Source organism: Streptomyces deccanensis, from assembly GCF_022385335.1.
Lineage (GTDB): Bacteria > Actinomycetota > Actinomycetes > Streptomycetales > Streptomycetaceae > Streptomyces > Streptomyces deccanensis.
In genome coordinates this window covers 9,333,700-9,564,385 of record NZ_CP092431.1, presented here as the reverse complement: position 1 = coordinate 9,564,385, position 230,686 = coordinate 9,333,700, and the positions used below count along the sequence as shown (strand labels likewise).

182 protein-coding genes and 4 pseudogenes (2 of these 186 running past the window's edge) are annotated in these 230,686 nt (G+C 72.5%); 102 read left to right on the top strand and 84 right to left on the bottom strand.

The window, feature by feature from the left end:
• Both L3078_RS42045 and L3078_RS42040 read right to left on the bottom strand, forming a co-directional pair.
• Nucleotides 1–1,258 carry the 5' portion of an acetate--CoA ligase family protein gene (locus L3078_RS42045; RefSeq protein WP_239759538.1) on the bottom strand. Its footprint begins 794 nt before the window's first position, so the window shows 1,258 of its 2,052 coding nt (coding positions 1–1,258); the start codon lies at nucleotides 1,256–1,258; its stop codon lies off the left edge, out of view.
• Nucleotides 1,255–2,793 (bottom strand): FAD-dependent monooxygenase, encoded by a 1,539-nt coding sequence (locus L3078_RS42040; RefSeq protein WP_239759536.1) that lies wholly within the window; start codon nucleotides 2,791–2,793, stop codon nucleotides 1,255–1,257. Before L3078_RS42040 ends, L3078_RS42045 begins: the two co-directional genes overlap by 4 nt.
• A 162-nt stretch (nucleotides 2,794–2,955) precedes the next feature.
• Here L3078_RS42040 and L3078_RS42035 point away from each other — a divergent pair, with 162 nt between their 5' ends.
• Nucleotides 2,956–3,759 (top strand): PaaX family transcriptional regulator, encoded by an 804-nt coding sequence (locus tag L3078_RS42035; protein ID WP_239759534.1) that lies wholly within the window; start codon nucleotides 2,956–2,958, stop codon nucleotides 3,757–3,759.
• Nucleotides 3,760–3,798: 39 nt separating this feature from the next.
• Here L3078_RS42035 and L3078_RS42030 read toward each other — a convergent pair whose 3' ends face one another.
• A complete protein-coding gene (locus L3078_RS42030; protein ID WP_239759532.1) occupies nucleotides 3,799–4,650 on the bottom strand; it encodes an IclR family transcriptional regulator in 852 nt (283 codons plus the stop codon).
• 347 nt (nucleotides 4,651–4,997) lie between these two features.
• On the opposite strand from L3078_RS42030, the gene L3078_RS42025 reads away from it, so the two are divergent.
• The 6 genes from L3078_RS42025 (at nucleotide 4,998) to L3078_RS42000 (ending at nucleotide 12,355) form a co-directional block, all read left to right on the top strand.
• Nucleotides 4,998–5,990, top strand: coding sequence for an amidohydrolase family protein (locus L3078_RS42025; RefSeq protein WP_239759530.1), 993 nt, complete (start codon nucleotides 4,998–5,000; stop codon nucleotides 5,988–5,990).
• Between the two features lie 16 nt (nucleotides 5,991–6,006).
• Nucleotides 6,007–7,563 carry a bifunctional 3-(3-hydroxy-phenyl)propionate/3-hydroxycinnamic acid hydroxylase gene (locus L3078_RS42020; protein WP_239759524.1) on the top strand — a complete coding sequence of 519 codons (1,557 nt, stop codon included), beginning with the start codon at nucleotides 6,007–6,009 and terminating at the stop codon, nucleotides 7,561–7,563.
• Nucleotides 7,564–7,598: 35 nt separating this feature from the next.
• Nucleotides 7,599–8,852 carry an MFS transporter gene (locus L3078_RS42015; protein WP_239759523.1) on the top strand — a complete coding sequence of 418 codons (1,254 nt, stop codon included), beginning with the start codon at nucleotides 7,599–7,601 and terminating at the stop codon, nucleotides 8,850–8,852.
• Entirely contained in the window at nucleotides 8,849–9,949 is a 1,101-nt protein-coding gene (locus L3078_RS42010; RefSeq protein ID WP_239759522.1) for a maleylacetate reductase, read from the top strand. Before L3078_RS42015 ends, L3078_RS42010 begins: the two co-directional genes overlap by 4 nt.
• Entirely contained in the window at nucleotides 9,946–10,803 is an 858-nt protein-coding gene (locus tag L3078_RS42005) for a dioxygenase family protein (RefSeq protein WP_239759519.1), read from the top strand. Before L3078_RS42010 ends, L3078_RS42005 begins: the two co-directional genes overlap by 4 nt.
• A 166-nt stretch (nucleotides 10,804–10,969) precedes the next feature.
• Nucleotides 10,970–12,355, top strand: a complete 1,386-nt coding sequence (locus L3078_RS42000) for a DEAD/DEAH box helicase (protein ID WP_420864147.1) — start codon at nucleotides 10,970–10,972, stop codon at nucleotides 12,353–12,355.
• Nucleotides 12,356–12,388: 33 nt separating this feature from the next.
• Here the strand turns inward: L3078_RS42000 and L3078_RS41995 are convergent, their stop codons facing one another.
• Entirely contained in the window at nucleotides 12,389–15,523 is a 3,135-nt protein-coding gene (locus L3078_RS41995) for an ATP-binding protein (protein ID WP_239759516.1), read from the bottom strand.
• A gap of 183 nt (nucleotides 15,524–15,706) precedes the next feature.
• Between L3078_RS41995 and L3078_RS41990 the strand changes: the two genes are divergently transcribed.
• Together L3078_RS41990 and L3078_RS41985 are read left to right on the top strand one after the other, a co-directional pair.
• On the top strand, nucleotides 15,707–16,240 hold the full coding sequence (locus L3078_RS41990; protein WP_239759514.1) for a pyridoxamine 5'-phosphate oxidase family protein: 534 nt from the start codon (nucleotides 15,707–15,709) through the stop codon (nucleotides 16,238–16,240).
• A 40-nt stretch (nucleotides 16,241–16,280) separates the two neighbouring features.
• Nucleotides 16,281–16,757, top strand: a complete 477-nt coding sequence (locus L3078_RS41985; RefSeq protein WP_239759513.1) for an iron chaperone — start codon at nucleotides 16,281–16,283, stop codon at nucleotides 16,755–16,757.
• A 219-nt stretch (nucleotides 16,758–16,976) separates the two neighbouring features.
• Here the strand turns inward: L3078_RS41985 and L3078_RS41980 are convergent.
• Nucleotides 16,977–18,191, bottom strand: a pseudogene (locus L3078_RS41980) (IS110 family RNA-guided transposase).
• Between the two features lie 229 nt (nucleotides 18,192–18,420).
• Here L3078_RS41980 and L3078_RS41975 point away from each other — a divergent pair.
• Complete coding sequence (locus tag L3078_RS41975) at nucleotides 18,421–20,454, top strand: GDSL-type esterase/lipase family protein (RefSeq protein ID WP_239759511.1); 2,034 nt, start codon at nucleotides 18,421–18,423, stop codon at nucleotides 20,452–20,454.
• 47 nt (nucleotides 20,455–20,501) lie between these two features.
• The gene (locus tag L3078_RS41970) at nucleotides 20,502–20,852 is read left to right on the top strand and encodes a VOC family protein (RefSeq protein WP_239759510.1); all 351 of its coding nucleotides are present in this window, start codon (nucleotides 20,502–20,504) and stop codon (nucleotides 20,850–20,852) included.
• 9 nt (nucleotides 20,853–20,861) lie between these two features.
• Here L3078_RS41970 and L3078_RS41965 read toward each other — a convergent pair whose 3' ends face one another.
• Nucleotides 20,862–22,349: a long-chain-fatty-acid--CoA ligase gene (locus L3078_RS41965; RefSeq protein WP_239759509.1), complete on the bottom strand. Its 1,488-nt coding sequence runs from the start codon at nucleotides 22,347–22,349 to the stop codon at nucleotides 20,862–20,864.
• Between the two features lie 151 nt (nucleotides 22,350–22,500).
• Between L3078_RS41965 and L3078_RS41960 the strand changes: the two genes are divergently transcribed.
• The 3 genes from L3078_RS41960 (at nucleotide 22,501) to L3078_RS41950 (ending at nucleotide 27,538) form a co-directional block, all read left to right on the top strand.
• On the top strand, nucleotides 22,501–23,718 hold the full coding sequence (locus L3078_RS41960; RefSeq protein WP_420864202.1) for a PucR family transcriptional regulator: 1,218 nt from the start codon (nucleotides 22,501–22,503) through the stop codon (nucleotides 23,716–23,718).
• A gap of 140 nt (nucleotides 23,719–23,858) precedes the next feature.
• Nucleotides 23,859–26,060, top strand: a complete 2,202-nt coding sequence (locus tag L3078_RS41955; RefSeq protein ID WP_420864146.1) for a SpoIIE family protein phosphatase — start codon at nucleotides 23,859–23,861, stop codon at nucleotides 26,058–26,060.
• Between the two features lie 107 nt (nucleotides 26,061–26,167).
• The gene (locus tag L3078_RS41950) at nucleotides 26,168–27,538 is read left to right on the top strand and encodes an MFS transporter (protein WP_239759505.1); all 1,371 of its coding nucleotides are present in this window, start codon (nucleotides 26,168–26,170) and stop codon (nucleotides 27,536–27,538) included.
• An 85-nt stretch (nucleotides 27,539–27,623) separates the two neighbouring features.
• Here L3078_RS41950 and L3078_RS41945 read toward each other — a convergent pair whose 3' ends face one another.
• The 3 genes from L3078_RS41945 to L3078_RS41935 are packed head-to-tail and all read right to left on the bottom strand — an operon-like array spanning nucleotide 27,624 to nucleotide 30,650.
• The gene (locus L3078_RS41945) at nucleotides 27,624–28,247 is read right to left on the bottom strand and encodes a TetR/AcrR family transcriptional regulator (protein ID WP_239759503.1); all 624 of its coding nucleotides are present in this window, start codon (nucleotides 28,245–28,247) and stop codon (nucleotides 27,624–27,626) included.
• Entirely contained in the window at nucleotides 28,240–29,073 is an 834-nt protein-coding gene (locus L3078_RS41940) for a fatty acid desaturase (RefSeq protein WP_239759502.1), read from the bottom strand. Before L3078_RS41940 ends, L3078_RS41945 begins: the two co-directional genes overlap by 8 nt.
• Complete coding sequence (locus L3078_RS41935) at nucleotides 29,070–30,650, bottom strand: phytoene desaturase family protein (RefSeq protein WP_239759501.1); 1,581 nt, start codon at nucleotides 30,648–30,650, stop codon at nucleotides 29,070–29,072. The genes L3078_RS41940 and L3078_RS41935 overlap by 4 nt, the downstream gene beginning before the upstream one ends.
• Nucleotides 30,651–31,009: 359 nt before the next feature.
• On the opposite strand from L3078_RS41935, the gene L3078_RS41930 reads away from it, so the two are divergent.
• The 4 genes from L3078_RS41930 to hemC all read left to right on the top strand — a co-directional run bounded on the left by L3078_RS41930 (nucleotide 31,010) and on the right by hemC (nucleotide 37,344).
• Nucleotides 31,010–31,666 (top strand): hypothetical protein, encoded by a 657-nt coding sequence (locus tag L3078_RS41930; protein WP_239759500.1) that lies wholly within the window; start codon nucleotides 31,010–31,012, stop codon nucleotides 31,664–31,666.
• Nucleotides 31,666–34,059, top strand: a complete 2,394-nt coding sequence (locus L3078_RS44695) for a bifunctional serine/threonine-protein kinase/ABC transporter substrate-binding protein (RefSeq protein ID WP_275593210.1) — start codon at nucleotides 31,666–31,668, stop codon at nucleotides 34,057–34,059. Before L3078_RS41930 ends, L3078_RS44695 begins: the two co-directional genes overlap by 1 nt.
• A complete protein-coding gene (locus L3078_RS41915; protein ID WP_239759499.1) occupies nucleotides 34,059–36,338 on the top strand; it encodes a bifunctional serine/threonine-protein kinase/ABC transporter substrate-binding protein in 2,280 nt (759 codons plus the stop codon). The genes L3078_RS44695 and L3078_RS41915 overlap by 1 nt, the downstream gene beginning before the upstream one ends.
• Before the next feature lie 73 nt (nucleotides 36,339–36,411).
• Entirely contained in the window at nucleotides 36,412–37,344 is a 933-nt protein-coding gene (hemC, locus tag L3078_RS41910) for a hydroxymethylbilane synthase (RefSeq protein ID WP_239759498.1), read from the top strand.
• A gap of 37 nt (nucleotides 37,345–37,381) precedes the next feature.
• Here the strand turns inward: hemC and L3078_RS41905 are convergent, their stop codons facing one another.
• From L3078_RS41905 to L3078_RS41890, 4 genes are all read right to left on the bottom strand, one after another.
• On the bottom strand, nucleotides 37,382–37,843 hold the full coding sequence (locus L3078_RS41905) for a GNAT family N-acetyltransferase (protein ID WP_239760706.1): 462 nt from the start codon (nucleotides 37,841–37,843) through the stop codon (nucleotides 37,382–37,384).
• 96 nt (nucleotides 37,844–37,939) lie between these two features.
• Nucleotides 37,940–39,013 carry an enoyl-CoA hydratase/isomerase family protein gene (locus tag L3078_RS41900; protein WP_239759497.1) on the bottom strand — a complete coding sequence of 358 codons (1,074 nt, stop codon included), beginning with the start codon at nucleotides 39,011–39,013 and terminating at the stop codon, nucleotides 37,940–37,942.
• Between the two features lie 261 nt (nucleotides 39,014–39,274).
• Nucleotides 39,275–40,108 carry a class I SAM-dependent methyltransferase gene (locus tag L3078_RS41895; RefSeq protein ID WP_239759496.1) on the bottom strand — a complete coding sequence of 278 codons (834 nt, stop codon included), beginning with the start codon at nucleotides 40,106–40,108 and terminating at the stop codon, nucleotides 39,275–39,277.
• A 142-nt stretch (nucleotides 40,109–40,250) separates the two neighbouring features.
• On the bottom strand, nucleotides 40,251–40,469 hold the full coding sequence (locus L3078_RS41890; RefSeq protein WP_239759495.1) for a hypothetical protein: 219 nt from the start codon (nucleotides 40,467–40,469) through the stop codon (nucleotides 40,251–40,253).
• 158 nt (nucleotides 40,470–40,627) lie between these two features.
• Here L3078_RS41890 and L3078_RS41885 point away from each other — a divergent pair, with 158 nt between their 5' ends.
• The 3 genes from L3078_RS41885 (at nucleotide 40,628) to L3078_RS41875 (ending at nucleotide 45,227) form a co-directional block, all read left to right on the top strand.
• Nucleotides 40,628–41,443 (top strand): SAM-dependent methyltransferase, encoded by an 816-nt coding sequence (locus tag L3078_RS41885; RefSeq protein ID WP_239759494.1) that lies wholly within the window; start codon nucleotides 40,628–40,630, stop codon nucleotides 41,441–41,443.
• A 76-nt stretch (nucleotides 41,444–41,519) separates the two neighbouring features.
• Nucleotides 41,520–42,752 carry a hypothetical protein gene (locus L3078_RS41880; protein WP_239759489.1) on the top strand — a complete coding sequence of 411 codons (1,233 nt, stop codon included), beginning with the start codon at nucleotides 41,520–41,522 and terminating at the stop codon, nucleotides 42,750–42,752.
• Nucleotides 42,753–42,947: 195 nt separating this feature from the next.
• Nucleotides 42,948–45,227, top strand: a complete 2,280-nt coding sequence (locus L3078_RS41875) for a M4 family metallopeptidase (protein WP_239759488.1) — start codon at nucleotides 42,948–42,950, stop codon at nucleotides 45,225–45,227.
• Between the two features lie 32 nt (nucleotides 45,228–45,259).
• On the opposite strand, the gene L3078_RS41870 is transcribed toward L3078_RS41875, so the two are convergent.
• Nucleotides 45,260–47,554, bottom strand: a complete 2,295-nt coding sequence (locus L3078_RS41870; RefSeq protein ID WP_239759484.1) for an MMPL family transporter — start codon at nucleotides 47,552–47,554, stop codon at nucleotides 45,260–45,262.
• Between the two features lie 149 nt (nucleotides 47,555–47,703).
• Between L3078_RS41870 and L3078_RS41865 the strand changes: the two genes are divergently transcribed.
• On the top strand, nucleotides 47,704–48,069 hold the full coding sequence (locus tag L3078_RS41865) for a cupin domain-containing protein (protein WP_239759482.1): 366 nt from the start codon (nucleotides 47,704–47,706) through the stop codon (nucleotides 48,067–48,069).
• A 61-nt stretch (nucleotides 48,070–48,130) separates the two neighbouring features.
• On the opposite strand, the gene L3078_RS41860 is transcribed toward L3078_RS41865, so the two are convergent.
• On the bottom strand, nucleotides 48,131–49,147 hold the full coding sequence (locus L3078_RS41860) for a hypothetical protein (protein WP_239759481.1): 1,017 nt from the start codon (nucleotides 49,145–49,147) through the stop codon (nucleotides 48,131–48,133).
• A gap of 309 nt (nucleotides 49,148–49,456) precedes the next feature.
• On the opposite strand from L3078_RS41860, the gene L3078_RS41855 reads away from it, so the two are divergent.
• The gene (locus tag L3078_RS41855) at nucleotides 49,457–49,921 is read left to right on the top strand and encodes an SRPBCC family protein (RefSeq protein WP_239759479.1); all 465 of its coding nucleotides are present in this window, start codon (nucleotides 49,457–49,459) and stop codon (nucleotides 49,919–49,921) included.
• A gap of 37 nt (nucleotides 49,922–49,958) precedes the next feature.
• On the opposite strand, the gene L3078_RS41850 is transcribed toward L3078_RS41855, so the two are convergent.
• Nucleotides 49,959–51,539 (bottom strand): hypothetical protein, encoded by a 1,581-nt coding sequence (locus L3078_RS41850; RefSeq protein WP_239759477.1) that lies wholly within the window; start codon nucleotides 51,537–51,539, stop codon nucleotides 49,959–49,961.
• Between the two features lie 352 nt (nucleotides 51,540–51,891).
• The gene (locus L3078_RS41845; protein WP_239760704.1) at nucleotides 51,892–53,946 is read right to left on the bottom strand and encodes a DUF1996 domain-containing protein; all 2,055 of its coding nucleotides are present in this window, start codon (nucleotides 53,944–53,946) and stop codon (nucleotides 51,892–51,894) included.
• Nucleotides 53,947–54,275: 329 nt separating this feature from the next.
• Between L3078_RS41845 and L3078_RS41840 the strand changes: the two genes are divergently transcribed.
• Together L3078_RS41840 and L3078_RS41835 are read left to right on the top strand one after the other, a co-directional pair.
• Nucleotides 54,276–57,053, top strand: a complete 2,778-nt coding sequence (locus L3078_RS41840; RefSeq protein ID WP_239759475.1) for a SpoIIE family protein phosphatase — start codon at nucleotides 54,276–54,278, stop codon at nucleotides 57,051–57,053.
• Nucleotides 57,054–57,135: 82 nt separating this feature from the next.
• Nucleotides 57,136–58,023 (top strand): Gfo/Idh/MocA family protein, encoded by an 888-nt coding sequence (locus L3078_RS41835; protein WP_239759472.1) that lies wholly within the window; start codon nucleotides 57,136–57,138, stop codon nucleotides 58,021–58,023.
• A 51-nt stretch (nucleotides 58,024–58,074) separates the two neighbouring features.
• Here the strand turns inward: L3078_RS41835 and L3078_RS41830 are convergent, their stop codons facing one another.
• Nucleotides 58,075–58,857 (bottom strand): alpha/beta fold hydrolase, encoded by a 783-nt coding sequence (locus L3078_RS41830; protein ID WP_239759470.1) that lies wholly within the window; start codon nucleotides 58,855–58,857, stop codon nucleotides 58,075–58,077.
• Nucleotides 58,858–58,977: 120 nt separating this feature from the next.
• Between L3078_RS41830 and L3078_RS41825 the strand changes: the two genes are divergently transcribed.
• Both L3078_RS41825 and L3078_RS41820 read left to right on the top strand, forming a co-directional pair.
• Nucleotides 58,978–59,943: a DUF1152 domain-containing protein gene (locus L3078_RS41825; RefSeq protein ID WP_239759468.1), complete on the top strand. Its 966-nt coding sequence runs from the start codon at nucleotides 58,978–58,980 to the stop codon at nucleotides 59,941–59,943.
• Nucleotides 59,944–59,972: 29 nt separating this feature from the next.
• Nucleotides 59,973–60,956, top strand: a complete 984-nt coding sequence (locus L3078_RS41820) for an aldo/keto reductase (protein ID WP_239759466.1) — start codon at nucleotides 59,973–59,975, stop codon at nucleotides 60,954–60,956.
• Nucleotides 60,957–61,020: 64 nt separating this feature from the next.
• Here L3078_RS41820 and L3078_RS41815 read toward each other — a convergent pair whose 3' ends face one another.
• Entirely contained in the window at nucleotides 61,021–61,506 is a 486-nt protein-coding gene (locus tag L3078_RS41815; RefSeq protein ID WP_239759452.1) for a hypothetical protein, read from the bottom strand.
• 157 nt (nucleotides 61,507–61,663) lie between these two features.
• On the opposite strand from L3078_RS41815, the gene L3078_RS41810 reads away from it, so the two are divergent.
• Complete coding sequence (locus L3078_RS41810) at nucleotides 61,664–63,028, top strand: FAD-dependent oxidoreductase (protein ID WP_239759451.1); 1,365 nt, start codon at nucleotides 61,664–61,666, stop codon at nucleotides 63,026–63,028.
• Nucleotides 63,029–63,173: 145 nt separating this feature from the next.
• The gene (locus L3078_RS41805) at nucleotides 63,174–63,794 is read left to right on the top strand and encodes an L-threonylcarbamoyladenylate synthase (RefSeq protein ID WP_152173297.1); all 621 of its coding nucleotides are present in this window, start codon (nucleotides 63,174–63,176) and stop codon (nucleotides 63,792–63,794) included.
• 18 nt (nucleotides 63,795–63,812) lie between these two features.
• Here L3078_RS41805 and L3078_RS41800 read toward each other — a convergent pair whose 3' ends face one another.
• Nucleotides 63,813–64,838, bottom strand: a complete 1,026-nt coding sequence (locus tag L3078_RS41800; protein ID WP_239759449.1) for a DUF6745 domain-containing protein — start codon at nucleotides 64,836–64,838, stop codon at nucleotides 63,813–63,815.
• A 112-nt stretch (nucleotides 64,839–64,950) separates the two neighbouring features.
• Nucleotides 64,951–65,277 (bottom strand): hypothetical protein, encoded by a 327-nt coding sequence (locus L3078_RS41795; protein WP_086797801.1) that lies wholly within the window; start codon nucleotides 65,275–65,277, stop codon nucleotides 64,951–64,953.
• A gap of 257 nt (nucleotides 65,278–65,534) precedes the next feature.
• Here L3078_RS41795 and L3078_RS41790 point away from each other — a divergent pair, with 257 nt between their 5' ends.
• Genes L3078_RS41790 through L3078_RS41765 form a run of 6 tightly spaced genes read left to right on the top strand, consistent with a single transcriptional unit; the run spans nucleotide 65,535 to nucleotide 71,561 of the window.
• Nucleotides 65,535–66,503 carry an STM4015 family protein gene (locus L3078_RS41790; protein ID WP_239759445.1) on the top strand — a complete coding sequence of 323 codons (969 nt, stop codon included), beginning with the start codon at nucleotides 65,535–65,537 and terminating at the stop codon, nucleotides 66,501–66,503.
• 41 nt (nucleotides 66,504–66,544) lie between these two features.
• Nucleotides 66,545–67,720 carry an STM4014 family protein gene (locus tag L3078_RS41785; RefSeq protein WP_239759444.1) on the top strand — a complete coding sequence of 392 codons (1,176 nt, stop codon included), beginning with the start codon at nucleotides 66,545–66,547 and terminating at the stop codon, nucleotides 67,718–67,720.
• Nucleotides 67,721–67,769: 49 nt separating this feature from the next.
• Nucleotides 67,770–68,576 carry an STM4013/SEN3800 family hydrolase gene (locus tag L3078_RS41780; RefSeq protein WP_239760702.1) on the top strand — a complete coding sequence of 269 codons (807 nt, stop codon included), beginning with the start codon at nucleotides 67,770–67,772 and terminating at the stop codon, nucleotides 68,574–68,576.
• Nucleotides 68,573–69,913 carry an STM4012 family radical SAM protein gene (locus L3078_RS41775; protein WP_239759443.1) on the top strand — a complete coding sequence of 447 codons (1,341 nt, stop codon included), beginning with the start codon at nucleotides 68,573–68,575 and terminating at the stop codon, nucleotides 69,911–69,913. The genes L3078_RS41780 and L3078_RS41775 overlap by 4 nt, the downstream gene beginning before the upstream one ends.
• Nucleotides 69,914–69,921: 8 nt before the next feature.
• A complete protein-coding gene (locus tag L3078_RS41770) occupies nucleotides 69,922–70,812 on the top strand; it encodes an STM4011 family radical SAM protein (protein WP_239760700.1) in 891 nt (296 codons plus the stop codon).
• On the top strand, nucleotides 70,809–71,561 hold the full coding sequence (locus tag L3078_RS41765; protein ID WP_239759441.1) for a thioesterase II family protein: 753 nt from the start codon (nucleotides 70,809–70,811) through the stop codon (nucleotides 71,559–71,561). Before L3078_RS41770 ends, L3078_RS41765 begins: the two co-directional genes overlap by 4 nt.
• A gap of 50 nt (nucleotides 71,562–71,611) precedes the next feature.
• Here the strand turns inward: L3078_RS41765 and L3078_RS41760 are convergent, their stop codons facing one another.
• Together L3078_RS41760 and L3078_RS41755 are read right to left on the bottom strand one after the other, a co-directional pair.
• Nucleotides 71,612–72,355, bottom strand: coding sequence for a response regulator (locus tag L3078_RS41760; protein ID WP_239759440.1), 744 nt, complete (start codon nucleotides 72,353–72,355; stop codon nucleotides 71,612–71,614).
• Nucleotides 72,352–73,995, bottom strand: a complete 1,644-nt coding sequence (locus tag L3078_RS41755; RefSeq protein ID WP_239759436.1) for a sensor histidine kinase — start codon at nucleotides 73,993–73,995, stop codon at nucleotides 72,352–72,354. The genes L3078_RS41760 and L3078_RS41755 overlap by 4 nt, the downstream gene beginning before the upstream one ends.
• Before the next feature lie 365 nt (nucleotides 73,996–74,360).
• Here L3078_RS41755 and L3078_RS41750 point away from each other — a divergent pair, with 365 nt between their 5' ends.
• Genes L3078_RS41750 through L3078_RS41740 form a run of 3 tightly spaced genes read left to right on the top strand, consistent with a single transcriptional unit; the run spans nucleotide 74,361 to nucleotide 77,387 of the window.
• A complete protein-coding gene (locus tag L3078_RS41750; RefSeq protein WP_239760699.1) occupies nucleotides 74,361–75,344 on the top strand; it encodes a Bug family tripartite tricarboxylate transporter substrate binding protein in 984 nt (327 codons plus the stop codon).
• A complete protein-coding gene (locus tag L3078_RS41745; protein ID WP_239759435.1) occupies nucleotides 75,341–75,886 on the top strand; it encodes a tripartite tricarboxylate transporter TctB family protein in 546 nt (181 codons plus the stop codon). The genes L3078_RS41750 and L3078_RS41745 overlap by 4 nt, the downstream gene beginning before the upstream one ends.
• A gap of 1 nt (nucleotide 75,887) precedes the next feature.
• A complete protein-coding gene (locus L3078_RS41740) occupies nucleotides 75,888–77,387 on the top strand; it encodes a tripartite tricarboxylate transporter permease (protein WP_239759434.1) in 1,500 nt (499 codons plus the stop codon).
• 15 nt (nucleotides 77,388–77,402) lie between these two features.
• Here the strand turns inward: L3078_RS41740 and L3078_RS41735 are convergent, their stop codons facing one another.
• The gene (locus tag L3078_RS41735; protein ID WP_239759433.1) at nucleotides 77,403–77,927 is read right to left on the bottom strand and encodes a hypothetical protein; all 525 of its coding nucleotides are present in this window, start codon (nucleotides 77,925–77,927) and stop codon (nucleotides 77,403–77,405) included.
• 313 nt (nucleotides 77,928–78,240) lie between these two features.
• On the opposite strand from L3078_RS41735, the gene L3078_RS41730 reads away from it, so the two are divergent.
• On the top strand, nucleotides 78,241–80,172 hold the full coding sequence (locus tag L3078_RS41730; protein WP_239759431.1) for an AMP-dependent synthetase/ligase: 1,932 nt from the start codon (nucleotides 78,241–78,243) through the stop codon (nucleotides 80,170–80,172).
• Nucleotides 80,173–80,357: 185 nt separating this feature from the next.
• Nucleotides 80,358–81,605 (top strand): DUF4032 domain-containing protein, encoded by a 1,248-nt coding sequence (locus tag L3078_RS41725; RefSeq protein WP_239759430.1) that lies wholly within the window; start codon nucleotides 80,358–80,360, stop codon nucleotides 81,603–81,605.
• A gap of 9 nt (nucleotides 81,606–81,614) precedes the next feature.
• Here the strand turns inward: L3078_RS41725 and L3078_RS41720 are convergent, their stop codons facing one another.
• Entirely contained in the window at nucleotides 81,615–82,487 is an 873-nt protein-coding gene (locus tag L3078_RS41720; protein WP_239759428.1) for a universal stress protein, read from the bottom strand.
• A 57-nt stretch (nucleotides 82,488–82,544) separates the two neighbouring features.
• Between L3078_RS41720 and L3078_RS41715 the strand changes: the two genes are divergently transcribed.
• From L3078_RS41715 to L3078_RS41690, 6 genes are all read left to right on the top strand, one after another.
• Nucleotides 82,545–82,901 carry a VOC family protein gene (locus L3078_RS41715; RefSeq protein ID WP_239759426.1) on the top strand — a complete coding sequence of 119 codons (357 nt, stop codon included), beginning with the start codon at nucleotides 82,545–82,547 and terminating at the stop codon, nucleotides 82,899–82,901.
• 96 nt (nucleotides 82,902–82,997) lie between these two features.
• On the top strand, nucleotides 82,998–84,674 hold the full coding sequence (locus L3078_RS41710; protein ID WP_239759424.1) for an NAD(P)/FAD-dependent oxidoreductase: 1,677 nt from the start codon (nucleotides 82,998–83,000) through the stop codon (nucleotides 84,672–84,674).
• Between the two features lie 28 nt (nucleotides 84,675–84,702).
• Nucleotides 84,703–86,187 carry an ATP-binding protein gene (locus L3078_RS41705; RefSeq protein ID WP_239759422.1) on the top strand — a complete coding sequence of 495 codons (1,485 nt, stop codon included), beginning with the start codon at nucleotides 84,703–84,705 and terminating at the stop codon, nucleotides 86,185–86,187.
• Nucleotides 86,184–86,534 (top strand): UBP-type zinc finger domain-containing protein, encoded by a 351-nt coding sequence (locus tag L3078_RS41700; protein ID WP_239759412.1) that lies wholly within the window; start codon nucleotides 86,184–86,186, stop codon nucleotides 86,532–86,534. Before L3078_RS41705 ends, L3078_RS41700 begins: the two co-directional genes overlap by 4 nt.
• Before the next feature lie 204 nt (nucleotides 86,535–86,738).
• On the top strand, nucleotides 86,739–87,725 hold the full coding sequence (locus L3078_RS41695; protein WP_239760697.1) for a pyridoxal-phosphate dependent enzyme: 987 nt from the start codon (nucleotides 86,739–86,741) through the stop codon (nucleotides 87,723–87,725).
• A gap of 109 nt (nucleotides 87,726–87,834) precedes the next feature.
• Nucleotides 87,835–89,058 carry a 4-hydroxybenzoate 3-monooxygenase gene (locus tag L3078_RS41690; protein ID WP_239759410.1) on the top strand — a complete coding sequence of 408 codons (1,224 nt, stop codon included), beginning with the start codon at nucleotides 87,835–87,837 and terminating at the stop codon, nucleotides 89,056–89,058.
• A 38-nt stretch (nucleotides 89,059–89,096) separates the two neighbouring features.
• On the opposite strand, the gene L3078_RS41685 is transcribed toward L3078_RS41690, so the two are convergent.
• The gene (locus L3078_RS41685; protein WP_239759408.1) at nucleotides 89,097–92,318 is read right to left on the bottom strand and encodes an amidohydrolase family protein; all 3,222 of its coding nucleotides are present in this window, start codon (nucleotides 92,316–92,318) and stop codon (nucleotides 89,097–89,099) included.
• A 90-nt stretch (nucleotides 92,319–92,408) separates the two neighbouring features.
• Complete coding sequence (locus tag L3078_RS41680; RefSeq protein ID WP_239759407.1) at nucleotides 92,409–92,900, bottom strand: DUF6328 family protein; 492 nt, start codon at nucleotides 92,898–92,900, stop codon at nucleotides 92,409–92,411.
• Nucleotides 92,901–93,045: 145 nt separating this feature from the next.
• Between L3078_RS41680 and L3078_RS41675 the strand changes: the two genes are divergently transcribed.
• Complete coding sequence (locus L3078_RS41675) at nucleotides 93,046–94,758, top strand: cholesterol oxidase substrate-binding domain-containing protein (protein WP_239759405.1); 1,713 nt, start codon at nucleotides 93,046–93,048, stop codon at nucleotides 94,756–94,758.
• Between the two features lie 77 nt (nucleotides 94,759–94,835).
• Here the strand turns inward: L3078_RS41675 and L3078_RS41670 are convergent, their stop codons facing one another.
• Together L3078_RS41670 and L3078_RS41665 are read right to left on the bottom strand one after the other, a co-directional pair.
• The gene (locus tag L3078_RS41670) at nucleotides 94,836–95,663 is read right to left on the bottom strand and encodes a DUF1206 domain-containing protein (protein ID WP_239759403.1); all 828 of its coding nucleotides are present in this window, start codon (nucleotides 95,661–95,663) and stop codon (nucleotides 94,836–94,838) included.
• Nucleotides 95,663–96,052, bottom strand: coding sequence for a hypothetical protein (locus L3078_RS41665; protein WP_239759402.1), 390 nt, complete (start codon nucleotides 96,050–96,052; stop codon nucleotides 95,663–95,665). The genes L3078_RS41670 and L3078_RS41665 overlap by 1 nt, the downstream gene beginning before the upstream one ends.
• A 155-nt stretch (nucleotides 96,053–96,207) precedes the next feature.
• Between L3078_RS41665 and L3078_RS41660 the strand changes: the two genes are divergently transcribed.
• The 5 genes from L3078_RS41660 (at nucleotide 96,208) to L3078_RS41640 (ending at nucleotide 100,888) form a co-directional block, all read left to right on the top strand.
• The gene (locus tag L3078_RS41660; RefSeq protein ID WP_239759401.1) at nucleotides 96,208–97,131 is read left to right on the top strand and encodes a MurR/RpiR family transcriptional regulator; all 924 of its coding nucleotides are present in this window, start codon (nucleotides 96,208–96,210) and stop codon (nucleotides 97,129–97,131) included.
• 278 nt (nucleotides 97,132–97,409) lie between these two features.
• On the top strand, nucleotides 97,410–97,793 hold the full coding sequence (locus tag L3078_RS41655; protein ID WP_239759400.1) for a hypothetical protein: 384 nt from the start codon (nucleotides 97,410–97,412) through the stop codon (nucleotides 97,791–97,793).
• 104 nt (nucleotides 97,794–97,897) lie between these two features.
• Nucleotides 97,898–98,215, top strand: a complete 318-nt coding sequence (locus L3078_RS41650; protein ID WP_239759399.1) for a YkvA family protein — start codon at nucleotides 97,898–97,900, stop codon at nucleotides 98,213–98,215.
• Nucleotides 98,216–98,255: 40 nt separating this feature from the next.
• Nucleotides 98,256–99,635, top strand: a complete 1,380-nt coding sequence (locus L3078_RS41645; RefSeq protein WP_239759398.1) for a CAP domain-containing protein — start codon at nucleotides 98,256–98,258, stop codon at nucleotides 99,633–99,635.
• A 137-nt stretch (nucleotides 99,636–99,772) separates the two neighbouring features.
• Entirely contained in the window at nucleotides 99,773–100,888 is a 1,116-nt protein-coding gene (locus L3078_RS41640) for a serine hydrolase domain-containing protein (protein ID WP_239759397.1), read from the top strand.
• A 37-nt stretch (nucleotides 100,889–100,925) separates the two neighbouring features.
• On the opposite strand, the gene L3078_RS41635 is transcribed toward L3078_RS41640, so the two are convergent.
• Genes L3078_RS41635 through L3078_RS41625 form a run of 3 tightly spaced genes read right to left on the bottom strand, consistent with a single transcriptional unit; the run spans nucleotide 100,926 to nucleotide 105,069 of the window.
• Nucleotides 100,926–103,286: a glycoside hydrolase family 65 protein gene (locus tag L3078_RS41635; protein ID WP_239759396.1), complete on the bottom strand. Its 2,361-nt coding sequence runs from the start codon at nucleotides 103,284–103,286 to the stop codon at nucleotides 100,926–100,928.
• Nucleotides 103,283–104,041 carry an HAD family hydrolase gene (locus L3078_RS41630; protein WP_239759395.1) on the bottom strand — a complete coding sequence of 253 codons (759 nt, stop codon included), beginning with the start codon at nucleotides 104,039–104,041 and terminating at the stop codon, nucleotides 103,283–103,285. Before L3078_RS41630 ends, L3078_RS41635 begins: the two co-directional genes overlap by 4 nt.
• 56 nt (nucleotides 104,042–104,097) lie before the next feature.
• The gene (locus L3078_RS41625; RefSeq protein ID WP_239759394.1) at nucleotides 104,098–105,069 is read right to left on the bottom strand and encodes an ANTAR domain-containing protein; all 972 of its coding nucleotides are present in this window, start codon (nucleotides 105,067–105,069) and stop codon (nucleotides 104,098–104,100) included.
• On the opposite strand from L3078_RS41625, the gene L3078_RS41620 reads away from it, so the two are divergent.
• Nucleotides 105,068–105,733 carry a nucleoside/nucleotide kinase family protein gene (locus tag L3078_RS41620; protein ID WP_239759393.1) on the top strand — a complete coding sequence of 222 codons (666 nt, stop codon included), beginning with the start codon at nucleotides 105,068–105,070 and terminating at the stop codon, nucleotides 105,731–105,733. The two genes, L3078_RS41625 and L3078_RS41620, sit on opposite strands and share 2 nt — an antisense overlap.
• A gap of 84 nt (nucleotides 105,734–105,817) precedes the next feature.
• Here the strand turns inward: L3078_RS41620 and L3078_RS41615 are convergent, their stop codons facing one another.
• The 6 genes from L3078_RS41615 to L3078_RS41590 form a co-directional block, all read right to left on the bottom strand.
• Complete coding sequence (locus L3078_RS41615) at nucleotides 105,818–107,650, bottom strand: hypothetical protein (protein WP_239759392.1); 1,833 nt, start codon at nucleotides 107,648–107,650, stop codon at nucleotides 105,818–105,820.
• A 48-nt stretch (nucleotides 107,651–107,698) separates the two neighbouring features.
• Complete coding sequence (locus tag L3078_RS41610) at nucleotides 107,699–109,417, bottom strand: hypothetical protein (protein WP_239759391.1); 1,719 nt, start codon at nucleotides 109,415–109,417, stop codon at nucleotides 107,699–107,701.
• A 2-nt stretch (nucleotides 109,418–109,419) separates the two neighbouring features.
• Nucleotides 109,420–110,322, bottom strand: a complete 903-nt coding sequence (locus tag L3078_RS41605) for a carbohydrate ABC transporter permease (RefSeq protein WP_239759390.1) — start codon at nucleotides 110,320–110,322, stop codon at nucleotides 109,420–109,422.
• Nucleotides 110,319–111,239, bottom strand: coding sequence for a carbohydrate ABC transporter permease (locus L3078_RS41600; protein ID WP_239759389.1), 921 nt, complete (start codon nucleotides 111,237–111,239; stop codon nucleotides 110,319–110,321). The genes L3078_RS41605 and L3078_RS41600 overlap by 4 nt, the downstream gene beginning before the upstream one ends.
• A gap of 129 nt (nucleotides 111,240–111,368) precedes the next feature.
• Nucleotides 111,369–112,694 carry an ABC transporter substrate-binding protein gene (locus L3078_RS41595; RefSeq protein ID WP_239759388.1) on the bottom strand — a complete coding sequence of 442 codons (1,326 nt, stop codon included), beginning with the start codon at nucleotides 112,692–112,694 and terminating at the stop codon, nucleotides 111,369–111,371.
• A gap of 277 nt (nucleotides 112,695–112,971) precedes the next feature.
• A complete protein-coding gene (locus L3078_RS41590) occupies nucleotides 112,972–114,093 on the bottom strand; it encodes an ROK family protein (RefSeq protein WP_239759387.1) in 1,122 nt (373 codons plus the stop codon).
• A 243-nt stretch (nucleotides 114,094–114,336) separates the two neighbouring features.
• On the opposite strand from L3078_RS41590, the gene L3078_RS41585 reads away from it, so the two are divergent.
• Both L3078_RS41585 and L3078_RS41580 read left to right on the top strand, forming a co-directional pair.
• Nucleotides 114,337–115,251 (top strand): BadF/BadG/BcrA/BcrD ATPase family protein, encoded by a 915-nt coding sequence (locus L3078_RS41585; protein ID WP_239759386.1) that lies wholly within the window; start codon nucleotides 114,337–114,339, stop codon nucleotides 115,249–115,251.
• Between the two features lie 96 nt (nucleotides 115,252–115,347).
• Nucleotides 115,348–117,258: an autotransporter-associated beta strand repeat-containing protein gene (locus tag L3078_RS41580; RefSeq protein ID WP_239759385.1), complete on the top strand. Its 1,911-nt coding sequence runs from the start codon at nucleotides 115,348–115,350 to the stop codon at nucleotides 117,256–117,258.
• Between the two features lie 64 nt (nucleotides 117,259–117,322).
• Here L3078_RS41580 and L3078_RS41575 read toward each other — a convergent pair whose 3' ends face one another.
• The 3 genes from L3078_RS41575 to L3078_RS41565 all read right to left on the bottom strand — a co-directional run bounded on the left by L3078_RS41575 (nucleotide 117,323) and on the right by L3078_RS41565 (nucleotide 122,004).
• On the bottom strand, nucleotides 117,323–119,716 hold the full coding sequence (locus L3078_RS41575; RefSeq protein ID WP_239759384.1) for a SpoIIE family protein phosphatase: 2,394 nt from the start codon (nucleotides 119,714–119,716) through the stop codon (nucleotides 117,323–117,325).
• A gap of 81 nt (nucleotides 119,717–119,797) precedes the next feature.
• Nucleotides 119,798–120,637, bottom strand: a complete 840-nt coding sequence (locus L3078_RS41570; RefSeq protein ID WP_239759383.1) for a peptidoglycan-binding domain-containing protein — start codon at nucleotides 120,635–120,637, stop codon at nucleotides 119,798–119,800.
• 71 nt (nucleotides 120,638–120,708) lie between these two features.
• Nucleotides 120,709–122,004: a sensor histidine kinase gene (locus tag L3078_RS41565; protein WP_239759382.1), complete on the bottom strand. Its 1,296-nt coding sequence runs from the start codon at nucleotides 122,002–122,004 to the stop codon at nucleotides 120,709–120,711.
• 165 nt (nucleotides 122,005–122,169) lie between these two features.
• On the opposite strand from L3078_RS41565, the gene L3078_RS41560 reads away from it, so the two are divergent.
• From L3078_RS41560 to L3078_RS41545, 4 genes are all read left to right on the top strand, one after another.
• Complete coding sequence (locus tag L3078_RS41560; protein ID WP_239759381.1) at nucleotides 122,170–122,538, top strand: hypothetical protein; 369 nt, start codon at nucleotides 122,170–122,172, stop codon at nucleotides 122,536–122,538.
• Nucleotides 122,539–122,564: 26 nt separating this feature from the next.
• Nucleotides 122,565–123,248, top strand: coding sequence for an ABC transporter ATP-binding protein (locus tag L3078_RS41555; protein WP_239759380.1), 684 nt, complete (start codon nucleotides 122,565–122,567; stop codon nucleotides 123,246–123,248).
• Nucleotides 123,249–123,501: 253 nt separating this feature from the next.
• On the top strand, nucleotides 123,502–125,502 hold the full coding sequence (locus L3078_RS41550) for an FtsX-like permease family protein (RefSeq protein WP_239759379.1): 2,001 nt from the start codon (nucleotides 123,502–123,504) through the stop codon (nucleotides 125,500–125,502).
• A 61-nt stretch (nucleotides 125,503–125,563) separates the two neighbouring features.
• On the top strand, nucleotides 125,564–126,253 hold the full coding sequence (locus L3078_RS41545) for a response regulator (RefSeq protein WP_239759378.1): 690 nt from the start codon (nucleotides 125,564–125,566) through the stop codon (nucleotides 126,251–126,253).
• Nucleotide 126,254: 1 nt separating this feature from the next.
• Here L3078_RS41545 and L3078_RS41540 read toward each other — a convergent pair whose 3' ends face one another.
• Entirely contained in the window at nucleotides 126,255–126,647 is a 393-nt protein-coding gene (locus L3078_RS41540) for a PPOX class F420-dependent oxidoreductase (RefSeq protein WP_239759377.1), read from the bottom strand.
• Nucleotides 126,648–126,719: 72 nt separating this feature from the next.
• Nucleotides 126,720–127,355 carry an HAD family acid phosphatase gene (locus L3078_RS41535; protein WP_239759376.1) on the bottom strand — a complete coding sequence of 212 codons (636 nt, stop codon included), beginning with the start codon at nucleotides 127,353–127,355 and terminating at the stop codon, nucleotides 126,720–126,722.
• Nucleotides 127,356–127,625: 270 nt separating this feature from the next.
• Here L3078_RS41535 and L3078_RS41530 point away from each other — a divergent pair, with 270 nt between their 5' ends.
• The 3 genes from L3078_RS41530 to L3078_RS41520 all read left to right on the top strand — a co-directional run bounded on the left by L3078_RS41530 (nucleotide 127,626) and on the right by L3078_RS41520 (nucleotide 130,458).
• On the top strand, nucleotides 127,626–128,462 hold the full coding sequence (locus L3078_RS41530) for an SAM-dependent methyltransferase (protein ID WP_239759375.1): 837 nt from the start codon (nucleotides 127,626–127,628) through the stop codon (nucleotides 128,460–128,462).
• On the top strand, nucleotides 128,462–128,983 hold the full coding sequence (locus tag L3078_RS41525) for a GNAT family N-acetyltransferase (RefSeq protein ID WP_239759374.1): 522 nt from the start codon (nucleotides 128,462–128,464) through the stop codon (nucleotides 128,981–128,983). Before L3078_RS41530 ends, L3078_RS41525 begins: the two co-directional genes overlap by 1 nt.
• A gap of 98 nt (nucleotides 128,984–129,081) precedes the next feature.
• Nucleotides 129,082–130,458, top strand: a complete 1,377-nt coding sequence (locus tag L3078_RS41520; RefSeq protein ID WP_239759373.1) for a S1 family peptidase — start codon at nucleotides 129,082–129,084, stop codon at nucleotides 130,456–130,458.
• Between the two features lie 36 nt (nucleotides 130,459–130,494).
• Here L3078_RS41520 and L3078_RS41515 read toward each other — a convergent pair whose 3' ends face one another.
• Together L3078_RS41515 and L3078_RS41510 are read right to left on the bottom strand one after the other, a co-directional pair.
• Complete coding sequence (locus L3078_RS41515; RefSeq protein WP_239759372.1) at nucleotides 130,495–130,677, bottom strand: hypothetical protein; 183 nt, start codon at nucleotides 130,675–130,677, stop codon at nucleotides 130,495–130,497.
• Nucleotides 130,678–130,755: 78 nt separating this feature from the next.
• On the bottom strand, nucleotides 130,756–131,916 hold the full coding sequence (locus L3078_RS41510; protein WP_239759371.1) for an ROK family transcriptional regulator: 1,161 nt from the start codon (nucleotides 131,914–131,916) through the stop codon (nucleotides 130,756–130,758).
• A gap of 129 nt (nucleotides 131,917–132,045) precedes the next feature.
• Here L3078_RS41510 and L3078_RS41505 point away from each other — a divergent pair, with 129 nt between their 5' ends.
• Both L3078_RS41505 and L3078_RS41500 read left to right on the top strand, forming a co-directional pair.
• Nucleotides 132,046–132,225, top strand: a complete 180-nt coding sequence (locus L3078_RS41505) for a hypothetical protein (RefSeq protein WP_239759370.1) — start codon at nucleotides 132,046–132,048, stop codon at nucleotides 132,223–132,225.
• 14 nt (nucleotides 132,226–132,239) lie between these two features.
• Nucleotides 132,240–133,442, top strand: a complete 1,203-nt coding sequence (locus L3078_RS41500) for a Gfo/Idh/MocA family protein (RefSeq protein WP_239759369.1) — start codon at nucleotides 132,240–132,242, stop codon at nucleotides 133,440–133,442.
• 40 nt (nucleotides 133,443–133,482) lie between these two features.
• On the opposite strand, the gene L3078_RS41495 is transcribed toward L3078_RS41500, so the two are convergent.
• Nucleotides 133,483–134,178: a L,D-transpeptidase family protein gene (locus L3078_RS41495; RefSeq protein ID WP_239759368.1), complete on the bottom strand. Its 696-nt coding sequence runs from the start codon at nucleotides 134,176–134,178 to the stop codon at nucleotides 133,483–133,485.
• 134 nt (nucleotides 134,179–134,312) lie between these two features.
• Here L3078_RS41495 and L3078_RS41490 point away from each other — a divergent pair, with 134 nt between their 5' ends.
• The gene (locus L3078_RS41490; protein ID WP_239759367.1) at nucleotides 134,313–134,798 is read left to right on the top strand and encodes a carboxymuconolactone decarboxylase family protein; all 486 of its coding nucleotides are present in this window, start codon (nucleotides 134,313–134,315) and stop codon (nucleotides 134,796–134,798) included.
• 135 nt (nucleotides 134,799–134,933) lie between these two features.
• Here the strand turns inward: L3078_RS41490 and L3078_RS41485 are convergent, their stop codons facing one another.
• From L3078_RS41485 to L3078_RS41460, 6 genes are all read right to left on the bottom strand, one after another.
• Nucleotides 134,934–135,728 (bottom strand): aminotransferase class IV, encoded by a 795-nt coding sequence (locus L3078_RS41485; protein ID WP_239759366.1) that lies wholly within the window; start codon nucleotides 135,726–135,728, stop codon nucleotides 134,934–134,936.
• Between the two features lie 70 nt (nucleotides 135,729–135,798).
• Nucleotides 135,799–136,992, bottom strand: a complete 1,194-nt coding sequence (locus tag L3078_RS41480; protein ID WP_239759365.1) for an FAD-dependent monooxygenase — start codon at nucleotides 136,990–136,992, stop codon at nucleotides 135,799–135,801.
• Entirely contained in the window at nucleotides 136,989–138,611 is a 1,623-nt protein-coding gene (locus tag L3078_RS41475; protein ID WP_239759364.1) for a class I adenylate-forming enzyme family protein, read from the bottom strand. Before L3078_RS41475 ends, L3078_RS41480 begins: the two co-directional genes overlap by 4 nt.
• Before the next feature lie 3 nt (nucleotides 138,612–138,614).
• Entirely contained in the window at nucleotides 138,615–140,255 is a 1,641-nt protein-coding gene (locus L3078_RS41470; protein WP_239759363.1) for a benzoate-CoA ligase family protein, read from the bottom strand.
• Nucleotides 140,252–142,405 carry an aminodeoxychorismate synthase component I gene (pabB, locus tag L3078_RS41465; RefSeq protein WP_239759362.1) on the bottom strand — a complete coding sequence of 718 codons (2,154 nt, stop codon included), beginning with the start codon at nucleotides 142,403–142,405 and terminating at the stop codon, nucleotides 140,252–140,254. Before pabB ends, L3078_RS41470 begins: the two co-directional genes overlap by 4 nt.
• A gap of 27 nt (nucleotides 142,406–142,432) precedes the next feature.
• A complete protein-coding gene (locus L3078_RS41460; RefSeq protein WP_239759361.1) occupies nucleotides 142,433–143,059 on the bottom strand; it encodes an antibiotic biosynthesis monooxygenase in 627 nt (208 codons plus the stop codon).
• Between the two features lie 294 nt (nucleotides 143,060–143,353).
• On the opposite strand from L3078_RS41460, the gene L3078_RS41455 reads away from it, so the two are divergent.
• The gene (locus L3078_RS41455) at nucleotides 143,354–144,757 is read left to right on the top strand and encodes a pyridoxal phosphate-dependent decarboxylase family protein (protein ID WP_239759360.1); all 1,404 of its coding nucleotides are present in this window, start codon (nucleotides 143,354–143,356) and stop codon (nucleotides 144,755–144,757) included.
• Between the two features lie 9 nt (nucleotides 144,758–144,766).
• Here the strand turns inward: L3078_RS41455 and L3078_RS41450 are convergent, their stop codons facing one another.
• On the bottom strand, nucleotides 144,767–145,582 hold the full coding sequence (locus L3078_RS41450; RefSeq protein ID WP_239759359.1) for an SDR family NAD(P)-dependent oxidoreductase: 816 nt from the start codon (nucleotides 145,580–145,582) through the stop codon (nucleotides 144,767–144,769).
• A 104-nt stretch (nucleotides 145,583–145,686) separates the two neighbouring features.
• Between L3078_RS41450 and L3078_RS41445 the strand changes: the two are divergent.
• A pseudogene (locus L3078_RS41445) lies at nucleotides 145,687–146,007 on the top strand (hypothetical protein); the annotation flags it as partial.
• Here L3078_RS41445 and L3078_RS41440 read toward each other — a convergent pair.
• The 3 genes from L3078_RS41440 to L3078_RS41430 form a co-directional block, all read right to left on the bottom strand.
• Nucleotides 145,998–146,912: an SDR family oxidoreductase gene (locus L3078_RS41440; protein ID WP_239759358.1), complete on the bottom strand. Its 915-nt coding sequence runs from the start codon at nucleotides 146,910–146,912 to the stop codon at nucleotides 145,998–146,000. The pseudogene L3078_RS41445 and the gene L3078_RS41440 sit on opposite strands and share 10 nt — an antisense overlap.
• 178 nt (nucleotides 146,913–147,090) lie before the next feature.
• Entirely contained in the window at nucleotides 147,091–147,720 is a 630-nt protein-coding gene (locus L3078_RS41435) for an MBL fold metallo-hydrolase (RefSeq protein WP_239759357.1), read from the bottom strand.
• Nucleotides 147,720–148,808: an S-(hydroxymethyl)mycothiol dehydrogenase gene (locus L3078_RS41430; protein WP_239759356.1), complete on the bottom strand. Its 1,089-nt coding sequence runs from the start codon at nucleotides 148,806–148,808 to the stop codon at nucleotides 147,720–147,722. The genes L3078_RS41435 and L3078_RS41430 overlap by 1 nt, the downstream gene beginning before the upstream one ends.
• 255 nt (nucleotides 148,809–149,063) lie before the next feature.
• Between L3078_RS41430 and L3078_RS41425 the strand changes: the two are divergent.
• Nucleotides 149,064–150,443, top strand: a pseudogene (locus tag L3078_RS41425) (rhodanese-like domain-containing protein); the annotation flags it as partial.
• Nucleotides 150,444–150,796: 353 nt separating this feature from the next.
• Nucleotides 150,797–151,552: a sulfite exporter TauE/SafE family protein gene (locus L3078_RS41420; RefSeq protein WP_239759355.1), complete on the top strand. Its 756-nt coding sequence runs from the start codon at nucleotides 150,797–150,799 to the stop codon at nucleotides 151,550–151,552.
• 39 nt (nucleotides 151,553–151,591) lie between these two features.
• Here L3078_RS41420 and L3078_RS41415 read toward each other — a convergent pair whose 3' ends face one another.
• Nucleotides 151,592–151,879 carry a metal-sensitive transcriptional regulator gene (locus L3078_RS41415; RefSeq protein ID WP_239759354.1) on the bottom strand — a complete coding sequence of 96 codons (288 nt, stop codon included), beginning with the start codon at nucleotides 151,877–151,879 and terminating at the stop codon, nucleotides 151,592–151,594.
• A 69-nt stretch (nucleotides 151,880–151,948) separates the two neighbouring features.
• On the opposite strand from L3078_RS41415, the gene L3078_RS41410 reads away from it, so the two are divergent.
• Together L3078_RS41410 and L3078_RS41405 are read left to right on the top strand one after the other, a co-directional pair.
• The gene (locus L3078_RS41410; RefSeq protein ID WP_239759353.1) at nucleotides 151,949–152,548 is read left to right on the top strand and encodes a rhodanese-like domain-containing protein; all 600 of its coding nucleotides are present in this window, start codon (nucleotides 151,949–151,951) and stop codon (nucleotides 152,546–152,548) included.
• A 171-nt stretch (nucleotides 152,549–152,719) separates the two neighbouring features.
• Nucleotides 152,720–154,480 (top strand): ABC transporter ATP-binding protein, encoded by a 1,761-nt coding sequence (locus L3078_RS41405; RefSeq protein ID WP_239759352.1) that lies wholly within the window; start codon nucleotides 152,720–152,722, stop codon nucleotides 154,478–154,480.
• Nucleotides 154,481–154,510: 30 nt separating this feature from the next.
• Here the strand turns inward: L3078_RS41405 and L3078_RS41400 are convergent, their stop codons facing one another.
• Entirely contained in the window at nucleotides 154,511–155,971 is a 1,461-nt protein-coding gene (locus tag L3078_RS41400; RefSeq protein WP_239759351.1) for an aldehyde dehydrogenase family protein, read from the bottom strand.
• Between the two features lie 185 nt (nucleotides 155,972–156,156).
• On the bottom strand, nucleotides 156,157–156,453 hold the full coding sequence (locus tag L3078_RS41395; protein WP_239759350.1) for a hypothetical protein: 297 nt from the start codon (nucleotides 156,451–156,453) through the stop codon (nucleotides 156,157–156,159).
• 203 nt (nucleotides 156,454–156,656) lie between these two features.
• Between L3078_RS41395 and L3078_RS41390 the strand changes: the two genes are divergently transcribed.
• The gene (locus tag L3078_RS41390) at nucleotides 156,657–157,022 is read left to right on the top strand and encodes a nuclear transport factor 2 family protein (protein ID WP_086801068.1); all 366 of its coding nucleotides are present in this window, start codon (nucleotides 156,657–156,659) and stop codon (nucleotides 157,020–157,022) included.
• Nucleotides 157,023–157,184: 162 nt separating this feature from the next.
• Nucleotides 157,185–158,414 carry a glycosyltransferase gene (locus L3078_RS41385; protein WP_239760695.1) on the top strand — a complete coding sequence of 410 codons (1,230 nt, stop codon included), beginning with the start codon at nucleotides 157,185–157,187 and terminating at the stop codon, nucleotides 158,412–158,414.
• A gap of 110 nt (nucleotides 158,415–158,524) precedes the next feature.
• On the opposite strand, the gene L3078_RS41380 is transcribed toward L3078_RS41385, so the two are convergent.
• Nucleotides 158,525–159,202, bottom strand: a complete 678-nt coding sequence (locus L3078_RS41380; protein WP_239759349.1) for a TetR/AcrR family transcriptional regulator — start codon at nucleotides 159,200–159,202, stop codon at nucleotides 158,525–158,527.
• A gap of 176 nt (nucleotides 159,203–159,378) precedes the next feature.
• On the opposite strand from L3078_RS41380, the gene L3078_RS41375 reads away from it, so the two are divergent.
• Nucleotides 159,379–160,644 (top strand): YncE family protein, encoded by a 1,266-nt coding sequence (locus tag L3078_RS41375; RefSeq protein WP_239759348.1) that lies wholly within the window; start codon nucleotides 159,379–159,381, stop codon nucleotides 160,642–160,644.
• Here the strand turns inward: L3078_RS41375 and L3078_RS41370 are convergent.
• Nucleotides 160,637–162,520, bottom strand: a complete 1,884-nt coding sequence (locus tag L3078_RS41370; protein WP_239759347.1) for a cellulase family glycosylhydrolase — start codon at nucleotides 162,518–162,520, stop codon at nucleotides 160,637–160,639. The genes L3078_RS41375 and L3078_RS41370 overlap by 8 nt on opposite strands.
• A 630-nt stretch (nucleotides 162,521–163,150) precedes the next feature.
• Here L3078_RS41370 and L3078_RS41365 point away from each other — a divergent pair.
• Nucleotides 163,151–163,714 (top strand): hypothetical protein, encoded by a 564-nt coding sequence (locus L3078_RS41365; protein ID WP_239759346.1) that lies wholly within the window; start codon nucleotides 163,151–163,153, stop codon nucleotides 163,712–163,714.
• A gap of 78 nt (nucleotides 163,715–163,792) precedes the next feature.
• Here L3078_RS41365 and L3078_RS41360 read toward each other — a convergent pair whose 3' ends face one another.
• Together L3078_RS41360 and L3078_RS41355 are read right to left on the bottom strand one after the other, a co-directional pair.
• Complete coding sequence (locus L3078_RS41360) at nucleotides 163,793–164,296, bottom strand: hypothetical protein (RefSeq protein WP_239759345.1); 504 nt, start codon at nucleotides 164,294–164,296, stop codon at nucleotides 163,793–163,795.
• 72 nt (nucleotides 164,297–164,368) lie between these two features.
• Nucleotides 164,369–164,842 (bottom strand): hypothetical protein, encoded by a 474-nt coding sequence (locus L3078_RS41355; protein WP_239759344.1) that lies wholly within the window; start codon nucleotides 164,840–164,842, stop codon nucleotides 164,369–164,371.
• Nucleotides 164,843–165,110: 268 nt separating this feature from the next.
• On the opposite strand from L3078_RS41355, the gene L3078_RS41350 reads away from it, so the two are divergent.
• The gene (locus L3078_RS41350; RefSeq protein WP_239759343.1) at nucleotides 165,111–166,247 is read left to right on the top strand and encodes an XdhC family protein; all 1,137 of its coding nucleotides are present in this window, start codon (nucleotides 165,111–165,113) and stop codon (nucleotides 166,245–166,247) included.
• Here the strand turns inward: L3078_RS41350 and L3078_RS41345 are convergent.
• Together L3078_RS41345 and L3078_RS41340 are read right to left on the bottom strand one after the other, a co-directional pair.
• The gene (locus tag L3078_RS41345) at nucleotides 166,230–166,733 is read right to left on the bottom strand and encodes a metallophosphoesterase family protein (RefSeq protein WP_239759342.1); all 504 of its coding nucleotides are present in this window, start codon (nucleotides 166,731–166,733) and stop codon (nucleotides 166,230–166,232) included. The two genes, L3078_RS41350 and L3078_RS41345, sit on opposite strands and share 18 nt — an antisense overlap.
• 12 nt (nucleotides 166,734–166,745) lie before the next feature.
• Nucleotides 166,746–169,238, bottom strand: coding sequence for a SpoIIE family protein phosphatase (locus L3078_RS41340; RefSeq protein ID WP_239759341.1), 2,493 nt, complete (start codon nucleotides 169,236–169,238; stop codon nucleotides 166,746–166,748).
• A 263-nt stretch (nucleotides 169,239–169,501) separates the two neighbouring features.
• On the opposite strand from L3078_RS41340, the gene lanKC reads away from it, so the two are divergent.
• From lanKC to L3078_RS44825, 4 genes are all read left to right on the top strand, one after another.
• Nucleotides 169,502–172,231, top strand: a complete 2,730-nt coding sequence (lanKC, locus tag L3078_RS41335) for a class III lanthionine synthetase LanKC (RefSeq protein ID WP_239759340.1) — start codon at nucleotides 169,502–169,504, stop codon at nucleotides 172,229–172,231.
• An 86-nt stretch (nucleotides 172,232–172,317) separates the two neighbouring features.
• A complete protein-coding gene (locus tag L3078_RS41330; RefSeq protein ID WP_005483995.1) occupies nucleotides 172,318–172,434 on the top strand; it encodes a SapB/AmfS family lanthipeptide in 117 nt (38 codons plus the stop codon).
• A 207-nt stretch (nucleotides 172,435–172,641) separates the two neighbouring features.
• Nucleotides 172,642–174,411, top strand: a complete 1,770-nt coding sequence (locus tag L3078_RS41325) for an ATP-binding cassette domain-containing protein (RefSeq protein ID WP_239759339.1) — start codon at nucleotides 172,642–172,644, stop codon at nucleotides 174,409–174,411.
• The gene (locus L3078_RS44825) at nucleotides 174,408–176,741 is read left to right on the top strand and encodes an ATP-binding cassette domain-containing protein (protein ID WP_338059550.1); all 2,334 of its coding nucleotides are present in this window, start codon (nucleotides 174,408–174,410) and stop codon (nucleotides 176,739–176,741) included. The genes L3078_RS41325 and L3078_RS44825 overlap by 4 nt, the downstream gene beginning before the upstream one ends.
• On the opposite strand, the pseudogene L3078_RS41315 reads toward L3078_RS44825, so the two are convergent.
• Nucleotides 176,664–177,278: pseudogene (locus tag L3078_RS41315) on the bottom strand (response regulator); the annotation flags it as partial. The gene L3078_RS44825 and the pseudogene L3078_RS41315 sit on opposite strands and share 78 nt — an antisense overlap.
• 186 nt (nucleotides 177,279–177,464) lie before the next feature.
• Between L3078_RS41315 and L3078_RS41310 the strand changes: the two are divergent.
• The gene (locus L3078_RS41310) at nucleotides 177,465–179,612 is read left to right on the top strand and encodes a SpoIIE family protein phosphatase (RefSeq protein WP_239759337.1); all 2,148 of its coding nucleotides are present in this window, start codon (nucleotides 177,465–177,467) and stop codon (nucleotides 179,610–179,612) included.
• 167 nt (nucleotides 179,613–179,779) lie between these two features.
• Here L3078_RS41310 and L3078_RS41305 read toward each other — a convergent pair whose 3' ends face one another.
• Entirely contained in the window at nucleotides 179,780–181,231 is a 1,452-nt protein-coding gene (locus L3078_RS41305; protein WP_239759336.1) for a S1 family peptidase, read from the bottom strand.
• 708 nt (nucleotides 181,232–181,939) lie between these two features.
• Here L3078_RS41305 and L3078_RS41300 point away from each other — a divergent pair.
• The 4 genes from L3078_RS41300 to L3078_RS41285 all read left to right on the top strand — a co-directional run bounded on the left by L3078_RS41300 (nucleotide 181,940) and on the right by L3078_RS41285 (nucleotide 188,190).
• Nucleotides 181,940–182,155 (top strand): hypothetical protein, encoded by a 216-nt coding sequence (locus tag L3078_RS41300; RefSeq protein WP_033528587.1) that lies wholly within the window; start codon nucleotides 181,940–181,942, stop codon nucleotides 182,153–182,155.
• Nucleotides 182,156–182,271: 116 nt separating this feature from the next.
• Nucleotides 182,272–183,078: an HlyD family efflux transporter periplasmic adaptor subunit gene (locus L3078_RS41295; RefSeq protein ID WP_239759335.1), complete on the top strand. Its 807-nt coding sequence runs from the start codon at nucleotides 182,272–182,274 to the stop codon at nucleotides 183,076–183,078.
• A 68-nt stretch (nucleotides 183,079–183,146) separates the two neighbouring features.
• Nucleotides 183,147–185,312 (top strand): NHLP family bacteriocin export ABC transporter peptidase/permease/ATPase subunit, encoded by a 2,166-nt coding sequence (locus L3078_RS41290; RefSeq protein WP_239760694.1) that lies wholly within the window; start codon nucleotides 183,147–183,149, stop codon nucleotides 185,310–185,312.
• A 1-nt stretch (nucleotide 185,313) separates the two neighbouring features.
• On the top strand, nucleotides 185,314–188,190 hold the full coding sequence (locus L3078_RS41285) for an NHLP bacteriocin export ABC transporter permease/ATPase subunit (RefSeq protein WP_420864145.1): 2,877 nt from the start codon (nucleotides 185,314–185,316) through the stop codon (nucleotides 188,188–188,190).
• A gap of 13 nt (nucleotides 188,191–188,203) precedes the next feature.
• Here L3078_RS41285 and L3078_RS41280 read toward each other — a convergent pair whose 3' ends face one another.
• The 5 genes from L3078_RS41280 to L3078_RS41260 all read right to left on the bottom strand — a co-directional run bounded on the left by L3078_RS41280 (nucleotide 188,204) and on the right by L3078_RS41260 (nucleotide 193,999).
• Nucleotides 188,204–188,698, bottom strand: a complete 495-nt coding sequence (locus L3078_RS41280) for a GNAT family N-acetyltransferase (protein WP_239759334.1) — start codon at nucleotides 188,696–188,698, stop codon at nucleotides 188,204–188,206.
• A gap of 9 nt (nucleotides 188,699–188,707) precedes the next feature.
• Entirely contained in the window at nucleotides 188,708–190,093 is a 1,386-nt protein-coding gene (locus tag L3078_RS41275; RefSeq protein ID WP_239759333.1) for an MDR family MFS transporter, read from the bottom strand.
• Nucleotides 190,090–191,568 (bottom strand): ABC transporter permease subunit, encoded by a 1,479-nt coding sequence (locus tag L3078_RS41270; protein WP_239760692.1) that lies wholly within the window; start codon nucleotides 191,566–191,568, stop codon nucleotides 190,090–190,092. The genes L3078_RS41275 and L3078_RS41270 overlap by 4 nt, the downstream gene beginning before the upstream one ends.
• A 299-nt stretch (nucleotides 191,569–191,867) precedes the next feature.
• Entirely contained in the window at nucleotides 191,868–193,361 is a 1,494-nt protein-coding gene (locus L3078_RS41265) for an ABC transporter substrate-binding protein (protein ID WP_239759332.1), read from the bottom strand.
• Nucleotides 193,362–193,444: 83 nt separating this feature from the next.
• Nucleotides 193,445–193,999 carry a GNAT family N-acetyltransferase gene (locus L3078_RS41260; RefSeq protein ID WP_239759331.1) on the bottom strand — a complete coding sequence of 185 codons (555 nt, stop codon included), beginning with the start codon at nucleotides 193,997–193,999 and terminating at the stop codon, nucleotides 193,445–193,447.
• A gap of 185 nt (nucleotides 194,000–194,184) precedes the next feature.
• Between L3078_RS41260 and L3078_RS41255 the strand changes: the two genes are divergently transcribed.
• From L3078_RS41255 to L3078_RS41240, 4 genes are all read left to right on the top strand, one after another.
• Nucleotides 194,185–195,207 carry a Ppx/GppA family phosphatase gene (locus L3078_RS41255; protein WP_239759330.1) on the top strand — a complete coding sequence of 341 codons (1,023 nt, stop codon included), beginning with the start codon at nucleotides 194,185–194,187 and terminating at the stop codon, nucleotides 195,205–195,207.
• A 61-nt stretch (nucleotides 195,208–195,268) separates the two neighbouring features.
• Nucleotides 195,269–195,472 carry a hypothetical protein gene (locus L3078_RS41250; RefSeq protein WP_239759329.1) on the top strand — a complete coding sequence of 68 codons (204 nt, stop codon included), beginning with the start codon at nucleotides 195,269–195,271 and terminating at the stop codon, nucleotides 195,470–195,472.
• A 180-nt stretch (nucleotides 195,473–195,652) separates the two neighbouring features.
• Entirely contained in the window at nucleotides 195,653–196,114 is a 462-nt protein-coding gene (locus L3078_RS41245; RefSeq protein WP_239759328.1) for an STAS domain-containing protein, read from the top strand.
• Between the two features lie 98 nt (nucleotides 196,115–196,212).
• A complete protein-coding gene (locus L3078_RS41240) occupies nucleotides 196,213–196,404 on the top strand; it encodes a hypothetical protein (protein ID WP_239760690.1) in 192 nt (63 codons plus the stop codon).
• Nucleotides 196,405–196,598: 194 nt separating this feature from the next.
• On the opposite strand, the gene L3078_RS41235 is transcribed toward L3078_RS41240, so the two are convergent.
• A complete protein-coding gene (locus L3078_RS41235; RefSeq protein ID WP_239759327.1) occupies nucleotides 196,599–197,033 on the bottom strand; it encodes a protease inhibitor in 435 nt (144 codons plus the stop codon).
• A 565-nt stretch (nucleotides 197,034–197,598) separates the two neighbouring features.
• On the opposite strand from L3078_RS41235, the gene L3078_RS41230 reads away from it, so the two are divergent.
• Entirely contained in the window at nucleotides 197,599–198,369 is a 771-nt protein-coding gene (locus L3078_RS41230) for a carbonic anhydrase (RefSeq protein WP_239759326.1), read from the top strand.
• 188 nt (nucleotides 198,370–198,557) lie between these two features.
• Nucleotides 198,558–199,727, top strand: a complete 1,170-nt coding sequence (locus tag L3078_RS41225; protein ID WP_239759325.1) for a lactate 2-monooxygenase — start codon at nucleotides 198,558–198,560, stop codon at nucleotides 199,725–199,727.
• Nucleotides 199,728–199,942: 215 nt separating this feature from the next.
• Here L3078_RS41225 and L3078_RS41220 read toward each other — a convergent pair whose 3' ends face one another.
• The 5 genes from L3078_RS41220 to L3078_RS41200 form a co-directional block, all read right to left on the bottom strand.
• Entirely contained in the window at nucleotides 199,943–201,787 is a 1,845-nt protein-coding gene (locus L3078_RS41220) for an RICIN domain-containing protein (RefSeq protein WP_239759324.1), read from the bottom strand.
• Nucleotides 201,788–202,339: 552 nt separating this feature from the next.
• Nucleotides 202,340–202,717, bottom strand: a complete 378-nt coding sequence (locus L3078_RS41215; RefSeq protein ID WP_192360676.1) for a toxin Doc — start codon at nucleotides 202,715–202,717, stop codon at nucleotides 202,340–202,342.
• A gap of 3 nt (nucleotides 202,718–202,720) precedes the next feature.
• A complete protein-coding gene (locus L3078_RS41210) occupies nucleotides 202,721–202,966 on the bottom strand; it encodes a hypothetical protein (RefSeq protein ID WP_239759323.1) in 246 nt (81 codons plus the stop codon).
• 131 nt (nucleotides 202,967–203,097) lie between these two features.
• Nucleotides 203,098–205,341 carry a glycoside hydrolase family 9 protein gene (locus L3078_RS41205; protein WP_239759322.1) on the bottom strand — a complete coding sequence of 748 codons (2,244 nt, stop codon included), beginning with the start codon at nucleotides 205,339–205,341 and terminating at the stop codon, nucleotides 203,098–203,100.
• Between the two features lie 200 nt (nucleotides 205,342–205,541).
• Nucleotides 205,542–208,631, bottom strand: a complete 3,090-nt coding sequence (locus L3078_RS41200; RefSeq protein ID WP_239759321.1) for a glycoside hydrolase family 2 TIM barrel-domain containing protein — start codon at nucleotides 208,629–208,631, stop codon at nucleotides 205,542–205,544.
• 261 nt (nucleotides 208,632–208,892) lie between these two features.
• Between L3078_RS41200 and L3078_RS41195 the strand changes: the two genes are divergently transcribed.
• Together L3078_RS41195 and L3078_RS41190 are read left to right on the top strand one after the other, a co-directional pair.
• Nucleotides 208,893–211,307 (top strand): SpoIIE family protein phosphatase, encoded by a 2,415-nt coding sequence (locus tag L3078_RS41195; protein WP_275593209.1) that lies wholly within the window; start codon nucleotides 208,893–208,895, stop codon nucleotides 211,305–211,307.
• A 147-nt stretch (nucleotides 211,308–211,454) separates the two neighbouring features.
• The gene (locus L3078_RS41190; RefSeq protein ID WP_239759320.1) at nucleotides 211,455–212,714 is read left to right on the top strand and encodes an SLC13 family permease; all 1,260 of its coding nucleotides are present in this window, start codon (nucleotides 211,455–211,457) and stop codon (nucleotides 212,712–212,714) included.
• 15 nt (nucleotides 212,715–212,729) lie between these two features.
• Here L3078_RS41190 and L3078_RS41185 read toward each other — a convergent pair whose 3' ends face one another.
• Nucleotides 212,730–213,641, bottom strand: coding sequence for a helix-turn-helix domain-containing protein (locus L3078_RS41185; protein ID WP_239759319.1), 912 nt, complete (start codon nucleotides 213,639–213,641; stop codon nucleotides 212,730–212,732).
• A 63-nt stretch (nucleotides 213,642–213,704) separates the two neighbouring features.
• Here L3078_RS41185 and L3078_RS41180 point away from each other — a divergent pair, with 63 nt between their 5' ends.
• Nucleotides 213,705–214,499 carry a phytanoyl-CoA dioxygenase family protein gene (locus L3078_RS41180; protein WP_239759318.1) on the top strand — a complete coding sequence of 265 codons (795 nt, stop codon included), beginning with the start codon at nucleotides 213,705–213,707 and terminating at the stop codon, nucleotides 214,497–214,499.
• Nucleotides 214,500–214,515: 16 nt separating this feature from the next.
• Here the strand turns inward: L3078_RS41180 and L3078_RS41175 are convergent, their stop codons facing one another.
• The 3 genes from L3078_RS41175 to L3078_RS41165 all read right to left on the bottom strand — a co-directional run bounded on the left by L3078_RS41175 (nucleotide 214,516) and on the right by L3078_RS41165 (nucleotide 217,641).
• Nucleotides 214,516–215,181: a response regulator transcription factor gene (locus tag L3078_RS41175; protein WP_239759317.1), complete on the bottom strand. Its 666-nt coding sequence runs from the start codon at nucleotides 215,179–215,181 to the stop codon at nucleotides 214,516–214,518.
• The gene (locus L3078_RS41170; protein WP_239759316.1) at nucleotides 215,178–216,383 is read right to left on the bottom strand and encodes a sensor histidine kinase; all 1,206 of its coding nucleotides are present in this window, start codon (nucleotides 216,381–216,383) and stop codon (nucleotides 215,178–215,180) included. The genes L3078_RS41175 and L3078_RS41170 overlap by 4 nt, the downstream gene beginning before the upstream one ends.
• Before the next feature lie 124 nt (nucleotides 216,384–216,507).
• The gene (locus L3078_RS41165) at nucleotides 216,508–217,641 is read right to left on the bottom strand and encodes an ABC transporter substrate-binding protein (protein WP_239759315.1); all 1,134 of its coding nucleotides are present in this window, start codon (nucleotides 217,639–217,641) and stop codon (nucleotides 216,508–216,510) included.
• Nucleotides 217,642–217,919: 278 nt separating this feature from the next.
• Here L3078_RS41165 and L3078_RS41160 point away from each other — a divergent pair, with 278 nt between their 5' ends.
• From L3078_RS41160 to L3078_RS41145, 4 genes are all read left to right on the top strand, one after another.
• Nucleotides 217,920–220,667 carry a helix-turn-helix transcriptional regulator gene (locus L3078_RS41160; protein WP_239759314.1) on the top strand — a complete coding sequence of 916 codons (2,748 nt, stop codon included), beginning with the start codon at nucleotides 217,920–217,922 and terminating at the stop codon, nucleotides 220,665–220,667.
• A 168-nt stretch (nucleotides 220,668–220,835) separates the two neighbouring features.
• Entirely contained in the window at nucleotides 220,836–221,660 is an 825-nt protein-coding gene (locus L3078_RS41155; RefSeq protein WP_239759313.1) for an alpha/beta fold hydrolase, read from the top strand.
• A gap of 40 nt (nucleotides 221,661–221,700) precedes the next feature.
• Nucleotides 221,701–222,498 (top strand): alpha/beta hydrolase, encoded by a 798-nt coding sequence (locus L3078_RS41150; protein ID WP_239759312.1) that lies wholly within the window; start codon nucleotides 221,701–221,703, stop codon nucleotides 222,496–222,498.
• A 78-nt stretch (nucleotides 222,499–222,576) separates the two neighbouring features.
• Nucleotides 222,577–223,368 (top strand): MBL fold metallo-hydrolase, encoded by a 792-nt coding sequence (locus tag L3078_RS41145; protein ID WP_239759311.1) that lies wholly within the window; start codon nucleotides 222,577–222,579, stop codon nucleotides 223,366–223,368.
• Here L3078_RS41145 and L3078_RS41140 read toward each other — a convergent pair.
• On the bottom strand, nucleotides 223,358–223,990 hold the full coding sequence (locus L3078_RS41140; protein WP_420864144.1) for a flavoprotein: 633 nt from the start codon (nucleotides 223,988–223,990) through the stop codon (nucleotides 223,358–223,360). The genes L3078_RS41145 and L3078_RS41140 overlap by 11 nt on opposite strands.
• Nucleotides 223,991–224,013: 23 nt before the next feature.
• Nucleotides 224,014–225,042 (bottom strand): helix-turn-helix transcriptional regulator, encoded by a 1,029-nt coding sequence (locus L3078_RS41135; protein WP_239759310.1) that lies wholly within the window; start codon nucleotides 225,040–225,042, stop codon nucleotides 224,014–224,016.
• Between the two features lie 272 nt (nucleotides 225,043–225,314).
• Between L3078_RS41135 and L3078_RS41130 the strand changes: the two genes are divergently transcribed.
• The 4 genes from L3078_RS41130 to L3078_RS41115 form a co-directional block, all read left to right on the top strand.
• Nucleotides 225,315–226,352, top strand: a complete 1,038-nt coding sequence (locus L3078_RS41130) for a sugar ABC transporter substrate-binding protein (protein ID WP_239759309.1) — start codon at nucleotides 225,315–225,317, stop codon at nucleotides 226,350–226,352.
• A 9-nt stretch (nucleotides 226,353–226,361) separates the two neighbouring features.
• A complete protein-coding gene (locus tag L3078_RS41125) occupies nucleotides 226,362–228,044 on the top strand; it encodes a sugar ABC transporter ATP-binding protein (protein WP_239759308.1) in 1,683 nt (560 codons plus the stop codon).
• Nucleotides 228,041–229,036, top strand: coding sequence for an ABC transporter permease (locus tag L3078_RS41120; RefSeq protein WP_239759307.1), 996 nt, complete (start codon nucleotides 228,041–228,043; stop codon nucleotides 229,034–229,036). Before L3078_RS41125 ends, L3078_RS41120 begins: the two co-directional genes overlap by 4 nt.
• A 67-nt stretch (nucleotides 229,037–229,103) precedes the next feature.
• A protein-coding gene (locus tag L3078_RS41115) for an amidohydrolase (RefSeq protein ID WP_239759306.1) crosses the window boundary here: on the top strand, nucleotides 229,104–230,686 show its 5' portion. 115 nt of this gene lie beyond the right edge of the window; the window shows 1,583 of its 1,698 coding nt (coding positions 1–1,583); the start codon lies at nucleotides 229,104–229,106; its stop codon lies beyond the right edge, outside the window.

Genomic DNA, 230,686 nt, shown 5'->3' with positions numbered 1-230,686 from the left:
CCACGTCCTCGGGGAGGCCGCCGACGACCACCACGGCCGGGGAGTCGGCGCCGAGGCCGGCGTCCTGGGCGGCGGAGGCGAGGTCGACGCTGTCGGGCTCGGTCAGGGCGTAGACGGCGAGGAGGTCCACCGCCGGGTCGGCGGCCGTGGTGTCGAGGACGCGGGCGAACGTCTCGGCGGGGCGGCCGGTGTCGACCGGGTTGCGCTGGTAGGTGAGCGGGGGCAGCAGGTCGCTCAGCGCGCGCTGCGTGCTCGTGGTCAGCTCCGATACGCGGATGCCGTCGGTGCCCGCCCGGTCCGCCAGGAGCAGCCCCGGGCCGGCCTGGGCGGTCACGATGCCGAGCCCCGGGTCCGACAGCGGGCGCAGCCGGATGCGGGACAGCGCGGTGAGCGCGTCCACCAGTTCCCGCTCGTCGTCCACGACCACCGCCCCGGCCTGCCGCAACGCGGCCCGTGTCGTACGCCAGGACGTGGCGAGCGCGCCGGTGTGCGACCGGGCGAAGTCACCGATGTCACTGCGGCCGACGACCAGCGCCACGACGGGCTTCACGACAGCCAGCCCGCGCACGGCCGCGACCAGACGTGGTCCGTCCGGAACCGTCTCCAGATGCAGAGCCACAGCCGTCGTACGGTCGTCCCGCACGAGGTGCTCGAGGACGTCCGCGGCGGTGACATCGAGGCCCGCCCCGATGCCGACACCGAGGCTGATGCCGTTCCCGGCGGTGACCAGGTCGAAGGAGAGCGCGTGGTTGACGCCGCCGCTGGCCGCGACGACGGCGATGTCCCCGGCCGGGAGCTGTCCGGCGGCCGGTACGAAGCTGGCGGTGAGGCCCAGGTGGGGCGCGAAGAAGCCGGAGGTGTTGGGACCGAGCAGCCGGACCCCGGTCTCCCGGGCCACGCGCCGCAGTTCGTCGGCGTACTCCTCGCCCTCCGGGCCCGCCTCGCCGAAACCGCCGGCGCAGACCAGCGCGGCACGGCAGCCGGCGGCGGCCGCCTCGGCCAGGGCTTGCGCGCAGCCGGACGCGGGCACGCACAGGACGGCGAGGTCGAGCCGCCCGTCGGTGTGCGCGGCGGCCTCGGCGACGGAGGCGTGCACGCCTTCGGCGGGGTCGGGGCGGCGGGCGTTGACCAGGGCGCGGGCGCCGGGGAAGGAGGCGAGGGAGCGGGCCATGGCGGCGCCGAGCTTCCCGGCCTGCCGCGAGGCGCCGATCACGACGACGCCCTCGGGCGCCAGGAGCGGAGTCAGGTCCGTGGTCATGCCTCGCCCCGCCCTTCCGAAGTTGAGGCGACCAGATCGGCCCGCCCCGACAGCAGCAGCGTCTCCGCCCGGTCGTCGTCCATCGCGTCCTCCACGATCAGCGCGGGCACGCCGTACACCAGCCGGGCCTGCTCGGCGAGCAGGGAGCGGGTGAGCGGGGTGCCGGCCTGGACGGCCACCAGGTCGGGGGGTACGTCATCGCTCAACGCGGCAGCCAACCGCTCGTACCGGGACGGGAGTTCGGCCTCTGTGTCGGGCGCGGTGAGCCACAGGCAGCGGGAGCCCTCGGCGCGCAGTTCCGTGAGCTGGGCCGGGGTCAGTCGTCGGCCGTCGAAGTCCATGAACGGGGTGTCGAGAGGCGCGGCACCTGCGTGGGCGACGCGCCAGTCCCGTACGACCGTGTCGACGAACTCGGGGTCGCGGCGGGCGATCCGCTCCTTGCCGATGCTTCGTGAGATGAAGTGGAAGGCGAACTGGGTGGGCCGGAACGCGTCGTGGTAGCGCCCGAAGTTCTCCCACCAGGACAGGCTGGGTCGGGCGGCGCCCTGGATCTTCTCGACCGAGGGGCGGCGGGCGGCCTCGTACGCCTCCAGGGCGGCCGGCAGGTCGTCGCGGTGGGCGAGGAGGGTGTCGGCGAGGGCGACGGCGTCCTCCATGGCCATCTTGGTGCCGGAGCCGACGGAGAAGTGCGCGGTGTGGGCGGCGTCGCCGAGGAGGACGACGTTGCCGCTGTGCCAGCGGTGGGTGCGGCGGGTGCGGAAGTTGCCCCAGCGGGAGTTGTTGACCAGCAGCTGGTGGCCGTCGATCTGCTCGGCGAAGAGCTTCTCCAGGTAGTGCCGGGTCTTCTCGTCGCTCGGGCCCGGGGGCTGCGCGGTGTCGAACTCGTCGAGGCCCGCGCGCCGCCAGGACTCCTCGTCGGTCTCCACGATGAACGTGCTGACCTCGTCGCTGATCGGGTAGCCGTGCACGGCGAACGTGCCGTGCGGGCCGTGCTCGTGGACGAAGGTCAGACCGTCGAAGAGGTAGTCCGTGCCGAACCAGATGAACTTGGCCGTCGCGACCTCCACCTCGGGCACGAGGACGTCGGCGAGCCGGTCGCGGAAGCGGGAGTTGGCGCCGTCGGCGGCCACGATCAGGTCGTAGTCGGCGAGTTGCCCCGGGTCGGCGGGGATCTCGTGGCTGAAGCGGAGGTCGACGCCGACCTCCTCCGCGCGACGGTGGAGCAGCTGGAGCAGGGTCTTGCGGGTGATGGCGGCCATGCCGTTGCCGCCGCACCGGACGCGCTGTCCCTTGAGCCGCACCTCGATGTCGTCCCAGTGCCGGCCGTGGTCCGCGAGCGCGGTGCGCAGGACGGGGTCGGCCTCGTGGATGGCCGCCAGGGTCGCGTCGGAGAACACCACGCCGAAGCCGAAGGTGTCCTCCGGGCGGTTCCGCTCGAAGACCGTCACCTCGACCGACGGATCGGCCTGCTTGATGAGCGCCGCGAAGAACAGCCCACCGGGGCCGCCTCCCACGCAAGCGATCCGAGTAACCATGGCCTCCGCCTTCACGTTCGAGTACAGGCCCAGACTCAGGCCCGCAGGCATCCTGTGTCAATGGATACACGGGCGTCAATAATTTGTTGCGCAATTATGGCAAGTGATTCCAGGGGAATGACTCACTCGGGCAACGGCCGTCCGTGTGACATAGTCGTTTCCGTGAAGCCTCGATCGATTGTCTTCGACCTGTTCGGCGACTACGTCCGCTACCGCGGCGGCGCCGCGCGGATGCGCACTCTGAGCACGCTGATGGGCTGCTTCGGCGTCGGTGAGAGCACCGTGCGCGTGGTGCTCGCCAGGCTGCGCAAGGAGGGCTGGTTCGATGTCCGACGCGAGGGCCGGGAGACCGTCTACGCACTGAACAAGCGCAGTCTCCAGCTCCTCGACGAGGGCCGTACCCGCATCTTCGACCGGGCTCCCGCCGACTGGGACCGGCACTGGTACATGGTCATCTACTCGGTCCCGGAGACCGAGCGCGGTGTCCGCGATCGCATCCGCAAGGAGCTGGCGTGGCTGGGGTTCGGCCCGCTGGCACCGTCCACGTACGTGTCCCCGCACGACCGGCTCCAGCAGGTCCGGGAGAAGTTCGCGGACGAGCCCGCCGTACGGCTGGACACGCTGCGCTGCCAGTCCGGCGGGCTGCCCGTCGACCGGGAGATGGCGGCGCGGGGCTGGGACCTCGAGGGGCTCAACGAGGACTACCGGGACTTGCTGCGCACGTACCGGGGGCGGATGGCCTCGTACCGGGCCGGGCATCTCAGCCCCGAGGAGGCCCTGGTCGAGCGGATGCGGCTGACGTACGACTACCGCCAGTTCCCGTTCCGCGATCCTGACCTGCCGACCGAGTTGCTGCCGGCGGGGTGGGTGGGGCGTGAGGCGTACGAGATGTTCATGGAGGCCCATGATGTGCTGGGGCCGGCGGCGGAGGCGTACTACGACGAGGTGGTCGGCAGCCGCCAATAGCTCCGCCAGGAACCGGGGGGCGTCTTCGGATGTGCCTCGCTATGCCGTCGGGCGACTGCTGGTGCGTCGTGGCTGGTCGCGCAGTTCCCCGCGCCCCTGCGGGGCGCGGCCGAGCTCTCGGGATGCCTCCGTCACCGTCGTCTGTAGTTCTCGGGTCACCTCGGCCACGTGGTCCGGGGTGCCCAGGCTTTCCGGGAGGACGACCGAGATGGCCAGGGGCAGCGGGTCGCCGGCGGCGAAGACGGGGGCCGCGATCGAGATGATGCCCGGGATGACGCTGCCGCGGGTTTCGGCGTAGCCCTTTTCGCGGACCTGTTCGCGGATGGCCGCCAGGCGCTCGGTGGGCCAGTCTGCCTCCTTGCCGCGGAGTTCGTCGCGGAGCACCTCGTCGGTGAGGCTCTCGGGTAGATGGGCGAGGAAGACGCGGCCGACCGATGAGGTGACCAGGGGCAGCGTCGCGCCGACGCGCACCGTCAGGGGGAGGGGGCGGGTGCCGTACGCCCAGCTGACGACGATGGGGCCGCGGTCGCCCCAGACCGCGAGGTTCACGGAGTGGCCGGTGCGGTCACGGAGCCTCATGGCGTGGCCGCCGGCCACCGCGACCTCGTTGGTGCGGCGCAGGGCCTCGGCGCCCATGCGGCGCATCGCGGCCCCGAAGTCGTAGAGGCCGGACGCGGCATCCTGGGAGGTCAGGCCGATGCGGCCGAGGCTGACGAGATAGCGGTGCACCTTGCTGGGCTGCATGCCGCTGGCCTGCGCGATCGCCGACAGGCTCAGCGCCCCGCCCCCGCTCTCCAGGGCCAGCAGGACGCGCATCGCGGTCTCGACGGACTGGATGCCCTGCCGTTCCCCGTTGGTCCCGTTGCTCTCGTTGGGCTCAGTACTGGTCACGGCACAGCCCTCTCCCCTGCCTGCGGTCGAACGCGATCAGCGTAGCGGCGCGACAGGCCGACCAGCGTCTTCGAACCGATCTTACATTCACTATTGCGGAACGCGTTACGTTCTGGTGAACTGCGAACCGGTGGCGCTCACGCCACCCCGGCTGCTCCCCGTCGCACCGACGACGCGCTCGCAGCCACCGTCGAGCCGCTTCTGTCAGCGCACACGCCAGCGCTCCCCCGTGCCCGGTCACGCACACCCGACCCGCACCGCACCTCCCTCACCCCCGCTCCCCGCCTCCACCTCGCTCCACCCACCTCCCCTCGCCGCACCGGCGATCCCCCGAGGAGAACTCCGCAATGAAGCTGATCGGCCTCGAAGAGCACTTCGTGACCCCCGACCTGGTGGGCCATGGCGCGTCCACCGCCTCCATCGCCCAGCCCCATGCGTGGGCCGAGGCCTCCCGCCGGCTCCTCGACCTCACCGAAGAACGCCTCGACGGCATGGACGCGGCGGGCCTGGACATGCAGGTGCTGTCCCTCAACTCCCCCGGGCTCCAGGCGGAGAAGGACCCGGCCGCCGCCGTACGCCAGGCGATCGCGGTCAACGACTTCCTGACCGGTGTCATCACCGAGCACCCCGACCGCTTCTCCGGCTTCGCCGCCCTGCCGCTCCAGGACCCGAGGGCCGCGGCCGACGAGCTGGAGCGGGCGGTCACCCATCTCGGGCTGCGCGGCGCCCTCGTCAACGCGCACACCCACGGCAGGTACCTCGACGACCCCGCCCTGCGGGTCGTGTGGGAGCGCGCCGAGCACCTCGACGTACCGCTCTATCTGCACCCGGCGAACGGCGTCGACACCGCGCATGTGCTGTCCGGCCACCCCGAACTCGTCGGGCCGATGTGGAGCTGGGGCATCGACACCGCCACCCACGCCCTGCGCCTGATCTTCGGCGGTGTCTTCGACGACTTCCCGAAGGCCAAGCTGCTGCTCGGCCACATGGGAGAGGGCCTGCCGTTCGTGATGTGGCGCATGGACTCCCGCTGGGACTTCCACGCCCACCACGGCATCGAGCTCAAGCGGGGCCGCCCCTCGGAGTACCTCCGGGAGAACCTCTACATCACCACCAGCGGTGTCTGTTCCTCCGCGCCGCTGCTCACGGCGCTGCTGTCGATGGGCGCCGACCACATCCTCTTCGGCACCGACTACCCGTTCGAGGACATGGAGACGGCCACGACGTTCCTGCGGAACGCGCCGATCAGCGACGCCGACCGGCAGAAGATCGGCCACCTCAACGCCGAGAAGCTGCTCGGCCTCACCCCGGCCCCGGCACCCGCGTACGCCGGTGTCTGAGCACGAGGGGACCCCCATGTACGACGTCGCCGTCATCGGGTACGGACCCGTGGGCATGGTCACTGCGGCACTGCTCGGTCAGGCAGGACACGACGTGATCGTGCTGGAGCGCTACCCCACCCTCTACAACCTGCCGCGCGCCGCCATCTTCGACGACGAGACGATGCGGACGTTCGACCGGCTCGGCCTCTCCGAGACCCTCCTGCCCACGCTGCACGTCCAGCGGAACTACGAGTGGCGCAGCGGCGTGGGCGAGTTGCTCATCGAGCACGACTTCGCCGCCGTCGGCGGCCAGGGCTGGGCGGAGTGGTACATGATGTACCAGCCCTACCTGGAGGACGCCCTCGACGGTCTGGTCCGCGGTCTGGAGAACGTCCGGATCCGGATGGACTCCCGGGTCACGGGACTGCGTCACACCGATCAGGGCGTGGACATCCAGGTCGAGGGCGACGACGACGCCGTCTCCGCCCGGTACGTCGTGGCCTGCGACGGCGGCAACAGCTTCACCCGCACCTGGCTGGGCATCGGCCAGGAGGACCACGGCTTCTCCGAGCCGTGGATGGTCTGCGACTTCCGGCTGACCGAGGGCGGCGGCGCGGACATCCCCAAGGCCCGCCAGGTCTGCGACCCGAAGCAGCCCATCTCGATCATCTCGCTGGGCCCGAAGCACCACCGGTTCAGCTTCATGCTCGACTCCGAGGACTCCTTCTCCGTCGAGCGGGAGCCCGACCGGGTGTGGGCGAGGGTCGCCGCCTACGTCGACCGCTCGCAGGCAGAGCTGATCCGGGTCGCCACGTACACGTTCCGCTCACTGGTCGCGGAGCGGTGGCGCAGTGGCCGGATCCTGCTGGCCGGGGACGCGGCGCACCAGATGCCGCCGTTCCTCGGGCAGGGAATGTGCTCGGGCATCCGGGACGCGCAGAACTTCGCGTTCAAGCTGGACGCGGTGCTGCGTGGGGCCGACGACGCGCTGCTCGACACGTACCAGACCGAACGTGAGCCGCATGTCCGGGCCATCATCGCCAAGGGCATCGAGCTGGGCCGAGTGCAGACGATGCGGGACCCGGTGGCCGCCGCCGAGCGCGACGCCCGCCTGATCGCCCAGCGCGAGGCGAACGGGCGCCCGGAGAAGATGCGGTTCCCGGGGCTCGGCCCGGGTCTGCACGACGCGTCCCCGCAGGCAGGGCATCTGATGCCGCACGGCCGGGTCGAGCACGACGGCACCGAGGGGCTCTTCGACGCCGTACTCGGCCGGGGCTTCGTCCTCCTCGTCGACGGCCGCGACGGCGCCTCGCTCGATGCCTCGGCCCTGGCGGAAGCCGCCCGGCTCGGGGTCGCCGTCCACCACCTCACCGACCGTCGCCTCACCACCGAGGGGGTCATCGATGTCGGCGGCGTCTACGGGCGCTGGTTCGACGAGACCGGCCGTACCGCCGTTCTGTGGCGGCCCGATTTCTACATCCTCGGCACCGCGGACACCCTCTCCGGCGTCCCGGCGCTCCTGAAGACCCTTGCCAACGCAGTGGAGCCGATGCAGGCTCCTGCCACCGTCGGAGAAAGGATCCGGCCATGACCGCTCCCTCTGTCATACGCCCGAGAGTCACCAGAGTGCCCGCGAACACCTTCATCCTGGTCGCCGCCTGGATCGTCTCCTCCCTGGAGGGCTACGACCTCGCCGTGTACGGCGTCACCGTCCCCTCCATCCTGGGCGACCCCTCGCTGGGCATCGACAAGGCCGAGGCGGGCACGATCGGCTCGCTCGTCGGCATCGGGATGCTGATCGGCGCGGCCTTCGCCGGAGCCCTCGTCCACCGCACCGGCCCGCGCCGGCTGCTGCTCGCCGGGACCGCCCTGTTCACGCTCGGCATGGCGATCTGCACGGTCGCCGGCGGTGTCCCGTCCTTCGGCGCCGGGCGTCTGATCGTCGGGCTCGGCCTCGGTGTCGTCCTGCCGACGATCAACGCGTACGTGGCCGACCTCAGCGACCCGGGCCGCCGCAGCCGCAACGTCGCCCTGATCATGAGCGGTTACGCGGCCGGCGCCCTGCTCTCCCCGCTGCTCGGCACGGCCCTGCTCCCTGACGTCTCGTACCGGTGGCTGTATGTGATCGGTGTGCTCCCGGTGTTCCTGGCCATCCCGCTCGTGCTCCGGCTGCCGGAGAGCCCGTTCCACCTGCGCCGCACCGGCCGCGCCGACGAGGCGCGCGCGGTGGAGCAGCGCCTCGGGCTGACGCCCGCCGAGGACGCGCCGACGGCGGACCCGGGCCGCTGGCTGGGCCTCGGCTCGCTGCTGACCGGTGGCCTCGCCGTCTCGACCGTCCTGTTCTGGGCCATGTCCTTCTGCGGGCTCCTGCTGGTCTTCGGCATCAGCACCTGGCTGCCCAGCATCATGCAGGCCGCCGGGTTCTCCCTCGGCTCGGCGCTGCTGCAGACGGCGGCCATGTGGCTGGGTGTGGGCGTCGGGGCGATCGTCGGTGGCCGGATCGCGGACGCGCTGGGCGCCAAGCGGGTCGTGGTCGTCGCCTTCCTGGTCGGCACGCTCAGCCTGATCGCCATGAGCACGCGTCCGCCGACGGCCGTGATGTTCGTGCTGATGTTCATCAGCGGCTTCGGGTTCATCGGTTCGCAGATCCTCGGCAACGCGTTCATCGTGACCCGCTACCCGGACGCCGTACGCGGCAACGGCCTCGCCTGGGCCCTGTCCATCGGCCGGTTCGGCGCGATCGTCGGCCCGTCCCTGGGCGCGTTCGTGCTCAGCTCCGGCGCCGACATCTCCTGGGCCTTCTACGCCTTCGCCGTCCCCGCGCTGGTCGGGGCGTTCGCGGCGGGTGCGGTGCCCCGGGCCCGGACGGTGGCCGCGTGACCGCTTCCGTGGTCTACGAGTCCTGGGGTCAGCGGGTCGTCTTCGGCTCCGGCACCGCACGGGACGACGTGGCGGCCGCGGTCACCGGGCTCGGCGCGAGCCGGGTCCTGGTGATCGCGGCCGACGGGGAGCGGGCCCTCGCCGAGGACATCTGCGAGGACCTGCCCGTCGTGGCGGTCTTCGGCGAGGTCCGCCCCCACGTACCGGTCGAGGTCGCCGAGGCCGTACGCGCCGCCGCCCGCGAGCACGCGGCCGACCTGCTGCTGAGCGTCGGAGGCGGCTCGACCACCGGCACCGCCAAGGCGGCCGCGCTCACCACCGGGCTCCCGATCCTCGCCGTCCCGACGACCTACGCCGGCTCCGAGGCGACCCCCGTGTGGGGCCTCACCGAGGACGGCCACAAGCGCACCGGCGTCGACCCGAAGATCCTCCCCCAGGTCGTCGTCTACGACGCCACGCTGATGCAGTCGCTGCCGACGCGGCTGTCGGTGACGTCGGGCCTCAACGCCCTCGCCCACTGCGTCGACGCGTGGTGGGCGCCCCGGCACAACCCGATCAGCTCCGCCCTGGCCGTCGAGGGCGTCCGGTCGCTGGCGTCCTCGCTGCCGCGCATCGTCGCGGACGGCCAGGACGTCGCGGCCCGGCGCGACATCCTCTTCGGCACCTATCTCGGGGCGGTCGCCTTCGCCGGGGCCGGTTCGGGGCTGCACCACAAGGTGTGCCACGTCCTCGGCGGCGCGTACGACCTCGAACACGCCGCCCTGCACTCGGTGGTCCTGCCGCATGTGGTCGGCCTCAACCTGCCGGCGGCGCCGGAGGCGGAACGGTGGCTGGGAGCGGCGCTCGACGCGCCCGCCGACCCCTTCGGGGCGCTCCTCGATCTCTACACGCGACTTCAACCCCCGTGTTCCCTGGGCGAGTTGGGTCTCACCGAGGAGGAACTCGACCGGGCCACCGACCTGGTCATGACCCAGGTGCCGGACTCCAACCCGCGCCGGGTGACCCACGACGAGATGCGCGCCCTGCTGGGGCGGGCGTGGCGCGGGGACGTCCCGGCGCAGGTCCCTGTCCTCCCCGGGACGGAGATTCACCGATGAATGAGCAACGCCTGACCGACCAGGTCGTCGCGAGCTTCGACTCCGCGAAGGACGACCGCTTCCGTGAGCTGATGCAGGCCCTCGTACGCCACGCGCACGCGTTCGTGCGGGAGACGCGGCTCACCGAGGACGAGTGGAACGAGGCGATCGGGTTCCTGACGGCGGCCGGTCACATCACGACCGACACCCGCCAGGAGTTCGTCCTCCTCTCCGACGTCCTCGGCATCTCGATGCTGACCGTCACGGTGAACGAACCGGGCGACGGCGAGGCCACCGAGTCCACGGTCCTCGGCCCGTTCTTCGTCCAGGACTCGCCCGCGATCGAGCCCGGCGGGGACATCGCGGGCGGCGCGAGCGGCGAACCGTCCTGGGTCAGCGGCCGGGTCACCGGCCCCGACGGCACCCCCGTCGCCGGAGCGCGCGTCGAGGTGTGGGAGGCCGACGACGACGGGATGTACGACGTCCAGTACGACGACGGCGCCGGCGAACTCGCCGGGCGCGCCCACCTGTTCACGGACGCCGAGGGCGGCTACCGGTTCTGGGGGCTCACCCCCACGCCGTATCCGATCCCGGACGACGGACCGGTCGGCCGACTGCTGGACCACGCCGGACGTTCCCCGATGCGGGCACCGCATCTGCACTTCAAGGTGACGGCGCCGGGTTTCCACCCGCTCATCACGCACATCTTCGTCGCGGGCGACTCCTGGCTGGAGCGGGACTCGGTGTTCGGGGTCAAGGAGTCACTGATCCGCCCGTTCGAGCGCCACGAGCCCGGAACCCCGACGCCGGACGGGCGTCGGATCGACGGCACCTGGACCTCGGCGACCTTCGACATCGTGCTGAGGAAGGGGTAGCCGTTCCGGTTTGCCGACGCCGAGCAGCTCGTCGCCGTAGCCGCGGGCCGGTCGGCCCGTGGGGCTCTGCTGGTAAAATGGGGGCACGCTTCGACACCGCCGGGGCCCGTACCGAGGGGTACGGGCCCCGGCGCGTTCCGGGCGCCACTCCAGGAAAGGTTCCCCCTTGCACGCGAAGCCGTCGTCCACCCCTGAGCCCCAGAGCGAGTCCTCGGCACCGGAGGCGGCGTCCCGGGAGCTGCCGCCGGCCGAGTCGTTCGACGCGCTCGGTCTGCCGCCGGAGCTGCTGCGGACCATGACCGAGCTGGGGGTGCGGGAGCCGTTCCCGATCCAGGCGGCGACCCTGCCGAACGCGCTGGCGGGCCGTGACGTCCTCGGCCGGGCGCGGACCGGCTCGGGCAAGACGCTGGCGTTCGGGCTCGCGCTCCTGGTCCGGACGGCGGGGCTGCGGGCGGAGTCCAAGCGGCCCCTGTCGCTGGTCCTGGTGCCGACCCGGGAGCTCGCGCAGCAGGTGGACGCCGCGCTGACGCCGTACGCACGAACCCTGGGGGTGCGGCTGGCGACGGTGGTCGGCGGGCTGTCGATCAACAAGCAGCAGGCGGCGCTGCGGGCCGGCGCCGAGGTGGTCGTCGCGACACCGGGGCGGCTGGCCGATCTGGTGTCGCGCCGGGACTGCCACCTGGACCGGGTGCGGATCACGGTGCTGGACGAGGCGGACCAGATGTGCGACCTGGGGTTCCTGCCGCAGGTGTCGGAGATCCTGGAGCAGGTCCGCCCGGACGGGCAACGGCTGCTGTTCTCCGCCACCCTCGACCGCGAGGTCGACCAGCTGGTCCGCGACCACCTGCACGATCCGGTGCTCGCCTCCGTCGACCGGGCCGCGGGCTCGGTCACCACGATGGAACACCATGTGCTGAACATCCACCCGGCCGACAAGTACGCCACCGCGACCGAGATCGCCGCGCGGGACGGCCGGGTGCTGATGTTCCTCGACACCAAGGCCGGGGTGGACCAGTTCACCCGCCATCTGCGGGCCAGCGGCGTACGGGCCGCCGCCCTGCACAGCGGCAAGTCGCAGCCCCAACGCACGCACACGCTAGGGCAGTTCAAGGACGGCGCGATCACCGTGCTGGTCGCCACCAACGTCGCGGCCCGGGGCATCCACATCGACGCGCTCGACCTCGTCGTCAACGTCGACCCGCCCGCCGACGCCAAGGACTATCTGCACCGTGGCGGGCGCACGGCGCGCGCCGGGGAGTCCGGGAAGGTCGTCACCCTGGTCACGCCGAACCAGCGCCGCGACGTCAACCGGATGATGTCCGAGGCCAAGATCCGGCCGACGGTCACCCAAGTACGGTCCGGCGAGGCGCAGTTGACTGCCATCACCGGGGCGAAGCGGCCGCCGACCGACACGAGGCCCAGCGGGGGCAACGCGCCCTTCCGGGGACTCGGCACCCGGCCGGGCCGCCCCGCGAAGGAGTCCCGCAAGGCCGCCGAGGCCCGGAAGGCGGCGGAGGCCCGCGCGGCCGCCCGGGTGCGCAAGGGCCGCTGACGCCTGGGCGCCGGGGGTCGGCGCGGCCGACGCTCAGGAGTCGGGGGCGAGACCGAGGGTCGTGAGGGCCGACGTGCCCGTGGCGGTGTGCTCGCCTCCGGCGAGGAGGAGGGTGCGGGCCGACTGGTACGGGCAGTCGGCGGCGTCGAATGCCGTGGCGGCTGCGAGCAGGCCGGGCAGGTCGCCGTCCAGGAGCGCCTGCGCGCGGTCCAGTTGGGCGGTGGCGACCGGGTTTCCGGCGACCAGGTTCCGGGCGGTGGCGACCCGCGTCCGGGCCTGGGGGTGGCTGGCAAGGACCGAGGCCTCGGCGCGCAGGCCCACGTACCAGTGGTGCCAGATCCAGGAGACCCACTTCCACACCTCGTCCGGTTCCGGCGCGACCCGGGCCAGGGCCTCGTCCGGGTCGCCGTGCTGCAGGAGCACCATGGCGTCGAAGACCGCGCCGTAGCCGTGGTGGTGCTCCGCCGCGGTACCGGCCTCCGTGACGACCGCCAGCCAGCTCTCCCGCGCCGCGTGGTCGCCGCGCAGACCGTGGATCATCGCGACGCCCGCGGCGGCGGGACCGAGGGAGTACGACCGCTGCCGGCCGCTCCGGCGCCATGCGTCGAGGAACCGTTCGCTGCCGCCGAGCACGTCCCCGCCGTTGCCCGCGAACGCGTCCGCGACCATCAGCCAGGACGTGGCGTGGTGCTCCACCTCGGCGAACAGGGGATGGTCGGCGAGCTGCCTGGCCCACCGGCGGGCCTGCGCCAGCTCGCCCACGCCGATTGCGGTGCCGGCCGCCATGGCGAGGGCGTCCATCAACTCCTGTGTGGCGGCGGGGGTGTGCGGCAGCGGAGTGAGGATCTCGATGCGGCGCCGGGCGGCCGCCGCCGCGCCGAACGAGTCACCGGCCCAGGTCCGGGCGCCGGACAACGCGTCGAGCGCGGCGGACTCGGCCACGGCATCCCCCGCCGCCCGAGCCAGCCGGACCGCCCGCTCGGCACAACCGACGGTCTCCCGCGCACTGTTGTCGACGTCCCCCTGCACGGCCCCGAAGGCGTCCCTCACCACAGCGGCTTCGGCGAGCGCGAGAGCGGCGACGACGGAGACGTCCGCGGCGACTGCCGGCTCGGGCGAGGGGGTGGGGGTGGGGGCTGGGGAGGCCGACGGGTGGGGGGTTGGGTCCGTGGCTATGGATGACAGGTCGTGGGTGGAGGGGGCCAAGCCGACGCCGGGCAGCTGAACTTGGGCGCCCGGGGGAAGATTCGTGGCGCCGGACGGCGGGTCTACGGCAATGGACGGCCGGTCGGCGGCGAACGGCGGCAGTCCTGTGGCGCGGGAGGGCAGTTCTGTCGCGCCGGGCGACGGTTCCGTGGCGCGGGAGGGCAGTTCCGTGGCGCCGGGCGGCAGTTCTACGGCACCCGAGCGCGGGCCGGGGGCGCCGGGTGGCGGACCCGTGACACCGGAGAGTTGGTGGGCCGTTGTCAGGAGCGCGGTGGCCTCCGCCGGCGTGGGGAGGTGCGCGAACTCGCTGGAGAAGCGGTACGCGACCGTGGCGGCGGCTGCCAGGTCGCGGGCCGCGCCGGTGCGGTCGCCGGCGCGCAAGGCGGCCTCGGCGGCCGCGCGGTGCAGGCGGTACATGTCATCGCCGAGCCGACGGCAACCGGCCACCCCCGCCGCCTCCCGCAAGGCCTCGGCAGCAGCGGCGGCCGCCTCGGCCAGCGTCGCGGCCTGCTCGTAGCGTTGCTGGCTCTCGCCCAGCAGGTTGCGGGTGAAGGTCAGGCCCGCGAGGGTCAGGGCGAGGCGGTGGGCGGTCTGACGGTGGTCGGGGCGGGCGGCGGCCCAGGCGAGGGACGCCCGGAGGTCGTCCGCGACGGCGTCGAAGCGTGCGCGCCAGTCCGGTCCCTCGCCTCCGGCGAGAGCGGTCGCACCGGCCAGGCACCAGGCGGCGTGACGCGCTCGCACGCCCGTCAGCTCCTCGGCGTCGGCGAGTCGCTCCACCCCGTACTGCCGGATGGTCTCCAGCGCCTGGTAGCGGGTCCCGGTCGCGGTCGGCGTCGCGGTGAGCAGGCTCTGTTCGGCGAGCCGGCCGAGCCCGTCGGCGACCCCCACCGGGTCCAGCGGCGCGAACCCGGCGACGACACCGGCCGCCTCGGCGGTGAACGGCATGACGAACACCGAGATCCGCCGCAGCAGCGCCCGGTCCGGCGGCTCCAGCAGATCATGGCTCCAGTCGAGCGCGGCCCGCACCGACCGGTGCCGGTCGTCCGCACGGGGGCCGCCCGCGAGGATGCGCAGCTGGTCGGAGAGCCCGGCGGTGAGGCCGTCCAGTCCGAGGGTGGGCCAGCGTGCCGCCGCCAGTTCGATCGCGAGGGCCATGCCGTCGAGGCGTTCGCAGATGTCCGCGATCCGGTCGCGCAGGGCCGGTTCCGGTGGCCGGCCGACCGCCGCCGCCCGTTCCAGGAAGAGGGTCACAGCCTCCGAGTCGGCGCCGCCGTCCGAGGACAGCGGCGGCACCGGGAACACCCATTCGAACGGCACCATCATCCGGGCGCGGCTCGTCGCGAGCACCCGGACCCTCGGGCAGGCGACCAGCAGCCGTTCCAGGAAGGGCGCGACCCCCTCGCGTATCTGCTCGCAGTTGTCCAGGACGAGCAGCGTCTCACGGTCCGCCAGGGCCGCCGACACCGATTCCTCGACGCCCCGCCCGGGTTGTTCGCCCACACCGACGGCCGCCGCGACCGCCGCGCCGACCCGCGCCGGGTCGGTGACCGGTGCCAGGTCGACGAACCACACCCCGTCGGCGAACTCGCCGGCCGCGTCCGCCGCCACCGCCAGCGCGAGCCGGGTCTTGCCCACCCCGCCCGGACCGACGGCCGTGACCTGCCGACGCGTCTTCACCGCCTCGGCCAGTTCGGCGCGTTCGCGCACCCGGCCGACGAACGCGGTCAGCGGTGCGGGAAGGGCCGGTGCCGGGCGACGCCGGTCGGCACGAGCGAGGTCGGCCGCGTGCCGGGAGAGCGCCCGCCGGTCCGGTTCGTCGAGCTTGCGCAGCAGGGCGGAGACATGGGACTCGACCGTGCGTACGGAGATGAACAGGCGGGCGGAGATCTCCGCGTTGCTGAGGTGCTCCCCGAGCAGCGCGAGCACGTCGGCTTCCCGAGCCGAGATCACTGGACTGGACACCGGGTCATTATCCGCCGCTCCGTGGCCTCTCGGTGGCCGCTCAGTGGTGGAATCCGTGCTCACCACGGAGGCGGGCCGTGGCCCCGCCGGGGGAGGCTGTGACCACGGCGAACGCACCCGGCGGCCACACCGGACGGGACGCGGCCCCGCCCTCCCGTGAGCCCGAGCGATTCAGGAGTGACCATGCCCGGTTCGTCCGCCACCCAGCCGGCCAACGGGCCTGCCGACCAGCCGACCGACCACTCGGCCGACCAGTTCGCCGCCCCGCCCGCCGGCCCCCGCCCTCGCGCGGTGCGGCGCCGCGACACGGAGCACCGGCTCACCCACGACGCCGATGTCTGGGTGGCCAGCGCCTCGGCGGACGGTGTGCCGTACCTGGTACCGCTGTCGTTCGACTGGGACGGCGAGACGTTGCTGCTGGCGACGCCGGGCGACAGTCCGACGGGCAGGAACCTGGCCGCGACCGGCACCGCTCGGCTCGGGCTGGGCCCCACCCGGGACGTGACCATGATCGAGGGCGAGGTGGAGGTGCTCCCGATCGACGCGTTGTCGGCGGAGCGGGGGGACCGGTTCGCCGCGCGCACCGGTTTCGATCCCCGGGTCTCGACCGTCTCGTACCGCTGGTTCCGCGTCACCCCGACCCGGGTGCAGGCCTGGCGCGAGGCGAACGAGTTGACGGGGCGTCAACTGATGCGCGAGGGCCGCTGGCTCTACTGACGGACATCATCACTGTGCTGTGCGAGGAAGGAAAACTGCCATGACGAACACACGGAAGACCCCCCGGAGCGCCGCTACGGCGGAGAAGAAGTTCGACGGGTTCTCGGCCGAGGAGCGCGAGGCGATGCGGGAGCACGCGCGGGACCTGAAGACGTCCGCCCGCCGCGGATCGCGAGCCTCCAAGGCGGACTTGGAGAGCGATGTGCTCGCGAAGATCGCCGAGATGGAGGACGCGGACCGCGTTCTCGCCGAGCGGGTGCACCAGATCGTCGCCACCGCCGCACCCGACCTCTCGCCCAAGCTCTGGTACGGCATGCCCGCGTACGCCAGGAACGGCAAGGTCGTCTGCTTCTTCCAGAGTGCGCGGAAGTTCCGGACCCGGTACGCCACCCTCGGCTTCAGCGACCAGGCGCACCTCGACGAAGGTGCCCTGTGGCCGACCACGTACGCCCTGACGGAGCTGACGGCCGAGACGGAGGCACGGATCGGCGAACTCGTCCGGAGGGCGGCGGGCTGAGAGGGCAGCGGGCCGAGAGGGCGGCGGCTGAGTCGGCTGCGGCTGAGAGGTGACGGGCTTCCCCACACAAAGAGGCCAACTTCCTTCACAGCAAGGCACCTTGACCCCGATCCGGCGCACTGGTTCCGTGGGGAGGCCACACATGGGAGCGCTCCCAACCGGTGAGAAAGGATTCCCAATGGAGTTGTCAACCCGCGTTGGTGACTCGCTGTGAGCGTGTCAGCCCAGCATGACGGGGGTCTGCGGTGCCGTGAGTTCGAAGGCGCGGCCGTCGCGTATGAGTGCCCACAGGACGTTCAGGCGGCGTCGTGCGAGGGCGATGATTGCCTGCTTGTGGCCCTTGCCCTCGGCTCGTTTGCGCTCGTAGAAGGCTTTGGAGACGGGGCAGGAGCGGGCGGCGACCATGGCGGACATGTAGAAGACCCGCAGCAGGCGTCGGCAGTAGCGGCGTGGGCGGCGCATGTTGCCGCTGATGCGTCCGGAGTCCTTGGGGACCGGGGCCAGGCTAGGCGACAGCCGGCGAGGCGGTCAGCGCTGGCGAAGACGCTCAGGTCTCCGCCGGTGTGAGCGATGAACTCGGCGCCCAGGACGGGGCCGAGGCCGGGCATGCTCAGGATGACCTCGGCGTGCGGGTGGTCGCGAAACCGGCCCTCGATCAGGGCGTCGGTCTCGGCGATCTCCTCGTCGAGGGCCATCACCTCCCTCGCGAGCCTGGCCACCATGGCGGCGGCCAGCTTCTCCCCGGCGACGGCGGTGTGCTGGGCCTCGGCGGCCTCCACCGCGGTGGCCGCAACGAGCTGATAGTTGCGGACCTTGCGGTTCTTCAGCCAGGTCGCGAGCCGGGTCCTGCCGACGCGCCGGAGGGCGGCCGGGGTCTGGTACTGCGTCAGCAGCACCAGGGCCGCCTTGGACGTCTTGTAGTCGAAGGCGCGTTCCAGGGCGGGGAAGTACTCCAGCATCTGGGCTCGCAGCCGGTTGATGGTCCTGGTGCGGTCGGCGGCCAGGTCCAGGCGGCGCGAGGTGAGGATGCGCAGGTCCACGGCGATGTCGTCGCCTCGGTGCACAGGTTCCAGGTCGCGGCGCATGCGGGCCTGGTCGGCGATGACGAAGGCGTCCTTGGCGTCGCTCTTGCCGTCGCCCCGGTAGGAGCCGGAGGCGTGATGGACGGTGCGGCCGGGGATGTAGAGGACCTGCTGGCCGTTGTCGGTCAGCAGCGCGATCATCAGCGCGGCCCCGCCGGCTGTTGAGGTCGATCGCCCAGGTCACCGGGGCGCCGTCGCTCAGCTCCAGCACATCGGCGATCAGCTTCAGCAGCGCGGTCTCGTCGTTGTCCACCCGCCGCGACAGCCGGCGCTTGCCGTCCGCGTCGAGCACCACGCAGTGATGCGCGGCCTTGCCCGCATCCGTACCGGCCCACAGCTCGGGCACGGCCACCTCCGAAGTCGTATCCGTTCACAGCCCAGCAGACGACCTCGCCAGCGTGTCCTTACCAAGCGATCTTGTGCCGCGCATCCCAATGAGTGGTCGAGTCGTCGCGGGATGCCGAGCGGCCAATCCTTTCAAGCCACCAGTGGGCGGAAACCCATGAGCCACACCCAGCATCCCCGGGTCTTTCGATCCTACGAGTGACCGAAACCAACCCACCTACAACGTAAGGATCCCCATGCTGACCTTCCCCCACAGGTCCGGCAGAGGCGGCCTGGCCGCCGTCCTCACAGCGGTGCTCCTCGCCTGTCTGCTGTCGCTGGCCGGCGCCACCCGGGCGCAGGCCGCGCCGGGCGACGGCTCGGTCTCCGACCCGAACATCGTCTACGTCGGCCGCTGGGACACGAGTTCCGGCACGACGGCCGTCGCGCACTGGACCGGTGCGTACGTGCAGACGTCCTTCACCGGCACCACGGTGCAGGTGCGCGCCAGGGACGCGGTCAACTTCTACGTCAGTGTCGACGGCGGCCCGGACGTCTTCCACGCCGGCGTGCGCGGCACGGTGAACCTCACTCCGCGCCCCCTGGCGCCCGGCACGCACTCCCTGCGGATCACCTACCGGTCCGGCGACACGGTGTTCCAGGGCCTGGTCCTGGACTCCGGGGCTCGTACGGTCGCGCCGGGCGCGTCACCGGGGCTGGTCGAGTTCGTCGGGGACTCCATCACCGCCGGGGCCCTCACCGACCGGCTGGCGCTCGACTCGTACGCGTGGAAGACGGGCGAGCGGCTCGGCATGCGGCACACGCGGATCGCGCGCGCCGGGTACTGCCTCGTCGCACGGTCCGGGTGCACGGGGCTGAGCGGACAGTTCTTCAAGGTCGGCAGTACGGGTGGCACGGACTGGGACTTCTCCCGGTACCGGGCGACCGCGGTCGTCATCAACCTCGGCACCAACGACATCGGGCACGGGGTGACCGGTGCCGAGTTCCAGGCGGCGTACACCTCCTTCCTGCGGGACGTCCGGGTCAGGTATCCGGACGCGGTGCTCTTCGCGGTGCAGACCCTGAAGAAGCGGTACGTCACCGAGACCAGGGCCGCGGTCGCCGCGCGCAACGGCGCCGGGGACGGCAGGGTGCGGTACGTCGACACGACGGGCTGGCTCACCGACGGCACCGACTACGAGGACGGAAACGGGCACCCCAACGAGGCGGGACACACCAAGTTCGCGAACCGGCTGGCGCCCGTCGTCAGCGGCGCGCTGAACGGCACGGCGCTCGCGTCCGCCACGTCCGCCACCACCCGGGCCGTCACGTCCGCCACCGCGAAGGCCGCCGCGCCCGGCCAGCCCGGCGACCCGAACATCAAGTTCGTCGGACGCTGGGACACCACCGGTTCCGCCACCGCGTACACCCCCTACTGGGCGGGTGCCTACTACCGCGTCGGCTTCACCGGGCGGACCGTGCAGCTGAAGCAGCGGGGCACGATCGACTTCTGGGCGCGGATCGACGACGGGCCCGTGAGGTTCTTCGACGACGTGAAGGGGACGGTGAACCTGACACCGGCCGCGCTGTCGGCCGGCCGCCACACCCTTCAGGTCAACTACCAGGTGGTGGCGGGCTCCTACCGCGGTGACGCCGTGTTCCAGGGGCTCGTCCTGGACAGCGGCGCCACGACCTTCGCCCCGCCGGCGCCGAACAGGACGGTCGAGTTCGTCGGCGACTCGATCACCGTGGGCACCACGACGTCACAGAACGCCCGTACCGCGTACGGCTGGCTGATCGGGGAACGGCTCGGCACCGAGCACACCCGGATCGCCCAGGGCGGCGCCTGCCTGGTGGCCGCGGCGGACGGGTGTGTGGGGCTGGAGCGGCAGTACGGCAAACTCAACCCCAACGCGGCGACGCCGGACTGGGACTTCTCCCGCTACCGGGCGGACGCCGTCGTCATCAACCTCGGCACCAACGACGTGGGCCACGGGGTGAGTTCGGCGCAGTTCCAGGCCGCCTACACCAGTCTGCTGCGCAAGGTCCGCGCGGCGCACCCCGGCGCCTGGATCTTCGCGTTGGAGACCTTCCGGGGACGGTTCGTGCCGCAGACCGAGGCCGCCGTGCGGGAGGCGATCGCGGGCGGGGACTCCCGGGTGTCCTTCGTCGACACCACGGGCTGGCTGGGCGCCGGCGACCTCGCCGACTCCGTCCACCCCAACGACCGGGGACACCGGGCCGTCGCCGATCGCCTCGCCCCGATCATCGCCGCGCGGATCGGCGGCTGACAGCCGCCGTGCGACGGCATGGGCCATGCCGCCCCTACGATGGCGGCATGGCCGTCGTCCTCTTCGCAGGTATCCCGGTGAACGACTACACAGCGGCGCTCTCCTGGTACGAGCGCCTGCTGGGCTCCCCGCCGACGTTCTTCCCGAACGACACGGAGGCCGTGTGGGAGCTGGCGGAGCACCGCTATCTCTATATCGAGCTCCGCCCCGGACGGGCCGGCCACGCGCTGCACACCGTCTTCGTCGACGATCTCGACGCCCGGATCGCCGGGATCACCGGCCGGGGTCTGGAGCCCAGCAGCCGCGAGACCTACGCGAACGGCGTACGCAAGGTCACGTACCACGACCCGGACGGGAACGAGATCGGTCTCGGCGGCGGTCCGGCCCCACAGGGGTGAGGGGTCGGTTCATCCCGTCGGTGCGGTGATCTCCCGCTTGAGGATCTTTCCGCTGGGGCCGGTCGGCAGGCTGTCCATGAGCCAGACCTCGCGCGGGTACTTGTACGCGGCGACCCGGTCCTTGACGAACTCCCTCAGCTCGTCGGGGGTGGCGTGGGCGCCGGGGCGCAGGACGACCGCCGCCGCGATCTCCTCGCCCAGGTGGGCGTGCGGGACCCCCACCACCGCGGCCAGAGCGACGGCGGGGTGCTCGTGCAGGGCCTCCTCGATCTCGCGCGGGTAGACGTTGTAGCCGCCGCGGATGATCATGTCCTTCTTGCGGTCGACGATGTAGAGGTAGCCGTCCTCGTCCTGGCGGGCGAGGTCGCCGCTGCGCAGCCAGCCGTCCGGGATCGCGGCGGCCGTCTCCTCGGGCCGGTTCCAGTACCCCTTCATCACGTTCGGCCCCCGTACGGCGAGCTCGCCGACCTCGCCGGGCGTGACGTCCTGGCCCTTGTCGTCGAGCAGCCGCACCTCCACGTCCTGGATCGGGGTGCCGATGGAGCCGGCCTTGCGGGGGCGGTCCGGGTGGTTGAACGTGACCACCGGGCTGGTCTCGGACATGCCGAAGCCCTCCAGCACCGCGCAGCCGAACCGTCGTTCGAAGCCGTGCAGGATCTCCACCGGCAGCGAGGCCCCGCCGGAGACGCACATCCGCAGCGTCGACACGTCCGCCCCAGCCGGATGCTGGAGCAGCGCCGCGTACATCGTCGGTACACCCTCGAAGACCGTGGCCCCGTCGCGGGCGATGGCGTCCAGCACGGCCTGCGGCTCGAAGCGGGGGATCAGGGTGAGCGAGGCACCGGCGCGCACGGCCACGCTCATGGTGCAGATCTGGCCGAAGATGTGGAACAGCGGCAGACAGCCGACCACCACGTCCTCGGGTGTCATCCGCTGGACGTGGACCGTGTTGACCTCGGTGTTGTGCCGCAGTCCGCCGTGGGTGAGCGTGGCGCCCTTGGGGCGGCCGGTGGTGCCGGAGGTGTAGAGCAGCACGGCGACATCGTCGTCCGCCGTCCGCGCCACGCCGGGCAGCGGCTCGTGTCCGGCCAGCGCCTGGGCGAAGGCGGCGGGCTCGACGGCCGTGTGCCGCACGCCTGCGGCGGCCGCGCCCTGGGCGCCCTCACCGGGCGCCTGGTGCCATTCGAACAGCCGCACCGCCCCGGAATCGGTCAGGTGGTACTCGGTCTCCCGCGTCTTCAGCAGCGGGTTCATGGGGACGACGACGCCTCCGGCGCGCAGCACGCCGTAGTACAGGACGACGAACTCGGGCACGTTCGGCAGCATCAGGGCGACCCGGTCCCCCGGCCGTACGCCCTCGGCTCTCAGCAGCGCGGCGGCTCGGGCACTGCGCTCGTCAAGTTCCGCGTACGCGGTCACCTGGTCCCCCAGGCGCAGCGCGGGACGCCCCGGCTGCCGCTGTGCCGTCTCCACCAGGTACTCCGCCAGATTGGCCATGGCCCGTCCTCCACGAAAGTCGCCGTCGAAATCCGCTGTTCACGTGCACGACATCGTGCTGCCGCCCACGTCGGCGGCCTATGGGCCGTACGACAGTGCCCGCCGCCCAGGGTTGTCCCGGTGAACAAAACAGGGGCGTTAAGCTGCGATGATGGACATCTCGGGCGTGGCCGCGGCACTGCATTCCAGGCTGCCGGAACTGGGCGAGCGGATCGCGGGGCGCATCCGGTCGGACGTCGACGCCTACGCCGACGAGTCGCTGATCCCCTTCGACTCGCTGCGCCGCTCGTGCACGGCCAACGCGGACCTGATCCTCAACCACCTCCGCGCGGGTGCCACCGCGGACCCCAGCCCGGCCCGGGAGACGGGGCGCGTCCGTGCCGAGCAGGGCGTGCCGCTGGCGGACACCCTGCACGCGTACCGGGTCGGCTTCGAACTGCTGTGGACGGAGATCGTGGCGGAGTCGCGCACCCATCCGGAGGTCTCCGCCGACCAGTTGGTGGCGAAGTCCGCGGAGATCTGGGCGCTGTTCGGCCTGTACGCGGAGGCCGTCGCGGCGGCCTACCGGGAGACGGCGGCCGAGTTGACCGCGCGGGGGCAGGCCCGGCGGTCGGCTCTGGTGGAGGCGCTGTTCACGGGTGTGATCGCCGACCGGACGACGCTGTGGGAGGCCGCCCGGGAGCTCGGCCTGCCCGAGCGCGGGCCCTACGCGGTCGTCGCGGCGGCGGCCGGCGCGCCCGGCGAGGAGCCGCTGGCGGGGGTCGAGTCGGGGCTGCGTCAGGCGCAACTCCCCTCCGCCTGGCGTTTGTTGCCCGACCAGCAGATCGGTCTGATCGCCCTGCCGACGGCGGCGGCGGAAGACACCTGCCTGGGTGTGCTGCGCCGGACCCGTGCCCGGGTGGGGGTCAGTCCGAGCTTCGACTCCCTGCGCGACACGCCGCAGGCGCTGCGGTTCGCCCGGCTGGCGCTGGCCGGACTGCGGGGCGACGGTCCCGGCGTGGCCCGGTTCGACGACGATCCGCTGGCCATGGTGGTCGCCGCCGCACCGGCCGAGGCGGCGCACCTGGTGGACGTGGTCCTCCGGCCCGTGGTCGACCTCCCGGTCGTGGAGCGTGCGCGGCTGCTGAGGACCCTGGAGCACTGGTTCGCCGCCGCGGGTTCCGCCACCGCCGCGGCCCGCAGCCTGTTCGTCCACCCCAACACCGTCCGTTACCGCCTGCGCCGCGTCGAGGAACTGACGGCCCGCTCCCTCTCCGACCCACAAGCCGTGGCCCACATCGCCACAGCCCTCCTGGCCATCCGCACCCCGGCCACGGGCACCGCCTCCGGCACCGGCACCGGGGAACAGCCACGCACCGAGCCGAGCTGAGCGGACGGGCGGGCTGACGGGCGGGCTGGCTGACTGACTGACGCCCCCGCAGCGCTCCCCACCGAACCCATCGCCCCGCCCCGCCCCGCCCCGCCCCGGCGACGCGTCCCACCCGCATGCTGCCGTCCCGTCGTGGGCGTATGGTCCGCATATGGGTGACGATCGGCGGGTGCCCGCTCGCTCCTCCGGACCGGTCCGGGGCGGGTGAGGACGTGCCTGGTAGCGGTGCCGTCGGTCCGGAGCTGCTGGAGACCGCCCTGATCGAGGTCGCCCGGGAGAGCGGCACCTCGGTGGCGGCGGTGTATCTGCTGTTGCCGGACGAGCCGCTGCTGCAGTTGGCGGTGCTGGGCGGGGTCCCCTGGGAGATCTCCATGCCCTGGGCGCGGGTGGCGTTGAAGACGCCCTCCCCGGTCTCCGACGCCGTGCGGGAGCGGCGGCTGGTGTGGATGAGCGGCCAGGAGGAGCTGGCGCGTCACTATCCACGGATGGCGCTGGTCGTGCCGTACCGCTTCACGCTCGCCGCCGCCCCCATCACCACGGGCCCGGACGTCTGGGGCGGTCTGGTGCTGCAGTGGCCGGCCTCCCACCCGTCGCGGCCGAGCCCCCGGGAGCGGGAGGCAATCGCCGGCGCCTGTCACCGGCTGGGCCTGCTCCTGCGGAAGGCGGCGGACAGCGGTCACCGGGTACGGCCCGCCGCCGAGCCGGTGATGCTGCCCCCGCTGCGGCGCAGGCTCGCGGGTCCGGCCGAGGCGCAGGCCGCGGTCGACTTCGCCGAGCGCCTCCCCGGCGGCTCCTGCTCGCTGGACGTGGACGGGCGGATCACCTTCCTCAACACCGAGGCCGCGGAGCTGCTCGGCGCCGACATCCCCGAGCTGCTCGGCGCCAAGCCGTGGGAGGCGCTGCGCTGGCTGGCCGACCCGATCGCCGAGGACAGCTACCGCGCCGCCATGCTCAGCCGCGAGACGGTGTCGTTCATCGCCCTGCGCCCGCCCGACCGGTGGCTGTCCTTCCGCCTCATGCCGGACGCCTCCGGCATCAGCGTGCGGATCGCGCCCACCCACTCGGCGCACGCCCACGCGCCGGTGTCGCCCGCCGGGTCACCTCCGCCCGACCCTCCGGCGACGGGGCGGGCCACGAACCTGTACCACCTGATGCACCTGGCGGCGACGCTCACCGAGGCGGTCGGTGTGCGTGACGTGGTCGACCAGGCCGCCGACCAGCTCCTGCCGGCGTTCGGCGCGGCCGCGCTGGCCCTGATGACGGCGGAGGACGGCCGGCTGCGGATCATCGGCTACCGCGGCTACACCGCCGAGTTGATGGAACGCTTCGACGCCGCCTCGCTCACCTCGGACACCCCCGCCGTGCACACGCTCACCACGGGCGTGCCCGCCTTCTTCGCCACGTTCGCCGAGTTGCAGCGGGCCTATCCGCCGGCCGTCCTCCAGGACGGGATGGGCGCCTGGGCCTTCCTGCCGCTGATCACCTCGGGGCGTCCGGTCGGCTCCCTCGTCCTGGCCTACGCACAGCCCCACCCCTTCCCGCCGGAGGAGCGCGCCGTCCTCACCTCCACCGCAGGGCTGATCGCCCAGGCCCTGGACCGGGCCCGGCTGTACGACACCAAGCACCGGATCGCCCACGACCTCCAGGCCGGGCTGTTGCCGCACACCCTCCCCCGGGTCGCCGGGCTGGACGTGGCCGCGCGCTACCTCCCGGCCACCCGTGGCATGGACGTCGGCGGCGACTTCTACGACCTCATCCGGCTCGGCCCCACCACGGCCGCCGCCGCCATCGGGGACGTGCAGGGGCACAACGTCAACGCCGCGGCGCTGATGGGGCAGGTCCGCACCGCCGTCCACGCGACCGCCGGCGCGGCCCCCGACGAGGTGCTCACCCGGACCAACCGGCTCCTGACCGACCTCGACCCCGACCTGTTCACCAGTTGCCTCTACGTCCACCTCGACCTTGCCGCGCACACCGCCTGCGTCGCCGGTGCCGGGCATCCGCCCCCGCTGCTGCGGCACCCCGACGGCCGCACCGAACCCCTCCGCCTGCCCCCGGGGCTCCTCCTCGGCATCGACGCCGACGCCGACTACGCGTCCACCGAGATCCCGCTGCCGTCCGGCTCCGTGCTGGCCCTCTACACGGACGGGCTCGTCGAGGCCCCCGGCACCGACATCGAGGACGCGGTGGACGACCTGGCCGGGGCCCTCGCGCGCTCGGATCCCTCCGGCCCGCACGCCATGGACGCCGTCGCCGACTCCCTCGTCCAGCACGCCCGTCGCTCCGCGCCGCGCAGCGACGACATCGCGCTGCTCCTTCTCCACCCCAGTTCACATACGTGATTGCCGGATCAACCCATTGACCCGGAAGCGAGCCCTCCGTAAGGTTCCCGCCATTCCTACGTACGTGACGGCTGTTCAGATACATGAACTGCCGGAGGGAGACAACGATGTCAGAAGTCCTCATACCCGATGCCGAGCGGCGTGCGGTCAGCAAGTTCCTGCGCCGCATGCTGCCGATCCTCGTCCTGATGCTGCTCATCAACCAGATGGACCGGACCAACGTCGGTTTCGTCCAGGACGAGTTGCGGGCCGACGTCGGGGTGAGCGCCACCGCGTACGGGCTCGGGGCGGGCCTGTTCTTCATCGGGTACGCCCTCTTCGAGGTGCCGAGCAACATGCTCCTGGAGCGGTTCGGCGCCCGGGTCTGGCTGACCCGCATCATGATCACCTGGGGTCTGGTGATCGTGGCGATGTGCTTCATCCACAACGTATGGATGTTCTACGGGCTGCGCTTCCTGCTCGGTGTCGCGGAGGCCGGCTTCTTCCCCGGCGTCCTGCTCTACTTCACGCAGTGGCTGCCGGACTCCAGCCGGGGCCGGGCGAGCGCGATCTTCCTGGGCGGCTCCGCCACCGCGTACATCGTGACCGGGCCGATCACGGGCGCGCTGCTGGAACTGCACGGGGTGGGCGGGTTCGCCGGGTGGCGCTGGATGTTCGCACTCGAAGGGCTGCTGTCGATCGTCGTCGGCTTCGTCGCCGGTTTCTTCCTGATCTCCCGCATCCAGGACGCCCCGTGGCTCACGGCGGAGGAGAAGGACGCGCTGAGCGCGGCGGTAGCCCGGGACGAGGAGGCGCGCAGCCGGGCCCCGAGGGTGTCGCGGATCAAGCTGCTGATCCACCCTCAGGTCGCGCTGCTGACCTCGGTGTTCTTCGCGATGGCCCTCACCGGGTACGCGATCACCTTCTGGCTGCCGAGTCTGGTCGAGGAGATCGGCGGGCTGTCGCCGTTCCAGATCGGTCTGCTGTCGGCGATCCCCTGGATCTGCGCGGTGATCGCCATGTACTCGATGAGCCGGTTCACCGACCGGGCCCCCGACCGTCGCCCCTATCTCGCGGTCGCGCTGACCCTGTCGGCCACGGGCACCTTCCTGGCGACGCTGGGCTCCCCCTGGTTCGGGCTGGCGGCCATCACGCTCGCCGCGGTGGGCGGCAAGTGCGCGGCCACCCTGTTCTGGCCGATGGCGCAGTCGGGACTCGACCTGAGGATCGCGGCGCCGGGGCTCGCGGTCGTCAACTCCATCGGAAACCTCGGCGGTTTCGTCTCCCCCACGCTCTTCGGCTACCTCAAGGACAGCACCGGCACGACGAACGGGGGCCTGTACACACTGTCGGCGGCCTCGCTCCTCGCGGTGCTGGGGGTGGCGCTGATCCGCAGGAACGGCGGAGGCGCTGACTCGGAGTCCGATGCAGACTCCGGCTCGGACTCCGGTGAATCCGCCCTCGCGAAGGGGCGGTTGGCGACCGGCGAGACCCGGTAGGGACCCCGGACACCGCAGCCCACCTCACCGCACCCGAAGCCCAGCACCCGTAGACAACCAGGCCGGCGACTCAGGGCCCCCTTGCTCATCTCACCCCGCGTGCGCGTCGTCTCATACGGGGCACACGGTCGAAGATCGCGGCGAGGCGGGCCCCCTGGGCGAACAGGGTCTCCGGACGGGAGCGGTCGCCGTCGAGATGGGTGAGGGTCTCCATGCCGAGGTAGAAGGCCACGGCCGCACCGGCCAGGACCCGCACCCGGACCACGGACCCGAGGGGTTTGCCGCGCAGGAGGACCGTGAGCCGTTCCTCGGCCAGGTCCTCCCATTTCCTTGTCTCCAGGGCCAGTTGGGCGGCCAGCCGTGTTCCGGGCCGCGCCCCGGCGTACAGCTCCTGCACGGCGGCGATGTGCCCGGTCTCACTGTCCTCGTCGTACAGCTCGCGCAGCCGTGCGACCACGGGCACGGCGCGGTCGAGGCCGGCCAGTTCGGCACGGTAGCGGTCGACGCGGGCCCCGCTGGTCCGTTCCAGCGCGGCCACCAACAGGTCGTCCAGATCCGCGAAGTGGTAGTAGATCACCCCGGGCGCGAAGCCGCCGACCTGGGCTATCGCCCGCGCGGTGGTCCCGCCGTAGCCGTGGCGGACCAGACACGCGAGAGCGGCTTCCAGCACCCGGTCACGGGTGCCCCGGGGGCCTCGGTGCTCAGACAACGCGCACCGGCCGTACCCCGCGCGCGGCGAAGTGGCCTTCGAGTCTGCGGGCCAGCTCCGGCAGGTGGTGACTGGGCACCCTCGGGTACAGGTGGTGTTCCAGGTGGTACGTGAGTTCCAGGAAGACGGCGGGGATGATCCTCCCGCGCAGGGTGCGGGTCTGCGTCAACGGGGTGTCTCCGTAGTCGTGGTGCGGCAGATACACCGTCAGCAGCGGGTACACCCAGCTGCCGACGATCGCCATCACCGTATAGAGCAGCGGTCCCGGCGTGTACGGCAGGAGCAGCACTCCCCCGGTGAGCGCGGCGAACGGGGCCGCCGCCTCCGCCAGCAGCCAGCGGCGGTCGCGGCCCCGCCGGTAGGACCAGAGCCAGAGGCGTACGAGGAAGACGGGGCCGTAGCAGACCGCGCCCAGGAGGGACAGTTCGGCGGGGTAGCCCTCCGGGTCGTCGGGGTGCGGGAAGAGGCGGTGGTGCTGGGTGTGCGTGGCCCGGTAGGCGTGCCCGCTCTCCAGCAGGGCCAGCCCCATCGCGAACAGCGCCCAGTCGGTGGCCCGCGGGGACAGGCCGATCGTGCGGTGCACCACGTCATGGGTGACGGTCACGACCGCGACGAAGATCCCGAACACGATCAGGGGCGTCAGCCACCACCAGCCGAGCCACACCGCACCCGTGAACAGCAGAACTCCGGCGCCCGGGCGGGCCAGCGCGACGATCCGCTGCCGGCGCGTGGTGACGAGCAGGTCGTCGCCGAGTTCGGCGAGGGTGGGCAGGCCCGGGGCCGGGCCGTTCGAACCGGTCGGGCCGGGGTCGTCGGACGCGGTCATCGCGCGCGTCTCCTCTCCTTCAGCAGTCCCTCGGCGACGATGCGGCTGCCCAGCACGCAGGCGACCGTGCCGAGGCCGGGCCAGGTGGTGTCGCCGACCAGCCACAGGCCGGGCCCACCGAGATCGTGCGGTACGGCGCGCTGGTTGGTGTTGGCCAGGCGCTGGCGTACGCCGCCGACCGCGCCCTCCGGGCGGCAGGCGAACCGTGCGTAGCTGCGGGGCGTGCCCGTCTCGGTGAACACGGCCCGCTCCCCGAGCCGTGGGTACGCGCGCCGCGCGAGGGCGACGAGTCGCTCGCCGGCCTCCTTCTTGCGTTGCCCGTACTCCGCCAGGTCGAGGTCGCGCCAGTCGGCGAGGTCGGTGTGGGTCGAGAGCATCACGGCCCGATGGCCGGGCGGTGCGCTGAGGGTGTCGCCGGGCGCCGAGACGGAGACGAACATGTTGTTGCCGTCGCCCAGGGGTCGGTCGTAGGAGTGCAGTAGCTGATGATGCGTCATTTCCGGGTCGGCGACTTCGGATTCGGGCACGCCGAGGAACGTGACGACCGCGCCGCCGAGGGCGTCCGCGTCGCGTTCCAGGTAGGGGCGCAGCCTGCGGGCCACCGGCAGCCCGGCGCAGATCGTCGCGGTGGCGGCCACCGGGACCGCGCACACGATCCGCCCCGCTTGGAAGGTGCCTTGACGTGTCGTCACCTCGTAGGCGCCGGGCGAGCCTTGGACCCGGGAGACCCGGCAGGCGGTCCGGAGTGTGCCGCCCAGCGCGCGGTAGTGGGCGACCAGCACACGCCAGAAGCCGTGCATACCGCCGTGGTGTCTGCTGAGGCCGGCGCCCCGGATGGTCACCCCGAGCGCCGCGTTGATGAGGGGCGCGTCGTCGACCCCTGTGTGGACGGTGTCCTCGACCAGCATGGCGAGCAGTCCGACCAGCGCGGCGTCCGTGCGCAGACCGTGGTCGCGCAGCGCGTCACCCAGGGTCCGGTTCAGATGGCGGGCGTACGGGAGCCCCGTCCAACCCACCGCCCGTAGGTCGTGCAGGGCACCGGCGGGACCGCGGATCGGCAGCCGTACGCCCGCCCGGCTGGCCCGCCAGAAGGTGTCGGCGAGCCGGTCGAGCAGGTCCCAGAACGCGCGGTGCCGTTCGCTGTCGCCGAGGACGCGCAGCCGTTCGGCGTGCCAGGCGGCCCGGTCGCGGTGGAGCACTACCTGACGGTCCGGCAGATAAGCGCGATAGCCCGGGAGTTCCTCGGCGTCCAGGGGTGGAATCGCGACGGTGGCGAGGAGTTCGCCGCCGACGCCTCGGGGGCCGAAGTCGACGAGCGTCGTCGCGCCCACGTCGAAGGAGAAGCCGCGCTTGCGGTAGTAGCCGGCGCAGCCGCCCGCGTGTCCGTGCGCCTCCAGCACGATCGTGGACAGCCCCGCCCGCTGCAGCCGCAGCGCCGTGGCCATGCCCGCCATCCCGCCGCCGATCACCACCACCTCGGCGCGGCCACCGCAACGACCGTGTGCACGGTCGACCGCGTGCCCGTCACCGCAACTGGCCGCCGTCCAACCGTCGTTCTGAACGTTCGTTCTGAACATTCGTTCAGAGTGCGGCAGTTCATGCTCCGCGTCAATGGGTCGGGCGTGTGCGAAGAGACTCGCGGGAACCGCTCCCGCCTGGATTGCGTACCTCTGTACGATCACCGGTCACACACGGGGTACCGCGGTGGAGGGGGCGGGTGTTGGACGACAAAACAGCTGGACGAAGCAGTGGTTGGCGGCTGAGGGCCGCCGCGTCGGGGGCCGCGGCGGCGGTGTTCCTGGGCGGTTGCAGCGCGGGGGCCGCGGAGCACGCGGGCAAGTCCGAACCCAGGGCCTCCGGGTCGTCGACGCCCTCCGCTTCCGCGTCGCCGACGGCGACACCGTCCGCCACACCGTTCGCGGCGGACCCGGATCGCGTGCCGCGTGCGAGGAAGGACGGCGCCGCGCTGGCGGAGGCCGTCGCGATGCGGCCGCGGGACTGGGGCGCGGGCTTCGAGGCCCAGCCGCTCGCCCGCAGTGCCGAGGGAACCATCGCCGTGCTCGACGACCAGTGCCGGTGGCAGCGCCGGGCGCTCCCCGACGACGTACTGGCCTCCCTCTCCCTGTACAGCCAACTGCCCGGCACCGGAAAGCGCGGCACGGTCAAGGTGACCGCGACGGTGACGGTGCACACGGCGGTGCTCGACGCCGACGACCATGTGTCCGCGACCTTGGAGGAGGCGCTGCGCTGCCCCGAGCAGCAGGTCCGCGCCGACGAGCGGATCGCCCAGTTGATGTCCGTGGGCACCCCGCGCGGTACGCGCGGCAACAACTACGCCGACGACTCGGTCCTGGAGACGGGCGTCTATCTCACCGGAACCGGAACCGGAACCGGAACCGGCACCAGCACCGGCACCGGCACCGGCAAGGCGGACTACCGCTGGATGATCCTCCGGCTCGGCACGGTCACCATGACGGTGTCGATCAAGGGCGCCGAGGGCTACACCGTCGACGAACTGGAGCAGTTCATGACGCGGGGGACCACCACCATGCTCGACCGGGTGGAACACGAGCTGGGCGGAGGCGAGGGCTGATGGAGCGACTGCGTTCGTCCGACCCGGCACGGATCGCCGACCACCGGCTGCTCGGCCGGCTCGGCGCCGGCGGTATGGGCGTGGTGTACCTCGCCCGTACGCCGGCCGGTTCGCTGGTCGCGCTGAAGGTGCTGGCCGCGGAGTACGCCGAGGACTCGGGTTTCCGTGAGCGGTTCCGGCGCGAGGTGGGGGTGGCCCGGCGGGTCAGCAGTCCCTGGGCGGTGCCGTTGATGGACGCCGACGCGGACGCGGAGGCGCCGTGGCTGGCGACGGCGTACGTGCCCGGTCCCTCCCTGGCCGAGGCCGTGGCCGCGCACGGGCCGCTCGGCGAGCACGGGCTGCGGGTCCTCGGGGGCCGGCTGGCGGAGGCACTGGGCGAGGTCCACCGGGCGGGGCTGGTCCACCGGGACCTCAAGCCCGGGAACGTCCTGCTGGCGGCGGACGGTCCCCGGCTCATCGACTTCGGCATCGCCAGGGCGCCCGAGGACAGCGGACTCACCGCGACGGGGCTCGTCGTCGGGACGCCCGGCTACTTCTCCCCGGAACAGGCCGAAGGGCGTGGCGGCCGGACCATCGACGCGCCCAGCGATGTGTTCTCCCTCGGCTGCGTCCTGGCGTTCGCGGCGACGGGCCGGCCGCCGTTCGGTACGGGGGCGCTCGACGCCCTCCTCTACCGGGCCGTGCACGACCCGGCCGACCTCGACGGCGTACCGGCACCGCTCGCCGAACTGCTGGCGCGCTGCCTGGAGAAGGACCCGGCCGACCGCCCCGAGGTGGCGGAGCTGATACGGGAGCTGCTGCCCGCCGAGGCGGAGCGGGACGCGGCCCACGACGAAGCGCCGGTCCCGCCCTCGGACGCTCCCGGCGGCGGTTCCGGCGGCGCCTTCGAGCCCTGGCTGCCCGACGAGGTGGTCCGGCTGATCGCCCGGCGCTCGACCGAGGCGCTCGCGCTGCCGGACATCGACCGCACCGAGATATCCGCCGCCGACGCCATCACGCCCACGACGTCCGATGCCGACACCAACGCCCACGCCCGAACTGACTCCGGCTCCGGCTCCGGCTCCGGCTCCGGCTCCGGCTCCGGCTCCGGCTCCGGCTCCGGCTCCGGCTCCGGCTCCGGCTCCGGCTCCGGCTCCGGCTCCGACGACACCGTGCCCGTGGCGGCCACCGGTACCCGTGACACCCCCGCGAGGCGGCGCGTCCTCCTCGCCGGCGCCGGTGTGCTGCTCGCCGCAGGGGGCGGGGCGACCTGGTGGGCCGTGGGCCGGGGCGATGGCGGTTCGGGGGACGAGAAGCCGTCCGCGTCCGCCTCCTCGCGGCGGCCCGCCCACATCGTCGCGCTGCACGGCGACCTCAGCGGCGACCAGCGGGACACCGGCAGGGCCCAGGAGAACGGACTGCGGCTGGCCGTCGCGGAGTTCAACGCCCGCCGCGACGCGCCGTTCCAGGTGGAGGTGCGGGCCGAGGACGACGCCGGCGACCCCGCCGAGTCCGCCCGGGTGGCGAAGCGGCTCGCCGACGACCCCGCCGTACTCGCCGTGGTCGGCCCGACCACGGACGCGACCGCCCAGTCCGCGCTCGCGGCCTACGACGCCGCCCTGCTGCCCGTGCTCGCCGTGTCCCCCGGCGCCATCGGCCTGTCCGTGCAGGGCTTCCGTTCGTTCCTGCACGCGCGCCTGCCCGACTCCCTGCTGTCGTTCTACATGGACGCCTACCTGAGGAGCACCCGGCCGCGCAGGGTCGGGGTGGTCGTCGACCGGGCGTCCGACAACTACGGCTGGGAGGTCAGCGCCAACCTGAGCAAACAACTGCGGACCGCCGGTCAGCCGTACGTGCCCCGCGTGGTCAGCACCATGCGGACCGGTTTCGGGGACACCGTGGACGACCTGCTGGCCGCCGACATCGACTCGTTCGCCTTCGCCGGACTGTCCGACCGGGCCGCGTCGTTCGCCCGGACCCTGCGCGAGCGCGGTTTCACCGGTGCCCGCGCCGCCGGACCGGCCCTGCTCGACCCCCGCTTCCTCTCGGCGGCGAAGGAAGCCGCCGACGGGTGGACGATCGTCGCGCCGGTCGTCGACGCGGCGGGCGTCCCCGAGGCCAAGGCGTTCACGGACGCCTACCGCGAGCGGTGGAAGAAGGCGCCGCCCCGGTACGCGGCGGAGGCCTACGACGTGACGTCGATGGTGCTCACGTCCCTCGCGGACCTCCCGTCCAGGAGTCGTACCCGGGAGGAGCTGCTCGGCGCGCTGCGGGCCGCCAAGTACCAGGGTGTCACCCGGACGTACGGGTTCCAGAAGAACGGACTGCCGGTCATCGACGGCACCGGCGGCTACCTCTGGCGCGTCGAGAACGGAGCGTTCGTGTACGGCGGTCCGGCGCCGCTGGTCACCTGATGGAGCCGCTGCGCACCGCCGATCCGTCGCGGCTGGGCGACTACCGTCTGCTGCGGCGGCTCGGTGCCGGCGGCATGGGCGTCGTCTTCCTGGCCCGCGCGCCCGGCGGGGCGTTCGCCGCGGTCAAGGTCGTGCGGGCCTCCCACGCCGACGACGCGGGGTTCCGGGCGCGGTTCCGCCGGGAGATCGAGGTGGCCCGGCAGGTGGACAGCCCCTGGGTGGTCCCCCTGCTGGACGCGGACGCCGACGCGGCGGATCCATGGCTGGCGACGCCGTTCGTACCGGGCCCCTCGCTCTCGGAGGCGCTGGAGGAACACGGGTCGTGGTCCCCCGCGTCCGTGTGCGTGCTGGGGCTGCGGCTCGCCGAGGCGCTCGACGCGGTCCACCGCGCGGGACTGGTGCACCGCGACGTGAAACCGGGCAACGTGCTGCTGGCCCCGGACGGTCCGCGCCTGATCGACTTCGGTATCGCGCGCACGCCGGAGGGTACGGCGCTCACGTCCACCGGCGTCATCGTGGGCTCGCCGGGCTTCCTCTCGCCCGAACAGGCGCGGGCGCGCGGGTCCGGGATCGGCCCGCCCAGCGATGTCTTCTCGCTGGGCTGCGTCCTCGCCTTCGCCGCGACCGGCGTACGGCCGTTCGGCGCCGGCGCGGCCGCCGGAGTGCTGCTGCGCACGGTCTACGACGAGCCGGAGCTGCCCGGGATCCCGGAGGCGCTGGAGCCGGTCGTACGGGCGTGTCTGGACAAGGATCCGGCACGCCGGCCGACCGCCGTCGAGGTGGGTACGGCGCTGGAGGCTGATGTACCCCTGGCCGTTCGGGAGCGGTGGCTGCCGGAGCCGGTCACCCGGCTGATCGCACAGCGGTCGGCGGCGGTGCTCGCGATGGGGGCGATCGAGCCGACCCGGGTGACCGCACCGGCATCGGCGGCATCGGCATCGGCATCGGCATCGGCATCGGTACCGTCGGCGGCGGACCCGGGTGTGGCGACGGTGACGTCGCTGGGGGACGCGGCAGCAGCGGCCCCGTCTCAGGAGCGGGCGCACTCCCCGGCCACGAGTCGACGCGGTTTCCTGGCCCTCGGCTCCACGGGCGCTGCGGCCGGACTGCTGGCGGTCGGCGGCGGCGCGTGGTGGTGGCGCAACCGGGGCGAACGGAAGCCCGCCGCGGGAGGCTCGCCCTCGTCCGGACCGCGCGCCGACCTCGTCGTGGCCTTCCAGGGCGACCTCTCCGGCGCGACCGGCGAGATCGGTCGGGCCCAACTCGACGGCGCCCGGCTGGCCGTGGCGCAGGTGAACGCCGACGACGACCGACCCCTGCGGCTGACGCTGCGCGCGTACGACGACGGGGGCGAGCCCGACCGGACGCTGGACAGGGCGAAGCGGCTGGTGAAGGACGATCAGGTCCTCGCGGTGCTGGGACCGACCACGGACGCCTGTTTCCTCGCCGCCGAGACCACGTACACGAAGGCCGTCCTGCCCGTCGTCTCCGTGTCGGTGGGCGTGTCGTCCCAGGTCAGGAACGCCGGGGCGTTGACGCTTCGTTCGCACGCACAGCTCTCGCCGGAGGAGGAGTTGCTCGCCGCGCCGTGCAACGCGTATCTCAGGGGCGGGACCGACGCCCGCAAGGTGTTCCTGGTCGAGGACCGGGCCGAGGGCGACTTCGCCTGGACGCTCTGCACCTACATCCAGCGGGCGCTCGGCCGCGACGGCAGGGGCATGAGCCTCACGAGCGTCCCTGCCGGGAGGTTCGACCACACCGCGCTCGCCGAGCGGGTCGTCGCGTCCGGGTCGGACGCGGTCGTGTTCAGCGGAGGGCAGGAACGGGCGGGCGCCTTCGCCGCGGCGCTGCGCGAAGCGGGGTTCGCGGGAGCCCGGGTCGCCACCCAACGGGCCTTCGGTGCACGGTTCTTGGAGCGCGCGGGCCGAGCGGCCGACGGCTGGGTCCTCGCCACCACCTTCATCGATCCGACGGCGACCCCGGCGGCGCGCTCGTTCACCGAGAAGTACGAGGCCCGGTACGGGGAGCGGCCGGGCCGGTATGCGGCGGAGGCGTACGACGCGGTGCTGTTCCTCGCCGAGGCGTGCGCGAACGGGGATGCGGCCCTGCGGGAGCGCGGCGCGATCGTGCGCCGGATGCGGGAGGTCTCCTACACCGGCGTCAGCCGGACCGTCGCGTACACCCCGGACAGCGGATACAACCACGACGCGTTGTTCCTGTACCGCGTAGCCGAAGGGGAGTTCGACTTCCTGGGGCAGTACCAGCGGGCGGACGTATGAGGGCGGCGGTCTGGCCCGGCACCGGGGCCCGGAGTGGTCATCGGGGCCCATCCCGAGGGGCTATCGTGCCTTCATGTCGCAGGACCTGATTCGTATCGTCTCCCGAGACTCACCCATGGCTCTGGCGCAGGTGGAGCGCGTGCGCGCCGAACTCGCCGTGCTCCACCCGGCGTTGCGCACCGAGGTGGTCCCCGTGAAGACGACCGGGGACAAGTGGATGGGCGATCTCTCCCAGGTCGAGGGCAAGGGGGCGTTCACCAAGGAGGTCGACGCCGCGCTGGTCGCGGGCGAGGCCGATCTCGCCGTGCACTGCGTGAAGGACATCCCCGCCGACCGGCCCCTCCCGGCGGGCACGATGTTCGCGGCGTTCCTGAAGCGGGACGACATCCGGGACGCGCTCGTGGACCCCGCCGGACGCACCCTGGACGAACTGCCGGCCGGAACCCGTATCGGCACCTCCTCCGTGCGGCGCACCGCGCAACTCGCCGCCTCCCACCCGCACTTGGACTGTGTGCCGTTCCGCGGCAACGCCAACCGCCGGCTGGAGAAGCTGGCCGCGGGCGAGGCGGACGCGCTGCTGCTGGCCGTCTCCGGGCTGGAGCGGATCGGCCGTGCCGACGTGATCAGCGAGATCCTGTCCGTGGACACGATGATGCCGCCCATCGGCGCGGGCGTGCTGGCGCTCCAGTGCCGGGAGGACGACACCGACACCATCGACACGGTCAGTGGGCTCGGCGATCCGGACACCCATCGCGAGACTCTCGCCGAGCGGATGTTCCTGCACGTGCTGCAGGGCCACTGCAACAGCCCCATCGCCGGCTTCGCCCGCACGGACCGCGGCGGTGAACTCTCCCTGCGGGCCTCGGTGTTCACCCCCGACGGCAAGACGGTCCTCAACGCGCACGAGTGGGCGGGGCGCCTGGACCCCGCGACCTTGGGCACCTCCGTAGCGGTGGCTCTCCTCCGCCAGGGCGCCCGCGACCTCATCGACGGCATCGCGCACTGATCCGCGCCGGCTCCTCTGCGGCGACCGGCCCGGCCGGTCAGCCGAGTCTGCGGGCCAGCACCTGGCCCGGCCAGGCGCCGGAGCGGAAGGGCGTGGTCCGGGTGAAGCCGTTGCGTTCGTAGAACGCGACGAGACGACCGCCCTCGCCCGCCCAGCAGTCGACGCGGAGGAGGTCCACGCCCGCCCGGCGGGTTTCGTCGACGGCTTGGGAGAGCAGGGCCGCGCCGATGCCGCGACCGGCGTGCCGCCGGTCGGTGACGAGGAGGCGGACGTAGCGCTCGGGTTCGTCGGCCGGCGGGATCGGCATCTGCGGGCTGGGGCCGGTGTCCAGGACGAGGGCTCCGACGGGTGTGCCGTCCCACTCCGCGATGTACGGGGTGTTCTCGGTCGTGTAGCGGTCGATCCTCGACGGTCCGTCGGGGCGCGCCGAGTACGGGATCGTGCCCCACTGTTCGGTGTTGCCGCGCGCGTTCATCCAGGCGACGGCCGAGTCGAGCATACGGAGGATGGCCGGTGCGTCGCCCGGGCCGCCGGGCCTGATCCGGAGGGCTTCGGGGGCTTCGGGGCTGTGGGGGGTGTGGGTCACGTCGGCAGCCTAGGTGTTGTCGTGTGCGGTGCGGCCGGGGGCGAGGCCCAGTTCGCGGTCGCCCAGCGGGGCGAAGAAGCGGTGCACGTCGGCGTCGGTGACGTCGGCGAGCGTGGCCGGGGTCCAACGGGGGCGGCGGTCCTTGTCGACGACCTGGGCCCGGATGCCCTCGACGAGGTCGGGGGTGGTGAGGGCGGCGCAGGAGACTCGGTACTCCTGGTTCAGCGCCTCTTCCAGGGAGCCGAGGGTCCTGGCCCGCCGCACGGCGGTGAGGGTGACCTTGACGGCGGTGGGGGACTTGGCCAGCAGGGTCTCGGCGGTCTCCTTCGCCGCCGGGTCGCCGTGCGCGAGCAGACGTCGGACGATCTCCTCGGCCGTGTCGGCGGCGAAGCAGGCGTCGATCCATTCCCGTCGTTCCGCCAGGTCACCGGGGGGCGGCTGCCGTACGTGCCGTGCCACGGCCTCCCGGGCAGGCAGTTCGGCGAGGTCGTCGAGGAGCGCGCCGAGCGACGCGGACGGCACGTAGTGATCGGCGAGTCCGCACAGCAGGGCGTCACCGGCGCCGATCTCCGCGCCGGTGAGGGCGAGGAGGGTGCCGAGTTCGCCCGGCGCGAGGGCCAGCAGACGGGTGCCGCCGACGTCCGGGACGAAGCCGATGCCGGTCTCGGGCATGGCTATCCGCGACCGTTCGGTGACGATCCGGACGCTGCCGTGCGCGGAGATCCCGACGCCGCCGCCCATCACGATGCCGTCCATGACGGCGACGTAGGGCTTGGCGTAGTGGGAGATACGGGCGTTGAGGTGGTACTCGTCGCGCCAGAACGCGGCCGAGGCGGTGCCGTCACCGTCGCGGGCGTCGTCGTGGACGACCCGGATGTCGCCGCCCGCGCACAGTCCGCGCTCCCCGGCGCCGGTGACGACGACGGTCTCCACGGCCGGGTCGTGTTCCCAGGCGGTGAGCGCCTCGTCGACGCGCCGCACCATGGTGTGGTCCAGGGCGTTGAGCGCCCTCGGCCGGTTGAGGACGATGTGGCCGACCCGACCGGTGGTGTGCAGGAGGACGGGCTCTTCGCCGCCGCTCACCTGTCCGCCCCCGTAGGACGTCGGTTCACGTTCGCGTGGACACGCATGCTCTGGTGGTTCCTTCCGACTCCGGACCGGCGACCGCCCGCCATGAGACGGACCCCGCTCCCAGCCGGAGCCAGGCGGGCGCGGTCGCCGCCAACGCCCTGAGCTTGCCGGCACCCCGGGCCCATCGAGCCTACCTGCACGTACTCGCCTTACGACAGCGAGATCCCCGGCCGCCGACCGCCGACGGACAGCCGCCGTCGAAGGCGGCGCCGTTCACCCCGCGGGCTTCCGCCAGATCCTGATCTCGGTCGCCGGGAGGCGTTCCGCGAAGCCGCCGTCGGGGGCCGTCGTCGTCAGTAGCGTGCGCAGGTCCCGTTCGAACTCCGGGAGCTTGTCGCCGAAGAGGTGGGGCGCGGAATCGGAGCGGGAGAACACCCACGCCACGATGTCGTCCGAGGTGCGGGTGACGACCTCCCCGGCCGGCACCACCAGTCGCTCGGGACCGGCGAACCCGGCGCGCTCGATGATCGCCGCCTCGCCTCCCGGCGTGCCGTCGACCAGTACGCCCTGCCCCGCGCGACGCACCGGTCCCAGATAGCGGCGTACCAGGTCCTGGATCCGGTCGTACGGCGGGCCGGGCGACGGCGCCGGCTCGGGAGCCGGCTCCTTCAGGTCGCTCACGTGGACGAACGCGCCCCCTGGCTCCAGCATCCGCAGCACGGTGGCGGCGACCTGGTCCCGGTCCGTCCAGTGGAAGGACTGTGCGAACACGACGGTCCGGAAGGTCCCCAACCCCGCCGGCAGGTCCTCGGCGCGGGCGGCCACCCAGCGCGCGTTGGTGACCCCCAGGCGTCCGGCCCGGCGTTCGGCCTCGGCCAGCATGTCCTCGTCCGGGTCGACGCCGACGGCCTCCGCGACGTACCGCGCCATCGGCAGCACCACGATCCCGGGTCCGCAGCCGACGTCGAGGAGCCGGCCGCGGCCGTCCAGCCCGAGGGCCCCGGCGAGGGCTTCGGCGAATCCGGTGGCGTACGGGAGCCGGCCCCGCTCGTAGTACGCCGCGCTGCCCCGGAAGAGCGTGGGGTCCCACCGCCATGCGTCCGGCACGCCGCCTCCCCTGCCCACCGCTCGCCGCCCCGTGTGTCGGAGCGGGCCGCAGCCATCGGGTCTCGTCGAAGTCCTCAACGTACTCCCCCGACGGCTCCGGCCGGTGTCGGAAAGGCTGGGGCGGGCGTCGTCCGGTGCGGTGTCAGGCGCCGAAGCCGAGCAGCGCCACCTCCAGCGGGAGGGCGGGGCGTTCGGGGAGGGCGGGGGGATTCTCTCCTCGGCCGGTGTGGGTGGGCGGAACGGGGCGCAGTGCCTTGATCCCGTCGGCGGCCCATCCCGCGTCCGTCGGAGGCAGCGACAGGGTCATGCGCCTGCCGTCGGCCAGCGTGGTCTCGATCGTGCCCGGGTCGTTCGTCGTCATGGCAACCCACCTCCGTCGCGCACCGGATGCGTCACTCGATGGACGCGCGAACCCGGCCCGGAAGTTCCGGAAAAGGTGAACTGGCGTACGGAAATGGGGTGTCGGGACGTAAGTTGTGTCCGGAACTCCTCGCTTCGGCTGAAAGACGGACGGTAGACATGACCGACCACGCGACCACGCCGGGTCCGGCTGCGCATCAGAAGATCGACACCTCGGTGCCGCACTCGGCCCGTATCTGGAACTACTGGCTGGGCGGGAAGGACAACTACCCCGTCGACGAGCAGGCCGGTGACGCCTACACCGCCGTGTTCCCCGGCATCGTGACCATCGCCCGCAGCAGCCGCGCGTTCCTGCGGCGCAACATCACCCACCTCGTGGCCGAAGCGGGCATACGGCAGTTCCTGGACGTCGGTACGGGTCTGCCGACCGCCGAGAACACCCACGAGGTGGCCCAGCGGATCGCCCCCGAGTCCCGGATCGTCTACGTCGACAACGACCCCCTGGTCCTGGCCCACGCCCGCGCCCTGCTCTACTCCACGCCGGAGGGGGCGACCGCCTACGTGGACGCCGACGTGCTCGACCCCGACCGCATCCTCGCGGCGGCCGCCGACACCCTGGACCTCACCCGGCCCACCGCGCTGATCCTCAGCAACATCCTGGGCCACGTCGCCGACCACGACCAGGCGCGTTCCATCGTGGACCGTCTGATGGGGGCGCTGCCGGCCGGGAGTTACCTCTCCATCAACGACGGTTCGCGGGGCATCGACCCGGTCTTCGAGCAGGCCCAGGACGGCTACAACGAGAGCGGCGCCGTTCCGTACAACCTGCGCACCGTCGACGAGATCACCTCCTTCTTCGACGGCCTGGAACTCCTCGACCCCGGCGTGGTCTCGGTCCCGCTCTGGCGTCCGGACGTCACCGACCCCGCCCCGGAGGTCATCGCCGAACACGGCGGCCTCGCCCGCAAGCCGTGACGAGCCCCCACAGGCCGTGAGGGGCCGCTGAAAAACCAGTGGTGCCGGTCGGGCGTCTCCGGCAGGCTGCGCGGCGATGAGCGACGACGCCGCGGGCGGCCAGGTGTACGCCCCTCCGGACACGCTGGAGGGGTTGCTGCAACGCGGGCGCGGACTGGGCGCGTTGCGGGCGCTCGACGCACCGGAGGAGGCCGCCGCGGCGGTCGTCGAGGTCGTGCGGCGGGACTGGCGGTGGGACACCGTGGTCGACGACCGCGCTCTCTATCTGGCGCGCCTCATACGGGAGTCGGGGCTCGCCGCGGACCCCGTGCTCGCCCTCCTCGCGGGCGACGAGGACGACTGCGAGCGGGCCACCAGGATGCTGGAACTCCTCGCGCTCTCGGGATCGGCCGAGGCGCGCGAGGCGTTGCGGGCGTACGTCCGTGAGGGCGAGCACTGGACCGATGTGCTGGAGTCGGTGGCGGACGCCTGGCCGGTCGAGTGGTGGGACGACCTGTCGGGCGTGGCACGGGCCCGACTGGGCGGGGAGCGGCCCCGGTTGTGGCGCTCCGCGCCCTGGACGCGCTGGCGCGTGGGGGCCGAAACACATCCCCCCGTCCGCCCGCGACGGCCGCACCCGCTCGACGTGGGTCCGAGCGGTACCCGACTGCTGGAGATCCTCGCCGACGGCGGATCGGCCCGTCACACCAGGATCGAGGCGCTGCGCTCCCTGGCCGGGCGTCCACCGGAGCCGGGGCTCCTCCCGCTGGTGCCGGGCCTTGCGGAGGTGAACGGCGAACTCCCCCTGCCGGGGCTCACGTCGGCGGTCCTGCGGCTCGGCCCGCTCGCCGTCCCCGAGGCACGGGCCTGGGCGGCGGACGGACGGCCGTGGTTGTCGTGGATCGGCGTCCAGGTGCTGGCGGAGCACGGCGCGCTCCGGGACCTGCCGGTACTCCTCGCGGAACTCGTGGCGCACGAAGCGGCACGCCAGTGGTGCGGCCCCGCCGTCCCGGCCGCCGGGATCGCCCGGTTCGGCGCGGCGGGCGCCGAGGCGGCGCCGGTGCTGCGTCGCCTGTGGCTGCGCACCCCGCACTCCTACGAACGGCCCGCCCTGGTCAAGGCGTTGGCGGCCGTCGCGCCGGCCGGACTCGACTTCGTGCACACCGAGTCGCTGTGGGACTGCGAATCCGGCGCCCGTCTGCTGGGGATCGCCCACGCGCCCGATCTGCCGCACGTCGCCGAGCGGCTGGTGGAGTTGCGGGACGATCCCATGGAGGAGATCGAGGTGCGGGCCGCCGCCGGGAAGCGGCTGGTCACCGGCGTTCGGTGATCGTTCGGTTCCGGCCAAACACTTGTTGTGCTCCTGACACAGGAGCTCCACATCTGTCACTCTGTGCACACTCCGTCTCACGACGGCGCACGCGCACCCGCATCGCAGCACTCCCTGCACCACCCGGTGCCTCGACCCGTGCACCGGGGCCTTCGTACGGCCGCTCGTCCGACCGGCCGCAGCAAAGGAGTTCGCGTGAGATCCACCCCCCACAGACGCACCACGGCCACGGCCGCCCTCGTCGTCGCGGCGGCGGTACTCGCCGTCGCCGTCCCGGGCGCCCCCGCGATCGCACGTGGCGACGGCGGCGAAGGCACCGCCCGTCCCACGGCGGCCAAGGCGGACCGCGGGTCACTGCCCGCACAGCTCACCCCCGCCCAGCGGGCGACCCTCGTCCGGCAGGCCGAGAAGGCCACGGACACGACCGCCGACCGCCTGGACCTCGGCAGCCAGGAGGAGTTGCGGGTCCGCGACGTCGTCAAGGACGCCGACGGCACCACGCACACCCGCTACGAGCGCACCTACGCCGGTCTGCCCGTACTCGGCGGCGACCTGGTCGTGCACGCCGCCAAGTCCGGCGCGGTCGAGAGCGTCACCCGGGCCTACAAGCCCGAGTTGAAGGTGTCGGACCTCAGCGCCGAGGTCAGCAGGGCCACCGCCGAGAAGCAGGCGCTCAAGGCGGCGAAGGAGGAGGGGTCCACCAAGACCGCTCCGGACAGCATCCGCAAGGTCGTCTGGGCCGCGAAGGGCACGCCGACCCTCGCCTACGAGACCGTCGTCAGCGGCTTCCAGCACGACGACACGCCCAGTGAGCTGCACGTCATCACCGACGCGCAGACCGGGAAGAAGCTGTACGAGTACGAGGCCGTGCACACCGGCACGGGCAACACCCGCTACAGCGGCACGGTCACCCTCGGCACCAGCCAGTCGGGCTCGTCGTACACGCTGACCGACGCGGACCGGGGCAACCACCGCACGTACAACCTGAACCGAGGCTCCTCCGGCACCGGCACGCTCTTCAGCGGCTCCGACGACGTCTGGGGCGACGGGACCACCGCCAACCTGGAGACGGCGGGCGCGGACGCCCACTACGGCGCCGCGCTGACCTGGGACTACTACAAGAACGTGCACGGCCGCAACGGCCTGCGCAACGACGGCGTCGCGCCGTACAGCCGGGTGCACTACGGCAACAACTACGTCAACGCGTTCTGGCAGGACTCCTGCTTCTGCATGACGTACGGCGACGGCTCGGGCAACGCCAACCCGCTCACCTCGATCGACGTTGCCGCGCACGAGATGACGCACGGTCTGACCTCGGTCACCGCGGGCCTCAACTACAGCGGTGAGTCCGGTGGGTTGAACGAGGCGACCTCCGACATCTTCGCCGCCGCCGTCGAGTTCGCCGCGGGCAACCCCGAAGACGTCGGGGACTACCTGGTCGGCGAGAAGATCGACATCAACGGCGACGGCACGCCGCTGCGTTACATGGACAAGCCCAGCAAGGACGGCTCCTCGCGCGACTACTGGTCCTCCACGCTCGGCAACGTCGACGTCCACTACTCCTCGGGCCCGGCCAACCACTGGTACTACCTGGCCTCCGAGGGCAGCGGCGCCAAGGTCGTCAACGGTGTCTCCTACGACTCGCCGACCTTCGACGGGCTGCCGGTGACCCCGATAGGCCGGGACGCGGCCGAGAAGATCTGGTTCCGGGCGCTGACCACGTACATGACGTCCACGACCAACTACGCGGGCGCCCGCACCGCCACGCTGCAGGCCGCCGCCGACCTGTACGGGCTCGGCTCGGTGACCTACAACAACACCGCCAACGCCTGGGCCGCGATCAACGTCGGTTCGCGGATCCTCGACGGTGTGACGGTCGTCCCGCCGGCCGCCCAGTACTCCCTGGTCGGCCAGTCCGTCACGCTGGACGTCCAGGCGTCCTCCACCAACGCCGGCGCCCTGTCGTACGCGGCCACCGGACTGCCGGACGGGCTGTCGATCGACGCCGCCACGGGCCGGATCTCCGGCGCCCCGACCACGGCCGGCAACTCGACGGTGACGGTCACCGTGACGGACGCGGCCGACGAGACCGGCACGGCGAGCTTCGCCTGGCGCGTGGACGAGGAGGGGAACCAGTCGGTGTTCGAGAACACCGCCGACTACCAGATCCCCGACAACTCCACCGTGGAGTCGCCGATCAACGTCAACCGGGCCGGAGCGGCACCCAGCACGCTCAGCGTGGACGTGAACATCGTCCACACCTGGCGCGGTGACCTGGTCGTCGACCTCGTGGCCCCGGACGGCACCGCGTACCGGCTGAAGAACTCCTCGTCGTCCGACTCGGCGGACGACGTGGTCGCCACGTACACGGTGGACGCCTCCTCGGAGACGGCCGCCGGCACCTGGAAGCTGCGGGTGCAGGACGTGGCCAGCCTCGACACCGGTTACATCAACAGCTGGAAGCTGACGTTCTGACGCACCGTCGAAGCCCTTGTGGCTGAGGTCGGTCAGCTGTCGAGCGGTCGGTCCCGCCCCGTCGGGACCGACCGCTTCGCCGTGGTCCCCTCCGCGTCGATGTGCGGCATGATCCGGTCCAGCCAGTGCGGGGTCCACCAGGCGTGGCGGCCCAGGAGGGTCATCACCGCGGGCACCATGAGCAGGCGGACGACCGTGGCGTCGATGAGGACGCTGACGGCGAGCCCCAGCCCCAGCATCTTGACCACGATGTTGTCGCTGACGATGAACGCGGCGAAGACACTGACCATGATCAGGGCCGCGCAGGTGATGACCCGGGCCGTGATCTCCAGCGCGTGGGCCACGGAGGCACGGGCGTCGCCGGTGCGCGCCCAGGCCTCGTGGACGCGGGAGAGCAGGAAGATCTCGTAGTCCATGCTGAGTCCGAAGATGATGGCGAACATCATCATCGGGACATAGCTCTCGATGGGCACCTTGCCGTTGACGCCCAGGGCGGGCCCGCCCCAGCCCCACTGGAAGACGGCGACGACGACGCCGTACGAGGCCGCGATGGACAGCACGTTGAGCACCGCCGCCTTCACCGCGACCAGAAGGCCGCGGAAGACGGCCAGGATGATCAGGAAGGCGAGGCCGACGACCACGGCGATGATGATGGGCAGCCGGCTCGCCACGATGTCCCGGAAGTCGACCTGGGAGGCCGTGGTCCCGGTGACGTAGCCCTTCGCCCCTGTGCCGGAGACCGAGGCGGGGAGGGTGTCGTCGACGAGGCGGTTCGTCAGGTCGGTGGTGTCGGCGTTCTGCGGTGACTTTTCGGAGTAGACCGTGCCGACGAGGACGTCCCCGTCCTGGGTGGGGGTGAGCGGGGTGACCGCGTACGCTCCGTCGACCGCGTCGAGGTTCTTCTGCGCGGTGCTCTGCAGACTCTGCCGGTCCGAGGAGGGGACCGAGCTCTGGTCGATGACGACGGTGAGCGGACCGTTGGAGCCCGGGCCGAAGGCGTCCGTCATCAGGTCGTAGGCGCGGCGGTCGGTGAACGAGGTGGGGTCGGCGCCGTCGCCGATATGGCCGAGCTGCATGGAGAAGGTGGGGATCGCGAGGATCGCGACGGCCAGGACACCGGCCGACAGGAACCGCCACGGGTGGTGCTCGACGCGCTGGGCGTAGCGGTGCCAGGTGCCGGTGATCTCCTCCCCGGTGTCGGCGCCGGTCTCGGCGACGGGCTTGCGCACGTGGTAGCGGTCGATGCGTCTGCCGATGAGACCGAGCAGGGCCGGGACCAGCGTGAGCGCGCCGATGATCGCGGAGACGACGGTGACGGCGGCGGCGAGCCCGAGTTTGCCGATGAAGCTCACCCCGGACGCGTACAGCCCGGCGAGCGCGACGATCACCGTGCACCCGGAGACGAGGACGGCGTGACCGCTGGTCGAGGCGGCGCGGCCGGCCGCCCGTACCGGGTCGTCGCCGTCCATGAGGTTCTGCCGGTGACGGGTGCTCAGGAACAGCGCGTAGTCGATGCCGACACCGATTCCGATCATCGTCGCCAGGGTCGGCGAGACGGTCGCGAACGTGAACGCGGCGGCCAGGAGACCGAGACAGGCGAGGCCGCCGATGACGCTCAGCAACGCGGTCACCAGGGGAAGTCCGGCGGCGATGACGCTGCCGAAGCCGACCAGCAGGACGACGATCGCGACCGCGAAGCCGATCAGCTCGCTCACCCGGTCGTCGGCGGCGGGACGGGCCAGCTCGCCGAGCGGTCCGCCGTACTCGACCTCGGCGCCCGCCGACCGCAGCGGCTGGACCGAGTCGTCCACGCCGTCGAGATAGCCGTCCCCGAGGGTGGAGGGCTGCACGTCGAAGCGGATCGTGATGTACGCCGTCTTCTGGTCGGAGGACAGGGGGCCGACGTTCGGCTGCTGCGACTGGCCCGACGACTGCGACGACTGGCCGGAGGACGCGTCCAGCGGGTTCTGGACGGACAGCACGTGCGGCAGTTTCTGCAGGTCGTCGACCGTCTCGGACATCTGGGAGCCGAGCGAGGTCAGCGCCTTGTCCTCGTCGTGCAGGACGATCTGGCTGCCGTAGCCGCCGGCGGCCGGATCGTGCTCCTTGAGCACGTCCAGGCCCTTCTGGGACTGCACGCCCGGCAGGGAGAAGTTGTCCGAGTAGTCGCCGCCGTAGGACCGGTTCAGCACCTGCACCGCCGCGAGGGCGACCAGCCAGGCGACGACGACGATCACGAAGTGCCGGGCGCACCACTCGCCGAGCCGCCGCAGCACGCCCCCGGCGGCCTCGGCCTCGCCCTTCCCAGCGGTACGACCTGAGCGCATCGTCTCTCCCACGCGGAAGCGATCTCCGGCCCTCATTACACGACGGCGCCGGTGGCCCGGCACCTCAGGAGGGAGCCGGTCCCCCGGTTGGCGGCCCCGGCTTGACAGGCGGACGATGAGGGGGGTGGGACGGAACGGAAGGAGCCGTCATGCTGGAGATCAAGTCGGTCGAGAAGCCGGACGAGCGGCGCGACTTCCCCCGGGGTCACCTGGAGGCCGTGCACCTCACCGGGCTCGACTTCGCCGTGGCCACGTTCGAGCCGGGCTGGCGCTGGTCGGAGTCCGTCGCCCCCATCGCGGGCACGGAGAGCTGCCAGGTCCACCACAACGGCTACGTGGTCCAGGGACGCATGCACATCCGTATGGACGACGGCGGCGAGGGCGAGGTCGGACCGGGCGACACCTTCGTGTGTCCGCCGGGACACGACGCGTGGGTCGTGGGCGACGAGCAGTGCCTGCTGTACGACTTCGCCGGCCAGATGGCCCAGGACTACGCGAAGGCGAAGGGGGACTGAGCCGGTCCGGGTGCGCGAGGGAGCGGAGGCGGTGGCGCGACACGCCCCGCCTCCGTCCGCGTCAGATCCCGTCGGACTCCCGCAGGTTGTCCAAGGTCGCGTTCGTGTCGTTCTTGAGCCACTCCACGACCTCGTCGACGTCCGGCATGCTCACGTTGTCGTAGCTGGAGCCGTAGGCGCTCCACCGCATCTCGTACGTCATCCAGCCGTCGCGCACCGCGAGGGTGGCCGACCGGCTGCCGCTGGTGTCGTCGCCCGAGGTGGTGTCCTCGGTGATGAGGTACGCCTCGTCGCCGAAGCCGTCGACCTTCTCGACCTCGTAGTCGTCGTAGCGCTGGTCGTACTCGGACCACAGGGCGGTGAACTCGGGGCCCGGGTCGGTCTTCTTGTGCAGGTCCATCTGGACCGAGAAGTACGCGTCGGAGATGGTGGAGGATGAGGACTCCTTGAGGGAGATGCTGCAGTAGCTCTGGTCGATGGCCGCGTGCTTCAGGGAGTTGTTGACCGGGGCGTCGTCCTCCTCCGGGTACTCGTTCTTGAACGACGAGTAGTCCACCGACGGGCAGATGTCCGACTTGGCCCGGTAGCCGCGCAGGTCCGCCTCGGTGTCGTCCTTGCCGAGCAGGAAGACCCCGCCGGCCCAGGCGGCCGAGGCCACCGCCGCGCCGACCAGTGCCCACAGCACGGCACGCCCCCCGGCACCGGTGGCGGGCGGTGCCCCGAGGGGCGGGTAGCCGCCCGGCGGGTAGCCACCGGACGGGTAGCCACCCGGCGGCTGGCCGTACGGGTTGGCCTGGGCGGTCGTGGCGGCGACCGGAGGGCCGTAGCCGGCCGGGGGCTGGGGGTGCGGCGCCGGGGACTGCGGGTTCGGGTAGGGGTAGGCGCTCGGGACTGCCGCCTGCGTAGGTGCCTGGGCCTGCGCCGGAGCCGGAGCCGGGTTCTGGGCCGGGGCCGGTGCCGGCTGGGCGGGTATCTCGGCCTGGGTGGGTGTCTGCGGCGGGGCCTGCCCGGGCGGGGACGCGGACGGCTGGTCCTGCGGCTGTGGCTGTGGCGGCGCACCCTCGGGGCGTTCGGTCATCGGGTTCTCCTCGGTCGTGGTGGACGGGGTGCGGCGGCGGAGCCGGGTCGCCCCACGGGGCCGCGGGGCGGGGCGGAGGGATGTCGTGGTCGAACGCGTGGAGGAGGGATACCCACGGCCGGATCCCTTCCATGCGGCCGCACGGAACCCGGCCGCACCTGAAGATCCAACCCTCGCAGAACCCCTCCCGCCCGGTCGTCCGTAGAACTACGCACCCTGGTTACGGAACCTGGCGCGCGGGCCGGGGCGGGCGCCGGCCCGGTGGCCGTCCTGGGGCGGACGCCGGTGCCCGGTGCTTTCATGGGAGGCATGACCAGCAGAAGTGTCGTCGTCGAGCGCCGGGTGGCCGCTTCCCAGGGCCGGGTGTGGGAGGCCCTGACGGACCTCGGCGGTATGGAACGGATGCTCAGCGGTGTCACGAGGGTCGAGGTCCTCACGGACGGGGGCTTCGGGGTGGGCACCCGGTGGCGGGAGACCCGTCGTATGTTCGGCAAGGACGCCACCGAGGAGATGTGGGTGACCGTCAGCGAGCCGCCCGAGCGCTATGTGGTGGAGGCCGAGTCGCACGGCTCCCGCTATGTCTCGGAGTGGGTGCTGCGGGCCGACGGGCCGGAGTCGACGACGGTCCTGATGACGTTCTCCGCCCGGCCGACCGGCTCCGTGGCGGGTCTGCTCGCGAGGGTCATGGGCCCCATCGGCGCCCGCGCCGTACGCAGGGCCATCGCGAAGGACCTGGACGAGGTCGCCGGGTGGGTGGAGGGCCGCAGGGGCTGAGCCGCCGCGGCCCTCGGTCACCGTGCCCGGGTGCGTGTCAGGAGTTCAGCCCGTAGCCCGAGGTCACGTAGGCGCACTCTGTGTAGATGTAGCCGGACTCCAGCTTGGCCGTGTCGGAGGCGGCGCTGGAGGCGTTGTCGCCCTTCGGCTTGTGCAGGAAGTACGTGGTGCCGACCGGCAGGCTGATCGTGCGCTGCGGATACTTGTCGTTGCCGCTGCACGGCTTGAAGCTGGAGACCAGGGTGCTGCTCCAGTCGTAGCTGGTGCAGGTGGAGCAGCCCTTCAGGGTGAAGGTGCCGGTCACCGGGCCGGTGTACATGACCTGGATCTCGTCGGGGCTGTCGTTCTTGACCGTGACGGAGATGCTGCCGCCGGTCCGGGTGGTGGGCAGCTTCTTGCCCGCCTCCGGGACCTCCTGCGCGATCTCGGCGGCGATCGCTATCTTCTTGGCGCGCGGCGCGTTCTTGTGGTTCTTGTTGGCGTCGACGAAGTCGTTCATCGACGTCACCGCCTCGGCGAACTCACCGTCCTTGTACTGGTCGACACCGCAGGTGTAGACACCCGCGGAGGCGGCGTTCTCGGCCTTCCCCGAGGCGGCGGTGAGGGCGTCGGCCACTCCGGCCTTCTCCCCCGGCAGCGCCTTGACCTGGGAGCCGAGCGTCTCCAGCTGGTCCACGGCGGTGCACGGGTCGTCCCCGCCGACGGCCTTGACCGCCTTGTCGACGGCCGCCTCGACGTCGGGTCCGACCTTCGCCGCCTGATCGGAGTCGGGGAACGTGGTGAGGAGGTCGCTGAACTGGTCCTGCCAGCCCTCGGTGTCGCCCTCCAGGCTTTCCGAGGCGCACTCGTACAGCGAGGTGGCGAGCCGGTCGTCGGGCCAGCCGGCCAGCGAGCCGAGATCCTGCTTGCTCACGGTCTGTGGGACCGTCCGCAGGTATTCGAGGGGAGCGACCGCCTCGCAGTACTGCTGCTTCTCGTACGGGGCGCCGACCGCCGTGTAGAAGGTCTTCAGCCGGTCCGGCACCTTCTCCGCGGCCCGGGAGTCGGGGTGGTCGGTGCTGAGGTCGTCGTAGGCGGAGAGCGCCCTGCGGTACTCGGACTGGGTCGTCGAGAAGGACTCGCCGGAGGCCTTGTCCACGAGTTCGTCGGCCTTCGCCAGCCGGTCCAGGAGCATCTCCTCGACGGCTTCCTTCCGCGCGGTCTCGTACAGCAGACCGCTCGCGACGGGTACGCCGAGGAGGAGGACGCCGAGCACGATGGCCAGCGGGGACTTCGCGGGCCACACCAGGCGGTTGCGCAGGCCCAGGAAGGCGCCGTGGGCGGCCGCGAGGAGGAGGAAGAGGCCGTAGACGGTCAGGGTGGTGCCCGAGACGCCGTCAGGGTCGGCCGGCAGGACCGAGAAGAGCAGCAGCCCGGTGGCCGCCCAGCAGAGCAGGGTGAGCAGCGGGCGGCGCATCAGCGCGTAGCCGAGCCCCAGACCGCTGAGGTTCAGCAGGCCCACCCCGACGGCCCGCCAGCCGTCCGCGGGGCCGGGGGGCGGCGCCGACGGCATCGGCGGCACGACGAAGCTGTGACTCCACCCGTCCTGGTCTCTTACACCGTACTGATCCCCGGACATCTCGGATCCCCCCGTCAACTCCACCCGCATGCTTACGAATTGTCAGTGTACGGCCGAATCTCGATGCCGCGACAGGTGATTCTCGGGCGCAGGCAGAGATCGATTTCACTTCGTGACCACCGCCCTGGAGCTGGCGCGAAAGCATCGGTCGCACCGTCGGTGGGTGCGTGAAAACTACCGGCCCCACAGCTGGTTGACGCACCGGGGTCACCTTCCGGTTCGCCCGGCGGGCGAGGTGTTCCCCGTCGCCGGGGCGGAATCGGGGGCGCGGCGAGCGGGGGCCGCCTGGGCGAGGACCACGGCGGCCGCCGCGACGTCGCCCGGCGGCAACCGCATCCGTCGGCGGTACGGATCAGTAGTTCCCGCGCCGCACCCTGCGCAGCAGTACGACACCCGCGAGCACGGCCACGCCGCCGATCATCGCGGGCCACAGCTGCGAACCGGTCTCGGCGAGGCTGCCCGTCGCCGACCCGGACCCCTGTGCGCCGGGCTGCCCGGCGGCCGACGGCACGTTCGCCGCGGGCGTCTGCTCGGGGGTCGCGGCCGCGTCGCCGACGTCCCCGGCGTCGTCCGCGCCCTCGTCGCCGGCGTCGGCGTCGGCGCCGGTGTTGCCGCGCTGGGTCGCCTTCACCGAGCTGAGGACCTGGGGCTCCTTGTCGCCGCCCTGGTTCGCCTGGTCGTCCGCGCCACCGGGTGCCTGAGCGGTCTCGCTGGGCTCGGCCGTGTTCTCGTCCTGGTCCTGCCCCTGGTCACCGCCGTCGCCCTGACCGTTGCCCGACTGGTCCTGACCCTGACCCTGGTCCTGGTCCTGGTCCTGGCCGTCGTCCTGGCCCTGGCCGGGTTCCTGCCCCTGGTCGCCGCCGTTCCCTTCGTCGCCGCCGTCCCCTTGGTTGCCGCCGTTCCCTTCGTCGCCGCCATTCCCCTGGTCCCCGCCGTCACCCTGGTCGCCGCCGAGGTCGGCCGCGTCGCACTCGCGGCCGTCGTTGATGCAGTCCACCATCGCCCGCATCAGGTCCTCGTCGAAGACGTTGATGAAGTCGCCGTGATCGGTGACGGCCTTGTGGAGCTGCTCGGGGAAGGAGTCCACGGCGAACAGCGGAGTCGTACGGCCGCCGTCCTGGAGGCTCGGGGCGTCGACGTCGTAGACGATGCGCTGGACCAGCTGCGGGATGGCCTTGAACCCGGCCGCGCAACTGCCGTCCGCGGCGGCGAAGGCCACATGGGTGCGGTGGTTGGCGCTGTCGATGTTGCGGCCGTCCCAGCAGCTCTGGAACTTGAAGGTGCGTACGACGTCGCTGCCGGAGGGGCAGAGCGGGTACTTGTCCTTCAGCTGCCGGTCCTCGAAGCCGGTGCAGCTCCAGGACGCGTTGGCGTTGGCCGGGCCGTTGATGAAGGCCTTGGCGTCGCCGGTGATGATGCGCAGCAGACGCGGCATCTCCACGACGTCGCCCCGCGGGCTGCCGACGAAGGTCATCGTGACCTCCTTGGGCGTCACGATCTCACCGGCGTTGCCCTCGATGCCGCCGCCGGGCGCGTTGGCGTCCTGCTCGGCGGTGCCGTTCTGCAGACGGATCACGGGCCAGAAGTACGACGACCGGTCGCCCGGGTTCTCACAGCTGGTGTCGGCGGCGGCGAGGTCCTCGTCACTGGCGAACGCGTTGTTGCCCTGGTTGCCGACGTAGTCGTGGAAGTGGTGCGCGCCGTTGGAGACGCCGGGGGCGACGATGACGTTGTCCGAGTTGAACAAGCCGCCCGCGTTCACCCCGCAGTCGGTGCTGAAGGTGCCGGTGGAGCCGTTCTGCCCGCCACCGTTCCCGGCGTTCGGCTGGACGGACCTGATGTCGGCGTAGTCCGCGGCCACGGGCCCGTTGCCGGCCTGACCGCCGTTGCCCTGCTGCCCCTGCCCGCCCTGCTGGTCACCCTGACCGCCCTGGTCCTGGTCACCGCCGTCGTCCTGGCCGGCGCCGTCCTGTTCCCCGCCGTCCTGCTCTCCGCCGTTCTGACCGCCGTCCTGGCCGGTGTTCTGCTCCTCGGCGGGGCGCAGCTCGCAGGCGGCGAGGGCGTCGAGCCCTTCGGGGCGGTCCCCGACGCGGTCGATGGCGATCGCGATCCGCTCGATCGTCGCCGCCCGCTTCTCCTTCAACGGGTTCATGATCGCGTTGTCGGCGAACCCGCTGTCCTGCTGCTGGGCCTGGACGGAGTTCTGCAGCCGCTGGTAGGCCTCGGCTATCTGCTGGTCCAGGGCCGCGAGTTCCTGGTCGACGCCTTCCCGTGCCCCCTCGGGCACCTCCGTCAGCTCGCTGCCGACGTCCGGGCAGTCGATGGTGCCGGCGGCGGAGCCGACCCGCTCGACCACGTCGTCGGGCGAACCGTCCTCGGTGGCCGACGCGTAGACATTGACGGCCACGAGACCGCCTCCGCCCAGGATCAGCGCGATCGCGGCAGAGGTCGCGCGCCGCGCTCCGGACGGGCGTCTGCGCCTGGTGGTGCGTCCCACGGATAGCTCCTACAACGTCGTCGTCGGGTCCGGGCATGAAAAACCCCAGCCTTATACGGAGCCGGACCGCGATGTGTTCAAGCGCCTCGCAGATTCACAGGAATCCGACAGGTAGCAGGGCATCACATATGGTCAAAGGGGTAGCAAGCGCTCTCCCCGCCGAGCGGTCGAGGGCGCCGGTCCGGGCAGGGCGCCACCCCCTCTCGCCTCGGGGCGCGGGGCAGTGTAGACATGGGCACATGGTCCGTCTCCTGGGTCGATCTCGCTCTCAGTCGACCCGCCGTCCCCAGGGTCGGCCTGCGCAGGGCCGGGACCACCGTGCCCGGCGGGTACCGCACGGATCGGACGGCGGCGCGACCGGGGAGTCGGGACACGGCTGGGGCCCGCTCTCGGGACTGCGCTCGGCGCTGAGCGGGCGCAGTGTCGCCGGACAGGTGTTCCTGCTGCAGGTCGTGATCGTGCTGGTCCTGGTCGTGTCGGCCGTGGTGGCGCTGGTCCTGCAGGTACGGCACGACAGCTCCAAGGAGGCGCACAACCGTTCGCTGGCCGTGGCGGAGACGTTCGCCAACGCGCCGGGCACCCGGGAGGCGCTGAGCTCCCCCGATCCCACGGCGGTGCTCCAGCCGAGGGCCGAGGCCGCCCGGGTCCAGTCCGGGGTGGACTTCATCGTCGTGATGAACACCGACGGGATCCGCTACACCCATCCGAAGCCGGACCGCATCGGCAAGCAGTTCGTCGGCACCATCGAGCCCGCGCTGAAGGGCGAGTCGTTCACCGAGGAGGTGACCGGCACCCTCGGTCCGCTGGTCCAGGCCGTGGTGCCGATCAAGGACCCCGACGGCAAGGTGGTGGGCCTGGTCTCGGCCGGGATCACCACCGAGAACGTGGGCGGGGTGGCCGAGCAGCAGCTGCCCCTCGTGCTGGCCGCCGCCGCGGCGGCCCTCGCCCTGGCCACGGCGGGCACGGCGCTCGTCAGCAAACGGCTGCTGCGGCAGACCCACGGGCTCGGCCCGTCGGAGATGACCAGGATGTACGAGCACCACGACGCGGTGCTGCACGCCGTGCGGGAGGGCGTGATCATCGTCGGCGGCGGGGGCCGGCTCCTGCTCGCCAACGACGAGGCGCACCGCCTGCTGGACCTGCCCGCGGACGCGGAGGGGCAGGACGTCCACGCCCTGGGTCTCGAAGCACCCATGGCGGAGCTGCTGGCCTCGGGCCGGGTCGCCAACGACGAGGTGCACCTGGTGGGCGACCGGCTGCTGGCGGTGAACCAGCGGCCCACCGATCTGCAGGGCGAGCCCTCCGGCAGCGTCGCCACGCTCCGCGACTCCACCGAGCTGCGCGCCCTCTCGGGCCGCGCGGAGGCCGCCCGGGAGCGGCTGAGGCTGCTCTACGACGCCGGGGTGGGCGTCGGCACCGGCCTGGACGTGACGCGCACCGCCGAGGAGCTGGCGGAGGTGGCGGTCCCCCGGTTCGCGGACTTCGTCACCGTGGACCTGGCCCCGGCGGCGCTCAGCGGCGACGAGCCCGCGACGGCCACCACACTGCGCCGTACGGCGAGCAGCGGGATCCGCGAGGACGCGCCGCTGTACAAGGTGGGCGAGCGGATCGACCTGGTCCCCTCCTCGCCCCAGGCCCGCAGCATCGACAGCGGCAGCTCGACCCTGGTGGCCGACCTCAGCCGGGCGCCCGGCTGGCGGGCCCAGGACCTCGAACGGTCCGCGCAGGTCGTCGAGTACGGCATCCACTCGCTGATCACCGTGCCGTTGCGGGTGGGCCAGCTGGTGCTGGGGGTCGCCAACTTCTGGCGCTCGGAGAAGCCCGAGCCGTTCGACCAGGAGGAAGTGGCGCTCGCCGAGGAGCTGGTGGCCCGCGCGGCGGTCTCCATCGACAACGCGCGCCGCTACACCCGCGAGCACACGATGGCCGAGACCCTGCAGCGCAGTCTGCTGCCGCGCCACCTGCCCGAGCAGAGCGCCCTGGACGTCGCCTACCGCTACCTGCCCGCGCAGGCCGGGGTGGGCGGCGACTGGTTCGACGTCCTGCCGCTGTCCGGCACCCGGGTCGCCGTCGTCGTGGGCGACGTCGTCGGTCACGGTCTGCACGCGGCGGCCACGATGGGGCGGCTGCGCACGGCGGTGCACAACTTCACCGCGCTGGACCTGCCGCCGGACGAGATCCTGGGGCTGCTGGACGAGATGGTCAGCAGGATCGACCAGGACGAGGCGGTCCTCGACGGCAACGCCCCGATCACCGGGGCGACGTGCCTGTACGCGATCTACGACCCGGTGTCGCGGCGCTGCACCGTCGCCCGCGCCGGGCATCCGCCGCTGGCGGTGGCCCGGCCCGACGGCACGGTCGACTTCCCCGAGGTGCCGGCCGGTCCGCCGCTCGGTCTCGGCGGGCTGCCCTTCGAGACGGCCGAGCTGGACCTCACCGAGGGCAGCCGCATGGTGCTCTACACCGACGGTCTCGTGGAGGACCGGGAGCGGGACATCGACGACGGCCTCGAACTGCTGCGCGCCGCGCTGGCGGGGGCCGACACCTCGCCGCAGGGGACCTGCGAGGCCGTGCTCGACGCACTGCCGCCGAGCCGGGCGAGCGACGACATCGCCCTGATCGTCGCCCGCACCCAGGCGCTGGACACGGGCCGTGTCGTCGAGTGGGAGGTGCCCGGCGACCCGGCCGCGGTGCGCCGGGCGCGCTCCGAGGCCACCCGGCAGCTGGCCGAGTGGGGCCTTGAGGAGCTGGAGTTCACCACCGAGCTGATCCTCAGCGAGCTGGTCACCAACGCCATCCGGTACGGCGGCGGCCCCATCCGGGTCCGCCTCATCCACGACCGGCAGTTGATCTGCGAGGTCACCGACAGCAGTCACACCTCGCCCCATCTGCGGTACGCCGCCACGACCGACGAGGGCGGCCGGGGCCTGTATCTGATCGCCCAGCTCACCCAGCGGTGGGGCACCCGCTACTCCCCCACGGGCAAGACGATCTGGACCGAACAGGCGCTGCCCTGACGGCCGTCGGACCGACGCTCCCCGGAGACCCCGAGGGGCTTCGAAGGACATCCCACCCAACGCACGAGGAGTGAACCGGAGCATGCGTACAGGACTGCTCGGAACCGGACCGTGGGCCGAGATGGCCTACGCCCCCGCGCTGAGCGCGCACCAGGAGCTGGAGTTCGCGGGGGTGTGGGGCAGGCGCCCGGAGGCAGCCAAGGAACTGGCCGACCGGCACGGCGGCGTGGCCGTGTACGAGGACGTCGACGCCCTGTTCGCGGACGTGGACGCGGTCGCCGTGGCCCTGCCGCCCTCCGTCCAGGCGCCGCTCGCGGTGCGCGCGGCCCGGGCGGGCTGTCATCTGCTGCTCGACAAGCCGCTGTCGACGGACGTCGAGGAGGGGCGGGCCGTCGTCCGGGCGGTCGAGGAGGCCGGGGTCGCCTCGGTCGTGTTCTTCACCGCCCGGTTCCAGACGGCGATCGACGCGTGGATCACCGAACAGGCCGCCCGTGAGGGCTGGTTCACGGGGCGGGCGGAGTGGTTCGGGTCGCTGTTCGACGGCGAGAGCGACAGCCCCTTCGCGGACTCGCCGTGGCGGAGGGAGAAGGGCGGCCTGTGGGACGTGGGCCCGCACGCCCTGTCCGTGCTGCTGCCGGTCCTCGGGGACGTGGAGAAGGTGGCCGCCGCCGTGCGCGGGCCCAAGGACACGGTCCATCTGGTGCTGCTGCACACCGGCGGGGCGTCCAGCACCCTCACCCTCAGCCTCACCGCCCCGCCCGCGGCGTCCGGCGCGACGGTCGAGCTGCGGGGCCGGACCGGGACGACCGTGCTGCCCACGACCGACGAGGGGGCCGTACCGGCTCTCGTGCGGGCGGGGGACGCACTGCTGGCAGCAGCCCGCGGTGGTCGTCCGCATCCGTGCGACGCCGCGTTCGCACTGCGCGTGACGGAGCTGTTGGCCTCCGCCGAAGGACAGTTGACCGGCTGACGCGGCCGCCACCGAGCCCCCGCGGGGGCGGGGCGCTCGTCGGCGGCGGGCTCAGACCCGGGAGCCGGTGAGGAAGCGGTCCAGGGTGGCGGTCAGCTCCGCCGGCTTCTCCACGGGGAGTTCGTGGCCCGCGTCCAGGATCCGCACCTCGGCGTCCTGGTAGGCCTTGGCCATGCGGAGCATCTGGGCGACGGGCAGTTGGATGTCGTGGTAGCCGTGGACGAGGAGGGTGGGGGTGCTGACCTCGCCGAGGCGGTCGAGGACGTCGAAGGCGCGCATGGCGCCGTACAGGGTCATCACGACCTCGCGCGGGGTGGCGGCGGAGGCGCGAATGTACTCCCGGATCTCCTCGCGGGGGTAGCCGGGCGCGAAGGCGCGCTGGATGTTGGCGGCGACGAACAGCTTGAACGGGACGCGGGTGGAGGCCGCCATCAGCAGGCCGCGGCCCCGGCTGTAGGCCATGCGTCCGATGGAGTTGACCAGCACCAGTCGTTCCACCCGCTCGGGGTGGGCGAGGGTGATGGTCTGGGAGATCATGCCGCCCATGGAGTGGCCGACCAGGACGAACCGCTCGATCTCCAGATGATCGAGGAGGGCGAGCACGTCCGACGCCAGCTCCTCGATCGTGCGCACCCCGGCGCCGCCGCTCTCGCCGTGCCCGCGCAGGTCGAGCCGGATCACGCGCCGCTTCTGGGCGAAGTGCGCGACCTGGTGGTCCCAGCGGTGGCGGTTGGCGGTCCAGCCGTGGACGAACACCAGGGGCACCCCGTCGCCCTCGCGGGGGCCCTCGTCGTCGTACGTCAGCGCGGCGCCGTCGACTTCGAGCTGCGGCATGGGGGCCTCCTGCGGTCCGGTCCGGCCCGGTGCGGTCCGGTTACTGACCGGTACGGTAGCCGGTGGCCCGGCCCGCGTAAATCGTGCGCGCCCCCTGCTCCACCCTGCTAACTTCCCCCGGTGTTCTCCCTCCAGCAACCCCCGTTCTTCACACGGCTGCGCGACGCGCGGCGTGTGCTCATAGCCGGCGCCGGTGGCGGCTTCGACGTCTACGCCGGGCTGCCGCTGGCCCTCGCTCTGCGGTCGGCGGGCAAGGAGGTCCATCTCGCCAATCTCTCCTTCGCCGATCTGTACGGTCTGAGCCTCGACGTGTGGCTGGAGCAGGACGTCGCGGCGGTGGGCCCCGACACCGCCTTCCGGGGCGACTACTTCCCCGAGCGCACCCTCGCGGAATGGCTCGACCTGCACGGGATGGCGAGCACCGTGTACGCGTTGTCACGTACGGGTGTGGCGCCCCTGCGGGCGGCCTATCGCGCGCTCCTCGAACATCTGGGCGGGGTGGACGCCCTCGTCCTGGTCGACGGCGGCACCGACATCCTCATGCGCGGCGACGAACACGGGCTCGGGACGCCGGAGGAGGACATGGCGAGCCTGGGTGCCGTCGCCGGTCTCGACGAGGTGCCGGAGCGGCTGGTGGCCTGCCTGGGCTTCGGCGTGGACGCCTATCACGGGGTCAATCACGCGCTGGTCCTGGAGAACCTGGCCGCGCTCGACCGCGACGGCGCCTATCTGGGGGCGTTCTCGCTGCCCCGCGACAGCCGCGAGGGCACCCTCTACCTGGACGCGGTGGCGCACGCCCAGCGGGCCACGCCGACCCATCCGAGCATCGTCAACGGCTCGGTCGCGGCGGCCGTGCGGGGCGAGTTCGGCGACGTCCGGTTCACCGAGCGGACCCGGAACAGCGAACTGTTCGTGAACCCGCTGATGGCGCTGTACTTCTGCGTGGACGCGGTCGGCCTGGCCCGCCGCAACCTGTACCTCGACCGGCTGGAGAAGACCGAACTCACCCGGCAGATCAGCTCGGTCGTCGCCGAGTTCCGCGACGAACTGCCCCGGCAGCGCCAGCCGCGCGCCTTCCCGCACTGACCACCGGGAACAGGTGACAGACTGCCGCCATGGAAGAACGCGCATTCGGTAGGTCGGGTCAGCACGCGTCCGTGGTCGGTCTCGGCACATGGCAGCTGGGCGCCGACTGGGGAGACGTCGACGACAAGGAAGCCCTCGCGGTGCTGGAGACCGCGGCCGAGTCGGGGGTGACCTTCTTCGACACGGCCGACGTCTACGGCGACGGGCGCAGCGAGCAGACCATCGCCACGTTCCTGCGGAGCAGGCCCGATCTGCATGTCCTCGTCGCGACGAAGATGGGCCGTCGTGTGGAGCAGATCCCCGAGAACTACGTCCTCGACAACTTCCGGGCCTGGAACGACCGCTCCCGCCGCAATCTCGGCGTGGACCGCCTCGACCTGGTCCAGCTCCACTGCCCGCCCACGCCGGTCTACTCCTCCGACGAGGTGTTCGACGCGCTCGACACCCTGGTCGAGGAGGAGCGCGTCGCCGCGTACGGCGTCAGCGTGGAGACCTGCGCCGAGGCGTTGACGGCGATCGCCCGGCCGAACGTGGCGAGCGTGCAGATCATCCTCAACCCGTTCCGGATGAAGCCGCTCCTGGAGGTCCTCCCGGCGGCCGCGGAGGCGGGGGTCGGGATCATCGCGCGCGTCCCGCTGGCCTCGGGACTGCTGTCCGGCAAGTACACCAAGGACACGGTCTTCCCGGAGAACGACCACCGCACCTACAACCGGCACGGCGAGTCCTTCGACCAGGGCGAGACCTTCTCCGGTGTCGACTACGGCACGGGCGTGGAGGCGGCCGTCGAGTTCGCCGCGCTCGCCCCCGAGGGGTTCTCCCCGGCCCAGCTGGCGCTGCGCTGGATCATCCAGCTGCCGGGCGTCACGACGGTCATCCCGGGGGCCCGCACGCCCGAGCAGGCGCGCGCCAACGCGTCGGCCGCCGCGCTGCCGGAGCTGTCCGGCGAGACGCTCACCGCGATCCGGGAGCTGTACGACCGCCGGATCAAGGAGCAGGTGGAAAGCCGCTGGTAGGACAGCCTGCGGGGGTCGTCGGGCGCCGCGCGCCGGACGACCCCCGCAGGCAGGTCGAGGCAGGTCAGATACGACCGCCGGTGAGCCGGGTGATCGGGCCCTGGACCTGGCGGCCGGAGCGGCGGCCGACCGCGTAGGAGGCCGCCGTCAGGGCGGTCAGGCCCGCGCCCACACCGGCGGCGACGAGCTTGCGGTGGGCGATCACGGTCATCGCGGTCTTCGCGGTGGCGGCCACCTGGCCGGAGGCCTGCACCACCGCCTGGCGGCCCGCCTCGACACCCTTCACGGCGCTGTGCACGGCACTGTTGGTGCTGTCGGCGGCGCGCTTGGCCGCGTCGGCCGCGTGTCCGGCCCCGGCCTTGGCGGACGACGTCGCGCCGTCCATCTTGACCGCGGCCGTCTTCGCGGACGCGGTGGCCGGTGCCGTCGCCTTGCCGGCGGTCCGACGGGCCTTGGCAGCGGTCGTCTCGGCGGACGCGGAGTTCTGGTTCGGGTCCTTGTTCGGCTGAGTCATGGAAACCGCGTTGCCGTTCACCGCCGAGGCAAACACATCACGTGAGGGAGGGATCCCCGGCCGTCGGCCATTCCCCCGCATGGCATAAGATCGCTTTATGAGGTCATAGACCCGACCCGCGTACCTGGTAAGGGTTACCTTAGTTTAGGGTTGCCGGCGAGAAGCTTTTCTTCCGCTCGAAGGGAACCTGAACATGCCCCGCCCTCTGCGGGTAGCCATTGTCGGAGCCGGACCCGCCGGGATCTACGCCGCCGACGCGCTGCTGAAGTCCGACGTCGCCACCGAGCCCGGTGTGTCCATCGACCTCTACGAGCGGATGCCCGCCCCGTTCGGACTGATCCGTTACGGCGTGGCCCCCGACCACCCCCGCATCAAGGGCATCATCACCGCCCTGCACCAGGTGCTCGACAAGCCGCAGATCCGCCTCTTCGGCAACGTCGACTACCCGACGGACATCAACCTGGACGATCTGCGCGCGTTCTACGACGCCGTGATCTTCTCCACGGGCGCGACGGCCGACCGCGCGCTCGACATCCCCGGCATCGACCTCGACGGCTCCTACGGCGCGGCCGACTTCGTCTCCTGGTACGACGGCCACCCGGACGTCCCGCGCACCTGGCCCCTGGAGGCCGAGAAGGTCGCCGTCCTCGGTGTCGGCAACGTGGCGCTCGACGTCGCCCGGATCCTCGCCAAGACCGCCGACGAGCTGCTGCCCACCGAGATCCCGGCCAACGTCTACGAGGGCCTGAAGGCCAACAAGGCGCTGGAGATCCACGTCTTCGGCCGCCGCGGCCCCGCGCAGGCGAAGTTCTCCCCGATGGAGCTGCGGGAGCTGGACCACTCCCCCAACATCGAGGTCATCGTCGACCCCGAGGACATCGACTACGACGAGGGCTCCATCGCGACCCGGCGCGGCAACAAGCAGGCCGACATGGTCGCCAAGACCCTGGAGAACTGGGCGATCCGCGACATCGGCGACCGCCCGCACAAGCTGTTCCTGCACTTCTTCGAGTCGCCCACCGAGATCCTCGGCGAGGACGGCAAGGTCGTCGGCCTGCGCACCGAGCGCACCGCCCTCGACGGCACCGGCAACGTCAAGGGCACCGGCGAGTTCAAGGACTGGGACGTCACCGGCGTCTACCGCGCGGTCGGCTACCTCTCGGACAAGCTGCCCAAGCTGCCCTGGGACGTCGACTCGGGCACCGTCCCCGACGAGGGCGGCCGGGTCATCGAGGAGACCGGCGCGCACCTGCAGTCGACGTACGTCACCGGCTGGATCCGGCGCGGTCCGGTGGGCCTCATCGGGCACACCAAGGGCGACGCCAACGAGACCGTCTCCAACCTCCTGGACGACTTCGCGAACGGGCGGCTGCACGAGCCGTCCGCGCCCGCCCCTGAGGCCGTCGACGCGTTCCTGGCGGAGCGGAACGTGCGCTTCACCACGTGGGAGGGCTGGTACAAGCTCGACGCCGCCGAGAAGGCGCTGGGTGAGCCGCAGGGCCGTGAGCGCGTGAAGATCGTCGAGCGTGAGGACATGCTGCGCGCGAGTGGCGCGTAGCGCTCCGCTGACGGGCGGGGGGAACTGCGGACCGTGGTCGAGCTGCGGCTCGTCCGTGGCTGGTCGCGCAGTTCCCCGCGCCCCTCGACAGGGGCCTGCGGCCCCATCGACGGCCGTGCGCCGCTCGTGGGCATAAGCTCGGTCAATGGCCAAGTACTACGACGTGCACCCCGACAATCCTCAGCCGCGTGCCATCGGGCAGGTGGCCGACAGTATTCGTCAGGGTGGGCTCATCGCGTATCCGACGGACTCCTGCTTCGCGCTCGGGTGCCAGCTGGGCAGTCGTGACGGCATCGAGCGGATCCGTACGATCCGGCAGCTCGACGACCGTCACCACTTCACCCTGGTGTGCGAGAACTTCGCGCAGCTGGGCCAGTTCGTGCACGTCGACAACGACGTGTTCCGTGCCGTGAAGGCGTCGACACCGGGCAGTTACACCTTCATCCTCCCCGCGACGAGGGAGGTGCCCCGCAAGCTGCTGCACCCCAAGAAGAAGACCGTCGGTGTGCGCATCCCCGACCACCGGGTGGCCCAGGCGCTCCTCGCGGAGCTGGGTGAACCGCTCGTCTCCAGCACGCTGCTGCTGCCCGACGAGGAGGAGCCGCTGACGCAGGGCTGGGAGATCAAGGAGCGCCTCGACTACCTCGTCGACGCGGTGGTGGACTCCGGCGACTGCGGCACGGAACCGACGACCGTCATCGACTTCTCCAGCGGCGAGGCCGAGATCATCCGCAAGGGCGCGGGCGACACCGCACGGTTCGAGTGACCGCCGGGGCGACGGGCCTCAGGTCTGTCGCAGCGGCTCGTACGCCTCGGCGCTCAGGCCGAACGTCCAGGCCACTCCCTCCCGGGCCGTGGTCGTGGTGGGCGGCACCCGCAGCCAGTAGGTGCGGCTCGTGCCGTCCGGCTCCGGTGTGGAGTTGACGACCTCCACCATCACCACGTCCTCGTCGCCGGGCAGGGCTATGCGCCACAGCACGCCCGTCTCGTCGCGGTGCACCGGCTGTGCGCCGGACTCCTCCAGGTAGCGGTCGTAGCCGTAGAACTCGAGCATCACGCGGCGCAGTTCCGCGTTCTCCTCGGCCCTGATCAGCTGCGGGGTCAGGGTGCCCAGCCGATCGAGGAACTCACCGGGGACGGGCAGCCCGCGCCAGGCGTGCAGGGCGAAGCCGTCGGAGAAGGCGAGCGCGGGTCCGTCGCCGCGGTCCAGCCGGCCCGCCTCATCGCGGTGCAGTTCCACCGGCCGTTCGGCGACGATCGCGACATGCTCGTACGGCCACCACCAGCCGGCCGTGCGCGCCACCTCCGCCAGACCGTCCAGCTCGGGGGCCGCGTCGAGGGCGGCGAGCCAGGCCGCGTCGTTCTGGCCGAGGACCGCGTCCAGGAGGAGCAGCCGGATGCCGGTCTCCTCCTTGCGGCCGGTGGGGGCCATCGTCTCGACGATGCCGGTGCGGACGCGGTCGACGAGAGGCCGGGTGGTCTCCCAGAGGTCGGCGCCGGTCGCCCGCCAGTGGTCGCCCCAGCCGGTGGGGCCCAGTCGGGTGTGCAGCGCGGCGCGCGCGGAGGCGACCGGTCTGTTGCGGACGGCGTCACGCACGCTCGCGCCGGTCGGGGGAAGCGCCTCGCCGTCCTCCGGGGCCGCTCCCGAGAGCAGTCGGACCGCCGCCAGGGGCGAGCGGGCCCACACGATCCGCTCGGGCTCCGCCAGCCCCGCCCGCCGGTACGCGAGCCGCACGCCCGCCTCGGTCCGCGCCCGGTCGCCCGCCCCGGTGGCCGCCGCCACCGCCCGCCAACTCGCCTGTTCCGTCACGCCGTTCCTCCTGAAGATCCTGATCCCTGTCCCAGCGGCCGCCGTCCGTCACGGCCGCCCCGCCCCTGCGGCCGCCACACGTCCGGCCGCCCTGCCCCCGCGCCCCCACGGGTCAGTCGGCGACGATCCGCACCGAACCCGGCACGTACTCGCGCTGGCGTATGACGCGGTACCAGCCCTTGGGGAGGCTGATCGCGGCGTGCTCCTCGTGGACGACGCGGGCGCCCTCCGGCACGTGCAGCAGCATCGGACCGAACACGCTCGCCTCGCGGATCAGGCGGCCGGGGCCGACCACGGCGTGCGCGTGACCGGTGACCTCGCCGAGGGCGAGGACGAGCCGGCCACGCCCGTCGCGCGGCTCCGACGCGGCGTCGAGCGCGCCCCGGGGCACGGCGCTCTCCGCCAACGGCGCGATGAGGACGTCTCCTTGCCGGTACATGGGTCTCCCTCCCGTCGGGCACTCCTGGTGCCACGAGACGACCGTAGGGGCAGCCACTGACAATCGGTCCCGCACGGCCGTTCGCCGGGGCGAGCGCGGGTGTTCGTCCACAGGACAGGGGTCCGCCGCACACGGTGTCAGTGCGGCTTGGTAGAACTCCCCTACCCGGCGCCGCTGTGTGCTCCGGGTGCGCAGCGGGCGGACCGGGCAGGGACCCGGCATCCGTCCATGGACTTGGAGCGAAGGGGCGGGCGCGCATGACCATCGGGAGCCATCTGGAGGAGTTCCACGACCTGCCGGTCCACCGCTTCCCCACGTCGGTGAAGGACCCGCGGGGCGCCGCCCACCTGCCCGCGCCCGAGTCGGTGGCCTGGAGCATCAGCGTGGGCTCGTACGACAGCGAGGAGGCCTGGGAGGAGGCGTTCGCCCGCTTCCTGGCGTCGGTGGACACCGAGAAGGTGCGGGCGCTGGTGGTGGGCGCCTGGAGCGACGCCTACGACAACGGGCCCGAGGAGATCATCGAGGCCCTGGTCGCGGCGAAGGACCGGCTGCCGTCGCTGCGCGCGCTGTTCCTCGGCGACATCGTGATGGAGGAGTGCGAGATCTCCTGGATCAACCAGGGGGATGTGGGCCCGCTGCTGAACGCCTTCCCGGAGCTGGAGGAGTTCGGGGTGCGCGGCGGCCAGGGGCTCGTCTTCCCGGCGCTGCGGCACGAACGGCTGCGGTCGCTGACGGTGGAGACAGGCGGCATGCCGGTGGAGGCGGTCCGGGGTGTCGCGGGCAGCGATCTGCCGGCCCTCGTCGAGCTGGACCTGTGGCTGGGCACCTCCGAGTACGGCGGCGACAGCGAGGTGGCCGACCTGGCGCCGATCCTCGCGGGCACCCGGCTCCCGGCCCTCAAGCATCTGGCGCTGCGCAACAGCGAGATGCAGGACGACATCTGCGCGGCCCTGGCCGCCGCCCCGGTGGTGGCCCGCCTCGACGTGCTGGACGTGTCGATGGGCGTCCTCACCGACGACGGCGCGACCGCCCTCCTCACCGGTCAGCCGCTCACCCACCTCAAGACCCTGGACCTGCACCACAACTACCTGAGCGCGGCCGTACGCGACCGCCTGCGCGACTCCCTGGAGGCCGAGGGCGTCCAGGTCGACGTCGACCCCGACGACGCCGAGTCGGACGAGGAGGAGGACGGCACGGTGTGGCGGTTCGTCGCGGTGGGCGAGTGAACACGTAGGAGTGCGGGGGTTCTTGGACGAAGGGGGGCGGTGTGGCCGGTTGGACCGGTGCGACGGGCGCGGGGCCGGGCCCGTACAGGTGGGTGGTCGTCGGGAACGGGGAGAACCGTCGCGTCGGGTTGTTCGTCGCGGCGGCCGAGGCGGCCGGTGTCGGGACGCCACGGATCGTCGAGTGGCGGGACGTGCTGCGCGACGGCGGCCACGAGTTCGCCGACGACGAGATCGTCCGGCTGGACTCGCCGGGTGAGAACGCCGAGGTGGACCGGCTGCTGCGAGGCGTCGACGACCCGACGCGGGTGGAGGGCTCGGCCACCTGGTACGACCGCTTCCTGGCCGCCGTGGGCTCCCTGCGGGGCGGGGTGCGGCTGGACGGTCCCGCGGACCTGGCGGTGCTGTTCGACAAGCGACTGTGCCACGCCCGGCTCGACGCGGCCGGGGTCCCGGTGCCGCCGTCGCCCACCTCGGGCGACACACTCGCGGTGCGCGGCTGGGACGACGTACGGGCGGTGATGCGGGACCACGGCATGCCGCGGGTCTTCGTGAAACCGGCCCACGGCTCCTCCGCGTCCGGTGTGCTGGCCGTCGAGTCGTCGGCGAGCGGACGGCTCCGGGCCACCACCTCGGTGGAGGTGGCCGCCGACGGCGGTCCGTACACCCCGCCCCGGCTGCACAACTCGCTGCGGGTGCGGCGCTACTCGGACGAGCGGCAGATCGCCGGCATCGTCGACGCCCTCGCGGCCGACGGACTGCACATCGAGCGCTGGCTGCCGAAGGCGTCCGCGCAGGGCCGGTCCGCCGATCTACGGGTCCTGGTCGTGGCGGGGCGGGCCACGCACGCCGTCGTCCGCACCAGCCGCTTCCCGATGACCAACCTCCATCTCGGCGGGGCACGGGGCGATCTGACCTCCGTCGTGGACGCGGCGGGCGACCGCTGGCGGCAGGCGCTGGACATCTGCGAGCGGGCCGCCGCCTGCTTCCCGGACACGCTGTCCGTCGGGGTGGACCTGCTCCCGGCGATCGGCTGGCGCCGGTTCACGGTGGGCGAGGTCAACGCGTTCGGCGATCTGCTGCCCCGGCTGACCGGCCTGCCGGGCGGCCCGGCGGAAGGCCTCGACACCTACGCGGCACAACTCGCGGCGGTACGGCGCGCGATGCTCCCGACGCCCACGCACCACCCCCAGGCAAGGAACGACCATGCACGCTTCTGACCGGGCCGGCACGGCCCAGCGGCCCTCCCCGACCGCCCCACCGCCCGACATGAACGAGGTGGTGGGCCGCGACGACCTGCTGCTGCTCACCCTCGACACCCTGCGCCACGACGTGGCGGAGCGGCTCGTGCGGGAGGGCCGGCTGCCGAACCTGGCCGCCCGGCTGCCGGGCGGCACCTGGGAGAAGCGGCACGCGCCCGGCAGTTTCACCTACGCGTCGCACCATGCGATGTTCGCCGGGTTCCTGCCCACCCCGGCGGCGCCGGGACCGCATCCCCGGCTCTTCGCGGGCCGGTTCGCCGGCAGCGAGACCACCGAGGGCCGCACCTTCGTCTTCGACACCCCGGACCTGGTCTCGGCGCTCGCCGCGCACGGCTACCGCACGGTCTGTGTCGGCGGTGTCGGCTTCTTCAACAAGCAGGGCGCGCTCGGCAGTGTCCTGCCGGGCCTGTTCCAGGAGAGCCACTGGGAGCCGGAGTTCTCCGTCGCGTCACCGACGTCGTTCGAGTCCCAGGTGGCCCGCGCCGAGCAGGTCGTGGCCGAACTGCCCGCCGACCGGCGGCTGTTCCTCTTCCTCAACGTCTCGGCGCTGCACCAGCCCAACTGGTTCCACCTGCCGGGCGCCACCCGTGAGGCGGGCGACAGCCTGGCCACGCACGCGGCGGCCCTGGAGTACGTCGACCGGCACGTCGGCCGGCTCTTCGCCGCGATGAGTTCACGCCGCCGCTGCTTCGCCGTCGTCTGCTCCGACCACGGGACCACCTACGGCGAGGACGGTTACACCGGGCACCGCCTCGGCCACGAGGCCGTGTGGACCGTCCCCTACAGCCACTTCTTCCTGGAGCCGTCCGCATGACCGTGACCGCGCCGCTGGTCCGCCCCTACCAGCACTACGTGTACGCCTACCCGCACAAGACGGCGTACCGGAGGCTGCCCGGCGGCCCGTCGCTGGCCGAGCTGTGGGCCGGGGAGTCACGGCAGGCGCTGTCGCTGTACGCGCACATACCGTTCTGCGAGGTGCGGTGCGGCTTCTGCAACCTCTTCACGCGGATCGGCGCGCCCGACGGGCTGACCGGCCGCTATCTCGACGCCCTCGAACGGCAGGCGATCGCGGTGCGGGAGGCGCTCGGGGACGCGGAGCCGGTGCGGTTCGCGAACGCCGCGTTCGGCGGTGGCACCCCGACCTATCTGGAGGCCGCGGAGCTGGAGCGGCTGTGCGACATCGCCGAGCGGCACATGGGGGCCGACCTGCGGGCGATCCCGCTGTCGGTCGAGGCCTCCCCGGCCACGGCGACCGCCGACCGGCTGTCCGTGCTGGCCGAGCGGGGCGCCACGCGGCTGAGCCTCGGTGTGCAGAGCTTCGTGCCGGAGGAGGCGCGTGCGGCCGTACGACCGCAGCGGCGGTCCGACGTGGAGGCGGCGCTGGCACGGATCCGGGACGCCGGCGTGCCCGTCCTGAACATCGACCTGATCTACGGCATCGACGGGCAGACGGCGGCCAGTTGGCGGGTGTCGCTGGACGCGGCCCTCGCCTGGCGGCCGGAAGAGATCTACCTCTATCCGCTGTACGTCCGGCCGCTCACGGGCCTCGGCCGGAACGCCGACCCGGCGCTCGCGGACCGCGAGTGGGACGAGGCCCGGCTGCGGCGCTACCGGGAGGGCCGCGACCACCTCCTCGCGCACGGCTACGAGCAGGTGTCCATGCGGATGTTCCGCCGCGCGGACGCCCCGCCGCAGGGCCCGGACGATCACGCCTGCCAGACAGACGGCATGATCGGCCTGGGTTGCGGCGCCCGTTCGTACACGTCGACGGTGCACTACTCCTTCGACTACGCGGTGAACATGAGCCAGATCCGCACGATCATCGACGACTACACCACCACCGAGGACTTCTCCCGGGCCGTGCACGGCCGGGTGGTCGACGAGGACGAGGCGCGCCGCCGCCATCTGCTGCAGTCGCTGCTCCAGGCGCGGGGGCTGCCGGTGGCGGACTACCGGCGGCGGTTCGGATCGGACCCGTACGCGGACTTCCCCGTGGAGCTGGACCTGCTGGCCGCGCGCGGCTGGCTGGCGGACACGGGTTCCGACCTGCTGAAGCTGTCCGCCGAGGGGCTGGCTCACTCGGACGCCATCGGCCCCGAGTTCTTCTCCCCCGCCGTCCGCGCGGCGATGGCCGCGTACGAGCTGAAGTGACGGCGCCCGTGGACCTGACGATCCTCTACCGGGGCCCGCTCGCCTCCTGCGACTACGACTGCCCCTACTGCCCGTTCGCCAAGCGCCGCGACTCCACGGAACAGCTACGCGCCGACCGCGCGGCCCTGGACCGTTTCACCGCCTGGGCCCGGGACCGGACCGGCGACCGGCTCTCGGTGCTGTTCACGCCGTGGGGCGAGGGGCTGGTGCGCTCCTGGTACCGCAAGGCCCTGATCGAGCTCTCCCACGAGCCGCACATCGACCGGGTGGCGATCCAGACGAACCTGAGCTGCCGCACGGAGTGGCTGTCCGAGGCGGACCCGGACACGGTGGCCCTGTGGTGCACCTACCACCCGGGGCAGACGCCGTACGAGAGGTTCCTCGGCAAGGCGCTCCGACTCGCCGCGGACGGGATCCGCTTCAGCGTGGGGATCGTCGGCCTGCCCGAGCATCTGGAGCACGCCCGACGACTGCGCCGGGAGCTGCCGGAGCAGGTGTACCTCTGGGTGAACGCCGCCGAGGGACACACCTACACCGACGAGGAGGCCGCGCTCTGGACCGAGTTGGACCCCCTCTTCCCCTTCAGTCGCCACCCGCACCGCTCGGCGGGCCGTGCCTGCCGTACCGGCTCCACGGTCGTGTCCGTGGACGGGGAGGGCACGGTACGGCGCTGCCACTTCGTCAAGACGGAACTGGGCAACCTGTACGACGGATCGTTCCGCACGGCGCTCGCCCCCCGCCCCTGCCCGTTGTCCGTCTGCGACTGCCACATCGGCTACGTTCACCTCGAAACGCTGCCCCTGTACGACGTCTTCGCGGGCGGCGTCCTGGAACGCGTGCCGACGCCGGCGGCGCGTCGAGGAACCGAAAGAGGAACCGAAAGGCGAGTGAGTCCATGACCTCAGCGGTCAACAGCGGTCCGTGGGTACGGCGTTACCGGCCCGCGCCGGAGGCTGCCGTGCGGCTGCTGTGTCTGCCGCACGCGGGTGGTTCGGCGAGCGCCTACCACCCGATGGCGCTGGCGCTCGCCCCGGCGGCCGATGTGCTGGCCGCGCAGTACCCGGGGCGCCAGGACCGTTTCGCCGAGCCGCCGTCGGAGAGCGTGCGGGAACTGGCCGAGCGGATCGTCGGGGCCGTCACCGGCGACGACGACCAACGGCCGCTCGCCCTCTTCGGGCACAGCATGGGCGCACTGGTCGCCTACGAGGCGGCGCTGGCACTGGAGGCGGCCGGGCGGCCCCCGGTGCGGCTGTTCGTCTCGGGGCGCCGCGCTCCCTCCACGGCCCGGACCGGCCCTCGGCTGCACCTCGGCAGCGATGCCGAACTGCTGCGGGCGGTGCGCCGGTTGGGCGGCACCGACGGGCGGGTCTTCGACGACGAGGAGCTGGTGCAGCTCGTGCTGCCGGCGCTGCGCGGCGACTACAAGGCGCTGGAGACGTACGAGCCGCGCCCCGACGACCGGCTGGCCTGTCCGGTCACCGTCCTCACCGGCGACGCCGACCCCGTGACGCCGGTGGCGGAGGCGCGGGCCTGGAGCGGCCACACCGACGGACCGACCGAGCTGTGTGTGTTCCCCGGCGGCCACTTCTACCTCAACGACCGGCCGCAGGAGGTCGTCGACGTCGTACGCCGGCACCTGGGGCTGTAGCCGGGCACGGCCGACGGAAGGCGCGGCCCCGAACTCTGGGTACCTGGGCCTCACACCCGCCAGCTGTACCGTCGCTCCGGGCGCCCGGCCACGCCGTAGCGCAGGGAGACGTCCGCGCTGCCGGAGCTGTGGAAGTACTCCAGGTAGCGGCGGGCGGAGACCCGGGAGATGCCGGTGAGGGTGGCGCACTCGGTGGCGGAGAGGGTGCCGTCGGCGGCGCGCAGGGTGGCCTCGATCAGTTCGGCGGTCTCCACGCTCATGCCCTTGGGCAGGGCGCCGGCCGTCGACGCCGGGGCGGAGGCTCCGGCGAGCACCCGGTCGATGTCGGCCTGGCCGCGGACGACGGTGGTGAGCAGTCGGCCGCGCTGGGCGGCGTACCGCTGGAGCCGGGAGCGCAGCTCCTCGAACTCGAAGGGCTTGAGGAGGTAGTCGACGACGCCGTGGCGGACCGCGCCGCGCACGCTGTCGGCCTCCCGGGCGGCGCTGATGACCATGACGTCGCAGTCGTGTCCGGCGGTGCGCAGCCGGGGTATGACGTCGAGCCCGAAGCCGTCGGGGAGGTAGAGGTCGAGGAGGACGAGGTCGGGACGGAGTTCGTCGACGGCGGCGACGGCCTGCTCGCCGGTGCTGGCGACGCCGACCACGTGGAACGGCTCGACGCGTTCGACGAAGGTGCGGTGGACCCGGGCCACCATGAAGTCGTCGTCGACCACGAGCACGTCGATGGTGCCGGGCGGGCTGCTCGGGGCGGACGGCCCGCCGCTCGTGCCGGGCGGGCTGCTCGTGCCGGTCATGGTGTCGCTCCTTCCGCCACCGCGTCGGCGAGGTGGCTGACGGTCATGCGGGCGGTGAACATGGCCCCGTCGGGGGTGTTGGTCACCGAGATCTCACCGCCGTGGCGTTCGCAGACCAGGCGGGTGAGGGCCAGGCCGATGCCGCGTTCGCCTTCCCGGGCGGCCTTGGTGGTGAAACCGTGGGAGAAGACCTCACGGGCGAGTTCGGGGGCCACACCGGGGCCCGAGTCGCGGACGACGATCTCCACGCTGGAGGCGTCCTGCCGCAGTTCCACCTCGACCCAGGCCTCGCGGGCGTCGGCGCCGGCCCAGCGGTCGGGGTCCTCGGGCGCGGTCGTGGTGGCGGCCGCGTCCACGGCGTTGTCGACGAGGTTGCCGACGACGGTCGCCACGTCGGCGGCGTCCTCGGGGGCGAGCCGGTCGAGGTTGGTGGCGTCGGAGATCCGCAGGGTGACCCGGCGTTCGGCGGCCAGCGAGGTCTTCGCCGTGAGCAGGGCGGCGACGGCGGTGTCGCGGACGCGGCGGCTGAGGGTGACGTCGAGGGAGTGGCGGTGGCGGCTCAGCGCCCGGATGTAGTGGACGACCTCGTCCTGCTCGCCGATCTGGATGAGGCCGGAGATGGTGTGGAGCTGGTTGGCGAACTCGTGGGCCTGGGCGCGCAGCAGCTCGGAGGAGCTGCGGAAGGAGCCGATCTCTCGTTCGAGGCGGGCCAGTTCGGTGCGGTCCCGGAGGGTGGTGACGGAGCCGAGGTGGCGGCCGTCCTTGGTGACGGTCATGCGGTTCATCACCAGGACCCGGCCCCGGCGGATGACGACCTCGTCGCGCTGGTGGGGCGTCTCCGCCTGGGCCCCGGCCAGGACGTCCCGCAGCCGTCCCTCGACGCCGAGGTCGGTGAGGCTCTTGCCGACGCAGTCCTCGGGCAGGTCCAGCAGGCGCCGGCCCATCTCGTTGACGAGGGTGAGCCGGTGGTGGGGGTCGAGGGCGATCACGCCCTCGGCGATGCCGTAGAGCATGGCCTCGCGGTGTTCGGCGAGGCCGGCGATCTCCTGGGGCTCCAGGCCGAGGGTCTGCCGTTTGACGCGGCGGGCGAGCAGCCAGGAGCCGACGAGGCCGAGGCCGCTGGCGATGCCGAGGTAGGCGAGGAGGTAGGAGGAGGCGCCGCTGAGGCGTTGCCACACGGTCGGGGAGGCCTCGCCGATCATGACCGTGCCCAGCAGCAGGCCGAGGTTGTCGTTGGTGGTCGCGCCGAGCACGGGGACCTGGGCCACGAGCTCGCGGCTGCCGTCCAGGGTCAGTGAGCCGGACCAGCCCCGGCCCGCGACGGCGCCCTCGCCCACCGGCATCGGGTCGCCGATCGCCGTGGGGTCGGTGGAGCTGACGATCCGGCCGTCGGCGTCGGCGACGGTGACCGAGGTGACCCCGGACTGGGTCTGGGTGGAGTTCACCAGGGGGGCCAGCGCCTCGTGCGCGACGGGCCGCGCGAGACGGTCCCGGACCAGCGGGTTGGCGGCGAGCTGCTCGGCGAGCGCGGTGACCCGGCGGCCCTCGACGCGGTTGAAGGTCGCCGCCGACTGCGTGAGCGAGACCGCCGCGACCGCCAGCAGCACCACCACGACGATGGCGAGCTGGAGGACCAGCATCTCGCCTGCGAGGGTATGGCGACGGAACACCACGACGGACTCTTCTCTCGTGCCGACGCCGTCCCGGGCGCCGCTCCTGTCTGTACCGGACGCCGCGTCGGGCGTCCCACTTCTCGGTGCCGGCACCACGCCGGGCGGTCCGCGGCTCGGGCGCCGCCCTGTGCGGTGGGTCGCACAATCATGGCGCCCGCGTGCGATCCGGGAAAGGGAGGTGTGGGGGACGTGCCCATAAGGTGACAGGGGCCGTGACCACTACGACCACAACCTCCGTTGCTTCCGCAAGGGCGTCAGGACCGTCCCGCGCGGGCACGATGTGGCCCAGGTCACCCTTCCCCCCTCGACCCGACCGACAGGTGGTGGCATTCGTGCAGCTGCGCACCCCGTTCGCCCTGCTCGGGGCGGCCGTGCTCGTGCTCGTGGGACCGCCCCTGCTGTCCACCGGCGGCGGCACCGAGAGCGGCACGCAGATCCCCGGCCTGCGTTTCATGGTGCCGAACACACCCGGCGGCGGTTACGACATCACCGCGCGGACGGCCGCGAAGAACGCCGAGGACGCCGGGCTCACCCACAACATCGAGGTGTTCAACCTGCCCGGTGCCGGTGGCACGGTCGGTCTGAGCCGGCTGGTGAGCGAGCACGGCAACGGCAGGCTCGCGATGTCGATGGGGCTCGGTGTCGTCGGCGCCGTCCGCTCCAACGACGCGCCGAAGACACTCGCCGACACCACACCGATCGCCCGTCTCACCGAGGAGCAGGACGTCGTGGTGGTCGCCAAGGACTCCCCGTACAAGACGATCGACGAGCTGGTCGGGGCCTGGAAGGAGGACCCGGGCAAGCTGCCGGTGGGCGGGGGTTCGGCGCCGGGCGGGCCCGACCATCTGGCGCCGATGCTGATGGCGCAGGCCGCCGGGATCGCGCCGAAGGACGTCAACTACATCCCGTTCGACGGCGGCGGTGAGCTGCTCGCGTCGATCCTGGGCGACAAGGTCGCCTTCGGGGTGTCCGGGGTCGGCGAGTACCTGGACCAGATCAAGGCGGGCGAGCTGCGGCTGCTCGCGGTGACCGGCCCGAAGCGGGTCGCCGGGCTGGACGCGCCGACCCTCCAGGAGGCCGGCTACGACGTGAACTTCACCAACTGGCGCGGCATCGTCGCCCCGCCCGGCCTCACCGAGGCCGAGCGCGACAAGCTCACCCGGCTGATCGAGGAACTGCACGACTCTCCGGAGTGGCGGCAGTCGATGAAGCAGAACGGCTGGGACGACGCCTTCCTCACCGGCGAGAAGTTCGGCGAATTTCTGGACGCCCAGGACAAGCGCGTGGTGTCGGTGCTGAAGGAGCTGGGACTGTGACGACGGAGACGGACACCACCGGCACTCCCCCTACACCCGCCGAGGAGCGCCGCTCCTGGCTGCGCGACCACTCCGAGCTCGGCGTCTGCGTCCTGCTGCTGGCGCTCGGCGTCCTGGTGCTGACCGACGCGCTCACCATGGACGTCGACATCGCGCAGCGCGGTCCGGTCGGCCCGAGGACCGTGCCGATCGTGGTCGGCGGCGGTCTGCTGCTGATCGCCGCCCTGCTCGCGGTGGACGTGCTGCGCGGCGGCCGGGGCGAGGCGGAGGGCGGCGAGGACATCGACCTGTCCGAGCCCGCCGACTGGCGCACGGTCCTGCTGCTGGCCGGGGTGTTCCTCGGCGCGGCCGTCCTGATCGAACCGCTCGGCTTCCCCATATCCGGCGCCCTGCTGTTCTGGGGCGCGGCCTACGCCCTCGGCAGCCGGCACCTGGACCGTGACCCGCTGATCGCGGCCGTCATCTCCCTGGTCACGTACGCGGTGTTCAACAACCTGCTCGGGGTGCCGCTGCCCGGCGGTCCGCTGATGGGAGTGCTCTGACATGGACGCCTTCAGCTCCCTCCTCGACGGCTTCGGTACGGCGCTGACGCCGATCAACCTGCTGTGGGCCGCGATCGGTGTCCTGCTGGGCACGGCGATCGGGGTGCTGCCCGGGATCGGGCCCGCGATGGCGGTGGCGCTGCTGCTGCCGGTGACGTACGGGCTGAACCCGGTCGGCGCGTTCATCATGTTCGCGGGCATCTACTACGGGGCGATGTTCGGCGGCTCGACGACCTCGATCCTCCTCAACACCCCCGGGGAGAGCGCGGCCGTGGTCGCGGCCATGGAGGGCAACCCCATGGCCAAGTCCGGGCGGGGCGCGCAGGCGCTGGCGGCGGCCGCCATCGGGCACTTCGCGGGCGGCATGGTCGGCACCATCCTGCTGGTGGCACTGGCGCCGAAGGTCGCCGAGCTGGCCGTGGACATCGGCGCCCCGGACTACTTCGCGATCATGGTGCTGGCGTTCATCGCCGTGACGTCGGTTCTCGGCTCCTCGCGCATCCGGGGCCTGGCGTCCCTCCTCATCGGCCTGACGATCGGTCTGGTGGGCCTGGATCAGATGACCGGCCAGCAGCGGCTGACCTTCGGTTCCCTGCAACTCGCCGACGGTGTGGATGTGGTGATCGTCGCGGTGGGTCTGTTCGCCATCGGCGAGGCGCTGTGGGTCGCCGCCCACCTGCGGCGCAGCCCGCCCGAACCGATCCCGGTGGGCCGGCCGTGGCTCGGCCGCTCCGATGTGAAGCGGACCTGGAGGTCCTGGCTGCGGGGCCCGTTCATCGGCTTCCCGTTCGGCGCGATCCCGGCGGGCGGCGCGGAGATCCCCACGTTCCTGTCGTACGTCACCGAGAAGCGGCTGTCGAAGCACAAGGCCGAGTGGGGCAAGGGCGCCATCGAGGGCGTCGCGGGCCCGGAGTCGGCGGCGTCGGCCTCGGCGGCGGGCACGCTCGTCTCCATGCTGACCCTGGGCCTGCCGACCACGGCGGTCGCGGCGGTGATGCTGGCGGCGTTCCAGCAGTACGGCATCCAGCCCGGCCCGCTGCTCTTCGAACGCGAGCCGGACCTCGTGTGGGGCCTGATCGCCTCGCTCTTCGTCGGCATGGTGCTGCTGCTCGCCCTCAACCTGCCGCTGGCCCCGCTGTGGGCGAAGCTGCTGCGGATCCCGCGCCCGTATCTCTACGCGGGGATCCTGTTCTTCGCGGCGGTCGGCGCGTACGCGGTCGGCGGCGAGGTGATCGACCTGGTGATCCTGCTGGTCATCGGCCTGATCGGCTTCGGCATGCGCCGCTACGGCCTGCCGGTGCTCCCCGCCGTCATCGGCGTGATCCTCGGCCCGAACGCCGAGCAGCAGTTGCGCCGGGCCCTTCAGATCAGCGACGGCAGCGTCACCGGCCTGGTGAACACGCCGTTCTCGGTGACGGTGTACGTGATCATCGCGGTGCTGCTGGCGTGGCCGCTGCTGAGGCGACTCGTCACCCGCGGGCCCCGCGCCGAGGCGGGGTGAGCGGCTGCCGTGCGCTCAGCTCGCGCCCCGCTCCGCCTCCTCGTGCAGGAAGGCGCTGATCTGGCCCGCGATGTCCGCGCGGCCCGGGCCGCCCGTCGGGTCGAGGAGGTCCTCGTCGACGCCGATGCCGCCGGACCACAGGTACCGCTCGGTCCACTCCTCGTCGGCGCGCAGCTGGACCTGGATGTCGAACTGGGTGAGGTGGGCCTCGGGGGCGGCCGCGTACAGGACGGAGGTGGCGCGGCGCAGCGGGTAGAGGTCGAAGCCCTCGATGAACTTGGAGTTGCGCCAGTCGAGGAAGGCGCTCTCGCCGTCGGGGCCGGTGCGGATGTCGAGCTGGCCGTCCTCCAGGTGAAGGCCGACGTGGTCGCCGCCCCGGTTCTCGACGGTGACCCGGAACCGGAAGTACGTGAGGCCCTCGGCGGCGTCGTCGCGTCCCCGTGGGGGTTCCGCGCACTCCACTCCGTGGACGCGCACACGCAGGCCGGCCAGGTCGCCCTCGTACTCCTGCCAGTCCCCGATCACGTTGGGCTCGCGCACCGTCCACCTCTCCACATCGGCGGGACACCTCCCGCGTCGCGCGCACCACAGTGCCACACCCGTCGGACGTCCGGGTCCGGGGCATTACCGCCGGTCAGAGGTGATCAAGCCGTGTGCAGCGACGATTCCCGGGAGGGTCCCACGAAGGAGGTCGGGCACGTGCCGCACATCACGTTCACGGTCCACGGAACGGATGTGCGGCGGCCGACTTGCCGATTCCCCGGGCGGGTTCCGGCGCCGTACGCTACGTTCGATCACCGCCGGTTGGCGCACCGTCGGCGAGGTCGCGTGCAGGGAAGGTTCTGAGCGTCGCATGGGCAACTTCGGCATCGCTCCGTCGACGGGCCCGGTCATGACCGGAGGGCTGGCCGATCCGTTGTTCGAGACGGCGCACCGCGATCCCGCGCTGCCACAGCTCGCCCGCCGCGACAACTCCTCCCCCGACTCCCCGGGCACCTGGACGCGGGTGAGCGCGGCCGAGGCACGGGACGAAGTCTCCGATCTGGCCAAGGGGTTGATCGCGTCCGGGATCCGGCCGGGCAACCGGGTGGCCGTGATGGCGCGGACCCGCTACGAGTGGACGGTGCTCGCCGTCGCGCTGTGGGCCGTGGGCGCGGAGATCGTGCCGGTCTGTCCGACGTCGTCGCGCGACCAGATCGAGTGGATCCTGCGGGACGCGGCCTGTGTGGGCGTGGTCGTCGAGGACGAGTTGGGCGTGATGACCGTCGGCTCGGTGTGCGCCAAGCTGCCGCTGCTGCGGTACGTGTGGCAACTGGACGCCGAGTCCCTGCCGCAGTTGATCGAGGCGGGCCGGGACGTACCGGACGCGACGGTGGACTCGTTGCGCCGTATCGTCATGCCGGACTCCACCGCCGTGATCGCGTACACCTCGGGCACCACCGGCCGGCCCCGGGGCTGCGCGCTCTCCCACCGCAGCCTCGCCAGTCCCTGTGACGCCCTGCTCGCCGGCTGGCGGCACACGGCGGCGGCGCCCGGCGAACAGCCCGCGATCCTGGCCTTCCTGCCGTTCTCGCACGTCTACGGTCTGATGATCCAGGGGATGTGTCTGCGCGGCGGGCTGCTCCTCGCGCACGAGCCGGAGTTCAGCGAGGAGGCGCTGTCCGCCGCGCTGCGCTCGTTCCGGCCGACGTTCCTCTTCGGCGTCCCGTACCTCTTCGAGCGGATCTACAAGAACTTCCTGCGCAAGGCCCAACAGGCCGGCCGGGGGCCGTTGTTCGAACGGGCCGCGCGCACCGCCCAGGACCACGCCCTCGCGGTCGAGCGGCAGCGGCTGGGCACGGGTCCCGGGCCGGCGATGGATCTGAAGCTCCAACACGCCCTCTACGAGAAGACGGTGTACCGCAAACTGCGCGCGACGCTGGGCGGCCGGGTGCGCGGCGGCACGTCGGGCGGCTCCCCCCTCAACCGCGATCTGGCGCTGTTCTACGCGGGCATCGGCATCCTCGTCCACGACGGGTACGGCCTGACCGAGACCGCGGGGGGCATCACCGCCCAGCCGGTGGGCCGGGAGAAGTTCGGCACCGTGGGCCGGCCGCTGCCGGGCACCGAGATCCGGGTGGCGCGGGACGGGGAGATCCTGGTCAACGGGCCCTCGGTGTTCCAGGGGTACGTCAACGACGAGGCGGGCACCCGGGCCGCGCTGCAGGACGGCTGGCTGGCCACGGGGGACATCGGGCGGCTGGACTCCGAGGGCTATCTGTCGATCACCGGCCGGAAGAAGGAGATCATCATCACCAGCGGCGGCAAGGGGGTCGCTCCCGCGCCGCTGGAGGAGCAGTTGCGGACGCATCCGCTGATCCACCAGGCGGTGGTCGTGGGCGACAACCGGCCCTGTGTGGGCGCCCTGCTCACGCTGGACCCGGAGTTCCTCGCGCACTGGCGGGGGTCGTTGTCCGCGCCGGGCGAGCTGCTGGGGCGGGAGGCGCGGGAGGAGAACGCGCTGCGGCAGGAGGTGCTGCGGGCGATCGCCGCGGCCAACAGCACGGTCTCGCGCGCGGAGTCGATCCGTGTCTACCGCATCCTGCCCGAGCCCTTCGACCTCGCCAACGGGATGCTCACCCCGTCGATGAAGCTGCGCCGGGACACCATCGTGCAGCGGTACGAGGCGGAGATCGAGGCGATGTACGCGACCTCGGCGCGCACCGCCCGCCGCACCCTCTCGGAGCAGAACGCGGGCTGGGACGACTCGGACTCCGACGACGTGTTCCGACGCGCCCGGCACTGATCGCGCGAGCGACCGCCGACGGCTGTCGATCCCCGTCCCGACCACGGGTCGGGTCCCCGTCCGACCACGCGTCAGGCCGTTGTTGACGAAACGGTCCTTCAGATGCGGAGATGCTCCAGGCACCAGCGGGGAGACCGCTTGCCCGAGAGCACTCCGCACCACCGTGAGACGAAGGACGAGGACCCATGGCACTGCAGATCAGCGCCACCAACCCGGAACACCCCGCGCTGCTGCTCGAACTGCCGTGGCACCTGCCGCTGGAGGAGTGGCCCGAACACCACCTCGTGCCGCTCCCCCGGGGCATCTCCCGCCACGTGGTGCGTTATGCCCGCGCCGGCGACGAGGTCGTCGCCGTCAAGGAACTCGCCGAGCGGCCCGCCCTGCGCGAGTACGAGCTGCTGCGCGACCTCGACCGGATCGGCATCCCCGCCGTGGACGCGCTCGGTGTGGTCACCGGCCGTCTCGACGAGGCGGGCGAGCCGCTGGAGCCGGTGCTGATCACCCGGCACCTGGGCGGTTCGATGCCGTACCGCTCGATGTTCGAGACGACCATGCGCCCGGCCACCATGCACCGGCTGATGGACGCCCTCGCCGTCCTGCTGGTGCGGCTGCACCTGGCCGGGTTCGCGTGGGGCGACTGCTCGCTGTCCAACACCCTGTTCCGGCGGGACGCGGGCGCGTACGCGGCGTACCTGGTGGACGCCGAGACGGGCGACCTGCACGCGCGGCTGAGCCAGGGGCAGCGGGAGTACGACCTCGATCTGGCCCGGGTGAACATCAGCGGCGAGCTGCTGGACCTGGAGGCGTCGGGGGCGCTGCACCCGTCGGTGGACCCGATCGACTTCGGCAACGAGATCTGCTCCCGCTACCACCGGCTGTGGGAGGAGCTGACCCGCAGGTCGGTGTACCCGGCGGGGAAGTACCACTACATCGAGCGCCGGATCCGCCGTCTCAACGACCTCGGTTTCGACGTCGCCGAGATGCAGATCGAGCACGCCGACAACGGTGACACGGTGACCTTCGTGCCCAAGGTCGTCGACGCGGGCCACCACCAGCGGCAGCTGCTGCGGCTGACCGGTCTGGACACCGAGGAGAACCAGGCCCGGAGGCTGCTGACCGACCTGGAGAGCTGGATGGCCACCCAGGACGACTACGCCCCGGGCGACCCCCTCGGCGCCCGCCCCGAGGTGCTGGCGCACCGCTGGGTGCGGGAGGTGTTCCGCCCGACCGTGCGGGCCGTCCCGCTCGAACTGCGCGGCACGGTGGACCCGGCGGAGATCTACCACCAGCTCCTCGAACACCGCTGGTACCTGTCCGAGCGGGCCCAGCACGACATCGGCCTCGACATGGCGGTGAAGGACTACATCGACAACGTCCTGCCGAAGACGCTCGCGCCGCTGCCGCCGACGGTGGACGACGTCACCCCCGAGTGAGACACCCGGTCACCTGTGGGGGACGACCGCCACCGGGCAGTGCGCGTGGTGCAGGACGCCGTGGGCGACCGAGCCGATGCGGGCGCCGACGGCCGTACGGCGGGCCCGGCGCCCGACGACCACCAGCTGGGCCCGCTGGGCCACGGACAGCAGCACCTGCCCGGCGCTGCCCATCTCGACGTGCTGGGTGACCCGCACGTCGGGGAAGCGCTCCCGCCACGGTTCCAGCGCGGCGGCGAGTGCCTTCTTCTCGTACGGCTCCAGCCCGCCGGCCTCGTCGAGGAGCTTGAGCGAGCCGGGGCTGTACGCGTACAGCGGGGGCAGTGTCCACGCCCGCACCGCGCGCAGCGACGCCCCCCGGGCGGCCGCCGTCTCGAACGCGAACCGCAGCACGTCGGCGCTGTCCTCGGGGGTGCCCTGCTGGCCGACGACGACCTCGCGTCCGGCGGCCTCGGCGCTCGGGCTGTCCTCGGCGCGCACGAGCACGACGGGGCGCGGTGACTCGACGATCACCTGCTGGCCCACGGAGCCCAGCAGGAAGCCCACGACGGCGCCGTGTCCGCGCGAGCCCAGCACCAGGGTCTCGGCGTGCTCGGCGGCGCCGACCAGCGTGTCGACCGGCGGGCCCTCCACCAGGTCCGTCGTCACCTCCAGCTCCGGGTGGCGCTCGGTCACGCCCCGCGCCGCCTCGGCGAGGGCCTCCCGGGCCCACCGCTCCTGTCCGTCCCGGTCCACGGTGATCGCCTCGTGCGGCTCCCACCGCCACGCGTGCACCACCCGCAGCGCCAGGCCCCGGCGTACGGCCTCCCGGCCGGCCCACGCCAGCGCGGCGAGGCTCTCGGGGGTACCGTCCACTGCGGCAGTGATCGGGCGCGTCGTCATCGGCCACCTCTCGGTCGTCACATGGCTGACGGGTCCAGTCTTCACTACGCTCGCCGTATGACCTTGGTGTGGGAGCAGGTGCTGGTGGACGCGGCCGATCCGGCGGCGCTGGGGCGCTGGTGGGCCGAGGCGCTCGGGTGGGTGGTGGTCGACGAGTCGCCCGACGAATACGAGATCCGCCCGGCGCCGGACCGTCTCCCCGGCCTGCTGTTCGGGCGCAGCCCGGACGCCAAGGACGGCAAGAACCGACTCCATCTCGACTTCCGCCCCGTCGACCAGGAGGCGGAGGTCACCCGCCTCCTCGCCCTCGGGGCCCGGCACGCGGACATCGGACAGACCGGTGACGAGCCCTGGGTGGTGCTCCAGGATCCGGAGGGCAACGAGTTCTGCGTGCTGGCCCCACGCGCGGGCTGACGGCGCCGCCGGCGTACCGGCCCGTGGCTCCGCGGAAACCGCGCACATCGGCGCGGTCGAACATACGATGGGCCCATTGTCTCGGGGCGGAGGAGTATGACTCAGGCGGTCGGTCCGGCGCGGAACGTGATCCTCACGGTGGATGACGATCCCGGGGTGTCCCGCGCGGTGGCGCGGGATCTGCGCCGCAGGTACGGCGAGTCGTACCGGATCGTGCGGGCGGAGTCCGGACGGACGGCGCTGGAGGCCCTGCGGGAGCTGAAGCTGCGGGGCGACCAGGTGGCGGTGATCCTGGCCGACTACCGGATGCCGGAGATGAACGGCATCGAGTTCCTGGAACAGGCCCTGGACGTCTATCCGGGGGCGCGGCGGGTCCTGCTCACCGCGTACGCCGACACCGGAGCGGCGATCGACGCGATCAACGTCATCGACCTCGACCACTATCTGCTGAAGCCGTGGGACCCGCCGGAGGAGAAGCTCTATCCGGTCCTGGACGACCTGCTGCAGGCCTGGCGGGCCGCCGACCGCACCTGTGCGGGCACCACGAAGGTCGTCGGACACCGGTGGTCGGCGCGGTCGTCCGGCGTACGGGAGTTCCTGGCGCGCAACCAGGTGCCGTACCGCTGGTTCTCGTCGGACGAGCCGGAGGGGCGGCGGCTGCTCGCGGCGGCCGGCGCGGACGGCGAGCGGCTGCCGCTGGTCGTCACCCCGGACGGTACGCCGCTGGTGGCGCCGGAGGACCCGGAGCTGGCGGAGAAGGTGGGGCTGGCGACCACGCCGGCCCAGGAGTTCTACGACCTGGTCGTCATCGGCGGCGGACCCGCCGGGCTGGGCGCGGCCGTGTACGGGGCCTCGGAGGGGCTGCGGACGCTCCTCGTCGAGCGGTCGGCGACCGGCGGGCAGGCGGGCCAGAGTTCACGCATCGAGAACTACCTCGGGTTCCCCGACGGGGTGTCCGGCGGCCAGCTCACCGACCGGGCGCGCCGTCAGGCCACCAAGTTCGGCGCGGAGATCCTCTCGGCCCGCGAGGTGAGCGCCCTGGAGGTGAACGGGTCCGCGCGGACCGTCCGGTTCTCCGACGGTTCGGCGGTCGCCGCGCACAGCGTGATCCTCGCGACCGGCGTGTCGTACCGGCAGCTCGCCGCGCCGGGCTGCGCGGACCTCACCGGCTGCGGGGTGTTCTACGGTTCCGCCCTGACCGAGGCGGCCGGCTGCCAGGGCCACGACGTGTACATCGTCGGCGGCGCCAACTCGGCCGGGCAGGCGGCGATGTACCTGTCCAGGGGCGCCAAGTCGATCACCCTCCTCGTCCGCGGTGACTCGCTCACCGCGTCCATGTCGCACTATCTGATCCAGCAGCTCGCCGAGGCCCCCAACATCTTCGTGCGCCCCGGCACGATCGTGGAGGCCGCGCACGGCACGAACCAGCTGGAGCAGCTGACGCTGAAGGACGTGGCAAGCGGCCGGGAGGAACTCGTCGACGCCCAGTGGCTGTTCGTGTTCATCGGCGCCGAGCCGCACACCGACTGGCTGGAGGGGACCGTGCTCCGCGACGAGCGCGGTTTCATCGTGGCCGGACCGGACATGACCCCGGACGGGAGCCCGCCCGCGGGCTGGGAACTGGACCGGCCGCCGTACCACCTGGAGACCAATGTGCCGGGTGTGTTCGTCGCCGGGGACGCGCGGTCGGAGTCAGCGAAGCGGGTCGCGTCCGCCGTGGGAGAGGGAGCGATGGCCGTGATGCTGGTGCACAGGTATCTGGAGCAGTCATGACCGGTGCCGAGGCCTCGGAGGTCTCGTCATGAGCGGGCAGCCGTCGCCGTGCGACCGGGCCGAGCTGGGCCGCCTGTTCCTGTTCGAGAAGCTGGACGACGAGCAGTTGGACCGGCTGTGCCGTGAGGGCCGGGTGGAGCGGTTCGAGCCGGGTCATGTCTACCGGGAGGGCGAGCCGGCCACCTGCTTCTTCGTGCTCCTGGAGGGCACGGTGGTGCTGTCGCGGCAGGTCGGCGACGACGACGTGGAGGTCAGCCGCAGCTCCCAGGTCGGGGTGTACGCGGGCGCCTTCCAGGCGTATCTCGGCGACCAGGCGGACCAGGCCCGCTACAAGGGCTCCATGCGGGTCACCGTCCCCTCCCGCTTCTACGTCCTGCCCGCCGCCGCCTTCGCCCAGATCATGCGCGACTGGTTCCCCATGGCCGTCCACCTGCTGGAGGGCCTGTTCTTCGGGAACCAGAACACCCAGCGGACCATCAACCAGCGCGAACGGCTGCTGGCGCTGGGCTCGTTGTCGGCCGGACTCACGCACGAGCTGAACAACCCGGCGGCGGCCGCCGTCCGGGCGACCTCGGCGCTGCGGGAGCGGGTGGCCGGGATGCGGCACAAGCTCGGGGCGATCGCCTCCGGGCCGTACAAGCGGGCCATGCTGGAGTCACTGGTCGATCTCCAGGAACGGACGGCCGAGCAGGTCGCCAAGGCGACCCCGCTCAGTCCGCTGGAGGCCTCCGACCGGGAGGACGAGCTGACGGACTGGCTCGACGACCACGGCATCGCGGGCGGCTGGCAGCTCGCGCCGAACTTCGTGCAGGCCGGACTCGACACCGCGTGGCTGGACCAGGTCGCGGAGGCCGTGGACGAGCACACCCTCGAAGGGGCGGTGCGCTGGCTCAACTACACCGTCGAGACCGAGCTGTTGATGAACGAGATCGAGGACTCCACGACCCGCGTCACCCAGCTCGTCGACGCGGCGAAGCAGTACTCGCAGCTCGACCGCGCGCCCTACCAGAACGCCGACGTCCACGAACTCCTCGACAGCACCCTGCTGATGCTGTCCGGGAAGATCGGCGAGCGGATCGAGGTGGTGAAGGAGTACGACCGCTCGCTGCCGCGGATCCCCGCCTACCCGGGTGAGCTGAACCAGGTGTGGACGAACCTGATCGACAACGCGGTCTCGGCGATCAACGACACCGGGGGCGCGGGCACGCTGACGGTACGGACGGCGCTGGACCACCGGGACCAGGTGCTGGTGGAGTTCCGTGACACCGGTCCCGGCATCCCGGCGGAGATCAAGGGCCGTATCTTCGACCCGTTCTTCACCACCAAGCCGGTCGGGCAGGGCACCGGGCTCGGCCTCGACATCTCCTGGCGCATCGTCGTCAACAAGCACCACGGGCACATCGAGGTGCACTCGCGGCCGGGGGAGACCCGCTTCCAGGTCTTCCTGCCACTGACGGCGCCGGCGACCGACCTGGACATCACGCTCGCCGACGATCCCGAGGAGACGTCATGACCCTGCCCGCCGGAATCGACCCCGCCGTTCCGCCGAGCGGCGACGGATGCGTGGAGTGCGACGCGGCCGGCGGCTGGTGGTTCCACCTGCGGCGCTGCGCCCAGTGCGGCCATGTCGGCTGCTGCGACTCCTCCCCGGCCCAGCACGCCACGGCCCACGCGGAGGCCGCCGGGCACCCCTTCGTGCAGAGCTTCGAACCGGGTGAGTCCTGGTTCTGGAACTACGAGACCTCCGAGATGTACGAGTCGGGGCCCGACCTCGCGCCGCCACGCAGCCATCCCGAGGACCAGCCGGCACCGGGCCCCGCGGGGCGCGTCCCGCGGAACTGGACCGAGGCACTGCACTGACGGGGCCGCGTTGTCGTCTGCGGGCCGGTGGGGCTTCTCGCGCAGTTCCCCGCGCCCCTGAAAAGCAGGGGCTGCGCCCCATGCTTTTCAGGCCCGCAGGGGCCTGGTCTTTTAGGGGCGCGGGGAACTGCGCGAGAAGCCCCACGCACCCGCACCCGACAACGCACCCCATGCCCCCGCCCCACCGAACGGAGTGACATCGTGTTGATCGGGATCGGCGAGATCCAGGACGCCGCCCAGCGCATCGCCGGCCACGTCGTGCGCACCCCCACCCTCGCGAGCCCAGGCCTGTCCGCGCTGCTCGGCGCTCCGGTGACCACGAAGCTGGAACTGCTGCAGCGCACCGGCTCGTTCAAGGCGCGCGGCGCGACGGCGAAGCTGCTGACGTTGACGGACGCGGAGCGGGCGGCCGGGGTCGTCGCGGTCAGCGGCGGCAACCACGGCATCGCGCTGGCGCACATGGCCGCCGCGCTGCACATCAAGGCGACCGTGGTGATGTCACAATCCGCGCCCCGCCGGGCGGCCGACCTCGTCGAGGCCGCCGGTGCCTCGCTGCGGCTCACCGACGGGATGGCGGAGGCGTTCGCGCTCGCCGAGCAGCTCCGGTCGGAGGGCCTCACCCTCGTCCACCCGTTCGACGACCCGATGGTGATCGCCGGACAGGGCACCGTGGGCCTGGAGTTCGCCGAGGACCTGCCGGACGCCGGGGCGACGGCGGGCTCCGGCGTACTCACCGACGTGCTCGTCAGCATCGGTGGCGGCGGGCTCGTCGCCGGTGTCGCCGCCGCCTTCCGGGCCCTGCTGCCGGGCGTCCGCGTCTGGGGCGTGGAAACCGTCGGCGCCACGGCCATGGCCGACGCGATCACGGCGGGCGGCCCCGTGACCGTCCCCCTCTCCTCCGTCGTCACCACCCTCAGCGCGCCCTCCGCCTCCCGGCTCACGTACGACCATGTGGCCGCCCTCGTCGAGGACGTCCTCGTGGTCTCCGACGCCGAAGCCGTGCAAGGGGTTCTCGACTTCGCCGAGCACGGCAAGGTGTGGACGGAGCCGGCCGCCGGCTGTCTGCTGCCCGCGGCCCGGCAGGTCCTCGCACGCGTCGGCGACGGCGCCCGGCTGGGCCTCGTGGTCTGCGGCGGCAACGCGACGACGGCCGACATCGCGGAGTGGGCGCGCCGGTTCGAGCTGCGGTGACCCGGAGCCACCGGGGCCCGACGTCCTTGTCCCCAACACCCTTACCCCCAACGCCCTTGGCCCGCACTGCACTTGAGGTCGCTCACCGGTCGCCCGGCATAATGTTCGGGTGACCACCCCCACTCCCCTCCCGGGCCCGACTCCGCCCGAGCGCACCCCCGTCGTCATCGTCGGCGCCGGACCGGCCGGGCTCACCGTCGGCAACATCCTGCGCGCCGCCTCCGTGGACTGTGTGGTGCTGGAGACCGAGAGCCGCGCGTTCATCGAGCGCCGCCCCCGGGCCGGGTTCCTGGAGGAGTGGGCGGTGCGTGCGCTCCAGGGGCGCGGACTGGCCGACCGGCTCGTGGAACGGGCCCCGTTGCACACGGAGTTCGAGTTCCGTTTCGCCGGTGAGCGGCGGCGGTTCCCGTACACGGAGATCACCGGTCACCACCACTACGTCTATCCGCAGCCGCTGCTGGTGACGGACCTCGTCCGGGAGTACGCGGACGTCCGGGGCGGCGACATCCGCTTCGGTGTGCGGGACGTCGAACTGCACGACATCGACGGGGAGCACCCGTCCGTGTCGTACGTGGACCCGGCCACCGGCGAACGGCACGTCCTCGCCTGCGAGTTCGTCGCCGGGTGCGACGGCGCCCGCGGGGTCACCCGGGCCGCGCTGCCGGCCGCGCACGCCACGGTGGCCCGGCACGACCACGGGGTCGGGTGGCTGGCGCTGCTCGCCGAGGCGCCCCCGTCGTCCGACTGCGTCGTCCTCGGGGTGCATCCCCGGGGGTTCGCCGGGCACATGGCGCGCAGCCCCGAGGTCACCCGCTACTACCTGGAGGTCCCGGCCGGTGACGATCCGGCGAACTGGCCGGACGACCGGGTCTGGTCCGAGCTGCACACCCGCCTCGCGGCGCCGGGCGCCCGGCCGCTCACCGAGGGGCCGTTGGTCGAGAAGCGGGTGCTCGACATGCACAACTACGTCACCGAGCCGATGGCGTACGGCCGGCTGTACCTCGCCGGTGACGCCGCGCACCTCGTCGCGCCCATCGCCGCGAAGGGCATGAACCTGGCCCTGCACGACGCCCTCCTCCTGGCGGACGCCCTGATCGCCCGCCTGGGCAAGGGCGACGACAGCGGGCTGCGCGGCTACTCGGACGCCTGTCTGCGCCGGGTCTGGCACTACCAGGAGTTCTCGCAGTGGCTGGCGGAGCTGCTGCACGGGCCGTCGTCCGGCGACCCGTTCCGCGCCGGCGCCGCCACCGCGAGGCTCCGCCGCGTGCTCGGCTCCCCCGCCGCCGCGTCGACCTTCGCGGAACTGTTCATCGGCAAGGGAACCGATCACTGACGTCGGCCGGTCCTCGCGGCGGCACCGTCGTCGAGACGTCAGTGGCCGTCGTGGCAGCAGCCGTCCCGGCGCATCAGCCGACCGACCTCCAGCCAGTCCTCCTCCGTCGCGGCGGCCTCGGCGCGGCGGGCGGCGGGCCGGTAGGCGGCCACCAACTCCTCGGTGGTGAAAGGGGTCCCGCCGCGCAGGACCGACACCGTGCGGACGAGGTCGGCGAAGTCGGTGAACGGGTCGCCGTCGACGATCGTCAGGTCGGCGAGCTTGCCCGTCTCGACGGTGCCGAGGTCGTCGTCGAGGCCGAACAGGCGGGCCGGGAGGGCGGTCGCGGTGCGCAGGGTCTCGGCGGGGGTGAGGCCGCCGGCGTGCAGGGCGCGCAGGGCGAGGTGGAGGAAGAGGCCGACGGGGCCGAGCGGCTGGTCGGTGCCGAGGGCGACGACGCCGTCGGCCGCGAGGATCCGCCGGTAGATACCGGTCTCGGTGCGCAGCGCGGCGAGTTGGGCGTGGGTCGGCGGGACGGCCGCGCCCTGCCGGACGACGGCGGCGTCCCACGGCGGCATGACGACCGTGACGCGGGGGTCGTCGGCCAGCGTCGGGTCGGCGCCCATGAGGGGCGCGGCCGTGAAGGGGGTGGCGATCAGGGAGAAGTCGACACCCTGCCGGGTGTAGATCTCCACGACGTCCTGGTAGGCCTGTCCGCTCGCGGTGATGGCGTGGCCGAACTCGGCGCGTTGGGTGGCCTGGAGATGGGTCGTCAGGTCCTGGCCGAGTTGGATGCCGGGCGAGAGCAGATGGCCGCCGGTGCGGACGCCGAGGCGTTCGTGGGCGAAGCGCGCGGCCTCGCTCATCACCCAACCGGGCGCTCGTACATAGGTCTTGACGAAGTCCCAGTCGAGCGCCTCGGCCCGTTCGAGCGAGCGGCGCAGTCCGGCCTTCGTGCGGTGGGCGCGTCCCATGCTGTACGCGACCCGGGCGCCGTCGAGGAGTTCGCCGGTGGTGAGGAGGCGGGGTCCGGCGAGTCGGCCGGCGTTCACCTCCTCGCGGATGCGGGCCTGTTCGTGGGCGAAGCCGCCGAGGGAGACGGCGGTGGTGACGCCGTAGGTGAGCTGTGCGGTGGCCTGGCGGCTGCCGTAGGTGCTCTGCCAGGGGTGGGTGTGGCTGTCCCAGAGGCCGGGGATCACGGTGTGCGCGGAGGCGTCGATCCGGCGGAGCGCGGCGCGGCGGTTGCCCCGGTGCGGTTCGACGGCGGTGATGCGGCCGCCGCGGACGACGATGTCGACGTCGTCGCGGACCGTCTCGCCGGTGCCGTCCCACAGCCGTCCGGCGTGGACGACGGTGTCGGCGGGGGTGCGCCGGGTGCGGTCGAGCGGTACCCGGACGGTTCGGGTGTGGTCGCCGTTGACGTCGATCAGGCGGAGCCGGGTGCCGGACTGGTAGAGCAGGGTCGTGGAGTCGCCGGACCAGGTGGGGTGGTCGGCGGGTTCGGTGGTGAGGGTGCGGAGTCTGCCCCGGGGGGTGCCGTCGGGGGCGACCGGCAGCAGGCACAGCGCGGATTCGACGATCACGGCCATCCAGCGTCCGTCGGGTGACCAGACGGGGCCGGAGTCGTAGCGGTCGGCGATGGAGGTGTGGGGCGCGACCGCGTGCAGCCGGTCGGCGCCGGTCGTGGCGTCGACGACCCGGATCAGGTTGTAGCCCTCGCGGAAACGGGCGCCGAGACGGTTGCGATCGCACAGCGCGAGGTACCGGCCGTCGGGCGACCAGCTCGGCCTGCCGGGGATTCCGCCCCCGCCGAGCGGTGCCACGAGCACGCGTTCCTCTCCGCTCGCCAGATCCCGTACGACGAGCCGGCCGGCCATGTCGAGGCACGCGAGCCGTTCGCCGTCGGGCGAGAGCGCGGGCATGACCCGGCCGCCGGTCGCGAGGGCGGTCTCCTCGCCGGTGGCCGGATCGTGTCGGTACACGCCGAGGAGGCCGTCGCGGTCGTCGGCGTAGACGAGCGAGCGTCCGTCGGGTGCCCAGGAGGGTGCGAGGAGGGTGCGGGTGGGCGGCGACTCGCGCAGCCTCTTCGGTCGGCGGCCGCCCGAAGTACCGCCCAGCCAGAGCGAGTTGAGGGCGGCGAAGGCGATGCTGCGGCCGTCCGGCGACAGGGCGGGCAGGTGGATGCCCCGTACCGGCCGGACCCGTTCCTCCCCCAGGTCGTACTCCTTGACCCGGTAGCGCGGCCGGTCGACCGGGAGCACGCCCTCGAAGGGGATCCGCTCGGCCCGCGCGGGTTCCTCGGGCCGTACGAGGCTGAATGCGCCGTCCAGGGTGACCAGCAGTCGGCCGTCGGTGGTCCAGCGGGGCGGCACGGGCGCGAGGTCGCCGTCGACCTCGACGGGCCGCCCGTCGACGACGAGGGTGCAGGAGCCGTTGGGGGCGGCCGTGGTGCGCAGGTGGGCGAGGCGGCCGTCGGCGGCGAGGGCGGGGGTCATGACCTGGGCGGCGGTGGTCTCGGTGTGCTCGACGGTCACGGCTCCGGAGCCGTCGGCGGCCACGGCGGCGACCGTGCGGGCCTCGACGGACGGGGTGGTGCCGGAGGTGACGACCTTGCCGCGCACGAACAGCAGGCGGGTGCCGTCCGGTGACCAGGTGGGGTCGAAGTCCTCCCACGGGCCGTCCTGGAGGGGGCCGTCCTGGTCGGGCAGGCCGGTGACGGGGGTGATCTCGCCGGTGGCGAGGTGCAGGACGTGGATGCGGTAGGGGCTTCCGCCGGAGGCGGCGCCCGGGTCGCCGCCGCGTTCGGAGCCGAAGGCGAGCCGGGTGCCGTCCGGTGACCAGGCCGGTGCCCGGTCGTCCCAGGGGCCGTCGGTGCGCTGCGTCAGGTCGGAGCCGTCGGGGCGCATGGTCCACAGGTGGAAGCCGCCGCCCTGGTAGGCGCAGAAGGCGACGAGTTCGCCGTCCGGGGAGTACGTGGGCCGGTTGGGTTCGAGGCCGGCCGGGGTGAGGGGGACCGCCTTGCCACCGCCACGCGGAACCGACCACAGGCCGCTCTGGATCTCGGCGATCAGTGTGCCGCCGGCGGGCGCGAGGGTCGCCGAGCCGTTGGTGGCCCGGGTGAAGGTGAGAGTGCGGCCCGCGCCGGCGGTACGGGGCCGGGCGGCGGCGGGTGCGGCCGGGCCGACGGTGCCGAGGACCGCGGCGGCCCCCGTGGCACCGGTGGCGGCGAGAAGTCGACGGCGGCTCAGGGGCGGGGTGGGGCGACTCTGGTCACGGTCCATGACACGCCACGCTCGCGCACCACCCGCCCCACGGGCAACACCACCATTCACGCCATCGGGGGGCGTCACCCACGGGTGTGACGGCGCCGGTCAGTCGCCGGCGTGGCGGCGGCGGATCCAGGCAGGGAGTGCGAACCAGCACAGCAGGTACCAGAGGACCACGCAGCCGACGAGCCATGGCACGTACTCGTCGTGGGTGGCCACGCGCAGGATGAGCAGCAGGGCCGCCGTCATCGTGGCGAGGAGCAGGATGAGGCCGACGACGGTCAGTCTGCTCGCCCACTCCACGGCGGCCGGCTTGATGCGGCGGCCGGCGACGATCCGGTGGAAGGAGACGGGGCCGATCAGGGCGCCGGTGGCGGCGGCGCCGAGGACGACGGTGACGATGTAGATGGTCTTCTCGGTCTGCGGCAGGTCGTCGTAGCGCGGGGTGAAGACGACGGTGAGGAGGAAGCCGAAGAGGATCTGCACCCCGGTCTGGGCCACCCGCACCTCCTGGATGAGTTCGCTCCAGCGGCGGTCGGCGCGCTCGTCCTCGGTCTCGTCGCGGCCTCGGTCCCGGCTGCCGTGCACCTCGGTCACAGGTCCTCCCGGTCGGTCGATGTTCCCTTCCCTGGATGGTGCCGTGACCCGCCGGGCACGCACACCCCTCCACAGCTTCACTCACACGAGTGAATCCAGTTGCCTGGTCGGTCACTTGTGTCATTTCCGGCTTAGCGTGATCGCCGTGACCGACTCCTCAGCAACGTCCCGCCGGGGTTTCCTCCTCGGCGCCGCCGCGCTCGCCCTCACCCCGCAGTTCGTCCGCCAGGACCCGGCCGCCGCCGCGGCCGATGTGCCCGGCTTCCCCGCGGACGTCGAGCTGTACCGGTCGGTGTACCGCAACTGGGACGGGGAGATCACGGCCTCCGGCCTGTGGGCGTGCGCGCCGGCCGACGCCGGGCAGGCGGTGGCGGTCGTCAACTGGGCCCGGCGGCAGGGCTGGAGGGTCCGCGCGCGCGGCCTCTCCCACGGCTGGTCGCCCCTGACGATCACCCCCGGCACCGACTCCGACGCCCCGTTGCTGCTCGTCGACACGACCGCCCACCTCACCGCCATGACGCTGGAGTCCACCGACCCGGCCGCCGTCCGGGTGGGCTCCGGTGCCTCGCTGGAAGAGCTGCTGACCTTCCTGGAGGGCCACGGCCTCGGAGTGACCGCCTGCCCCGCGCCCGGTGACCTCTCTATCGGCGGCGCCCTCGCCGTCGACGCGCACGGCACGGCCGTACCGGCGCGCGGGGAGACCCGGCCGCCCGGTCACACGTACGGCTCGCTCAGCAATCTCGTCCTGTCGCTGACGGCGGTGGTCTGGGACGCGGACAGCGACGCGTACGTCCTGCGGACCTTTCGGCGCGACGACGCGGACGGGGCCGCGCTGCTCACCCATGTCGGCCGGGCGCTGGTCACCGAGGTCGTGCTGCGGGTCGGGGAGAACAACAATCTGCGGTGTCTGAGCCGGACCGACATCCCCGCCGGGGAGCTGTTCGCCGCGCCCGGCACCGGCGGGCGTACCTGCGCGAGCTTCCTGGACGAGGCGGGGCGGCTGGAGGCGATCTGGTTCGCGTTCACCGAGTTCCCCTGGTTCAAGGTGTGGAGCGTCGAGCCGACCCGTCCGCTCACCTCGCGGCGCGTGACCTCGCCGTACAACTATCCCTTCTCGGACAACGTGCCGACCGTCGTCGCCGACCTCGTCGGGCGGATGGTGTCCGACGCCGCCTGGCATCTCGCGCCGGTGCTGGGCAACGCCCAGCTGACCACGGCCTCGCTGGGGCTGACGACCACGTTCTCGGCGGACATCTGGGGGCCGTCGAAGAACACGCTTCTGTATCTGAAGCCGACGACCCTGCGGGTGACGGCCAACGGGTACGCGGTGCTCACCTCGCGGGACCAGGTGCAGCGGGTGGTCTCCGAGTTCGCGGCGTTCTACCGGGAGCGGCTCGCCGCGTACGCGGCCCGGGGGCGGTTCCCCGTCAACGGGTCGGTGGAGATCCGGGTGACCGGCCTCGACGACCCGGCGGACGTCGGGGTGGCCGGTGCCCGTGCCCCGCTGCTGTCGGCGCTGCGGCCGCGCGCCGACCGGCCCGAATGGGACACCGCCGTGTGGCTGGACGTGCTGACGCTGCCGGGGACGCCGCACGCCGAGGCGTTCTTCCGGGAGCTGGAGCGGTTCCTGCTCGCCACGTACGACGGCGGCCACGCCCTCACCCGGGTCGAGTGGTCCAAGGGCTGGGCCTACACGGACGAGGCCGCCTGGAGCGACGAGGAGGTGCTCGGCACCGTCGTACCGGAGTCGTTCGACGACGGCGCGGGACCGGGCTGGGCCGGAGCGCTGGAGATCCTGGACCGGCTCGACCCGCACCGGGTCTATGGGAACGCGTTCCTCGACCGACTGTTCCCGTAAGTGTTCCCGTGAGCGAATCCGGCAGCCGGCCGGAGGCGGCGCGTGCCGCGCTCCGGCCGGCTCCGCCTCCCGGTGTCTCACACCTTGCGCCAGCGCGCCATGGCGAACGAGAACAGTCCGAACAGGACCAGCCCGGCCGCGACACAGGCCAGGAGCGCCGGGCCCGCGGGGGCGTCGGCGAAGGAACGGAGGGTGTCGTCGAGCCCCTTGGCCTCGTCCGGCTCGTACTGGATCGCGGCGCGGACGGCGAAGACACCGGCCGTGGCGAACACCAGGCCACGGGCGACCCCGCCGACCACCCCGGTCACATCGACGGCCTGCCGCGTCCGGCGGGACATCTCACCGAGCCGCAGATGCTTGTGGTACGAGCGCATCGCGGCCCGTACGCCGATCCACCCGCCGGCGGCGATCACGCCCACGCCCGCCGCACCCACGAGCCACTGGCCGCCGGGGAGTTCGAGCGCGCGGGCCGTGACGTCCCGGGACTGCTCGTCGCTGGAACCGCCACCGCCTCCCCCGCTGCCCCCACCCGATGCGAACGTCAGCACCGAGTAGGCGACGAAGGCGTAGAAGACGAAGCGCGCGGCGGACGCGAGCCGCTTGGTCCACTTGCGGCCGTCGGGGCCCGCCGCCCCGAACACCGCCTCCGACAGCCGCCACAGCGCCATGCCCACCAGGCCGACGCCGAGGGCCCACAGCATCACGGAGCCCAGCGGCTTCTCGGCGATCTCCTCCAGGGCGCCCTGTCGGTCCGCCTGTTCCGAGCTCCCGCCGAAGGCGATCTGCAGGGCCAGCGCCCCGACCAGCAGATAGATGACGCCGCGCGCGGTCAGTCCGGCGCGAGCCGCGCCCTCGGTCACCGAACTTCGTGCCGCTCGCCGGCTGCCCACCCCCAGAGTCGTCATCAGACCCGCCCCTCCCGCCCCTCGACCCGCAGCTGGAGCTGGACCTCCTGGTCGCCGGCTTCCACGCCGACCTGACGCACGGCGTACTCCTCCTCCAGCGCGGACCGCAGCAGCCGTACGGCCGCCGGGCTGCCCTGGACCTCGACGGTGACGGGCGCGGACGGCGGCTCGGCGTGCCCGCCGGCGCCGGTGGAGACGGCGGCGGAGGTGTCGTACATGCCGGTCCACATCGTGGGCCGGTCGGTGCCCGTCTCGTGCGGCGGGTCGTCGGGGCGCCGGTCCGACTCGTAGTGGGCGCGCAGACAGGCGAAGACGCGTTCGGCGTCCTGGGCGGAGCAGTCGCAGAGCACGACCTCCACCTGGGACACGGGCAGACTGGGCAGGGTCACGAGCCTTCTCCCTCGTGTGAGCGACAGGGTGCGGGTACCCCGAGTACCCCCATCGTCTGCCCGAAACGGGGTTCTCGCAGGTCGCGCGATCGGCCCGGCGCCGCACGGGCCGTGGGCTATGTTGAGTGCTCGTGGGAGACGAAGGAGGCACGCGGGTGCCATCGCCGCAGCAGGCACGTGCGCAGGCATCAGCGATCACGTCCGGGCGGACCGCGCCGGAGACCGGGCAGTCGCCCACGTCCCGGCTCAGGGAGCTGTTCGACGGCCCGCGGCTCTCCCCGGGGCAGCGGCGGATCGCGCAGTATCTGATCGAGCACATCACCGAGGCCGCGTTCCTGTCGATCACCGATCTCGCGGAGCGGGTCGGGGTGAGCCAGCCCTCGGTGACCCGGTTCGCGGCGGCCGTCGGCTTCAGCGGCTACCCCGCGCTGCGCGAGCGGCTCCAGTCCATCGCGCTGGCCACCCTCGGCAGCGCCCCGGGCGTCTCGGCGGCGGACCGCAGCAACGAGTTGCAGGCGGCCGTGGACGCCGAGATCGAGAACCTGGAGAACCTGCGGCGCGACTTCGCCGATCCCGACCAGGTGATCGAGATCGGCCGTGCCCTGTCCCTGTCGGCCCCGCTGACCGTCCTCGGCCTCAGGATCTCCGGCGCGCTCGCCGAGTACTTCGCGTACGCGGCCCGCCGTATCCACCCAGACGTCCGGCTGGTGACCAAGGGCGGCACGGTCGCCTACGACACGCTGCTGCAGTCCCGTGAGGCGGGGGGCACCTGGGTCCTGGCGTTCTCCATGCCCCGGCACGCGCAGGAGACGCTGACCGCGCTGCGGGTCGCCCACGGTGCCGGGCTCAAGGTGGCCCTGGTGACCGATCTGGCGCTCGGGCCGCTCGCGGACGAGGCGGACGCCGTCTTCGCCACCGGCACCGGATCCCGCCTGGTCTTCGACTCCTACGCGGCCCCCGTGATGATGTCCTCCGCCCTGCTCCAGGCCATGACCGACGCCGACCCCGAGCGCACCCAGGCCCGGCTGGAGGCGTACGAGCAGGTGTCGGAGCAGCATCAGTTCTTCCTCAGGGACTGATCGCACTCCACCCCCATGCCAGGACAGCGGTGGATTCTTCCTGTCTTTCCCGGCATGAATTTTTCCATGCCCTTGCATACTCAGGGGTATATATAAATACTGCTCGCGGATCGTGACCCGGTGGAACGCCGGGTGACGTCGTCCACCCGGGACCGTCCGCTCCTACCCGCCACGGCGCCCCGGGAGGCGGCCCCGGCCATCCCCTATGCCGGGGCCGCCCGGATTGCCCCACCCGCTGCTGCACCCATGGCGTCGATGCAAGACCGGAGTGTTCACACATGGCCCTGACCACCTCGCCCCTCCGCACGGACTGGCCGTGTCAGGTCAAGACACCCGGCAGTTACGACTGGGAGAGGTCCGCGGCCAAGTGGCTGCGCGAGCTGGTCCCGGCCCGCTACGGCACCTACCCGGCGATGATGCGTCACCCCGTGCTGCTCGCCCGCCACGCGCAGATCCAGGTCCAGCACGAGATCCGGGTCGCCCGCACCGCCCTGCAGACGGCCCGCGCCGAGCTGCCCAACCTCGGCATGTCCGAGTCGGTCATCGAGCACACCATCAAGATGTACGCCGCCGAGGTCATGCAGCTGAACCACATGGCCCGCTCCATCCGGGCCGTCAGCCAGGCCCTCGTCGACCACAACCTGGCCCGCGCCTCGCACTGACCGTCCCCGCCCCCGCGCGCCGCGATACACGGGACCGCCCGGGGGAAGACGATGGACAGGCACCGGCCGGGCGCACCGCCCGGCCCGACAGAGGGGCGGGACCGATGGATTCCTGGACGTGGGTGATCATCGCGGTCGCGGTGGCCGCGGCCGCTCTGCTCGGGGCCGCCGTCTGGCTGCTCCTGCGGCTCGTCCGCACCCGACGCGAGCTGCGCCGGGCCGGACTTCCCACCGGCCCCAAGTGGGTCTTCTGGGGTGCCGTCCTCTATCTCGTCCTGCCGACCGACCTGGTGCCGGACCCGGTCTACCTGGACGACATCGGCGTCCTGCTGCTGGCGATCAGGTCCATGCGCTCCGGCCGCCAGGACGCCCTGGCCGCCATGGAGCGGCAGGAGGGCACGGGAACCGCCCTGCGGGGATGAGTCGTTGTCGGGCTGACGGTCACTGCGACGGACGGCACCGATGAACGAGCTGGTACCCGGGGGCAACGCCCCTCTGCCGAGCGGCACCCTGACGATCAGGGTGCCGGGCCCCTTCGACGTCTCCGCCCTCGTCACCGACGACACCGGAAAGGTCCGCGGCGACGCGGACTTCGTCTTCTACAACCAGCCGACGGCCCCCGGGGCCCGGCTGGCGGGCGACACCCTGACGGTGGATCCACCGGGCCTCCGCCCCGGCGCGACCCGGCTCACCGTCGCCGTCAGCCCCGCCGAGCCCGGCACCCCGTTGGGCCATCTGCCCGCACCGACGCTGCTCGTCACGGGCCGCGACGGCCGCACACTCGCCCGCTTCACCCCACCGAGGCCCCGGAGCGAGACCGTACTGCTGTTGGCGGAGCTGTACCGCAAGGGCACGAGCTGGAAGATACGGGCCCTCGGCCAGGGATACGCGGACGGACTGGCGGGGGTGGCGAGGGACTTCGGCGTGGAGGTACTGGAGGACGCGACGTCGGGCGCGCCCGGACAGGTGCCCGCGTCGGGACTCGCGCCCCGTCAGGGGCGCGGGGAACTGCGCGACCAGCCCCCACCGACCCGCACGCGCCCCACAACCCCACCACCCCCCACCTCCACCCCCACCCACTTCCTCGACCTGGTCAACTCCACCCGGGCCGCCGAGGGTTCTCCGCCCGTCGCACCCGACTCCCGCCTCTCGACCGCCGCCCAGGCCCACGCCTCCGCGATGGCCGCCCAGGGCCGGCTCGGCTCGGAGAGCGACGGCCTCTCCGTCCACCAACGCGTCACCTCCACCGGCTACGCCTACCTCACCGTCGGCGAACACCTGGTCTCCGGTCCCCGCACCCCCGGCGAGTTCGTGGACTACTGCCGCTCCGACCCCGAGGCCAGGCGCACCCTCTGCGAACCCGCCTGCACCCAGGCGGGCTTGGGCCACGCCACCGACCCCCGCTCGGGAACCGTCTACTGGACGGCGCTCTGGGCGCAGCCCTTCACTCCCGCCGGCCTCCACCGGACCGCCACCGAGGTCATCGCCCTCACCAACACTGAACGGGCCAGGGCCGGCCTCCCCCCGCTCTCCCCCGACCCCCATCTCACCGACGCCGCCCAGGCGCACAGCGCCGACATGGTCGCGCGGGCCTTCTACGCGCACACCTCCCCCGACGGCGCCGAACCCTGGCACCGCGCGGCGGCCGCCGGCTCCACCCGGCGGTCCATCGGGGAGAACATCGCGTGCGGCCAGCGGTCCGCCGCCGAGGTGGTGCTCGGGTGGATGAACAGCCCCGGGCACCGGGCGAACATCCTCAAACCCGGCTTCACCCATATAGGTATCGGCTTCGTCGGCGGCGGCGCGGCCAGCACGTACTGGACCCAGCTCTTCGGCGGGTGAAACCGATCCATCCGACTGTCCCTCTTTCGAGTCGGGCAACTCGCCCCCAGACCTGGCTACTTGACTCTCCGTGATCGCTCGACTCCAATGCACCTGTCGATGACGGCGGGCAACAGGAGACGAATCGGATGGTTCAGATGGTTTCGAGAACGGTGGGCACGGGTGTGGCGACGCTGGGCGCGGTCGTCCTGTCCCTCCTGACGGTCCCCGCCCACGCGGCCCCGGCCGCGGGCCCGGACACGACCGAGCTGCGAAAAACGCTGCGCACGGCGCTGTCGCAGGGAGCGCCGGGCGCGTTCGCGAGGATCGACGACAACGGCAAGACGCACCACCTCGCGGAGGGCGTCGCGGACCGGTCCACCAAGCGGGCCATCGGCACCGGCGACCGCATCCGCGTCGGCAGCGTCACCAAGACGTTCACGGCGGTGGTCCTGCTGCAGCTGGTCGACGAGGGCAAGCTCAAGCTCGACACCTCCGTCAACACGTATCTGCCGGGGCTGCTGCCCGACAAGAAGATCACCGTGCGCCATGTGCTGAGCCACCGCAGCGGGCTGTACGACTACGCCAACACCCTCTTCTCCCCCAGCGTGGCGGGGTTCGAGAACGTGCGGAACAAGGTGTTCACCTACCGTCAGCTGATGGACCTGTCGCTCGCCAAGCCGCTGACCAACAAGCCGGGCGCGTCCTACGCGTACTCGAACGCCAACTTCGTCGTCGCGGGGATGCTCATCGAGAAGATCACCAAGAAGTCGGTGGCGACCGCGTACCAGGACCGGATCATCAAGCCGCTGAAGCTCGCGGACACGTTCTACGTCCACCCGAAGAACACGATCCCCGGCAGGCACTCGCGCGGGTACATGACCGCCGACTCCACCGGCAAGAAGATCGACTCGACGCTGCAGACGACGTCGTGGGCGCAGAGCGCGGGCGGTCTGGTGTCCGGTGCCAAGGACCTGAACACCTTCATGTCCGCGCTGGTGCAGGGCAAGCTCACCTCGGCGGCCCGGCTGAAGGAGATGCTGAAGTGGACTCCGGTGAACAGCACCCAGGCGTACGGCCTGGGGCTGCGCCGGCGCGACCTGTCGTGCGGGGTCTCGGTGTACGGGCACACGGGGACGGTGCAGGGCTACTACACCTGGGCGTTCACCTCGAAGAGCGGCAAGCGCAGTGTGACCTCGTTCGCCAACACGTCCAACAACGGCACGGTGTACGCGACGGTCAACCGCACGCTGGAGTCCGCGTTCTGCGGCTGACGGCCGCGCGGAGCGTGTCCTCGACCGACCCGGCCTCTCAGCCCGCCCTCCCCCGGTGGCGGCCCGGGCGCCGGTGCGGCGGCTGGTCCGGCGCCGGGCCTGGTGGTTTCGGCGCCGGGATGTCCAGGCGCCGGGGTTTGTCCCCGTGGAGGGTGACCGGTTCGCCGTGGTGGCGGATCGTCAGGGAGTCGCCGGAGAGCAGGGTGTAGGTGGCGTGGCGGGGTCGGATCTCGACGCGCAGACAGGTGTCGAGCAGCCCGAGGTTGAAGGCGAGCCTGCTCAGACGCTCGGGGAGGCGGGGTGCGAAGCCGACGGTCGTGCCGTGGTGGCGCATCCCGCCGAAGCCCGCGACCAGCGCCGTCCAGGTGCCGGCGAGGGCAGCGATGTGGAGGCCGTCGCGGGTGTTGTGCTCCAGGTCCGCCAGGTCCATCAGCGCCGACTCGGTGACGTAGTCGTGGGCGAGGTCGAGGTGGCCGACCTGGGCGGCGATGACGGCCTGGCAGCAGGCGGACAGTGAGGAGTCGCGGACGGTGAGCGGCTCGTAGTAGGCGAAGTCGCGGGCCATCTGGTCGTCGTCGAAGTGGTCGCCGCACTTGTACATCGCGAGGACCAGGTCGGCCTGTTTGACGACCTGTTTGCGGTAGAGGTCGAAGTAGGGGAAGTGCAGCATCAGCGGGTACTGGTCGGGCCCGGTGTTCTCGAATTCCCAGCGCTGGTGGCGGGTGAACCCGGCGTGCTGTTCGTGGACGCCCCGTTCGTGGTCGTAGGGGACGTACATGGCGTGGGCGGCGTCGCGCCAGGCGGCGCTCTCCTCGTCGTCGACGCCGAGCCGCCGGGCGCGGTCGGGGTGGCGTTCGACGACGTCGACGGCGGCCAGCAGGTTCGCTCGGGCCATGAGGTTGGTGTACGTGTTGTCGTCGACGACGGCGCTGTACTCGTCCGGGCCGGTCACACCGTCGATGTGGAAGGCGCCGTGGTGGTCGTGGTGACCGAGGGAGCGCCAGAGCCGGGCCGTCTCGACGAGGAGTTCGACGCCGGTGTCGCGTTCGAAGGCGGTGTCGCCGGTGGCGGCGGTGTGGCGGACCACGGCGTCGGCGATGGCGGCGTTGACGTGGAAGGCGGCCGTGCCGGCGGGCCAGTAGGCGGAGCGCTCCGAGCCGTCGATGGTCCGCCAGGGGAACGCGGCGCCCTTCAGGCCGAGTTGGGCCGCGCGTTCGCGGGCGGCGGGCAGGGTGTTCTGGCGCCAGCGGAGCGCTTCGGTGACCGCGCCGGGGGCGGTGTGGGTGAGCAGCGGCAGGACGAAGGCCTCGGTGTCCCAGAAGGCGTGGCCGTCGTAGCCGGATCCGGTGAGGCCCTTGGCGGGCAGGGCGCGCTGTTCGGCGCGGGCGCCCGCCTGGAGGACGTGGAACAGGGCGAACCGTACGGCCTGCTGGATCTCCTCGTCGCCGTCGACCTCGACGTCCGCGCGGGCCCAGAAGTCGTCGAGGTAGGACCGCTGTTCGTCGACGAGGCCCTGCCAGCCGCCGTACGCGGCGGCGGAGAGCGCGGCGTCGACCTGGTCGCCGACCGCGGGCAGCGAACGGGTGCCGGACCAGCCGTAGGCGACCGTCTTCTCCACCCGCAGGCGCTCGCCGGGCGCCAGGACGGTGGTGGCGGTGACGCGGGCGACGTCGTCCCTGCTCTCGCCGCCGGTGGTGATCTGGCCGGGCGCGGTGACGACGTGGTCGGCGGCGGCCGCGACGCGCAGACCGCTGCGCCGGGTGCGGTGGACGAGCCGGAGCCGCGTCCCGTCGGCGAAGTGCTCCTCCGGCTCCAGCGGGGACTCCAGGGCGACGGCGGCCCGGGGATCGCCCTCGCGCCGGGGCAGTTGCTCATTGGCGACCAGCTCCGACTGCACGACGATGCGTGCCTCGCCGTCGACGGCCTCGACCTCGTAGGCGACGGCGGCGATCGCCCGCTGGGTGAAGGACACCAGGCGGGTGGAGCGCACCCGGACGGTCGTGCCGGCCGGGGAGGTCCACTCGCAGCTGCGGCGCAGCACGCCCGCGCGGAGGTCGAGGACGCGTTCGTGGGAGCGCAGTCGGCCGTAGCGCAGGTCGAAGGGTTCGTCGTCGACGAGGAGGCGGAGGATCTTGCCGTTGGTGACGTCGATGACCGTCTGTCCGGACTCGGGGTAGCCGTAGCCGGCCTCCGCGTAGGGCAGGGGGTGCAGTTCGTGGACGCCGTTGAGGTAGGTGCCGGGCAGCCCGTGGGGTTCGCCCTCGTCGAGGTTGCCGCGCCAGCCGATGTGTCCGTTGGCGAGGGCGAACACGGACTCGCTCTGCGGCAGGACGTCGAGGTGCAGGCCCTGTTCGCGCAGCGCCCACGGTTCGACGCCGTACGACCTGTGTGTGATCACGCCCACTCCCCCAGGTCCGTGAGGTCCGCCACGACGGTGTCGGCGCCGTGGGCGCGCAGCGCGTCGGCCTGGCCGACGCGGTCGAGGCCGACGACGTGTCCGAAGCGGCCGGCGCGTCCGGCGTCCATGCCGGCGAGGGCGTCCTCGAAGACGGCGGCGTCGGCGGCTTCGACGCCGAGGTCGTGGGCGGCGGCGAGGAAGGTGTCGGGGCGGGGTTTGCCCGGCAGTTCGCGTTCGGCGGCGACCACGCCGTCGATCCGTACGTCGAAGAGGTCCTCGGCGTCGATGGAGCGCAGGACGTCCTGGCAGTTGGCGCTGGAGGAGACGACGGCGGTGCGCAGGCCGTGGGCGCGGACGCGTTCGATGTAGCGCAGGGTGCCGTCGTAGGCCTCGACGCCGTCGGTGCGGATGAGGTCCAGCAGGATCTCGTTCTTGCGGTTGCCGAGGCCGTGCACGGTGGGGGTGTCGGGCGGGTCGTCGGGGGTGCCTTCGGGGAGGTGGATGCCCCGGGAGGCCAGGAAGGTGCGGACGCCGTCGGCGCGGGGCAGTCCGTCCACGTACTGGTCGTAGTCGGCGGCGGGGTCGAAGGGCCGGAAGGCGTCGCCGTCGCGTCGGCGCAGGAACTCGTCGAACGCCTTCCGCCACGCGGCGGCGTGCACGACGGCCGTCTTGGTGATCACTCCGTCGAGGTCGAAGAGGCAGGCGCGGATCCGCTCGGGCAGGCCCAGTTCGGTGAGTTGGGTCGTCTCTGTCATGAGGTGGGGGTTCCCAGCGGGGCGGGCGTCAGTGTGCCGGGCGGGTAAGAACCCGGTCATCGGCGGGTGATGCTGCCGCCGCCGTGCGCGCGGCCGAGGGTGTGGAGGTGTTCCAGGGCGTCCAGGACAACGGTCCGGTCGTACCAGGCGAGCCACTCGCCGGTCTCGGCGGCGGCGACGGTGAGCGCCTTGAGCTGAGCGCGCGTCAACCCCTTGAGCGGGCGTTCGAAGTGGGCGGAGACCATGCCCACGCACAGTCCGGAGGACGTGGTCAGGGGCACGCTGTGGCAGGCGCGGCTGCCCGCGCGCAGGATCGCCGCGCGGGCGTCCTCGGTGAACACCGGGTCCGTCGCCACGTCCTGGACGGTGACGTGGGCGACGTCCCGCGCGGCTTTGGCGCAGGCGGTGCCGTCGTCACCGACGTGCGCGAAGAAGTCGACGAACTCCGCCGGGTGTCCGGTGTGCCGTTCGATGCGCAGTCCGCCCTCGGTACGGTCGGCGATCTGCACGTTGCCCATGTCGGTGCCGACGACGGTGAGGGCCTGGCTGAGGACGGAGGTCAGCACCTCGCTCCGGTTGCCGCGTCCGGTGCGGCGGTCGCGTGCCTCCGCGAAGCTGAGGGCCGGCTCCGCGTGCCGGGCCCGGCCGGGGAACCACAGCGCGTCGCGGGCACCCGGACGCGGGGCGCTGACCGCCGCGTCGGCGAGGGTCCGCAGCTTGACGTTGTACTGCTGCGAGGCCCGCTGGAGCAGCGCGAACGCGGTCTCGGCGTCCGGCAGGGCGTAGCGCTCCCGCAGCATGCCCTGGGCCTGGGCGATCAGCCGCCGGCCCTCCGTACGGGTGCGCAGCTGCCGTACCTCGGCGCGCAGCCGCGCCAGTTCCTCCCGCACCGCCTCGTCGTCGCCGTCCCGCTCCGACCAGGGTCTCGCACACATGGGCACCTTCCACTTGTCCCGCTCGAACGACAGCAGGGCTCGTCTGCCCGGCCCGGCCCGGAGTACGCCGGTCGGGTCTACCGTCTTCCTCATGCCTCTGACCTTCGACGACCTGCTGCGCCGGGCCGCCGCCCTGGCCCGCCCCGACCGCCGCGCGCTCCTCGGTATCGCGGGCGGCCCCGGCGCGGGGAAGACGACCCTGGCGGAGCGGCTGACCCGGGCGCTGAACGGGGACGGCGAGCCCTGGGTCGCCCATGTCCCCATGGACGGTTTCCATCTTGCGGACGTGGAGCTCGACCGCCTCGGCCGCCGGGATCGCAAGGGCGCGCCGGACACCTTCGACGCGGCGGGCTACGCGGCCCTGCTGGAGCGGTTGCGGGGAGACGAGGACGACGTGGTGTACGCGCCGGGCTTCGAACGGACCCTGGAGCAGCCGATCGCGGGGGCGATCCCGGTCCCGCCGTCCGCGCGGCTGGTCGTCACCGAGGGGAACTATCTGCTGGTGGGCGGCGAGCCGTGGTCACGTGTCCGGTCCCGTCTCGACGAGGTGTGGTTCTGCGATCTCGACGAGGCCGAGCGTGTCCGTCGTCTGGTCGCCCGGCACGAGGAGTTCGGCAAGGGCCATGACGAGGCGGTCGCCTGGGTTCTCCGCACGGACGAGCGCAACGCGGAGCTGGTGGCGACGACCAGGCCGTACGCGGACCTGGTGGTGCCGGCGTCGGCGATGCCGGCGGTGGAGACGGGAACGGAAGCATAGGGAGGGGGCGGAAATGAGGCAGCCCGACGTCGTCAGGAACGTCGGGCTGCCGGCTGGTGCGGCCCGTGGGCGGGCCGGGGGCGGTCAGGGCCGCAGGGTCAGGGTCGGTTCGCCCCGGTCGTCGCCCGCCGGGTCACCGATCACGGCGGTGAACGCCTCCGTGCGGACCCTCAGCCCCTCCGCGACGCGGTCGAACGTGGGGTCGAAGACCTCGCCGGAGCCGCCGTGGCGGACGGCGAAGACATCGAGGTCGTCCGGTGCTCCCGGCGCGGGCGTGGCCTCGATGGCCGTGGAGGCCACCAGGTGGGACCAGCCCTCGTCGGGGTTTCCGTAGCCGCGGGGGTCGGCGGCGAGGGCGAAGGCGGCGAGTTCCTGGGTGGTGTCGGCGCGGGCGTCGAAGAACTCGGGGCCCTCGGCGGCCGGGTGGGTCAGCCACAGGTCGCCGGCGGAGGCCACGTCGGCGTCGGCGATCCGGCGCAGGCCCTCGGCGTCGTCGGCCACGTACGGCAGTCCGGCGAGGAGGTACGGCGATCCGGGCAGGCGTTCGACGGCGACCGTGGTCCACAGTCGGGTGCCGTCGGTGACGTACAGGGACTGCACGTGCCGCAGGACGTGGTCGCGGGTGACGACGGGCTTGGTGACCAGCTTGGCGGTGAGGCCGTCGGCCCGGACGTCCCGGACGCGGGTCTCGCCCATGGGGCGGCAGAGCAGGAAGCCGTCGACGACCGGGCCGAAGCCGTGCTGGCGGTTGACGGCGGCGGCGAGGAAGTACGTCCCGTCGGTCTCGATCAGGGCGGGCGTCATCTTCGAGTCGAAGGCGACGGAGACCCGGCCGGCGCGCAGCTGGTGCCGGACGGGCCGTGCGGACGGGGTGCGGTGCCAGGGCGTGGTGTCCTGGATCTGCCAGACCAGCATCCACGCGAAGTGGCCGTCGACCCCGCCGTCCGGCTTGACCGCGTGCCGGCCCCAGCGGAGGTCGCCCCGGTAGCGGCCGAGGTCGGCGCCGACGCGGTGGCCGAAGTAGCGCAGGCCGAGCACGGACTCGAAGCCGGAGTGCTGCTCGCTGTAGCGGGGGCCGCCGAGGTCGAAGCCGCCGACCGTCAGGCGCGCGTCGAGGTAGCGGGCGACCGTCTCCCCGTCCTCGGCGAAGATCTGCTCGCCGCTGACCCGGTGGGCCTGGGCGAGAAAGGACAGGGAGATCGGGCCGTAGTTGTTGTCCCAGGCACCGCCGTGCTCGGGCGGGAGGAGGGCGCCCCGGTCGCGCACCCGGTGCGCGCGGATCTCGTCGACGTACAGGGCGATCGCCTGCTCGCGGACCCGTCGGGCGTCCTCGGGCGGGAGGTGGCGGGCCAGCATCAGGCCGCCGACGACGCAGCCGATGGCCTGGTTGCCGGCCTCCTGCGGGTTGAAGAAGGTCGCCTCGGTGAGCCAGCGCCAGTAGCCGCGGCTCATCTCCCGCAGGGCGTCGGTCTGTTCGTCGGTGAGGAGGCCGTCGGCCAGGTCGAGCAGGTTGACGGCCTGGAGCAGCGCCCAGACCGTGCTCGGCCAGTCGCCGATGGGGTGGGCGCCGGGCGCGAGGGTGTAACGGGCGTACGGGAAGCCGGAGTCGCGTACCCGCAGGTTGGGGTATCCGGGGTTGTCGTCCGTGTAGACGCGCTCGCGGAGGTGGAAGTCCGTGCTGCGGCCGACCGCCTCCGGAAGACGCGGGTCCTTGGTGCGCTGCCAGGCGAGGGCGAGCAGGGAGGTGATGCCGAGAGAGGTGTCGCCGATGTCGTCGACGCAGTCGGGGTGTTCGAGGTTGCCCTCGGGTGTGAGGCGGGCCAGGGCCTGCTCGGTGACGTCGGCGAGCACGGCGTCGTACGCCTCCGGAGTGTCCGGCAGGTCGTGCAGCGAACCGAGCTGGCGTGGGAGGTGCACGGGGATCAGTCCTTCATGCCTGGGGTGGCCATGACGTGGTGCGTCGGGTCAGACGACGGGTGCGGGGCGGCGGGCGCGCAGGGCGAGGGTCAGTGTGTGCGGGCCGTGGCCGCCGAGGTGGACGCGGTTCCCGGTCGTCGCGTCGGTGCCGCCGGTCACGGTGTAGTCCTGGCCCGGGTCGTACCGCAGTATGTCGCTCCGGTCCGGCCCGGCGAGCGGCTCGCCCGCCTCGACACGGGCCTCGACCCGGATCTCGTCGTCGCCGGCCCGGTAGGTCATGGGTCCGGTGGTCAGGCACCAGCGTCCGTCGCCGAGCGGTACGGCGCCCTGGGGCTCGCCGCCCGGCCGGAAGGTCAGTTCGAGGGCCCAGGGCACCGGTGGGCCGCTGATGTCGATCCGCAGGTCGGCCCCGTCCTCCCGCAGGTCGACCTCGACCCGGGTGGTGTGGGTGACCTCGTCCTCAGGACGGTCCGGGAAGGCCATCGCCGCGGAGAAGCGGCCCTCGTCCACCAGGCGGTAGGCGCCGTCGTCGCGCCTGTGGTCCTTCGGGAGCGGCTGGTAGTAGGCGGTGGTGAGGCTCTGGGTGAGCCGGTACCGGTGGTCGGCGAGCCGTTCCATGGCGGCGGCGCGGAACGGGCCCAGGTCGAAGAAGCCGCGCGAGAGGCGGACCGCGTCGAGGACGGCGTCCCCGGCGAACAGGCGCAGGAAGGTCGGGTTGCAGGCGAGACCCGAGCGGATGCGCCGGTGCTCGGGCACGTCGGAGCCGCCGTACACCACGGTGTGCGCGGTGGCCGAGGCGTGCGTGGCGAGGCGAGCGGTGGTGAGGTACCTCGCGCGCGGAAGCGTCTCCGCGTCCTCGGCCGGCAGTTCGTGGCTCAGGTCCGGGGTGAGGAGGGTCTGGGCGAGCAGGTCGGGGTCGTCGATGCCGCCGGCGGCCGCCAGCCGTACCGCCCGGGCGAAGTCGCCCCGGCCGGTGCGGATCGCGAGGAGCCGGTAGTGCGGCAGGTAGGGCCACAGGGCGAACGTGAGCTTCTGGTCCTGCCGTCGCGAGTGGACGGTCTCCACCGTGCCGTCCGGTCGGATCAGGTCCAGGGTGGTGGCGAGGTTGCGTTCGACGGCCGCCGACAGGTCGGTCCGGCCGAGCGTCTCGGCCAGCAGGAGCAGCGCCGGGTTGGTCACGATGGACGCGTAGACGGCGCTGCGTTCCGAGTACAGGCCGTCCGCGTCGATGTCGACGCCCTCGGCGAGCCACTCCTGGACGCGGTCGAGGAGTCGGTCGTCGGGGAAGGACCGGTGCAGCCGGGCGAGGGCCGCGCTCAGTTCCCAGCGGTGGTTCGGGGTGTGCACGCCGCCGGTCAGGAGGCTGCCGGTGGCGGCGCCGGCGATGTCGGCGAGCGCGGCTGTGACCTCGCGCAGTTCCGGTCCCCCGTCGGCGGCGAGGACGTACGCGTCGCACACGTCGTTGACGGTGAACGCGGAGTCCGGCGGTGACTGCACGTTGTCGCCACCCGCGAAGAGGCCGGAGGGCGTCTGCACGGCCCGCAGGGCGCGCAGGTGGGTCAGCGCGGCGGCGACGGCCCGCTCGCCGCCGTGCAGTTCCGAGTCCGGGGAACGGTATGCCGCGACCAGGGTCTTCACCCGCCGCGCCAGACCACGGTGCGGCACACCGGCGGGTTCCGCGTCCGGGTCGGCCGCCAGGGGGACGGCCGACCGGTCGGCGGCGCGGGCCGCCGCGCGGACGAACTCGTGGTCGAGCGCGGAGGGCAAGGTCAGTCCTTCAGTCCGGCGTTGATGTCGGCGTTCATGACGTACTTCTGGAACACCAGGAAGACGACGATCAGCGGGACCATGGAGATGACCGAACCGCCCAGCAGCACCGACCAGTTGATGTTCTGCGCGCCGACGAGGCTCTGGATGCCGATCTGCACCGTGAACTTCTCCGGGTCGTTCAGCATCAGCAGCGGCCAGATGTAGTCGTTCCACCTCCACTGGAACGACAGGATGGCGAGCGTCAGCATGATGGGCCGGGAGAGCGGCACCATGATCCGCAGGAAGATCGACAGCTCTTTGGCGCCGTCGATGCGGGCGGCCTCGATGAGTTCGTCGGGGACCGTCAGGAAGAACTGGCGGAACATGAAGCAGCCGGTCGCGGTGAGCAGGGCCGGGAGGATGATGCCGGACAGCGAGTTGTAGAAGCCGAGGTCGCGGACCACCAGGAACAGCGGGGCGAGCATGACCTCGGCCGGCAGCATCGTGGTGGCCAGGATGCAGAGGAAGAACGCCTTGAGCCACTTGTTGTCGTACTTGGCCAGCGCGTACCCGGTGCAGCAGCTGACTCCCACCGTGAGGATCGTCGCGATCACACACACGATGGTCGTGTTGATGAAGTACTCGGAGAAGTTGGCGCTCGCCCACGCCTCCTTGTAGCCCGACACGGTGGGATTCTCGGGGAACACCGTCAGCGGAAGGGAGAACAGGTCTCCCGCCGGTTTGAGGGAGCTGAGGACGAACCACAGCACCGGCACCCCGTAGAGGGCCGCGAGGACCCACAGCAGGGTCGTCGGGGCGATCGCGCGCCGGAGACCGCCGGTGGCCGAGCCGCCGGACCGCTTCTTGCGGACAGGTCGTGCGGGCCGGGCGTCGACCTTGCGAGGCATGTCTGTGGTTGTCATCGGTTCTCCACCCGCCGGTTCACCATCATCTGGATGATCGCGACGGCCATCAGGATGAGCATGAGCACGAACGACGCGGCGCTCGCGTAGCCGATCTGGCCCGACTTGAACCCCGTCTGGTAGATGTACTGGACCATCAGGTTGTTCGACGTTCCGGGTCCGCCGTTGTTGAGGGAGGCGAACACCGCGTATTCCTTCATCGCGTGGATCGTGTTGAGCAGGATGACGATGAAGGACGTGGGGGCGATGCTCGGCAGGGTGATGCTGAAGAACTGGCGCCAGGGACCGGCGCCGTCGAGCGCGGCGGCCTCGTAGTACGACGTCGGGACGTTCTTGATCGCCGCGATGAACAGCAGCATCGAGAAGCCCGTCCAGGCCCAGGCCGCCGCGACCACGACCACGAGCAGTGACAGGTCCGCGTTCGACTGCCAGGGAACGGCGCTCCCGCCGACCTTCTCGATGAAGTAGTTGACCAGTCCGAAGTTCTCACCGAACAGCCACCGCCACAGGACACCCACGATGATGGGCGACAGCAGCCACGGGATGAAGAAGAAGATGCGGGCGACCGACGCGCCCTTGGCGTGCTTGCTCACCAGCACGTTGGCGATGAGCAGCGAGAGCACGAAGTTCAGCGGGACGAAGAGCACGGTGTACAGCAGCGTGCGGCTCATCGCGTCGTAGAAGGCGGAGTCCCCGAACAGCTTGCTGTAGTTGTCCAGTCCGACGAACTGGAACGCCCCCACGCCCGTGTAGTTCGTGAAGGAGTAGACGAGCCCGATCACCGCCGGCCAGACGAAGAACAGCGCGAAGAGCACGACGTTGCCCGAGATGAGGACGAGCGGTGCGAGGGTGTACTTGCTTCGTCTCCTGGGCGGGCTCACGGACACGTCCGAAGCGTCCGGGGCGCGTTTGGTCATCTTCCTGACTCCGTGCTGGTGGAATGGGTTCCTGGAGGCTCAGGTCATGAGCCCGGCATCACGTGGGTGGGGTCCGCGGGCCCGGGCGGCGGGGTCGGGACACCGCCGCCCGGGACTGCCTGCCTACGCTCAGCCGCCGACCTGCGTGTTGTAGCCGTCGACGATGTTCTGCAGGGCCTTGTCGGACGACTGCTCTCCGTTGATCGCCTTGCCGAGCTCCGCCTTGGTCGGGTCGTCGGCGAGGCTCTTGCCCTTCAGCACCCAGGCCGTCTGCGCGCTGTTGAAGTAGCCGGAGATGGGGTCGTAGAGCGGGATGGACTCGTTGTAGAGCTTGAACGCCGCCTGCGCCGCCTCGGACTTGAAGGGGTACTTCGGGTTCAGGCCGCTCTCGACCGGCAGGAAGCCGGACGTCTCGCACAGCGTCTTGTAGTGGTCGGGCTCGTACAGCCAGGACAGGAACTTCTTCGCGGCGGCGGCCGCGTCGGCGTTGTTGTTGAAGCCGACCGTCATGCCACCGCTGTTGACGTCACTGGCCTGCACCGGCTGGGCGGGGGTCGGGACGCTCGCCCACTCGAACTTGGTGATGCTCTCCGAGTAGGCGGCGACCTGCCACACGCCGGACCAGTAGGCGACGACGTCACCGCTCTGGAACATGGCGGACGGGTCGGCGCCGCTGGTCCACACCGACTTCGGCATGGTCTTGTCGTCGTTCCAGCCGACGAAGGTCTTCACGGCCTTCTTGGTCGCCGCGTCCACCGAGAACTTGCCGGAGTCGTCGGCGTGGACGTACTTGCCGCCCATCTCGTAGACCATGGCGCGCAGCCGGGACGGCGACTGGTCGAAGGTCAGGGAGTACTTGGCGTCGGTCTTCTCCCGGACCTCGTTCGCCGCCTTGATGAACTCGTCCCAGGTCCAGGTCTTGTCGGGCGAGGTCGGGTAGTCGACGCCGGCCTTCTCGAACAGGGACTTGTTGATGAACATGCCGGACGCGGTGACGTCCGAGGGGATGGACAGCACCTTCCCGGAGGAGTCCTTGGCGACGAAGTTGGCGTTGATCTTGTTCGTCTTGTTGTTGGCGATGTCGCTGAGGTCGATCAGCTTGTTCGACCAGATCGGGTCGAGCGCCGGCACGGCCGCCACGTCGGGCAGCGAGTTCGCCTGCGCGGAGTTGCGCAGCTTCGTCGCGTAGCCGTCGTAGGGGATGTTGACCAGCTTGACCTTGACGCCGGTTTCCTTCTCGTACTGCGCCACCATCTTCTTCCAGCCCGCGTCCTGCCCCGGAACCGTGGAGATCCAGAACGTCAGCGACTTGGAGGTACCGCCCGAGTCGGATTCCCCTCCTCCGCAGGCGGAGAGCAGCAGGGCGGCCGCCGAGACACCGGCAGCGAGGGGAACCAGGCGGCGCATACCGCCGCGGCCGAGTCGGCTTGAGCGCCGCACACCCACAGTGGTCATCTTCGATCCCTTTTTTTCGGTAGGGGACAGAGCACGGCGCGCCGACCGAGGCGGCACGGGTGCATTGTGCAGGAGGGCTGCTTTCCGGGGGGCACGGCCTCGCCCGGCCGCGTCGTCCACGCGGGGCGGGATCCCCAGCCGTCTGGCCGTCACCGCACGGGCACGCCCTCGTGCGGTGGCCGTACGTCGAGTACGGGCGGGAGGCTCGCCCCAAGCCGGCGTCCCGGCCGACTTAGAAAGCGCTTGTCCGGACATTGGCAGATGCCGGTGGAGTCCGTCAATGCTTCACCGCCGCACCTCCGGTCACGGTTTGGATTCCCCGGGCCACGGCCAGCCGACTGGCCCCCACGACGGTGCCGCTGTCGCCGAGGGCGCTGCTCACGACCTCGGTGGGCCAGCTCAGCCGGGCCAGCTCGGCCCGTACGCCGGGCAGCAGCAGGGGCTTGGAGCCCACGGCACCGCCCAGCACGATCAGGCCGGGGTCCAGGACCGCGGCGGCCGCGACGGCGAGTCTGCCCACGTCGGCGGCGTGCCGGGCGACGACGGCGCGCGCCGTGGCGTGCCCCGCGTCGGCCAGCGCGAACAGCCCGTCGACGGTGTCGGGGCAGGGGTCGTCCACGCCCCGCCAGGCGTCCGCCGCCCGCCGCAGCAGGGAGCCCGCCCCTATGTGCGCCTCCAGGCCCTCGTGGCGGGGTTCGCGGTCCGCGTCCCACGGGTAGGGCAGCCGGGCCACCTCACCGGCGGCGCCGTTCGCGCCGCGCAGCACCTGGCCGCCGATGACCACACCGAGACCGATGCCGACGCCGATCCGCAGATAGCCGAAGGTGTCCCGGCCCCGGGCGGCGCCCTCGTGCAGCTCGGCCAGGGCGGCGCAGTTCACGTTGTTCTCGACGTGGACGGGCACTCCGGGCGGGAGGGCCACGGTCAGGGCGTCGAAGATGGGGCCCGCCTTGGCGGTGGCGGGCCGTACGGACCTGCCCTCCCGGCCCTGGACGGTGACGTCGCCGACGGCGACGACGATGGCGCGCAGCGGCGCCCCGGGCGACAGCCGCGCCAGGGCCTCCGCGACGACGTCGACGGTGTCCGCCCGCAGACCGGTGCCCTCGGCGAGCAGCGTGCCGTCCAGGGCGCACACCCGCACCCGGGTGACGCTGGGGCCGAGGTCGACGGCGAGGACCGCGCCGGCGGCGATCCCGAGATCGTATACGGCCGCTGACCTGCCGGTTCCTCCGTTGAGGGTGCCGGAGCGGGCGGCGAGACCGGCCGCCTCCAGCTCGGCCACGGCGGTGGAGACGGTCGGCTTGGAAAGACGCGCCCCGGTCGCCAGTTGGGGGCGGGTGGCGGTGCTCGACGCGGCCAGTACGGCGAAGACAGCGCGGGCGCTCTCGCTCAGTTGCATGCTCTCCCCAGTCGTACCGCGATCTTCCGTCCGCACGGTCGTGCGGGATCCGGCGTCATAACCCTTGACGCACCCTTATTCGTTAGTTAATTTCCTAACGAAGTCAAGCGGTACTCGCCTACCGCACCGCAGAGGCCCGTCCCGGGGCCTCACTAGCACCCCCCACAGACTCTGTGTGTCCAGGCACGGTTTCGCCCAGCCGTCGCTGCGCCCATCGCAACGCAACGACGAAAGAAGCCTCACGTGCAGGACCCCAGGCCCGTCGCGGTCGGTATCGACGTGGGCGGCACCAAGACCCATCTCCGTGCTGTCACGGGGACGGACCCGGTCGCCGACCACATCCGTCCCAGCCGTGGCTGGCGACCGCACGACCCGGCGTCCGCCGCCTCATGGCTGGCCGCGCTGGTCGGGGAGGTGCTGCCCGCGCACACCCCTCCGTCCGCCGTGGCCGTCGGCGCCCATGCCTGTGAGACGCCCCGGCAGTGCGAGGGCATACGTCTCGCCCTCCAGGAACGGCTTCAGGTGCCGTGCCTGGTGGTGGGCGACGCCGAACTGCTGGTGCCCGCCGCCGGTTTCGACCAGGGCGTGGGGCTGGTCGCGGGCACCGGTTCGGTGGCCGTCGGCCGGTCCGCCGACGGCACGTCGGTGCAGGTCGGCGGCTGGGGCGCGGTCCTCGGCGACGAGGGCGGCGCCGCCGGTCTGGTCCGGGAGGCGTGCCGCGCCGTCTGGGCCGCGCACGACCGCGGCGAAGCCCCCGACGCCCTCGCCGACCGGCTCGTCGCCGCCTTCGGCGTGAGCGAGGTCCCGGCTCTCGGCGGGGCCCTGGAGTCCGCCACGGCCCTGTCCGCCGACTGGGGCCGGCACGCGCCCGCCGTCTTCGAGGCCGCCGAGGAGGGCTCCGCCCTCGCCCACCGGGTGATCGGCGAAGGGGGCCGCGCGCTCGCCTCGCTCGTGGCGCGGCTCGCCGCCCGCGAAGTCCCCGTGGCCGACGTGGTGGTGGCCGGCGGGACGATCCGCTCCCGGCCCGCCCTGTACGCGGCATTCGCCGAAGCGCTCGCCGAGGCTGTACCGTCCGCGCGACCGCATGTGCTCCAAGTGCCGCCGGTCGAAGGGGCGTTGGCACTCTCACGTACTCTCCTCCGACCGGTCACGCGCTGATCACCGTCCGGTCGCCGACCGGACATCGACCGGTCATGCGTCAACCCCACGCTCAGCCCGCACACGATCAACCCACCGCGAAAGGAGCGGCGCTCCATGCCGTCATCTGCCGGGCACCACACGCTCAACCGCCGTGTCTTCCTCAGGAACTCCCTCGGCGTCTCGGCCGGCCTGATCGCCGCTCCGACCCTCGCGAACCTCTGGCAGGCCCCCGAGGCGAAGGCCGCCACCGCGTTCGCCGCGTTCGTCGACGACTACACCACCAACACCACGGCGAACCTCACCCCCGAGACCAACGCCGTGGTCCGCGCCCTCGGCGGCTTCGCCGAGATCTGGAAGACCGGCGACGCCTGGAACACCGGCACCCCGCTGCTGCCGGACATCCTGCGGGCCAACATGCGCTACTGCGCGCGTGTCACCTCCCGGCGCACCGAGGCGCAGGCACGCCAGGCGTTCATCACCGACCGGCAGCACCAGAGCTACTCGGTGATCACCGGCCTCGGCCCGCTCGCGGAGCTGTACAAGGCCGGCGCCATGGCGGTCACGGCGATCACCTCCGCCCCGGAGGGCACCCCGGCGGGCAAGATCAGCGACTCCGTCCCCGCCGACGCTCCCGCCGGATCCGCGAACGGCGCCGGCTCGACCAGCTCCGCGCTCGGGAAGGTGGCCGAGCTCGTCAACACCGTGCGCGGGCCGTTCGCGTCGGGCAACCCCTCCAAGTTCTCGTACCAGTACCCGCGCCCCTGGCGGATGAACGAGAACAGCGAGGTCGTCGACACCGGCAGGATCGACGCGTTCGGGTTTCCGGTGTACGACTCCGACGTGATCGTCGTCCCGCAGCTGCTGCGCCAGCGGGGCGAGAACCCCGCCGAGGACGGCGGCTTCCCGAGCGGCCACACCAACGCCCTCCACCTGGCGGCCCTGGCCTACGCGTACGCCGTCCCGGAGCGCTTCCAGGAGATGGTGACCCGCGCCTTCGAAGCGAGCCACGACAGGATCGTCTCGGGCATGCACTCCGCGCTCGACGTCCTCGGCGGCCGGGTCATGGCCACCGCGCTGGCCGCCGCCGCGCTCGCCGACCCGAAGAACGCCGAGCTCAAGGCCGCCGCGCGCAAGCAGGCTGCCGAGTACTTCCAGGCGAAGACGGGCACAACGGCCGACACGCTGTTCGCCTACGCGCACTCTGCGGGAACGGACACCGACCCGTACGCCGACCGCCAGGCCAACGCCCGCCTGGTCGAGCCGAAGCTGACGTACGTGCTCACCCGGCGCGGAAAGTCCCAGGACCTGACCGTGCCGAAGGGCGCCGAGGTCCTGCTGGAGACGCGTCTGCCCTACCTCGACGCGGCGCAGCGCCGCGAGGTGCTGCGCACGACCGCGCTGCCGTCGGGCTATGTGCTGCTGGACGGCTGGGAGCAGTGGGGCCGGCTCAACCTGTTCGCGGCTGCGGACGGTTACGGCGCCCTCGACTCGGATGTCACGGTCACGCTGGACGCCTCCCTCGGCGGCTTCCACGCGGCCGACACCTGGCGCAACGACCTCGACGGCTCGGGCCGCCTCGTCAAGCGGGGCAGCGGCACGCTCACGCTGTCCGGCGCCAACCGGTACACGGGCGGCACGGTCGTGGAGGCCGGTGTCCTCGCGGCGGGCTCGAAGGAGGCGTTCGGCCGCGGTGACGTCCGGGTGAAGGGCGGCACGCTGGCCGTCGGCGACCGCACCGTCCGGGTGCGCGGCGGCTACGCGCAGGCCGGTGTCCTCGACGTGACGCTGGACCGGGGCGACGACGCGGCCCTCGTGGTCGACGGGCGGGCGGTCCTGGAGCGGGGCAGCGAGCTGGTGGTCCGCTTCGACGCCAAGCAGGCGCCGCGGTCCGGCAGCACGGTCGCGGTGATCGGGGCGCGGTCCCTGCAGGGCCGGTTCTCGAAGGTCTCCGTGGCCGTCGACGGCTGGACGGCCGAGCAGGTCTTCACGGCGCACGGGGTGTCGGTGCGCCTGCGGAGGAAGTAACTCCCGTAGTGGGTCGTGCTGTTGGGGGTGGCGCGAGCCGCCCCCAACAGCTGTTTCCGCCGGGCTACAGGCTCGGCGGCAGGGCCTGTTCGGCCCAGATGGTCTTGCCCGCGCCGCTCGGGCGGCTGCCCCAGCGGTCCGTGAGCTGGGCGACCAGGAGCAGCCCGCGGCCCCCCTCGTCGAACTGGCGGGCCCGGCGCAGATGGGGTGAGGTACTGCTGGCGTCGGAGACCTCGCAGATCAGGGTGCGGTCACGGATCAGGCGCAGCTGGATGGGGGCGCCGCCGTAGCGGATGGCGTTGGTGACGAGTTCGCTGACCACGAGTTCGGTGACGAAGGCAGCCTCCTCCAGGCCCCAGCGGGTGAGCTGGTCCGTGGCCAGTTTGCGCGCGTTGGCGACCAGCGCCGGGTCGTCGGTGAGGTTCCAGACAGCGACCTGTTCCGCGTCGAGGGCGCGGGTGCGGGCGAGCAGCAGGGCCACGTCGTCGCCGGGGGTGTCGGGCAGCAGCGCCTTCAGCACGGTGTCGCAGGCGCGCTCCAGGCTGTCCACCTGCCCTGCCAGCGCGGCGCACAGGGCGGCGGTGCCGGTGTCGACGTCACGGTCGCGGGCCTCCACCAGGCCGTCGGTGTAGAGGGCGAGGACCGAGCCCTCGGGCAGCTCCAGCTCCCTGGCCTCGAACGGGAGGCCTCCGACGCCGAGCATCGGCCCGGCCGCCACCTCGACGACCTGCACACTGCCGTCGGGCCGCACCACCACGGGCGGCACATGACCGGCGGAGGCGATCATGCAGCTGCGGTCCACCGGGTCGTAGACCGCGTACAGACAGGTCGCGCCGATCTCCCCGTCCCCCGTGCCGTCGCCGGCCGCGAGATGCTCGACCAGGTCGTCCAGGTGGGTGAGGAGTTCGTCGGGCGGCAGGTCGACGTCGGCGAGCGCCCAGACGGCCGTGCGCAGCCGGCCCATGGTGACGGAGGCGTGGATGCCGTGGCCCACGACGTCGCCGACGACCAGCGCGACCCGGGTCCCGGACAGCGGGATCACGTCGAACCAGTCGCCGCCCACCCCGGCCTGCGACAGGGCCGGCAGATAGCGGGAGGCGAACTCGACGGCCGCCTGTCCGGCGACCGTCTTCGGCAGCAGGCTGCGTTGCAGGGCCAACGCCGTCGTGCGCTCCCTGGTGTAGCGGCGGGCGTTGTCGACGCAGACGGCCGCCCGGCTGGCGAGCTCCTCGGCGAGCGACATGTCGTCCTGGTCGAAGGCGTCGGGGTGCTCGGGGGTCAGGTTCCGGACGAGGACGGCGACCCCGAGGGTCGTGCCGCGGGCGACCAGCGGTACGGCCATCAGGGAGAGGTCGTGGTCCGCGGCGGCCTCCTGGAGTTTCGCGGAGCGGGCGCCGTGCCCGGCGAACCAGGAGTCGAGGGAGTCGTCGCCGGTGCGGGTGAGCACGGGCTCGCCGGTGACCAGGGCCCGGGCGGGTGGTGAGGAGGGCGGGTAGACGTCGGCGGCCCCCAGGGCGATGGCCGCCTCCGGTACACCGGGCGTACCGGAGTGGTGGGCGGCCCGGTGCAGTCGCACACCGCCGGCGACGGGGCCCATCTCGGGTTCCTCGCCCTGGAGGACGGACTCCAGGAGGTCGACGCTGGCGAAGTCGGCGAGTCGGGGGACCACGAGTTCGGCGAGTTCCCGGGCGGTTCGGACGACGTCGAGCTTGGTGCCGATGGATCCCGCGGCCTCGTTCAGCAGGGCGAGGCGCTGGCGGGCGGCGAACTGCTCGCTGCTGTCGAACGCGGCGAGCGCGGTGCCGATCAGTTCTCCGGAGGGGTCGCGCACCGGCCACATCTCGGAGGTCCACGCGTGCATCCGGCGACCGGAAGGCGAACGGGTCCAGCTCTCGTAACGGACCGGTTCCCCGGTCTCCACCACGAGCTCCAGATGGCGCAGGAAGCCCCGGCTGTGCGTGGCGTCCTCCACGGTGTCGGGGAAGTACTGGTGCCGGAACTCCTCCTCGGGCTGCCCCATGACCTTGCACGCCCAGTCGTTCATCCGCAGATAGCGCTGCCCGGTGTCGAAGACGGACATGGACATCGACGCCTGGGCGAAGGCCAGCTCGCCGAGGCCGCGCTCGATCGGATCGGGCGTCGCCTGGACGACGAACCGTCGCCGCTCCCCCGCGGCGCCCCGCACCGGGCAAATCCGCACCGCGACCTTCTGCCGGCGTCCGTCCCGGTAGCGCAGGTCCACCACCGCGTCGCCGTGCGTCAGCAGCGTCCGCCAGACCGCCGCCGCGTCCCCGTCGACGAGGGCGGCCGCCGGCGTTCCGGTCACCTCGTCGACGGTGTACCCGGTGAGGCGCCGGGCGCCCTCGCTCCACCCCGCGACGAGGCCGCGCGCGTCGACCACCGCCATCGCCTCACCGGCCGTGGCAGCCCGCGACGCGCCGGACGCCTTCGTCACCATAGGGCCAGGATGGTCCGTTCAGGGCGGGGCAACAACCCGGCCGGGCCCGTGACGCACCGGGTCCGTGGCCCCTTCGTGCGTCTAGAGAGTGGTGCGGGATTCGAGGTCCTTGCGGGTGTCGTTGCCGTAGACGCCCGTCTCGTCGCCCCGGATGCCGTACCAGAGCTGGAAGCGCGCCACGGCTTCCCGCAGTACGACGTCGTAGCGCCCCGAGGTGGAGCCGTTGTCGTACACGTTCGGGATGCGGAGCAGCCGTTGCTGGAGTTCGGAGACCTCGGGGCCGCTGTCTCCCTCACGGAGGGTGCCGGGGCCGTCCGGGTCGGCGCCGTCGTCCGGGGCGGGTGCCGAGGACGCGGGGGCGGACGGGGTCGGGGTCGGCGTCGCGGTCGGGGTGACGACGCGTGCCTCCTTCTGCGTGCCGCCGCCGGGCAGCAGCAGGGCGGCGCCGAAGCCGAGCAGGGCCGCCGCGCCGACGCCGACGATCACGGCGGCGCGCTTGAGGCCCGATCCGTCGCCGGGGGCCGGCCGCCGCCGCTGCCGACGCCGGTGTCCGGGGTCGTCGCGCGGGACCGTGTCCGAGCCGAAGTCCTCGCCGACCATGACCGGGGGGAGTTCCTCGGTCTCGTACTCCGTCCGGGGCAGGATCCGCTCGGGAGCGGGCTTCGGCTCCGGCGCGGGCGTCGCCGGCGGGGGCGGTGTCGACGGCGGTGGCGGCGGGGTCGGGGCCGGTGCCGGGGTGGGGGGTACGGCGACGGTCTCGTACTCGTCCTCGGGGGCGCTCGCCTCGGATCCCGCGCCCTTGTACTGCTCGAACTCACGCAGCAGCTCGGCCAGGGCCTCGGTCCTGCGCCTCCGCATGACATAGGTCGGCTCGATCGTGGGACGCTTCGCCGTCCGGCCCGGTTCGGGCGGTTTCGACACGCTGTTCTCCTTCCGTGCACGCGGTCTCCCGCCATCCCCGAGAGGAGATACGGGCGGCCGGGCCGGGAGGTTCAGCGCGGCAGGCGGCTCCGGGGGGCGGTCGGGAGCACGGCGACGACCTCCCAGCCGGGGCCGTGCTCGCGCGGCCGGGCCTGGAGAAGGCCGCCGAGCGCGGTGACCCGTTCCGTGAGGCCGACCAGTCCGAAGCCGCCGCCCCGGGCCGCCTCCGGCAGCCGGGCGCCGCCGCGCCCGTCGTCGCGGACCACGATCTCCAGGCCACCGCGACCGTGGCGGAGGTCGACGGTGACCTCGGTGGCGTCGGCGGCGTGCCGGCGGACGTTCGTCAGGGCCTCCTGCACCACGCGGAAGGCGGCGGCCTGCACCTCGTGCGGCAGGTCGTCGGGGACGGAGGGGTCGTGACGGAGCACGGCGGAGCGCCCGTCGACACCGCCGACGCCGTCGAAACCGCGCACCAGTTCGTCGACGCCCGCCAGATCGCCCACCGGCCGCCGGTCGCCGGTCCCGGCCGCCTCCTCGTGGTCGCGCAGCACGCCGACCGTGCGGCGCATGGAGGCCAGTGCCTCGGTCGCGGCGCGCTCGATGCCCGCGAGGACGGGGTCGAGCCTCCCCCGGACGTCGTCCCGGGGGACCCCCGTCTCGTCTCGCCCGGATTCGGTGGCGGCCATCATCCGGGCGACCTGGGTCTGCACCAGGATCCCGGTGACGTGGTGGGCGACGAAGTCGTGCAGGTCGGCGGCCATGGCGAGGCGTTCGGCCCGGCGGGTCTCGGTGACGATCTGGTGCCGCCGGTTGTCCAGGGTGCGCAGATACGCGGCGACACCGGCCGCGGCCCCGCCGAGGATCATCAGGACCATGACGGCGCCGATGCTGCCACCGTCGCCCGGATCGAGGGCGAGGTAGGGCAGCGGGAGCAGGACCAGTGCGAGACCGTCGAGGAGCCCGCAGGCCAGCGCCCAGCCGGGGGGGCAGGCGCGGACGGCGAGGACCAGCAGACACAGCAGCACGGCCGCCTGCCCCAGGCCGAAGCCACCCATCTCCCGGGCCAGGACGAGGACGACCACGTTCGCCAGGGCGGCGAGAGCCGGTACACCTGTGCGGACCTGCGGGGTCATCCACTCCGGTCGGCGGTGTTCGGGCCACAGGAGCGCCGCGAGGCCGAGGGCGAGGGAGAGCAGGTGCAGCCACACATAGGCGGCGCCGTTCGCTGCCAGGAGGGGGAAGTCGGACGCGCAGGCCAGACAGAGCGCCACGATGCCGGCCACGCGTACGCAGCTCGTTCTGGCGGGGCGCCCCGGCCGTCCGGTGGCGCCGTCCGCGGGTTCCTTGGTGTCGGGCACGAGGTTCACGCGGATCACAGTAGGCAGCGCAGGTGCTCCCGGTATCGGCCGTACGGCCGAGGAGGCGTGGCCGGCGGGCTGGGAAGCCTGGCCGTTCGGCCGAGGCGGCCGCCCCCGCCGCCGGGAGAGGTTGGGTGTCGCCACCCCACCCCGACTCTCCGCAGGGAGCACCTCATGGAACGCACGCCCCTCCTCATCGCCGGCGCCACCGTGGCGGCCGTCGCCGTCGGCGGCGGAGCCCTCACCTACGCGCTGAGCGGTACGGAGTCCACGACCGGACTCGACCGGTTCAACACCGTCACCGTGGACGGCCGGAAGGCGCTCAGCGGGAACATCGTCGCCGGCCGCACCGAGTCGAAGTACAGCCCGCTGCCCTGGATCGGCGGCGAGACCTCCGGGCTGACGTGCCCCGACCTCAAGGCGGTGGCCGGCACCGAGGTGACGTGCACCGGCAAGGACGGCGACGGCAAGGACCTCTCCGTCCCCGTCACCGTCGTCAGGGCCGACGCCTCCAGCATCACCTGGAAGTTCGAGCGCGCCTAGTCCGACCGAAAGGACCCGTCACCGTCATGAGCACCGTCCTGGCCGGCACCGGCCTCGTCAAGAAGTACGGCCCCACCACCGCCCTGGCCGGCGTGGACGTCGCGGTCGCCGAGCGGGAGTCCCTCGCCATCATGGGCCCGTCCGGCTCCGGCAAGTCGACCCTCCTGCACACCCTCGCCGGCATCGTCCGCCCCGACGACGGCCAGGTGCTGCTGCGCGGCGAACGCATCGACCACTGGGGCGAGAACAAGCTGAGCGCGCTGCGCCGCAAGCGGTTCGGGTTCGTCTTCCAGTTCGGCCAGTTGCTGCCCGAGCTGCCCGCCGAGGAGAACGTGGCCCTCCCGCTGATGCTGGAGGGCGTGCCCCGGCGCCAGGCCGTCGAGCGGGCCCGCCGCTGGTTCGCCCCGCTCGGCCTCGCGGGCCTGGAGAAGCGCCGCCCCGGTCAGCTCTCCGGCGGTCAGGCCCAGCGCGTCGCCATCGCCCGCGCCCTGGCCGTGGAGCCCGACGTCGTCTTCGCCGACGAGCCCACGGGCGCCCTCGACCAGGCCACCGGGAAGGAGGTAATCCGCCTGCTCACCTCGGTCACCCGCGATCAGGGCGCCTCCCTCGTCATGGTCACCCACGACGCCGAGGTGGCCGCCCACTGCGACCGCGTCGTCCAGGTGAGGGACGGCCGGATCGCCGGCTACAGCCAGTACACGGCCGTATAGGCCGCCGCGGGCGCGCGAGCGCCCTGAAGGGGCGCGGGGCTGTGTCGATCTGCGGCTCCGCCGCGTGGGCGCGACGAGCCACGAACAACCCGCACTCGCCCTCGCACCGAGCCGACCGAACTCTCCGGCGACCCGAGCCCTCGCCCCGTTCCCCATGAATCCCCCACCCCTCGCCCCCTCGAAGCCGCGACCCCTCGCACCCCGACCCCCGAAGCCGCGACCCCTCGCACCCCCGAGCACCCGGAGACGAAGAATGCGCTCCCCCGTCCTGCCCCTGACCTGGCACCTGGCCCGTTCCTCCGGGAGGCGCGGCCTGCAGAGCCACCTCCTGTCCGCCGCCGCGGCGGCCGCCGGCGCCCTCGTCCTGCTGACGCTCCTCGCCGCCTACCTGGGCTCCGGCGTCCGGGCCGACCGCACGGCGTGGCGCACCCCCGACGCCGTGGCGGCGAAGCGGGCGACCGCCGTGCAGACGCTGGGGACGACGTACGTGAACCACCGCCCGGTCACCGTCGTCTCCCTGGCCCAGCTGCCGAACCGGGCCGCGACCCCCGCCCCGCCCGGCCTGGACCGCTTCCCCGCACCGGGGCGCACCTATCTGTCCCCGGCCCTGGCGGAGCTGATGCGCGAACTGCCGGCGACGCGTCTCGCCGACCGCTTCCCGACCACCGCCGGCTACGGCACGATCGGCGCGGCCGGCCTCGCCTCCCCCGAGGAACTCGTGGCCGTCGTCGGCCGCACCTCCACCGACCCCGCGATCACCCAGGCCGCCGAGGGCAGCGGCCTGGACCTCCTCGCCGCCCGCGCCCGCGTGGACGGTTTCGACGGCGGCAGGCCGAGCCTGTTCACCTCGTTCGACCAGCAGGCCGCGCTGCTCGGCGGCGCGCTCCTCGTCGTCCCGGTGATCGTGCTGGCCTCGGCCGCCGGCCGCCTCGGTGCCGCGCGCCGTGAGGAGCGGCTCGCCGCCCTGCGGCTGGCCGGAGCGACACCCCGGCAGATCCTGGCGATGACGGGTGCGGAGTCGGCGGCGGTGGGCCTGGCCGGCGGTTTCCTCGGCGCGGTCGGGTACACCCTGCTGGTGCCGGTCCTCGCGCGGGTGCCGTACGGCATCGGCCCCTGGTACGCGGGCCAGTTGTGGGTCGGGGTGCCCGTGCTGCTCGCGGTGGTGGCGGCCGTGGCCGCGCTCACCTCCGTCAGCGCGGTGACGACGCTGCGCGGGGTGGCGCGTTCCCCGCTGGGCGTGGCCCAGCAGTCCGATCCGCGCCGGACGAGACTGATCCGGCTGGTGCTGTTCGTCGCCGTCGGGCTGTACGTGGTGGGCACCGCGAGCGGCGGGATGAGCACGGGTCAGACGATCGCGCTGATCGTCCTGGTGTACGGGGCGTTCTGGACCCTCGGCCCCTGGGTGGTCGACATGCTGGGCAGGCTGCTGAGCCGCTTCGCGCGCCGTCCGGCGACGCTGCTGGCCGCGCGTCGGCTCAGCGACGACCCCCGCGGCGCCTGGCGCACGGTCAGCGGTCTGGTTCTCGCGGGGCTGGTCGCCGGGTTCTTCTCCGTCGGGCAGGTCGGCCTCGTGGGCTACGACTACCGGGGCCAGGTCGCCGTCCGCGCGGCACACGGGGATGTGGACGAACTCGCCGTAAGGGCAAGGGAGTTGCTCACCGAAGCAGGGGTGAAGGCGCGGGTGGAGACGGTCGACGCCGACACGTACGACGGGATCCTGATCGGCGAGGAGGGCGTCGTCGCCCATGTGCGCGGCGGTCAGGAGCAGGTGGACACCGCGTCGACCGCGCTGTCCTCCCTCTCGCCCGGGAACCTGCCGTTGACCCAGGACTACGTCAACGCCGAGGGCGGGACGACGACCCGGCTCATCGGCGAGATGGGGCTCGCGGTGCTGGCCCTGGGCTTCCTCGTCGCCGCCGCCTCCGCCGGACTGACCGCGGCGGCCACGGTCCTGGACCGGCGCCGGGTGTACGCGCTGCTGCGGCTGGCCGGTACGCCGCTGAAGGTGCTGGACCGGGCGCGGATCCGGGAGACCGCGCTGCCGCTGGTGGTCCTCGCCGGGGGTACGACGGCGACCGGGATCTACGGCGGGATCAGGGTGAACGAGGCGTTCCACCTGGAGCCGGACGCGTCGGGGGCCCTGCGTCTCGCCCTCTGTGTCGCCCTCGGGACGGCCACCATGTTCGCGGCGCTCGCCGGGAGCCGGCCGCTGCTGCGGAAGGTGACGGCGGAGCGGGCCCAGGAAGCCGACTGAGGCACCCCTCGGCCGCCGCCCGCCTCCCCCTTGTCCTGTCTCCTTCCGGCATGATGCGCCCATGAACGACCGCAGCCCGATCCGGGTCCTGATCGCCGACGACCAGGACATGGTCCGCACCGGCTTCCGCTTCTTCCTCGACGCGCAGCCCGACATCACCGTGGTGGCCGAGGCCGCCGACGGCGAGACGGCCGTGCGACTCGCCCGTGAACTGCGGCCGGACGTATGCCTGCTGGACATCCGGATGCCGAGGCTGGACGGGCTGGAGGCGACCCGGCTGCTCGCCGGTCCGGGGGTGGCCGATCCGCTGCGGGTGGTCGTGGTGACCACGTTCGACCTCGACGAGTACGTCTACGGGGCGTTGCGCGGCGGTGCCTGCGGTTTCCTGCTGAAGGACTCGGGGCCGACCCTGCTGGCCGAGGCCGTACGGGCGGCGGCGGTGGGCGACTCGCTGGTGTCGCCGTCAGTGACGGTCCGGCTGCTCAAGCACGTGACGGCGGAGGGCGGGAAGGAGGCCCCGCCCGCCCCCGAAGTCCCGCGCCCCCAGGAGGCGTTGACCGACCGGGAGCTCGACGTCGTCCGGCTGGTCGCGCTGGGGCACACCAACGCGGAGATCGCCGCCTCGATGTTCGTGTCCCTCTCCACGGTCAAGACCCACCTCGGCAGCATCCAGCTCAAGCTCGCCGCCCGGAACCGGGTGGAGATCGCGGCGTGGGCGTGGCGCACGGGGCACGCGGGCGACGGGGCGTGAGTCAGCTCTCGGTGAGGGTGATGCGGATGCCGATCGTGCCGTCGGCGCCCCGGCGCAGTCGGCTGCCGAGGAGGGTGAGGCGGCCGAGGACGCTGTACTTGCGGGCGATGAGCCGGCGGTAGGCGGCGGAGCCGGCCGCGTCGAGGATCTCCGCGTGGGCGGGGACGGAGGAGCCGGTGGGGTTGCCGCGCACGTCGCACGGACCGACGAGGACGTCGGCGCGGTTGCGGATCCGCTTGACCTTCCAGGAGTCGGCGACGGTCCAGATGCCGAGCGCGTCCCCGTCCCGCACGACCCACACCGGGGTCGGCACGGTGGTGCCGTTCTTGCGATAGGTGGTCACCAGCAGGTACTTGCCCGCGCCGAGGGCGTCGAGCGTGGTTTCGTCGGCCATGACCGGAGTCTAGGCGCACGGCCGCCGGCGGAACCCGGCGGCCGTGCCCCAGGAGCGAGCGGTGGAGCGGCGTCAGTCCAGCAGGCCGTCGTAGTCCGGCAGCTTGTAGGTGCGCTCGGCGTGGCCGCCGACGAGGTCGGTGGTGTTGTTGCCGACGTTGGCGATGATCGTGTAGCCGTCGGACTCGATGTCCGCGCGCGAGGCGGTCTTGTAGGCGGCGACCTCGCCGAAGAGGTCGGGCAGGTCGCGCACGTAGAGGCCGTCGACCGGGTAGCCGACGTTCTCCAGGTTCCATTCGGTGAGGGACTCGATGATGCCGGGGCGGGCGGTGACGAAGAAGACCGCGACCCCACGGGACTTGGCGTACTTGGCCAGCGCCAGGGAGGGCTTCAGGGCCGGGGTCGGCAGCTGGTACCAGGGCGTGTAGTGCGTCTCCAGCGTCGTGTTGTCGATGTCGAAGACGATGGCGAGCTTCTGCCCCGAGGAGTTCGCGGTGCGCTGCTGTACGTAGGGCGTGGCCGTGTCGATGACGGCCTTCACGTCCTTCTGCCAGGTCGCGTAGTCCACCTCGGCGGCCGCTGCCGCGGCGGTCGCGGCCGTGCTCGGCGCCGCGGCGGCCGGACCGGCCGCGGTCAGCGAAGCGCCCAGACCCAGTACGGCCACCGTGGCGACCGCGGTGACGCGGCGTCCCACACCGCTTGCTGTCATGTTCGTCCCCTTTTTCTCATGTCAAAGCGGCGAGGCCGTCGGAACCTTCGCCGCACTGGTCATGGTCATGCCCATCGGTGGCCGGGAGACTACCTAAGAGTTACTGATTAGTAGAGAGGTCCCGACGAACGTTGTTCGGCGGGGCGGCGTCCGGGGAGCCGGCGGGCGGGGACCGTGAAGATCGCCGAAGGGTCGGCAAACACCAACCGGCGGGTCTACATTGCCCGTTGGATGGAAGCACCTTTCACAGAAGATCCAGGAGTTGATGCCGTGACGGACAACCCGGCAGCCTCGGACTTCCCCTCCTCGTCGCTGAACCGTCGCATCGTCACCACCCGGCCGAGCGCGGCGCGGATCTGGAACTACTGGCTCGGCGGCAGGGACTACTACGAGGTCGACCGCAAGGCCGGGGACGAGATACGCCGACTGCATCCGAGCATCCACGACTACGCCCGCGCGGACCGGCGGTTCCTGCGCCGGGCGGTGCGCCATCTGGCCGCCGAGGTGGGGATCCGGCAGTTCCTGGACATCGGCGCGGGGCTGCCGACCGCGGAGAACACCCACGAGGTCGCCCAGCGCGTCCTCCCGGACGCGCGGATCGTCTACGTCGACAACGACCCGCTGGTCCTGGTGCACGCCCGGGCCCTGCTGACGAGCGCGCCCGAGGGCCGTACGGACCACGTCGACGAGGACGTGCGCAATGTCGACGCGATCCTCGAACACGCCGCGCGGACCCTGGACCTGGCCCAGCCGGTCGCGCTGATGCTGCTCGACGTGCTGGCCTTCGTCACCGACGAGGAGGACCCGCACGACATCGTGCGCCGACTGATGGCCGCCCTGCCGTCCGGCAGCCATCTGATGCTCTCGCACACCGTGACGAGCCCCCGATGGCCCGATGTGGACATCGCCGCGGCCTGGTGGAACGCGCACGGCACCCCGCGGTTGCACCAGCGCACCCCCGAGACCATCGCCCGCTTCTTCGACGGGCTGGACCTCCTCGATCCGGGCGTCGTCTCGTGCACGCGCTGGCGCCCTGACCCCGCCGACACCGAGGACGGCGAGCCGGAGGAAGTGGCCATGTACTGCGGAGTGGGAGGCAAGCGCTGATGACGACCGGCCCGGTCCGGCTGCAACTGGACGTCGCCGCCTTCGACCTGGCACGTTTCCAGCCGTACGTCGACAAGTGCCGGACCTCCGGCATCCGTCTGACGACGCTCTCCGAACTCGGCGACACCCCGGAGCACCGGCGGGCTTTGTACGACCTCAACAAGGAGTGCTCGGCCGACATCCCCGAGCGCGGCGCCTTCTTCCCGTACGACGAGTACCACCGGCTCCGCTTCGAGGTGCCCTCCTACGATCCGCGCGGAGTCGTGCTGGCCCTGGACGGCGACCGGTGGATCGGCATGGCGGCCACCTCGGACCGGCGCGGTTCCGGGTTCGTGTTCAACGAGATGACCGGGGTGCGGTCCGGCCATCGCGGCCGGGGCATCTCGGTGGCCATGAAGACCTTCGGCATCGGGTTCGCCGGGATCTGCGGGGTGAGCACCGTCCGAACGGTCCACCACCCGGCCAACAGCCGTGCGATCGCCATGAACCGGACGTTGGGATTCGTCGACGCGGACTGGTGAACATGTGCCGGTCACCGCACGTATGAAAGGAGGGCGCTCAAGGACCGGACGCCCTGGCGGTGTTGACACCGTGTCGGACGGGGTTCGGGAGCCAGGCAATGAGGCACGCACGACGACGAGTCGTGAAGCGGGTGGCGCGGCTGACGGCCGCCGGTGGAGTGATCTGCGGAGCCCTGATGGTCACGCAGGCGGCGATGGCGACCGAACCCGCCGTCACCCCGCCCGCGACCCCGAGCGCGGTGCTGGCCGCGTCCGGCACCGGGAACGGCCTGCTGACCGAACTCGGCTCCGAGCGGACGGCGGGCACGTGGATCGCCGACGACGGCAGCCCGGTCGTCGCCGTGACCGACGAGAAGGCCGCCGCCGAGGTCAAGCGGGCGGGCGCCCGCCCGAAGATGGTCGAGTACAGCGGCGAGGACCTGAAGTCCGCCACGGAGGCGCTGCGTTCGGCACCCCGGGTGCCGGGCACCTCCTGGGCGATCGACCCCGCCTCCAACGAGGTGGTGGTGCGCGCCGACAGCACGGTCTCCAAGAAGGACTGGGCGAGCCTGACCGACCTCGCCGAGGAGATCGGCGGTTCCGTCCGGATGGAGCGCACCGAGGGCGCGTACACGATGCGGCTCAACGGCGCGCAGCCGATCTTCGGTACCGGCGGGCGCTGTTCGATCGGCTTCAACGTGACCGACGGTGAGAACGACTTCATGCTGACCGCCGGGCACTGCGGCCCCTCGGGATCCGTCTGGTTCTCGGACGACCAGGGCCGGCAGGAGATCGGCCGGACGACCGAGACCAACTTCCCCGGCGCCGACTACTCGCTCGTCCAGTACCTCCAGGACGCGTCGAGCAACAAGACCAACATCGTCTCCGTCGGCGACGGCCGCGGTGTGCGCATCACCTCCGTCGGTGAGGCGGCGGTCGGCCAGCGGGTCTTCCGCAGCGGCAGCACCAGCGGCTTCCGCAACGGCGAGGTGACCGGGCTCGACGCCACGGTCAACTACCCCGAGGGCACGGTCTCCGGCCTCATCGAGACGACGGTCTGCGCCGAGCCGGGCGACAGCGGGGGCCCGCTCTTCTCGGAGGGAGTGGCGCTGGGCGTGACCTCGGGCGGCAACGGCGACTGCGAGGAGGGCGGTACGACGTTCTTCCAGCCGCTGTCCGACGCCCTCGACGACCTCGGTGTCCAGCTGAACGGTCTGCCGCAGTCCGCGGCCCGGCCGACCGCCGCGGCCGACGGCTCCGAGGACGACGCCCAGGGTGCCGCCGCCCCGGGCTCCGCCGAACCGGGTGCCGTGGAATCCGTCGAGGGCATCGAGGCCGCCTCCGACCTGCTCGACCGCCTCGCCGACCCGCGCAACGTCGGCCCCGGCCTGCTGGTCATCGCCGGCAGCATGGTCGCCCTCGCGGCGACCCGCTTCATCCGCACGGAACAGGACCGCCAGGCGTACCGCCGCCAGTACTCACAGAGCTGGAGCTAGATCCCGGGGGGACGGGCGCGCCCTGGGGGCGCGCCCCTACGAAGCGGCGGCCCACTCCAGGACGAGACGCTCGTACTCGCTCCGCTGCTCCCTGTTCAACGTCCCACCGCTCCGGAACCAGAGCGCCCGGATCTCCTCGTTGACCTCGGCGGCCGTTCGCGCCGGTCCTTCCGCTTTCTCCAGGACGACATCAGGGGTAGTGGACATGGTGTAAACCATATGTCCTCGAACGTGAAGTCGATGTGAGTAAAGGTGCCACTTCAGACATTACGGACCGTGAAGCTGATCACTCTGCGTTTACGGCTCCATCGTTCCGAGCACGAGGACCCGAATGGCCAGCACGGCCGCCCCCCGTGCCCAGTCGTGGAAGTCGGACACCTTCGTCTCCAGGGGCACGGGCGCGGCCAGCGGATGCCGATGGGCCCGGACCGCCTCGTGCACGGCCTCGCCCGCCACCGCCATCAGCCCCACTCCCTCCCCCGCGAGCAGGATCTTCTGCGGCATCACGAAGTTCGCGATCTGGGCCACCAGGATCCCCAGCGCCCGCCCCGCCTCGCCGACGACCCGCGCGCACATCGGGTCCCCCTCGGCCGCGCCGGTCAGGATCTCCTCGTACGTCACCTCGCGTCCGGTCGCCGCCCGCACCTGGTAGCGGATGCTGGGGATGCTCAGCAGTGAGACGGCGCTGCCGCGCTCGCCGTCGGGGGTGAGCGGGCCGGAGGGGTCCACGATCCAGTGGCGGCCGAAGCCCCGGTCCTCCTCGGCGTAGGGCACGCGCCTGCCGCCCAGGACCAGTCCGTAGCCGATGCCCGCGCCGATGGTGAGGACGACGAACCGGTCCAGTCCGCGCCCCGCGCCGAACCAGGTCTCGGCCTCGACGAGCGCGGCGACGTCGTTCTCGACGACCACCGGCAGCCCGGTGCGCTCCTCGACGAGGTCGGCCAGCGGAACGTCGCGCCACGACAGGAAGGGCGACTCCCCGACGACCGCGCGACGCCGGACGAGTCCGCCGACCCCGATGCCGATGCCGGCCAATGAGGGGTGCGTGCGGGCGAGTTCGGCGGTCATCTCGGCGAGCAGGTCGGCGACCCGTTCCGGCTCGTGCGTGGGGAGCGGACGGTCGTGGCGGCTGACGATCTCGCTCCGCAACGTGGTGACCACGGCGTACACCGTGTCGTCGGTGATCTTGAAGCCGACGAAGGTGCGGGACTCGGCGACGATGTCCAGGGGCTGCGAGGGGCGCCCCTGCCGGACCTCGGGGAGCGCCGTTCCCTCGGCGGTCTCGACCAGCAGCCCCGACTCGATCAGCGGTTTGGTCAGCCGGGTGAGGCTCCCGGCGGACAGGCCGAGGCGCTTGGCGAGCTCCGTGCGCGAGAGCGGGCCGTGCACGAGCACCTCGATGGCCACCGCGCGTTCTCCGGGACTGAGCGGCAGCCAACTGGCAGCGAGTGCGGTCATGAGGGCCAGACTCCCACACCTTCTTTCTTTCGTCACGAAAACAACAAGCCCGCTTCCAGCCCGCCAGATCACCTCGTGACAGATTCGGATGCACCCCTTGACGCCACAATTATTCCGTGACGAAAGTAAGTGGCCGGAGTCAGAGGCACCGCCGCCGATGAGGGAGCCACCGATGACCATCGCCTCCAGCAGTCCACCGATCCGCAGGCGGGGCGACTGCCTCCTGGCCTGAGGATCGACGGCAACGGAGCGCCGGTGAGCGGCCTCGACGAGACCAACGACCAGATCAATCTGCTTCTCGACCAGTGAAGGACACTCCGCACATGACGTTCTCCCTCGGCATCGTGGGCGCCGGCCAGTTCTCCGGCCAGTTCGCCACGCTGTTCCAGGCGCACCCCGGCGTCGGCGACGTCTACGTCACCGATCTGCTGCCCGAGCGGGCCGCATCCCTCGTGGCCGCCCAGGGACTGGCCGGCACCTTCCCCTCGTACGAGGCGATGCTGGAGTCGAAGGCGGTTGACGCCGTCGCCGTCTTCACCCAGCGCTGGACGCACGGGCCGCTGGTGCTCCAGGGCCTGAACGCCGGCAAGCACGTCTACTCCGCGGTCCCCATGGCGATCACCGCCGACGAGATCGCGGCGATCATCGACGCGGTCCGGGCGACCGGGCTGACGTACATGATGGGTGAGACGAGCCAGTACAACCCGGCGACCGTGCACGCCCGCAACCAGATCGCGGAGGGCGCCTTCGGGCGGCTCTTCTACGCCGAGGGCGACTACGTCCACGACATGGATCTGGGGTTCTACGAGGCCTACCAGTACAGCGGCGGCGAGGACTGGAAGCGCACCGCCAGCTATCCGCCGCTGCTGTACCCGACGCACTCGGTGGGCGGGGTGCTGGGCGCCTGGCAGACGCACGCGGTGAGCGTCTCCGCGATCGGTGTCGTCGACGGGCGCGGTGACGGGGTGTTCGACAAGGAGGTCAGCCAGTTCGGCAACGACTTCTCCAACGCGACCGCGCTGTTCGAGGTGGCGGGCGGAGGGTCGTTCCGTACGAACGAGTTCCGCCGGGTCGGCTACCCCTCGCAGATACGGGAGTCGCGTTTCCGGTTCTTCGGCACGGACGCCAGCATGGAGCAACTCGCGACGGTGGCGTTCTGGCAGGACAAGAAGGGGGTCGAGGACATCAGCGAACTCCTGGAGCCCAAGCCCACCCTGTCCCCGGACGATCCCTCGCTCCAGCACATCGCGCCGGATCTGCGGGCCGCCTTCACCTCCGGGTCGGCGCCGGTGCACGACCGGTCGCGGCTGCCGAGGGAGTTCGACCATCTGCACAACGGGCACGAGGGCAGCCACCACTTCCTGGTGGACGACTTCGTGACCGCCGTCAACACGCGGACGCTGCCGTCGGTGAACGCCTGGGTGGCGGCCCGCTACACCCTGCCGGGGATCGTCGCGCACGAGTCCGCGCGGCAGGGTGGGGTACGGCTGGAGATCCCGGACTTCGGGGACGCCCCCGAGGCGTGACGTTCCGCCTCCGTCGCCCGGCCGGGCTCCTGGCTGTCCGTCAGGTGCCCGGCTTGCGGCCGTACACGAAGACGTCGTCGCCCTTCTTCAGCAGCGACCAGTACTTCTTGGCGTCCGTCTTGGTCATGTTGACGCAGCCGCGGGAGCCCGGCGGGTTCCACATGCTGACGGCGGCGGAGTGGAAGGCCTGGCCGCCGTCGAAGAACTGGGCGTAGGGCATGGGCACGTGATAGATCGACGACACGTGGTCGATGTTGCGCCAGTAGATCTTCTTCAGGCCGGTGCGGGTCTCGTCGCCGTCGCGGCCGGTGCGGACCGGGACGGGGCCGTAGACGAGCTTCTTGCCGTCCTGGATCCAGCTCAGCTGGAGCGTGAGGTCCACACAGGCGATGCGGCCCTTGTTCGTCGGGCACTTGCCCGCCTTGTTGGGGTTCTTGCCGACGGCCTTCTGCTTGTTCATGAGGTCCATCACGCCCCAGGTGACGGCTCCCGCGTAGCCGGCGTTCGGGGTGATGCCGTGCTTGGTCTGGAAGGCCTTGATCGCCTTGCAGTCGCCGGCGGACTGCTTGCCGTCGACCGTGCGGCCGAGGAACTTCTCGACCTGCTTCTGGTACGGCCCCGTCGACGTCGTACAACTCGCCGCCTGCGCGGGCGCGGTGCCGAGCGCGAGCGTGAGCGGTGTCAGCAGTGCGGTGATCGTGAGCGCGACGGCGCCTCTTCTGCCTATGTCCCCCATGACGGGCCTTTCCCTTTCGAGTGTTTTGTAGGTCCTGCCTGCCTAGACAGGCGACCGGCGGTGACGGTTGTGGGAGAGCCCACGTCGAGACGAAACGGTTACACAGCCGGGAATTCGCAGTTACAGTTACCCCCATGAGCAACAGCGAATCCATAACTCGCGTGGCGTTGAAGAAAATTACCCCCGATGTCTCCGGGGCGATGGGCTCCCTGCACGGCGCCGCCGTCACCGCGGCCCGGGACGCGAAGGTCGAGCCCGAAATCCTCGAACTGATCAGAATTCGTGCCTCGCAGATCAACGGCTGCGCCTTCTGCCTGGACATGCACACCAAGGACGCCCGCGCGCAGGGCGAGACCGAGCAGCGGATCTACGCGCTCAGCGCCTGGCGCGAGACCCCGTTCTTCACCGAACGCGAGCGCGCCGCACTGGCGTTGACCGAGGCCGTGACGCTGGTCCACGACGGGCAGGTGCCGGACGACGTGTACGCCGAGGCGGCGGAGGTGTTCGACGAGCAGCAGGTCGCGGCACTGATCTGGGCGGCGACCGTGATCAACGCCTACAACCGGATCGCCATCGCCACGCGCATGGTTCCGGGGGCCTACCAGCCCGCCCAGAAGTAGCCCCTGAATCCCCGGGAAGTTATTCCCGGGGATTCTTCGCGACAATTCAGCGCCCGTACGTCGTTGAACGACTTTGAGCGCCGGGCCGAATTCCCTTCGGCCCGGCGCGTTTCCGCGCCCGTATTCGCTGTGAATTCAATGGTCCGGCAGCGGCCGCATCAGCCCGTCCAGCCATCGCCGCCATTCCGGTGCGCGGACGGCCCGGCCGGGGGTCATCGGCCGGCCGGTCCAGGCGGCGACCGGGCGGATGCCGTGCAGGGCGTTGACCAGCCACACCTCACGACCGTCCAACTCCCCCAGGGAGCGTTCGCGGTGGGCGACCCGGACTCCGGTGCGGGCGGCGTGCTCCAGGACGAGGGCCACGGTGACGCCGGCGAGCAGCGGCAGCCGGGGCGGCGGCAGACAGAGGGTGTCGTCCTCCCACCAGAGCAGGCTGTTGCTCGCGCCCTCCAACACCAGGCCGGAGGGCGCGATGAGGATCGCCTCGTCGGCGTCCACCCCGGCCGCCCGTCTGCGCACCCGGGCCAGGGCGTCCAGATCCGGTCCCTTGCGGCGGGGCACGGTGCGCGGGTCGGGCTGTCCCGCCGCCCAGACCTTGATCTCGGCGGTGAGGGGCGGGGCGTGCCGGAGCAGCAGCCTCAACTCCAGTGATCCGGCGACGAGTTCCACGCGGGGGAACCACTCCCCCGTGCGCGGCAGGGCTCGGGTCATGTCCTGCCAGAAGTCGACGACCCGCGCCAGGGGCGGCGCGCCGCACTCGCCGCAGGATCGTACGAACCGTTCACGGTGCCGGTCGAAGCCGCGCACCCGTCCCTCGCGCAGCAGCCAAGAGTCCGCTACGAGGAGGCGCCCGCCCTCGGTCCGGCCGGGGACGAGGCCGTGTTCGGGTGACCAGGTCAACAGACCTTCCGCGACGGCGGGTTGTGTCACTCGGTGCTCCTGTCGGTCTTTCGGTTCCATGTTCCGTGTTCCGGGGCGGCGGTGCGGCTTCCGCAGCGGTTCAGTACTTGCGGCCGGCGACGGCCGGGGCGCCGTGCCGGGGGCCGTAGGGGGCGTGCTCCAGCCAGGCGCCGCAGCGGGGCACCATGGGGGCGAGGGCGGCCGCCGCGCGCTGCTTGACCCGGACGATACGGCGCCGGGGGCGCAGATGGTCCAGGGCGGTGCCGGCGGCGGCGCTGTTGAACAGGCCCGCCGCGCGCCGGACGTCGGCGAAGGAGCCGACCGCGTCGGGGGTGCCCTCCGCGATCGCGCGGGCGGCGGCGACCGCGTCCGCGATGCCGCTGTTCATGCCGCGCGCCCCGAACGGCGGGAAGAGGTGCGCGGCCTCGCCGGCCAGCAGCACCCGGCGGTGCGGGTCGGTGAAGTCGGCGGCGACCTTGCGCAGGAAGCGGTAGGTGGACACCCACAGGATCCGCTCGTCGTAGCCGTCGCCGACGACCTCGGGCAGCCAGCGGCGTACGGCCTCCCGGGTGCCGTAGTCCCGCGTCGCGTCGTCGTCGCGGCACTGGAGGTCGAGTTGGAAGCCGCCGGTGAACGGCACCCGCATGACGCTGCGGCCGCCGAGTGCCGGGTGTTCGTAGTGGAAGACCCGTTCCAGGGGCAGTTCGGCGCCGGGTAGGTCGGCGACGTCCACGACGACGTGGAAGCCCTCCCCGTGGGTGCCCTCCAGCGGGATGCCGAGCGCGCGGCGTACCGCCGAGCGGGCGCCGTCGGCGGCGATGGCGTGGGGGCCCGTCCAGGTCCGACCGTCCTCGCCGGTGAGGGTCACCCCGTCCGGGTCGGTCCGTACGGCGGTGATCCGGGCGTCCCACACGAACTTTACCCCGGCGTCCCGGCAGGCGGCGAGCAGGAAACGCTCGGTGTCGACCTGGCGGAGGCTGGTGAAGGGCGGGGTGCCGGTGGGCGGCGGGAAGGTGCGGGCGTAGACCTCGCGGCCCCGGTAGAGGGTGCGCTTGGTGTGCCAGGTCCGACCGTACGCGGCGATCTCGGCCGCGAGCCCCGGATGGATCTCCTCCAGCAGCTGCAGGGTCTCGCGGTGCACGAACAGGGCGCGGCTGCCGGGGCGTTCGCGGCCCTCGGGGTCGGCTTCGAGGAGGGTGACGGGGAGGTCGTGGGCGCGCAGGGCGAGGGCGGCGGAGAGGCCCACGGGCCCCGCGCCCACGACGAGGACGGGGGCGGGGACGGGGGGCGTCATGTGCGGGCGCTCTCGGCGAGCATGCGGGTGACCTCGACGCGCTTGACCTTCCAGGTGGACGTCATCGGCAGTTCGTCGAACCGCCACTGCCTGGGCTCCGCCATGGTGGGCAGATCGGCCGTGGCCTCGTGCCAGCGCCGCAGGTCCAGGGGCCGTTCGCCGCGTACGCAGACCACGGGGACGGGTTCGCGGTCGGCGCCGGGGACGATGACGACCTCGCGCAGCTCCTCCAGGCGGGACATCAGCGTGTCCTCGACCTCCAGGTTGCTGTGCACGGAGTCGATCTGGTCGATCTCGCGGTCGATGAGGTAGAGGGCGCCCCAGCGGCTCTGGTAGCCCATGTCGCCCATCTGCCACCAGCCGCTGTCGAGTTGGCGCAGATAGCGCTCCCGGGCGCCGAGGTAGGTGAGGATGCGGCCGCGGGTGCGGGCCTCGATACGGCCGGCGGTGCCGGGGGCGACCCGTCGTCCGGCGTCGTCGGCGACGCGGACGCGGGTGAAGCCGGGGATGCCGATGCCGACCCGGCGGCCGTCGGCGCGGGCGGCGCTCCTGCGGGTGAACCACTGGAAGGCGACCGGGCCCGTCTCGCTCTGCCCGTACAGCTGGATGAGCCAGGGCGAGCGCCGTTGGGAGGCGTCGAGGAGTCGCTGCACGGTGCGGGGGTGGATGGCGTCGAAGGTGGAGCCGTAGGAGCGGACGCGGGACAGCGGGGCGCCGGGCGCGTCGGCCAACTCCTCCCACAGGACGAAGGTGTTGGGGTGGGTCTCGACGATGCCGGGGCGGTGACGGGCCAGCAGCGGGCCGACGTTCGACGGTTCCGGGTCGATGATCAGGACCAGGGGGCTGCCGAAGTGCAGCAGGACGCCGAGGAGATGGTAGAAGCGCGAGTGCACGAACGACATGTGCAGGGCTGCGGTCTCGCCCCGGGTGGGCCAGCCCATGGCCTTCTGCGGGACGAGCCGGTTCCACATGGTGTTCGGGCAGTGCACGGCCAGCTTGGGCAGGCCGGTGGTGCCCGAGCTGTGGGTGATCAGGGAGGCGTCGCGGGGGTGCAGGCGGACCGCGGCCGGGGTCGGGGCGCCCAGGTACTTCCGCAGCGGTTCGGCTCCGGGGGCGTCGTCGACGGAGAGCGCGCTCCGGACGAGGCCGGTGAGGTCGACGTCCTTCAGGGGGCCTTCGAGCTTGGCCCGGTCGGTGATCAGCCAGGGCTTGTGCAGGCGTTCGAGGAGCTGTCCGACCACCGGACCGGCGAGGCCGGGCGAGAGCAGCACGGGGACGGCGCCGATCCGGGAGACCGCGCAGGTCAGCAGCACGATGTCGACGTTGTCGGTCTTGTGGACGACCACCTCTTCGGAGGGACGCACGCCCGCTTCCCAGAGGCGGCCGGAGAGTTGGTCGACGAGGTCGGCGAGGGCGGTGTAGGAGAGGTCGGTCCCGAGGTCGGGGTCGACATCGAGGGGCCGGTCCAGTGTGACGAAGACGGGGCCGTGGCGTTCGGCGGCCTCGCGGAACATGGAGCCCAGGTAGAAGCCGCGGCCGGCGAGGGCGGGTTGTCGTTCGGTGTGGAGCCGCTCTCGCATGGCAGCGGGCCTTTCTGCGGGGATGAGGGTGTCGGCCATGGCTCACCACGCTCCTTGGCGGACGAGGTGGCGGCGGAGCTTGCCGGTCGCGGTGCGGGGCAGCGTGGGCACGAAGCTGACGCTGCGGGGGACCTTGAAGGCGGCGAGCCGGTCGCGGGCCATGCAGATCAGTTCGGCCTCCAGACCCACCCCGATGGGCGGGACGGGGACGACGAAGGCCCGGAGCCTGCTGGCGCCGCGTTCGTCGGTGACGGCGGCGACGGCGACGTCCCGGACGCCGGGGTGGGTGCGCAGCAGCGCCTCCACCTCCAGCGGGGAGACGGTGATGCCGCCGACCATCTCCATGTCGTCGGCGCGGCCGAGGTGGCGGTAGGTGCCGTCGGGTTCGCGGACGGCCCGGTCCCGTGTGGCCAGCCAGCCGCCGACGAGGGTGCGTTCGGTCTCCTCGGGCCGGTTGAGGTAGCCGGGCGTCACCGTCGGTCCGCGCACCCAGAGTTCGCCCGCCTCGCCGTCCGGCACCGGTTTGCCGGCGCGGTCGCGGAGTTCCACCTCGAACCCGGGGACGGGGCGGCCGACCGTACCGGGGTGGTTGTGGTCGAAGCTGTTGGCGCAGAACGCGTGGCCGGCCTCGGTGGAGCCGATCTGTTCGAGGACGGGGGCGCCGAGCAGTTCGGTGACCTGCTTGCCGAGTCCGGCGGGCATGCCCTCGCCGGCCGACACCGCCGCGCGCACCGAGGCGAAGCAGTCCCGGTGGCCGTCCGCCCGGTCGGTGACGAGGGCGGCGTACGCGGAGGGCACCGAGTACAGGAGGGTCACGCGGTGCCGGGCGACGAGCTCGTCGACCGCCGCGGGGGTGGGACGGCGGTCGGCGAGGACTGCGGAGGAGCCGGAGAAGAGCGGGAAGACGAGGGCGTTGCCGAAGCCGTAGGCGAAGTACAGGCGGGAGACGGAGAGGGTGACGTCGTCGGGGGTGATGCGCAGCAGTCGGCGGCCGATGAGGTCGTGGTACGTCTTGGGGTCGCCGTGGACGTGGACGACGCCCTTGGGGTGGCCGGTGGTTCCGGAGGTGTACTGGATGTAGAGGGGGGTGTGGGCGTCGACCGGGTGGGCCGTCTCCTTGGGCACGGCGGTGGCGCTCAGGGCCGTCAGTTGGTCGGAGCCGAGGCGCGGCGCCGACTTGCCCGTCCGCGCGGCGCGGCCGGCCCGTGACTGGTCGCGCCCGGGCGGTGGGGCCGCGGAGGTCACGGCGCCGTTCCCCTTTCGGGGCGAGGGGATGTAACCGTCGAGCGCCGGGCCCGTCACCCACAGGACCGCCTTCGTGTCCTCCGCCATGAACTGCAGTTCCGGCGGGGTGAGTTCGGGGTTGACCAGGACCGCGACCGCGCCCAGGCGGGCCAGGGCGAGGAACGTGGTGACCCAGGTGACGGAGTCCGGGAGGGCGAGCAGGACGCGGTCGCCGGGGCGGACGCCGTGGTCGGTGAGGACGGTGGCGGTGCGGGCCGCGAGGTCGTGGATCTCACCGTGAGAGTAGGCCCGGTGGCCCTGGTGGAAGGCCGGGCGGTGGGTCCAGCCGCGTCGCTCGGCGAGGGCGGCGAGATGGGCCGCCAGGTTGCCGGGGGCGTCCGCGTCGGCGGGCAGCCGGGTGGGCCGGGCCGTCGTGGTGAACGTCGTCGTGATCGTCATCGCGTCGGCTCCTCGGTGACGGCCGGGGCGGAGGCGTGCTCCCGGTGGGCCCGCATCAGTGCCGCCGTCTTCAGCAGCATCTCGTCGTACTCGGCGGCCGGATCGGAGTCGAGGACGATCGCGCCGCCCGCGCCCAGATGCATACGGCCGCCCTGGAACACGGCGGTACGGATGACGATGTTGAGGTCCGCTCCGCCGCTGCACCCGAGGTAGCCGAGGGCTCCCGAGTACACGCCCCGCGCCTCGGTCTCCAGCGCGTCGATGATCTCCAGGGTGCGCAGTTTGGGCGCCCCGGTCATCGAGCCGCCGGGGAAGCAGGCGCGGACGCAGTCGACGGCGTCGGTGCCCTCGCGCAGTCTGCCCTCGACCGTGGAGACGAGTTGGTGCACGGTGGCGTACGTCTCGGTGGCCATCAGGCGGGTGACCTTCACGGAACCGGTGCGGGAGACGCGGCCGAGGTCGTTGCGGAGCAGGTCGACGATCATCAGGTTCTCGGCGCGGGTCTTGGCGTCGGCGGCGAGTTCGTCGCGGAGCCGGTCGTCCTCCTCGGGACTGGTGCCCCGGGGTGCGGTGCCCTTGATGGGCTTGGCCTCGGCGACGCCGTCGCGGGTGATCCGCAGGAACCGCTCGGGGGACGAGCCCGCGATGTCGAGGTCGCCGAACCTGAGGAAGGAGGCGTACGGGGCGGGGTTGCCACGGCGCAGCACCCGGTAGAAGTCGTACGGGTCGTAGGGAGCGGGTAACCGGGCCGCGTTGGTCAGACAGACCTCGTAGCTGGTGCCCGCGTTCAGCTCCGCCTTGCAGGCCTCGATGTCGGCGAGGTAGGTGGCGCGGTCGCGGACCAGCCAGGGTTCGGCGGCGCGCGGGTAGGGCGCGGAGGCCGCCTTCAGGGGGACCGTGGCGTCCGAGCCGATGAAGGTCAGCTGGGCCAGCGCGGTGTCGAGCCAGTCGCCTGCCTCGCGGGACGCCGCCGGGGTGTCCTCGGAGAGGCAGACCGCGTAGGTGTGGCCCTCCTGGTGGTCGACGGCGATCAGCCGGTCGGCGAACAGCCAGGCCGCGTCCGGGGTGTCGGCCTTGTGCCGGTTCTCGGAGCCGGTGTCGGCCTTGAGTTCGTAGCCGAAGTAGCCGACGTAGCCGCCGGTGAAGTCGAAGGGCAGGCCGGTCGCGTCGACCTTGCGGCTCGCCAGTTGCCGCTTGAGGTAGTCGAAGACGCTCGCCTGGACCTTGCGGGTGGGTCGGCCCGCCCGTTCGATCTCGCAACTGCCGCTGTCGACGTCGTAGCGGACGACCTCGGCGAGGGGGCCGCTGCCGTCGCCGAAGAAGGAGAACCGCGACAGGCCCGGCTCGACGCGGGAGCTGTCCAGCCAGAAGGCGTGCGGTGCGTCGGCGTACATGCGGGTGAAGGCGGCCTCGGCGTCGACGGCGCCGGCGATGCGGCGGGTGTGCAGCCGGTAGGCGGACCCGGGGGCCCGCCGGGGGCGGGGGATCGTGCCCGCGAGAGAGGTGAGCGCGGTGGGCTGCGGCCCGGTGACGAGGGCGACCGCCGTGTTCTTCGTACGCGGGCTGCCGACGCGTTCCGCCGTGAGGTTGCGGAAGTTCACCAGCAGCCGGTGGCCGTGGTCGGTGAGGATCGACTCGGGGTGGAACTGGACGCCCCACAGCGGCCGTTCGCGGTGGCGCAGGCCCATGAGGACGCCGTCCTCGGACCAGGCGGTCGCCTCCAGGGCCGGTGGCAGCGGCTCGCGCACGGACAGCGAGTGGTAGCGGACGACCGTGAAGTTCTGCGGGAGGCCGTGGAACAGGTCGCGGCCGTCGTGCCGGACCGTGGACAGGTGCCCGTGGCGGGGCCACGGGGCGGGCTCGACGTCGGCGTGCTCCCCCACCGCGATGCCCTGGTGGCCCAGGCAGACGCCCAGGACGGGGATCTCGGCGTCGGCGATCACCCGGGAGGCGATGCCGAAGTCACGCGGTTCCGAGGGGTGGCCGGGTCCCGGCGACACCACCACGTTGTCGAATTCCCCCAGCTCCGGAATGTCGTCGGCCGAGGCGTCGTTGAGCACGACCACCGGCTCCTCGCCGTTGACCTCGGCGATCAGCTGGAACAGGTTGTACGTGTACGAGTCGTAATTGTCGATGAGCAGGGTCTTCACCCGCCCACCCCCTCTTCGTTCTCGGACCTAGGCGGTCCGTCGTTTGTGCCGGCCGCGCAACGCCTGCAACGGCGGGTACAGCCATTTCTTCAGGAATTTCTGGAGTCTCGGCATGAGAATCCAGGTGACGATGGCTGCCACGGTCAGACACAGCAGAAGTGTACGGAAAAGCGGATTCAGGTCGTTGAGATAGGGAAGTATTGCCTGGTTGAATAAGAAGACGGGCGGGAAGACCGCACCGGAATTCACCAGCCAGAGTTTCCATTTCGGGGGTGGCCCCGGAGGGCCGGCCGGCGTCGGGGCCCGGGCGCTCTGGGAGTCGAACCAGGCCTTGGAGCCCACGATGCTCCGCCGGCCGGTCTCCTGCGCCAGTCCGTCGGCGCGGGCCGACCACTGTGCCCAGACCACGGAATTCTCCCAGGTCCGGGCTGATTCCTCGCTGTCGAAGCGGTAGACCACATGCCACTCACCCTCTCCGTCGACGAGTACGCCACCCCCCAGAAAACCCGGCTGCTGCGCACTGGTACGCAGCGCGGCCCACCCCCAGGAGTGGAAGTCGGCCTCGCGCCCCGGCACCACCTGGTACGCAACGGTGACGGTAACGGGATTCCTGCTCACGGTGTCGAATACGTGAAGACCGTCGGCGCCGTTCAAGCCTCAACGAACTTTTTCGACGGGTGTCCGGATCGTGAGGGTATGACGGTCTTTCAGATGCCTTGGCGTTCTCTGCCGCAGGGTAACGCCGAGGTAACTTCCGGTAATTCCTGGAAGCGCTTGCCGATACGGGCGGAATAGGAGCACCATTCGCCGAGGACTGCGCAGAATTACGCACCGCGCGAAGGAGAGCCGTGCCGTCACGGTGCCCCGTCGCGCGTCCGCTCCTCGACCGGGCCAGTTCTGCGCGAGTGGACCGGGACCGCGGCCCGCTCCCCGCCTACGCTGCCGATCATGGACTCCGTAATCGCCGGCGACCTCTCCCGGCTTCCCGAACTGTTGCAGGCCGCCCGTGACTTCGCCGCCGAGGAGATGGCGGGCCTCGCGGACCGTCCCGTCGCCCGGCTCGACGGAAGGCACGGGACCGAGCCGCTCCCCGCACGGGGCGTCGGCGCGCAAGGCGCCCTGACGGAGTTCGCCGAGCGCTGGGCCGACGGATTCTCCGGATCGGCCGGGCCCCGTTACCTCGGCTTCGTCACCGGCGGGGCCACCCCGGCGGCCGTCGCCGGGGACTGGCTGACCAGTGCCTACGACCAGAACGTCTCCGGTGGCCAGGACTCGTCCGCGAGCGCCCTGGAGCGGCAGACCCTGCGGTGGCTGCGGGAGTTGTTCGGGCTGGGCCCGGAGTACGGCGGTGCCTTCGTCACCGGGGCGACCGTCTCCAACACCGTGGGGCTCGCCGTCGCCCGCGAGTGGCTCGGCGAACGGCTGGGCGTGGACGTGTCCCGGGAAGGTGTCGCCGCCCTCGGCCCGGTCGACGTGCTGTCCGGCAGCCCGCACTCCAGCATCACCAAGGCACTCTCCGTGCTCGGCGTCGGCCGCGACCGGCTGCGTACCGTACCCCTGCTGCCCGGGGACCGTGAGGCCGTGGACGTGGCGGCCCTCGACGCCGCCCTGGCGGCACTGGACGGGCGGCCGGCGATCGTCGTAGCCAACGCCGGGACCGTCAACTCGGTCGACTTCGACGATCTGCGCGCCATCGCCGCGCTCAGGGAACGCCACGACTTCTGGCTCCACGTGGACGCCGCGTTCGGCGGCTTCGCCGCGCTGTCGCCGTCGTACGCGCATCTGGTCGACGGTCTCGACAGCGCCGACTCGATCTGCGTGGACCTGCACAAGTGGCTGAACGTGCCCTACGACGCCGCCGTCCAGTTCACCCGCCGCCGGGACCTCCAAGTACGCGTCTTCCGCAACGACTCCCCCTACCTCGGCCTGCCCACCGGCGAGCCCGACTTCCTGCACCTCACACCGGAGAACTCCCGCCGACTGCGCGCCCTGCCGGCCTGGTTCTCCCTCATGGCGTACGGCCGGGCGGGGCACCGCGAGATCGTCGAACGCAACGTCGCCCTGGCCCGCACCCTCGGTGAACGCCTCGCGCAGACACCGGGGTTGACCCTCGTCGCACCGGTCCGGCTGAACGTCGTCTGCTTCACCCTCGCCGAACGGCCCACCCGGGAACGGGTCCAGGCCCTGGCCCACGCGATCGCCGCCTCCGGCGAGACCTTCGTGACCCCGACGGTCCTCCACGGGACCCACGCCCTGCGGGCCGCGTTCAGCAACTGGCGGACGACGACGGCCGACACCGAACGGGTTCTCGACGCGGTCCTCGCGGCGACGAGGACGGTGAACGCCTCCTAGGTGTCCGTCCTAGGTGTCCTGAGCGCGCCCCTCGTCCCGCCAGGCCCGCGCCGCGCGGGCGAAGGCGGTGTTGACGGCGAGCAGGCCGCCGTCCACGCGCAGGGTGGTGCCGGTGATCCAGGCCGCGTCGCGGGAGGCGAGGAAGGCAACGGCCGCCGCGATGTCGTCCGGCTCGCCGACGCGGCCCAGGGGGTAGATCTCGGCGAGATCGTCCAGGTGTGCCTCGCGGCCCGCCCAGCCGGGGGTGCGGACGGTGCCGGGGGCCACCAGGTTGACGCGGACGCCACGGGGCGCGGCGTCGCCGGCGAGGGTACGGGTGAGGGAGCCGAGGCCGGCCTTCGCGGCGCTGTAGGCGTGGTTGCCGAAGTCCTGGAGGCCGTTGACGGAGCCGATGTTGACGATGGCGCCGCGTCCCGAGGCCACCAGGTGCGGCAGGGCGGCGCGGGAGCACCGGAACGCGCCGGTCAGGGTGAGGTCCAGGTCGCGGGCCCAGGTCTCGTCCGGGGTGTCCTCGAAGAGCTGCACGTCCGGGGTGCAGCCGAAGGCGTTGTTGACCAGGACGTCGAGCGAACCGAGGACCGTCACCGCGTGCGCGACGGCGGCCTCGACGGACGCCCGGTCCCCGACGTCGCACCGGAACGCCTCGGCGGCCAGCCCGCGCTCCCGCAACTCCGTCACGGTCCGCTCGGCCGCCGCCGCGTCCACGTCGGTGACGAGGACCTTCGCGCCCTCCTCGGCCAGCCGCCGGGCCGTCGCCGCGCCGATCCCACGCGCCGCGCCCGTGATGAGAACCCCGTACCCCTCGAAGCGTCCCGTCGCATGCATACGGCAGAACGTACTCCGCGCCACCGTCGCCGGGACGGATGCGACGCGATCTTGATCCCGGAGGAGCGACGGCTCGCGGTGTACGCCGACTGGGCGCGGGCCCTGACCCCTCCGGCGAGGCCCTGCTGCTCCTCGGTAGCCCCGAGGTGGTGGACAAGGCCCGCGCCTGGGTCGTCACCGTGATGGCCATGGAGGAGTTCCTGCGCGCCGGGAGCCGCGATCCGCAGGCCTGGCAGGCCCTGCTGGAGCGGCAGCGCGCCGGGCGGGATGCCTATTACGTCGCCGTGCGGGAGGACCTGGCGCTCCCGCCCGGCCACTCGGCCCGCTGGCAGCTTCAGGCCCCGTCGCCCCCTCGCGCTGACGGGGGCCGGCCGCACCCTGGTGACGGCGGCCGGCCGGACCCCGGTGACGGCGGTCAGCGGTAGCCGGTGGTGTCCGCCGGCTTGCCCGCGTCCTGGACCTCGACGATGTAGCGCCAGGCGTCCGGCCGGCTGCCGTCGAGGTCGGTGAAGCCGTAGGTCCGGGCGAGGGAACCGCTGGAGTGGGACTGCCCGTTGAAGCGGGCGACCTCCGGGTCGGCGGCGAGCGCGGCGACGGCCCGGCCCACGAAGCGGGGGGTCTCGGAGATGGCGAAGTGGGGGACGCGTTCGAGGGCGTCCCGCCAGTTCTGCTCGGTGACCCCGAAGTGGTCGAGCATCATCTCCGACCGGAGCCAACCGGGAGTGAGGGCCACGGCGGTGGCACCGCGCGGGCCCAGCTCGTGCCCGAGCGCGAACGCCATGCGCAGGACGGAGGACTTGGCGAGGTCGTAGAAGAAGGAGTTGCGGTAATTGGCGCTGTTGTACTCGGCCGTGCCGTCCGTCATCTCCACGACCAGGCCGCCCGGCTTGCGCAGCAGCAGCGGCAGGGCGAAGTGGTTGGTGATGGCGTGGGTCTCGACGGCGAGGCGCAGCAGCCGCAGCCCGTTGTCGAGATCGTGCTCCCAGACCGGGTTCTCCCAGTCGAAGAGCTTCTCACCGCCCCAGATGTCGTTGACCAGGACGTCCAGTCGGCCCTGTTCCTCGGTGATCCGGTCGACGAGGGTCCGGACCTGTGCCGGTTCGAGATGGTCGGTGGGTACGGCGATGCCGTGCCCGCCCGCCTCGGTGACCAGGTCGGCGGTGTCCTCCAGGGTCTCCGGGCGGTCGTACTCGGAGCGCCGCTCGCGCGTGGAACGCCCTGTCACATAGACCGTCGCTCCGGCCGCCCCCAGTTCGACGGCGATCCCCCGGCCCGCTCCGCGCGTCGCTCCCGCGACCAGTGCGACCTTGCCGTCCAGCGGCTTCGACATGTCCGACCTCCATTGCGTACGAGTGCCACCTTGGCCGACGCCGGGGGTGTTCCGGCGTCCACGACACGAGGGTGTCGTGGAAGCCGGACATCTTCTGTCGGGTTTTCCGTGGCCTTCAGGGCGCTCATGGCGGGGCCCGGCTGCCATGCCTTCTCGGCAGCCGGGCCCCGAGCGCTGGTCAGTGACCGCGCGCGATCCACTCCTGGAGGTGCGGGGCCTCCGCCCCGATCGTGGTCGTGTCGCCGTGGCCGGTGCGCACGACGGTGTCGGGCGGCAGGGCGAGCAGGCGGTCGCGGATGGAGTCGATGATCGTCGGGAAGTGGGAGTAGGAACGGCCGGTGGCGCCGGGGCCGCCGGAGAAGAGGGTGTCGCCGGTGAAGACCGTGCCGAGCCCGGGGTCGTAGAGGCAGACGGCGCCCGGGGCGTGGCCGGGGGTGTGCAGGACGGTCAGGTCGGCGCCGGCGGCCTCGATGACCTGGCCGTCGGCAAGCCAGTGGTCGGGCAGCCGGTCGGGGTGGGTCTGCTTCCACAGCGGCAGGTCGTCGGGGTGGAGCCAGATCGGCGCGCCGGTGCGCTCGGCGAGGGCGGGGGCCGCGTCGATGTGGTCGTTGTGGGCGTGGGTGCAGACGATGGCCGCGAGCCTGCGCTCGCCCACGGCCTCGGCGATGGCGTCGGCGTCGTGGGCGGCGTCGATGACGACGACCTCGTGGTCGTCGCCGACGAGCCAGACGTTGTTGTCGACGTCCCAGGTGCCGCCGTCGAGGCTGAACTGACCGGAGGTGACGAGGTGTTCGATGCGGGCGGCCATCAGAGGGTCACCACCGAGCGCAGGACGTCGCCGCCGTGCATCCGCTCGAAGGCCTTCTCCACGTCGTCGAGTCCGATGGTCTCGGTGACGAACGCCTCCAGGTCCAGACGGCCCTGGAGGTAGAGGTTGATGAGCATGGGGAAGTCGCGGTCGGGCAGGCAGTCGCCGTACCAGGAGGACTTCAGGGCGCCGCCGCGGCCGAAGACGTCGAGGAGGGGCAGTTCGAGCTTCATCTCCGGGGTGGGGACACCGACGAGGACGACCGTCCCGGCGAGGTCGCGGGCGTAGAAGGCCTGCTGGTACGTCTCCGGGCGGCCGACCGCCTCGATGACGACATCGGCACCGAAGCCACCGGTCAGCTCACGGATCGCCTCGACGGGGTCGGTCTCTTTGGAGTTGACCGTGTGGGTGGCACCGATGCTCTTGGCGGTGGCCAGCTTCCGGTCGTCGATGTCGACGGCGATGATCTTCTCGGCACCGGCGAGCCGGGAACCGGCGATGGCCGCGTCCCCCACGCCGCCGCAGCCGATGACAGCGACGCTGTCCCCGCGCCCGACGTTCCCGGTGTTGATGGCGGCGCCGATGCCGGCCATCACTCCGCAGCCCAGCAGTCCGGCGACCGCCGGGGCGGCGGCCGGGTCGACCTTGGTGCACTGACCGGCGGCCACGAGGGTCTTCTCCGCGAAGGCACCGATACCGAGAGCGGGAGACAGTTCCTGACCGGTCGAGGCCAGCGTCATCTTCTGCGTCGCGTTGTGCGTGGCGAAGCAGTACCAGGGCCGTCCGCGCCGACACGCCCGACAACTCCCGCACACGGCACGCCAGTTGAGGATCACGAAGTCACCGGGGGCGACATCCGTGACGCCCGCGCCGACGGACTCCACCACACCGGCCGCCTCGTGGCCGAGCAGGAAGGGGAAGTCGTCGTTGATGCCGCCCTGCTTGTAGTGCAGGTCGGTGTGGCAGACCCCGCACGCCTGCACCTTCACCACGGCCTCCCCCGGTCCGGGATCGGGCACCACGATCGTCTCGATCCGCACCGGCTCGTTCTTGCCCGGGGCGATCACGCCGCGTACTTCCTGCGCCATGGTGAACCTTTCCGTCGATCCATGAGAGAGCGGTCGCCCGCCCATGGTCACCCTACGGACTGACCAGCGAGTAGGGCCTCCCGAGTGGGCGAACCCCTGGCCGAAAAGGTCGCCCACGACAGCCGTGCGCGCACCGCGCCCCACGCCGACCAAGACCGGGGACAGATACCCCCCCGGGTATCTCTGCTACGGTGACCACATACCCCCGGGGGTAATTCTCGGGCGATCGGTGTGAACGAGGAGAGGAGCGCTGCCGTGTACTTCGTCGACACCATCGAGGTGCCGGGGCTGGGCAACCGGAGCTATCTGGCGGGCGGCCCGCGCGGTGCCGTGGCGGTCGATCCGCCGCGCGACATCGACCGGGTGATCGGGTCCGCGGCCCGGCGGGGCGTGCGGATCGGGTACGTCGTCGAGACGCACATCCACAACGACTACGTCTCCGGCGGGCTGGAGCTCGCCCGGCTGACCGGCGCCGCCTATCTGGTGCCGGCGGGGGCGCGGGTCGGCTACGACCGGGTGCCGGTGCACGACGGCGACACGGTGGAGATCGACGGGGGGCTGACCCTGCGGGCGGTCGCCACGCCCGGCCACACCCCGCACCACACCGCGTACGTGCTGGAGGAGGGCGATACGGCGGTCGCCGCGTTCACCGGCGGGTCCCTGCTCATCGGCACGGTCGGGCGGCCGGATCTCGTCGAGCCCCGGCTCACGATCGAGCTGGCCCGCGCCCAGCACGCCTCGGCGCACCGGCTGGCCGAGACGCTGCCGGACGAGACGGCCGTCCTGCCCACGCACGGCTTCGGGAGCTTCTGTGCTGCCGGGGGGTCGGCGGGCGGGGCCACGACCGTCGGACGGGAGCGGGCCGTCAACGACGCGCTGGTCAAGGACGCGGACACGTTCGTCGCGGAGCTGCTGGCGGGGCTCGACGACGTTCCGGCGTACTACGCGCACATGGGGCCCGCCAACGCGCGGGGGCCGGCGCCGGTGGATCTGACGCCGCCCGCCCCGGCCGGCGCGGAGGAGATCGCCGCGCGGCTGGCGGCGGGCGAGTGGGTGGTGGATCTGCGGCACCGGGTGGCGTACGCCGAGGGACATGTCGCGGGCGCCGTGAACTTCGAGGCGGAGGGGCAGCTCGCCACGTATCTCGCCTGGCTGCTGCCCTGGGGCAAGCCGGTGACGTTGCTGGCCGAGTCGCCGAACCAACTCGCCGACGCACAGAGGGAGTTGGCGCGCGTCGGCATCGACCGTCCGGCTGCCGCCGCCACCGGTTCCCCCGCCGACTGGCTGCGCGAGGGCGACCGGCCGCGCTCCTTCCCGCGCGGCACCTTCGCCGACCTGGCCGATGCGCGCGAGGCGAGCGGGACGGGCCAGGCGGGCGGGACGGGCGGGGTAGTGGTCCTCGACGTCCGGCGCGCCGCCGAGCGCGCCGCCGGCGGCCACGTAGAGGGGTCCGTGCACATACCGGTGCACCAACTGCGCGAACGGCTGTCCGACATCCCCGGGGGCACCGTCTGGGTGCACTGCGCCGGAGGCATGCGCGCCGCCATCGCCGCGTCCCTGCTGGACGCGGCGGGCCGTGACGTCGTGGCCGTCGACGACAGCTTCACGGCGGCGGCGACCGCCGGCCTCCCGATCACGAGGCCGACGCCGCACCTCGACGCGGCCCACCCGACCGAAGCCCCCGCACCACCCGGCGCCCCCGCGCCCCAGGACGCCGCCCCGCCCGCCGCCCGCACCGCCTCCGGAACACGCGACGCCTCGGCCGCCGAGGCAGCCGCGACACGCGCCACCATGTCGCCCAGGAGGCCCGAGACACGCCACACCGCGGCGCCCCTGACCGACAGCGCTCCGGCGCCCGGGACCCGCCCCACCCCCGCGTCCGGAGCACCCGCGACCGACCGCACCCCTCCCGCGTCACCCGTCCCCGGGGTCCCGCCGAGCACCGCCGCGCGGCCCGGGACCTTCACAGTGCGTGGTGTCGCCTCGATATGACCGGGCTCGTTCTCGCCCTGGCCGCCGGGGCGGTGGTCGGGCTCTCGCTCGGGGCGCTGGGCGGGGGTGGCAGCGTGCTCACCGTGCCCGCCTTGGTCTGTCTGCTCGGGTTCGCCCCGGCCACGGCGGCCACCGCGAGCCTGGTGATCGTGTCGATCACCTCGGCGACGGCGCTCGCCGCACACCTGCGGGCGGGCACGGTACGGATGCGTGGCGGACTGCTCTTCGCGGCGGCCGGCCTGGTGCCCGCGGCGCTCGGCGGGGCGCTCTCAGCGAGGCTGCCGCCCGCCCTGCTGACGGCGGCCTTCGCGCTGACGGCCGCTCTGGCCGCGTACCGGATGCTGCGCCCGTCGGGCACCCGACGGGCGGCGTCGACGGTACGCCCGAGCCGGGTAGTCCTGTCCGGCGCGGGGCTCGGCGGCGTCACCGGTGTCCTCGGCGTGGGCGGCGGCTTCCTCGCCGTACCGGCCCTGGTGAACGTCGTGGGTCTGCGGATGCGCGACGCGGTGGGCACCAGTCTGCTCGTCATCACCGTGAACTCGTTCGCCGCGCTCGCGGGCCGGACGGGGGCGGCCGGGACCCTCGACTGGACGGTCGTCGCCCCGTTCGCCGCGGCAGCCGTCCTCGGCGCCTGGGACGGCCGCCGACTGGCCGCCAAGGTCTCCGGGGACACCCTCAGGCGGATCTTCGCCTGGCTGCTGCTCGCCGTGGCCGCGGCCATGCTGGCCGACGCGATCACGTCGACCGGCTGAGCCCGGCCACGCCAGGAACCACCCCGCACGCGCCCGGGTTCAGGCCAGCGAAAGGAACAGCTTCTCCAGACGCGCCCGCATCTGTTCGTTCGTCTCGCCGTTCCGCTCGTTCTTCTCGGTGTCGGTGAGGCACTGCTGCAGCCCCGTGGCGATGATCGCGAAGCCCGCCCGGTCCAGGGCACGGGAGGCCGCCGCCAGCTGGGTGACGACGTCCTCGCAGTCGCGCCCCTCCTCGATCATCCTGATCACCCCGGAGATCTGCCCCTGGGCCCTCCGCAGCCGGTTCAGCACCGACTTGAGCTCGTCACCCTCGAACTGCAGCTCCACGACCACCCACTCCTCTACATACCCTTGGGGGTATTTTACCGCCCCCCGCAGGAAAGGATCGCAGGCACCATGCCCACCGCTCACACGTCCCGTACCCCTGGCGCCGATCGGCTCGGCGTCGACGAGGTCCGTCGGCGGCTGCCCGAACTGACCGTCATCGATGTCCGCACCCCCGGCGAGTACGCCTCCGGACATGTCCCCGGCGCCCTGAACGTGCCGCTCGACCGGCTGGAGTCGGCCCTGCCCGCCCTCCGGGAGTCCGCAGCCGAGCTGCTGATCGTCTGCCGGTCCGGCGCCCGGTCGGAGCAGGCCCGCGCACTCCTCGCCCGGCACGGCGTCCCGGCGGCCGACCTCACCGGCGGCACGAACGCCTGGGCGGCCGAGGGACACGAGCTGCACCGGCCGTCCGGGGGCGCGCGGGCGGGCTGGGCGATGGAACGCCAAGTCCGTCTCACCGCCGGTGCGCTCGTCCTCGTCGGGCTGGGCCTCGGACTGCTGCACCCGGCCTGGCTGTCGCTGTCGGCCGGGATCGCGGGCGGCCTCGTCCTCTCGGCGGTCACCGACACCTGCGGCATGGCGGCGGTCCTCAGCAGACTGCCGCACAACCGCCCGCGCCCCGCGGACCTCGCCACCACACTCGCCACCCTCGCCGCGCGCGGCTCGCACTAGGCCGACGCGACCACGCCGGCGTCCCGACCCGTCGTCACCGCGTTCACCGTCGCCCGGGACTGGAGGGCGCTGCTGGGCGGTTGACACTCGTGCCCGGTGCCGCGCACCCCCGACGTAGGCTGAAGCTCCGCGCCCGGTCCCCACTCCCCGACCGACCTGCCGAGGAGCCTCGTGAGCACCCCTGAGACCAACGCCGAGCAGCAGCCGCCCACCTGGCGGCTGCTGCTCGGCTATGTACGACCCCACCGGTGGGCACTGCTGCTGGGCGCGCTGCTGTCCCTCCTCACCGGGGCCACCGGCCTCGCCCTGCCGCTGGTGGCCCGGGAGCTGATCGACGACCTGTCGCACGACCGCACGATCACCTGGGCGCTGGTGCTGATGTCCGCGCTGGTGGTGGGCAATGCGGCGGTGGGCGCGGTGGGTTCGTACGTCCTGCGGCGCACCGCCGAGTCGGTGGTGCTCGGCGCGCGGCGCGCCCTGTCGTCGTATCTGCTGCGGCTGCGGATCACGGCGGTTGACCGCAGCGAGCCGGGCGACCTGATGGCACGGATCACCTCCGACACGACCCTGCTGCGCGAGGTCACCACCGACACCCTGGTGGGCCTCGGCACCGGCGGGCTCACGCTGGTCGCGACGGTGGTGCTGATGGGTCTGGTGGACCCGGTGCTGCTGGCTGTCACGCTGGGCGTGATCGTGGGCGCGGGCGTGGTGTTCGGGGTGATCGTGCCGCGCATCAACCGGGCGAGCAAGGCCGCGCAGGACGCGGTCGGCGCGATGGGCGCCTCGCTGGAGCGGATCCTCGGCGCGCTGCGCACGGTGAAGGCGTCCGGTGCCGAGCACCGCGAGGAGGAGACGATCCACGCGGCGGCCGAGGAGTCGTGGCGGCAGAGCGTCCGGGCCGCCAAGTGGTCGGCGGCGGCGGGCAACACGGCCGGGCTCGCCATGCAGATCGCTTTCATCACCGTGCTGGCGGTGGGCGGCGCGCGGGTCGCGACCGGCGCCATCGACGTGGGCACACTGGTGGCGTTCCTGCTGTACGTCTTCTATCTGATGTCGCCGATACAGCAGGTCGTGGGCGCGATCACCCAGTACCAGACCGGTGCCGCCGCGCTCGCCCGCATCCAGGAAGCGCTGCGGCTGCCCGCCGAACCGGCCTCCGAGCCGGCGCCGCTGCCGGCGCCGGACGCGGCTCCCGCCGCGCTCGCCTTCGACGAGGTCCGTTTCCGGTACGCCGACGATCTGCCGTACGTCCACCACGGGGTGACCTTCGAGGTCCCGGCGCGGGGCATGACGGCGTTCGTGGGCCCGTCGGGCGCCGGCAAGACCACGGTGTTCTCGCTGATCGAGCGGTTCTACGACCCCGAGGCGGGCCTCATCACGGTCGACGGCCGCGATGTCGCCGAGTGGGAGCTGTCCCGGCTGCGGTCGGCGATCGGGTACGTCGAGCAGGACGCGCCCGTGCTGTCGGGGACCTTGCGGGACAACCTGCTCCTCGGCAACCCGCGGGCCGACGAGGCCGATGTCAACCGGGTGCTGAAGACGACCCGGCTGGACGGCCTGGTCGCCAAGCTCCCGCAGGGCCTGGAGACCCTGGTCGGCCACCGGGGCACCAAGCTCTCCGGCGGTGAGCGTCAGCGGGTCGCCATCGCGCGGGCCCTGCTGCGCCGCCCCCGGCTGCTGCTGCTCGACGAGGCGACGAGCCAGCTGGACGCGGTGAACGAGGCGGCGCTGCGGGACACGGTCGCCGACGTGGCCCGTACGACGACGGTGCTGGTCGTGGCCCACCGGTTGTCCACGGTGACGATGGCCGACCGCATCGTGGTCATGGACGCGGGCCGGGTCCGCGCGGTCGGCACCCACCGTGAACTGGTGGCCGCCGACCCGCTGTACGCGGAGTTGGCGGCCACGCAGTTCCTCGCGACGGCCGGCTGATCCCGGCCGTCGCGGCGGGCCGGTGGGCGGTCAGAAGGGGAAGTGCGACTGCTGGCCCGCGATGGTCACCCAGCGGGTGTTGGAGAACGCCTCGATGCCCCAGCGGCCACCGAAGCGCCCGTAACCGGAGGCCTTCACACCGCCGAAGGGGGCCATCGGCTCGTCGGCCACGGACTGGTCGTTGACGTGCACGATGCCGGTACGGATCCGGCGCGCGACGGCGAGTCCGTGGGTGGCGTTCTCGGTGATGACGCCGCAGCTCAGTCCGTTGTCCGTGTCGTTGGCGACGGCCACGGCGGTGGCGTCGTCGGCGAACGACTGCAGGACGCAGAGCGGGCCGAAGGACTCCTGGTAGTACAGGTCGGCGTCCTGGGGGACGTCGGTGAGCACGGTCGCCGGGTGCACCGCGCCCTCGGGCTGCCCGCCCCCGGCGAGCACCGTGGCGCCCTTGGCGACGGCGTCCTTGACCAGGGCGGCGATCCGCTGGGCGGCGTCGGCGCTGACCAGGGGGCCGACCACCGTGTGCGGGTGGTTCGGGTCGCCGGCCTGGAGCGTGGCGACCTTGGCGGTGAACTTCTGCGCGAACTCCTCGGCCAGCGACTCGTGGACGAGGATGCGGTCGCCGGACATGCAGATCTGCCCGGCGTTCATGAAGACGCTGAAGGTGACGGCGTCGACGGCGTAGTCCACGTCGGCGTCGTCGAGCACGATGACGGAGTTCTTGCCGCCCAACTCCAGTACGGCGGGCTTGAGATGACGGGCCGCGTGCTCGCCGATGATGCGGCCGACGCCGGTGGAGCCGGTGAAGTTCACCGCGCGCACCCGCTCGTCGGAGATCAGCGCCTCGGCGATCTCCGCCGCGTCCTCGGGGGCGTTGGTGACGACGTTGAGCACGCCGTCGGGGAGTCCCGCCTCCCGGAACACGTCCGCGACCAGCAGCCCGCAGGCGATCGGCGCGTCCTCGCTGGGCTTGACGACGACGGTGTTGCCGGCGGCCAGCGGCGCCGCCACGGCCCGTACACCGAGGATGACGGGCGCGTTCCACGGGGCGAACGCGGCGACGACGCCGAGGGGTTCGCGTACCGCGAGGCCGAGCGCGCCCTCCTTCTGGCTGCTGAGGACCTCGCCGCGCGGCGCGGTGATCGCGGCCGCGGCCTCGCGCAGGATGTTCGCCGCGAGCGCCACGTTGAAGTACGCCCACGGCCGGGTGCCGCCCGCCTCGCGGGCCATGATGTCGGCGACCTGGTCGCCCCGGCCCTCCAGCAGGTCGGCGGCCTTGAAGAAGATCGCCCGCCGGGCGAAGGGGGTGAGCGCGGCCCACTCCTCGAACGCGGCGTCGGCGGCGTCCACGGCCCGCCGGACGTCCTCGGGACCGGCCGCCGCCACCGTCGCGTACACCTCCCCCGTGTACGGGTCGAGGTCCTCGGCGGTGCGGCCGGACGTGGCGGGCACGTCCTTGCCGCCGATCAGAAGGTCACGGGTGATGGCCATGATGCGGCTTCCTCAGGGGTACGTTCGACGACGGTACGTGATCGAGCATGATCGCTCGCGAGCGTTCATAGTGCGAAATTCAATTACGTTACTGTTCCGTGATGCTCTGCCCGGCTCCCGAGCATGTCAAGAGCCCCGCCACAAGGTCCGTGGCGGGGCTCCCGCTCCGTGTACGACCGGCTCCGCTATTCGATGGCGCCCAGCAGGCCGTAGGCGGGCGCGGCCATGTCCGTGACCTGGTGCAGTTCGTTCAGCCGGTTCAGTTCGTGCACCTGGTTGAGGGCCTTGAGCTGCTGCGAGGGGCGCGGCAGGGCCGCCCGGTGCTCCTCGGGGAGATCGCCGACGGCGAGCGAGTCCAGCGTGGTCATGGGGTTGAGCTGCGTCGCTTCCGCGACGGCGTCCGCGTTCGCCATCGGTGCGGCCAGTCCCGTGACACCGACGGCGAGACCGACGGCGGCGACGATACGTCGAGTTGAGATCATGCCCTCAGCAACGCTCCCCGGCCCCCTGCGGTCACGGCCGCTCACCCGTGAGGCGCAGGCCGGGCGTGGGGCGCGTACCCCCCGCACGGCGTCTGCCCGCGCTTCCCGCTTGCCGTGTCCCGCCCGGCGGAGGAGCCTCGGAGGAGAGGCCGTTCGCGGCCCGTTCACCCATGCCGGGCCACGGCCTTCGAAGGAGGTCACCCATGGGCACCTCGACCAGCCCCGCCTTCGACGTCGAAGCGCTGCGCAGGGGCACGGAGGAAGCGAACGCGGCGACACTGACGTCGCTCTACGCGGACGACGCCGAGCTGCGCGTCGTGGACCGCAACACCCAGCCCAGCCACCCCAAGGTCCTGCACGGCCGGTCCGAGATCGGCGCGATGTTCGACGACGTCTGCAGCCGGGAGATGACCCACAAGGTCGAGCAGTGCCTGGTCCAGGGCGACCAGGTCGCGTTCACCGAGTCCTGCGAGTACCCCGACGGGGTGCGGGTCCTGGCAAGTTCGATGATCTCCCTGAAGGACGGGAAGATCGTCGACCACACGATGATCCAGGCCTGGGACGAGTAGCCGGGCGCCGGGGCGAGATACCAGGGGCAGTCGGGAAGCCGGAGCGAGCGGGTCGGTCGCCGTCGAACGCGCCGGGGGTGGGCTCTTTCGGGTCATCCCCGTGCGGGCCCCCTGACTCGGCGTGGTCGCGGCGCCATACTGGCGGGCGTGCGTGTAGCGATCATGACGGCGGGCTCCCGGGGTGACGTGGCGCCCTACACCGGGCTCGGACACGGGCTGGTGCGGGCGGGGCACGAGGTCACGCTGGTGACCCACACCCGGTTCGAACCCCTGGTGGCGGGCTCGGGGGTCGTCTTCCACGCCCTGCCCGTGGATCCGCGGGCCGAGCTGGAGTCGGAGCGCGGGCAGGGCCTGCACCGGAGTTCCACCGGCGCCGGGAAGCTGTACCGGGCGGCGGAGATGGCCCGGAGCCTGGTGGGACGGATGGCCGGCGAGCTGGTGGCCGCCGCCCGTGCCAGTGACGCCCTGCTGCTGGCGGGCACCCTGGCACCCCTCGGCCACACCATCGGCCAGGGCCTGTCGATCCCCACGCTCGGTGTGAACCTCCAACCCCTCGCCCCCACAAGGGAGTTCGCGCCCCCGATGACCGGGGTGCGCTCCTGGGGGCCGCTCGGCAACCGGGCGGCCGGGCACGCGGTGAACACGGCCGTCGAGTGGATCTTCACGGAGGAGGTGCGCAGGCTGCGCGCCGAGTTCGGGCTGCCGCGCACCGGCCGGATGGCCGCCCGGCGGGCCCGGGAGCGGCTGGGCCGGCCGGAGTTCCACGGCTTCAGCCCCCGGGTGGTGCGACGGCCCGGGGACTGGCGGGCCGGGCTGGAGGTCACGGGCTACTGGTGGCCGTACGACCGCGAGGACCGGCTGCCCGCCCCGCTGCTGGACTTCCTCGACGCCGGTCCGCCCCCGGTCTTCGTGGGTCTCGGCAGTGCCACCGTGCCCGATCCCGAGCGGATGAGCGACGAGGTCGTACGGGCCCTGCGGGCGGCCGGGCTGCGCGGGGTGATCCAGCGGGGGTGGGGCGAACTGCGGGGCGAGGGCGACGACATGTTCACCGTGGGCGAGGTGCCGCACTCCCTGCTCTTCCCGAGGACGGCGGCCGTCGTCCACCACGCGGGCGCGGGCACGACGGGCGCCGGCCTGCGCGCCGGGGTCCCGGCGGTGCCGGTGCCCGTCCAGTTCGACGAGGGTTTCTGGGCGGCCCGCCTGATCGCCCTCGGGGTGGCCCCGGCCGCCGTCCCGCTGCGCGGCTTCACCTCCGCCGCCCTGACGGCCGCCCTGCGCCGGGCGACCACCGACCCGTCGTACGGCCGCCGCGCCCGCGCCCTGGCCGACGAGTTGCGCGCGGAGGACGGAGTGGCCCCGGTCCTGACGGCGGTGAACCAATTGGCGGGCTGAGCGTGCGAGGGCTTGAAAAGCACGGGGCGCAGCCCCTGCTTTTCAGGGGCGCGGGGAACTGCGCGAGAAGCCCCACCGGACCCGCACCCGAAGAACCACCCAGCCGCCCCCTACCGTTCCGCCCCTCCGTCCTCCCCCGGCCTCCATCCCGCCGGTCGCAATATCCCCAGCAGCAGTCGGACCAGTTCGTCGACCACCTCGTCGAGGGGGGCGTCGACCCAGCCGGCCTGCCAGTCGTGGAGGAGGCCGTTGACGCTGCCGATGAAGGCGGTCGCGGCGATGCGGTAGTCACGGCGGACCGCCTCCCCGCGCTCCGCCGCCGCGTCGGCCTCGGCGCAGATGAAGTCGATCCAGCGGGCGCGGCGTTCGAGGCGCTGGCGTTCCAGACGGGGGCTGACGCCGACGATCTCGGTGAAGGTGATGCGCAGTCGGCGCGGATCGCCGGTGACGTTGCCGGCGTACGCGAGGAACGCCGCGGTGGCCCGCTCGGCGATCGGCCGCCCCTCGGCCGTGGCGAGTCCGGCGAGCGCGGCCTCCTCGGCCCAGTCGTTGACCCGTAGGTGCAGGGCGGCCAGCACGTCCTCCAGGGAGCGGAACTCCTCGTAGAACTGGCGGGTCGACAACCCGGCGGCCTCGCTCAGCGCCGCGATCGTGGTCCCCCGGAAGCCGGGGCCGTCACCGAAGAGCCGCAGCCCCGCGTCGAGGAAGCGCTCCCGGCGCTCGGCCCGGCGCTCCGCCGCGGTTCTGCCCCCGTAACGGCCGGTGGGCTGTTTGAGCCTGCCCGACACGTTTCTCCTCCCGACGGAACCTCTCGGACCCCACCCGTACGACAGCCGATGCGCGGCCGTCACTTGATTTTGTCGTGTCCCTGCTCTTGTGGTGAAGCGGGACCGTTCCTTACTTTCCAGTAAGTCTGCTCTGAACACAGGTGTGTTCAGACTCCGCCCGCGCAGGAGGATCCGACATGCCCCTCTCCCCCACCCCCCGTAGGCGCAGGAACCGGCACCTCGGTGCCGTCGCCGTCGCGCTCGCGCTGACCACGTCCGCCGCGGCGACCGCGACCCCGGCGAGTGCCGCCGCCGACCTGCGGGAGGTGATGTTCGTGGGCAACAACTGGGAGGGCACCGCGGATGTCATCAAGGCCTCCGGCGACTTCGCCAAGATCGGCCGGATCAACGTCATCCCCGACAAGGACGCCCGGATGGCGGAGATCAACGCCGATCCGATCCGGTGGATCGCCTACATGACGATCCGGAACAGCGTGGGCGAGGGCCACGACCAGTACGTGGACGACATGTACTCCACGCCGGACGGCTCGTCGATGGTCGTCTCGCGCCCGAGCTTCGCCGACGTGGTCTCCATCAACATCAGGACCGGCGCCATCAACTGGCGCTTCCCCGTGTCGGGTTACCGCTCCGACCACATGGCGGTCTCCCCCGACGGCAAGCGCGTGGCGGTGTCGGCGTCGACGGGCAACACCGTGCACGTCCTGGACATCGTCACCGGCAAGCAGGTCGGTTCGTTCAAGACCGGTGACAAGCCGCACGAGAACATCTTCACCAAGGACGGCAAGTACATCTGGAACATGGCGATCGGTGACGTGAACACGCAGACCGACGCGCCCTGGCTGGACTGGACGAAGGGCGACCGCAAGATCACGGTCGCCGACGCCAACACCTTCCAGCAGGTCAAGGTGATCGACATGCGCGAGCGGCTCAACGCCATCGGGCTGAGCGACTACTCGGACGCGGTCCGTCCCGCCGCGTTCTCGCCGGACGAGACGAAGCTGTACTTCCAGGTGTCGTTCTTCAACGGCTTCTTCGAGTACGACATCGCCACCGACAAGATCACCCGTACCAAGACCCTGCCGAAGTCCCCGGGTGTCAGCGACGACCGCACCACCTTCGTCAACGACTCCCGCCACCACGGCCTCACCATGAAGCCGGACGGAACGAAGCTGTGCGTCGCGGGCACGATGGACGACTACGCGACCGTCGTGGACCGCGCGACCCTCCAGGAGGGCCCGCTGGTCCCCGTCTCCAAGCCGTACTGGTCGACCGTCAGCGGTGACGGCAAGTCCTGTGTGGTCTCCGAGAGCGGCGCCGACCAGGTGACGGCGATCGACTTCGCCACCGGGAAGAAGACCGTGTCCGTCGCAGTCGGCGACCACCCCCAGCGGGTGCGCGTGGCGCAGGTGCCCGCCGACTGGACCGGACCCTCGGCTAACTGAACCTGGTGGTCAGCCAGTTGGACAGCTCCGTCCGCGCCGCGCTCAGCTGCGTCGCGGTCGGGGCTGTCGCGCCGTTGGTGACCAGGGCGTAGTGCAGCCTGCCCGAGTCGGCGGCGGTGAGGAGCAGACGGCGGCTGCCGGTGCCGCCGGGTTCCTTGGCGGCGGCGATCGGCGTGGACGTGGTGTACGCCGGCGGCGCGGCCGTCACCCCTAGGTCGGACACCACCGTGGTGGACGCGGTGGGGAAGGACGCCGGGAGGTGCAGCTCGGTCGGTTCCGTGCTGCCGTCCGAGCGCCAGACCAGCAGGGAGTACTGGCCCGAGCCGACGAGCGAGGAGACGTTCGGCAGCGAGCTGGGCACCGGGTTCCAGGTGAGCGTGGTGGAGCCGTCGCGCGAGCGGTCCTCGTAGGTGAAGGCGACCGTCTTGCCCGCGGTGGCGCTCGGGTAGATCCGGTCGAGCATCCGGGCGTCCTGCCGGAGCACGGCCGTGCCGGAGTCGTCGAGGCGTACGGCGGAGAGGTCCTCCCCGTTCCAGCCGTCGGCCTCGGTCTGCACCTTGTCGGGGTTGTCGTTCATCAGTTCGTGGTGGCGGCCCCAGTAGATGTCCCACTGCCACTGGGAGCCGGAGAGGACCGGACCGGAGGCGGTCGGGTTCGACCACCAGTCGACGCCCTTCACCCGGGAGTCGAGCGCCTGGTACATGGCCTTGTAGACCGTGGGCGCCTTGTCGGAGACCGAGCCGCTGAGCGGGTGTCCGAACTCGCTGACGATCGCCGTCGTGCCGCCGGCGGCGGCCCGGTCACGGACGGTGCCGAAGTCGTTCACGTACTGGCCGTTCTCCGCCTTGCCCCACATGAAGACGCCGGAGATCGCCTTCTGGTCGTAGAAGTGGGTGTTGAAGACGTAGCGCGGTCCGATGGTTCCCGCGTCGAGGAGTCCGCCCTCCTGCTTCTGGAAGTCGATGTTGGCGTTCCAGAAGAGGTTCGGCTCGACGAACGCCGGTTTGGACTGCCAGCCCGCCGCGTCCATCCGGGCACGGAACTTGACGTAGAACGGCCACAGGACGTTCTTCTCCCACGTCCTGCTGGTCTGCCCGGAGTCGAGGGTCCCGGGGTGGGGCTCGTTCCACGGGTCGAAGCCGACGAGGCCCTGGAACTGGGCGGTCGTGAGGTTCGCCTTCAGGTACGTCATCGTCTTCTGCGCGGTGTCCAGGAAGGAGTCCTGGAGCCCGTAGGTGTTGTGCCAGAAGTCGTACGTCGCCTCCGTCACGGCCGCGTTGGAGGTGATGTTCTGGCCCCAGAACGGGCAGATGCCGCAGTACTCGTCGGGGTAGTCGCCGAGGTCGACGGCCCACTTGGGGGCGCCGTCGCCGGTGTACCAGCTGTCGGAGTCGAACAGCCAGCGGGAGTACAGGTCCTGGTGGAAGTCGGGGTAGACCTTGATCCCGGCGTCCAGGAACGCGCCCATCTGCGCGGTGGCCGCCGCCAGGTAGGAGGTGCTCACCTGCCCGCGCACCGGTTCCGCGTAGGCCCAGGAGAGCAGGAAGCGGACGGAGTTGCCGCCGCCGAGCGCCCTGAGCGCGGTCGCCGACTTCTTCGCGTCGGCGACCGAGGCGAAGGGCAGACCGTTGTTCTCCTTGAGTTTCGTCTCCCCGGAGACGTTGTAGCCGCGCAGGACGACCTCGCGGCCGAGTCCGTCCTTGAAGGTGCCGCCGTCGACCGTGAGGGTGGCCGCGGCCTGGGCGTCGAACCAGAGTTCGTCCGTGGATGCGGAGGCGGGATGGGTGGGGCCCGCCGTGGTCAGGAAGCCGGTGACGAGTACCAGGACACCGAGCAGACTAGTGCGCAATCTTGACATGTCCGCCACATTCGACATGTGCACTACCGTCCCAATGGGCAGGCGAGCCGTCAATAGCAACTGACGCACGAGTAAGTACCCTTTTTCGCAAGACAGTTCACCTGCCACGACCGATTCTTTGCCCGTGGACGGCCACGCGAGGCCTCACGCGCCGACCACGGGACCTTCCGGATCGAACAGAGGACACCCCCGAGCGGAGTCGCCCTGAATTCAGCCGATGTTCACCCGAACGTCACCATGAAGGGCCCTGCCGACGGAACCGGCCTATGGTTGAGCCCAGTTTGGGCCGACTTGTTCGGTACTCCGTCCGGCGTACAGGAAAGGTGGTACGAGCGGTGGACAGCTCTTCTCGCGGGCTCCGCGAACACACGCCAGGCACTCGTGATTTCGACCCGAGGAGCGCCCTCCCCCGTCTCGATCGCCTCGGGGCCCCGGATGGGGAGAAACGCTCGGACGCACGGAACCAGCGCTGCGCGTCGTTGTACGACGCGATACGGGACATGGGCCGCTACGAGGCGGCGGTGGAGGCGGAGAAACGCCGGCAGGGTGGTGACGACCTCCTGCCCGGCCCATGACGACGTGACGCCGCCAAGGCCGAGCCGCGTGTGAGGGGCTCGGCGAGACCGACCACCATCGGGCTGGGCTTGCATGGGCACAGAACCGCGGACCGACACTGGCTCGTCCCCCGAGGAGCCCGCGGGACGCACCATGGGCAACAAGTACGTCAAGGAGTTCATGCGGGTCGTGCACGTGAGCCTGCGGAGCTGGTGGTGGGGGGAGCCGCTGGCGGCGGCGTCCGGCGGGCTCGGGGGCGCCTGGATCGGGCACGACGACGACCTGCCGATGGACGAGGTGCTGGGCGTCGCCGTCTCCATGGTGGGTGTCGTCATCGGGTCCGTGTTCGCCGTCCTGGCGATGATCACCCGCGCCTGCGACAACACCTTTCTGCGCAAGGCGAGAAAGGCCCGGCTCCTCCCCGTCGTCAACTACCTGTGGCCGTTCTTCACCATCATCGGCATGGGGATCCTGTCCATCGTCTTCCTGCTGCTGATGGCCGGGATCTCCGAGGACGCGCCCACGCTGCTGCTGATGACGGTCAGCGCGTCGGCGGGCTTCTGCGTCCTGTGGACCCTGGCCGGTCTGCTGCCCGCGCTCGGGGCGCTCATCGTCTTCACCCGCCTCATCGAGAAGACCTCGGGTGTGAACGACTGAGGACGGCCCGGAACCGAACGGCACCGGTGCGGGGACGCGTACCGCGTCTCCCGCACCGGTCGTCGGTTCAGCCTCGTGTCACTCGTCGACGTTGAGCACGATGTGGGTCCGGTGCCCGTCCAGGGTGATGTAGCCGTCTCCGTAGGCGGAGCGGTAGTGGCCGGTGCCGCCGACGATGGCGGTCTTGGCCGTGACGCGCCGCAGCGGCCGGTAGTCGACCATGTCGCTGAGGGTCAGCGTGCCCTTCTTCAGGCGCAGTACGCGGGTGCACTGGGCGGTGACCGCCTGGGCACGGGCCTGCACCACGTCGCACTCCGACTCGCCGTCGCCGGCGTACCGCAGCTCTGTCTTCCCCGTCTTCTTCGCCTTGTGCCGGGTGTACAGGTTCAGCGGGGTGGTCCAGGTGCTGCCGACCACACCGTCCAGGGACGGCCAGGTGGCGACCCGGTTGATGCCGACGAGCTCGACCTTCTCGATGTCGTTGTCCTCGTCCTTCTGCTCGGCCTGCGCCGATGTCGGAAGAAGGGCGAGTGTGGTGGCGAGGGCGGTGACGACCACCCCGCGGACAGCCGATGTGATCACAGAACCTCCAGGTCGGACAGGGTGCACTCGGGCGGCGGAACGGCCGACGTACCGTCGGCGGGTGAACACCGGTCAGTCATCGACGTAGAGGTCGAAGACGACGCGCTTGGGCTCCAGGGTGATGTAGCCCTCGCCCTCGGCGTCGTTGTAGATGCCGGTGCCGCCCGCGATGGAGGTCTTGGCGGTGACGGGCTCGTGGCCCTTGCGGCTGATCATGTCGTGGAGGGTGATCTCCCCGCCCTTGAGGCGCAGCACCCGGGTGCACTGGGCCGTGGACCGCCCGTGGTTCGCTTCGACGAGGGTGCAGCGCGAGCCGCCGTCGCCGACGTACTTGCCCTTGGGGTCGTGCAGCTGCAGATACGTGGTCCAGCTGTCGCCCGGCTCGGTGTGCGCGGCGGCGGTGTCGTACGCGGCGTGGCCGACGAGCTTGACCCGCACGACGTCCTCGTCCCCGACGTCCGCGGCGGCCGGCGCGGAGAGCGACGTGGTGAGAGCTGCGGCCAGGGCGCCGAGGGTCACGGCGCCGCGGGCAGTGGCAGAGGGCATGCGTCCTCCCAGGTGGATGTGACGGTGTGTGACGGTGGGTGCTCCGGGCAGGAGCATGGTCATTTCATGTACCTGGGCCTCACATGGCAACACGCCTGGCGCGGGGAGAGGCGCAGGCCACCCGAACAGGGGCGCGGGCCCTCGTCCCCCTGGGCGTCGCGCACCCGGTCGGCCGCCTCCACGCGGGTGCACGCCTGCGCGGGGGCCCGCCGGTGTGCCGTACCCCGGCCCTGGTACTTGGATGGAGGGGACGCGAGAGGAGCGGGCGATGCGTGAGATCCTCCCGGCGCTCGGCGCGTGGTACGCGGCGGGCTCCCCCTTCGGCCTCGCCACCGTCGTCGCGGTCAGCCGGAGCGCGCCGCGCGGGCCGGGGGCGGCCATGGCGGTCGGGCCCGGTGACGAGGTCGTGGGCAGTGTGTCCGGCGGCTGTGTGGAGGGCGCGGTGTTCGAGCTGGCCCAGGAGGTGCTGGCGTCCGGCGAGGCACGGTCGGCCACCTTCGGGTACAGCGACGACGACGCGTTCGCGGTGGGGCTGACCTGCGGCGGGGAGATCACGCTCCTGGTGCGCCGGGTGACGGCGGCCGAGGACCCGTCGTTCGGGCAGGTCGTCGCATCGGTGGGCGCCGGGCGACCGGTGACGGTGGCGACCGTGGTCGACGGCCCCGGCCGGCTCGGCGCCACGCTGGCGGTGTGGCCCGAGCGGACCCTCGGCACCCTCGGCACGGCGGGCCTGGACGCCGCGGTCACCGCCGACGCGCGCGGGGAGCTGGCCCAGGGTCTCACCGGAGCGCGGCACTACGGTCCGCGCGGGGAGCGGCGCGAGGACTCGGTCACCGTCTTCCTGCACTCCTTCGCGCCGCCGCCGCGCATGCTGATCTTCGGCGCGATCGACTACGCGGCGGCGGTGGCCCGGATCGGTGACTTCCTCGGGTACCGGGTCACGGTGTGTGACGCCCGCCCGGTCTTCGCCACCCCGAAGCGCTTTCCCGCCGCCGTCGAGGTGGTCGTCGACTGGCCGCACCGCTATCTGCGCGGCACCGTCACCGACGACCGCACGGTCGTCTGCGTGCTCACCCACGACCCCAAGTTCGACGTACCGCTCCTTCAGGAGGCGTTGCGGAGGCCGGCCGCGTACGTCGGGGCGATGGGGAGCCGCCGGACGCACGAGGAGCGCGCCCGGCGGCTGCGGGAGGCCGGGCTCGACCCGGCCGAACTGGCCCGGCTGCGCTCCCCGGTCGGCCTGGACCTCGGTGCCCGTACGCCGGAGGAGGTGGCGGTGTCGGTCGCGGCGGAGATCGTCGCGCTGCGGTGGGGCGGCAGCGGGGCGCCGCTGACGGCGACGACCGGGGTGATCCATCCGCCTGAGCCAACCCCGTCGCGGGCCGGCTCAGGTTCTGGGCGGTAGTCGGTGCAGGTGGACCTCCGTCAGGGCGCCGTCCGTGACCGTCGCCGTCATGTAGGTGCAGTGGGGCTGGCGGCGGCGGTCGGTCGGGGAGCCGGGGTTGAGCAGGCGCAGGCCGGTGGAGGCGGTGGTGTCCCAGGGGATGTGGCTGTGGCCGAAGACGAGGACGTCGGTGTCGGGGAACCGGGTGGCGCAGCGGGCTTCGCGGCCCTGGGCGGGGCCGGTCTCGTGGACGACGGCGAGGCGCAGCCCGGCCAGTTCGGCACGGGCCACCTCGGGGAGACGGGCGCGCAGGCCGGGGCCGTCGTTGTTGCCGTACACGGCGATCAGTCGCCGTGAGCGGGCCTGGAGGAGGTCGAGGGTGTCCTCGTCGACCCAGTCGCCGGCGTGCACGACCACGTCGGCGCGCGGCAGTTCCGCGAGGAGGGGCGCGGGCAGCGCCTTGGCGCGCTTGGGCAGGTGGGTGTCGGAGAGGAGCAGCAGTCGCACCCGGCCAGGGTGTCACTCGATGGGGATCTCCGCCCACACCTGCTTGCCGCCGCTGACCGGGACGGTGCCCCACGCGGAGGACATGGCCTCGACGAGCAGGATGCCGCGGCCGCCGGTGGCCTCCCAGCCGATGACGGTGGGTTTCATCGGGGTGCGGGGGGAGGAGTCGGCGACGGAGACGCGGAGGCGGTCGGCGAGCAGGGTGAGGTCGAGGCGGACCCGGCCGTCGGTGTGCACGAGGGCGTTGGTGACCAGCTCGGACACCACGAGGAGCACGCTGTCGGCCATGGAGTCGACGCCCCAGCGGCGCAGGACGCGCCGCGTGTAGCGGCGGGCCTGCCCGACCGCCTGGGGGACGCGCCACACGCTCCAGTTCTCCCGCTGCGGGCGCAGGGCCATGCCGTCGTAGCGGACGAGCAGCAGGGCCACGTCGTCGTCGCGGTTGGCGCCGCCGAGGAGGGTGTCCGCGACCACGCCGAGGTGGGCGGGGTCGGCGGCGGACAGTTCGGCGGCGAGATGGTCGAGCCCGTCCTCGACGTCGACGTCGGCGGACTCCACGAGGCCGTCCGTGGTGAGGGCCAGCAGGGTGCCGGGGGTCAGCCGCAGGGGGCTCATCGGGAAGTCGGCCTGCATCACGACGCCGAGCGGCGGCCCGCCCTCGGCCTCGCTGATCTCGGTGCTGCCGTTCGGGTGACGCAGCACCGGCGGGATGTGGCCGGCGCGGACGTACCAGGCGGAGCCCTCCTCCATGTCGATGTCGACATAGCAGCAGGTGGCGAACAGGTCGGTCTCCATGTCCATGAGGAGCCGGTTGGCGTGCGAGACGACGACGTCCGGGGGGTGCCCCTCGACGGCGTACGCGCGCAGCGCGGTGCGCATCTGGCCCATCAGGGTGGCGGCGCCCGCGTTGTGGCCCTGGACGTCGCCGATGACGAGGGCCACGTGGTTGTCGGGCAGCGGGATGACGTCGTACCAGTCGCCGCCGACCTCCAGGCCCGCGGTGGTGGGGAGATAGCGGGCGACGGCGACCGCGCCCGGCAGCTGGGGCAGCCGGCGCGGGAGCAGGGTGCGCTGGAGCATGCCCACGAGTTCGTGCTCGGCGTCGAAGGCGTGGGCCCGCATCAGGGCCTGCCCGGCCAGGCCCGAGGCGGCGGTGAGCAGGGCGCGTTCCTCGGGGCCGAAGTCGTGGGGGTTGTCCCAGCCGATCAGACACGCCCCCGCCATACGGCCGCCGGCGGGCAGCGGGAGGACGGCGAGGCCACCGGGGCCGACATCGGCGAGGGCCGGCTCCAGATCGGCTCCGGCGGGCCAGATCCCGGCGCGTCCCTCGCGCAGCGCGGTGGCGAGGGTCGGCATGGTGCGCACGGGCGCGTCCGGCCACTCGGAGCGCCACTCGGCGCGCCACACCTCGGGCCAGAACTCCGACTGCGGCGGGTCGAGGACGGTGACGACCAGGCGGTCGCCCTCCAGCTCGGCGAGGGCCATCCGGTCGGCCAGGAGCGGTTTGCGCAGGGCGGTCACCACGGCCTGGCTGACGTCCCGGACCGTGCCGGCGGTGGCGAGGGCGGCGGCGAGGCGCTGGATGCGGGCCACGTCGCCGCGCCCGGTGAGCAGGGTGGAGGCGTCGGCGACGGTGCCGACGAGACGGGCGGGTCGGTTCTCGCCGCCGGGCCGGTTCTCGGCGCCGGGCAGGATCCGGCCGCGCAGCCGGAGCCACTTCTGCTCTCCGGAGGGCTGGAGGATGCGGAACTCCAGCTCCCGGTCCCCGATGGACATGTGGTCCGCCTCCACGACGGACATCAGCGCCGGCAGGTCCTCGGGCACGGTCAGCGCGATCAGGGTCTCGACCCGGCCGTCGAAGTCGTCCCGGCCGATGCCGAACAGGTCCAGCAGCCCGTCGTCGACCTCGACCCGCCCGGTGTCCATGGCGAGGTCGAACGAGGCCCCGGACCCGGCGGGCGGGGCGGGGGCGGCGCCGGCGGCCGCCTCCGCGAGCAGGTCGAGGCAGTGCCGGTCCTCGGTGTCGAAGGCGTCGGTGCCGTCGCCGACGGCCACGAGACAGCCGCGCTCGCGCAGCGGCAGCACGCCCAGGGTGAAGCCCTCGGCCGGGGCACGGCGGGCGTCGGCGTCGGCTCGGACGTCGGTTGCGTCTTCGGTGTCGGCGCCCCGGTCGGCGTCGGCGTCCTGGTGCAGGCCGGTGGAGGTGAGCCAGCGCGGGCGGCCCGAGCGGCACGTCTCGGCCACCGGAGCGGTGCCCGAGGCCGGGTAGCTGTCGGAGAGCCCGTAGAGGTTCCTCGGCACGCCGGCGGAGGCGGTGAGGGACAGGGCCTCGCCCTCGCCGTCGGGGAGGTACACGGCGGCGACGGTCGCGCTGGTGAACACGAGCACCTGTTCGAGGATGGCGTGCAGCCGCTCGCGCGGATCGAGATCGCCGCCGAGCGTCTTGAGCGCGAGTTCGGCACGCAGCGTCCTCGTTCCGTGTTCCGCAGCGCCCTCACTGACCACGTCCGCAATTACAGCGCTTCCGGCACGCTCGCGCAGCCCCTGGGACCGTTCGGCGAGGCCGGGGGCCCCGCTGCGGGGAGCCGTCCGGGTCGAAAGAACCCGAACAGATCTTTACGCATGCGTTCCGCACGGTGATCGCGTGACAGGCGTGACGGGTCACTGGTGACAGCCGTGACTGTCGGGCACCGGGGCGGGCTGGAAGGCTCGTCCTCACCCGGCCCAGGGGGCGACGGCAGTGACGGCACACGACCCGGGGGACGCGCATGGACAAGCGGTACGAGGCGTACGCGCTCGCCGACCGACACTTCTACGAGACACCGGACCGGCTGTCGGCCGGTGACCGCGCCGGCACGGCGGCGCCGGGCTACGAGACGGCCGGGCGCGCGGTCCCCGAGGGCTGGCGGGCCGCCCGGATCGGGGACTGGCTGACGCTGACCCCGGTCGACGACGGCGGGCGGCCCCGTCCCGGGCCCACCCAGGGATGGAAGGTGCACGCCTCCGCCACCCGGGCGAACGCGGACCGGATCGCGGCGATCGTGTGGGACTACTGCGTGCCCCGGCGGATCCCGTTCAAGTTCGTCCCGGGCCCGCACCTGCTGCATCTGCGCAACGCGAAGTACGCGGCCCGCGACACCAGCGGCAAGTTCGTGACCGTCTACCCGGCCGACGAGGAGCAGCTGCACCTCGTCCTGCGTGAGCTCGGGGCGCTCCTGGAGGGCTTCGAGGGCCCGTACATCCTCACCGACCTGCGCTGGAACGACGGACCGCTGTACGTCCGCTACGGCGCCTTCGCCCGCTCCTTCGTCGTCGACGAGCGCGGCACGCTCGTCCCGGCGGTCCGCGACGGCGCGGGCACCCTGGTGCCGGACCAGCGCAAGCCGACCTTCCACGTGCCCGACTGGGTGACCCTGCCCGCGTTCCTGGAACCGCAGCTGGCGGCACGCAACACGACCACGGTCGGCGAGCTGCCGTACCGCATCGAGAAGGCGCTGCACTTCTCCAACGGCGGCGGGGTGTACGTCGGCACCGACACCCGCGACGACCGCCGGGTGGTCCTCAAGGAGGGGCGCCCGCACGCCGGACTGGCCGCCGACGGGGCCGACGCGGTCACCCGGCTGGAGCGGGAGAAGGCCGCGCTGGAGCGGCTCTCCGGCCTCGGGGTGGTGCCCGAGGTGCGTGACTGGTTCACCCTGGGCGACCACCGCTTCCTGGTCATGGACTTCGTCGAGGGCCGCCCGCTCAACTCGTACGTCGCCGAACGGCACCCGCTGCTCGCCCCGGACCCCGGACCGGACGCGGTCGCCGCGTACACGGCGTGGGCGTTACGCGTCCACCGGGCCGTCGAGGAGGCGGTCGAGGCCGTGCACGCGCGCGGGATCGTCTTCAACGACCTGCACGTCTTCAACATCATGGTCGCGCCCGACGAGCACGCGGTGTCGCTGCTGGACTTCGAGGCGGCGGCGCCCGCCGAGGAGAACGGCCGCCAGGTCGTCGCCCACCCCGGCTTCCTCGCGCCCCCGGACCGCACGGGCCCCGACGTCGACCGCTACGCCCTCGCCTGTCTGCGCCTCGCCCTGTTCCTGCCGGTCACCTCGCTGCTGGTGGTGGAGCGGGAGAAGGCGGCGCATCTGGCGGCGGTGATCGCGGAGCAGTTCCCGCAGGTGCCGCGCGCGTTCCTGGACGAGGCGGTGGCCGAGATCTCCCGTGACATCGGGGCGACGGGGCCGACACCGGCGTCAGCGTCGGCGTCGGCAGCGGCACCGGCACGGGTGGCGCGGACCCGGGCGCCCGCCGCCGGGGCGGGCGGCGTGGCGGCCGGCTGGTCTCTCGCCGAGCCCGGCGACTGGCCCTACAGCCGTGACTCCATGGTCAAGGCGATCCTGGCCTCCGCGACGCCCGAGCGCGACGACCGGCTCTTCCCCGGCGACGTCGCCCAGTTCTCCGACGGCGGCGGCCTCGGGCTCGCGCACGGCGCGGCCGGAGTCCTGTACGCGCTCGCGGAGGTCGGCGCCGAACGCTACGAGGAGGGTGAGCGCTGGCTGCTCGACCATACCGACCCGGTGCCGATCGGCACTCCGCTCGGCCTGTACGACGGTCTCGCGGGCGTCGCCCACACGCTGGACCGGCTGGGGCACCGGCAGCGGGCCCTGGACCTGGTCGAGCAGATCCTCGGCGAGAAGTGGCACAAGCTGTCGTCCGACCTGCGCGGCGGGCTGGCCGGTCTCGGACTGGTCCTCGACGAGCTGGCGCGGACCACCGGTGAGTCCGCGCTGCGCGACCACGCGGCGCGGGCCGCGGACCTCCTCGTGCACCGTCTCGCCGAGCCCCGCCCGGCACCGCCCCGCCGCCGCGCCGGCCTGCTGCGCGGCGCGAGCGGACCCGCGCTGTTCCTGCTGCGCCGGTACGAGGCGACGGGCGACCGCGCGGCGCTCGACGCGGCGGGCGAGGCGCTGCGGCAGGACCTGGAGTGCCTCGTCGAGCAGAAGAACGGCGGGCTGGCGGTCGACGAGGGGTGGCGCACGATGCCGTACCTCGGCGACGGGAGCGTAGGCGTCGCGATGGTGCTCGACGATTACGTGGCGGCGGTCGGCGCCATCGGGGCCGGTACCCGTGCGGGTGACGGTGGCGGTCAACTCGCCCTCCCCGCAGACGAGTTCGCCCGGGTCCGAGCGGGTGTCCTGGCCGCCGCGACCTACCGCTTCTACGCGCAGCCGGGGCTGTTCGAGGGCCGCGCCGGGATGATCCTGCACCTCGCCCGGACGGGTGCCCCGCCCGAGCGGCTGACCGAGCAGATCGCCGCCCTCGGCTGGCACTCGATGCCCTACCAGGGGCAACTGGCCTTCCCCGGCAACCACTTGATGCGGCTCTCCATGGACCTCGGTACCGGAACGGCGGGGTGCCTGCTGGCACTCGGCGCGGCCCACGCCGCCGCCGACGACGACACCAAGGCGCACCTTCCGTTCCTGCCGCCGCCACGACGGCGGCCCCAATGACGCGGTTCCGCCGTCCGGCGGAGTCGTGACGCACCACCCCGTCCCCACAAGGGCCCTTCGCGGGCCATCGATCGAAAGGAAGCGACATGGCACTTCTCGACCTGCAGACGATGGAAGCCGACGAGACGACCGGCACCGGAGGCCCCAGCTCCCTGAGCGTGCTGTCCTGTGTGAGCGCGGCCAGCATCACGCTCTGCCTCTGATCGTCCGAGCGGGGCGTCCGGGTCACCCCGGACGCCCGTCGGACCGGCACGGCGGCTGAGTCGCGCCGACGGCTCCGGACGGTTCCCCTCCCCTGTCCGGGGGAGGGGCCGTCCGGGGCCCGTCCGACTTTCTTCCGGCCATTCATCGGGCCATGCATCCGGCTGTTCTCCCGGCCATTCATCCGGTCGTCCCACGTGAGGACGGGTATGACGACCCTCACCGAAGGCGGTGCCCGCGGCCCGGCGGCCGTGTCCGTCCCCCTGCTGCGCTCGACCGTCCGGTACTCCGGCCCCCGTTGTACGGCCCTGGCGTTCGTGTCCATGGTCTCTACGGGGGCGAACCTGTTGCTGCCGATCGCGCTGGGCGGTGCCCTCGACCTGCTGCTGGCCGGGGACCCGGACGCCACGCGCCGGGTGCTGTGGTGCGCGGCGCTGGTCCTCGTGGTGGCCGTCCTCGACGCGGTCGAGACCGTGCTGGGCGGCACCACGAACGCCCGGGCCACCGCGTGGCTGCGCCACCGCATGATCCGGCACGTCCTGGCCGTGGGGCCACGCGCCGTCACCCGGTTCGGCCCGGGGGACCTGGTGGCCCGGCTCGTCGGGAACGCGGCCCAGGCGGGCACGGCCCCCGCGACGGCCGCCGCGCTGCTCGCCGCGCTCGCCGGGCCCCTGGGCGCGGTGGTCGCCCTCGCGTTGATCGACCCCCGGCTCGTGGCGGTCTTCCTGATCGGTGCCCCGCTGCTCGCCCTGGTGCTGCGCGCCCTCGCGCGGGACTCCTCCGACTGCGTGACGCGCTACCAGCGGGCCCAGGGCCGTATCGCGGGCGGACTGGCCGAGGCCGTCGCCGGGCACCGCACGATCGCGGCCGCCGGCACGGCCGACCGCACCGTCGCCCGTGTCCTGCGGCCCCTGCCCGAACTCTCCCGCGAGGGGCACCGCATGTGGCACGTCCAGGGCCGCGCCGCCGCCCGAGCGGCGACCGTGGCCCCGCTCCTGCAGCTCTCCGTCGTGGCCACGGCCGGAGTGCTGCTCACCCGACAGCAGCTGTCCGTCGGCGAGTTGCTGGCCGTGTCCCGGTACGCCGTACTGGCCGCGGGTGTCGGTGTCCTGGTCGGGCAGCTCTCGGGCCTGGTCCGCGCGCGGACGGCGGCCGAGCGCCTGGACGAGCTGGGGAGCGAACCCCCGACCGCGTACGGGGATCGCGCGCTGCCGCCCTCCGGGGCGGGGCGGCTGGAGCTGCGCTCCGTGACCGTCCGCCGGGGCGGGCGCGCCGTGTTGGACCGCGTCGATCTGGTGGTCCCGGGCGGTGCCACGGTCGCCGTCGTGGGCCGGTCGGGCGCGGGCAAGTCGCTGCTCGCGGCGGTGGCCGGGCGGCTGGTGGACCCGGACGAGGGGGAGGTACGGCTCGACGGGGTGCCCCTGCCCGAGCTTGACCGCCGGGAGCTGCGCCGGGCGATCGTCCACGCCTTCGAACGCCCCGCCCTGCTGGGCGAGTCGGTGGAGGACACCATCGCCTTCGGCATCGTCCGCCCCTCCCCCGCCCGCGTCCGGGAGGCGGCCCGCGCCGCGCACGCGGACGGCTTCGTCCGCCGCCTTCCCGAGGGTTACGCCACGGCCTGTGCCGACGCCCCGCTGTCCGGTGGCGAGGCCCAACGCCTGGGCCTGGCACGCGCGTTCGCCCGCGACAGCCGTCTGCTCGTGCTCGACGACGCGCTCTCCAGTCTCGACACCCTCACCGAACACGACATCACCGACGCGCTGCTGCGCCCCACGACCGGCGGCAGCCGCCTCCTCATCGCCCACCGCGTCACCACGGCCGCCCGCGCGGACACGGTGGTGTGGCTGGAGAGCGGGAGAGTGCGAGCGGTGGGCCCGCACACGGAGTTGTGGCGTTCGGCGGAGTACCGGGAACTGTTCGGCACGCGGGAAACGGTCGCCACGGGCCGGGGGGACACGCCGGGCGGAGGAGGCCGATGAAGGACGGTGCGGAAGGACGAGGGTCCACCGGAGGAGCCGAACCCGACTCGCCCCGGCCCGAGCACACCACCGCGCCGCAGGGCACGCCCGGCGGAGGGACGGGGACCCGGGACGCCACCGGTACGACGCGAAGCGAGCACGCCTCCGGAGCCGCGCTGGCCGGGAACACCACCGGCACAGCGCGAGCCAGGCACGCCACCGAAGCCACGCCGACCGAGGACACCACCGGCACGACGCGAGTCGGCCACGCCACCGGAGCGGCGGGGGCCGGGCAGGCCAACCGCGTGGCGGGCAGCGGGCCGCGGGCCGGGTCGGCCCACGGGTCGCAGCAGGCCCTCGGCCCGCCGGGCGGCTCCCCGGCCGTCCCCCCGCCCGGCAGTTCCCCGACCCTTCCCCCACCGGGCAGTTCCCCCGCCGTCCCCCCGCCCGGTCTCCTCCGTCGGGGCCTTCGGTTCCTTCGGTGGCGGGTGCGGGTCGTGGCGTGGCTGGTTCTGTGGTCCGTCGTGGAGACGGGGCAGACGTTTCTGATGGGGTATGCCCTCGCGCGGGCCCTCGACGACGGGTTTCTCGTGGGGCGGGCCGGGGTCGGGCTGGCGTGGCTCGGGGCCGCCGCCGGGGCGGTGGTGCTGGGCGCGTTGGGGACCTGGCGGGTGTACGGGTGCGTGGCGGGGCTCGTGGAGCCGTTGCGGGACCGGCTGGTGCGCGGGGTGGTCGGGCGGGGGGTCCGGGAGGCGGACGGCGGGGCCCTGTCCGGGCTGACCCAGCAGGTGGAGATCGCCCGGGACACCTTCGCCGGACTGGTCATGGTGTCCCGCTCGTTCCTGTTCACCTCCGCCGGAGCGCTCGTAGGACTCTTCTCGTTGGCCCCGCCCCTGCTGCTCGTCGTCGGTCCCCCGCTGGTCGTCGGAGTCGCCCTCTTCCTGGTGACGCTCAGGCCCCTGGCCCGCCGCCAGGAGCGCTTCCTGGTCGCCGACGAGGCCCTCGCCGACCGGCTCGGTGCCGTCTGCCCGGGGGTGCGGGACATCACGGCGGCCGGTGCGGAGGACTCGGTCGCCGCCGACACCGGCCGGTGCGTCGACGCCGAGCTCCGGGCGGCGCGTTCGCTGGCCCGCTGGGGCGTCGTACGGGTCGCCTCCCTCGCGATCGGCGGGCAGTTGCCCGTCCTGCTGCTCCTGCTGACCACCCCTTGGCTCCTGGACCAGGGGGTCACGGCGGGCGCCCTGATCGGTGCCCTCGCCTACGTCACCCAGTCCCTCCTGCCCGCCCTGCAGAACCTGGTGCACGGCCTGGGCACCAGCGGCTCCCGCCTCGCGGTGGTGCTCCGCCGACTGTCCCCGGCACCCACCCCGCCGCCGGTGGACCCCACCGCCCCCGGCGAAGCCGTCCCGCGCGACGCCCTGCCCCGACCCGCACTCCCCCGTGCCGGGGCCTCCCGCGACGCCCTCTCCCTCGCCTCCGTCACCTTCGCCTACGGCGCCTCCGCGACCCCCGTCCTCGACGGGCTCGACCTCCGTCTCCCGCACGGCACGCACCTGGCCGTCGTCGGTCCCAGCGGCGTCGGCAAGTCCACGCTCACCGGGGTCGTCGCGGGTCTCCTGCGCCCCCGGCAGGGCACCGTCCACTTGTGTGGGCAGCCGGTACCCGGTGCCACATCCCGCGCACACCGCGTGCTCATCCCGCAGGAGGCGTACGTCTTCCGGGGATCCCTCGAAGAAAACCTCGGCGAGCTACGGCCGAAACCCGTGCCCGAGGACGAGTTGTGGGCCGCCGCCGAGGCCGTGGGGCTCACCGAGGTGATGGTCCGGCTGGGCGGACCGGCCGCCGAGGTCGACCCGCGCGCGCTGTCCGCCGGGGAGCGCCAACTCGTCGCGCTGGCGCGGGCGTACCTGTCGTACGCGCCGGTCGTGATCCTCGACGAGGCGACCTGTCACCTGGACGCGGAGGCGGAGGAACGCGCGGAGCGGGCCTTCGCCCGGCGGCCGGGCACGACGCTCGTGGTGGTCGCGCACCGTGTCAGTTCGGCCCGCCGCGCGGACCGGGTGCTGGTCATGGACGGCAGGTCCGTGGCGTACGGGGACCACGACGGCCTCCTGGCCCGGTCACCGCTCTACCGGGACCTGGTCGGCGCGTGGTCCCCGGCCCCTACGCCGGTCCGCTCCCCCGGCGCCTCAGAGCCATCCCTCCCCCTGGGAGATCCGGATCGCGTCGATCCTGTTGCGCGCCCCCGTCTTGCGGGTGATCGCGGCCATGTAGTTGCGCACGGTTCCGTGGGAGAGGTGCAGGCTGCCGGCGATCTCCGCGACGGAGGCTCCCTCGGCAGCCAGGGATAACACGCTCAACTCCCGCCGGGTCAGCGGCATCTCGGCGGCCTTGAGGAAGCCGAAGCCGAGGGAGTCGTCGATGAAACGTCTCCCCCGGGCGACCTCACGGATCGCGGAGACCAGCCGCTGCGGTGAGCCCTCCTTGTCCACGTAGCCGAGGGCACCGGCCTCCGCCGCGCGCTTGAGCAGGCCGGGTCTGTCGGCGTGGGCGAGGACCAGCAGGCCGGGGTTGGGGCCGCCCGTGGCGCGCAGATCGGCGAGCGGCGGGATGCCGACCGCGTCCGCGCAGTCCAGGTCCGCCGCGCAGACGTCGGGGCGCAGGGACCGTACCCGCCCCGGCGCGGCGCGCCAGGACGCGTCGAACACCGTCAGGTCGGGTTCCCGGCGGAGCCACTCCGCCAGCACCGATCTGACCAGACACTCGTCGTGCACGAGAAGTACCCGGATCACGTTCGCCCCTCCGCCTGCCGGCCACCGATGTCCTCCGCTCAGCGCGTGCCCATTGTTGGCGCCCCCGACCACGCCCGGGCGCGAAGAACCAGCCATCGGGGTGCGTGGGGGCGCACTCGCGGCGCCCGTGCGCGATGCCGCGCATCAGTGCGGGGGCATGGCGTGGGCGAGAGGGGGTACGGCGGTGTGCCCCCGGCACGGTGCTCGCCGTGCGGGTGCGGCCCCCAGGGGGGAGCCTTGACCCTGGGGCGTGTCGCACGGTCGTGCGAGGAGGTGGTCGGCATGTCCGACGTCCACATGTCCGGCGCGCGGACGACCGTCGAGACGGCCCGCGTCGGCCATCCGCTGCTGTCGCTGGCGCTGGCCGCGATGATGGACGACGTCCAGGCCCACTCCGGCGCCATCTATCTGCTGACGCCGGACGAGCCGGTGCTGGAGATGGCGGTCATGGCGGGGCTGCCGAGGTCGTTCGCCGCACCCTGGGAACGGGTGGGGCTGAACTCGCCGATCCCGGTCTCCGAGGCCGTGCGGGGGCGGCGGCTGGTGTGGGTCAACGGCGAGGAGCAGATGGCCCGCCGCTATCCCCGGATCGCCGTGGTCCTGCCCTACCCGTTCGCCCTGGCCGCGCTGCCGGTGGCGACCCGCGACACCACCTACGGCGCCGTCTTCCTGACCTGGCCCGGCTCCCACCCGCCAGAGCTCAGCGACCGCGAACGGGACCAGCTGACCTCGGCCTGCGACCGGCTCGCCATGCGGCTGCGCCGCGCCGAGGACGAGGGCCGGCCGGTGCGGCCGGAGCCGGACCTGTCGGCGCCGTCGACGACCACGGTCGCGGGGACGCTCGGCACGGTGGAGGCGGCGCGGATGGTGGCGCGGCTGCCGTACGGGATGTGCGCGCTCGATCTGCACGGGCGGATCACCTTCGCCAACGCGGCCACGGCCGAACTGCTCGGCATCCCGGTGAGCGGCCTGCTGGGCACCCAGCTGTGGGTGTCCGTGCCGTGGCTGAACGATCCCGCGTACGAGGACCGCTACCGGGCGGCCCTGATGAGCCAGCACGTGACGTCGTTCGTGGCGCTGAGACCGCCGAGCGACTGGCTGTCGTTCCGGCTGTACCCGGGGTCGAACGGCCTGAGTGTGCGGATCTCCCGGGCCCGCGCGGTCGCCGAGGCCGAGCACGCGGCGCGGGAGGAGCACGACGGGCCGGGCCGTCTGGTGACCATTCACCACGTGCTGGCGCTGGCGAGCGCGCTCACGGAGGCGGTCGGGGTGCAGGACGTGGTGGATCTGGTCGCCGACGAGATCGCCCCGGCCATCGGCAGCCAGGCCCTGGTGATGCTCGGCTCACGCGGCGGACGTCTGCATGTGCTCGGGCACCGCGGCTACACCGACCCGCACCTCGTGGAACGCTTCGACGGGATGCCGCTCACCGCGGCGATGCCCGGGGCGCACGCCCTGACCACCGGCGTACCGGCGTTCTTCGAGTCCCGGCAGCAGTTGGAGCACCTCTATCCGCTGCGGCAGGACACCCCGGACGGGCTGGGCGCGTGGGCGTACATCCCGCTGATCGCCTCGGGGCGGCCGGTGGGCACCTGGGTGCTCGGGTACGCGGAGCCGCATCCGTTCCCGGCCGACGAGCGCGCGGTGCTGACCAGCCTCAGCGGCCTGATCGCCCAGGCGCTGGAACGGGCGCTGCTGTACGACGCGAAGCACCAGGTGGCGCACGGGCTGCAGAAGGCGCTCCTGCCGCACTCGCTGCCCTCCATCCCGGGCATCGAGTCCGCCTCCCGCTATCTGCCCGCCACGCGGGGCATGGACATCGGCGGCGACTTCTTCGACCTGGTCCTCTCGCACGGGCGGGCCTCCGCCGTCATCGGCGACGTGCAGGGGCACAACGTGACGGCGGCGGGGCTGATGGGGCAGATCCGTACGGCCGTGCGCGCGTACACGACGGTCGGGCAGACGCCGGAGGAGGTGATGAGCAGCACCAATCGGCTGCTGATCGACCTGGGGTCGGAGCTGTTCGCCAGTTGTCTGTATCTGCGGCTGGACCCGGAGCACGGGACGGCCGTCATGGCGCGGGCCGGGCATCCGCCGCCGTTGCTGCGGCGGCCGGACGGGAAGGTGCGGGTGCTCGACCTCGCGGGCGGTCCGCTGCTGGGCATCGACGCGGCGGCGACGTACCCGACGACGGAGGTGGCGCTGACGGAGGGGTCGGTGCTGGCCCTCTACACGGACGGGCTGATCGAGTCGCCGGGCGTCGACATCGAGGACGCGCTGGCGGATCTCGGGGAGCGGCTGTCGACGACCGGGGAGCGGCCGTTGGACGCGCTGGCCGACGGTCTCGTGCGGGAGACCGAGGCGGCGGAGGAGCGGGCGGACGACGTGGCGTTGCTGCTGCTGCGGGCGACGGGACGCTCCACGGGGTGAGGCCGCGCCCGACGCGAAGCGGTCCGGCCCTCCCGCCGGAGGGCCGGACCGTGCCACCTGTCGGCCGGAACCGCTGTGGTGGGGCCGACGGGTGGATCGTGGGGCGACGGCCGGGGATCAGTGGCCGCTGATCCCGGGCCGTCGTCCACGTACTCGGGGGCGTTCGCCTACTGCTGGACGCCCTGCTCGTGGACACCCTGCTCGTCGACACCCTGGTCGCCGACGCCCTGCTCGTGCTCCTGGCCCGCACCGGCGGCCGCGGCCTCGTCGCCCGCTCCGGCCACGGCACCCGCGTCGCCGGCACCGGCGGCTGCGGCGCCCTCTTCCTCGCCCGCGCCCGCCGCGGCGGCGCCCTCTTCCTCACCGGCACCGGCCACGGCACCGCCGTCGGCCTCCTCGCCGGCTCCGGCGGCGGCGCCACCGTCGGCCTCTTCACCCGCACCGGCGGCGGCACCGCCGTCGGCTTCCTCGCCGGCGCCCGCGCCGCCGTCGCCGAGGGTGGCACCCGTGGCCGCGAGGGCGGTGCTGACCGGCTGGAAGAAGGTCTCGCCGCCGACGGTGCAGTCGCCGCTGCCGCCGCTGGTCAGACCGATGGCCTGGCCGTCCTCGGTGAAGAGCGAGCCGCCGCTGTCGCCGGGCTCGGCGCAGACGTCGGTCTGGATGAGGCCGGTGACGGTGCCCTCGGGGTAGTTGACCGTGGCTTCGAGGCCGGTGACCTGGCCGTCGGCGAGCCCGGTGGTGCTGCCCATGCGGAAGACCTGGAGGCCGACCGCGGCCTCGCCGACCGCGTTGATGTCGACCGTCTGGCCGTTGCCGAGGTCGACCGTGCTGGCCGCCTGGGTCGCCGGGTCGTTGTAGTCGACCAGGGCGAAGTCGCCGGCGCCCGGGAACGTGGCGGTCGCCGCGTCGACGGTGCCGATCGGCGCGCCACCCTCCTCCTCGGACCACTCGGCCTCGGCGACACCGCAGTGACCGGCGGTCAGGAAGGCCGGGGCGCCCTCGGCGTTGACGACGTTGAAGCCGGCCGAGCAGCGGGCGCCGCCACCGAAGATGGCGTCGCCGCCCTCGAGGAAGGGCTTGAACGTGCCGGCGGACTTCTTGATGGTCGCCATGCCCGTGCCGAGCGACTTGACGGTCGACTCGATGGTGTCCCAGTTCTCGCCCGTGACCGTGGAGTCGGCGGTGACCTGGAGCTTGTTGGTGCGGGGGTCGATCGCCCAGGCGGTGCCCGGGACGGTGGCCTCCTCCTTCAGCGTGGCCGCGCCCTTCTGCAGCTCGGACCAGCTGTTCTCGACCTCACGGACCTCCGCGCCGGCCTCCTGGGCCTGGATGATCACGTTGTTGTCGTCGCCGTCGATCTCGAGGCCGTCGATGACGTTGATGATGAGGCGCTGCTCGCCCGAGTCGTAATACGCGCCTGCGAACGCGTCACCGAGCAGGTCCTGCAGCTGGGAGGCGAGATCCGAGGCGTCACTCGCGGCGAGCGTCTTGGGGGCGGCGCCCTTGGCGTCCGTCTGCGACGCCATCGCGTTCGGCAGGATGAGGGCTGCCGCGCCGAGCGCCGCCACGCCGCCTGCGGCTATGAACGCCTTGCGCTTGGTGGCTCGTTTGTGACTCAACTCTTGACCTCCTGGGGACGGGGTCCGTACCGCCGTCCGGCGGGTGAACTGGGGGCGCCTGGTTGCCAGTTGGTACGGATGGTTCCGAGGGGGTGTTCAACGCTCCGCGAAAAGATTCCGATCTTCCATTTCGCAAAGCGCGCTACTGCCCCTGTTCGCCTGCCATTTCACGACTTCCCGCCCGTGGGCCCTGTGGGGCCCCTGTGACACCGGACGAACCGCGCCCTCTTCGACACACTCGGCTACCGCCCGGTAGCGGTCCGTCGACGCCGGTGATCGGGAAACCGGCTGCGGGGAATCTCCACACCGAATGCTCAGCGGAGTCACGGGCGGTGGGAGTTCTGCACAGGCGCCGCCGGCGTGCCGCGCCTTTGAGGCGGGACTGTCCCATTCGTTTTCCGGCTGGCAATGAAGGGCGTATGACGATGCCGCGATCCGTGTGAAGAAGCTGACCCCAAGCGGTGCGCACGCCTGCACCAATGAACCGTCATGGTCACCAAGTGCGCTGGTGAGAGGCCATGTTGATTGGAAGCGGGCGGCGGCGATCTGCTTATATCCATCGCACCGCGGGGGCCGCCGAGCTCTCGGAGAGGGGAGCAGCCAGCTCTCCGGATCGAGAAGTGGGCACCCACGTGCGCGGCCGTCGTTCTGTCCCCAGAAGGGGGCCGCTCCCCCCTTATGAATAGCTATACGAAGGGAAGTTCCATCATGAACTCCACCCCCCAGGTTGAGACCGCCGAGATCTCGGACGCCGCCCTCGACGCCGTCTCCGGTGGCCTCTCGGTCAACGCCGTCGGCACCGTCACCGGCCTGGTGGACGGCATCGCCCCGGTCTCCGGCCTGGTCAACACGGCCGTCGGCACCGTCGAGGGTGTGACCGGCCTGAACACCGCCCCGGTCACGAGCCTGGTCGCCGGTCTCTGATCGAGCCCTCACGCCGCTGAGTCCCGGAACCACCTGACCGGTTCCGGGACTCTCGGGGTGCCCTGGACGTCGTCCAGTCTTCTGTCGTCTCCTGTCACGCAGGTGAGGGAAGTCCCGTGCAGTTCCGCCAACAGGCCCTCGCCAAGCTCCAGTCACCGGAGGAACTCGACCTTCCCGTGCGGTTCGCCCGCCCCCAGGGCTGGCTGGTGCTGTCCGTGACGGTGGTCGCGATGGCCGCCGCCTCCGTGTGGGCCGTCACGGGTTCCGTCGCCTCCACCGTCGGCGCGCCCGCCGTCCTCACCCACGGGCAGGGCAGTTACGTCCTCCAGAGCCCGGTCGCCGGGCAGGTCACCGCCGTTCTCGCGAAGCAGGGCGAGCGGCTGCCCGCCAGGGCTCCCGTCCTGAAGGTCGCCACCGCCGACGGCGAGAGAGTCGTACGGTCCGTCGCGGCCGGCCGGGTCTCCGCGCTCGCCGCCACCATCGGCCAGATCATCCAGACCGGCGCGAACGTCGCGGCCGTCGAGAAGGTCGCCGACGCCGACGACCCGCTCTGGGCGACGGTGTACGTCCCCGCCGAGAACGCGGCCTCGATCCCGAAGGACGCCGAGGTGGACCTGACCGTGCAGTCGGCGCCCACCCAGCGGTACGGCGTGCTGCGCGGCCATGTGAAGAAGGTGGACCGCACCGCGCAGACCCCGCAGTCCATCGGCGCGTTCCTCGGTGACACCCAGCTGGGCGAGCAGTTCACCAAGAAGGGCCGGCCGGTGGCCGTCACCGTGCGGCTGGACCGCGCGGCGTCGACCGAGTCGGGCTACCGGTGGTCCTCGCAGGACGGGCCGCCGTTCGAGCTGACCTCCATGACCATGGCCACGGCGTCGATCCGGCTGGCCGACGAGCGCCCGATCGATTGGCTGCTGCCGTGACCGCGCCCCAGGACACCGCCCGGCCGCCCGCGCGCGGCAGACGCAAGGCGGCCCCGTCGAAGCGCCCCGTGCCCAAGGGCAGGCAGAAGACCGTGCGTACGCCGACCGTCCTGCAGATGGAGGCCGTGGAGTGCGGCGCCGCGTCGCTCGCCATGGTGCTCGGCCACTACGGACGGCACGTCCCGCTGGAGGAACTGCGCATCGCCTGCGGTGTCTCCCGGGACGGCTCGCGCGCCAGCAACCTGCTGAAGGCGGCCCGCAGTTACGGTCTGACCGCCAAGGGCATGCAGATGGACGTGGCCGCCCTCGCCGAGGTGAAGGCACCGGCCGTCCTGTTCTGGGAGTTCAACCACTACGTCGTCTACGACGGCATGGGCCGCCGGTTCGGCCGGCGTGGCGTCCACATCAACGACCCCGGCAAGGGCCGCCGGTTCGTGCCCATGGAGGACTTCGACTCCAGCTTCACCGGTGTCGTCCTCGTCATGGAACCGGGCGACGACTTCCAAAAGGGCGGCCGCAGGCCCGGTGTCCTCGGCGCCATGCCCGCCCGGATGCGCGGCACCTCCGGCACCCTGCCCGCCGCCGTCCTCGCCAGCCTGCTGCTGGTGGCGGTCGGCGCGGCCGTCCCCGCGCTGAGCCGCACCTATATCGACATGTTCCTGATCGGCGGCCAGACCTCCCTGCTGGGCGTGCTGTTCGCGTCGATGGGCGCGTGCGTGCTGCTGACGGTCCTGCTGACCTGGCTGCAGCAGGCCAACCTGCTGCGCGGCCGGCTGATCTCCTCCACGCTCTCCAGCGCCCGCTTCCTGCGGCACCTGCTGCGGCTGCCGGTCACCTTCTTCTCCCAGCGCAGCCCCGCCGACCTGGTCCAGCGGCTCCAGTCCAACGACGCGGTCGCCGAGACCCTGGCCCGGGATCTCGCGGCGGCCGGTGTGGACGCGGTCGTGGTCGTCCTCTACGCCGTGCTCCTCTACACCTACGACCCGCAACTCACCTTCGTCGGCATCGGGGTGGCGCTGCTGAACGTGGTGGCGATGCGGGTGGTGATCCGGCTGCGCGCGACGCGTACGGCGAAGCTGCGCGCGGACAACGCGCGGCTCACCAACACGGCGTACACCGGGCTCCAGCTGATCGAGACGATGAAGGCGACCGGCGGCGAGGAGGGCTACTTCCGCAAGTGGGCCGGGCAGCACGCCACCACGCTGGAGGAGCAGCAGCGGCTCGGGATGCCGAGCGCCTGGCTGGGGGTGCTCGCCCCGACCCTGGCCACGCTCAACAGCGCGCTCATCCTGTGGATCGGCGGCATGCGGGCGGTCGAGGGCCATATATCCGTGGGCCTGCTGGTCGCGTTCCAGGCGCTGGTCACCCGGTTCACGGCGCCCCTCACCCGCCTCAACGGGGTGGCGGGCCGGATCCAGGACTTCGCGGCCGACGTGGCCCGGCTGAAGGACGTGGAGAACTTCCAGGCCGACCCGCTGTACGCCCGCCCGGACGCCGCCGAGTCCACCCGCCGGCTGAACGGCCACGTCGAGCTGGAGAACATCACCTTCGGCTACAGCCCCCTCGACAAGCCCCTGCTCACCGGCTTCGACCTCACCGTGGGCCCGGGGCAGCAGGTGGCGCTGGTCGGCGGCTCCGGCAGCGGCAAGTCGACGGTGTCGCGGCTGATCTCGGGCCTCTACACCCCGTGGGAGGGCGTGATCCGCATCGACGGCCGGCGCCTGGAGGACATCCCCAGGGGGGCTCTGGCCGCCTCCGTCTCCTTCGTCGACCAAGAGGTGTTCCTGTTCGAGGGCACCGTCCGCGACAACGTGGCCCTGTGGGACCCCTCGATCCCGGACGAGGCCGTCGTGGAGGCGCTGCGGGACGCGGCCCTGTACGACGTGGTGACGCGCCGCCCGGGCGGCATCCACAGCAGGGTCGAGCAGGACGGACGCAACTTCTCCGGCGGCCAGCGCCAACGCCTGGAGATCGCGCGGGCGTTGGTCCGCAGGCCCAGCATCCTCGTCCTCGACGAGGTGACCAGCGCGCTCGACGCGGAGACCGAGCTGACCGTCATGGACAACCTGCGCAAGCGCGGCTGCGCCTGTGTGGTGATCGCCCACCGGCTCTCCACGGTCCGCGACAGCGACGAGATCGTCGTCCTGCAGCACGGCACGATCGTGGAGCGCGGCCGGCACGAGGAACTGGTGGCACGCGGCGGCGCGTACGCCCAGCTGGTCAGGGAGCGTTGAGATGACCTCCGTGCACGAGGGGCAGGGCGGCCCGGGCGGCTACGACGGCGACGGGAACGGTCACGGCGGCCACGACGGCGACCTCGTCCTCGGTGCGCTCGGCGCGATGGGCACCCCCCTCGACTGCGCCGGCCACACCCGTCTGGAACTCGAAGGCCCGCAGACGCTGTGGCTGGTGGCCTCCGGTGCCCTGGACCTGTTCGCGGTCGACGCCGACCAGCAGGGCCACTGGCACCATCTGGGCCGCCTCGAAGCGGGTGCGCTGCTGCTCGGCCCGGTCGCCGGGCCCCAGCACACGCTGGTCGCCCGTCCGCTGCGCGACTGCGTGGTCCGGCGCATCGGCCTGCGGGAGCTGTACCAGCAGGGGGGCACCGAGACCTGGTCGTACGACGAATGGGGCAACCCGCAGCTCGTGCCCCCGCAGACGAGCCCCCTCGAATACGCCCTCGCCCTGGGCGTGGGCCGTGGCCTGTCGATCCTCTTCCAGGCGCCGATGGCCACCGAGCAGGCCGCCGCGCCCACCGACGACGACGTGTTCTGGATGCGGGTGCCGCCCGGCAGCGTCCAGTACGGCTCGCTGTACGGCGCGGAGGCGGCGGCCGATCTGCTGATGGACCCGGGGGTCTGGCAGAGCATGGTCGACCAGCAGTACCGGCTGCTGGCCACGCTGGACCGCTGGATCGAGCAGCTGGAGCGCACCCACGAGGACCGGACGGCCGCCGGGATCAAGGCCGGGGAGGCAGTGCGCGCCCAGGCCGACCGCACCCTGCTCGCCTCCATCGGCAAGTCGTCCACGAACCGGCGTACGACGGCGGCCGACGCCGACGCCACGTACGCGGCCTGCGGGCTCGTCGCCCGGGCGGCGGGGATCTCGCTGTCCGAGCCGGCGCAGAGCGGGACCGAGAGCGACCGGCTCGACCCGGTGGAGCGCATCGCGCTCGCCTCCCGGGTCCGTGTCCGTGCCGTACGCCTCGCGGGGAGCTGGTGGCGGGAGAACGTCGGCCCGCTGGTCGGGCACCGGGCGCTGTCGGGCGCTCCGGTGGCGCTGCTGTGGCGGCGCAGCGGCTATGTGGCCGTCCAGCCGTCGTCCGGCCGGGAGACACCGATCGAGAAGGCGAACGCGGCCGAGTTCGAGCCGCGTGCCGTGATGTTCTACCGCCCGCTGCCCGAACGGGTGCTGAGTCCGCTGCGCCTGATGCGGTTCAGCCTGCACGGGACGAGCGGTGACATGACGGGCCTGCTGCTCAGCGGGCTGGTGACGGTCGTGCTCGGCTCGCTGGTCCCCATCGCGACGGGCCGGATCCTCGGCGAGTACGTGCCGAAGGCCCAGGAGGACCTGATCGTGCAGGTCTGCCTGGCGATCATGCTGGCGAGCGTGGTGTCGGCGGCGTTCCTGCTGCTGCAGAACCTGACGATCCTGCGGCTGGAGGGCCGTATCGAGGCGACGCTGCAACCGGCGGTGTGGGACCGGCTGTTGCGCCTCCCGACGAAGTTCTTCACCTCGCGGTCCACGGGCGAACTGGCCAGCGCCGCCATGGGCATCAGCGCGATCCGCCGCACCCTCGCGGGCGTCGGCCCGGTGGTCGCCCAGTCGGTGACGGTCGGCGCGGTGAACCTCGCGCTGCTGCTCTGGTTCAGCGTCCCGATGGCCCTGGCGGCGATCGGCATGCTGGTGGTCGTGGCAGCGGTGTTCCTGGGCCTCGGTCTCTGGCAGGTCCGCTGGCAGCGCCGGTTGGTGGTGCTGGGCAACAAGCTGAACAACCAGGCCTTCCAGACCCTGCGGGGGCTGCCGAAGCTCCGGGTGGCGGCCGCCGAGAACTACGCCTACGCGGCGTGGGCCGGCGAGTTCGCGCGCAGCCGGGAGCTCCAGCAGAAGGTCGGTGGCATCAAGAACCTCAACACGGTGCTGGGGGCGGTGTACCTCCCGCTGTGCACCCTGCTGATGTTCATGCTGCTGGCGGGCCCGGCGCGAGGCTCGATGTCGGCGGCCGAGTTCCTGACCTTCAACACCTCGGTGACGATGCTGCTGACGTCGGTCACCCAGCTGACGGGTGCCTTCGTGTCGGCGGTGGCGGTGCTGCCGCTGTTCGAGGAGATCAAGCCGGTGCTGGAGGCGACGCCTGAGGTCCGCACGGCGAGCACCCGGCCGGGCGTGCTGTCCGGCGCGCTGGAGGCCCGCCGTGTCTCCTTCCGCTACGCGGACGACGGTCCGCTGGTGCTGGACGATGTGTCCTTCGCCGTGGCGCCCGGGGAGTTCGTGGCGATCGTCGGCCCGAGCGGCTGCGGGAAGTCGACGCTGCTGCGCCTGCTCATCGGCTTCGACAAGCCGGTCTCCGGGAGCGTCCTGTACGACGGTCAGGACCTCGGCGCGCTGGACCAGTCCGCCGTACGCCGTCAGTGCGGGGTCGTGCTGCAGCACGCCCAGCCGTTCACCGGCTCGATCCTGGACGTGATCTGCGGCACCGAGCCGTACACGCCGGAGGAGGCGATGGCGGCGGCCGCGATGGCGGGCCTCGCGGAGGACATCCAGCGCATGCCGATGGGGCTGCACACCATCGTCCAGGGCAACGGCGCGATCTCCGGCGGGCAGCGGCAACGCCTGATGATCGCCCAGGCGTTGATCCGCCGGCCCCGGATCCTCTTCTTCGACGAGGCGACGAGCGCCCTCGACAACGAGACCCAGCGCACGGTCATCGAGAGCACGCGGGCCCTGAACGCCACGCGGATCGTCATCGCCCACCGCCTGTCCACGGTGATGGACGCGGACCGGGTCGTGGTGATGGAGGACGGCAAGGTGGCGGAGGTGGGAGCGCCGGGCGAGCTGCTGGCGAACCCGGCGGGGCGGCTGCACGAGCTGGTGCGCCGTCAGATGGCGTAGCCGGTTCCTCCGGTCACGGCGACAGGTCGCGCTCGTACCAGGTGCCCGTTTCACCGCTGAGGTGTTCCGGGGCGGCCGGACCGACGGGGACGAACCCGGCTTTGATCAGCACCCTCCGGGAGGCGGCGTTGTGGTGGGCCACGGCCGCCCGCAGGGTGCGCAGGCCGTGCTCGGTCGCCGCCCACCCGCACAGCTCCCGGACGGTCGCGGTCGCCACGCCCCGGCCGGCGACGTGCTGGGCGACTCGGTAGCCGAGGTGCGCGGAGTGGTCCTCCATGTCGACCAGGTTGAACCTGCCGAGCACCGAGCCGTCCTCGGCGACGAGCACGTGGAAGGCGCAGACTCCGGCGTCCTGCTCGGCCAGCAGGGCGTGGAAACGGTCGGTGAACTGCGCGAAGAACGCATCGCCTCGGTCGGGGATCGAGGCGGCGAAGTAGGCACGGTTCGCCAGTTCGAAGTCCAGGACCGCGGCGGCGTGTTCGGCACGCAGTCGTTGCAACTCAGGCATCGCTCGACCCTAGTCGGAGGAGGCGCCGAGGGCTTCTGATTTCCTTCGCCCGGCAGACGTCGGCCCCGGGATGAGCAGGACCGAGGCGACCGGTACGGCGGCGAGGACCAGCCAGGGCACAGGGGACGGCAGGCCCGCGTCCATCAGGGCGCCCGCCCCCGCGCTTCCCACCAGCACGATCAGGCCGGACACGGAGGACATCGCCCCGGTGTAGAGCCCGAGGCGGCCCTCGACGGCGAGATCGGGCACCCAGGCCCGGGCCGCCGGGGCCACCAGCATCTGGCCCAGTGTCAGAAGGACCACGAACCCGGCGGCGGGCAGCAACCCGGCCGTGCCGGTCCACTCGGCGGGCCGGGCCAGGCCCACCACCGCGAATCCCGAGGCGATCAGGAGCAACCCACCGGCCATGGACCGCCGCAGGTCGAGCCGTCCGGCCGCCCACCGCGTGACCGGCAGCTGCGTCGCCACGACCAGCAGCGACGACAACCCGAACAGCCAGGCCAGCGCCGCCTGCGACCCCGTGGCGCGCTCCACCTCGTCGGGCAGGAGCAGGTACAGCTGGTTGTACGCCAACAGGTACGCGCCGTACGCGCAGCACAGCGCGAGGAACCGCCGGTTGCGCAGCAGCCCGCCGAGGCCGCCCCGCACCTCGACGCGCTCCCGTCCCGGGACGTGCTGCGGCAGCAGCCGGGCGTGCCCGGCGAGGACCAGGACGAAGACTCCGGCGCCCGTGAGGCAGACCACCCGGTAGTCCACGGCCAGCAACAGCGCGCCGATCAACGGCCCGACGAACGCGCCGGCCTGTCCCGCCACCGTGAACAGCGCGAGGACGCTGGTCCGGGGCCCGCCGCCCGACTCCTCCCAGACGACCGCCTGCCGGGCGACCTCGGACTCGACGGCCGGGGAGAACAGCGCGGCGGCGAACCCGATCAGCAGCACCGACCCGATGACCGACCAGTCCTCGTCCGCGTACCCGAGCCACGCGAACCCGGCGATCCGCAGGGCGCACCCGGCCAGCACGACGGGCCGTACGCCGTACCGGTCGGCCAGCGCGCCGCCGACCACGAACAGGCCCTGCTGGCTGAAGGTGCGCAGCCCCAGCACGAACCCGACCATCCAGCCGGCCATGCCGATCGCCGTACCGAGGTGCTCGGCGAGGAACGGCAACACCGCGAAGAAGCCGACGTTGAAGGCGAGCTGGGTGAGGATCAGCAACCGCAGGAGGGGGTTGAGCTTCGCCCACGTCCCTCGTCGCGACACCTTGCCGGCCACACCTGCGCCCGCCGCACGCCCGGCCTCTGCGCTCTCGGCGGCCCGGCTCCCGGGTTTCCCGGCCCTCTTCTCGGTCGTCCGCCCCGTGGGCGGCGCGGTCCGGGGCTGTTCGGGCTCGGTCATCCGGGTTCTCCGACGGTGGGGGCGGCGGCGGGCTTGGGTCGTTGTGGGGCCCCGGCGAGCGGACGGCGCCACGGGCGCGGCCAGCGCACTCCGCCCGTCGCCGTGACCGCGAGGGCGCCGAGGAGGGCGAGGGCGGTGGCGGGGGCGAGTACGGCCCAGGGGGCGCGTTCGGCGTAGGGCTGGTTCTCGGCGAGGAGGAGGCCCCATTCCGGGTCCGGCGGCTGCGCGCCGAGGCCGAGGAAACCCAGGGTGGTCAGGGCCAGGGCCACGCCGGGCAGGCGCAGCAGGGCGTGGCGGGCGACGGGCGGCAGCACGGCGGGCAGCAGTTCGCGGCGGAGCAGATACGCGTCGTCGGCGCCCAACCCCCGCGTGGCCGTGATGTGCGTGGTGGCCCGCTCCTGTTCGAGCAGGGCGGTGGTGTGTGCGGCCAGGGGCACCCAGGCGACGGCGGCCACGGCCAGCGCGGGCGTCGCCGCGCCGCCGCCGACAACTCCGGCGACGAGGAGCCCCGCGAGGACCGCGGGCACGGCGTTGACGGTGTCGACGAGGGGCCCGGAGAAGCGGGGCAGCAGCCCGAGCAGGACGCCCGTCAGCAGCGCGACGGCGCTGATCGCGACGGCCAGGGCGAGGGTCGTGAAGGCGCCGTGACCGATGCGGGCGAGGAGGTCCCGTCCGAGTGCGTCGGTGCCCAACGGGTGTGCCCAGGAAGGGGGTTGGAGCCGCGCGCCGGTGTCGAGGGCGAGCGGGTCGCGGGTCAGGCCGAGCGCGACGACCGCCAGCAGGAGGGTGCCGTGCAGCAGGGGGGCGCGGCTCGGGGCCGGTGGCGTGGGGCGGTGCAGGGAGTGGAGCGCGCCGTCGCGGAGGGCGGGGCCGACGAGGCGGCGGGCGGCGAGGCGGACGAGGCCCCCGGCGACGGCGGCCAGCAGGACGAGGGCGAGGGTGCCGGCCTGGAGGACGGGGAGGTCCTGGGCGACGGCGGCCTGGAGGGTGGTCCTGCCGAGGCCGGGTATGTCGAAGACCTGCTCGACGGTGACGGCACCGCCGGTGAGGCCGACCACGAACAGGCCGAGGTTGGGCAGCAGTCCGGGTACGCAGCGGCGTACGGCGTGGCGGGCGGTGGCCCGCCCGGGTATGCCGCGTGCGGCGGCGGCCAGGGCCCAGGGTTCGGCGAAGGCACCGGGCAGCAGGTCGGCCAGCATCCGGCCGAGCAGCGCGCCGGCGGGCAGGCCCAGGGCGAGGGCGGGCAGCACCATCCACCGCGGCCCGTACCAGCCGAGCGCGGGCAGCCAGCCGAGGTGCACCCCGACGACGACGGCGAGCACGGACGCGGTGAGGAACTCGGGCAGCGCGGCGAGCATCGCGGCGCCGCTGCCGCCGCCCCGGCGGTCGTCGAGGCGGCGGTGCGCGCCGAGCCACAGGGTGCGGGCGCAGACCGCCGCAGCCGTGGCCGCCGCGACGACAAGCGCGGCGGCCATCAGCAGCAGGGAGACGCCGAGGGCCTGGGCGACCGACGGGGTGACCTCGGCGCCGGAGATCCACGACCGGCCCGCGTCACCGCGCGCCAGCCCGCCGAACCACTCCCCGAGGAGTCTCAAGGGGCCCGCGTCGAGGCCGAGTTCGTCGCGTACGGCCGCCAGGACCTCCGGCGTCGGGTCGCGTTCGGCGGAGCGTGCCTTGAGGACGGTGAGTGCCGGGTCGGTGCGCGAGAGCCACGGCAGCAGGCCGATCCCGCACAGCAGACCGGCGGCGAGCAGGGCCCGCCAGAGTGCCCGTATCAGCGCCGGGTCCCCGTTCCGACCAGCGTGCGCTCGTACGGGTCGAGGATCACGCCCCGTACGGAGGTGCTGACGCCGGTGATGATCCGCTGGTGGACGAGCGGGACGGTGGCGTCGGTAGCGAGGATCGCCGCCTCGGCGTTCATCGCCGCCTGCTGCCGCTTGGCGGTGTCGGACTCCTTCTCGGCGGCGGCGACGGCCCGGTCGACCTTCTTGTCGCAGAGCAGGGCGAGGTTGTAGCTGCCGTCGCAGGTGAAGTCGCTGGCCAGGATGGTGACGGGGTCGCCGGTGTCGAGCAGGGAGTTGCGGGCGCCGACGAAGGCGTCGAACTTGCCGGCGAGGGCGTCGCTCTCCAGCCGCGAGTACTCGCGGACCTCCAGCTTCACCTCGAACCCGGCCTCCCTGAGCTGCTGTTGCAGCACCTGGGCGACCTCGGGCAGCTCGGGCCGGTTGTCGTAGGTGGCGATGGTGACGGCGGTGCCGTCGGGGTCGGCGGCCTTCGCGCGGCCGGCCGGTGCGACGCGCTTGCCGGCGGCCCAGGTCACGGCGGGGCCGAAGATGCCGACCCCGGCGTCCGCATGGCCCTCGTACACGTCCTTGGCGAGGACGGAGCCGTCAACGGCCTCGCGGGCGGCGGCCCGCAGTTTCGGGTCCTTGAAGGCGCCGGTCTTCGTGTTGAGCAGGAGGCTGGTGGTGCGGGTGGTGGCCGTCTCGCGGCGGGTGGCCTTGTCTAGGGTGGAGGCCTGCGACACGGGGACGGCCTCGGCGATGTCGACCTGGTCGGTGCGCAGCGCGTTGGTGCGCGCGGAGCCGTCGGCTATGAACTTGGCGTCGATGCCGCTCGCCTGGGCGCGCCCGCCCCAGTACTCCTCGAAGCGGTCCAGGGTGGCCGCGGTGGTGCCGGTGACCTTGGTGAGCTCGAACGGGCCGGTGGCCGTGCCGACCGGGTTCACGCGCTTGCCGCCGTAGGCCTTGGCGGACAGGATCGCGAGGCCGGGGCTGGTGAGCCTGAGCGGCAGGGCGGGGTCCGGGTCCTCGGTGGTGACGCGCACCTGGCGGTCGCCCTCGGCCTTCGCGGTGAGGCTGATGCCGGAGAGCGCGGCGGTGACCGGTTCGGCCTCACCGGCGCGGGTGAGGGCGGTGGCGACGGTGACCGGGGTGACCTCGGTGCCGTCCTGGAAGGTGGCCTCGCGCAGGGAGAAGAGCCAGTTCCGGTCGTTCTCGCGGGTCCAGGACTCGGCGAGCGCGGGGGCCGGGACGCCGTTGGCGTCCAGCTTGGTCAGGCCTTCGGTGACGCCGAGCCGGCTGAGGAGGGTCGCGTCGGCGCCGTACGGCGAGAAGTTCTCGGCGGGCGGGAAGGCGAGGGCCACGCGCAGTCGGGAACCGTCGCCGGAGGCGTCGTCGGTGGTCCCTCCGTCCGAGGCGAAGCAGCCGGTCAGCAGGGGGGCGAGGAGCAGGCCGGCGGCGGCGCGACGGCGGCGGGGAGTGCGCATGGTCCTTGGTTCTCTGTGGGGGACGGGGCGGCGTGGACGGAACGAGGGGGTGGAGCGCGACGCAGCCTACATGAGAATGATTTTCATGTAATCGGCGAGGGGGCGACCATCGCGGGCACCGGGACCTCGAAGTGCACCACGCGCTCCCCGGTCGTCTCGCGCTCGTCGCACACGGCCACCCCCTGCGAACGCCAGAAGCCCTCGGCGCCGGGCACCCCGGGGTCGGTGTGCAGGTACACGGAGCGGTAACCGCCGTCGGCCGCCGCGAAGTCCAGCAGCGCGGCGACCAGTCGCCGGGCCAGCCCACGCCGTCGATGCTCGGAGCGGACGTACACGCGACGCAGCTGGGCGGTCTCCCCGGACGGGTAACGCTCGGCCAGCCAACGGGGGTTGGGCGGATGCGCGGGCCCCCGGGAGTCCAACGCGCCCGTGGCGACGACCGCGCCGTCCCGCTCGTCGACCGCGACCAGGAGCACATGGCGGTCCGGGACGACGTACGCGCTCCGCAGATCGATGATGTCGCCGTGCCAGCGCGGCACATAGCCCGTCCCGAAGTCCCGGTAGACGGTGTCGAGCATCACCGTCCGCGCGCCGTCGAGGTCCTCGGGCCCTGCCACTCTGATGTCGTAGTGCTGCACCTGCACATCATATGCAATAAGTCTGATCATTCCGATCAGGGGTTCGGATCGCCGCCCCTGGGTGGGGTGGTGCTCCGAGGCGGGGTGGTGCTCCGCGGCGCGCGGTCGGCCTGGATACGACGGTGCGCCCCCGGCCGCCGTACGGGACACGCGTGTTGAGGCGACGACCGGGTACTCCGGAGGTCATGCGGATGAGCGTGGTGGATGTGGGATCGAACACCGTACGGCTGGTGGTGGCGGACGCCGAGGGGGGTGTGCCGCTGCCGGTGCACACCGCCAAGTGGCGCCTGCGGCTGTCCGAACAGGTGCCGCCCGGGGGCGATGTGCCCGACGAGGCCGTGGAGCGGTTGTGCCAGGCGGTCACGGCGGCGGCGCGGACGGCGGAGAGATGGGGGGCGTCGACACCACTGGCGTTCGCGACCGCCGTGGTGCGGTCGGCGCCCAACTGCCGGGAGGTGCTGCGCACCGTGCGCGCGGAGACCGGTGTCCTGATCTGCACCCTGCCCGGCGAGGTGGAGGCGGAGCTCACCTTCCTCGGGGCGCGGCGGTGGATGGGCTGGCGGTCGGGGCCGCTGGCCCTGCTGGACATCGGGGGCGGCTCGCTGGAGGTGGCCTTCGGGCGGGGACGGCTGCCGGACTTCGTGGCCTCGCTGCCGCTGGGCGCCAACCGGCTGACGCACGAGTTCTTCCAGGGGCAGGACCCGCCGTCGATGGAGAGCATCAAGGCGCTGCGCCGCAAGGTCCGGCATCAACTCCGGGACGTCTCGGCGCGCATCCGGTGGGAGGGGCCGCGCACGGCCGTCGCCACCTCGCGCACGTTCCAGCAGCTCTCCCGGCTGTGCGGATCCGCGCCGGGCCGCCATGGGCCCTTCGTGGAACGGGAGTTGCGGTGCGCGGACCTCGGCCGGGCCATCGCCCGTCTCGCCGCCCTGCCCGCGGCCCAGCGGGCCGCCCTGCCGGGCATCTCCGCGCCCCGGGCGACACAGAGTCTCGCCGGGGCGCTGGTCGGGCACACCACGATGAAGCTCTCCGGCCTGAAGAGCGTGACGATCTGCCCCTGGGCGATCCGCGAGGGCGTCCTGCTGCGGCACATCGAGGACGGCCCGGCGTGGTGGTCGGAGGTGACCCGGGACGTCGAAGCCCCTGGGTCGGCCGGTGCGAGCACGCCGGGCGCGGTGCCGCTGCGGATCGCGGCACCGGCCCGCTGACCGCCCGGCCGACCCGCCCCCTGACTCCACCTCACCTCACCTCACAGGAAGGAGCCTCCCCATGGCTCACCAGGACAAGAGGAACCCGAAGGACAAGCACAGCTCGGACGACAAGCCCGACACCGCCCTCGACGAGGTCCTGCGCGAGGCGGAGCGGGCCGAGACGGACGTCACCGACTCCAGGAAGCCTCGCCGTCATGACGGCGAGGCGGGCGACGCGATCACGCCCAATGAGCGGGCCCAGGAGGAGTCCCACCACGACTAGAGCGCCTGGAACCCCCGGGGGGGGCGGGCGGCACGTTGCCGAAAAGTCAATGCACGGGGCGGCAATTCACCTTTTCGAGTGTCGTAGATCTTGCGCCGGGGCGCGAAAGGGATGGCCTGCTCCGCGCCGGGGTAGCTAACCGGATCCGATGCGCCCTACCCCTGACAAGGTGGAGCCGCCATGAGTCCGGATGCCCATGACCGCGCCGCCCCCCGCCCCGGGGACACGGCCCCCGAGTCCGGATACGGGTCCGGGTCCGTGGTGGCCAACCCGTACGCCCGCACCCGTCAGGTGGGGCCCTTCGTCGTCATCGAGGTCTCGGGCGAGATCGACCTGGCGTCGGCCGGGTCCCTCGCCGAGCATCTGACGGCCGCCGCCACCGGGGCGGCCCCACCGGACGTGCTCGTGGACCTGCGTCACGTCGCCTTCTTCGACTGCTCGGGGCTGCGCGTGCTGTGCAGAGCGGAGGCCACGGCCAGGTCGCGCGGCGGGCGACTCCGTCTCGTCTCCGACCAGCCCCGGATACACCGACTGCTGCGCGCCGCCGGACTGCTGGGCCGCTTCCCGCCGTTACCCGACTTCCCGCCCGCGTCTCCCCCGCCCCCGCCGCCTCCACCTCCGCAACGGCCAAGTCTCAAGTAGCAGTTCAATGAAACGATTGAAGGACCTGCGGCAGGCACACACCGTTCCGGCGGACACCGGCGCGGAATCCGAAGGACACAGAAGTGGAGACGCGCGAAGTGAAGTTCCTTCTCGAAGTCGACCTGGACAGCACGGACTGGGACGAGGGCACCACCGTCCAGGAGTTGGAGCGCATCCTGCGCTACTGGGGCGGCAACCTCCGGCACTGCGAGATCGGCCCCGGGGACGGACAGCCCCTGTACGACTCGGGTCACCAGCAGGTCGGCCGCTGGGCCGTCACCTCCGAGTGACCCACCGGGCCCCGGCATGATGCCGGGGGCCGGCCCGCGGCCCCACTCCGCTTCGGCCGGCCCCCGGACGGGGATCGCGTGACACACCGCGACAGGGCTCGCGCTCCCCAGCCACGGGCCCTCGCTCATCACTCACGGGGCCACGCGACCCCCGGTCTTCCGGCCGCCGTCCGGCGGCCGTGTCGTACGGGAGGTCAGAAGGAGTAGAGAACGCTCGCGGCGGAGTCCTTCAGACACTCGTTGGCGAAGGTGCGCTCGTACGCGACGCGCTTGCCCTCCCAGACACCGTGCACGGTGACGATCACCGGGTCGTACTGCTTGGTGCACATCACCCCGACGCTGCCGCTCAGGGCCTCGAAGTCGCCGCCGCTGTCGCGGAGTTCGGCGCAGGCGTCGACGGGTGCCGGATGGGTGCCGGCGGGCTTCGGCGCGCAGCTCAGGGTGACCGCCCGCTCGGGTGTGACGGTGGCCGAGGTCTCGCCGTGGCCCACGGTCAGCACCAGGGCCGACGGGGCGTACAGCCCCTTCGCCGCGGGCTCGGGGGCCGCGAGCGCGGGCCCCGCGAGGGGACCGCAGACGGTGGCGGCCGTCAGGGTGAGAGTCGCTGCCAGGCGCGCGGTCTTCGGCATGGTGTGCATCCTTCCGCTCTGCGGGTGTTGCCCGGACGGCTCCGCCACATCGGTCGCGTGTACGAAGTCGGTCCGGACGGTGCCGGTTCGGCGAGCGCGAGTCTGCCGGGTCCCGGGGCGGAACACACATCGACCCCACGGGTTTCGGTAACTTTGAGTGTTGAATCAGTGGCTCGAAGTCACAGAATTCGAACATGCAAACCCCGATTCTGAGCGGTTCGCGATCGCCCCATGATCATGAATGGCCGGATCTCCACGGCTGGGCAATCGGCCTGAAACATTCCGCTTCGACGCGCGACGACCGCCCGAACGGCCCCGGCGCGACCGAAAGTGGTGCGGTGCGCCCCGGCTGTTCGGCCGAGCGGATCCGCCCTGCCACACCGTGTGATTTGGACGCGCGCTTGCCCTGCGCTGCATGAGTGCTGGACGGCCGCTAACCGGCCTCCCGCGAGGGTGGAATCACCAACTCCACCTGGGAGAACGGGGAGCAGAGAGCCGGTCACGGCGTACCCCCGCTTCCCGACTTCCCGGGCGGATTCCGCTCAGGAACGTAAGGGGCAGACACATGGGTGACGCTGTGCGGCCACAGCGCAGGGCCATTCTCACCGGAGGACTCGCGGCGGCTTCCGCGGCCTTGCTCACCGCCTGTTCGTCGAAGGCCGAGGGTGCCGACACGGCGAAGGCGGCGAACATGGGAGCCGCGTCGTCCTCCCCCAAGGCCGCTCCGCGCCCCGACTCCGCGCGGACGGCGTACGCCAGGCTGCTGGACGGCAACAAGCGGTGGGTGAGCGGCAAGCTGCGGCACCCCGACCAGGACCCCGCCCGGCGCGCGGCGGTCGCGCCCGAGCAGAAGCCCTACGGCGTGATCGTCTCCTGCATCGACTCCCGCGTGCCGCCGGAGCTCGTCTTCGACACCGGCATAGGCGACCTGTTCGTGATACGCACCGGTGGGCAGGTCGTGCAGCCGGTGGTCGTCGGCTCCGTCGAGTACGGGCCCCTCACCGCCGGGTCCCCGCTCATCGTCGTGCTGGGGCACCAGAACTGCGGGGCCATCAAGGCGGCGTACAAGGCGATCAAGGACGACGAGGACCTGCCGGGCAACCTGCAGTCGATCGTCGAGGCCCTGCGCCCCGCCTACCAGGACATCGCCAAGGCCAAGCACGCCGACCCCGTCGACGCGATGATCCGCGCCCACGCCAACCGGACCGCCGCCGACCTGCGCTCCAACGCCTCCCTCGCTCCCCTGGTGAAGAAGGGCGACCTGAGCGTGGTCAGCGCCTACTACTCACTCGACACCGGCCGCGTGGAGACGCTCACGGGAGCCCCTTCCGCCTGACCGCCACCGCGGGGGCGGCGTGGCCCAGGACGCCCACACCGCCCTGGGCCACGCACGCCCACCGCTCCGGGCTCCAGGCTCCCCCGCTTTCGCTAAACCGTGTGCTGTGCGGTGGACGGTGGGCCTGTGAGTCGTCAGGATCGTCGGCGTTGTGGGGCGTTCTCGACGGTGAGGGGCAGGGCGGGCGGATGGCGAAGCACTGGGCGGACTTCCAGTACGAGATCTACCTGGGCGGGATGGGCGGAGCCGTACCCCGGCTGCCCACCGACCTGACCCGGCTGGAGGAGCTGGCCGAGCACCGGCTCGGCGCCGGTCCGGTCGGCTACGTGGCGGGCAGCGCGGGGAACGGCAGTACGGCCCGCGCCAACCGGGACGCGCTGGACCGGCACCGTATCGTCCCCCGGCTGCTGCGGGACGTGAGCGAACGCGACCTGTCCGTCGAGGTGTTGGGCCGGTCGCTGCCGGCACCGGTGGCCCTCGCCCCGGTGGGCGTGCTGTCGATCGTGCACCCGGAGGCGGAGCCGGCGGCGGCGCGGGCCGCCGCCGCGCAGGGCGTGCCGTACATCCTGTCCTCGGCGTCCAGCACACCCATGGAGCAGGTCGCGGAGGCCATGGGGGACGCGGAGCGCTGGTTCCAGCTGTACTGGGCGAAGGACCGTGAGGTCACCCGGAGCTTCCTGGAGCGGGCGAAGGCCACCGGGTACTCCGTGCTCGTCGTCACCCTCGACACGCCGTTGCTCGGTTGGCGGCCCCGTGATCTGGAGCGGGCGTACCTGCCGTTCCTGCACGGCGTCGGCACCGCCAACTACTTCACCGACCCGGCGTTCCGGGCGGGCCTCGCCAAGCCGGTCCACGAGGATCCGAACGCGGCCGTGCTGCACTTCGCGGGGATGTTCGGCGACCCCGGGAAGACCTGGCCCGACCTGGCGTTCCTGCGTGAACACTGGGACGGGCCGATCGTGTTGAAGGGGGTGCTGCACCCGGACGACGCGCGGCTCGCCGCGGACGCGGGGATGGACGGGGTGGTCGTGTCCAACCACGGTGGGCGGCAGGTGGCGGGGGGTGTGGGGGCGGCGGACGCGCTGCCGGGGGTGGCCCGGGCGGTGGGTGATCGGCTGACGGTGCTCTTCGACAGTGGGGTGCGGACGGGTGATGACGTGTTCAAGGCGTTGGCGCTCGGGGCGGAGGCCGTGCTGGTGGGGCGGCCGTATGTGTACGGGTTGGCGCTGGACGGGCAGGCGGGGGTGGAGCACGTCGTTCGTTGTCTGCTCGCCGAGTTGGATCTCACGTTGGCGTTGGCCGGGCATCGGGGGCCGGGGTCCGTGGGGGGCGGCAGTCTGGTGGGTGGGGGTTCCTGACGCGGGTTCGCGCCCCCGCCGCCCCTACCCGTCCCATCCATAAGGGGCTGCGCCCCTTCGACCCCCACACGTCCCTCCGGTGGGGGCTGGTCGCGCAGTTCCCCGCGCCCCTCAAAAAGCAGGGGCTGCGCCCCGTGCTTTTTGTTTTCAGGGGCGCGGGGAACTGCGCGAGAAGCCCCACGCACCCGCACCCGAACGACGGCCTCTCCTCACCCCTACAACCCGAGGCCCGCCAGCACAGCCGGTACGTCCACCGAAGTGAGCGGCGTCAACGGTGTCAGGGGCACCGACTCCGTGCCGCGCGCTTCCCCGTCGTCGTCCACCGACAGGACCGACCCGCCCTGCCCGGCCTCGGCCTCCGACTTGGCGTTCGGCGTCGGTGTGCCGGACTTCTTCGGGTCCGGCGCCGGGGGCGCGTCGTCCGCCTCCGGTTCCTCGGAGACCGGCTCGGTCTCGGGCGTGGGCGCCTCGGAGCCGGAGACGGAGAGGGACTCGGGGCTCGCGGTCACCCCGTCGGTGAGCCAGCGCTGCTTGGTGGAGTTGTCCCGGACCTTGACGACGATGTCCGACTTGGTCTCCGATTCGATGGGGGCCATGGCGAGCCCTTCGCCCCACCGGGGCAGCAACTCGCCCTGGACGGTGAAGTCGTAGCGGACGTCGTCGCTGCGCTTGGAGTGTTCGCCCGCGCAGCTGCCGAGGACCACGACCCCGGCGTCCACCTGGGAGTCCAGGCACAGTTCGGGGTTGGCGACGCTGCGCAGCAGGCCGTCCTCCTCGTAGGACCACTTCTGGGTCCAGCCCGAGTCGCACACGGCGAGTTCCGTCGAGGCGCCCTTCACGGCCTTGCCGCCGGCGATGTCGAGGCACAGGTCGGCGGCCTGGTTGCGCAGCCGGGTCTGCTGGGGTGCCGTGGGCCGACCGGCCGAGGCCGGCGGGGTCGGCGAAGCGCTGCCCCTGGTGGCCTCGTTGCCGGTGTCCGGCGCCGTGGCGACGCCCCCGGTGGCGCTGGTGGAGGCGGTGGGGTCGGCGCCGCTGCCGTCGTCCGAGAGGAACGCGGCACCCAGGATGGCCGCCAGCAGCGCGCCCGAGGACACGCCGACGGTGAGCAGGGCCCGGGGGTTGCGTGCGCCGGAGGTGATCCGGCGGCGCTGCGCGGGGATCTGGGAGAGCAGTCGGTGGCGTCCGCCGCTCCCCGGACGTCTCGACGTGCCCTTCTGCGGCAGCCGGCCGGGCCGGGAGTCGAGATAGCGCCGGGCGCCCCAGCCGAGTACGGCTTCGGCGATGACCCCGCCGAGTCCGCCCTCGAAATGGCTGAGTTGCTCGGCCGCGTAACGGCAGTAGCGGCACTCCAACAGATGCTGCTGGACGTCCGGCAGCAGCGCGCCGCCGCGGCGAATGGGCACGTCCAGCAGACGGTTGTAGAAGCGGCAATCCTTGGACGGCGCGAGTTCCCGGTGGGCGCGGACACAGCCCTCACGGAATTTGTCCCGTGCCTGCTCCAGGGTGGCGACCGCGCTGTCGGCGTCCAGCCCCAGCAGACCGGTGGGTATGGTTATCGTTTCGGCTTCTACTTCGGTGTGCCACAGCAGGCACTGGGCGACCGCGGGGAGGGCCTGGAATGAGCGCTCGACGAGCTTGCGGTTTTCCGGCGTCATGGACTTCGCCGCGCGCATGCCCCGCCCTCCGGCGGGCTTGCGCAGATCCGGCAGCACACCGGAGACGCCCCCTTCCGCGGACCACTCCTTGACGGTGTCGCGCGCGGCCACCAGCAGCCGGGGCCGCAGGGCGACACCCGACTCGCCCCGCATCAGCCCGTCGAGCACCCGGTGGAAGGCGGTCGCGGTGACCATCGAGGCGACCTGCGACTGGGTGGCGAGACAGATGGCCGCGTAGTCATAGGTCGGCTGCCAGTGCCGTGCCATCAGCAGGGCGACGGGGTCGCCGGTACCGCCGCCCTCCGGCCATCCCCTCAGCCGGGCGGCGAGAGTCTCGTCGGACTCTCCGGGCACCGGGCCGGGCGCGGGCGGAAAAGTGGGGCGGGGAGGGTGGGGGGTGTGCACAGAGCGGGTTCCTTCCAAGGCACAAGATGGCACACGGAGTTGTGACCGCCGAAAAGGGCCCTGGATTGGTGCGTACCTTTTTGGCGGGCGCCGGGAAAACGGCCGGGGACCGGGCCGCACGATGGCCGTGTTCCTTGAGCCTTTTGGGCCCTTCGGGGACCGGAGAAAGCCAAATGGCCTTTCCGGCCGGGCCATTGCCCCTGCGCAGGACGTTCACCCTTGCACAAGTTACTCATGGCTAACAAGGCACTTGTGCAACATCCGCATCACTAAAAGCAGGTCAGATGACCGGTACGAATGGTTCCGCTTCGCAGAACGAACCCTTCCGGTTCCCGAAATCTTCAAGGCTTCAAGCACCCCGTGTGAACCGTACGCACACCCCGGTCGCCCGCGTACGCTCCCGCCGCGCCGACGGTTCGTTGTTCACTGGGGCCGGCCACCTCGGAAGGCCCCGCGCGGAACGGCGGCTCTCCCGCGCGAAACGGGCCGCCGACCTTGATCCTCCCGCCCTCGGTCGGCGGCCCCGGGGTGGGACCGCTCTCCCCGGCCCGCTCAGATCTGCCAGGACCTCAGCCGGTCCGCCGCCCCGTAGACATCGGTCTTCCCGGAGATCAGGTCACGCGCGAGATCCACGAGGGCCCCGTAGGGCGGGTCGATCCCGACGCCGCTGACGAACATGTAGGCCACGGCCGTGGCGCAGGCGAAACGGGCGTTGGCGGCCGGCAGGGGCTTGAGCAGGGCGAGGGTGTGCAGCAGTGCGGCGGCCCGCCAGGCCGGGTCGGAGTCGACGCCGAGGCGCGGCGGGTCGACGCGATGCCGGGCCACGGCGGCGACGAGCGCCGAGAAGTCGCTGACGGTGGGCTGCTCGGGCATGACCTCTTCGTGTCGCTGGAGCAGCCACGGCACGTCGATGTGGATGACGGGAGCCATCGGTCAGACGGCCCGTCCCCCCGCCTTGGCGGCGGGTTCGTCGTCCGGGAAGGCGGCGGCGAACTCGTCGGCGTGCGCGGTGAAGAACTCCCGGAACGCCTCCGCGCCCTCCTTCAGCGCCCGGTGCCGCACGATGTCGGCCGCGGCCGCCTCGCGCACGAGCGCCTTCATGGACGTACCGCGTTCCCTGGCCATCTGCCGCAGGTCCTCTAGCTCGCGGTCGCTGAACTCCACATTCAGAGCTGGCATGCGCCCACGGTACCGCGAGGGTACTTACCCGTAAATAATCGCAGGTCAAGGCCATGGTAAGGCGGTACCGACGCAAGGCGGCCGACGCCCCGGAGGGCATCGGCCGCACACGTGCGAGGTGAGGTGGGGTGTCAGGTCTGGTCCGCGACGAACGAGGCCATACGGGCCAGGGCCGCGTTCCAGTTGATCGTGTGCTCGTTGGTCGACCAGGACTGGATGTCGTCGATGTAGCAGAACTGGCCGACGCAGCCCTGGAGTTTGCTCTGCGCGTAGGGGTCCTGGATGGAGGAGTTGGGGCCGCCCGCGAGGGTGCCGGCCGGCGGGTTGGGCTGGTCCGGGTCGAGCTGGTGGGCGTACCAACGGGCGTGCTGATTGCGGGCGTCGACCTCGCCGTAGCCGGTGACGTAGGAGATGTTGAGGGCGTTGCGGCCGAAGAGGTAGTCCATGCTCTGGAGCGCGCCCTCCCGGTACTTGGACGCCCCGCTGATGTCGTAGGCCGTGGCGACGACGACCGCGTTGTTGAGGATCTGGTGGTTGGAGCCCCAGTCGTAGAGGTTGTTGTCGGGCGCGTACGGCATGCCGTACGGGTGGGCCTTCAGCGTGGCCAGGTAGCGGTCGGCGGCCTTGACCACGGACTGGCGGACCTTGTCGCGGCCGGGCAGCTTGTTCGGCACGGTCGCGAGGTCGAGGCGGCCCGCGGCGGCCGTGCGGGCCCAGTCGAAGCCGATGGGTCCGAAGATGTCGGCGGTGTGCACGGGTGAGGCGAGGACGTGGTCCTGGAAGGCCTTCTCGCCGGTGGTCAGGTACAACTGGGCGGCCGCCCAGTAGAACTCGTCGGTGACGTTGTTGTCGGCGTAGGCGCCCCCGCCGATGCCGTCGCTCTCGGAGGCGTACACGGCCGGGTGTTCCAGGGCCGCCGCCCACGCGGTGCGGGCCGCGGTGAGGGCCTTCGCGGCGAAGGCCCGGTCGTAGGGGCGGTACAGGCGGGCCGCCTGGGCGGCCGTCGCCGCCAGGTTGAGGGTCGCCGCCGTGCTCGGCGGGTGCAGTTCGCGCTTCTGCGGGTCGTCGGCGGGCATCAGCGGCAGACCGGTCCACTGCTCGTCGTGGATCTTGTGGTGGGCCATGCCCGCGAGCGGCTTGCCCTGCGGCACCTGCATCTTCAGCAGGAAGTCCAGCTCCCAGCGGACCTCGTCCAGCAGGTCGGGCACCTTGTTGCCGCTCTCGGGGATGTTCAGCGAGCCGTCGCCGAGCTTGCCCGCCTTGCCGGTACGGGCGTGCAGCGCGCGTTCGTAGGTGCTCAGCACCTCCCAGGTGGAGATGCCGCCGTTGACGACGTACTTGCCGTGGTCGCCGGCGTCGTACCAGCCGCCGGTGACGTCGAGCCGGTAGTCGCAGACGCCGGGCTGGCAGGGCACGTTCCCGTCGCCCTGGTTGGGCGCCACGTCGACATGGCCGGCGGCGCGGCCGTAGCCGGGACGCAGGTCGTCGCTGATCGGGGTGCCGCTGCGCTGGGTGTAGTAGTACTTCAGCGAGTCCAGGCGCAGGCGTTCGTAGGCGGCCGGGTCGATGTCGAAGGGGCGGCTGGTCTGGCCGTCGACGACCAGGGTGAAGCCGGTGCCGCGCCCCCGGTACGCGCCGAAGTCGATCGAGTGGACGTTCTGCCCGGAGGAGGCGTCGAGGCCGCGCGGGGTGCTCCGCCCGTGGGCGACGACGGCACCCGAGGCCTTCTTCAGCTGCCAGGGCAGCCGCTCCGTCGCGTCGGTCACCAGGGTGGCGTTCTTCGGCCCGGCGGGCAGATAGGCGACCTGGTTGACCCGCACCCGGGGCCCGGTGTCGGGCTCGTAGACCTCCGGCGGCACCCCGCCGAGCAGGGAGACGTCGTCCATGCAGAAGGTGAACGGGTTCGCGTTGCCGCCCACTTGGAAGCCGACCTGGGCCTGGGTGGCGTCGACGGGCGAGGTGAAGGTGTACGTGTAGGAGTCGCCCGAGACGTTCAGCTGCGGGCTGACCTCGAAGTAGGTGTCGTACGGGGCCACCGACAGGCCGACGATGGCCCGCAGGACGTTGCCCTGGGGCGTGCCGGAGGCGGAGAAGCTGAAGCGGTACGACTCGCCCTTGACCAGGGTGATGTCGTTCTGGCCGACGGCGGCGTCCCAGCGGTTGGTGGTGCCGCCGGGGATCTCGGCGCAGAGCCGGCCGCCGGTGAGGCCGGCGGTGACGTTGCCGGTCGTCCACCAGGGGGCGGTGGTGGTGTCGAAGGTGCCGTTCTTGACCTGTTCGACCTCCTCGGCCTGGGCCGGGCCGGTGGGCAGCGCGGTGAGCGCGGCCGCGAGGAGGGTCGTCAGGGCGAGCAGGGTGGTTCTGCGTCGTTTCACGTCTGGGCTCCTCGGGGGAGGTGGGGGCGCAGTCGGTGACGGGTGGTGCCGGGTGGCGCGGGTACGGGAACAGGGTGTGGGAGCGCTCCCAGATGCGGACGATGGCCATGCTGTTAGAGACATGACAGCTCGTCAACGGTCCGGACGGGACTGGTTTCCGTCCGGACCGTGGCGGCGGCGCGCCGACGAGGCCCGGCGCGTCAGATTGCGAGGACGTCCAGCCTGCTGATGCGGACCGCGCCGCGTGTCTCGCCCGGGTGGCGGCTCGTCAGGCTGAGCCGGACGCGGGAGCCGCGCACCGGGGTGAAGGTGATCGCCGTGGGGGCGTCGGAGACGGTGGCCCAGTCGGTCTTCGCGCCCTCCACGGGGACGTACCGCCCGCCGTCCCACACCTCGACCCCGACAGCCTCGGGCAGGGTGTGCCCGGAGTCGACGGTGAAGGAGACCTCGACCCGGTCGAGCGTCCCGGGCCGCCCCCAGTCGACCGAGACCCAGTCCTCGGGCCGCGCCCCGCTGAACGCGGGCAGCAGGGCGGTGGCGGCCTTGAAGAACGCGTTGGACCAGCCGGTGGCGGGATCGCCGTCGAGCATCGCGGCGGGCAGGGTGTCGGGGCGACCCGAGTAACTCGCGTCGGCGCGGGGGTAGGTGACGGGAGCCGGGTGGTCGGGCCCGAACGCGGCGGTCGGGGTCGTCGACCTGTCGCGCGTCGGCGTGGCGCGCACGCTCACCCTTCCGGTGCGCAGCCCGGCCGCCCGTGCCGTCACCCGTACCGCGCCCGCCTCGGCCCCGGACCGGACGATCGCGAGCACCTTGCCGCCGAAGGCGGTGCGGGTGGAGGCCTGGTAGCGCTCGGCGCTCTCCTCGCGGCCGTTGTCGAGGCCCGCGAGGGAGCCTCCCCGGACGTCGAAGGTGAGGAGGTGCTCGGCGTCGGGGACCACCACGCCCCGGGCGTCGACGATCTCCGCGGTGACGAAGGCCAGCGAACGCCCGTCCGCCTTCATGAACTTGCGGTCGGCGGTGAGCCAGACGGCGTGCGGCGCACCGGCCGTGCGCAGGACGTCGGTGGCGACGACCCGGCCGTCGCGCCGTGCCACCGCCTTCAACTCACCGGGGGCGTACGGCACCTTCCAGGTGAGGTGGAGTTTGCCCGCGCTGCCGTTGGGGCTGGTGTAGCTGCCCGGGTAGGGGCCCTCGGTGAAGGTCTTGTCGTCGCCGGTGGGTTCGGTGGTCTCCAGGTAGGAGCGCCCGTCGAGGGTCTTCTTCTCGTCGAACCTCCTCGTCCCGAGGGACTTCCCGTTGAGGAACAGCTCGACGGTGGCGACGTTGGAGTAGGCCCACATCTCGACCGTGTCGCCCTCCTGGTGGTTCCAGGTCATCGGCAGCAGATGGACCATGGGCTCGCTGGTCCACTGGCTCCGGAAGAGGTGGTACATGTCCTTGGGGAAGCCGGCCGTGTCGACCGCGCCGAAGAAGGAGGCCTTCACCGGGAAGACGTCGTACGGCGTGGGCTCGCCGAGGTAGTCGATGCCCGACCAGAGGAACTGCCCGGCGAACCACTTCCGGTCGCGGTCCTTCTTGTGGCCGTACTCGCCGCTCATGGTCCAGGAGGCGAGGTTGTTGTCGTAGGAGGAGACGCCCCGTCGGCCCGGTGTGTGGTTCTCGCCGGTGTTGAGGCGCTCGGGCTCCTGGTAGACGCCTCGCGTGGAGGTCTCCGAGGACGACTCCGACTCGAAGAGGAACAGGTGCGGGTAGCGGGCGTGCAGGGCGTCCACCGACTTGGCGGTGTTGTAGTTGAGGCCGAGGCCGTCGAGCTTGGCGAGGATCAGGTCGCCGGGGGTGCCGGGGGCGGGGACGCTGCGGTGGCGGTGGGAGCCGATGACGACGGGGCGGGTGTCGTCGGAGGCCTTGAGGGCGGCGATCAGGCGGTCCGCCATGGCGAGGCCGGAGGTGGAGGTGAACTCGGAGACCTCGTTGCCGAGGGACCACATCAGGACGGCGGGCGAGTTGCGGGCCGCGAGCACCATCTCGGTGATGTCGCGGTCGGCCCACTCGTCGAAGAAACGGCCGTAGTCGTAGCGGGTCTTGGGGCTGCGCCAGCAGTCGAAGGCCTCCACCGTCATCACGATGCCGAGGTCCTCGCAGACCTCGATCATCTCGGGCGAGGGCGGGTTGTGTGAGGTGCGCAGCGCGTTGACGCCCATCGACTTCATGATCGTCATCTGCCGGCGGATCGCGTCGGCGTGGACGGCGGCGCCGAGCGCGCCGAGGTCGTGGTGGAGGTCGACGCCCTTGATCTTGTGCGGGGTGCCGTTGAGGTGGAAGCCCTCGTCGGGGTCGAAGCGGAACGTGCGGATGCCGAGGGGGGTGCGGTGGGTGTCGGTGGTGCGGCCACCGACGCGGAGTTCGGTGGTGAGGGTGTAGCGGTGCGGGTCCGCGAAGTCCCAGAACCTCGGCTCGCGGACCGTCAGTTCGTGGGTCTCGGTCGCGGTGCCGGTGACGGCGACCGTGGAGGACGTACGGGCGACCGTGCGGCCATGGGCGTCGACGACGCGGGAGACGACCTCGACGTCCGCCGTGCCGCCGGAGGCGTTCACGACGGTGGTGCGGACGCGGACGAGGGCGCGCTTCGCGGTGATGTCCGGCGTGGTGACGTACGTGCCCCAGCGGGCCACGTGCACGGGGTCGGTGACGACCAGTCGGGCCTCGCGGTAGATGCCGCTGCCGGAGTACCAGCGGCTGCTGGGCAGGCGGTTCTGGACCTTGACCGCGATGACGTTCTCGGTGGTGCCGTCGGTGTGCAGCAGGTCGGTGAGGTCGAACGCGAAGCCGGTGTAGCCGTAGGGGTGGCGGCCGACCTCGGTGCCGTTGCAGTGGACGTACGAGTCCATGTAGACGCCGTCGAACTCGACCGAGATCCGCTTGCCCACGAGGGAGGGCTGCAGGGTGAAGGCGGTGCGGTACCAGCCGAGGCCGCCGGGGAAGAAGCCGGTGCCGCTGGTGGTGCCGTGCTCGGTGGTGGGGGCGAGTTCGATGGACCAGTCGTGGGGGACGGCGACCTGCCGCCAGGCGGAGTCGTCGTACCCGGGGCGCGCGGCGTCGGCGTACTCGCCGGTGGGGTCGGTGATGCCGCCGGGGTTGACGAGGGCGAAGCGCCAGCCGTCGCGGAGCGGGACGGTCCGGCGGGTGGCGGCGGTTCCCGACCGGGGGGCGGCGGTCGCGGTGCCCGTCAGCGCTCCCACCAGGGGGGCGGAGGTGCCCGCGACGAGCAATGATCTGCGGGTGACGGTCATGATGTTCCCTTCGTCGAACGTGCGGGTGGACGTTCCGGGGAGCCGTGGAGCACAAGACCCCACAAGCCATCACATGCGATCGTGACCGAACAGAATCTGACGACCCGCCCCAGGATCGTCAAGGGCCCCTCGCGCCACTCACCGAACACCCGTTCAGCAAATCGGGCGGAGGTGCGGTTTCCCGTCCGCTTTTCCGGCGGAGCGCATAGGCTGGAATTCGCCCGTAAGCCCGTTCGGTCCGGCGGAATGGAACTCGCGACGATGAGGAGCCGCAAGGTTACGCACGGTGACACCCCTGCGTACGCCCTGGACGGTGCCGCCACCGCGCGGGCGGCCATGGACGGCGACGGCACGATCGTCGAGTGGAACGAGGGCGCCAGACGCCTGCTGGGCTGGCACGCGACGGAGGTCGTGGGCCGCCCCGCCGAGGAGCTGCTGGCCCCCGACGGCGCCTTCCTGCCGCCCCCGCCGGGCAGCCGCAGCTGGAACGGGAAGCTCGCACTGCGTCACCGCGACGGCCGTACGGTGACCGCGTGGCTGCTCGCCCACCACCGGGGCCTGAAGAACACCGACGGCGGCGGCAGCTGGCTGGTTCTCTGTCCGCTGGACGATCCCGGCCCCCTGGTGCGGGACGATCCGCTCGCCGCGGCCGTCATGGTCCAGTCGCCGTGCGCCATGGCCGTCTTCGACGACCGCCTCAGGCTGCGCGGCATCAACGACGTGATGGCGGACGCCGTGGGCATGCCCGAGGAGAACATCCGGGGCCTGCACATGTCCGAGATCATCGGCGGCCGCCAGGGCGAGAAGCTGGAGCAGGACCTGCGCGAGGTGCTGGCCCTGGGCCGGCGCAAGGACGTGCAGACCTTCCTGCGGGCCGCCGACGAGAACCGCGCCCACGCCTGGTCGGCGGCGATCGCCCCGCTCACGGACGACTCCGGGGTGCCGATCGGGGTCTGCGTCACCGGGCACGACATCACCGAGCAGTACCTGGCGCGGCAGCGGCTGCAGCTGGTGAACGAGGCGAGCATCCGCATCGGCACCACCCTCGACGTGCGGCGGACGGCCCAGGAGCTGGCCGATGTGTGCGTCCCGGTCCTCGCCGACTTCGTCAGCGTCGATCTGATGCAGTCCCTCGACCACGGCGACGAACCGCACGAGGGCCCGCTCTCCGCGCCGTTCACCCTGCGTCGCGCCGCCCACCAGTCGGTGACCCCCGGCTGCCCCGAGGCGGTGGTCGAGGTGGGCCGGACCGACGTCTACCCGGCCGGCTCCCCTCAGGCGGCGTCCCTGTCGATCGGGCACACGGTCGTGGCGACGGACCCCGCCAACACCCTCGTGGACTGGCTCGCCTGGGACCCGATACGCAGCCAGCGGGTCAAGGAGCTGGGCGTCCACACCACCATGTCGGTACCGATCCGGGCCCGGGGCACCACCCTCGGCGTGGCCGTCCTGACCCGCTTCAAACGGCTCGACCCGTACACCGCCGACGACGAGCTGCTGGCCGAGGAGGTCACGGCCCGCGCCGCCGTCTGCATCGACAACGCCCGCCGCTACTCCCGCGAGCGCGAGACAGCCCTCGCCCTGCAGCGCAGCCTCCTCCCCCAGACCCTGCCTCGCATGCCCGCGCTGGAGGCCGCCTCCCGCTACCTCCCGGCGGCCCAGGCCGGGGTCGGCGGCGACTGGTTCGACGTCATCCCGCTCTCCGGGATGCGGGTCGCCATGGTCGTCGGCGACGTCGTCGGCCACGGCGTCCAGGCCTCCGCCACCATGGGCCGGCTGCGGACCGCCGTCCGCACCCTCGCCGACGTCGACCTCGCCCCCGACGAGCTGCTCACCCACCTCGACGACCTCGTCGTACGCCTGTCCGCCGAGGCCGGCAGCGAGGGGGTGACCGGTGAGGTGGGCGCCACGTGTCTGTACGCCGTCTACGACCCGGTGACCCGGCGCTGCACCTTCGCCCGTGCCGGGCATCCGCCGCCGGTGGTCCTCGACCCGGACGGACGGCCCATGGAGGTCGAAGTGCCGTCGGGACAGCCCCTGGGCCTCGGCGGACTGCCCTTCGAGTCCGCCGAGCTCGAACTGCCCGAGGGCACGGTCATCGCCCTCTACACCGACGGCCTGATCGAGACCCGGGACCGGGACATCGACACCGGCCAGGAACTGCTGGCGGAGGCGCTGTCCGGCCGCAAGGGCTCGCTGGACGACATCTGCCAGGACGTCGTCCACTCCCTGCTCCCCGCGAACGGCGCGCCCGACGACGTGGCGCTGCTGCTGGCCCGCACCCGTGGGCTCCGGGCGGAACGGGTGGCGACCTGGTCGATCCCGGCGGACCCCGCGTTCGTGGCCCGCACCCGTCAGTACGTGCTGACGCAGATGGCGCTGTGGGGCATCAGCGAGTCGGCGTTCACGGCCGAGCTGGTGGTGAGCGAGCTGGTCACCAACGCCATCCGGCACGGCGCCCCGCCGATCCAGCTGCGTCTGATCCACGACGACACCACGCTGATCTGCGAGGTGTCGGACGGCAGCGGCACCGCCCCGCATCTGCGCCGGGCCAAGACCTTCGACGAGGGCGGACGCGGTCTGCTGCTCGTGGCCCAGCTGACCCAGCGCTGGGGCAGTCGGCACACCGAGGACGGCAAGACGATCTGGGCGGATCTGACGCTGTCGGAGGAGTGAGGACGACCGGTGCCGCGGTGAGCCTCGTCTCACCCTGAGGCCGCACGCGTGTTCGCTGGTCGTCGGCGGGCAGCTGTAGTGTGCACCCGTCCCCGCGCCGTCGAGCGCCCGGACGTCCCCCGACGAAGAACGCCCGAAAGCCCTGCCGTGAACACCGCCCTCGCCGAGGTCCTGTCCGTCGTCCTGCTCGTCGTCGTCCTCGGCTGCGCGGTCGCCCACCCCTTCGGACTGCCGGAGGCCGTGGTCGCCGTACCGGCCGCCGGGATCGCCGTCGCCGCCGGTGCCGTCTCCTGGGAGCACGCCCGTGCCGAGGCCGAGCTGCTGGGCCCGGTTCTCGGGTTCCTCGCCGCCGTGCTCGTGCTGGCCAAGCTCTGCGACGACGAAGGGCTGTTCCAGGCGTGCGGGGCGTGGATGGCGCGCGCGTCGGCCGGCCGGCCCCGTCGGCTGCTGGGGTCGACGTTCGCGCTGGCCTCCGGCATCACGGCGGTGCTGAGCCTGGACGCGACGGTCGTCCTGCTCACTCCGGTGGTGTTCGCGACCGTGGCCCGGCTGGGCGCCCGCCCCAAGCCGCATCTGTACGCCACCGCGCATCTGTCGAACACGGCCTCGCTGCTGCTGCCCGTGTCCAACCTCACCAACCTGCTGGCCTTCACGGCCTCCGGGCTGACGTTCACCCGGTTCGCGCTGCTGATGGCGGCGCCGTGGGCGGTGGCCGTGGCCGCCGAGTACCTGGTGTTCCGGCGGTTCTTCGCGGCCGATCTGGACGCCGGGGCGCCCGCGCCCGAGGAGGCCGTCGAGGCGCCCGAGCTGCCGATGTTCGCGCTGGTCACGGTCGTGTGCACGCTCGCCGGGTTCGTGCTGACGTCGGCGCTCGGGATCGAGCCGGTGTGGGCGGCGCTGGCCGGGGCCCTGGTGCTCGCGGTCCGCGCGCTGGTCCGCCGGACCACCGGCCCGCGCGCCCTCTTCCACTCCCTCTCCCTGCCCTTCCTCGCGTTCGTGCTGGCGCTGGGCATCGTGGTGCGCGCGGTGGTCGACAACGGGCTCGCCGACGCGCTGGGCCGCGTGATGCCGTCCGGCACCGGCCTGCTCGCCCTGCTCGGCGTCGCCGCCCTGGCCGCCGTGCTGTCCAACGTCATCAACAACCTGCCGGCGGTCCTGGTCCTGGTCCCGCTGGCCGCCCCGCTGGGCACGGGCGCCGTGCTCGCCGTGCTCCTGGGGGTCAACATCGGCCCGAACCTGACGTACGCCGGTTCCCTGGCCACCCTGTTGTGGCGGCGCATCGTCCACCAGCACGAACACGACGTGGACCTGGGCGAGTTCACCCGCCTCGGCCTGCTCACCGTCCCCGTGGCCCTGGTGTCGTCGGTGGTGGCGCTGTGGCTGTCGCTGCTCGCCTTCGGGGGCTGACCGGCGGGATTCCGCTCAGCCGCCGTCGCGCAGACGCTGTCTGTACTCCCCTGGCGGCACCCCGTAGCGCTGCCGGAACACCCTGCTGAAGTGGAACGGGCTGGCGAACCCGGAGGCGGCGGCCACGCGCTCCACCGGAAGTCCGGTGGCCTCCAGGAGCCGGGCGGCGTGCAGCAGTCGGGCCTGGCTCAGAGCCCGCATCGGGGAGTGGCCGAGCTGCTCGGTGAAGAGGTGCGCGAAGCGGGACGGGGAGAGGGAGACCCGCTCGGCGAGGGAGCGGACGGTGTGCGGAGCGGCGGGGTCCGCCGCGATCAGGTCCTCGGCCCGGCGGATCCTCGGGTCGACCCCCGACCGGCGGGGCTCCGCCCGAGCGGCGGTCAGCAGAACCACCTCCTCCAGTGAGCACAGGGCGAGTTCACGGGCGGCGGTGCCGTGCGCGACGGCGACCTCCTCACCGGACGGGACGGCGCCCGGCGTCGGCGGCGCGCCCTCGCCGGTCCAGCGGGCGTCGGCGAGCATCCGGCGGAAGGCCGTGTCGACGCGTTCCCGGACGCCCGCGGAGGCCGGGGGCAGGGCGTAGAGCCGGTCGGCGCTCCCGTACGGGCGCAGCCGGGCCGTCCAGGAGGGCCGGGCCCGGCAGTGCACCCACCAGAACGCCCAGTGGTCGGCGCCGGGCCGGACGGTGTAGTGCTGCGGCACGCCCGGTCCGAGGACCACCAGGTCGCCGGGGCCCGCCGGGCTACGGGTCGAGCCCTGCCGCAGCAGACCGCCGCCGCCCGTGGTCCAGGTGTACAGCCAGCTGTCCGCGCCGCGTGGCCGGTGCACGGCGTAGGGCGGCCGCTGGTCGAAGCGGCCGATGATCACCTGGTCCGGCGAGGGATTGTCGGACGCAGCAGTGTCAGGCAGGTTGTCAGCACGCACAGGCATCCTCCCGAAAGGCGCTCCAACCTAGCTTGGAGCACAGGGACGACGCCGAGAAGGGAAGCGCGGATGACAGTCACGGACAAGTCGGAGTTCGAGGAGAACGGCTTCGTGGTGGTGCGGGGGCTGTTCCCGCCCGCCGAGATCGAGCAGTTGTGCGACCGGTTCGCGGCGCTGCGGGCCGGCGGGCCGATCCCGGGCCACTTCCAGCCCCGCCCGGCCCCGGCCGACGGGCCGGTGGACCCGCTGCATGTCTACCCCCGGGTGATGCACCCGCACCGCATCGACGACCTGTCGCTGCGGGTCCTGCTCGACACCCGGCTGCGGGAGATCCTGGAAGGGCTGCTCGGGGAGGAGGTCCTGGCCGCGCAGAGCATGTTCTACTTCAAGCCGCCGGGGGCCCGGGGGCAGGCGCTGCACCAGGACAACTTCTATCTGCGGGTCGAGCCGGGCACGTGTGTGGCCGCGTGGATCGCCTGCGACGTGATCGACCGGGACAACGGCGGTCTGGAGGTCGTGCCGGGCACGCACCGGATGGATGTGTTCTGCCCGGAGGTCGCGGACGCGGAGCTGTCGTTCGCCCGCGAGTACGTCCCGCCGCCGCCCGGTCTGACCCCCGTGCCCGTCGACATGGCCCCGGGCGACGTCCTGTTCTTCAACGGCAGCCTGGTCCACGGCTCCCAGCCCAACCGCACCACGGACCGCTTCCGCCGTTCCTTCATCGGCCACTACGTGGGCCGCTCCGCCGAACGCATCGGCCGCTACTACGAGACGCTGACGATGAGCGGCGCCCCCGTGGCCCTCGCGGAGAGCGTGGGAGCGGGCCCGTGCGGCACGGAGTTCGAGCCGATGGGCGCCCACTGACCGGCCTCGCGCCGCCTCAGCCCAGTTCCAGGAGCCCCCGCCGGACCGCCTCGGAGACCGTGCTCGCCCGGTTCTCGGTGCCGAGCTTGCGGTAGACGCGGACCAGATGGGTCTTGACGGTGGCCTCGGAGAGGAAGAGGGAGGCGGCGATGGAGCGATTGCTGTGGCCCAGCGCCAGCAGGCGTACGACCTCGATCTCCCGGTCGCTCAGGACGGTCCCCGGGTCGGCCAGGTGCCCGGCCAGCTGTCCGGCCGCCTCCGGGGCCAGCCCCGTACCGCCGGCCGCGGCGGCGCGCACGGCACGGAACAGTTCCTCCGGTGGTCCGGCCTTGAGGACGTAGCCGCGGGCGCCCGCCTCCATCGCCCGGACGACATCGCCCCGCGTCCCGGAGCTGGTCAGGACGACGACCCGGCTGCCGGGGGTCTCGGCGGCGATCCGCCGGGTGGCGGCGAGGCCGTCGGCCCGGGGGCCGGGGGCCGTGTCGTCGGTCAGCCGGAGGTCCATCAGCACCACGTCGGGGCGCAGTCGCGCGGTGAGGTGGACGGCCTCCTCGCCGTCGCCGGTCTCACCGACCACGTCGAAGCCGGGTTCGCCGGTGAGCAGGGCGCGCAGTCCGGCGCGTACGACCACGTGGTCGTCGACGATCAGGACCCGCAGCGCGCTGCCGTCCGGGCCGGTCACCGGCTGCCCGCCGGGCCCGCGAGGGCGAGGGTGTCCACGGGGAGGGTGGCGCGGGCCAGGGTGCCGCGACCGGGTGCGCTGCGGACGGTGAGCGAGCCGCCGAGGGCGCCCAGCCGCTCCCGGCCCGCGGTCAGGCCGAGGCCGCGGCAGCCCGGCTGCGGCGCCGCCACCGCCGCGTCGAAGCCCACGCCGTCGTCCCGTACCTCGACGGTGACGGCCCGGTCGTCGCGGTGGTCGAGGGTGACCCAGACGTGCCGGGCGCGCGCGTGCTCGCAGGCGTTGGCCAGCAGCCCCTGGGCGACGCGGAGCAGGGCGGCGGCCCGGTCGCGGGGCAGGTGGCCCGGTTCGCCCTCGGTGCGGAACACCACCCGCGAGGGTGCGGCGGTGTCACGGGCGCAAAGGGTGCGCAGGGCGGTGGTGAGGTCGTCGTGCTCCAGCGCGGGCGGGGTGAGGTCGCTGATGATGGTGCGGGTCTCGGCGAGGTTGGCGCCGAGCGTGTCCACGACCGTACGGACCTGGGTCCTGGCGAGGTCGGGGCGCCGGTCCCAGTCGCGGTCGGCGGCCTGGAGGAGCATGCGGCTGCCGGCGAGTTCCTGGGCGAGCGTGTCGTGCAGGTCGCGGGCGATCCGGGCGCGCTCGGCGAGCCGGCCCGCCTCACGCTGGTTCCGCGCCAACTCGGCCCGGGTGCGCCGCAGTTCGCCGAGAAGACGCTGCTGGGCGCGGTACAGGGCGACCGTGGTCCACAGTGCGGCGACCGGTGGGAGGAGCTGTTCGGGATGGACGGTTCCGGAGGTCCGGACGATCAGCAGGACGAGCGGCACGGTGATCACGCCGACTACGGCGACCGCCGTACGGCCCGTGAACATGCGCAGGGCGAGGATCGCGAGCGGGAGCACCAGCCAGGTGTAGGCGGTGGCGGCCGGGGCCGGCATCTCCCAGGAGACCCGGCACCACAGCGCCAGCAGCGCGCCGAGCCACAGCGGGCGGCCCCACCGGCCCAGCCGGTCCCAGAGGGCGAGGCCGGCCACGTACCCGACCGCCAACAGCGCGACGAGCGGGACCAGTTCCCAGCACAGCGCGGAGTTCAGGTCGGCGAGGCGGACGGCTCCGCCGACGGCGACGGTCAGGAACAGCAGGTCCGGCAACCGCCGAAGCGGCGGTAAAGCTCGGCGCGGGACGGCGGGGGCGGCGATGGCGGGCACGGCGGCGGCGATTCCCTCTGCGACGGTCCGGACGGGCACGGGCTGGCGGGGCCAGCCGAGTGTAGGCCGTGACGCGTGTGACAGGGGTAAAGAGGTTCGCCGTGCCCGCCGTGCCCGGCGGGGGTCACCGCCCGGGGTGCAGCCCCAGGAAGCCCGGTGTCGGGTCGCCCTTGACCTCGCCGAAGTAGAGGGCGAAGGTCTGCTTCCAGCGCTCGACCTGGGCGCGGTCCTCCATGAAGCGGGGGAAGCCGTCGAGGTGCGCGTTCCGGTAGGTCCAGATGGGCGCCAGGCCGCCGGCGGGCGTGATGTCGGTGCGGACGGACCAGCCGGAGCCCTGCTGGCGTTCGGCGGACAGGGCCCAGTTGAGGTACAGCTTGGCGGCGGTGGGGTGGGCGGCCTTCCGGAGGATCGCGGCCCGCTGGCCCCAGGCCATGAAGGGGTGGCCGTCGGCGACCGCGAAGCGCGTCGGGGCCGTGGCGGGCGCGGTCAGCGAGCCGGACCCGCCGACGCCGATGGCCTTCTGCTTGGCGTTGACCGCGACACCCGGGCTGTGCGAACCGCGGTTGAACTGCGGCTGCTGGGCGGCGAACTTCGCGATCCAGTCCCAGCCGTAGGCCTCCTGGTAGAGGGAGAAGAGGTACAGCACCGCGTCGTCGTCGTGCGGGTAGGAGGAGGCGATGGCGCCCTTCCAGCGCGGGTCGACCAGCTCCTGCGGCGACTTGGGCGCGTTGCCGCCGACGGCCTCGACGCCGTACATGTAGCTGAAAGCGATGACCCGGACGGCCGTCCAGGCGCCCTGCGGGTCCCGGAAGTCCTTGTACAGCTGGGAGAAGCCGGCGGGCTTGTAGGGCAGCAGCTTGCCCTGGCGCTTCCAGCGGGTGAAGTCCTGGAGCGTCTGGAGCTGGACGACGTCGGGGACCAGGGTGTCGGTCGCGAGCTGGTTGTCGACGCGGACGTCGTGGTACTTGCTGTAGTCCACGACCATCGTCAGGTCGATGTCCGGGAAGCGGGCGCGGAAGGCCTGGGCCGTGGCGTCCTGCTGGGTGGCGGTGTCGCCGCCCGCGTAGATGACGAGCCTGCCGCCCTCGGCGACCGCGTCGCGGTACAGCTCGTCGAGGGAGCGGGTCTCCTCGGCGCCCGGCGACGCCGTTCGGGAACCGGCCGGCGACGCGTGGGCCGCGCCGGTCGCGACGATGCCGCCGAGCGCGACGCCCGCGCCGGTGGTGAGGATGCGTCGCCTGCTGAAGCTGCTGGCCATGTGGGGGAAGGTCCTTTCCGGGCTGATCCATCGGGCGTGCCGCCGCCGCGGCAACGCAAGTCTGTGACCGGCGGTGTCCGCCGCGCGTCGCCCGTAAGCCGCCGATCCCTTCAACCGTTCGGTTGAACGCGCGGCCTCATCCGTCACGGTGCGATCCCTCCGTACCGCTCTCGCCCGAAGCCCAAGTACGCCCGGCCGCGCGCTGATTGAATGGGGCGGCTTCACCAGAACCTCATACGGCCTGCACAAAGGGCCCCTGTTCGAAGGGCGTCGGCGTCGTGGTTCTCAAGGGGCGGGGCAGGGAACGTGAGCGGCTCGAACAGCTGGTGGCAGAGGTGCGGCGGGGACTGAGCGGGGTCGTGCTGTTACGGGGCGACGCCGGGATCGGGAAGACGGTGCTCCTCGATCACGCGGGCCGGGAGGCGGCCGATCTGCGGGTGTTGCGCGTGGCGGGCGTGGAGTCCGAGGCGACGTTCCCGTTCGCGGCGCTGCAGCGGCTCCTCGTGCCGTTCCTGGACGAGCTGAAGGAGCCCGGTGGGCTGCCGCCGTCGCAGCACGAGGCGCTCAGGGTGGCGTGCGGGCTGGCCGACGGCCCGCCCGCCGACCGGTTTTTGGTGGGCCTCGCCACGCTGACGCTGCTCGCGGAGGCCGCGAAGCGACGGCCCGTACTGGCCTGTGTGGACGACGCGCAGTGGCTCGACGAGGAGTCGCTGGGCGTCCTCGCCTTCGTGGGACGGCGGATGCACGCCGAAGGCGTGGGGCTGCTGTTCGCGGCCCGGACCGGGTTCGAGGCACCGGCGGGACTGCCGGTCGTCGAGGTGGGCGGCCTGGAGGAGCCGTTCGCCCTGGAGCTGCTGCGGGAGGCCGTCACCGGGCCGCTGGACGCCCGCGTGGGCGCGCGGATCGTGGCCGCGACCGCCGGGAATCCGCTCGCGCTGACCGACCTGGGGCAGGAGTTGACCGCCGACCAGCTCTCCGGCTCGTCGGCGCTGCCCGAACCGCTGCCCGTGGGCGGCCGGTTGGAGGCGCACTACGTACGGAGGGTGCGCGAGCTGCCGATGGCGGCGCGGATCTGGCTGCTGCTGGCGGCGACCGCGCCGGGCGGGGACCTCGGCTATGTCACGAGCGCGGGGCGCCTGTTCGGGATCGGCCCCGAGGATTCGGGGCCGGCCGAGGCGGTGGGGCTGGTGGTGCTGCGCACGGCCGTCGAGTTCCGGCATCCGCTGGTGCGGTCGGCGGTGTACGGCGGTGCCACCAGTGTGGAGCGCGGGCGGGCCCACCGGGCGCTGGCCGAGGTGACGGACCGGCCGGCCGACTCCGACCGGCGGGCCTGGCACCTGGCGGCGGCCGCCCTCGCGCCGGACGAGAAGGTGGCCGCCGAACTGGAGCGCTCGGCGGACCGGGCGGGCGCCCGCGGCGGTCACGCGGCCCGCGCCACCTTCCTCACCAGGGCCGCCGAGCTGACCCCGGGGGAAGTCGAGCGGGCCGGCCGGCTGCTGGCGGCGGCGGAGGCCGCGCTGTCGGCGGGGGCGCCGCTCCAGGCGGAGTCGCTGCTGGACGCGATCGACGTGGCCCTGCTCGGCGACGTCGGCCGGGGCCGGGCCCTGCTGGTGCGCGCCCAGGCGGTGATGTTCCTCGGTGACGCGGGCGGGTTCGCGGCGGCGCCCGCGCTGTGTCTGCGCGCCGCGCGGTCCCTCGCCGACGGGGCCCCGGAGACGGCCCGCGAGGCGCTGCTGCGGGCGGTGCGGAGCGCGATCACCGCCGAGCACCTCGTCCGGGACACCACATGGGCGGACATCGCGCGGGCCGTGGACGACCTGCTGCCGCGCACGGCGCCCGCCACCGGTGTCGACCTGGTGCTGCGCGCCTTCGCCGTCCTCGTCACCGACGGCTACGAGCGGGCCGTGCCCCACATGCGGCGGGCCCACGAGATGGTGCGGGACCCCGACACCTCGGACCACGACGTGCTCCGCGCGTATCTGCCCGCCGTCACCCTGACGATGATGCTCTGGGACGAGGAGACCCAGCGCGCGGTCACGCGTCGGGCCGCCGACATCGCCCGGGCAACCGGCTCCCTGCTGGAGCTGGACAGCGCCCTGTACTGCTCGGTGATGCACGAGACCAACCTCGGTGAGCTGGCCCTCGCGGACGATCTGTACGCCCAGGGCTCGCAGATCCGCGCGGCGATCGGTGCCACCGACGACATGTGGGCGCTCTACCGGCACCCCGAACTGCTCGCCTGGCACGCGGACACCGAGGAGCTGGAAGCGGTGCTGCGCGGCTCCATGGAGGCCGGTACCTGGCTGGGCAGCGGCGCGGTGGAGTCCATCGCCCGTATCGGCATGGCGATCCTCGCCCTGGGCTCCGGCGACTACGCGCGGGCCCGCACCCTCACCCAGGAGCTGGTCGGCCAGGACCCGATCGGCTGCCACTCCCGGATCCTGCCCCACCTGGTCGAGGCGGCCGTCCGCTGCGGCGACCGGGTCCTCGCCACGACGGCCCTGCGGACCCTGGAGTCCCGGGCGACGGCCACGGGCACCCCGTGGGCGCTCGGTCTGCTGGCCCGCTGCCGGGCCCTGCTCGCGCCCGCGAACGACGCCGATCCGCTCTACCGCGAGGCGATCTCGCTGCTCTCCGGCGGCGCCACCCGGGCCGACCTCGCCGTCGCGCACCTCCTCTACGGCGAGTGGCTGCGCCGCCGCAAGCGCCGCAAGGCCGCGCGCGAACAACTGCGGACGGCACTGACGATGTTCGACACCATGCGGGCCCGGGGGTACGCGACGCGCGCGGCACGGGAGTTGGCGGCGACCGGTGAGCATCCGCGCCGTGGCCCGGCCGGAGCGGACGGGGCCCTCACCCCGCAGGAGCTGACCATCGCCCGGCTCGCCGGGGCCGGCTCCACCAACGCCGAGATCGCCGCCCAGCTGTTCATCAGCGCGAGCACGGTCGACTACCACCTGCGCAAGATCTTCCGAAAGCTCGACGTCACCTCCCGGCGGCAGCTGGCGCGCGTCCCGGAGCTCTAGGCGGCAGGCGGTGCGTGTGGCGGGGTGGAGGGCCCCGGCATACCGTCGGTGACGGGGGGCGGACCGCGCGGACCGCCCGGTCACGACTACGCGTTCCACAGGATTCGGCGCCGTGCCGGCCCGCCGGAGGATGCGGGGGTCGGACACGCCCGCAGACGGGAGCACCCCATGCCGTACGTCACCACAGCCGACGGGGCACAGATCTTCTACAAGGACTGGGGTCAGGGCCGCCCGGTCGTGCTCAGTCACGGCTGGCCCCTGAACGCCGACAGCTGGGAGGCACAACAGCTGTTCCTGGCCAGGCACGGCTACCGCGTCGTCGCGCACGACCGGCGCGGGCACGGCCGCTCCACCCAGACCTGGCACGGCAACGAGATGAACACCTACGCCGACGACCTCGCCACCCTGATCGACACCCTCGACCTGCGGGACGTCACGCTCGTCGGGTTCTCCACCGGCGGCGGCGAGGTGGCCCGCTACGTGGGGCGACACGGCACGGGGCGGGTCGCGCAGCTGGTGCTGGTCTCCGCCGTGCCGCCGTTCATGCTCAGGACCGACGACAACCCCGACGGCGTACCCGTCGAGGTGTTCGACGCGATCCGCGCCGGCTCGCTCGCCGACCGGTCGCAGCTGTACCGGGACCTCGCCGACGGCCCGTTCTTCGGCAACAACCGGCCCGGGGCCGACGTGTCCCAGGGCGTACGGGACGCGTTCTGGCTCCAGGGCCTGCAGTCCGGCCACCGCAACGCCTACGAGTGCGTCGCGGCCTTCTCCGCCACCGACTTCCGCGCCGATCTCGACGCCGTCGACGTGCCCGCCCTCGTCATCCACGGCGACGACGACCAGGTCGTGCCGTTCGAGGTGGGCGGCAGGGCGTCGGCGGCCCGGATCAAGAACGCGACGCTGAAGGTCTACCCGGGAGCCCCGCACGGCATCACGGACACGCACAAGGACCAACTCTGCGCGGATCTCCTGGAGTTCCTGGGCTCCTGAGCGTCCCGTCCCCCTCGTTCCGGTTCCTGGAAGGAAAACGATGAGCAGTCCCGACACGATCGTCCTGATCCACGGCTTCTGGGTGACGCCCCGGAGCTGGGAGCACTGGATCGCCCACTACGAGAAGCGCGGCTTCCGGGTCCTCGCCCCGGCCTACCCGGGCTTCGAGGTGGAGGTCGAGTCGCTGAACGCCGACACCACCCCGATCGAGAAGGTGACGGTCCCCCAGATCGTGGACAGCCTGGCCGCCGTCGTCCAGGGTCTCGACAGGCCGCCGATCCTCATCGGCCACTCCGCCGGCGGCGTCTTCGTCCAACTGCTCCTCGACCGGGGCCTCGGCGCGGCCGGCGTGGCGATCAACTCGGCGCCCACCGAGGGAGTGGCCGTACTGCCGCTGACCCAGATCAAGTCGGCGTTCCCGGTGCTGAAGAACCCCGCCAATCGACACCGCGCGGTCGGCCTCACTTTCGAGCAGTGGCACTACGCCTTCACCAACACCTTCCCCGAGGAGGAGTCGAGGGCGTTGTACGAGCGGTACGCCGTCCCCGCGTCCGGCAGCATCTTCTGGGACAGCGCCCTGGCCACCCTGCGCCCCGGCCACCAGAGCACCTATGTGAATTACCACAACGAGGACCGGCCGCCGCTGCTGTTCGTCTCGGGCGAGAAGGACCATCTGATGCCGCCCAAGGTGCAGCAGTCCAACGCCAAGCACTACAAGTCGCACACGGTCACCGAGGTCAAGGAGTACCCCGGGATGCCGCATCTGCTGCCCGCCGCGCCCGGCTGGGAGGCGGTCGCGGACCACGCCGTGGACTGGGCGGTCGCGCACGCGCGGTAGTCCGGGCCCTGTTTCGAACGCATCCGGGGTGGCCGTCGTACGGCCACCCCGGGTCTTTCCCCGGAAGGAGTCCCTCGTATGACCGGCGTCCGTGTGACGCACATCGGCGGTCCGACCGCGCTGATCGAGATCGGCGGCCTGCGACTGCTCACCGATCCGACGTTCGACCCGCCGGGCCGCCGCTACGCCTTCGGCTGGGGCACGTCGTCCCGCAAGACCGCCGGGCCCGCGCTGTCGGTCGCCGAACTGCCGCCGGTGGACGCGGTGTTGCTGACCCACGACCACCACGGCGACAACCTCGACGACGCGGGCCGCGCCCTCCTCCCGGGCGTCGAGGTCGTGCTCACCACCACCTCCGGGGCGCGACGCCTCGGCGGCAACGCACGGGGACTGGCGCCCTGGGACACCTGGACGTTGTCCTCCGCCGACGGCACGACCGTCGAGGTGACCGCCACCCCCGCGCGGCACGGCCCGCCGCTGTCCCGTCCGATCGTCGGCGAGGTGACGGGCTTCGCGCTCGCCTGGCCCGGCCAGCGGCACGGGGTGCTGTGGATCTCCGGCGACTCGGTCCTCTTCGCGGGCCTGCGGGAGGTGGGCCGCCGCCTGACCGTGGGCACGGCCCTGCTCCACCTCGGCGGCGTCGGCTTCCCGGTCACCGGCCCGCTGCGCTACACGATGACCGCCGCCGGGGCCGTGGACGTCTGCCGGCACCTGCGTCCCCGTACGGTCGTGCCGGTGCACTACGAGGGGTGGAGTCACTTCCGTGAGGCCCGCGCGGCGGCCGAGCGGACCCTGGCCGGGGCCCCCGCCGAGGTACGGGACGCGTTCCGCTGGCTGCCGATGGGGACGGCGACGGAACTCAGCGTGTGAGGTCCCCTGCCGCCTCGCCCGTCTCCAGCAGGTCCAGCGCCCGTTCCCAGCAGAACTCCGCGCGCTCACCGCTCTCCTCGCGCCCGCCGGCGTACGGGTCGCCGAACCTGACGCCCATGCCGCGCAGCCGCTCCAGGCTCGCGCGGTAGGCCGGGTGGGCGGCGAGGGCGTCGGCGACGCAGGGCAGCACGGCGATCGGGACGCCCAGGCCGCTCGCCTCGCACAGGGTGCCGACCGCGAGGGTGTCGGCCAGTCCGGCGGCCCACTTGTTGACGGTGTTGAAGGTGGCGGGCGCGACCACCACGGCGTCCGGCGGCGGGAAGGGGCGGGCGTCGCCCGGTCGCCGCCAGGCGGAACGGATCGGGCGGCCGGTCCGCGCCTCCACCTCGGCCGTGTCGAAGAAACCGCCCAGGGCGACGGGGGTCGCGATGACCCCGACCTCCCAGCCGCGCTCCTGGGCGGCGGCGATCAGCTTGCCGACCTCGGAGGCGATACCGGCCGCGCAGACGACGACGTAGAGGAAGGGCCGCCCACCCGGTCCGGACCTGCCTCGTCCCGGCTCCCCTCGCCCGGACCCGCCTCGTCCCGGCAGGTCGTCGGCCGTGTTCGCAGTCGCAGTCACCCGTCGACCCTACTCAACCCCGCTCACCCTCCGGGCGATCTCTCGACGAAGCGTTCGACGTCCTCGGCGGTCGGTCGGAGCAGCCCGTCCCGTACGGCGAGGGCGGTGGCCTCCGCGCGGGAGGCGGCGCCGGTCTTGCGCAGCAGGTGTTCGACATGGGTGTGCACGGTGCGCGGGGACAGGAACAGTGCCTGGGCGATGGCCTGGTTGGTGCTGCCGGTGGCCGCCCGGGTGAGCACCTCCAGTTCGCGCGGGCTGAGGCCGTACGGCAGCGGGGTGGGCGTCTCGTGGACGAGCACCGCGCTTCTCACGACGGCCGTGCCGAGGGTGTGGCGGCGCACGGTGACCCGGTACCAGTCGGGTCCCACGGGCCACAGCAGGCGCAGCCGGGTGCCGTGCGCCTCGGCGAAGGCGTCCAGGAGACGGCGGAACTCGGGGTCCCTGAGGACCACGGCGGGGGCCCGGCCCGGGAGTTCGAGGGTGTCGCCGGCTACGACGAGGCCGGCCCCGCCGTCCGCGGGGAGGTCGGGGAGGTCGCCCGCGTGCGCGGTGGGGTCGGCGAGGGCGCCCAGGGCGGGCAGCAGCGACGCCAGCAGGTAGCGGGTCTCGGTGTCGTAGGCGTCGGGGGTCGCCGTGGAGAGGGTGATCAGGCCGACGAGCCGCCCGTGGTGGCGCAGGGCGCCCGTCACCGCGTCGCGGACGCCCGCCGGGCGCATCCGCTCGGCGTAGAACCAGCCGTCGCGGTAGCGCTCGCCCGGGTCCTCGACGTCCTCGCAGATGGACGGGGGGATCGCGCTGCGCAGGACGTTGGCGTACCAGGGGGTCGCGACGAACTCGGCGGCCAGCGCGGCGGAGACGTCGGCGTCGTAGCCGACACCCGCGACCTGGACGTGGGCGCCGGTGATCGGGTCGATCTCCAGGAGGGTGGCGGCGTCGAGGGGCAGCGCGCGGCCGAGTTCACGCAGGGCCTCGGCGCAGGCGGCGGCGGTGTCGCGTTCACGGGTGAGCATCCCGATGCGGGCGGCGGCCGCGAGCTGGTGATGGGTGAGCATGCGAGCCTCCCGGGGCCGCCCCGAGACCGGTACAGGTCTTTTGGGCCCTAACGATAAGGGGACGGGGTGCGACGGACAAGGCATTCACCGATCCACGACGCCCCCACCGCCCACGGCCTTCCACGAAGCGTGCGCGGGCCCACCGCCACCCGGCCCCGGTCCGCGGACTCGGTATTTGTACGGATGGTGGGGCGGGGCGGTGGGGTCTTTTCTGTTCGGCACAGCAGGACGCCCGCCGTCGACGGGCCCCGTCCCCCTTGGAGATCCCCGCCATGACCAGACGCCCCCTTTCCGTCACCCCGGCCTCGCGCAGGCAGTTCCTCGCCTGGTCGGCCGGCGCGGTCACCGCGACCGGGCTGGCCGCCACGGGCTGCAGCGCCCCGGAGAGCAGCTCCGGTGCGGCGAAGGCGGCGGACGCGTCCCCCTCCGCACGCAGGCTCACGCGGATCGGTCTCGACTACCCCTTCACCCAGATCCCGCTCTACAGCACCCTGGTGAAGCTCTCCACGGCCGCGGCGAAGAAGCACGACGTCAAGCTGCTGACGACGAGCGACGCGAGCAACCCCGACACCCAGGCCAGCAACCTCAATGCCTGGGTCACGCAGAAGATGCCCGCGATCGTGTCGTTCCCGATGGTCTTCGAGGCCACCGAGTCGATCGCCAAGGCGGCGCTCGACGCGGGCCTGATCTGGGTGACGTACGGCGGGACGCTGGAGAACCAGAGCGCCGACATCCAGTTCAGCTTCCGCGAGAGCGGCACCCTGCTCGGCGAGGCCGCCGCGAAGTGGGCCGAGGAAGAGCTGAACGGGAAGGGGAAGATCGCGTTCCTGGTCGACAACACGATCGAGCTGGGCCGGGAGCGCACCAAGGGCATGATCGACGCCTTCACCAAGCTCGCGCCCGGTGTCGACGTGGTGGCGCAGGAGCAGGCCATCGACCCCGACACGGGGCTGTCGAAGTCCAACGCGCTCCTCGCCAAGCACCCCGACCTGAACATCATCCTCGGCATCACGGACGCCGCGGCGTACGGCGGATTCAAGGCCTTGCAGCAGAGCGGGCGGAAGAACGGCGACAAGAAGACGTTCGTCGGCGGCCAGGACGGCTCGGCCCCCTCCTTGCTCGCCATCAAGCAGGGCACCTTCTACCGGGCTTCGTCCGCCCTCGCCCCGCAGGACATCTCCGACGCCATCGTCGACGTGCCGCTCGCGGTGGCCGCGGGGAAGGCGAACCCGAGCGTCGAGGTGCCGGTCAAGCTGGTCCAGCGCGGTGACACGGCGGAGATCGACGCGCTGCTCGCCCAGAACGGCTAGGGCGGCGCGATGGCCGACACGAGCGACACGACGGGGGCGGCGGCCCTGCCGCCGAACCTGCGGATCACGTCCCTCAGCAAGTCCTTCGGCGGGGTGCGGGCGCTGGACGGGGTGGACCTCACCGTGCCCGCCGGCCAGGTGCACGCCCTGCTCGGGCACAACGGCGCCGGCAAGTCCACGCTGATCAAGTGCCTGGGCGGGGCGTTCCCGCCGGACGCCGGGACGATCGAGGTGGGCGGGGTGCCGTACGCCCGGCTCAGTCCGCGTGAGTCGATCGCGGCGGGGGTGGCGATCATCTTCCAGACGCTCAGCGTCGTGGACTCCCTGACCGTGGCCGAGAACATCTTCCTCGGGCAGGAGTGGACCCGGTACGGGCGGATCGACCGCCGGGCCCAGGAGAAGGTGGCCGCCGAACTCCTCGACCGCGTGGCCGCGAGCTGCTCGCCGCGCGACCGGGTGGGTGAACTGCCCATGGGACAGAAGCAGTTGGTCGAGATCGCCAAGGCGCTCAGCCGCAGCGCCTCGGTACTGGTCCTCGACGAGCCCACGGCCGCGCTCTCCGGCGCCGAGAGCGACGCCCTCGCGACCCGGGTGGAGGACCTGCGCGCCCAGGGCCTCGCCATCGTCTACGTCACGCACCTCCTGGCCGAGGTCGAACGCCTCGCGGACGCGGTGACGGTCCTCCGCGACGGCCGCGTCACCCACACGGCGACCGGCGTCCACCACCGCCACGCCCTGGTACGGGCGATCACGGGGGCGGACGGCCCACCGAAGCCCCACCGCGACACGGAGGCGCCGGCGCCGGGCTCGGACGGGCCGACGGTGCGCAGCGGTCCCGTACCCGGGGCCGCTACGGCCCCCTCCACCCCCCGCTCCCCCGCACCCGCCCGTCTCTCCCTGCGCGGGCTGCGCGGTCCCGGCTTCGGGCCGGTCGACCTCACCGTCGGTGAGGGCGAGATCGTGGGGCTGTACGGGCTGATCGGGTCCGGGCGTACGCGGGTGCTGGAGACGTTGTTCGGCAGGCGGCGGGCCGAGGGCGGCCGCGTCCACGTCGGTGGGCGTGAGGTCTCCCCCGCCCGCCCCGCCGACGCCCTCGCCGCCGGCATCGCGCTGGTGCCGGCGGACCGGCGGGCCCAGGGTCTGTTCGCGGGGCTGAGCGCGCAGGACAACGTGCTGCTGCCGAGCGTGCGCCCGCTCGCCCGGCGCGGGGTGCGGGCCCTCGGCGCGGAGCGGCGGGTGTTCGGCTCGCTCGCCGAGGCGGTGGGGCTGCGGCCCACGCGGCCTGGCCTGCCGGCCTCCGCGTTCTCCGGCGGCAACCAGCAGAAGCTGCTGCTCGGCCGGTGGATCAACGAGGCCAGGACCGTCGACGTCCTGCTGCTCGACGAGCCGACCCAGGGCGTCGACGTCGGCGCCCGCCAGGAGATCTACGACGTCGTGTCCACGCTCGCCGCCGAGCGCGGCACGGCCGTGCTGTTCGCCTCCAGCGACCCCGAGGAGGCGGCCGGCCTCGCCCACCGCTGTCTGGTCGTCGACCGGGGCCGGATCGTCGCCGAACTCTCCGGTCCGGACCTCACCGAGGCGTCCCTCCTGGCGGCGGTCCACGACGCGGGGCCCACGCCTCCGCAGCCGCACCACGCCCCGGACGGCGCCCCCACCGCGCCTCCCGCCCTCTCCCCCGAAGGAACGCCATGACCGCCGTGACCGCCGCCGAGCGCGGCGTCGTCCCCGGCCCGCGCGCCCTGGCCGCGCACGGGCTCTCGACGGTGCGCCGCCATCCCCTGATCGTCGTCCTCGCCCTGCTGGTGCTGGTGTTTCAGCTGTCCACCGGCAGCTTCCTCGACCCCGGGAACCTGCGCGGGATCGCCACCGACGCGGCCGCCCTCGCGATCGTCGCCGTACCCCTGGCCCTGCTGGTGATCAGCGGTTACCTGGATCTGTCGGTGGGTTCGACGCTGGCGCTGGGCGCCCTGACGGCGGGCTGGCTCGCGGGGGAGCAGGCCCAGTCCCCCGTGGTCGCCGTCCTCGGCGCGCTGGCCGTGGGCGCGGCGGTCGGCGCCGTGAACGGGGTGCTCTGCTGCTATCTGGGGCTGTCGCCGTTCATCGTGACGCTGGGCATGCTGGCGGCCGTGCGCGGCCTGGCGCAGCAGCTCTTCCCGCTGCCGCTGAGCGGCTTCGGCGACGGCTTCGCCTGGCTGGGCGGGGCGCGGATCGCCGGGATCGCGGCCCCCGTCGTCATCGCCGCCGTCGTGCTCGTCGCCGGGGCGCTGTTCCTGGCGTACACGCCCACCGGACGCCATGTGTTCGCGATCGGGGTCAACCGGGAGGCCGCGTACCTCTCCGGTATCGACGTCCGCCGTACGCCGTTCGCGCTGTTCGTGGTGACCGGTACGGCCGCCGCGCTGGCCGGGGCGATCAAGGCGTCCGTACTGGACAGCGTGGTCGCGGGCACCTCGGGCACGGGCTTCGAGCTGACCGTGCTCACGGCGGTGCTGCTGGGCGGGGTCGCCCTGAGCGGCGGCTCCGGTTCGGTTCTCGGGGTGCTGCTCGGCGTGCTGTTCCTGGGTTGTCTGCAGAACGGGCTGACACTGCTGAGCGTGCCGACGTTCTGGCAGCAGATGGCGCAGGGCGTGGCCCTGGTGGCGGGCGCGGCGCTCGCCTACTTCGGTCCACGCGCCACCCGGTGACCGCGCCCGGGGCCCCGCCCGTTCCCTCCTCCCCTCCCCCGCACCCAGACACCCCAGAGAGGTCCTCGTGAGCGACACTTCCCCCACCCTGGTCCTGACCGGCGGTCAGGTCGTCACCGTCGACGCCGGTTTCTCGGTCGCCGAGGGTGTGGCCGTGCGCGGCCGGGAGATCGTCGCGGTCGGCACGGACGCCGAGATGCGCGCCCTGGCCGGGCCGACGACCCGGATCGTCGAGCTGGCCGGGCGCACCGTGCTGCCGGGCATCAACGACTCGCATCTGCACGGCGCCGCGTACGGGCTGTCCAAGCCTCCGTTCGCCCTGGACGTGGGCCACCCGGCGGTGGGGTCGATCGCCGACATCGCGGGGGTGGTGGGCGCGGCGGCGCGGGCCGCCGCGCCCGGCGAGTGGATCGTCGGTCTGGGCTGGGACCCCGGCTATCTCGCCGAGTGCCTCGCCGAGCCGGGCCGCCTCCCGCACCGCGCCGACCTGGACGCGGTGGCGCCCGGTCATCCCGTCTGTCTGACCGACTTCTCCCAGCACATGGTGTGGGCGAACAGCGAGGCGCTGCGCCGCTGCGGGATCGACGCCGACACCGTGGCACCGGACGGCGGCGTCGTCGACCGCGACCCCGACGGCCGGCCCACAGGGATCCTGCGCGAGGCGGCCGGTGTCCTGCTCCAGGCCGCCCTGCCCTCCCCCACGGTCGCCCAGCGTCGCCAGGCCATCCGCAACGTCGTCGCCGAGCTCCATTCGCGCGGCATCACCAGCTACACCGAGCCGGGTCTCGGCCCCGGTGGCGCCGAGACCCTGTTCGGCGGGCTGAGCACCGACAACTGGACGGCGTACGCGGACCTGGCGGCGACCGGCTCGCTGCACGCCCGGGTCAGCGTCCTGCTCCTGCCCGCGCCGATCGGCGGCTCCGCCGACGACGTCCGCAAGGGCCTCGCCGAGCTGCACCGGCCGGAGTCGGCGGATCCCCGGCTGCTGAACGCCATCGGCGTGAAGATCTTCGCCGACGGGGTGCCGCCGAACCGTACGGCCTGGATGAACGAGCCCTACGTCGGCGGCGGCCACGGCTCCCTCTGTGTGCACGGGCGCACGCCCGAGCTGCAGGTCGACGAGTTGTTCGACATGATCCGGACCGCGCACGAGGCCGGTTACCAGCTGGGGGTCCACGTCACGGGCGACCGGGCCATCGACCTCGTGGTGGACGCGTTCACGGCGGCGCAGGAGGCCGTGCCGCGCGCCGACGCCCGGCACTACGTCATCCACGGCGACTTCATCGGCGCGGACAGCCTCGCCCGGCTGGCCGCGCACGGCTACGGCGTCAACATGAACCCCGCCATCAAGTGGACGATCTCCGATCTGATGGCCGAGGTCGTGGGCGCGGAGCGGTCGGCGTACCAGTGGCCCGCGCGGTCGGCGTTCGACGCGGGCGTGGCGGTGTGCGCCAGTTCGGACGCGCCGATCACGGAGCCCGACTGGCGGCAGGGCGTCGCCGGGATGCTGCTGCGCGAGTCGAAGGCCAGCGGTCGGGTCAGCGGTCCCGAACAGCGGGTGGAACTCGCCGAGGCGCTGCGGGCGTACACGATCAACCCGGCGCGGCAGGACTTCGCCGAGGAGTGGAAGGGGTCCGTGGAGGTGGGCAA

Coding starts and splice junctions, on each gene's coding strand:
- L3078_RS41605 (WP_239759390.1), bottom strand. CDS start 110,322: ATGACAACCACAGACATGCCTCGCAAGGTCGACGCCCGGCCCGCACGA.
- L3078_RS44695 (WP_275593210.1), top strand. CDS start 31,666: ATGGAGCGACTGCGTTCGTCCGACCCGGCACGGATCGCCGACCACCGG.
- L3078_RS41130 (WP_239759309.1), top strand. CDS start 225,315: ATGACCAGACGCCCCCTTTCCGTCACCCCGGCCTCGCGCAGGCAGTTC.
- L3078_RS41860 (WP_239759481.1), bottom strand. CDS start 49,147: ATGACCGAACGCCCCGAGGGTGCGCCGCCACAGCCACAGCCGCAGGAC.
- L3078_RS41390 (WP_086801068.1), top strand. CDS start 156,657: ATGGGCACCTCGACCAGCCCCGCCTTCGACGTCGAAGCGCTGCGCAGG.
- L3078_RS41350 (WP_239759343.1), top strand. CDS start 165,111: ATGCGTGAGATCCTCCCGGCGCTCGGCGCGTGGTACGCGGCGGGCTCC.
- L3078_RS41235 (WP_239759327.1), bottom strand. CDS start 197,033: ATGCCGAAGACCGCGCGCCTGGCAGCGACTCTCACCCTGACGGCCGCC.
- L3078_RS44825 (WP_338059550.1), top strand. CDS start 174,408: ATGAAGGACGGTGCGGAAGGACGAGGGTCCACCGGAGGAGCCGAACCC.
- L3078_RS41395 (WP_239759350.1), bottom strand. CDS start 156,453: ATGATCTCAACTCGACGTATCGTCGCCGCCGTCGGTCTCGCCGTCGGT.
- L3078_RS41470 (WP_239759363.1), bottom strand. CDS start 140,255: ATGACGATCACGACGACGTTCACCACGACGGCCCGGCCCACCCGGCTG.
- L3078_RS41440 (WP_239759358.1), bottom strand. CDS start 146,912: ATGTCGAAGCCGCTGGACGGCAAGGTCGCACTGGTCGCGGGAGCGACG.
- L3078_RS41595 (WP_239759388.1), bottom strand. CDS start 112,694: ATGACCACTGTGGGTGTGCGGCGCTCAAGCCGACTCGGCCGCGGCGGT.
- hemC (WP_239759498.1), top strand. CDS start 36,412: ATGTCGCAGGACCTGATTCGTATCGTCTCCCGAGACTCACCCATGGCT.
- L3078_RS41710 (WP_239759424.1), top strand. CDS start 82,998: ATGACTCAGGCGGTCGGTCCGGCGCGGAACGTGATCCTCACGGTGGAT.
- L3078_RS41990 (WP_239759514.1), top strand. CDS start 15,707: ATGCCCGGTTCGTCCGCCACCCAGCCGGCCAACGGGCCTGCCGACCAG.
- L3078_RS41935 (WP_239759501.1), bottom strand. CDS start 30,650: ATGTTCAGAACGAACGTTCAGAACGACGGTTGGACGGCGGCCAGTTGC.
- L3078_RS41230 (WP_239759326.1), top strand. CDS start 197,599: ATGGGTGACGCTGTGCGGCCACAGCGCAGGGCCATTCTCACCGGAGGA.
- L3078_RS41630 (WP_239759395.1), bottom strand. CDS start 104,041: ATGACAGAGACGACCCAACTCACCGAACTGGGCCTGCCCGAGCGGATC.
- L3078_RS41835 (WP_239759472.1), top strand. CDS start 57,136: ATGCGTACAGGACTGCTCGGAACCGGACCGTGGGCCGAGATGGCCTAC.
- L3078_RS41555 (WP_239759380.1), top strand. CDS start 122,565: ATGAGCACCGTCCTGGCCGGCACCGGCCTCGTCAAGAAGTACGGCCCC.
- L3078_RS41850 (WP_239759477.1), bottom strand. CDS start 51,539: ATGTCCGGGGATCAGTACGGTGTAAGAGACCAGGACGGGTGGAGTCAC.
- L3078_RS41155 (WP_239759313.1), top strand. CDS start 220,836: ATGCCGTACGTCACCACAGCCGACGGGGCACAGATCTTCTACAAGGAC.
- L3078_RS41135 (WP_239759310.1), bottom strand. CDS start 225,042: ATGCTCACCCATCACCAGCTCGCGGCCGCCGCCCGCATCGGGATGCTC.
- L3078_RS41955 (WP_420864146.1), top strand. CDS start 23,859: ATGGTCCGCATATGGGTGACGATCGGCGGGTGCCCGCTCGCTCCTCCG.
- L3078_RS41490 (WP_239759367.1), top strand. CDS start 134,313: ATGAGCAACAGCGAATCCATAACTCGCGTGGCGTTGAAGAAAATTACC.
- L3078_RS41410 (WP_239759353.1), top strand. CDS start 151,949: ATGCCCACCGCTCACACGTCCCGTACCCCTGGCGCCGATCGGCTCGGC.
- L3078_RS41705 (WP_239759422.1), top strand. CDS start 84,703: ATGAGCGGGCAGCCGTCGCCGTGCGACCGGGCCGAGCTGGGCCGCCTG.
- L3078_RS41125 (WP_239759308.1), top strand. CDS start 226,362: ATGGCCGACACGAGCGACACGACGGGGGCGGCGGCCCTGCCGCCGAAC.
- L3078_RS41970 (WP_239759510.1), top strand. CDS start 20,502: ATGGCCGTCGTCCTCTTCGCAGGTATCCCGGTGAACGACTACACAGCG.
- L3078_RS41855 (WP_239759479.1), top strand. CDS start 49,457: ATGACCAGCAGAAGTGTCGTCGTCGAGCGCCGGGTGGCCGCTTCCCAG.
- L3078_RS41590 (WP_239759387.1), bottom strand. CDS start 114,093: ATGCAACTGAGCGAGAGCGCCCGCGCTGTCTTCGCCGTACTGGCCGCG.
- L3078_RS41805 (WP_152173297.1), top strand. CDS start 63,174: ATGGCCAAGTACTACGACGTGCACCCCGACAATCCTCAGCCGCGTGCC.
- L3078_RS41720 (WP_239759428.1), bottom strand. CDS start 82,487: ATGACGACGCGCCCGATCACTGCCGCAGTGGACGGTACCCCCGAGAGC.
- L3078_RS41715 (WP_239759426.1), top strand. CDS start 82,545: ATGACCTTGGTGTGGGAGCAGGTGCTGGTGGACGCGGCCGATCCGGCG.
- L3078_RS41400 (WP_239759351.1), bottom strand. CDS start 155,971: ATGGCCATCACCCGTGACCTTCTGATCGGCGGCAAGGACGTGCCCGCC.
- L3078_RS41165 (WP_239759315.1), bottom strand. CDS start 217,641: ATGGCCAGCAGCTTCAGCAGGCGACGCATCCTCACCACCGGCGCGGGC.
- L3078_RS41455 (WP_239759360.1), top strand. CDS start 143,354: ATGGACTCCGTAATCGCCGGCGACCTCTCCCGGCTTCCCGAACTGTTG.
- L3078_RS41275 (WP_239759333.1), bottom strand. CDS start 190,093: ATGACCGAGCCCGAACAGCCCCGGACCGCGCCGCCCACGGGGCGGACG.
- L3078_RS41500 (WP_239759369.1), top strand. CDS start 132,240: ATGACGTTCTCCCTCGGCATCGTGGGCGCCGGCCAGTTCTCCGGCCAG.
- L3078_RS41780 (WP_239760702.1), top strand. CDS start 67,770: ATGAACGAGGTGGTGGGCCGCGACGACCTGCTGCTGCTCACCCTCGAC.
- L3078_RS41385 (WP_239760695.1), top strand. CDS start 157,185: ATGACGGCGGGCTCCCGGGGTGACGTGGCGCCCTACACCGGGCTCGGA.
- L3078_RS41150 (WP_239759312.1), top strand. CDS start 221,701: ATGAGCAGTCCCGACACGATCGTCCTGATCCACGGCTTCTGGGTGACG.
- L3078_RS41820 (WP_239759466.1), top strand. CDS start 59,973: ATGGAAGAACGCGCATTCGGTAGGTCGGGTCAGCACGCGTCCGTGGTC.
- L3078_RS41985 (WP_239759513.1), top strand. CDS start 16,281: ATGACGAACACACGGAAGACCCCCCGGAGCGCCGCTACGGCGGAGAAG.
- L3078_RS41885 (WP_239759494.1), top strand. CDS start 40,628: ATGACCGACCACGCGACCACGCCGGGTCCGGCTGCGCATCAGAAGATC.
- L3078_RS41255 (WP_239759330.1), top strand. CDS start 194,185: ATGCGGATGAGCGTGGTGGATGTGGGATCGAACACCGTACGGCTGGTG.
- L3078_RS41210 (WP_239759323.1), bottom strand. CDS start 202,966: ATGCCAGCTCTGAATGTGGAGTTCAGCGACCGCGAGCTAGAGGACCTG.
- L3078_RS41790 (WP_239759445.1), top strand. CDS start 65,535: ATGACCATCGGGAGCCATCTGGAGGAGTTCCACGACCTGCCGGTCCAC.
- L3078_RS42025 (WP_239759530.1), top strand. CDS start 4,998: ATGAAGCTGATCGGCCTCGAAGAGCACTTCGTGACCCCCGACCTGGTG.
- L3078_RS41940 (WP_239759502.1), bottom strand. CDS start 29,073: ATGACCGCGTCCGACGACCCCGGCCCGACCGGTTCGAACGGCCCGGCC.
- L3078_RS41755 (WP_239759436.1), bottom strand. CDS start 73,995: ATGCTGGTCCTCCAGCTCGCCATCGTCGTGGTGGTGCTGCTGGCGGTC.
- L3078_RS42040 (WP_239759536.1), bottom strand. CDS start 2,793: ATGGTTACTCGGATCGCTTGCGTGGGAGGCGGCCCCGGTGGGCTGTTC.
- L3078_RS41250 (WP_239759329.1), top strand. CDS start 195,269: ATGGCTCACCAGGACAAGAGGAACCCGAAGGACAAGCACAGCTCGGAC.
- L3078_RS41760 (WP_239759440.1), bottom strand. CDS start 72,355: ATGACCGGCACGAGCAGCCCGCCCGGCACGAGCGGCGGGCCGTCCGCC.
- L3078_RS41620 (WP_239759393.1), top strand. CDS start 105,068: ATGCCTCTGACCTTCGACGACCTGCTGCGCCGGGCCGCCGCCCTGGCC.
- L3078_RS41810 (WP_239759451.1), top strand. CDS start 61,664: ATGCCCCGCCCTCTGCGGGTAGCCATTGTCGGAGCCGGACCCGCCGGG.
- L3078_RS41185 (WP_239759319.1), bottom strand. CDS start 213,641: ATGCCTGTGCGTGCTGACAACCTGCCTGACACTGCTGCGTCCGACAAT.
- L3078_RS41285 (WP_420864145.1), top strand. CDS start 185,314: ATGACCTCCGTGCACGAGGGGCAGGGCGGCCCGGGCGGCTACGACGGC.
- L3078_RS41420 (WP_239759355.1), top strand. CDS start 150,797: ATGACCGGGCTCGTTCTCGCCCTGGCCGCCGGGGCGGTGGTCGGGCTC.
- L3078_RS41670 (WP_239759403.1), bottom strand. CDS start 95,663: ATGACGACTCTGGGGGTGGGCAGCCGGCGAGCGGCACGAAGTTCGGTG.
- L3078_RS41365 (WP_239759346.1), top strand. CDS start 163,151: ATGGGCACAGAACCGCGGACCGACACTGGCTCGTCCCCCGAGGAGCCC.
- L3078_RS41700 (WP_239759412.1), top strand. CDS start 86,184: ATGACCCTGCCCGCCGGAATCGACCCCGCCGTTCCGCCGAGCGGCGAC.
- L3078_RS41645 (WP_239759398.1), top strand. CDS start 98,256: ATGAACGAGCTGGTACCCGGGGGCAACGCCCCTCTGCCGAGCGGCACC.
- L3078_RS41525 (WP_239759374.1), top strand. CDS start 128,462: ATGACGACCGGCCCGGTCCGGCTGCAACTGGACGTCGCCGCCTTCGAC.
- L3078_RS41730 (WP_239759431.1), top strand. CDS start 78,241: ATGGGCAACTTCGGCATCGCTCCGTCGACGGGCCCGGTCATGACCGGA.
- L3078_RS42005 (WP_239759519.1), top strand. CDS start 9,946: ATGAATGAGCAACGCCTGACCGACCAGGTCGTCGCGAGCTTCGACTCC.
- L3078_RS41655 (WP_239759400.1), top strand. CDS start 97,410: ATGGCCCTGACCACCTCGCCCCTCCGCACGGACTGGCCGTGTCAGGTC.
- L3078_RS41435 (WP_239759357.1), bottom strand. CDS start 147,720: ATGGCCGCCCGCATCGAACACCTCGTCACCTCCGGTCAGTTCAGCCTC.
- L3078_RS41280 (WP_239759334.1), bottom strand. CDS start 188,698: ATGCCTGAGTTGCAACGACTGCGTGCCGAACACGCCGCCGCGGTCCTG.
- L3078_RS41145 (WP_239759311.1), top strand. CDS start 222,577: ATGACCGGCGTCCGTGTGACGCACATCGGCGGTCCGACCGCGCTGATC.
- L3078_RS41890 (WP_239759495.1), bottom strand. CDS start 40,469: ATGACGACGAACGACCCGGGCACGATCGAGACCACGCTGGCCGACGGC.
- lanKC (WP_239759340.1), top strand. CDS start 169,502: ATGGACAAGCGGTACGAGGCGTACGCGCTCGCCGACCGACACTTCTAC.
- L3078_RS41215 (WP_192360676.1), bottom strand. CDS start 202,717: ATGGCTCCCGTCATCCACATCGACGTGCCGTGGCTGCTCCAGCGACAC.
- L3078_RS41545 (WP_239759378.1), top strand. CDS start 125,564: ATGAACGACCGCAGCCCGATCCGGGTCCTGATCGCCGACGACCAGGAC.
- L3078_RS41580 (WP_239759385.1), top strand. CDS start 115,348: ATGCCGTCATCTGCCGGGCACCACACGCTCAACCGCCGTGTCTTCCTC.
- L3078_RS41195 (WP_275593209.1), top strand. CDS start 208,893: ATGAGGAGCCGCAAGGTTACGCACGGTGACACCCCTGCGTACGCCCTG.
- L3078_RS41355 (WP_239759344.1), bottom strand. CDS start 164,842: ATGCCCTCTGCCACTGCCCGCGGCGCCGTGACCCTCGGCGCCCTGGCC.
- L3078_RS41370 (WP_239759347.1), bottom strand. CDS start 162,520: ATGTCGAATGTGGCGGACATGTCAAGATTGCGCACTAGTCTGCTCGGT.
- L3078_RS41725 (WP_239759430.1), top strand. CDS start 80,358: ATGGCACTGCAGATCAGCGCCACCAACCCGGAACACCCCGCGCTGCTG.
- L3078_RS41640 (WP_239759397.1), top strand. CDS start 99,773: ATGGTTTCGAGAACGGTGGGCACGGGTGTGGCGACGCTGGGCGCGGTC.
- L3078_RS41270 (WP_239760692.1), bottom strand. CDS start 191,568: ATGGCCGCCGCGCTTGTCGTCGCGGCGGCCACGGCTGCGGCGGTCTGC.
- L3078_RS41575 (WP_239759384.1), bottom strand. CDS start 119,716: ATGGTGACGAAGGCGTCCGGCGCGTCGCGGGCTGCCACGGCCGGTGAG.
- L3078_RS41120 (WP_239759307.1), top strand. CDS start 228,041: ATGACCGCCGTGACCGCCGCCGAGCGCGGCGTCGTCCCCGGCCCGCGC.
- L3078_RS41870 (WP_239759484.1), bottom strand. CDS start 47,554: ATGCGCTCAGGTCGTACCGCTGGGAAGGGCGAGGCCGAGGCCGCCGGG.
- L3078_RS41265 (WP_239759332.1), bottom strand. CDS start 193,361: ATGCGCACTCCCCGCCGCCGTCGCGCCGCCGCCGGCCTGCTCCTCGCC.
- L3078_RS41200 (WP_239759321.1), bottom strand. CDS start 208,631: ATGACCGTCACCCGCAGATCATTGCTCGTCGCGGGCACCTCCGCCCCC.
- L3078_RS41950 (WP_239759505.1), top strand. CDS start 26,168: ATGTCAGAAGTCCTCATACCCGATGCCGAGCGGCGTGCGGTCAGCAAG.
- L3078_RS41650 (WP_239759399.1), top strand. CDS start 97,898: ATGGATTCCTGGACGTGGGTGATCATCGCGGTCGCGGTGGCCGCGGCC.
- L3078_RS41540 (WP_239759377.1), bottom strand. CDS start 126,647: ATGGCCGACGAAACCACGCTCGACGCCCTCGGCGCGGGCAAGTACCTG.
- L3078_RS41180 (WP_239759318.1), top strand. CDS start 213,705: ATGACAGTCACGGACAAGTCGGAGTTCGAGGAGAACGGCTTCGTGGTG.
- L3078_RS41520 (WP_239759373.1), top strand. CDS start 129,082: ATGAGGCACGCACGACGACGAGTCGTGAAGCGGGTGGCGCGGCTGACG.
- L3078_RS41225 (WP_239759325.1), top strand. CDS start 198,558: ATGGCGAAGCACTGGGCGGACTTCCAGTACGAGATCTACCTGGGCGGG.
- L3078_RS41510 (WP_239759371.1), bottom strand. CDS start 131,916: ATGACCGCACTCGCTGCCAGTTGGCTGCCGCTCAGTCCCGGAGAACGC.
- L3078_RS41975 (WP_239759511.1), top strand. CDS start 18,421: ATGCTGACCTTCCCCCACAGGTCCGGCAGAGGCGGCCTGGCCGCCGTC.
- L3078_RS41795 (WP_086797801.1), bottom strand. CDS start 65,277: ATGTACCGGCAAGGAGACGTCCTCATCGCGCCGTTGGCGGAGAGCGCC.
- L3078_RS41495 (WP_239759368.1), bottom strand. CDS start 134,178: ATGGGGGACATAGGCAGAAGAGGCGCCGTCGCGCTCACGATCACCGCA.
- L3078_RS41600 (WP_239759389.1), bottom strand. CDS start 111,239: ATGACCAAACGCGCCCCGGACGCTTCGGACGTGTCCGTGAGCCCGCCC.
- L3078_RS41325 (WP_239759339.1), top strand. CDS start 172,642: ATGACGACCCTCACCGAAGGCGGTGCCCGCGGCCCGGCGGCCGTGTCC.
- L3078_RS41880 (WP_239759489.1), top strand. CDS start 41,520: ATGAGCGACGACGCCGCGGGCGGCCAGGTGTACGCCCCTCCGGACACG.
- L3078_RS41905 (WP_239760706.1), bottom strand. CDS start 37,843: ATGCTCGACTCGGCCGTCGCCTGGATGAACGCGCGCGGCAACACCGAA.
- L3078_RS41965 (WP_239759509.1), bottom strand. CDS start 22,349: ATGGCCAATCTGGCGGAGTACCTGGTGGAGACGGCACAGCGGCAGCCG.
- L3078_RS41535 (WP_239759376.1), bottom strand. CDS start 127,355: ATGACAGCAAGCGGTGTGGGACGCCGCGTCACCGCGGTCGCCACGGTG.
- L3078_RS41685 (WP_239759408.1), bottom strand. CDS start 92,318: ATGGACCGTGACCAGAGTCGCCCCACCCCGCCCCTGAGCCGCCGTCGA.
- L3078_RS41550 (WP_239759379.1), top strand. CDS start 123,502: ATGCGCTCCCCCGTCCTGCCCCTGACCTGGCACCTGGCCCGTTCCTCC.
- L3078_RS41245 (WP_239759328.1), top strand. CDS start 195,653: ATGAGTCCGGATGCCCATGACCGCGCCGCCCCCCGCCCCGGGGACACG.
- L3078_RS41625 (WP_239759394.1), bottom strand. CDS start 105,069: ATGAGGAAGACGGTAGACCCGACCGGCGTACTCCGGGCCGGGCCGGGC.
- L3078_RS41430 (WP_239759356.1), bottom strand. CDS start 148,808: ATGGCGCAGGAAGTACGCGGCGTGATCGCCCCGGGCAAGAACGAGCCG.
- L3078_RS41310 (WP_239759337.1), top strand. CDS start 177,465: ATGTCCGACGTCCACATGTCCGGCGCGCGGACGACCGTCGAGACGGCC.
- L3078_RS41915 (WP_239759499.1), top strand. CDS start 34,059: ATGGAGCCGCTGCGCACCGCCGATCCGTCGCGGCTGGGCGACTACCGT.
- L3078_RS41475 (WP_239759364.1), bottom strand. CDS start 138,611: ATGGCCGACACCCTCATCCCCGCAGAAAGGCCCGCTGCCATGCGAGAG.
- L3078_RS41840 (WP_239759475.1), top strand. CDS start 54,276: ATGGTCCGTCTCCTGGGTCGATCTCGCTCTCAGTCGACCCGCCGTCCC.
- L3078_RS41515 (WP_239759372.1), bottom strand. CDS start 130,677: ATGGTTTACACCATGTCCACTACCCCTGATGTCGTCCTGGAGAAAGCG.
- L3078_RS41450 (WP_239759359.1), bottom strand. CDS start 145,582: ATGCATGCGACGGGACGCTTCGAGGGGTACGGGGTTCTCATCACGGGC.
- L3078_RS41560 (WP_239759381.1), top strand. CDS start 122,170: ATGGAACGCACGCCCCTCCTCATCGCCGGCGCCACCGTGGCGGCCGTC.
- L3078_RS41830 (WP_239759470.1), bottom strand. CDS start 58,857: ATGCCGCAGCTCGAAGTCGACGGCGCCGCGCTGACGTACGACGACGAG.
- L3078_RS41330 (WP_005483995.1), top strand. CDS start 172,318: ATGGCACTTCTCGACCTGCAGACGATGGAAGCCGACGAGACGACCGGC.
- L3078_RS41960 (WP_420864202.1), top strand. CDS start 22,501: ATGGACATCTCGGGCGTGGCCGCGGCACTGCATTCCAGGCTGCCGGAA.
- L3078_RS41775 (WP_239759443.1), top strand. CDS start 68,573: ATGACCGTGACCGCGCCGCTGGTCCGCCCCTACCAGCACTACGTGTAC.
- L3078_RS42020 (WP_239759524.1), top strand. CDS start 6,007: ATGTACGACGTCGCCGTCATCGGGTACGGACCCGTGGGCATGGTCACT.
- L3078_RS41300 (WP_033528587.1), top strand. CDS start 181,940: ATGAACTCCACCCCCCAGGTTGAGACCGCCGAGATCTCGGACGCCGCC.
- L3078_RS41480 (WP_239759365.1), bottom strand. CDS start 136,992: ATGACGCCCCCCGTCCCCGCCCCCGTCCTCGTCGTGGGCGCGGGGCCC.
- L3078_RS41865 (WP_239759482.1), top strand. CDS start 47,704: ATGCTGGAGATCAAGTCGGTCGAGAAGCCGGACGAGCGGCGCGACTTC.
- L3078_RS41375 (WP_239759348.1), top strand. CDS start 159,379: ATGCCCCTCTCCCCCACCCCCCGTAGGCGCAGGAACCGGCACCTCGGT.
- L3078_RS41765 (WP_239759441.1), top strand. CDS start 70,809: ATGACCTCAGCGGTCAACAGCGGTCCGTGGGTACGGCGTTACCGGCCC.
- L3078_RS41740 (WP_239759434.1), top strand. CDS start 75,888: ATGGACGCCTTCAGCTCCCTCCTCGACGGCTTCGGTACGGCGCTGACG.